Raw genomic sequence first — 230686 nt, 5'->3', positions numbered from 1 at the left:
GCTCTTCGCCCAGCCGATCATCGGCGCCATCTCCGACCGCACCCGCGGCCGCCTGGGCCGCCGCACCCCCTGGATGCTGTTCGGCGCCGTCGGCGCGACCCTCTCCCTGCTGGCCATCTCGCACGCCACCACCCTGCTCTGGCTCACGCTGATGTGGGTCGCCGTCCAGGTCCTGCTGAACGTGGTCCAGGCCCCGCTCACCGCCGTCATGGCCGACCGCGTGGCTCCCCGCCGTCGCGGCATGGTCTCCGCCTTCGTCGGCCTCGGCTCCAACCTCGGCGTCACACTCGGCGTGATCCTCGCCGCCCGCTACGCCGGTCAACTCGGCCTGGGCTACGGCGTGATCGCCGCGATCGTCCTGGTGGTCGTGATCGCGTTCGTCCTGCTCAACCGGGACCGGACCCGTCCTGAGCCGCAGGAGCCCTTCTCCTGGCGGGAGTTCCTCACCGGCTTCTGGGTCTCACCGCGCCAACACCCCGATTTCGCCTGGGCGTTCGTGGCCCGCATGACCTTCATCCTCGGATACTGGGGAGTCGCCACCTACCAGCGCTACGCCCTCCAGGACTACGTCGGCCTGGACGGCGGCGCGGTGGACAGCGCCCAGCAGCTGATGTCCGTGCTCGCCCTCGTCGGCACCCTCGCCGCCGCCATCCCGGCGGCGAAGATCTCCGACCGCACCGGCCGCCGCAAGATCTTCGTGATCGGCGCCTCGGTCCTGCTCGCCCTGTCCATGGCCATCCCGCTGGTCAGCCCCACCCTGCCCGCGATGTACGCCTACGCACTGGTCAGCGGCATGGGCTTCGGTACGTACATGTCGCTGGACATGGCCCTGATGACCGAGGTCCTGCCCAAGGGCGCGGCGGCCGGCAAGGACCTGGGCATCCTCAACATCGCCACCAACATCCCGCAGGCGCTGGGCCCGATCATCGCCTCCGTACTCATCACCTCGTTCGCCGCGGGCTCCGACAAACTCCCGGGCTACCGCGTCCTGTTCGCCTTCGCCGCCGTCGTCGTACTGATCAGCGCGCTCGCCGTCCGGCCGATCAAGGGCGTCAAATAGCAGGTCGGGTACCGATCACCATCTCCCGAACCCCCCACCTCCACAAGGAAGTTGATCCGTGCCCCAGTCCGTACTCGCTGTCACGTCCCAGGGTCCTGTCCTCGGGACGTGGCAGCACACCACCGCCCGCTTCCTCGGCATCCCCTACGCCGAGGCCCCCGTCGGCGACCTCCGCTTCGCCGCCCCCGTCCCGACCAAGCCGTGGACCGAACCCCTCGACGCCGCCGAGTACGGGCCCACCGCGCAACGCCGCCCCTTCGTCCTCGACGGCCCCACCACCATCCCCGAACCGTCGATACCGGGCGACGGGGTTCTGAACCTCAACGTCTTCACCCCGGACCCGAACCCGGGCGCCGACCTGCCGGTCCTCGTCTGGATCCACGGCGGCGGCTACGTCGCCGGATCCGCCGCCAGCCCCTGGTACGACGGCTCCGCCTTCGCCCGCGACGGCATCGTCCTCGTGTCCATCGGCTACCGGCTCGGCATCGAGGGCTTCCTTCACCTCGACGACGCCCCAGACAACCGCGCCGTGCTCGACTGGATCGCCGCGCTGACCTGGGTGCGCGACAACATCGACGCGTTCGGCGGCGACCCCGGAAAGGTCACCGTCGCCGGCCAGTCGGCGGGCGGCGGCGCCGCACAGACCCTGATGGCGACCCCCTCCGCACATGGCCTCTTCCGCGCCGCGATCTCCCAGTCCGGCGCCATAAAAGCCCCCCAACACCGCCGAGACGCCCTCGCCGACTCGGCCCGCCTGACCCAACGCACCGGCGTCCCCGCCCTCGCCTCCGCACTCCGCGACCTCACCGGCGACGAACTGCTCGCCCTCCAGGACGCGTTGGCCACACCCGAGGCAGGCCTGACGCTGGCGCCCTTCGCGGACGGGGAGTTGATCCCTGCCCCGGTCCCCGACGCCTTCGCGAACGGCAGCGCGGCCCCTGTCCCGCTCCTGCTCGGCTTCACCCAGCGCGAGTTCTACCCGCCGCCGGGGGCCACGCCAACACCCGTACCGACCGAGGCCGTTGACGCCATGCTGACCGGCCACGGCCTGGGCCCCGACGCCGTGACGATGTACACAGCCCTTCAGGACCGGGCGGACCCGGCACTCCGCATGGGCCAGGCCCTCACCGACGCCATCTTCCGCGGCCCGTCCCTCGCCCTCGCCGAGTCCCACGCCCACCACGAACTCCCCACCTGGCTCTACCACTTCACCTGGGGCAGCGCCGCCCACTGCGTCGAGATCCCCTTCGCCTTCGACCTGCTGAACGCGGAACGCGTCACGGCGGCGACGGGTCCGCATCCTCCTCAATCCCTCGCGGACGCGATGCACGCCGCGTGGGTCGCCTTCATCCGCGACCTGGACCCGGGCCCCAACTGGCCCCGCTACACCAACAAACGCCGCACGACGATGACTTGGGACACCGTCCCGGAGGCCCTGGACGACCCGCTGAGCGCCGAGCGCCGCATCTGGACCACGCCACCGACCGCACCCTGAAAACCCGGTGGCGGAACGGCCCCCCGGTCGTGACACCATCGGCCTCCCACCAGCTGAACGGAGGCCGAGGCCATGACCGGGGAAGAGGCCAAAGCGCGGCTCGGGCGACTCGCCAGGGCTCGCGCCTTCGGCTGCCACGTGGGATCCGACCAGCTCATCCAGGCGGGCCTGGACGCACTCCTCGCCGACGTCGACAGTCCGTCCCTCCCCCTCCTGGCCGGCCTCACACGGAGAGAGGAGCCCGAAGCACCCGAGCTCTTTGACCACGTGCTCGACGAACTGGGGCTGTCCTTCGAGCCACCGGCAGACCCTACGGCCGCGCAATGGGCCCACGCCTACTGGCTGGCCGAGGAGATCACCGACGGCAACCTCGATCCGGCCACCGGCGCCGATCTGATCTGGACCGAGGTCGCCGGCGCGCTCGACCACCCGGACGCACTCGCCCCGATCGTCAACTGCGCGATCTCGCTTGCCGGCCAGGACGACGACCGGACCGCGTCCTTCGAGGCTCTCCGACTCGACGCGCTCCACGCCGCGAGGAGCCTGCTGGGCGACCGCCCCCCACCGTGAACAGCCAGATCATGCCTATGCTGCGCTGAGGTGGGGCAACGGGAGGCGTGTATGCACAAGCCCGGCATTCAGGTGCTGGTCAGGGCGACGACGGTGGCGGCGGTGATGATCGCCGCGGCGGCATGCGGCGGTCACCCGCACTCGGCGACGACAGCCCCTTCCGCGATCGTCTCCCCGGATTCCTCCGTGTACACCGCCGAGTTGGAGAAGAGCGACCTCTCCTGGAGCGGCAGCCCCAGCCCGTACAACGCCGAGGTGAGACTCGACGACGGCCGCCGCGTGGCCCTGCACTACCTGAGCGGCAAGGGCCTCGTCGAGCAGCACTACAGCCCCCGGGCGAAGGCCTGGACCGAGCCGAAAGTCATCTACCGCACCAAGACCGACGCATGCCAGGGCATCCAACTGCGCACCAAGAACGGAACCGTCGCCGCGATCGCCGACTTCGGCTCCTACTGCTACGACGGTGAACCACCGACCGAGTCCATCGCCGCCGTGGGCACCAGCAGCCTCACCGAGTGGAGCGTCAACGTCACCAAGGACTTTGACGGTTGGGAGAGGGCCTCCGTCTCCAGTGACGGGCAGCAGGTCGTCTTCGGGAGTGACATCACGCTCCGTTGGAGCCGGGCCGACGGGTTCGAACGCAAGTAGCCGGCCTTCAAGCCGCAGGGGCCGCCTCCGGTGAGCATCAGCAACCCCATGAGCACGGCCACGCCACACCTGTCCCCAACTACGCCCCCAGAGAAAGGGCTTGCCGCTGTCACCGCGAGGCTGGCACGATCGCTGCCTTCGTCACCCCGAGCAACGGGTGACGGCCATCTAGGAGGTCCGGTGTCCAAGCGGTGGCTGTTCCTGTCGGCGGCCGCGGTACTCATCGTCGTCTCCCTGGCCCTGGTGCTCCTGCCCGGCCACAAGGACGGCGATGACGTGAAGGCCGCGGCGGGAAGCGCCGCGACCGAACCCTCCGCGACCAGCTCCAGCCCGGCCGACTCACCGTCCCCGACCGGCACTTCGACCGCCTCCGCACGGGCGACCGCCGCATCGAAGAAGCCGTCGGCGACCCCGTCCACCCGCGCGACGACCGCCAAGGCGGCCGCCACGTCGGCCACGAAGGCCCGCCAACAGGCCACCGGTACCGCTCCGTTGGCCGGACGTATCCGCCCCGGCGTCACCTACCGAGGTGTCGCCACCTTCTACGACGCGGACGGCGGCGGCGCCTGCCTGTACGACCCGAGCGGCGACGTCATGACCGGCGCGATGAACACCGCGGACTACGAGGCGTCCAAGGCCTGCGGGGCGTACGTACTCGTGCACGCGGCAAGCGGCGCGACCATCACGGTCCGCATCACCAACGAATGCCCGGGGGACTGTGCCCCCGGCCAGATCGACCTCAGCGCACAGGCCTTCGCCAAACTCGCCGCCCCTTCGGCCGGCCGGATCCCGATCACCTGGAACCTGGCGAGCCCCAGCACCACCGACACGATCTCGATCCGCTACAAGACCGGCTCAACCCGCTACTGGTGCGGCATCCAGGCGATCGGCCACCGAAATCCCCTGGCCCGCCTCGAAGTTGCCGTGGGCAGCGGCTGGCGTCAGTTGGAGCGCACCGACTACAACTACTTCATCTCCGAGGACGGCAGCGGCTGCGGCGGCGCGCTCAGGCTCACCGACATCTACGGCCAACAACTCACCGTCCCCGCACTCGCGGTGCGCGCGAACGTCACGCAGTCCACGCGGGTCCAGTTCGCCCAACACTGACCCGCTCGGAATCAGCGGGTGGGCGCGCGCAAGTCGTCACCGGCCATCGCCCGCCGCAACCCGGCCTCGTCCGAACTCCCGGGTGCGGCCGTCAAGATGACGATCTTCAGGTCGGAGTCGCCGTCCGTCAGGACATCGCAGTCCACGTCCACGGGCCCCACCTCGGGATGCTCGACCGTCTTGCGGTCCTCCCGGTGCGCCCCCACCGTTCCGCTCGCCCACAACCGCGCGAACGTCTCGTTGCCTGCGGTGAGTTGACGGATCAGCTCCGTCAGGCGGACGTCGTGCGGGAAGCGACCGGTCGCGCGGCGCAGGTCGGACACGATCGCGAGGTCCGAGGCGGCACCGTTCCGCACCAGCACCGGCCACGAGGCGATGCGGACGTCACGTCCATCGTCGCCGGAACCGATCGGGAACCGCTCGCGAGCGAAGTTCCGCTGCTCGGGCGGCTTGTCCGTCGGGTCGCCGAGCAGCGCCGCCCACCCGGGGTTCCACCAGATCAGCTGCCAGTCGGCGGCGAACACGGCGACGGCGACGTCCCCGAGCCGGTTCAGCACCCGGTGCACCCCCGACGGCAGGTGATCGGGAATCGGCTCGTCGTCGGGCGGGACCAGCCCGGCCATGCGGTAGAGGTGCTCCCGTTCCACGGCGGTCAGTTGGAGGGCCCGCGCGAGCGCGGCGACGACCTGGGACGAAGGCGCCGTGGACCGCCCCTGCTCCAGTCGCACCACATAGTCCACCGACACCCCGGCACGCTCGGCGAGTTCCTCACGGCGCAGACCCGTCGCCCGCCGGGACCGACCGGACGGCAGTCCCACGGCCGACGGGGACAACCGCTCCCGCCAGGCACGGATCGTCGTACCCAGCCCCAGCTCGATCCCTTCGTGCGTCGCCATACCGTCCATCTTCCACCTCCGACCCCTGGTCCTGGTAATGCCGTTCCTACGGTCGAGGCGTCCCTGGCAGCTCACCCGCACGCTGGGCACGATCGACGCATGACCACCACGTTCATCACCGGAGCCAACAAGGGCCTCGGCCACGAGACCGCCCGCCGCCTCCTCGCCCTCGGCCACACCGTGATCGTCGGAGCCCGTGACGAGGAACGGGGTGCGGAGGCAGCCGCCGCACTCGGTGCGCGGTTCGTCCGTATCGACGTCACCGACGACGCCTCCGTCACCGCCGCGGCCGCCGACGTCGCCGTACACGAAGGCGTCCTCGACGTCCTGATCAACAACGCCGGTGTACACGGCCCGCACGGCGATCCCACCGACCTGACGGGCGCCGACGCGCTCGGCGTCTTCGACGTCAACGTCTTCGGTGCGGTCCGGACGATCACCGCGTTCCTGCCCTTGCTGCGCCGCTCACCCGACCCGGTGATCATCAACGTCAGCAGCGGCATGGGCTCGCTCGCCATCACCCACGACCCCTCCCGGATCGAGTCCTCCGTCGTCGCGCCGCTCTACACCGCCTCCAAGGCGGCACTCACCATGCTGACCACCCAATACGCCAAGGCGCTCAAGGACGTTCGCGTCAACGCCGCCGATCCGGGCTACACGGCGACCGACCTCAACGGCCACACCGGCCCCCAGACCGTCACCGAGGGAACCGACGCGATCATCCGGCTCGCGACCGAGGAACCCGGCGCGGGCTCGGGCCGCTTCATCGACCGCGACGGCCCGCTCGCCCTGTCCTGAACCCCGGTCCCCGCGTTCTGAACCCTGCCCACCCTCTTCTGAACCCCACTCGCGCAACACGGCCGACACAGCTTGGTTTCCCTGGGTGCTACCGGCGGTAACAACTGTGGTGTCGCGGCACGTTCCACGTGTCGGACACATCTCCCGCACCTCCCGTACCTGACCCGGAAGGCACCCCATGGAGAACTCGGCCCCCACAACGATCAGCAGACGAAGAGCCCTGACGGTGGCCGGCGGTGTCGCCGCCGGCGCCGCCCTCGCGGCGCACGCGGTACCGGCGTTCGCGGCCGACACCACGTCCGCGGACGCCATCGTCGTCGGCCACGGCCTCGCCGGTCTCGTCGCCACCGCCGAACTGGTCGCCGCGGGAAAGAAAGTGCTGCTCCTGGACCAGGAACCCGAGTCCAACCTCGGCGGCCAGGCCTTCTGGTCCTTCGGCGGACTGTTCCTGATCGACTCCGACGAGCAGCGGCTCATGGGCATCAAGGACTCCCAAGAGCTGGCGTGGCAGGACTGGTTGGGCACGGCCGGCTTCGACCGCGGCATCGACGACCCGACCGGCCAGGACTACTGGGCCCGCAAGTGGGCCGAGGCGTATGTGGACTTCGCGGCCAACGAGAAGCGGTCCTGGCTCTACGGCCTCGGCATCCGCTGGTTCCCGATCGTCGGCTGGGCCGAGCGCGGCGGCGGCCTCGCCGACGGACACGGCAACTCGGTGCCCCGCTTCCACGTCACCTGGGGCACCGGGCCGGCCGTGGTCGAGCCGTTCGAGAAGCAGGTGCGGGCCGGGGTCGCCGGCGGCAAGGTGACCTTCAAGTTCCGGCACCGCGTCGACGAGATCGTCCGCACCAACGGCACCGTGACCGGCGTGCGCGGCGCCCTCCTCGAACCCAGCACCGCCCAGCGCGGCAAGGCCACCTCCCGCACCGTGGTGGGTGCCTTCGAGCTCAATGCCCCTGTGGTGATCGTGACTTCGGGCGGCATAGGCGCCAACCACGATCTCGTACGCCAGAACTGGCCCGCCCGGCTGGGCAGTCCGCCCAAGACCATGATCACCGGTGTGCCCGCGTACGTGGACGGCCGGATGCTCGGCATCACCGCGTCGGCGGGCGGCCGTATCGTCAACCCCGACCGGATGTGGCACTACACCGAGGGCCTCAGGAACTACGACCCGATCTGGCCCAACCACGGCATCCGCATCCTCCCGGGACCGTCGTCGATGTGGTTCGACGCCACCGGCAAGCGGTTCTCCGCCCCCGACATGCCGGGCTACGACACCCTCCACACCCTGGGCTCGATCACCGCGAGCGGTTACGACTACTCGTGGTTCGTCACCACGAGCAAGATCATCGCGAAGGAGTTCGCGCTCTCCGGCTCGGAACAGAACCCGGATCTCACCAACAAGGACATCCTGATGCTTCTCTCGCGCATCTGGCAGACGCCGGAGCCGATCGAGAAGTTCAGGAAGAACGGCGTCGACTTCATCACCGCCGCCACGCTCTCCGAACTCGTCCTCGGAATGAACAAGCTCACCGGCGACGGCCTGATCAAACTCGCCGACCTCCAACGGCAGATCGAGGCCCGGGACCGCGAGATCGACAACCCGTACTCGAAGGACGCCCAGGTGATGGGCATCCGCAACGCCCTTTCCTACCCCGGGGATTCACTCAGCCGCACGGCCGCGATCCACAAGATCCTCGACCCGAGCGCCGGACCCCTGATCGCCGTCCGCCTCAACATCCTCACCCGCAAGACCCTCGGCGGACTACAGACCGACCTCTCGGGCCGCGTCCTGGACTCCACGGGTACACCAATTCCCGGTCTGTACGCGGCCGGTGAGGTCTCCGGCTTCGGCGGCGGGGGAGTCCACGGCTACCGCTCGATGGAGGGCACCTTCCTCGGCGGCTGTCTGTTCTCCGGCCGCCAGGCGGGACGGGCGGCTGCCGCCGCGATCTGAGGGCTACGACCGCTCGCCACCCCTCGGCAACTCGGCTGACCCCAGCCCGAGTTGCCGAGGGGAGCGGGACTATCCCAGGATGATCGGCAACTTGGCGTCCAGTAGGCCCAGTTGAGCCCTCTCCTCGCCGGTCGGAGCGCGCCGCCCGGTGCCGACAAGCAGGACATCCGTATCGGAGAACGACGACGGGAACGCGGCACCGGCGATCCTCTCCAGCAACTCCCGTGCCCCGGCAAGGACGTCGGCCGACGGTCCCGCCGCGTCCGGGAGATGCGCGACCAGGTCGAGATGGTGCAGGGTCCATTCCAAGATGTACGCGGAGAGGTAGTCGCCCGCGGTGAGAACCTCGTCCTGCGTGCTCACCCGCAGGTCGGGATCGACGAGCCGGGCGGCGCGACCCGCGGCCGAACCGACGTCGTCCAGATGGAACTTGAGCAGCCAGGGCTCCTCGTAGGCGGCGGCCAGCCGGACGATCAGCGCGTCGAGCGGATCGTCGCCGGTGGGCGGTGTCGAGGAGACCGCCCAGTAGGTCACCGCGTCGCGGGTCGGTGGTGTGTCGGCGGGTGTCACGAGGGTGATCAGGACGTCCTGGGCGTCGATGACCAGATGGCACGCCAGGTCCCGCACCAGCCACCCGGCGCAGCCCGACGGCAGCGCGAAGTCCTCGTCCGAGAGATCCGCCACCGCCGCGAGCAGCGCCGTCCAAGAACGTGAGAAGAGATCCACGTCGGCAAGCTGGTGCGACGTCAACGCGGGCTGCGAGCAACGGTGTTCTCCAGTGGACCGTGTCACGGGATCCTGCGGTGGATGTCCGCCAGCAGGTTCCGCATGGCCATGCGGAAGAGCTCGGCCTGGTGGTCGCCGAGGAAGGACGTGTGCCCGAACACCTCCAGGGCGACGAGGCCGTGCAGGTGTCCCCACGCGCTCATCAGCAGAGCGGTCGCGGGGGCGGGCAGGTACCCCTGGCCGTAGTGCGGCAGTTGCTCCAAGTAGGCCCGGAGCGAGGGTGAGAGCACGGGGACGTCGGCCGCGGCGAGCTGCTCCGTGCTGAACCCCTCGAACAGCTCGCGCTCGAAGATCTCGCTCATCCGGCGCGAGGCCTGCGTGGTCGGGCCGTCGGTGGGGGCCACGTAGTCCCGCAGGGGTGTGCCGTAGAGGAGTTGGAAGCGCTCGGGATGGGCGATGGCCCAGCGGCGGTAGCCCTCGGTCGCGATCACCAGGCGGGGCAGATCCGGGTCGTCCGACGGGGTGTCGACGGCGGCCTGCACGGCGTCGGCCAGGTCGTCGTACGCCTTGGTGACGAGCGTGGTGACGAGCGCGTCCCGGCTCGGGAAGTAGTGGTAGAGCGCCTGCACGGTCATGCCGAGGCTGCGGGCGACCGCCCTCAACGACAGGGCGGCGGGCCCGTGTTCGGTGAGGTGGCGCTCGGCCGCGTCCACGATCTCCCGGGTGGCGGCGGCCCGGCGCCGTTCGCGCAGCGAGGGTGGAGCGGTGGTGCGTTCGTCGACGGCCATGCGGCGACCGTACGACGCCAACTCCTCTCGTGCGCCGCTGTGTTGCAAAGTGTGAGGAAAATCTAACACTGCCAAATCCTCTTGCTCCTCACTAACGTCGTGCTCGGCGACGAAGAGTGGCTCGTTGATCAACTCCGGCTGTTTCGCGCCCCTTTCACCGTATGGACATCAAACGTATGGATATCTAAGGAGAACAGGCGTGTTTGAACGCATAGCCGAACTCGTGATCCGCCGCTCCCGGCTGGTACTCGTCGTCGCCGTCATAGCCGTGGCTCTCATGGGCGTCCTGGGCGCCGGCGCGTTCGCCAAGCTCCAGGGCGGCGGCTACGACGACCCGGCCTCCCAGTCCTCCCGGGCCGCGAAGGTCATCGACCGGAAGTTCGGCGGGGAGACGAATCTGGTCCTGCTGGTCGGTGCTTCCGAAGGGCGCGTCGACGCCCCGGACGCGCGGCGGAGCGGCCGGGACCTGGTGGCCGAACTGAAGAAGGACCAGCACCTTGAGAACGTCATCTCCTATTGGGACACGGGCAGTTCGGACCTCCGCTCCAAGGACGGTCGCGACGCCATGGTGCTCGCTCATGTGAAGGGCAACGACACCGAGCGGGACGAGAACACCAAGAGCGTCATCGACGCCTACACCGGGCCGTACGAGAAGACCCTCACGGTCCGGGCGGGCGGCGGCGCCGCCGTGACCAGCGGGATGGGTACCCAGTCGGGCGAGGATCTCGTCCTGGCCGAGTCCATCGCCGTGCCGCTGACCCTCGTACTGCTCCTGCTCGTCTTCGGCAGCATGGTCGCGGCCCTGCTGCCGCTGGCGATCGGCACCATCGCCATAGCGGGCACGTTCGCGGAGCTGTACGTCCTCGGCAGCGTCACCGACGTCTCCGTCTTCGCGATCAACCTGACCACCGCGCTGGGCCTCGGCCTCGGCATCGACTATGCCCTGCTGATGGTCAGCCGGTTCCGCGAGCAGCTCGCGTCAGGGGCGAGCGTGGACGACGCCGTCCGGCGCACGGTGAGTACGGCGGGCCGTACGGTCGCCTTCTCCGCCGCGACAGTGGCGGCCGCGCTCGCGGCACTCCTGGTGTTCCCGCAGTACTTCCTGCGCTCGTTCGGCTACGCCGGTGTCGGGGTCGTCGTCATCGCGGCCGTCAGCACCCTGTTCGTCATGCCGGCCCTGTTCGTCGTCCTCGGCCACCGGGTCAACGGCGGTCGGCTGCCCTGGGCGAACCGCACGGCTCCCGCCACCCGCGCACCCCTGTGGGGACGGCTGGCCGCCACCGTCATGAAGCGGCCCGCGCTCACCGCACTGCCCGTCCTCGCGGTCCTGCTGGTGGCGGCGAGCCCCCTCCTCGGCATCACCTTCGGCACCCCGGACGAACGCGTCCTGCCCGAGAACGCCACGAGCCGCCAGGTCTCCTCGGTCCTGCGCGAGAAGTTCGACGGCAACGACGACTCCGCCCTCCACATCGTCATCGACAAGCCCCTGAGCAAGGCCCCGCTGGAGTCCTACGCGACCGAACTGTCCGGGCTCAAGGGCGTCGTCCGCGTCGAGACCAGCACGGGAACCTACGCCGACGGGCAGTCCGCGGCGACCGCCCCCGGCAACACCGCCCTGGCCCGCCCCGACGCTCAGCAGCTCAACGTCGTGAGCACCCTGACACCGAAGTCCGACGCGGCCCAGAGCCTGGTCAAGGACGTGCGGGCGGTCACGGCACCTGCCGGAACGCACCCTCTGGTAGGCGGAGTCGACGCCGTACTCGTCGATTCCAAGCACTCCGTCGGCAGCCGGCTCCCGCTCGCCGTCGCCCTGGTCGCCCTCACCACCTTCCTCCTGCTCTTCCTCTTCACCGGCAGCGTCGTCCAGCCGCTGCGCGCGCTGCTCCTCAACATGGTCAGCCTGGGTGCGACCCTCGGCGTCATGACCTGGATCTTCCAGGACGGCCACCTCTCCTCCGTGCTCGGCTTCACGCCACAGCCCATGGACGTCTCCATGACCGTGCTGATGTTCTGCATCGCCTTCGGCCTCTCGATGGACTACGAGGTCTTCGTCACCAGCCGGATCAAGGAACTCCACGACCTGGGCGAGGACAACAAGTCCGCCGTGACCAACGGCCTCGGCCACACGGGACGCATCGTCACCGCGGCCGCCTGCCTGCTCGCGGTGAGCTTCTTCGCCTTCGGGACGGCCAAGCTCAGCTTCATGCAACTCTTCGGCCTGGGCAGCGGGTTGGCCATCCTCATCGACGCCGTCGCCGTACGCGGCATCCTCGTCCCCGCCGCGATGCGCGTGCTCGGCCGCGCGGCCTGGTACGCGCCCGGCTTCCTGCGCAGGTTCCACGCACGGTTCGGTCTGAGCGAGGGCGGTCCCGTGCCCGCGCCGGAGCTTGTCACCGAGCCGTCGTACGGGAAGGACTCGACGCAGGTCTGATCACGCGGGACCACCGGTAGCCAACGAGATGCATTAGCTCTAATATGATTAGAGCTAATGCATCTCGTTGGAAGGACCCCGCCCGTGGACCTGCGGCAGCTCTTCGACGACCTGGTGCGCTTCGAGACCGACCTGTGGAACGGGATCGACGCCCGGCTCAGGCAGGAGTGCGACGTGACCCTGGGTGGTCTGAACGTGATGCTCGTCGTGGAGCGCGAGGGTTCCTGCCGGGTGAACGACATAGCCGCCGCCCTCTCGATCACGGTCGGCGGCGCGAGTCAGGCCGTCGACCGGCTGGAGAGGCTCGGCCACTGCACCCGGCGCCCCCACCCCGCCGACCGCCGCTCCTCGATCGTCGAACTGACGGCGGCCGGGCGGGAGTTGGTGGCGGAGGCGGGTCCCGTGTTCGACCGCGAACTCGTGACACGGCTGTCCGCCCCACTCCCGGACACCGCACTCGGCCACCTGGCCAATGCGCTCGCCGTGCTCCGCGCCACCACCCCACCCAGCCCAACACCCCTGACGAAGGAGACCTGATGAGCACCACCCGAGCGCGAGCAGTGCGCTTCGACGAGTACGGCGACCGTGATGTCCTCCGCGTTGTCGAGGTGTCGATGCCTCAACCCGCCGCAGGGGAAGTCCTCGTGGAGGTACGGGCGGCCGCCATCAACCCCGGTGAGGCGGCCATCCGTTCGGGCGCGATGCACGAGCGGTTCCCCGCGACCTTCCCGTCCGGCCAGGGGAGCGACCTCGCCGGCGTCGTCACCGAACTCGGCGAGGGCGTAACCGACTTCGGCCTCGGCGACGAGGTTCTCGGCTTCTCCTGGCAGCGCTCCAGCCAGGCCACCCACGTCGTCGTGCCGGTGTCGCAGCTCATCCTCAAGCCGGAGGCCCTGAGTTGGGAGGTGGCCGGCGCCCTCTACGTCGTCGGCTGCACCGCGTGGGCCGCCGTCGAAGCGGTGGCCCCCAAGCCCGGTGAGACCGTCGCCGTCTCGGCCGCCGCCGGGGGCGTGGGTACCATCGTCGTCCAACTCCTCGCCGTACGGGGCGCGCACGTCCTCGGCATCGCCTCGCCCGCCAACGCCGACTGGCTCACCGCCCACGGCGCGACCCCGGTGCCGTACGGCGACCAGCTCGCCGGTGCGCTCACCGCGGCGGCACCCGACGGGATCGACGCGTTCATCGACCTCTTCGGCCCCCAGTACGTCCAACTCGCCGTAGAACTAGGTATTTCCAGGGACCGGATCGAGACGATCATCTCGTTCCAGAAGGCACAGGAACTCGGCACCAAGAGCGCAGGCAGCGCCGACGCCTCCACCCGCGAGGTCCTCACCGAGATGGCCGACCTCGTCGCCTCCGGCCGTATCGAGATCCCGATCGCCGCGACCTACCCGCTCGACGACGTCCGCGAGGCGTTCGCCGAACTGGAGCAGCGCCACACGCGCGGAAAGATCGTGCTCATCCCCTGAAGCGGCCCGACATCACTTGCTGCCACGCAGCGCCGACGTCGTCTTCCCGGTGCGTTCGCGGAGGAGCACCCGCAGCGTGTTGGGGTGCTCGTAGCCGACCTTCCTGGCAATGGTCTCCAGGGAGAGGCCGGTGGTGCGCAGGAGATGTGACGCGCGCTCGATCCGCAGGTCCTGGACGAAACGGATCGGGGACGACCCGACCGTGCGCTGCACGGCACGTTGCAGGGTGCGTTCGCTGACGCCGATGGCCCTGGCCGCCTCGGGGATGCTGAGGGGCTCGGCCAGATGCTCACGGGTCCAGACCTCGAAGGCCGTGACGGTGGGATCGCTCTGGGCCAGCGCGCTGGGAATCGTGTACGCGGCCTGCGAGGGGCGTTCGTCGACCACGAGGTAGCGGGCGACCAGGTCGGCGAGCGCGGGGCTGCCGGCCCGGACGATCGCCAGCGCGAGATCGACATGGCCGAAGGCCGCGCCGGCGGTGGTGATGCCCTCGCAGCCGATGACCATCCGGCTGTGGTCGAGCTGGACCTTGGGATACCGGCCCCGGAACGCCGGCGACAGCCACCAGGTCGTCGTGGCGCGCAGCCCGTCCAGCACGCCCGCCTCGGCCAGCAGGAAGGTACCCGCGCACGCCGAGGCAATGGGCGTACCACGATGGCGAGTTCGGGCGATCAGCTCGCGGACGGGCAGGGACACGTCGCCGCCGACATGGTCGAGCAGCGCCGAGGGATCGCTCTCCCCGAGTGCCGGTACGACCAGGAGGTCGGCGGTATCGGCGACATCGAGCGGCTCGGGCGCCACGAGGAGTCCGGCACCTGTCCGCACCTGAGGCGCCGGGCCGACCAGGGTCACCTTCCAGGTGGGCGAGGACTCGTGGATCTGGCCGCCGAGCGCGTTGGCGTTGCTCAGCACGTCAAGGATGGCCGAGAGACCCGAGTCGAACACTCCGTCGTAGACGACGACCGCTACCCGCATGGCGGGAACAGTATCAACCGTGTCGTTTCTGCCGCTGATGTGATCGCCAGGCGCCGCCATACGTTCGTTGTGCGCCGGGAGCCCGGTGGTTCGATCGCAAGGAGTGGTCACAGTGAAGGTCGGTCTGTTGGTACGCATCGAGGCCAAGCCGGAGTACGCCGACGAGGTAGCGGCCATGTTGCGCGGTGCCCAGGAGTTGGCCGAGCGGGAAGAGGACACGGTGACGTGGTTCGCGTTCCGTGAGAACGCCACCACCTTCGGGGTGTTCGACACTTTCGAGGACGAGCAGGGCCGCCAGGCGCACCTGGCGGGCCGGATCGCCGCCGCGTTGGGAGAGGCGGCGAAGACGAAGCTCAGCGCGCCGCCGGTGATCGCCCCGGTCGACCTGCTGGGGAGCAAGGTCTCCTGATCGGAGCCGGCCCGCGCCGCGACGACGTGACTCCCGCCGGAGTGTTCGCCGTCGTCGAGGCGCAGCCCACCACCTGACCTCCGACGTCGAGGGTTCAGCGGCGCAGTCCCAGGGCGTCGCGCCCCGCGTACCGTGCCTGGTTGCCCAAGTCCTCCTCGATACGGATGAGTTGGTTGTACTTGGCGGTGCGGTCGGCGCGGGACAGGGAACCGGTCTTGATCTGGCCGCAGCCGGTGGCGACGGCGAGATCGGCGATGGTGGTGTCCTCGGTCTCGCCGGAGCGGTGGGACATGACGACGGTGTACCCGGCGCGGTGGGCCGTCGCGACGGTGGCCAGGGTCTCGGTGAGGGTGCCGATCTGATTGACCTTCACCAGGATCGAGTTGGCGATCCCGTCCCGGATCCCGGCGCTCAACAGCGCCTCGTTGGTGCAGAACACGTCGTCGCCGGTCAGCTGGCAGCGTTCGCCGAGCCGGGCGGTGAGCGCCTGCCAGCCGTCGTGGTCGTCCTCGGCCATCGGGTCCTCGATCGACGCGACGGGGTAGCGGTCGACCAACTCCGCCAAGTAGTCGGCGTGTTGGGCCGGCGTACGACGGACGCCCTCACCCTTGTAGTCGTAGACGCCGTCGTGGAAGAACTCGGACGTGGCCGGGTCCATGACGAGGGTGATGTCGGTGCCGGGCTTGTAACCGGTCTTCTCGATGGCGTGGACGACGAAGTCGAGGGCCTCGTCGGCGGTGCGCAGGTCGGGGGCGAAGCCGCCCTCGTCGCCGACGTTCGCGCTGTGGCCGGCGGCGATCAGGTCGCGGCGCAGGGTGTGGAAGACCTCGGAGCCCATTCGGACGGCCTCGGTGAAGGTGGCCGCGCCGATGGGCGCGATCATGAACTCCTGGAAGTCGAGCGGATTGTCGGCGTGGGCACCGCCGTTGACGATGTTCATCATCGGCACCGGCAGCAAGCGGGCGTCGACGCCGCCGATGTAGCGGTACAGGGGGAGCCGGTGGGCGGCCGCGGCCGCCTTGGCGGTGGCCAGGGAGACGCCGAGCAGGGCGTTGGCGCCGAGCCGCGACTTGCTGTCCGTACCGTCCAGTTCGATCATGGTCCGGTCCACGGCGGCCTGGTTCTCGGCGTCGAGTCCGATCACGGCGTCCGCGATGCTCTCGTTGACGGCGTCGACGGCGCGCCGAACTCCCTTGCCGTGAAAGCGGGTTGGGTCGCCGTCACGCAGTTCGACCGCTTCCCGGGCGCCGGTGGAGGCGCCCGACGGTACGGCGGCCCGGCCGAGCGAGCCGTCCTTGAGTTCCACGTCCACCTCGACGGTCGGATTGCCCCGACTGTCGATGATCTCCCGTGCGACGACCCGGCTGATGGCGGTCACGGTGCAACTCCTCGCGCAGGGCCCGCGTCTCGGACATCGGCGGGCGGTAAGTTCCGACTAGAAACAAAGTGAGTCCTGAAAAGGAACTTACTATGGGTGCATGAGGAAGCACAACGCCGACGAGACCTGCGGCATCGCCCAGGCCGCCGTGGTCCTGGGGGACTGGTGGAACGTTCTGATCCTGCGGGAGATCGCCCGCGGCCACGTCCGCTTCGACGCGCTGGCCGCCGAGATCGGCCTGTCCCGCAACGTCCTCACCGAGCGGCTGGGCCGACTCGTCGCGAACGGGGTGCTGCACCGCAAGCTCTATCAGCGACGTCCGGTGCGCTACGAGTACGTACTTACCGATGCGGGGGTCGCGCTGCTCCCGCTGCTCGTCGGCATGCAGGACTGGGGTGACCGATGGGTGCTCGGCAACGGAAGCCTCACCGCCACGGCCGACGCCGACGGCGCCGAGCATGCCCGTATGGACGCCCTGGTCGGCACCCGCGTGCCCGAAGACCTCCAACTCCCGGGCACACAGGGCACCGACCTGCCCGTGATCTCGCCGGACGCCACCGCGACCGTGCTGTTCACCTACCCCGGCACGGGAGTCGACTGGGACGAGCGGATCCCGGGAGTCGCGGGCTGCACCCTGGAGAACCGCCTCTTCCGCGACGCCTGGCCCGACTTCCGCCGGGCGGGCGTGGACGTACGCGGCGTCAGCACCCAACTCACTTATGAGCAAGCGGAGTTCGCTCGCATCGAGGAGATCCCGTATCCGCTCCTGTCCGACGCCCACCACCAACTGGGCGCGGCCCTACGACTCCCGACCTTCCGAGGCGCCGGCCGCCTGCGCCACAAACGCCTGATCCTGATCGTCGACGCCGAACGGACCGTACGACACGCGATGTTCCCGGTCGACGACATCCCGCACGCCGTCACGCGGAGCCTGCGGCTGGCAGAGGATTGCGCACGTGCGGCGTGAGGTGGGTGTCTCCATAAGGGGGTGGCTGTTTGGGACCCTCGCGGGGTCGGCCGCCCGGGTTCTATGCGAACCCGCCGTTGCTCATGAGGAGTTGGCCGTTGATCCACTGGCCCTGCGGTGAGCAGAGGAAGTCGACGAGGTGGGCGGTGTCCTGCGGGGTACCGAGGCGGTTGAGCGGCGTCTGCCGGAGCACGTGCGCGCGGCCCTCGTCGGTCATCCAACCGGTGTCCACCGGCCCGGGGTTGATGACATTGGCGGTGATGCCGAGGTGGGCGAGTTCGTGCGCGGCGGCCAGGGTGATGCGGTCCAGGGCGCCCTTGCTGGCGCCGTACGGGAGATTGTTCACGGTGTGATCGCTGGTGAGGGCGATGATCCGGCCGCTGCCCGGCGCGGCGGCGAACCGTCGGCCGTACTCGCGGATCAGCAGCCAGGTGGCGCGGGTGTTGACCGCGAAGTGCCGGTCGAAGCTCTCGACGGTGGTGTCGAGCAGGCCGGAGTCGACGGACTCGCAGTGGCACATCACCAGGGCCGTGACACCGCCCAGTTCGCGCTCGACCTCGTCGAAGACACGGGCCGGGGCGTCCGGGTCGGCGAGGTCCGCCTCAACTGCCGTGGTGGCGGCGCCCTGTTGAGTGAGGGTGTCGGTGATGGCGGAGGTCGCGCCGGCCTCGGGTCCCCAGGCCATGCGTTCGTCGTAGGGAGTCCAGTAGGTGAGGGCGATGTCCCAGCCGGAGGCCGCGAGCTGACGTGCGATACCCGCGCCGATGCCGACGGTTCGCCCTGCTCCGGTGATCAGGGCGAGCGGGCGGGGAGGGGAGTGGGCGGGGTTCGTCCTCATGGTCGGAGATCGTTCACGGCCGGGATGGGATCGGCAACTGCCTTTCGTGCAGGGCTGTTTGTGCGCGGAAGCAGCTGTCGGACGTCCCCGTCGACCAGCTCTCGACACGCGCGAGGTTCCGTTCGGCGCGGTGGTTCAGGCCTCGATGCGAAGCCAGGTGTCGCCGGCGCGAAGCCACAGAGAGCCGTCGCGCCCTTGACCGCAGCGCAGGACAACCCGCCCTGGCACTCGGGTCTTGTGCCGTTCGATCACGGTCCAGGTGTCGCCGAGCAGCTCGGCCCGGACGACTTCGGTCGTCGGCTCGTTGTGGTCGCGTTTGGTCAGGACCGCCCGATCGCCGCGTACGGCGAATCCGTCCGGTTGGGGGACAGGGCTGGGCCAGCTGGTCACCTCGCCCGTGGAGGGGGTGATCCGCGTGAGGAACGTGCCGCCGCGACGGGTGCCGGAGTACCAGATCAGCCACACCCGGTCGCCCTCGGTGGCGGCGGTGCAACCATGCAAAGGTCTGTCGGGGAGGCGGCCTTCAGGGGCCCAGATCGCTTCCCCCGCGCCACTCCATCCGGCGAGCCCGGCCCCCGACTCCGGATGCCCTCCGTAGATGCCTTCGTCACCGTGGGCCGTCCAGATCGATCCGTAGTGGTCGGTCACCAAGGCCGGGATGTCGTCGCCGATGCAGAAGGAGTCCTGCTGTTCGCCGCTCGTCAGGGAGAACACGGCGGCGTTCGGCCTCCACGAACCCGTGTCCTCCTTGCGCGTGCGACCGCCCGCGACGAGGAGCCGGGAGTCCGGGAGAAGGGCGATGTGACTGGGCCACACCCGCACGTCCTTGATCGGTCGGCGTCGAACTGATCCGTCGGCGCGCCGCATCACCAACACCCCGTCGAACGGCAGCTGCGGGCCCCATCCCACCCAGCCCTTGATGTAGTGGATCCGGTGCAGGTACTTCCGATGAACGAGCAGAACGGCGAGTTCCCCTGCCGGGCCGACGGTCCACCACAGAGGACGTCGCCCTGCCAAGAGATCGAAGACAGACGGTGCCCACACCCTCTCCATCTCTACGGCCGCCGACATCGCATCCCCCCTTTTTTTCGACCGCAGCACGGTAACAGGCCGCCCACGTAAGCTACTTGATCGACAATCCGCCTTCGCCGGTACACGAGGAGATCCACATGTCCGCCGACCCCCGCCCGTACTCCGACGAAGGGGATGTGGAGGCGGACGAGCAGGAGTTGACCGGCGGCGGCACCGCACGCGTCTTCCGTGTCGGTGAGACCGTACGGAAGCCGGTCATGCCCTGGACCCCCGCCGTGCGGCGGTTGCTGGACCACCTCGAACGCCAGGGCTTCGAAGGTGCTCCCGCCGCGCACGGCACCGATGAACAGGGCCGGTTGATCCTGACCTACCTGGCGGGCGACGTCGGCAACTACCCTCTGCCCGACGCGATCCGCGGCAGCCAGGCCCTCACCACCTCGGCCCGCCTCCTGCGCCGCTATCACGACGCGACCACCGACCTCGCCCAACACCCGGGCGGCGACTGGCAGTTCGACGCGCTCGCGCCGGTCGAGGTGATCTGTCACGGCGACTTCGCCCCGTACAACTGCGTCTTCACCGGCGAAAGGGCCGTAGGGCTCATCGACTTCGACGCCGCCCACCCCGGCCCCCGCGCCTGGGACCTCGCCTACGCCCTCTACCGCTACGCCCCGCTCACCCACCCCGACAACCACGACGGCTGGGGCACGACCGAGCAACAGGCCTACCGCGCCCGGGACTTCCTCGACGCGTACGGCTGCACCCGCCAGGAACGGCAGTCGGCGATGGACATGGCCGCACCCCGGCTGGAGTCCCTCGCGGACTTCATGCAAGAAGCGGCCGCGGCCGGTGACGAGAACTTCCAGCGGCACATCGCGGAGGGGCATCTCGCCCTGTACGTACGGGACATCGACCACATCCGTGACCGTGCCGAGGTCTGGTCACGGCTCGTCGTCGGACCGTAGGGCGGCTGGTTCGGCGAGGCCGAAGTGGGCGGCCTGTAGGCGAGCTTCACGGTGCTGTGAGGCATGCGTCATGCGTCATGCGTCGCGCTCGGCCCCGGTCGTCAGGGCAAGCATGCTGTGGGGCGCGTCGTCGTCGTTCGCTTCTACGGCGGCGGCCCGGGCGAACAGGCTCCGCTCGTGCCCGTCGAGCGCCGACTCCATGTCATGGGGGTGTGCGGCGAGGGCCTGGCCGAGTTCGGTGCCGTCCAACATGGCCAGGTTGGCGCCTCCACCGTTGGGTGCCCTGAGGTGGGCCGCGTCTCCGAGCAGCGTCACCCCCGGTATCCGCACCCAGCGGTGCCCGGCCGGCAGTGTGAAGATGCGGCGCAGGACCGGCGGGGTGTCGCTGTCGGCGATCAGGGCGGTGAGTTCGGAGGCCCAGCCGTCGTACTCCTTCGCGACCTCGGCGGTCAGGGTTGCCGCATCGGTGGTGCAGACGTCGGCGAGCCAGTCCTCGGGCTTCCTCAACTGCGCGTAGGTGCGCAGGGTTCCGCCGCCCTCGCGATGGGCCGGCAGCCCCTTGCCTGGTGCCGGCGCGAACAGTGATCCGGCACCGACCGCTTCCGCCGCTGCGGGATGACGGCTGTCGGCGTCGAACAGGAACGTCTCGTCGCCGTCGCCGCACAGTGGGCGCAGCGGGACCCCGGCCGGTACCCCTACGTGCACGCGGCGGCGACGAATCTGTGCGAGCACGACGACCGCGAGCAGTTCCTCGCCGGGGTCGACAGCTTCCTGGCGGGTATCGCGACCCTGGGCTAGGGCTGGCCGAGCCGGGTCGGATCAGGCTGCTCCACGGCGCGTACGGCCGGACAGGCCCCGGTGTCGGACACGACCTAGTGGTGGTGGTCGTGGTGCTCGTGCGCGTGTTCCTGCTCGCCGTGGTCCGGTGAGCCGCCCATCATCCGCAGCATGGCCGGACCGCCGCTGCGCAGGAACCGTACGACCAGACTCGCGGCCAGCAGCAGGAAGACGATGTTGAGCCAGGTCGTGTAGTTCCAGGTGATCCCGTCGTCGGGGATCTTGGCGTCGGCCTGGTCCGGGATGAGCCCCAGGCCGCCGAAGGCGAACTCGACGATGTACCCGGCGACGGCCATCGCGGCGAAGAAGGTGACCAGCAGGAAGCCGGCCATCCGGGCGCCGTAGTACTTCCGGTAGATGTTCAGGATCGGCAGGATCAGCAGGTCGGCGTAGATGAAGGCGATCACCCCGCCGAAGCTGATGCCGCCCTTCCAGAGCACCACCGCGAGGGGCACGTTGCCGATCGAGCAGACGAAGGTCGCGATGGCGACCAGCGGGCCGACGAGCGGTCCGACCAGCTTCGCGGCGAGGGGATGGTCCGCGAGGAAGAACGTGTGCCAGAAGCTGTCCGGCACCCAGGCGGCGATCGCGCCCGCGATCAGCAGTCCGGCCACCAGGTCGCGCAGGATCGCGGCCCACTCCATCACGAAGATGTGCGCGACGGACGTGAACCCGTCCCGCGAGAACAGCCGACGGACGAAACTCCCCTCGCCCCCGATCGACATGTCCATCGCCGCGTGCCCCTCCATGGAGCCCGCCAGCCCGCGCTCCGCCTGCTCCCGCGCCCGGTCCAGCAGACGCTGCCGCAGGAAGAGCCGGAACAGCACCGCGAGGACGACGATCATGATCGGTCCGCCGACGAACTCCGCGGCGGTGAACTGCCAGCCCATCAACAGGGCCAGGATCACGCCGAGTTCGACGACGAGATTGGTGGAGGCGATTTCGAAGGCCATGGCCGCGGTGAAGTTCGCGCCCTTGCGGAACAGGGAACGGGCGAGCGCGACGGCCGCGTACGAGCAGGACGACGAGGCCGCGCCGAGCCCGGCGGACAGGGCGAGCGTGCGCGGCCGGTCGTCACCGAGCAGGCGTACGACCGTCGACCGACGCACCACCGCCTGCACGACGGCGGAGAGCGTGAACCCGAGGACCAGCGCCCAGGTGACCTCCCAGGTCATCGAACCGGCAATGGACAACGCGTGCCCGATCGCTCCCATGAACCCGCCCCTCTCCGGTGTACGTCTGGCAGGACTATACCCCTAGGGGGTATCAAGTGCGCGCGACGGGGCCTGTCCGGCGGGTGTCGGTCGGGTGCTGGTGCGGTCTATCCGATACGGCTCCTGTGGCGCCGTAGGGCGAGGCCGCCCACGAGAGCGGCCTTCACCACGACGACCGTCACCAGAAATCCCGCGACCCAGCCGGTCCATGGCGTGTGGGCCAGGACGGTTCCGCCGAGCGCGAGATGCAGGGCTACGGCGACGGCCGCCACGCCGATGACGATGAACCGGGTCCGGCCGCCGGGTCGTTGGTGCGGCGGAACCGCTCCCTCGCCGGGCGCGTCGACGGCCGACTCGGAGGGCCGCCACTCCACCCGCAACGGATCGCGCCTGCTGAACCTGCCGATGTGTGTGCCGACGAGATCCTGAAGCCGTTCCAGGTTCTCCTGGTCGTCGGCCTCGACGTGCACGCGCAGCGTGCCGGGGAGCGCTTGGAGGGTGCACTGCCCCCACGGCAGGCGGAGCGTCCCGTCGCTGTCCGTCCACTCGACCTCGATCTGGTCGGGCCGAAGCTCCGGGAGTGTGTGGGCGCGTGGGCGATGGGTCAGATGGCGGCCCTTGTTGGCGAAGTGCTTGCAGAGCTGTACGAGGTAGCGGCTGGGGCGGTCGGTGGGGATGCGTGCTTCGGCGGTGGGCATGGGTTCGGTTCCTCGGTTCGGTCAGGTCCGGGACGGGGGTTCGGGCACGGGAGAGGGTGACTGCGCGGACGGGAGGACCCGCAGCCGTTTGCCACCCTGAGCTTTATCGAGACACTGTGTCGCTGTCAATGCATGGTGTCTCGAAGGCGGCGAGACGTATGCTGAGGCTGTGCCGAAGCTCTGGAACGAGACCATCGAGGAACACCGTCGCGCCGTACGCGACACGGTGTTGGAGACCACGGCGGTGCTGGTCACCGAGCGTGGGCTGCGCTCGGTGACGATGTCGAGGATCGCCGAGGAGAGCGGGATCGGCCGGGCCACGCTGTACAAGTACTTCCCGGACGTCGAGTCGATCATGACGGCATGGCACGAGCAGCAGATCACCGGGCACCTCAAGGAACTCGCCGAACTCCGGGACGGCCCCGGCAGCGCGGGTGAGCGGCTGAGCGCGGTCCTTGAGGCCTACGCCTTCATCCAGCAGCGGCGCCACGGCCACGGCCCCGAACTCGGCGCGCTGCTGCACCAGGGCGAGCACGTCGTCGGCGCCGAACAGCACCTCCACCGCTTCCTCCGCGAACTCCTGGCCGAGGGCGCCCGGGCCGGCGACATCCGCGCCGACGTCTCCCCGGACGAACTCGCCATCTACTGCCTCCACGCCCTCGCCGCAGCCGGCGTCCTGCCCTCCAAAGCGGCGGTACGACGACTCGTCACGGTCACGGTCACGGGTCTGCGCCCGACGCCGGAATGACGGAACTCCCGGGTTTCGGCGTGCTGTTGGCGCGGTTGGCGAGACACCGGCAACTGGACCTCGCTGACCTGTCGACGTCGGCGGGTCTCCCGGAACCCGAACTCCGGGCGGTGCTCGACGGCGCGGTGCCCCGCATGTCGCTGCTCCGGAGGCTCGCGCCCGCGTTGCACCTGCACGCCGCGGACGTGTGCGTGGTCGTCGAGGCGGCGAGACCGGACGAGTTGGCTCCCCTGGACGCGAGGGCGGGTGTCATGCTTCCTGGCCTGGTGCGGGACGCCATGGGTCTGCCACCGGAGCGCAGGCGCCGGTCGCGCCGACTCGTCCGGTCACTGCCCCAGGAAGAACGCACACAGCCGGTACCGGCATTGCGGGTGTACGCACGGTTCGAGCGGGGGCCTGGTGGTGTGCTCCTGCGCATGATCGGCACCTGCTCGTCAACTTCGCGACCGTACTGGCTGTCCCCGCCGAGACCTTGTCCGTCGTCACCGGTGTCGACCTCTCTGACGGCACCCTGCCCCGGAACCCGGCGACGGCCGATGCGCCTGAACTGCTCTGGGACGTCCGTCTCCTGACGGAGGATCAGGTAGGGATGGTCGGCGACACGGTGCGGGCCGTGCCGCCCGACTGAGCGAAGGGGATCGGCACCATCGCGTTCAACCGATCGGTTGAACACGACTTCAACCTCGCGCACACCCCTCGCTCCGTACGGACGACGCGAACGGCCCCCGGGCGGCTGAAGAATCACGAATGACCATGGCGCCGGGCTTCCGCCCACGCGGCTCATGGCTTCACGCCCCCCTCAGAGAGGCCCACAGAGTGTCCAGCTTTCTCAGTAGACGACGTGTCCTTGCCGGTGGAGCCGGTGCCGCCCTCGGGATGAGTGTGCTCGGTGCCGCAGCCACACCCGCCGCGGCTGCCCCCGCCGGACGGTCCTCCCGGAGTGGTTCCGGAGCCGAGGAGACCCGGACGCTCGACGAGCTGTACCGGGCCGCCCTCGCGGACGGAGGCAAGCTCGTGATCTACGCCGGTGGTGATACGCCGACCCAGCAGGACGCCACCAAAACGGCCTTCAAGAAGCGTTTCCCCGCGATCGATCTGACGCTGATCGTCGACTACAGCAAGTACCACGACGTGCGCGTGGACAACCAGTTCGCGACCGGCACCCTGGTCCCCGACGTCGTACAGCTCCAGACCGTGCAGGACTTCACGCGGTGGAAGGAGCAAGGCCGTCTGCTGCCCTACAGGCCGGCCGGGTTCTCGAAGGTCCACGACGGCTTCAAGGACCCGCAGGGCGCCTGGGTCGCGATCGCCGCGGTGGGCTTCAGCTTCCTGTACGACGTCGCCGCGGTCGGTGCGGATGCTCCCAAGTCCCCGCTCGAACTCATCGACCCGAAGTGGAAGGGCAAGATCGCCTCGCCCTTCCCGCACGACGACGACGCGGTCCTGTACCTCTACTCGCTGTACGTGCAGCGGTACGGCTGGGAGTGGGCGGCAGCGCTGGCAGGGCAGGACGTGCGGTTCGCCCGGGGCGCCGATTCCCCGATCGGCGCGGTCTTCGGTGGGGAGAAGCAGATCGGCCTCGCCACGGCGGGCACGCTGGCCTGGACGTCTCCTGTGAAGTGGGTCGTTCCCGACGGCCACCCGTTCATGGCCTGGGGCCAGCGCGCGGCGATCCTCAAGCAGGCCAGGAACCGGACGGCCGCGAAGCTCTACCTCAACTGGCAGCTGTCCGACGCCCAGCAGCGGGCATCCTTCAACGGCTGGTCGGTACGGACCGACACCACGCTCCCGGCGGGACTGAAGCCGATCTGGGAATACCCGAACGCGCACCTCGACGGCTTCCCCGCCTTCATGGCCGACCGCGCGGCGGTCGAGCGCTGGAAGCAGACCTTCGCCCTCTACTTCGGCGAGGTGAAGGGCGATCCCACGCCGGGCTGGCTGGGACTGCACCCGGGGGCCTGACGGGTCCCACTGTTCACACTGGTCATACAGGTGGCGGATAGACTCGGGGACCCTGTCCGGATCATTCGTCCCAAGGGGATCCGCCGTGTCCGCTCGCACTCCGCTGACCCCTCGCGGCATCCGGCCGACCCTGGAGCACGTCTCCCATCTCGCGCTGTTCCTCGTCGTCGGGGCGGGCTTCGTCCGGCTCGCCCTGACCGACGTTCCGTTGTGCTGGTACATCGTGAGCTTCAGCGGAGCGCTGGCTCTGGTCTATGCCGGTGGGCTGACATGGTGGGAGCGGCTCGGATCGTTCGGCAGGCGTGCCTGGATTCCCGTACTGCTCCTGCTGTGGACCGTGCTGACCTTCCTCACCCAGTCGCCGCTCACCACTGCCTATGTGTGGTGCGCCGTTCCGCTCGCCTGCGCCGCACTGCGCGTGCTCGGCCGGCGGGCCGCCGTCGTCACCGTGGCCGTGATCACCGTCGTGCTCGTCGGGTCACTCATGCGGTCCACGGGCCGGTTCGACCCCGAGGTCGCGCTGGTTCCCGTCGCGGCGGTGTGGGCGACCGTCGCCCTGTACCGGACCCAACAGCGGGACGCGGCCGTCCGCCAGCGGCTCGTGGAGGAACTGCGGGACACCCGGGACACGTTGGCCAAGCAGCAGCGCCAGGCCGGTGTGCTCGCGGAGCGCACCCGTATCGCCCGCGACCTGCACGACACCCTGGCCCAGGAACTCGCCGGCAGCGTGATGATGCTGCAAGTCGCCGAGCGGGACTGGGACGATCGGCCGGACGTGGCACGCACCCGGGTCCGTGCCGTGGCCGACGGACTCGGCGCGAATCTGACGGAGACCCGGCGGATGATCCGCGATCTCACTCCCGCCGCCGTCGCCGAGGCGGGCCTGGAGGACGCGCTGCGGCTGCTGTGCGCCCGGTCGCGGACGGAAGGCGCCGGGGCCCGGATCCAGTTCCGCGCGGTGGGCGCGCATCAGCCGGTCCTCGACGAGCACACGGCCACCACCCTCTTCCGCGTCGCCCAGAGCACGCTGGCGAACGTACGCGAACACGCCCGCGCGGCAAGCGTGTTGGTCACCTACCGGCGTCACCGGAACCGGGTGGAACTCGAAGTGAGCGACGACGGGCGGGGCTTCGACCCCGCCGCGGCCTTCGCCACCGGTGCCCGCGCGGACCGCGGCTTCGGACTCCCCGCGGCCAGGGCACGACTGCGCGAATGCGGCGGAGACCTCGACGTGAGCAGCATGCCGGGGCGGGGGACCAGGGTCCGCGCCACGGTGTCCGCCCCGCCCCGGAACCAGCCCGCCGCACCTCTCACCGCGGCGACCACCGCATGACCGCCGCACCGCTCCGCCTCCTGATCGCGGACGACCACGCCGTCGTACGGGCCGGTCTGCACGCCCTGCTCGACGGCGAACCGGACCTCGACGTGATCGCCGAAGCCGGGAGTGGTGAGGAAGCCGTGCGCCTGGCAACCGAGTTGACGCCCGATGTCGCGCTGATGGATCTGCGGTTCGTCGGCCCGGGGAGTGGGATCGACGGCGTCGAGGCCGTCCGACGGCTCGCCCAGCGGGCGCCCGGCGTGGCTGTCGTCATGCTGACCAGTTATGCCGGACGGGCCGATGTCGTACGGGCGTTGGAGGCGGGCGCCCGTGGCTATGTGCTCAAGGCGGGGCCGCCGGAGGAACTCTTCCAGGCCGTCCGTACGGCAGCCGGCGGTTCGGTCGGGCTCGCCTCGGAGGTCGTCGGCGAACTCGTCGGCCAAGTGGTCAGTCCCGCACAGGAGTTGACCCAGCGCGAGGTCGAGGTCGTCCGGCTGATGGCCGAAGGGCGCAGCAACCGGGCCATCGCCGAGGCGTTGTTCCTCAGCGAGGCCACGGTCAAGACCCATCTCGTGCGGATCTACCGCAAGTTCAAGGTCGACAACCGGGCGGCGGCCGTGTCGGAGGCCGTCCGCCGGGGGCTGCTCGAACTCACCTGACGGGCTGGCTCACTACGGCGACCTCCCTGGGGGAGAGCACGGGGAAACCGTCCTCGCCCGCGCTGCCGACCAGGAGTTCGCCGGACAGGCCGGTCAACGGCACTGTCCCGTCGGTCCGGTTGACCAGGAACAGGTAGCGGCTCTCGGCGTTCCGGCGCACTGTCAGCTCGACAACTCCCTTTGCGGGGTCGGGGAGTTCACTGCCGACACCGGCGGGCGCGAGCAGCTCGGGGAGCAGACCGGTGAGGCCCTCGCGGCCCAGGCGCGTGGAGACGTACGCCGCCGAACCCCCGCCCACCGTACGGCGGGTGACGGCGGGGCGACCGGCGTACGTACCGCTGCGGTAGTGGGCCAGCACCTCTACCTCGGGGTCGGCCACGGTGATCCGGTCGGTCCACAGGGAGCCCGTGACCGTGCCGTCGAGGTCCAGCTCGACCGTGTCGCCGTCGAGCAGCGGGCCGAACTCCTCGATGCGGATGCCCAACAGGTCGCGCAGTGCGCCCGGGTAGCCGCCGAGCCAGATGTGGTCGTTCTCGTCGACGACACCGGAGAAGTACGTGGAGACGAGGTGGCCGCCCTGCTCGACGTACCGGGTGAGTTCCTTGGAGAGGGCCGCCGGGATCATGTGCAGCACCGGCGTGATCACCACGTCGTAGCGGTCGAGGGCGGTCTGTGCCGTGACGATGTCGGCGCGGACGCCGAGGTCGAGGAGGGCGGAGTACCAGTCGAGCGCTTCCTGGCGGTAGTCGAGGCGGTCGGTGGGGTGCGAGTCCTGCTCGCTCGCCCACCAGGACTCCCAGTCGAAGACGATGCCGACCCGGGCCGTCTCGCGGTCCGACCCGGCGATGGGGGCCAACGTCCGCAGTGTGTCGCCGAGTTCCGCCACCGCGCGGAAGACCTCGCTGTCGGCACCGGCGTGCGGCACCATCGCGGAGTGGTACTTCTCGGCACCGGCCGCAGACTGACGCCACTGGAAGTAGCAGACGGCGTCGGCGCCGTGCGCGACGTGCAGGAGGGAGTCGCGGGCCAGGTCGCCGGGGCGCTTGGCGACGTTGACGGGCTGCCAGTTGACGGCGCTGGTGGAGTGCTCCATCAGGAACCACGGGCGGCCGGCGGAGATGCCGCTGACGAGGTTCGCGGAGAAGGACAGCTCGTCGCGGTCCTGCGAACCGGGCGTGACGTAGTGGTCGTTGGAGACGAAGTCGATCTCGGCGGCCCAGTCGGCGTAGTTCATGCCCTTGGTGTTGCCCATCACCATGAAGTTGGTGGTGACCGGCACGTCGGGCGTGATCTCGCGCAACAGGTCGCGCTCCACGCGGAGATGGTCCTTGAGCGCGTCGGAGGAGAAGCGCTTGAAGTCGAGTTGCTGGGTTGGGTTCGGGAAGGACGCGGCCAGCCGGGGCGGCAGTATCTGCTCCCAGTCGCTGTACCGCTGGGACCAGAACGCCGTGCCCCAGGCCTGGTTGAGGGTGTCGATCGTGGTGTAGCGGGCGCGCAGCCAGTCGCGGAAGGCGCGGGCCGCGTCGTCGGAGTAGTCGTAGACGTTGTGGCAGCCGAGCTCGTTGGAGACATGCCAGGCGACCAGTGCGGGGTGGTCGGCGTAGCGTTCGGCCAACTTCCGTACCAGGCGCAGCGCGTGCTCGCGGAAGACGGGCGAGGTGGGGCGCCAGTGCTGGCGGCCCCCGGGCCACAGGGTCTCACCGGCGGCGGTGACCGGGAGGATCTCCGGGTGCTCCGTGCTCAGCCACGGCGGCGGGGACGCGGTGGCGGTGGCCAGGTCGACGCCGATGCCGCCCGCGTGCAGCAGGTCCATGACCTCGTCGAGCCAGCCGAAGTCCCATGCGTCCCGGGCGGGTTGGATACGGGCCCAGGAGAAGATCCCCAAGGAGACGATGTTGACGCCCGCCTCGCGCATCAGCCGGATGTCCTCGTCCCACACCTCCCGCGGCCACTGCTCCGGGTTGTAGTCGGCGCCGTAGGCGAGACGGGGGGTGGCGGCACCGTCCGGCCCGTGCCGCAACTGGGACAGGAGGGTGGAGATCATGATGGTCCTTCCGGTTACTGCACAGGCGGTACGCGATACGTGGTGGATTCCGGGCGGGCCGCCGCTGAGCGATCGCTGCTCAGCGGCGGCTCCCGGGGTGGTGCCGGTTACTTCTTCGAGCCGGCTACTTCGAGCGGGTCACTTGTTGACCGTGAAGCCCTGCTCGTTGCCGTACTTGACGGAGGCGTCCTGCCAGCTCTTGAGACCCTGGGCCAGCGTCGTACCGGAGATGTACGCCTTGCCGACGGTGTCGTTGAAGATCGAGTTGGCGTACTGCTGGAAGGGCAGGTACGACCAGTCGGAAGCGACCTCGGACGCGGACTGGGCGAAGATCTTGTTGGCCTGCTGTCCGCCGAAGTACGGGAACGCCTTGTTCTGGAACGCAGCCGACTGCTGCTCCGCCTTGGTCGCCGGGAAGGCGCCCTCGTTCACGCGGGTCTGGATGCCGGCGCCGGCGTTGGCGTACTGGACGAACGCGTAGGCGAGTTCCTTGTTCTTGCCCAGGGTGGGCAGGGCGAGGGACGAACCGCCGTTCTCCGCGCTGGCCTTGCCGCCCGCGGTCCACTGCGGCATCGGGGCCGCGCGCCAGTCACCGGAGGCACCGGCGACACCGCTCACGAAGTTGGCGGGCATCCAGGCGCCGGTGGTCAGTGTGGCGATGGTGCCGTCACCGAGGCCCTTGTACCAGTCGTCGGTCCAGCCGTTGATCGGCGAGAGGAGCTTCTCGTCGATCAGCTTCTGCCAGGTCTCCGTGTACTTCTTGGCGCCCGCGTCCTCGAAGTTGACCGTCACCTTGGTGCCGTCGACCTTGTAGGGGCGCGAACCGGCCTGCCACAGCATGCTGGTGGTGAAGCCCGCGTCACCGGCGTCGTTGGCGATGTACGCCTTCGGGTCGGCCTTGTGCAGCTTGCGGGCCGCGACGACGTACTCGTCCCACGTGGTCGGGACGGCGATCTTGTACTTGTCGAAGACCTTCTTGTTGTAGAACATCGCCATCGGGCCCGAGTCCATCGGCAGGCCGTAGACCTTGTCGCCGTCGCTCACCGCGTTCCACGGACCGGCCGTGTACTTGGAGGCCAGCTTGTCGGCGCCGTAGGGCGCCAGGTTGGTCAGGCCCTTGGTGAGCGAGTATTGGCTCAGCGCGAAGTACTCGACCTGGGAGACGTCGGGGACGCCCTTGCCGGCCGCGATCGCGTTCGACAGCGCGGTGTAGTGCTTGTCACCGGACCGGTCGCTGACCAGGTTGATCTTGACCTTCGGGTACTTCTTCTCGAAGTCGGCGGCGACCGTCTTCAGTGTGGGCTCCCAGGCCCAGACCGTGACCGAGCCGCCCTTCTTGAGAGCCGCCTGGATGTCCGAGGCGGAGACCGCCTTGGTGCTGGAGCTGTCGTCGTCGGAGCCGCCGCAGGCGGTCGCTCCCAGGGCGAGGACGGAGAGGAGAGCCATGCCGCGCAGCAGGCGGCCGGTAGTTCTGCGCATGGAGGTGCTTCCACTTCTTCGTGGGTGGGACTACTTGAGGGTTGGGTTATTCCTTGACGCTTCCGGCGGCGAGTCCGGACTGCCAGTACTTCTGCAGCAGCAGGAACGCGGCGATCAGCGGCACGATGGTGAGCAGCGAACCCGTGATCACCAGGTTGAAGATGACGTCACCACCGATCGTCTGGGCCTGGGAGTTCCAGGCGTCCAGGCCCAGGGTCAGGGGGTACCAGTCCGGGTTCTTGATCATGATGAGCGGCAGGAAGTAGTTGTTCCACGTCGCGACCGTGGTGAACAGCAGGACCGTCACGACACCGGGGGCGAGCAGCGGCAGCGAGACCTGGAAGAAGGTGCGGATCTCGCCCGCTCCGTCGATCCGCGCGGCTTCGAGGAGTTCGACCGGGATGGCCTCGGTGGCGAACACCCACATCAGATACAGGCCGAACGGCGAGACCAGCGAGGGAATGATCACCGCCCACGGGGTGTCGGTCAGCCCCATCTTGCTGAACATCAGGAACGTCGGCACCGCGAGGGCCGTACCCGGGACGGCGACCGCGCCGATGACCACGGCGAAGATGGCGCGCTTCCCGGGGAAGTTGAACTTCGCCAGCGCGTAGCCGCCGAGGATCGACAGGAAGGTGGCACCGCCGGCGCCGAGTACGACGTAGAGCAGGGTGTTCAGCAGCCAGCGGACGAAGATGCCGTCGTGGTAGGTGAACGTGTCGTGGATGTTCGACCAGAGGGCGAAGTGGTGGGCGAACCACAGGCCGTTGGAGTCGGCGAGGCCCTGCTGGGTCTTCGTCGCGTTGATGACCAGCCACAGCAGCGGCACCACGGTGTAGACCAGGATCAGACCGGTGAGCACGGTCAGCAGGATGCTGCGCTTTGGGCGCCCGGGGGAGTGCTTCTTGCGCGGGGTGCGCAGCCGGGGCGCGCCCTTGGAACCGCCGCCGGACGCGGTCGATGCGGAGGGAGAGGCGGTGGTGACGGGGGTGCTCATGGCTCAGGCTCCCTTGCGCATGCCGCGGAGCTGCACGACGTAGGCGATGATCATCGTGATCAGCCCCATGATGATGGCGACCGCCGCGGAGTAGTTGTGCTGCTGTCCGTTGAAGGACAGTGAGTACGTGTAGAAGTTCGGCGTGTAGTCCGTCGTGATCGCGTTGCGCGCCAGCGGGCGCAGGATGCTCGGCTCGTTGAAGAGCTGGAAGCTGCCGATGATCGAGAAGATCGTCGCGATGACCAGGGCGCCGCGGATCGCGGGGAGCTTGATGGCCGTGATGACGCGGAACTGGCCGGCGCCGTCGATCTCCGCCGCCTCGTACAGCGAGGTCGGGATGACCCGCAGCGCGGAGTAGAAGATCAGCATGTTGTAGCCGACGAACTCCCAGGTCACGATGTTGCCGATCGACGCCAGCACCAGGTGCGCGGAGAGCGGGTCGGGCAGCGTCACATCGAAGGCGCTGTTGATGTCACCGACCAGGCCGAACTGGGTGCCGTACATGAAGCCCCACATCAGGGTGGCGACCACGGCGGGCACGGCGTACGGCAGGAAGATCGAGATCCGGAAGAAGTCCCGGCCGAACAGCCGGCCGCTGTCCAGGGCGAGCGCCACGAACAGGGCGATGCCGAGCATGATCGGCACCTGGATCACCAGGAACAGCGAGACCCGCTCCAGGGAGGACCAGAACTGGTCGTCCTGGAAGGCCTGCGTGTAGTTGTCCAGGCCGACGAAGTGGTTGCCGCCGATGAGCTGGTCGCGGAAGAGGCTGAGATAGATCGAGTACGCGATCGGAGCCAGGAAGACGAAGGCGAAGACCACCGCGAAGGGGCCGATGAAACCCCACCCTGTCCAGGAACGGCGTTCTCGTTTCGCCGACGGCCTGGTAGGAGGCCGAGTCGCGGCCGCAGGGGGTTGAAGCGTCGTCATGTAGTTCCTCGCTCGTCCATCTCGGAACCGGCGTCACACGCCGTCGCGATGTTGCGTAAACAGCACGGTCCGGAACGGCCCCGGGCTGTTATGTTTACGTAAACATCTGATGGCGGCATGTCTACACTGCCCCAATGTCGGTGGTCAAGGGTCGTTTGGGGAAACACGGCCGAGGCGATCGGATCGATATGTGAGGGATACAGGTGGACACAGTGGACGGTGCCTCGGGCGGTACGGAGAAGCCACGCAGACGCACCGGGAAACGGACGTCGAGACGCGCCCCGAGCGCGTCCATGGCGGATGTCGCGCGCGTCGCCGGCGTGTCGTCACAGACGGTCTCCCGGGTGTCCAACGGCTTCGCGGGCGTCAACGAGGAGACCCGGCGACAGGTCCTCGCCGCCATGAAGGAGCTGGGCTACCGGCCCAACAGCGCCGCCCGCGCGCTGAAACGCGGTGAGTTCCGCACCATCGGCGTGATCACCTTCAACCTCTCCACCACCGGCAACATGCGCACGCTGGAGGCCATCGCCACCTCCGCCGCGCACGAGGGCTACGCCGTCACGCTCCTGCCGGTCGCCGTGCCCACCCAGGACGAGGTGCGCGGCGCCTTCTCCCGCCTCGGCGAACTCGCCGTCGACGCCGTCATCGCCATCATGGAGGTCCACCTCCTGGACGCGGCGACCATCTCCCTGCCGCCCCATGTCCAGGTCGTCGTCGCCGACTCCGACGCGGGCGACCGCTACAGCGTGGTCGACACCGACCAGAACGGCGGAGCGCGCGCAGCCGTACGCCATCTCCTCGACCTCGGCCATCGCACGGTCTGGCACCTGGCGGGCCCCGAGGAGTCCTTCGCGGCCCAGCGCCGCGCCGACGCCTGGAGCGCCGAACTCACCGACGCGGGACGGCCCGTGCCCCCCGTCGTACGCGGCGACTGGTCCGCGGAGTCGGGCTACCGCGTGGGACTGGAACTCGCCCAACAGGCCGACTGCACAGCCGTGTTCGCGGCCAACGACCAGATGGCCCTGGGCCTGCTGCGGGCCCTGCACGAGCGCGGCCGGCGCATCCCCGAGGACGTCAGCGTCATCGGCTTCGACGACATCCCCGAGGCCGGCTCCTTCCTGCCGCCCCTGACCACCGTCCACCAGGACTTCGCCGAGGTCGGCCGCCTGTGCGTGGAAGGTGTCCTACGGCGGATGCGGGATCGCGGCGACGAGCACGGCACCACGCTGGTGCCCACGAAACTCGTCATACGCGACAGCACGGCACCGCCCGTCGGGTAGCGGCACGCAGACCTCCGGCCCCCCTGCATGAGCAGGAGGGCCGGAACGTCATGCGCGCACGGCTCAGGCCGTCGTCTCCGGGCGGCCGGGCCGGGACCAGTGCGTGTGGAAGGCGCCGGTACGGTCCGTACGGCCGTAGGTGTGGGCGCCGAAGAAGTCGCGCTGGCCCTGGAGAAGGGCCGCCGGCAGCCGGTCGGCGCGCAGCGTGTCGTAGTGCGACAGCGCGGCGGAGAACGCCGGGACCGGTATTCCGCGGCGGGCCGCCGAGGCGACCACCTCGCGCCAGGGGACCTGCGCGTCGCCGATCTCCTGCGCGAAACGCTCCTCGCCCAGCAGGCTGACCAGCGCCGGGTCGGCCGTGTACGCGGCACGGATGCGGTCGAGGAAGGAGGCGCGGATGATGCAGCCACCGCGCCAGATCCCGGCGACCGCGGCGAGGTCGATCGACCACTCGAACTCGGTCGCCGCGTCCTGGATCATCTTCCAGCCCTGGTCGTAGGCGATGACCTTCGAGGCGTACAGCGCCTGCTCGACCTGGGCGGTGAAGCGGTCGGCCTCGGTGCGGCTCAGCGGGGGAGTGGTGCCGCCGGGCAGCCCGCGGTAGGCGGCGCGCAGGTCGCCCTGGCTGGACGAGGCGCGCGCGAAGGTGGCCTGCGCGATCGCGGTGACCGGCGAACCCAGCTCCAGCGCGGTCTGCACGGTCCAGCGGCCGGTGCCCTTCTGCCCGGCCGCGTCGGTGACGATGTCGACGAACGCCTTGCCGGTCTCCGCGTCGGTGTGACCGAGGACCTCGGCGGTGATCTCGATCAGATAGGAGCCGAGCCGCCCCTCGTTCCAGCGGCGGAAGACGTCCGCGATCTCGGCCGGGGTGTAGCCCCCGACCTGGCGCAACAGGTCGTACGCCTCGGCGATGAGCTGCATGTCGGCGTACTCGATGCCGTTGTGCACCATCTTGACGAAGTGCCCGGCGCCGTCGGTCCCGATGTGCGTGGAGCAGGGCTCACCGTCGACCTTCGCGCTGACGGACTGGAACATCGGACCCAGCACGGCGTACGACTCCGCCGAACCGCCGGGCATGATCGACGGCCCGTTCAGCGCGCCCTCCTCGCCGCCGGAGACCCCGGCGCCGACGAAGTGCAGGCCCCTGTCGCGCAGGGCGGCCTCGCGGCGGCGGGTGTCGGCGAAGTGGGCGTTGCCGCCATCGATGATCATGTCGCCGGGCTCCATGAGCGCGGCGAACTCGTCGATCACGGCGTCAGTGGCCGGACCGGCCTGCACCATGATCATCAGGCGGCGGGGCTTTTCGAGCGCGGCCACGAACTCCTGGGCCGTCTCGGCCGGGACGAAGGCGCCCTCGTCGCCGTACTCCTTCATCAACTCATGGGTGCGGTGCGGCGATCGGTTGTGGACGGCGACCGTGTAGCCGTTGCGGGCGAAGTTGCGTGCGAGGTTGCGGCCCATCACGCCGAGGCCGGTGACGCCGATCTGGGCGGTTCCGTCGGCGGCGGGGTCGTGCGGTGCGGATGCGTTCATGGGGTGCCTGTTCTCCGAGTCGGTGACGTGGCGGGTCGGCGCTGGGCGCCCATGACCGCAGGTACGTCTGTGATCGCGAAATCACTCGAAGTACGGGCCCCCGATTCGTAATTCCTTCCGGGACCGCGTCGTCGGACCTGGCTCTCAGCAGCCCGAACCGGTCGGAGTGAACTCCACGCGCGCGTGCTCGTCCGCCGTGCGTGCCTCGTCGTAGGCGGCACGCGTGACCTGGTACCAGACGTCGTCCTTCGCGGTGTTGCCGCCGACGTCGTCGAGGCTCACGCACCACCGCTCCGCGCGGACGACCCGGGTGTACGTCTCGGTGCCGCTGCGCACCTTCGAGCACTTCCGGTACTGCTCCGTGGTGTACCAGGTGCGGGTCTTCTTCTTGGAGCCCGATCCGGAACTGGACTTGTGCTGGACCTTTTTGGTGGCGGGCGTGCACTTGGTGACGGTGTGCGGCCGGGTGCCCTTCGCCGTCTGTCTGGCGAGGTGCCGGACCGAGTCGCGGAGGCCGGTCACGGTGTCAGGGGTGGGCCGGGACTTCTGCGGGGTGCTCGAACTGCCCTGCCCGACGCCGGACGCGGATCGCGTGCTGTCGTCGCTTCCGCCCCCGCATGCGCTGAGCGCTCCGATCAGAAGTGCTGTCAGTCCGCCCACTATCAATCGCTTGGTGAACATGCCCCCGCCGCCTGTGAATTGGAAACGATCAGCCTAGCCGATCACCGGGGGACGTTCAGTTTGGAGCGAGCGCGAACTGCCGCCGCTGCAACGTGCCTACGGTAGCCGGAGCCTCCAACATGCCCTGAAGGCGCTGGAGTTGCCGCGAGCCGTTCATGGCCGCCTGGCCACTACCGGTGGCGAAGACGTACAGGCGCAGCAGGAGGAACCGGGCGAGGCCGGCAAGCCCTGAAGCGCTGAGGTAGACGATCTGCTCGGTCGGCATCCCCGGCGACGACTGCACCAGATGCAGGACGAACATCGCGGCGCAGGTCACCCCGTAGGCCGCCGCGGCCGAGCCCGCCGACTGCCAGTGCCGACGCCATCCGGCGGGCCGGCCCGAGCCGAAGGTGAAACGGGCATGGAGTTCCGTGCACAGGAGGGTGGAGACGACGGTGATCAGCGCGTTCGCCAGCGCCCAGGGCAGCTGCTCCGCCAACAGGGCCACGGCGCCGCTGGAGAGGAGCCCGACACCGCCGCCCAGTGCCACGAACCGGGCGAAGGAGGCGAGCGGACCGGGAGCGGCCGGGGTCCGGGGCGCGTCGTCCATGGCGGTCTCCATCCGCTCCGTACGCTACGCCGCGGTGATGCGGCCGCGTAGGATTGCTTGACTTACTCAACTATAGCGGATTGATTGAGTTACGCAAGTACATTTTCGCGACGGAGGAACGGGAGGAACCAGGGGAGCCCCTCCCGCAGGCGACCTCCGTACAATGCGGCCTGACCATGGGTGAGTTACTGGTGAGATGCGCGACGTTCAACGTGCTGCACGGTCGGCAGATCCTGCCGGACGGCCGCCCGAACCCCGTTGCCCCCGGCGATCCCTCGGCGCCCCTCGCCGAAGCCGTCGCGTCCCTGGACGCCGACGTGGTGGCACTCCAGGAGATCGACTGTCTCCAGGAACGGTCGGGCGGTGTCGATCAGGCGGCGGTCGCCGCCGACGCGATGGGTGCACGCGACTGGAGATACGCGACGGCGCTGCACTGCCGTTCCGTGCCCGGCCGGGGCTGGGTCTCCGACCCGACCGAACCCGGGATGCGCGTCTACGGCCCCGAGGGGCAGCGGCAGCCCGAAGTCCCTTCGCACGGACTGGCGTTGCTCTCCCGGCTCCCGGTCCGCGAGTGGCGGGCCCTACGGCTCCCGGCGGCGCCCTTCGGGATGCCGTTGCGGGTGGCCGGGCAGGCGTTTCCGGTGCTGGCGCGGGATCAGTCCCGGGCCGCCCTGGCCGCCGTACTGGAAGGACCGCACGGCCCGTTCACCGTCGTGGCCGTCCATCTCTCGTTCGTGCCGGGGTGGAACATTGGGCAACTGCGCACCGTGCGCCGCTGGATCGCCGATCTGCCCCAACCCCGGGTGCTGATGGGCGACTTCAACCTCTTCGGCGCCCTTCCCCGGCTCACCCTGAACGCGACCGCGCCGCGTGGCTGGCGGAGTTCGGCGCGGCGGGCGACCTTTCCGTCGCACCGCCCGCTCGTGCAACTCGACCACATCCTGGCGACGGGGCTCGGCGCGGACGCCGTAGGGGCAGCGCACGCGCCAAGGACGGCGATCTCGGATCACCGGCCGTTGGTGGTGGAGTTGGCGCTCTGAGTCAGTTCCAGAGGGGGTAGGTCACGGTGTGCTGGAACTTGTCCGGCCTCGCGCCCGGGTACGTCAGGGTGATCTCCGTGTACTGCCGCGCCTGCGGGTGCCGCTTCCAGGTCTGCGGAGTGTCCAGCCGGACGGTGACCGCGAACGAGTGGAACTTGCCCACCGCGCAGTAGGGCTTGCAGTCGTTCACCACGTTGACGCCCGTGGCCGTCGCGGAGTCGCTGTTCCAGGACGTCCAACGCAGCGACGTGAGGCGGCTGTTGCCGTCGCCGCACGCGAGCATGAAGTCGGTGGGGCGCACCTGGGGATGCCACAGGCAGTCGACGAGCACGGGGTCCTGTAGCTGTCGGTGGGCGGTCACCGGGACCGTGGTCGGCGCCGCCGACGAGGTGCCGACGGCCGGCCCGAGCAGGGCTGCGGCACAGAGCGTGACGATTCCGACCATGGTGTGTTTGTACATGTCCGCTCCCGGCCGCCTCTTCGTCCTCGTCGCCCCGCACCAGCGGTGGGCCCGCCTGCCGGGGCGCGGTCGTCGTGTCTCTGTCGACGCTACGACCGTGTCCCAGGATGCACCACTCGTACGGGTCTACGACACGGTTGGCCGGGAGTGTCGTGAGGTGTGCGGTAGGGGCCGGGAAATGCCCGGCCCCGATCGGATCAGGCGGGCCGTACGGCGCCCCGGATGGCGGCGGCACCGGCGTAGAAGATCGACTCCTCGCGTATCGGCGTACCCGGACTCGGCGCGTGGATCATCAGGCCGTTGCCGGTGTAGAGGCCGACGTGATCGATGCTGTCGTAGAAGAAGATCAGGTCGCCGGGGCGGATGTCCGTGAGCGGGACGAGGGCGCCGGCACCCGACTGTTCCTGGGCGGTACGAGGGAGGAGGACGCCCGCGGCCTTCCAGGCGGCCTGGGTGAGGCTGGAGCAGTCGTACGCGTCCGGTCCCGCCGCGCCCCACAGGCAGGGCCTGCCGATCTGGGCGCGGGCGAAGGCGAGCGCGGTGCTGGTCTTGCTGAGCGTGGTGGGGTCCTGCGGCGCGGCGGGTACGGCCGCGGCGGGCGCCGGGCTGATGGTCGGGGCCGGGGGAAGAATGATCTCCGGGGCCATCGTCGGAGCCGTGGGCAGGGTGAACTCGGGAGCGATGGCCGGGGCCGCGGCGAAGGAGACCTCGGCGGCGGGCGGTGCCGGCTGCCACTCCTGCTGCGGCGGGCGCCAGTCCGGTTCCGGCGTGGGGTACGAGGTCCGCTGCTCGGTCACCGGAGGCATCTGGCCGGTGGACCAGGCCTGTTGCTCGGGGACGATCGGCATCTGACCGGTGGCCCAGGTCTGTTGCTCGGCCACGATCGGCATCTGGCCCGTCGACCAAGCCTGTTGCTGGGGCAGGACGGGCATCTGCCCCGTGGACCAGGCCTGTTGCTCGGGCGCGATGGGCATCTGGCCCGTCGACCACATCTGCTGTTCGGGGACCATGGGCATCGACCCGGTCGACCAAGTCGCCTCCGGGGTGGGCCAGTTGGTCTCCGCGGGCGGCCAGGTAGCACCAGCCGGGGCGGATTCGGTGCGCGGAGCCGCGATGTAAGGGAGCAGCTCCAGGTCCGCCGTGAGCGGGTCGAAGGCCGGTGCCGGGGCGGCCGCGACGGCGAACTGCTGTGCCTCCACGGAGGGCATGGGCGCCACCTCGATGGAGGGCACGGGCGGCAGGTCGAGGACCGTCGGCTGCGGCATCTGAGCCATCTGCTGCATGTACGGCATCTGAGGCGACCGGGGTGCCTGCGGCGCGGCGATCTGAGGCGACTGGGGTGCCTGCGGCGCGGCAGGCGGCAGCGCGGCGATCGGTCCGGCCGTCAACTCTGCGATGGGCGCGGCGAGTTGAGGGGTGACGGGCTCCGGTGCGCCGGTCCCCGCGGTCAGTTCGGCCACGGCGCGGCTGGGCTGCGCCTCAAGCGCGCGGCCGCCGCCTTCGGGCTCGGGGCGTCGTTCGGACCGCTCGGGCCTGGGTGCCGCCGAGCGGGCGGGAGTCCTGCCGGGCGGCAGTTTCGCCGGTACGGTCGGGCCCATCTGGGCGCGAGCGCGGTCGAACAACTGCCGAGTGACGGCGTCTTGGGCGGGGTCGGAAGTACGCGACGCGCTGGGGCGGGGTTCGACACGCTTGCGCGGACCGCCGGACATCTTGCGTGTGGCGTTGTAGTTTCCGGTGGCCGTCTCGGCCCTGTCGTAAAGGGAGTTGATCCGCCGCTGGACTTCGTCACGGCTGGGTCGGTCGTCCACGGTGGGGCCACTGCCTCCGGTGCGCGTACTTCGTTCTGCCGGCATGGCAGACGTGCTCCTTCCGTATCGCGCCTACCGGGTTAGCTGTCGGGTTCGGGCGGCCGATCACGGAAGGATTGCCCTACGACCCTTGCCCAAGCGGGCGGTCGGGTCGATTCACCCCAAGTTCGGTTGGGTCCCCGGCTCCGGCTGTCGCGAGCGACACACCGGACTCGGCGCAAACCGTGCGGCCCGGCGCTGATCGCCGGAGTAGGTCGTACGGTCTGAGCGTCAACTTAGCCAACGTGTGTGCCTCGTGTGAAGGTTGAAGCGCGATATGTCCGATACGTTTTTGTGACCTTTACCTCGCTCAGATACTTCGGCTGGATGCGTCGAGGGTTCGATCGAGGGCTCATGGGTCCGCCGAGTCGGGTGATCCATATGAGGTCGCTATGAATTTTTGGGACGGTTGAACACACTGGCGTCCCGCTCCGTATTGGAACGGGGGATTTCCATGCCGGGACGATCCGGGCCGACCGATACGTGTAGGAGCAACTTCCTTGGCACGCAACACGCGCAGACGCCCAACGGGCGCACGACGCGCGACGATGGCAGCAGTCGCCCTGATGCTGGGCGGCGGAGGACTGGTGGCGGCGAACGTCTACGCGTCGGCGTCCGAAGGCGGTTGGGGCGGTGACTCGTCCCAGCAAGGGTCTCCCGACGCGGCATCGAGTGGCGCGACGATCGACTGCCCGGACATCGGCACCCAGTTGACGTCGGTCCCCGACGAGGCGAAGACCGAGGTCGACGCCCAACTCGCGCTTCTGGACCAGCAGATAACCGAGGCCTACCAGAAACTGAAGGACTCGACGGAGTCCATACGCCAGGACGCCTCCTTCGCCGACAACGCGATCATGAATCCGTTGAAGGAGAAGCGGGCCGCGACGATCGGGCGGATCGACGACGCCATCGACCGGGTCGGGGACCGCCCCGAGGGTCTCGACGCGCTCGCCGGCTGCACGCTGATCGCCCCCACGAACGGCGACGAGAACGGCAGCGGGGGTGACCAGAGCGGTAGCGCCGACCCGACCGGCCAGGACCAGCAGCAGGGTGACGGCCAGGGCGAGCAGGGGAACCAGCAGTCCACGAACGGGCCCGTCGCCTCGGACTACGCGGACATCACCTCCGTGCAGCCCAACGTGAACACCCCGCAGGACCAGGGCGACGCCTCCCGCGGCACGTTCGTCACCGCATGTGGCGTGAACGAGAACGGCCTGTTCAACTCGGACAACGTGATCGTCGCGCCCGGAGTCACCAACGGAGCCCACCACTTCCACGACTACATCGGCAACCAGTCGAACAACGCCTTCGCGAGCGACGACGACCTGGCGAAGGCCGACACGAGTTGTGAGAACCCGGGCGACAAGTCCACGTACTACTGGCCCGTGTTGCGGCTCCAGAACGGCAAGCAGGAGCGGGACGCGGACAAGCCCGGCGGCGGCACCGAGGGCAACTCCGGTCAGATCGTCACCGCGAAGGCGGCCACGCTGACGTTCGTGGGGAACCCGAAGAGCAAGGTCGTCGCGATGCCGCGCCTCCTGCGCATCATCACCGGCGACGCCAAGGCCTTCGTGAACGGCCCGGCCAACGCCAACGCCTCCTGGAGCTGCACCGGTTTCGAGGACCGGCAGCTCAAGGACAAGTACCCGCTGTGTCCCGCGGGCAGTGACGTGGTGCGCACCTTCAAGTTCCAGAGCTGCTGGGACGGTCGCAACATCGACAGCGCCAACCACCGCACCCACGTGGCCTTCGAGGCCGCCGACGGCTCCTGCCCGACGGGCTTCGAGGCCATCCCGCAGCTGGTGCAGCGGATCGTCTACGACGTGGACGCGCCGAGCCTCCAGGACGGCGGCAAGACGACCCCGCTGTTCGCGGTCGACTCCTTCCCCGAGCAGCAGCACAAGCCCGTCACCGACCACGGCGACTTCATCAACGTCTTCGACGAGGGCCTGATGAAGGACATGGTCAGCTGCATCAACGACGGCAAGAAGTGCGGCGCCGGCACGAACGACGACCCCGGAGGCTCGGGCGACGGCTCCGGCTCCGGTGACGGCTCCGGTTCGGGTGGCGGCTCCGGGAACGGTGGGGGTTCCGGCGAGCCGCAGGAGTCCCCGTCGGCCACCGACACCGCTACGGCGGCGCCCACGGCCACCGCGTCCGACGAGCCCGCCGGGAACGGCGGCAACGAGGGCAATGGCGGTAACGGCGGCAATGCCGGGAACGGTGACAACGGCGGCAACGGTGACGAGCCCACCGCGGACCCCGCGACTAGCGCCCCGGACACCGAGACCAACGCCCCCGAGCCCACCGACACCCAGACCACCGACCCCGGTGATCTGACGACGGCTGTCTCGGTCCCCAAGGCAGACACGAAGACCGAAGGGTCCAAGTCGAGCGAGACGCAGGGGAGTTCGGACAACGGCTCCGGCGGCGAGGTCGGCAGCGCCGTGACGACACCGCCCGCCTCGTCCTCCGGCGGGGAGAGCTACGCGGCCGTAGGCCCGAACCAGCCGCAGGCGCAGGGCGGGCTGGCGGAGACCGGCGCGAATCTGTGGCCCGCGGTGGCCGGAGCGCTGCTGCTCGTCGCCGGATTCGTCGTGCTGTACCGAGGCAAGCGCAGTACACGCTGACACAGCGCACCCAGGTGCACGTCTGTGACAACGACGGCCCGGCCGCCCTCACTTGGGGGTGGCCGGGCCGTCACGCATTCAGCGCTCCGGGGCAGAAGACCTCGGTCAGACAGCCGGGGAGGGATACGTCGGATACTCGACTCCGGAGACGTGCTGGACGACCCGGACGACCTGGCAGGAGTAGCCGAACTCGTTGTCGTACCAGAGGTAGAGGATCGCGTTGTCGCCGTCGACCTTGGTGGCGCCCGCGTCGATGATCGAGGCGTGGCGCGAGCCCATGAAGTCGCTCGACACCGCGTCGGGGGCGGTGGTGAAGTCGATCTGCCGTTTGAGCGGCGAGGTGAGCGAGACATCGCGGAGGTAGTCCAGGACCTCGGCACGAGTGGTCTCGCGGCCGAGCCGCAGGCTGAGGATCGCGATCGAGACGTCCGGCACCGGGACCCGGATCGAGCTCCCGGTGATCGGCGCCTTCAGGTCCGGCAGCGCCTTGGCGACGGCGGAGGCGGCACCGGTCTCGGTGATCACCATGTTCAGCGGCGCCGAACGGCCGCGTCGGTCGGCCTTGTGGTAATTGTCCAGCAGGTTCTGGTCGTTGGTGAACGAGTGGACGGTCTCCACATGGCCGCGCAGCACACCGTACTCGTCGGCCATCGCCTTCAGCGGCGGCACGATCGCGTTGGTGGTGCAGGACGCGCAGGACAGGATCTGCTCGTCCGGCTTGATCGTGTCGTGGTTGACGCCGTGCACGATGTTCGGGACATCGCCCTTGCCGGGTGCGGTCAGCACGACGTTGTCGATGCCGGGCCGCAGATGCTGCGAAAGCCCTTCCCGGTCACGCCACTTGCCCGTGTTGTCGATGAGGATGGCGTCCTTGATCCCGTACGCCGTGTAGTCGACCTCGGACGGGTCGCCCGCGTAGATCACCTTGATCTCGTTGCCGTTGGCGATGATCGTGCTGCTCGCCTCGTCGACGGTGATCGTGCCCTGGAACTGGCCGTGGATCGAGTCGCGGCGCAGCAGCGAGGCCCGCTTCACGATGTCCTGGTCGCCACCCTGCCTTACGACGATGGCGCGCAGCCGGAGACCGTTGCCCGAGCCGGCCTTCTCGATGAGCAGGCGGGCGACCAGGCGGCCGATGCGGCCGAAGCCGTAGAGGACGACGTCGCGGCCCTCGCGGCGCTCGATCTTGTCGGCGCCGGTGGCACCGGCGACGGCCTCGGCGGTGAACTCCTCGACGGAGAGCCCGCGTTCGTCGCTGCGGTGGGTCGCGGCGAGCATGCCGATGTCGATCTGCGAGGGGCCCAGGTCGAGCGCGGTGAGCGTCCGCAGGTAGGGGAGGGTCTCGACGACGGAGAGCTCCTCGCCGGCGATCTGGCGGGCGAACCGGTGGGTCTTGAGGATGCTGACCACCGACTTGTTGACCAGGGAGCGGCTGTGCAGCAGGACCGTGACGTCCCGCTCGCGGTGCAGCTTCCCGATCATCGGGATCATCGACTCCGCGATCTCCTCGCGGGTCTTCCAGTTGGTGAACGAGTCCTCGTTGACAGGCACAGAATTCTCTTTCGAGCTAGGCGGCGCTCATATGCTAACCCGCTGTTCATCTGCCCGTTCAGCAGGGGTGCCGCCCGGCCCGTAGCAGGCCCGGAACGCCGAGAAGGGCCCTGCCGACGCGCGTCGGCAGGGCCCTTCTCCGGCTGTACTGGTGTCGCTTCTACACGGTCTCCGACACGTCCTGGGCCGCGCCGCTGCCCAGCAGGGCCGACGCGTTCTCCAGCGGAGTGAGGACGTGCACCGGCACGGCCTCGGGCAATCCGTGGCAGGTGAAGCCGAGCCGGGTCATGGCCCGGATGACCTCGCCGCTGTTGAAGTCACGGGGGTCCTGCCGGGTGATGACCTGCCCCACCTGCTTGACGGGGTAGCGGCGCCGCCCGATGGTCACGGACTCACCCGTGACCAGTTCGGGCTTGATGCCCTTCATCGTCTCCAGGACACCCATCTTGGTGAGGTCGAAGGGATACCGGGCGATGACACAGCGCATGTTGCCTCACAGAGAGAAGGAGGATCGGGGGCCGAACGGGCGCCCGAAGGCGCCGAGTTGGTCCTCAGGCCGCAGAGCCGAAGGACGAGCGTCGCTGCCCCCGGCTGCTGCTGCCGCCGGCACTGCCGCTGCTGCCGCCACGCCGAGCCGCACCACCGGCGGACCGGCCCTCGCCGGCCCCGGCCGGACGGCCACGACGGCCCCGGGACGACGAGGAGGACGGGCTACGGCGGGTGCGCTCGCGCTCCACGACCGGGGCCTGGATGACGACCGGCACGCCGGACGGGGCCTGGGCGCCCGTGATCCGGGTCAGCTCCTCCTCGCCGGAGCGCACCGCGGTGACCTCCGCGGTGACGCCGGCCATGGTCATCAGCCGGGTGAAGTCACGGCGCTGGTCGGGGGTGACCAGCGTGACGACACTGCCGGACTCGCCCGCACGGGCCGTACGGCCGCCGCGGTGCAGGTAGTCCTTGGGGTCGGTGGGCGGGTCGACGTTGACGACCAGGTCGAGGTTGTCGACGTGGATGCCGCGCGCCGCGACGTTGGTCGCCACCAGCGCCGTCACATGCCCGTCCTTGAACTGGGCGAGGGTGCGGGTGCGCTGCGGCTGGGACTTGCCGCCGTGCAGACCGGCCGCGCGGACGCCGTTGTTCAGCAGGTGCTTCACCAGCCGGTCCACCGCGTGCTTGGTGTCCAGGAACATGATGACCCGGCCCTCGCGCGCCGCGATCTCGGTGGTCGCGCGCTGCTTGTCCGTGCCGTGCACGTGCAGGACGTGGTGCTCCATCGTCGTGACCGCGCCCGCGGAGGGGTCGACGGAGTGGACGACGGGGTCGGTCAGGTAGCGGCGGACCAGGAGGTCCACGTTGCGGTCCAGGGTGGCCGAGAACAGCATCCGCTGGCCGCCCGTCTGCACCTGGTCGAGCAGTGCGGTGACCTGCGGCATGAAGCCCATGTCGGCCATCTGGTCGGCCTCGTCGAGGACGGTGATGGTCACGCTGTCCAGGCGGCAGTCGCCGCGCTCGATGAGGTCCTTGAGGCGTCCCGGAGTCGCGACCACGACCTCCGCACCGCCACGCAGCGCCCCGGCCTGACGGCCGATCGACATACCGCCGACGACGGTGGTCATCCGCACGCTGACGGCGCGGGCGTACGGGGTGAGCGCGTCGGTGACCTGCTGGGCCAGCTCGCGGGTGGGAACGAGCACGAGGGCGAGCGGCGCACGCGGCTCGGCTCGGCGGCCCGCCGTACGGGCCAGCATCGCGAGGCCGAAGGCGAGGGTCTTGCCGGAGCCGGTGCGGCCGCGGCCGAGCACGTCACGGCCGGCGAGGGAGTTGGGGAGCGTCGTCGCCTGGATCGGGAACGGGACGGTGACGCCTTCGTGGCCGAGCGCGGCCAACAGCTTTGCCGGCATGTCGAGTTCGGCGAACGCGTCCACGGCGGGAAGGCCGGGGGTCACCGTCTTCGGCAGGGCGAACTCGCCCTGCAGGGCGACCGGACGGCCACCGCCGCCGCCCTTGGAGCGGCGCGGCGCGCTGGAGCGGTTGCCGGACGGAGCTGCCGAGCGGTAGCCGCCGCCGCTCTTTGCGGATTCCGGATTTCCATTACGCTTTCGCGAGAAGCGGTCATTCGTACGTGCGCGGTTCAAAATGTGGAACCTTCCTTGATATGGCACGTATCAAGGAATTCCCGCGGTGAATGAACGGCGCAGAGAATCGCAAGAACGAGCCGGTGGCTTCGGCGGAATATCGCCGAAAGCGTGGAAAATGCAGCGAGCTGGGGCCCGCACCCCAAGGTGCGGGCCCCAGCTGCGAAGTAAACGTCGTCGTTACGCAGGAACGATGTTCTCGGCCGTCGGGCCCTTCTGGCCCTGCGCGATGTCGAAGGTCACCTTCTGACCCTCCTGCAGCTCGCGGAAGCCCTGGGCGGCGATGTTCGAGTAGTGGGCGAAGACGTCAGCGCCGCCACCGTCCTGCTCGATGAAGCCGAAACCCTTTTCCGCGTTGAACCACTTCACGGTGCCACTGGCCATTTTGTTCTCCTTCGGGGCGGTCAGCGGAGCCCGCAGTGTGCGGACTCCGTGTCGCCGTGATGATCACCCCGCCGGAAAGAAACCGGACACACAAAAAAATGCTCCACCGTCCCGGAGGGCGGTGTGGGCATCTGAAGGGTTTGGCAACCACAACTGCAACTGAGATCAATAGTAGCACGGCGCGATCGGCCGTGTGCGGACGTTAATTTCATTTCTCATGTCGCCGACGTAGATATTGGGTTTCGTGCCGGACTACGCCAGCGCGTCGATCCAGTCACGGACGACCTTGGCCGTCGTCGCGGCGTCCTCCTCCAGCACGCTGAGATGCGTGCCGGCGGTGTCCGCCGTGTCCCGTACGCCCGGCCAGGACGAACGCCACTCCCGCGGCATGTCCGCCAGTGGCTCGGAGGCGCGCACCAACAGGGTGGGCACGTTGATGGGCTCAGGCTGCCAGCCCCGGAACATCCGGGTGTACGCACCCAGCGACAGCAGCGTCAGATCGTCCACCATCGTGTCGAAGCTCTCGCCGACCATCAGCGGAATCCGCGCGGGCAGGGACAACAGCCACGGCTCGGCCTCCCGGTCCGGGGTGACGTGGTACGAGTCGATCAGCACGAGCCCGGCCGGGGGAGCGCCGAGGTCCGCCAGCCGGGTGGCGAGCGCGTGGGCGGCCGTACCGCCCATGGAGTGACCGACCAACACGTAGCGCCGGTCGCCGAGTTGATGCCGTACGGCCGTGGCGTGCGCCTCCGTGAGCGACTCCAGGTCCCGGGCCACCGCGTCACCGTCGTCGATCCCGGAGTGCCGTACCTCGAAGACGTCCCGCTCGCCCTCGAAACAAGGGGCGAGTCCCGCGTACCAGGGGCGGCCCAGGTTGCTGGCGAAGCCGGGAACACAGACGAGGGCGGGACCCCGGGTACCGGCGGCCAGCCGCAGCGGCGGCAGCGCGTGCCGGGCGGACTCCCCGGGCCCGAAGACGGGCGCGCCGATGGACGCGGTCACCAGGAGATGCATGGCCGATACGACGTCACCGGTCTCGCAGACCTTCCTGTACAGGGCGGGCAGCGACTGCCCGGCGCCGCGCCCGCGCCCACCGGCCCGGACCGGCGACGGGACGGTCGCGGCGGAGACCTCGTCGGACAGGCCGCCGCGCAGCTCGCCGTACAGATGCTCGGCGAGCTGTTCCGTGTCCGGCCAGTCGTAGGCCACGGTGATCGCGAGGGGTGTCCCGGTCAGCAGGCTCAACCGGTTGCAGAGCATGACCCGCATCAAGGAGTCGAGGCCCAGTTCCGAGAAGTTCCGGTCGACCGCGTCGGCGTCCGTGTGCCCGAGCACACCGGCGACCTCGGTACGGATCAGCGCCCGCAGCGCGGGCAGCCGCTCGGGCGTGGGCAGCGCCGCGAGACGGTCCCGCCAGGACCCGGTGGCACCGTCCGCCGGGATGGCGGAGGAGGCCGACCGCCGCTCCGCGCGCAACAGCCCGCGCAGCGGTGGCGGAACGACCGTCCCGGCCGGGATGGCCTTCGGCGAGCGGTCCAACGGCAGGGGCGCGAGGACCGGTTCACCGCTGCCGAGCGCGGCGTCGAAGAGCACGAACGCCTGCTCGGGGGAGACCGCGCGCACCGGCCCGCCGTGAACCCGGCCGCTGCGCGCCGCCATCCCTTCCTCGTCCGCCCACGCGCCCCAGGCCAACGACAGCGCGGGCAGACCGAGTTCAGCTCGATGGCGAGCGAGCGCGTCCAGGAAGGAGTTCGCCGCCGCGTAGTTGGCCTGACCGGGATTGCCCAGCAGTCCGGCAGCAGAAGAGAACAACACGAACTGCGCCAGGGGCAGTTCCTTCGTCAACTCGTGCAACTGCCAAGCGGCCTCGGCCTTCGGCCGCATCACGGCCGCCAGCCGCTCAGGAGTCATCGAGGCCAGCACGCCGTCATCCAGGACCCCGGCCGCGTGTACTACGGCGGTCAGGTCGGGCCCGAACGTGCCGACCACGGAGGCGAGTTGGTCCCGCTCGCCGATGTCGCAGGCCACCAAGTCCACCTGCGCGCACGCCTGTTGGAGAGCGTCCCGCAACTCCGATGCGCCCGGCGCATGTTCACCACGCCGACTGAGGAGCACGAGCCGCCGAACTCCATGCCGGTCGACCAAGTGCCGGGCCAGCATCGCCCCCAGGGACCCGGTGCCACCGGTGATGAGAACAGTGCCCTCGCCGAGGGAGCCGTCGGTCGTCGGACCGGGTGCGGTCGCCAGCCGGGGAACGCTCAACATGCCGTCCCGGACGGCGATTTGGGGCTCACCGGTGGCGAGGGCGGCGGACACCTGTCGTAGCGACTCGGGGCGTCCGTCGACATCCACGAGGGTGAGACGTCCGGGGTACTCGGACTGTGCGGTCCGCAGGAGGCCCCAGACCGTGGCGGCGGGCAGGTCCGGGGAGGCCTCGGAGGCACCGCGCGTGACCACGGCCAGTCGTCCGGAACCGGTGAGATGTGTTTGCAGCAACTCCATTGCTCGCACGGTCAGTTCGTGCGCTGCGGCAACCGGGTCCGCGCTCGCGCTGTCGGGAGAGGACAAGGACGCCACGACCAACTCCGGCGTTTCCTCGGACCAGGACGACTCGTCGTCGGCGGAGGCGAGGAACGCGGCCAGGTTCAGGTCGTCCGTCTCCGACATCGCTACGGCGGGTACCTCACCGGCGGTCGGAACGCCCGTCCAGCGCAGCCGGTACAGCTCTCCGGCCGGGGTGGGACCCATCTCCGGTGCCGGTCGGGTCGTCATCGACTCCAGGCGGGCGACAGGCGCGCCCGTGGGGGTGGCGAGGTCGAGGGTGATCGAGTCCGGGCCGGTCGTCGTCATACGGACGCGCAGGGCCGTCGCGCCCGTGGCGTGCAGCGTCAACCCCCGCCAGGCGAACGGCAGTCGGGGCGTGCCGGTCGGGGGTTCGGCGAGCAGTCCGGGGTGCAGGGCGGCGTCCAGCAGGGCAGGGTGGAGCATGTGGTGCCTGGCATCCGCGACCGGCAACGGGCCTACCTCGGCGAACAGTTCCTCGCCCCGCCGCCACAACGACGTGACGCCTTGGAATGCCGGACCGTACGCCAGCCCGCCCGAGGCCGCCCGCTCGTAGGCGCCGGCGAGATCCACCCGCGTTGTACCAGCCGGCGGCCACGGCGTGAGGGAGCGCGTGCCGTCCAGGACGTTGGGGACGGCTGGGCCGAGCCGACCGGTCGCGTGCTGTGTCCAGGCGCCGAGTGCGCCGGATTCCTCGGGTCGCGCGTACACGTCCGCGCTGCGGCGCCCGGAGTCGTCCGGCTCACCCAGGACCACTTGGAGTTGGACGCCCTCGTCGTCGTCCTCGGGGAGGAACAGCGGGTTCAGCAGGGCGAGTTCCTCCAGTACGGCGAGACCGCAGAGGTCGCCCGCGTGCAGCACGAGATCGGCGAACGCGGCGCCGGGCACGAGAGTGTGCCCGCCCACGACGTGATCGCGCAGCCACGGCTGGGCCGCGCCGGACAACTTGCCCGTGCACAGCAGGCGTTCGGTGCCTGGCACCGTGACTGTCTGTGTGAGCAGCGGGTGCCCTGAACCGGCGCTCGCGTCGGCGCCGGTGTCGGGCAGCCAGTAGCGCTGCCGCTGGAAGGGATAGGTCGGCAGGCCGTCGACCCGTCGGGCGCCGCTGTCCGCGTACACCCGGTGCCAGTCCAACCGCGCACCATGGACGTGGAGTTGGCCGAGCGCGTCGAGCACCGTCCGTGGCTCGGCGCCGTCCCGGCGGGCCGCGGGGACGAAGAGGGGTTCCTCGCCCGTCCCGGCCAGGTTCGCCGCGGCCTGGGCGGTGAGCTGGGCGTCCGGGCCGATCTCGGCGAACGCGGTCACCCGTCCGTCGTGCGCCAGCCAATGCACGGCGTCCCCGAACCGCACTGCCTCACGGGCATGCCGTACCCAGTACGCGGCCGACCGCAGCTCGTCCCCGGTGGCCGGCAGCCCGGTCAGGCCCGACATCACCGGGAGGGTGGGGGAGTCGTACGTCAACTCGCCTGCCACACGCCCGAATTCGGTGAGCATCGGCTCCATGAGAGGGGAGTGGAAGGCGTGGCTGACCCGTAGCCGGACGGTACGACGGCCGCGTACCGCGAAGTGCTCCGCGAGCGCGAGGACCGGTTCCTCCGCGCCGGAGACGACGACCGCGCGGGGGCCGTTCACGGCCGCGATCGCGACCCCGTCGGACAGCTCGGAGGTCACCTCCGCCTCGGTCGCGTCGAGCGCCACCATGGCACCGCCTTCCGGCAGCTCCCGCATCAACCTCCCGCGTGCAGCGACCAGTTCGACAGCGTCCGGCTCGGACAGCACACCCGCGCAGTGGGCCGCCGCCAACTCGCCGACCGAGTGTCCGGCCAGGAACTCCGGACGCACGCCCCAAGATTCGAGCAGCCGGAAGACGGACACCTCGAAAGTGAACAGGGCGGCCTGCGCGAAGTCCGTGCGGTTCAACAGCGCGCCCGCGTCGGTGTCCCAGAGGACCGAGCGCAGCGGACGTTCCAGGTGGGCGTCGAAGCGCGCGCACAGGGCGTCGAAGGTGGCCGCGAACGCTGGGAAGGTTGCATACAACTCCCTTCCCATGCCCGTCCGCTGGGCTCCCTGACCAGTGAAGAGCAGGGCCAGGCGGGCGGCGGAGTCGGTGGTCTGTGGCGGGGCGGATTCCGCCAGGGCATCGAGGGCGGCCAGTGCCGCCGTTCGGTCGTCGGCGGTGACGGTGGCTCGGTGGGGGAGCGCGGCTCGGGCGGTGGCGAGGGTGAACGCCACGTCCGGCAAGGGGAGTTCGGGGTGCTCGCGCAGGAAGTCGGCGGTGCGTGAAGCCTGTTCGCGCAGGGCTGCCGGGCTCGCGGCGGAGAGCAGCAGTGGGGGTGTCACGGGGCGGCGAAGGGGCGGTTCGTCGACTACGGCCGCCTCGGGCTCCTCCAGGATCACGTGCGCGTTGGTCCCGCCGATACCGAACGCCGACACCGCCGCGCGTCGCGGGCGGCCGGGCTCGGGGAGCCACTCCTCGTCCTGGGACAGGAGTCGTACGGTGCCGGACGACCAGTCCACGTGGGGCGACGGTTCGTCGGCGTGGAGGGTGCGGGGGAGTCGGTCGTGGCGCATGGCCAGGACGGTCTTGATGACGCCGCCGACACCGGCGGCTGCCTGGGTGTGGCCGAGGTTGGACTTCAACGAGCCCAGCCACAGTGGGCGTTGGGCGGTGCGATCCTGGCCGTAGGTCGCGAGAAGTGCGTGAGCCTCGATCGGGTCGCCGAGTGCGGTGCCCGTGCCGTGGGCCTCCACGGTGTCGATGTCGGCCGGGGTCAGTCCCGCGTCGGCCAGCGCCGAGCGGATCACCCGTTGCTGGGCAGGGCCGTTGGGCGCGGTGAGCCCGTTGGACGCGCCGTCGGAGTTCACGGCCGAGCCGCGCAGCACTGCCAGTACGGGATGGCCGTTGCGTCGTGCGTCGGAGAGCCGTTCCAGCAGGACCAGGCCGACACCCTCGCCCCAGGCGGTGCCGTCGGCCGCCGCCGAGAAGGGCTTGCAGCGGCCGTCCGGAGCCAGCCCGCGCAGTCTGCTGAACGCGATGTACGGGCCGGGCGAGGCCATCATCGTGACCCCGCCGGCGACGGCGAGTGAGCACTCCCCGTCGCGCAGGGACCGTACCGCCGCGTGCATCGCGACCAGCGACGACGAGCACGCGGTGTCCACCGTCACGGCGGGCCCGCGCAGCCCCAGCGTGTAGGCGATACGGCCGGAGGCCACACTGCCCGCCGAACCTAGGGCGAGATGCGCCTCCAACTCGTGCCCGCCGCGGTGCAGTAGACGGCTCGCGTAGGTGGCGTGCATGACGCCGACGAAGACACCGGTGTCGCTGTCGCGCAGACCGGTGGGGGCCATGCCCGCCCGCTCCAGCAACTCCCAGCCGGTCTCCAGGAGCAGTCGCTGCTGGGGGTCGGTGGCGAGGGCCTCGCGGGGCGACATGCTGAAGAAAGCCGCGTCGAAGTCGGCCGCCCTGTCCAGGAATCCGCCCCGGCGCGTGACGGACTTGCCGAGGCGGTCGGGGTCCGGGTCGTAGAGGTCGGCCACGTTCCAGCCGCGGTCGGCGGGGAAGTCGGAGGTCGCGTCGGTGCCGTCGGCTACCAACTGCCATAGATCCTCCGGGGATTCGACTCCGCCCGGATAGCGGCAGGCCATGGCCACGATGGCGATCGGTTCCCCGGGTTCGGCGTTGTAGCTGTCTCCGGTTGTACGAGCGGGGCGGTCGCCGTGCAGCGCGTCGCGCACCAGGGTCGCCACGGCGGCGGGCGTGGGGTGGTCGAACACCAGCGTCGCGGGCAGCGCGAGCCCGGTCGCCGTGCCGAGCCGGTCGCGCAGCAGGACAGCGCCGAGCGAGGTCAATCCCTGTTCGTTGAAGGGCAGTTCAGAGTCCAGTTCGCGCACGGGTATGTCGAGAGTCCGTGCCGTCACTTCGAGAACCAGGTCGAGTACGGCGTCGGACGCGGCCGCGAGCCGCTCGCGCAGCGCGGCCGAGGCGGTCGTACGTTCCGCCGCGAGGCGCTCCGGCAGTTGCTCGGCGAGCACGGCCCGGGCGATCTTGCCCGTCGCGGTACGGGGGAGGGACGCGGTCGGATAGATCTCGTCCGGGACCTTGAACCCGGAGAGCCGCTCTCGGCAGGCGGCGAGGGCCAGTGCCGTGTCGACCCCGTCCGGGCCGGGCACGACGAACGCCACTGGCACCTCGCCCAGCACGTCGTGCCGCCTGCCGACCACGGCGGCGTCGGCGATGTCGGGGCGGGCCAGCAATACCCGCTCCACTTCGGAGGGGTTGATGTTCACACCGCCCCGGATGATCAACTCCTTGAGCCGGCCGGTGACATGGAGCTGACCGTTCGCGTCGCGCCGACCGAGATCCCCGGTGCGGTACCAGCCGTCGGTGAACGCCTCGGCGGTCGCGTCCGGGCGGTTGTGGTAGCCGGTCATCACCCCGGGACCGTGCACCCAGATCTCACCCTCGTCTCCTTCGCCGGCCTCGGCACCGGTGGACGGATCGGTGATCCGGACGTCCAGTACCAGCAGCGGGAAACCACGCGAGGGATCGTCGCGGGGGCCGTCGAGCCGCTCGATCGCGATCTTCCCGCAGGTCTCCGTGGAGCCGTACCCGTCCAACAGGGGTGCGAGCAGGGTCAGTTCGACCTCGGCTCGCAACTCGGGGGAGCAGGGCGCGCCTCCGCTGACACACACGCGCAGGGAGGGTGGCACCGGACGCGCGGTCTCCCGTAGCGACTCCAGCAGGAGGCGGTAGGTCGCGGGCACGCCGCCCAGGATCGTGAACTGCTCAGCGGTGAGCGCCTCGGCGAGGTTCGCGCCCGGCGCGAGGACGCGCGCGGTCGCACCGACCGAGAGGACGCCCAACAGGCACACGGAGTGGCCGAGGGCGTGGAACATCGGCAACGGCCAGAGCAGTAGGTCCTGTTGCCTCAGTCCGAACGCCGGTACATAGGCCTCCGTCACCGACCACAGTCCCGAACGCTGGGTGGAGACAACGCCCTTGCTCTGCCCGGTGGTGCCCGAGGTGTAGTGGATCCAGGCCGGTTCGTCGAGATCGAGGTCGTCACGGGGTGCCGTACCCGAATCCGTACCGGCGAGGCTCTCGAAGGCGATCGTGCCCTCGGGCGGGTCGTCCTGTCCGACAACGATCACCCGTTGTACGGAGGCGAGTTGGGTGGGCGGTTCCTCGCTCACCATGGCCACGGCGCCGCTGTCGTCGAGGAAGTACGCCAACTCCTCTTCCGACGCACCGGGGTTGAGCAGCACGCCGATCGCGTCGGCGCGCAGCACACCGAGCCAGGTCTCCACCAGCTCCACCCGGTTGCCCAGATGGATCGCGACCCGGTCCCCACGCCGAATTCCGAGCCGCACCAGATGTCCCGCCACTCGGCCGGTGCGCTGCTCCAACTCCCGGTAGGTGACGGCACGTCGGTCGTCCCGGTATGCGGTCTTCTCGCCGATCCGAGTCGCGTGCTCCCGCAGGATGTCCGGCAGTGTACGCACCGACTCGCCCCCGTAAATTACCATTCCCGCCCTTTCGTTCCCCCACCGCGAGCGGTCACCGTACGACAGTCGCCGTCGGACGGCGGCATAGGGCACGCTCTACGGCATGGTGATGTGCGATTACTTCTCGGCCGCGAGTGACGAGGCTGCCGTCGGCGTCCTCGACGGGCCGGGCGGGCCCGATCCGTCGGTGTTCGACGTGCTGTCCCTCAAGGGCATCGACCCGGTGGTCGTGATGGCGCGGCTCGAAGGCATCCTCACCGACTGCACCTACGACGAGGCGCCCGCCCGCCCCCGCTCCGGGCAACTGCTCTCGGACCCCGAGGCCGAGGCAGCCGTCGTCATCAGCGTCTCCGACACCCTCCGGGACGCCCTGGCCACGGCGTCCGATAAGCGACTGGAACTGGCGGCAGGGCCGTTCGCGGCTGTCGAAGAACTGAGATTCACGCCCACCAAGACGGCGGAACTGCTCCATCGGTTGTCCGGCCTGGCCAGGAGAGCATCAGCGGAGAACCGGCGGCTGTACTGCTGGTGGGCCCTGTGACAACCACAACTCGGCAGTCAGGAGCGGCCCTTGACCACCCCCGGTGACCCGTCGACACCCGAGCCGCTCGGTCCGTCATCTCTGGCCTGGCGGTACTTCAGCGACTGGCGGGGCATGCTGATCGGCCTCTGGGCCGGGTCGATGCAGAACATGCACCCCGCCCTCGGCGCCGGAGTCGAGGAACACTCAGAGTTCTTCGAGGAGCGCTGGGAACGCCTGCTCCGCTCGCTCTACCCGATCGCCGGAGTGATCTACGACGGCCCGGACGCGGCCCGTACCGCACGCGAGGTCCGCGACTATCACGCCGGTATCAAGGGGGTTGACAGCCAGGGGCGCCGCTATCACGCCCTCGACCCGGACACCTTCTTCTGGGCGCACGCGACCTTCGTCATGGTCCCGGTGCTGCTGTGCCAGTACTTCGGCCGGCCGCTGACGGAGGAACAGAAGGAGCGGTTCTACGCCGAGAGCCTTCAGTGGTACCGGCTCTACGGGGTCAGCGACCGGCCCGCTCCCGCCAACTGGGCAGGATTCACCGCCTACTTCGAGCGGATGTGCGCCGACACCCTGGAGGACAACTGGGCGGCACGTGCCGTGCTCGACATCCGCCGCATAGGCAAGCCGCCTTTTGTGAAGTGGCTGCCGGACGTGGTGTGGCGGATGATCCGGGGGCCGCTGACCCGGCCTTTCGTGTGGCTCACCGTCGGGATGTATCCGTCCGCGGTGCGCGCCAAGTTGGGCTATCGCTGGTCGCGTCGGAGCGCGGTCGGGCTCTGGCTGGTGGGCCGTACCGTCGCGCTCGGCTGGCATCTCGTGCCGTTCGAGCGGCGCTACCACCCGCGGGCCCGGGCCGCTTGGCGGCGGGCGCGCGGTCTCGCCGTAGGACCGGTCGAGACGCCGCGACGGAATCTGCCGCCGGTGGAGCGCAGGGGTGACGGCAAGCACTACGCGCCCGATGTGTAGCCGTCGACGAGTGGTTGTCCTCGCGGCGGGGCTCAGCCCAGGACGTCGGGTTCTTCCTCCACGACGAGGTCGGCCAGGAGGTTGAAGTTGTGGCGGGCCATGTTGGCGTTGCTGAACTGCCGGTGGGCCAGGGTGACTTCCTCCTCGGTCATGACGCGGGGCTTGCCGGCGGCGTCGGCGAGGAGCTGCATCTGGCAGGCGCGGTCCATGGTGATGAACCACCACGCGGCCTCCTCGACGGACCGCCCGACCGTCAGCAGGCCGTGGTGGCGGAGGATCGCGGCCCGCCGGTCGCCGAGCCGGACGGCGATCCGCTCGCCCTCGGTCCGCTCCAGCACCAGGCCCTTGTACTCGTCGAACAGCACGTGGTCGTCGTAGAAGGCGCAGGACTCCTGAACGATCGGGTCCAGGAGCTTGTCGAGTGAGGCGAAGGCCCTGCCGTGGATGGTGTGGGCGTGCGCCACGGCCACGACGTCCGGGCGGGCCTGGTGGATGGAGGAGTGGATCCAGAAGGCGGCCTTGTTGGTCCGGCGCTCGCCCTCGACGACCCGGCCCTCCTCGTCGATGAGGAGCAGGTCGCTGACGCGGATCTTGGAGAAGTGCACCGCGTACGGGTTGACCCAGAACCGGTCGGGGAACTCGGGGTCCCGCGCGGTGATGTGTCCGGCGATGCCCTCGTCGAAGCCGTAGCGGGCGAAGATCCGGAACGCCGCCGCCAACTGCCGCTTGCGATGGGCGCGTTCGGCCTCGATGGTCTCGCGACTCTCCGCCAGGCGAGGAATGTCCAGTTCCTCGGTGTTCTCGAAGTCGATGTCGTTGCTGCCGGTGGTGAGGGACATCGGTACGTCCTTTCCGGGGCGCGGCGAATTTCTTTCAGGCTGCAACCATCTTCCGGTCTGTGTCAACCTCATAGGCAAGAAATATTGCCTCATGGGTACTGGCGGCCAACCCCTTCAGTCACCTCTGCGCCACGCGCCCAGCACCATGAGCGTCTTCGTGCCGATCACGGCGCCGGTGCGCCGGAGGCGGTCGATGACGTCTCTCAGGTGCTGCACGTTGGTCACCCGGACGCGGACCAGGGCGTCGGGGTCACCCGCGACGGTGAAGACCTCCAGGGCTTCCGGGACGCTGGTGGCGGCCATCGTGATCGCCTCGACCTTGACGTCGCCGGCGAACCGCAGCTCGACGAACGCCTCGAAGCCGGAGCCCAGCTTGCCGTGGTCGAGGGTGACCGTGTAGCCGGCGATGACTCCGACCCGCTCCAGCCGGTCGACCCGGCGTTTGACCGCCGACGGCGAGAGGCTGACCCGTTCCGCGATCTCCGTCATCGTCCGGCGGCCGTCCTCGACCAGCAGCTCCAGAATCGCGCGGTCGACGCTGTCGATGAGTGCCGTGTCGGTCATGTGGGCCTCCTCTTCTTCTTCGTGGCGCTCGTTCTGTGCGGGCGAACTTGGTCTCGCTCGACTTTTTTGCATCACATGCAAGATACCCGCAACTTAATTGCCATCGCCTGTGTCCCGCCGGTCCACTGACAACGCCTGCAACTGGTCGGCGACCGCCGTTCGAGGGCGTGAGGAAGGGACCCAGCGGTGAAGGTTGAGCGCGAACTACCGTCCGGCGAAGCCCGGGAGCTGTTGGAGCTGACGGTCGACATCGCGGACAAGGAACTCGCCCCGCGCGCAGCGGAGTTCGAGGAAGAGGGCCGCTTTCCTCGTGAGGTGTTCGGCGTCCTGGGCGAGGCGGGGCTGCTGACCCTTCCGTTCGGCGAGGACGTCGGGGGAGGGGGCCAGCCCTACGCCGTCTACCTGCAAGTACTCGAAGAGCTGGCCGCCCGGTGGGCCGCTGTCGCCGTCGGTGTCAGCGTCCACACGCTGTCGTGCCACCCCGTCTCGGCCTTCGGCTCCGCGGCACAGCGGCAAACGCTGCTGCCGTGGCAGCTGAGCGGCGCCGCACTCGGTGCCTACTGCCTGTCGGAGGAGCACGCGGGTTCCGACCCCAGCGCCATTCGGGCCGGCGCGACACGTGACGGCGAGGCGTGGGTGGCCCGTGGCACCAAGGCCTGGGTCACGCATGGCGGTGAGGCCGACTTCTACACCGCCTTCCTGCGTACGTCCGCGGACCCGCGCAACGGCATCTCCTGCTTCCACGTGGACGCCCGCTCGCCCGGCCTGAGCGCGGGTGCTCCGGAGCGCAAGATGGGGCTGCGGAGTTCGACCACCACGGTGATGCACTTCGACGATGTGCAGATCCCCGGCGACCGGCTGATCGGCGAGCCCGGCCAGGGGCTGAAGATCGCGCTGTCCGCACTCGACGCCGGCCGGCTCGGCATCGCCGCGGTCGCGGTCGGGATCGCGCAGGCGGCGCTCAATCACGCGGTCGACTACGCCCGTGAGCGACAGACGTTCGGCCGTCGCATCATCGAGCACCAGGGCGTCGGGTTCCTGCTCGCCGACATGGCCGCGCGCACCGAGGCGGCCCGCGCCACCTACCTGGTCGCCGCCCGACGCAAAGATGTCGGCCAGACGTTCAGCCGCCAGGCCAGCATCGCCAAACTCATCGCGACGGACACCGCCATGGCCGTGACCACCGACGCCGTGCAGGTCCTCGGCGGTGCCGGATACGTCCGTGAGCACCCCGTGGAGCGCTATATGCGCGAGGCGAAGATCACGCAGATCTTCGAGGGTACCAACCAGATCCAGCGCATGGTCATCGGCCGCCATCTCGCCGACTCCTGAACTCGGCCTCGTTTCCTACGACTTGCACCTTTCCTGGGCTTTGCAGGTTTCCGACGACTTGAAGGAAGGCGGGCACCGTGACATCTCGCGATGCTGTTGCCGTCATAGCGGGAGGCGGCTCGGGGCTGGGGCGGGCGACCGCACACCGGCTGCACCGACAGGGCCGCACCGTCGTGCTGTTGGACCTCCCGAACAGCCAAGGGGAGGCCGCGGCCGCCGCGTTGGGGGAGCGCGCCCACTTCGTCGCGGCGGACGTGACCGATCCGGACCAGGTGCGGCAGGCCTTCGCCCACGCGGCAGAGCACGGGCCGGTGCGCGCCGCGGTCAACTGCGCCGGAATCGCGACGCCCGGCCGCATCCTGGGCAAGCGGGGAGTGCTGCCCGCCGAGGACTTCCGGCGCGTGGTCGAGATCAATCTGCTCGGCACCTTCCACGTGCTCGCCGCCGCTGCCGCCGTCATGGCCGACAACGCCCCGGACAACGGGGATCGGGGCGTCATCGTCTGCACCGCGTCCATCGCCGCCTACGACGGCCAGATCGGCCAGGCCGCGTACGCCGCGAGCAAGGGCGGGGTGGTCTCGCTGACCCTCTCCGCGGCCCGGGACCTCGCAGACTCGGCCATCCGCGTGGTCACGGTCGCGCCGGGGCTGTTCGACACCCCGCTCCTGTCGGGCCTGCCGGAGAAGGCACGGACCCAATTGGGCGCCGCCGTACCGCATCCGTCCCGTCTTGGCTCCCCGGACGAGTACGCCGCGCTGGTCACCCACATCCTCGACAACCCGATGCTCAACGGCGAGGTCATCCGCCTCGACGGCGCCCTGCGCATGGCCCCGCGCTGAACCCCCGTACCGACAAGGCCCGTTGACCCGCTCTCCTCGTCGAGAGCGTAGCCCGGAAAGAGAGCACGCATGGCACACGCCGTACAAGACCCGCCGTCGGAAACGTCACTGGCCGATCCGCCCATCCAACTACTCGACCCAGCAGGGAACTTGGGTACGGACTGCCGGCTGCCCCTCGACCCGGCGACCGTCGACCTCCCCGCCCTCTACCGTGACATGACACTCGTCCGCCGCCTGGACACGGAGGCCATCGCCCTTCAGCGGCAAGGGGAGTTGGGCCTGTGGCCGTCGCTTCGCGGCCAGGAGGCGGCACAGGTCGGAGCCGCGTACGCGCTGTACGACCGGGACATGGTCTTCCCCACCTACCGCGAGCACGGCGTGGCGTGGTGCCGCGGCCTCGACCCAGTGTCGCTCCTCGGACTCTTCCGGGGGACCACGCTGGGCGGTTGGGACCCCTACGAACACCACTTCAACCTGTACACGCTGGTCATCGGCGCACAGACCCTGCACGCGGTCGGCTACGCGATGGGCCTGTACCGGGACGGCAGCACCGGCTCGGGCGACCCCGAGCGCGACACGGCCGTGCTGGCGTTCCTCGGCGACGGCGCGCTGAGCGAGGGCGAGACGAACGAGGCGTTCATCTGGGCCGCCGCCCAGAACCTGCCGGTGGTCTTCTTCTGCCAGAACAACCAGTGGGCCATCTCCGCCCCCTACAGCGTGCAGAGCCGGATCCCCGCGGCCCAACGCGCCGCCGGATACGGCTTTCCGGGCATACGCGTCGACGGCAACGACGTACTGGCCTGCCTCGCCGCGACGCGCCAGGCGCTGGACCGGGCGCGAACCGGCGGTGGCCCGACGCTGATCGAGGCGGTCACCTACCGCGTCAACGCCCATACGACGGCCGACGACGCGACGCGTTACCGGGCCGCCGAGGAGACCGAGGACTGGACCGCCCGGGACCCTCTGGAGCGGCTGCGCGCCCATCTCCAGTCGACGGGCGCCGTGACCGACGAGTACTTCACCGACCTCGAAGCGCGCGAGCGGGACCTGGCCGAACAACTGCGCGCCGACTGCCGCGCGTTGGCCGACCCCGACGCGTCCTCTCCCTTCGAGCACACCTACGCGCGGATGCCCGCCGATCTGCGCCAACAGCTGCGCCAGCACATGGAGTTCGTCCCCACCGGCCCGCAGGACGGAGAGCGGACATGACCGTTTCCATGGTCAAGGCCCTCAACGACGGCCTGCGCCAAGCCCTTTCCGACGATCCCCACGTCCTGCTCATGGGCGAGGACATCGGCCGGCTCGGCGGTGTGTTCCGCGTGACGGACGGACTGCGCAAGGAGTTCGGGGACCTGAGAGTCGTCGACACCCCGCTGGGCGAGGCAGGCATCGTCGGAGCGGCGATCGGCCTCGCGATGCGCGGCTACCGGCCGGTCTGCGAGATCCAGTTCGACGGCTTCGTCTACCCGGCCGTGAACCAGATCATCACCCAGCTCGCCAAACTCCGGCACCGCTCGGCGGGCCGCATCTCCCTGCCCGTCGTGATCCGCATCCCGTACGGCGGTGGCATCGGCTCGATCGAGCACCACTCGGAGTCACCGGAGACGTACTTCGCCCACACGGCCGGGCTGAAGGTGGTCACCTGCGCCACCCCGAACGACGCGTTCCACATGATCCGGCAGGCCGTGGCCGAGGACGACCCCGTGGTGTTCCTCGAACCCAAGCGGCACTACTGGACCAAGGGAGAGGTCGACCCGGCCTCGGCGCTCCCGCTGGAGCAGGCCGTCGTCCGCCGCGCGGGAACGGACGTGACGCTGATCGCCTACGGCCCGACCGTGCCGGTCGCCCTGGAGGCGGCCGACGTCGCGGCGGAGGAGGGCCGCAGCGTGGAGGTCGTAGATCTGCGCAGCCTGTCTCCGTGGGACGTCACGACCGTCCGCGCGTCCGTGCACCGCACCGGCCGAGCCGTCGTCGTCCATGAGGCCGCCTTCTCGCACGGGTTCGGCGCCGAGGTCGCCGCGCGGTTGCAGGACGAGGAGTTCCACTTCCTCGAAGCACCCGTCGTACGGGTCACGGGATACGACACCCCCTACCCGCCCAGCCGGCTGGAGTCGGACTGGCTGCCCGGTGTCGACCGGGTCCTCAACGCCATTGACCGCAGCCTGAGTTACTAGGAGGGGCGCCGTCATGACGAGCCCGCAGCAGTTCTTGCTCCCCGACGTCGGCGAGGGTCTGACGGAGGCGGAGATCCTCGCCTGGTCGGTCCGGCCCGGTGATGTCGTCGAGGTCAACCAGATCATCGTCGAGGTGGAGACGGCCAAGGCCGCTGTCGAACTTCCCTCGCCCTACGCCGGCGTGGTCAGCGCCCTCCACGCGGAGGTGGGCGACCTGCTTCCGGTCGGCAGGCCGCTCATCACGATCGACACCGACACACCGGGCGAGGCGGCGGGCGGAGCGCCGGACGCCGGGGCGGTGCGGCTGCCGGACGCGGAACAGGCCGCACTGCTGGTCGGCTACGGTCCACAGGGCACCGGCGCCGGTCGCCGCAGGAGGCGCCCCGCCCCCGCCCCCGCACAGCCGCAACGTGCGGACAGCGTTGAGGTCGGCGCGCCGGAGCCTGCCGCAGCTCGGCCGGCGGCGAAACCGCCGGTGCGCAAACTCGCCAAGGATCTCGGGGTCGACCTGACGACCGTCGCGCCCACTGGACCCGGGAACACCATCACCCGCGAAGACGTCCACGAGGCCGCCCGAGGCGCGACCCCGCAGACCGCTCCCGCGCCGGACGCCTCTCGGAATACCGAAACCCGCATACCGGTCAGGGGAGTTCGCAGGCACACGGCCGCCGCCATGGTCGCCTCCGCCTTCACCGCGCCGCACGTCACCGAGTTCATCACCGTCGACGTCACCGCCACCATGCGTCTTCGTGAACTCGTCGCGGGGCGCCGGGAGTTCCGCGATCTGCGGGTCACTCCGCTGCTGTTCTTCGCCCGGGCCTTTCTGGTCGCGCTGGCCAAGACCTCTGAGGCGAACAGCAGTTGGGACGAGGCGGCGCAGGAGATCGTCCTGAAGCACTACGTCAATCTCGGTGTGGCGGCGGCGACCGATCGCGGTCTGGTCGTGCCGAACATCAAGGGCGCGGACCGGATGTCGTTGCACGAGCTGGCCCAGGCGCTGGCGGACCTTACAGCGACCGCCCGAGCCGGCCGCACCTCCCCTCAGGACATGACCGGCGGCACCGTCACGCTGACCAACGTGGGGGTGTTCGGCGTCGACACCGGTACGCCGATCCTCAACCCGGGGGAGGCCGCGATCCTCGCCGTCGGAGCTGTCCGCCGTATGCCCTGGGTCGTCCAGGACGACGACGGAAACGAACGCATCGAGCCTCGCTGGGGCACCCAGCTGGCGCTCTCCTTCGACCACCGGCTCATGGACGGCAGGCAGGGTTCCGAGCTGCTGGCCAATACCGCGCAGATCCTTCAGGAACCGGGGCTGGCGATGCTGTGACGACTGCCGTACCGATCGACCTGTTGGCCTAAGAGGCAACTTATTTTGCCCATGAGGTTGACGTGGGTAGGGCAGGACCGTGACTCTGTGGGAAGACCGAGGGGTTCTGGAATCTCATGAGGAGCGGGCCATGGCTACGTTCGTACTCGTACACGGTTCATGGGGCGGTGGCTGGGTGTGGGACCGGTTGCGCCCCTTGCTGGAGAGCGCCGGCCACACGGTTCTCACGCCCACGCTGACCGGCCTCGCCGAGCGGCGCGAACTCTCCGCGCCGGACGTCGGCCTGAGCGTGCACGCGCGGGAGATCGCCGAACTCCTCGAATCCGAAGGGGTGGTGGACGCGATCCTCGTAGGGCACAGCTACGGCGGGATGGTGGTCACGGGAGCGGCCGCGCTCGCCCCCGACCGGGTCGGGCAGGTGGTGTACGCGGACGCGTTCGCCCCCGTGACCGGTGAGTCGGCGTTCACGATGCTGCCGTGGCTGGAGAAGGCGTTCTCCGAGTCGCCGGGGCCCGCCGAGTGGGAGGTGGCGGCGCTCGACCCCGGGCTGCTCGGGGCGGACGACGAGGGGGCGGCCTGGCTTTCGAGCAGGCTGACACCGATGCCGCGCTTCACCCACGAGGAGCCGCTCGGTCCCGGGAGCGAGGACGCGCTGGCGAGCAGGGCGGTCACCTACATCTACTGCGCGGATCAGGCCCTCTTCACCGATATCGCCGCCTCGGCGGAGAAACGGGGATTCCGGGTCGTGGCACTGCGCGATGTCACCCATGTCGGGCTGCTGACGAGCCCGCACATCCTTGAACGCGAGCTGCTGAACCTCGTGTAGAGGGAGACCGTTCGATGTACCTATCAGGCCCGCTCTCTTGCCTCAGAGGCATGTTAGTGTGCGGGAATGCCGATCGAGGACACTGATCTCTGGGTTGCCCAACGCCTCAAGGACATGCGGGGCGAGCGCGGCATCACCCTGACGACACTGGCCGAACAGACCGGCATTTCCTCGGCGCATCTCTCGCGCCTGGAGAAGGGTGTACGCAAGCCGTCCATCGGCAGCCTGCTCCAGATCGCCCGCGTCTACGGCGTATCCATCAGCGAGTTGGTGCAGGAACCCGATCAGGACGACTTCCATCTGGTGCGTGCCGACGCGGCGATGACGCGTGACGGGCAGGACGGCCGGTACACCGTACTGAGCGGGCCGCGGGAAACCATGTCCGTCATCCGGCTCGAATTGACAGCCGGCAAGAACACCAAGACCGCGCGGCACGTCGGCGAAGAATGGCTGCATGTGCTGTCAGGGGCGATCACACTCGATATCTCGGGAGTCTCGCTTCAGCTCGACACCGGGGATTCGGTGCACTTCGATTCGTCGAAGGAGCATCGCCTCACCAACAAGGACGATGCCGTCGCGACCGTCCTGATCGCATCAACAGCGGCAACTGTTCCGATGCGGCACCCCATTCCGGCCTCGTCACGTCGCAACTCGGCGGACTCGCGCTGAGAATCGCGTGAACGCGCAGGGTGCACATCGGTGATTCCAGGAAAATGAGGAAGGCTCCCGATGTCGTCACCCGTCGCACTGAATCCTGCCGAACTCCCGCCCCTCACCGGCGTGATCTCCCACGGCCTGGCCATTCCTGACCTCGGTCTCCTTTACACGTCCGGGCAGGTCGCCTGGGATGCCAAGGGGGAACTCGTCGGTCGAGACGACCTGGCGGCGCAGTTCACCAAGGCCTACGAGAACATCGACGCGGTGCTGGCCGCCGGCGGTTCGAGCCGTAGCAAAATCATCAAGGAGACGATCCATCTCGTCGGGTACGACACCGACAACGCGGAGCAGTTGATCGGGCTCATCGCCGGCTCCCGGGGAGAAGGGCAGACACCGCCCGCGAGTACGTGCGTGGGTGTGGAGACGCTCTTCGCGGAGGGCTTTCTGGTCGAGATCGAGGTGGTCGCGACCTTGTGAGTCCCAGCTTCTGCCAGTGGGTGGTGGCCCCGGTAGCATCGATCGGTGACCAAGACACCAGGCGCTGCCCCGACCAAGGTCGGCATCACACTCGACCGTGTGGTCGAGGCCGCATTCGTGGTCCTGCAACGGGACGGCATCGCCAAACTGTCCGCCCGGGCGATCGCGGCCGAACTCAACGTCCGGATGAACACGGTCATGTGGCACATCCGGACCAAGGACCGACTGCTCGGCCTGATGGCGGAATCCATCCTGGGCGAGGTCGACCTGGAGAACCTGCACGGCGACTGGCGCGGGCAAGTGGCCGAACTGCTAGGGCGGTTGAGGCAGGCGATGCTCGGACACCGGGACGGCGCCCTGCTCGTCGCCGGGACCTTTCCCGTCGAACCGAACACGTTGGCCTTTTCCGAGCGGATGGTGACGGTCCTCTTCGAGGGCTGCCCCACCCGCAAGTCGGCCGCGTGGACGTCGTGGAGCCTCTTCTATTTCACGCTCGGGCTTGTTCAGGAAGAACAGGCGACACCGGCCGCGTTCCACGATCGACTCCGAGAAACGGTGGACGAGCAGCATTTCCCGGGCCTCCACTCGGTGCTGGAGGACTACGTCTCCATCGACTACAGCGAGCGCTTCGACTTCGGAATCGAGCAGATCCTCCAGTCGGCCCCGACGACCAAACCGCGCCCCCGGGCAGGGAGTTGACGGTGCGTCAGGGCGTCGTAGCGCTCGCTGTACTCTGATCGAGGATGTGCCGTCGCGTCTTGGGGTCAGAACGCGTTTTTGGCGACCTCGTCCCAATTCCGCCACTCGTCGAGCCGCGCCTGGTACTCCTTGCTGATCCTTTCCAGTGGGCCTTGACCGAAGAAGATCCGGAGGGGCGGCTGTTCCGCGTCGACCACGGTGAGAATCGCCGCTCGCGTCGCGGTCGGGTCGCCGCGCCGGGAGGAGATCCCCGACATGGCCGCGCGGAAATCGTCGTAGGCCGGAAGGTGCTCGGTCTGCACCGCGGAGGGTCCCGCCCATTCGGTGGCGTAGCCGGCCGGTTCGACCAGGGTGACCTTGATGCCGAAGGCCTTCACCTCGGCGGCGAGGCTCGCGGTGAAGCCTTCCAGGGCGAACTTGGAGGCGTGGTAGATGCCGAGTCCGGGCAGTGAGGTGAGGCCACCGATGGACGACACCTGGATGATGTGGCCGGAGCCGCGGGCGCGGAGGTGGGGGAGCACCGCCTGGGTGACCCAGAGCGCGCCGAACACGTTGATCTCGATCTGGTCGCGGGCCTGCCGCTCGGACACTTCCTCGACCATGCCGAACAGGCCGTAGCCCGCGTTGTTGATGACGACGTCGAGCTCGCCGAACGTGTCGACCGCCCGCTGCACGGCCTCGAACGCGGCCGTCCGGTCGGCGACGTCGACGCGCAGCGGCAGCACGGCGTCGCCGTACTTCTCGACCAGGTCGTCGAAGGCGGCTGCGGAACGGCTGGTCGCGGCGACCCTGTCGCCTCGTTCGAGCGCGGCTTCCGCCCATTCCCGGCCGAATCCCTTCGAGGCTCCGGTGATGAACCACGTCTTCGCCATGATCTTCCTCCTGGAGTGCATGCTCTTGTTCAGTGACCAACACGACAAGTGAACTTGGTCAGTGACCAAGATGTCAACTCCAGGCGGATCCCTTGTGCGGTGACCAAGCGGTGCGATATGGTCTTGGTCGGTGACCAAGGTTAATTTGGGTGCGAAAGGATCATTTCGAGCAATGAACGCGACTGAGCGCCATCGGGATTTCTTCCACGGCATGTTCACGTGGATATCCGGTCTGAGCGACGCCGGGAATCGCGCCCTCGACGAGATTCACCGATTCTGGGCGGCCGACGCGCGCATCATCACCTGCGGTCACGTCAGGGCGGCCGGCATCGAGGAGCTGCGGAAGCACTTCGGGATCTATCCCCGGCAATACGAAGAGGTGGAGATCCGGGAGCCGTACTACACGTACCTGGAGTCGGGGGACGAAGTCGTCATCGAGTACGACATCCTGATCCGCGGGCGAGATCGTGAAGGTGCCGCGGGCGATGGGGACGCCGGGCGGCAGGAATTCCGGGTGATCGCGATCTTCTCCATCACCGACGGCAGGATCTCGGAAATGCGTCAGGTCTCCGGCGTCAGGGCGGGAGACGCCTGACCGCCGCCGCGGCCCATGCCCAACGCGCCCTGATCCGTGCCCCGTTGCGGGGGAGGCGCGGATCAGGGCGTCGGATCGGAGCGGTGACTCAGGACTTCACGGGCTTGCCGCGGCCCCACGCCCACGCCAGGCGGTCGGCGCCGGACTGGTTCGTGGTGACCAGCCAGGGGCGGGCCGCGTCGCCGATGAGCTTCTGGATCGAGTACGTGTCGTCGGTGCGCAGGCCGGGCCAGTACACCGAGCCCATGCCGAGCTTGCGGAACGTGTCGGTGTCGGCCTGGATGAAGTTGACCGAGTTGTCGGCGGGCGTCGGCACGTTGTAGTTCAGGCCCGTGGTCATCGGGGCGCCGAACTCGTCGGCCACGGTGCGGTTCGCGCAGTCGCCGAGGCGCACCTTGAGGTCGCTCACCCACTGGTCGTAGGTCGCGTAGTCCTTCCAGAAGCCGTAGTGGTGCAACGAGAGGTACGTGCCCTTCAGGCGCGGGTCGGCGCAGACCGTGGTGACGTGGTCGTTGTAGCCGGCGCCGCTCACGAAGACGCGGTTGCGCGGCACCTTGGAGTAGGTGTCCAGCCACTTGGCGGCGAGGTCGGCCCACTCGGCGTCGGTGTAGCCGTGCGGCTCGTTCATCGGCTCGAAGTACACCCGCTGGTTGTGCTGGTACGTCTTGACCACGGTGTTCCACATGGGCCAGTACGTGGCGGGGTCGTCGATGAAGCCGTCCTTGTTGGCGCCCGTCCCCTCCCAGTACGAGACGATGACCTTGAAGCCCTGCGCCGTCGCCGCGTCGATGACCCCGCGGTAGGACTTCCAGTAACTCCCGTTCACCGTGTACGGGTTGATGGGCAGCCGCACCGTGTTGGCACCGAGGTTGGCGCGGAACGCCGCGATCACCCGGGTCGCCTTGGCGTACGTCTGGGCGTAGGTGTCGGTGAGCGACAGGCCGGACAGGACGACCGGGTCGTCGGCGTAATTGTCGCGCGGGTCGGCCCAGTTGACGCCCTTGAACTGGGACGTGTTCGTGCTCGGCGCGGCGGAGGCGGGGCTGCCGGCCAGCGTGGTGCCGGTGACCGCGGCGATCGCGACGGCCACGAAGGTGGCCCGCAGACGGGTTCTGGCGGGGATGGTGCGCATCGACTTGCCCTTTCAGGAATGGCGACTCCGCGCATGACGAGGCCTGCGCGCGGCTGAGCGGCCGTCGGAACAGTTACCGGGCGGGACGGATGACGTCGGCTCGTCGTCCCAAGTCCCGGTGGGCTCGGTGGTGTTGAGGGAGCACGGGCACGGTGGGCCCTGCTTGCCGGGAGCCTCCAGTTCTCCCTCCTCCACCGGCCGCGACGCGGTGTTTACGTAAACATCCTGCGGCGGAACCGTAGGCCGAATCCCCCGGCCGAGCTGGTCCGTTGAGATGTTTACGCAAACATGGCGGCGCCGGAATCGTGGCATCCGGCACCGCCGTCGTCAAGGTTTCCCGCACGTAACGTCGTCGGCATCCCGCGCCGGGGCTACGGCTTGATGCCCACCCCGGTCCACAGGCTGACCTTGGCGTCCGTGGGCGCCTCGTCCTCGGACCACTCCTCGGTCACCGGGTCGGGACGCCAGCGCCAGCCGACGGCGATGCCCGGGTCGAGCAGGTCGAGCCCGGTGAAGAAACGCGCGACCTCGTCCCGGCTGCGGACCTTCACCGGTGTCCCGGCCTCCTCGTAGATCGCGACGACCTTCGCCCAGGGCCCGGGGTCGAAGTCCGGAGTGACGTGGCTGATGGCCAGGGCGCTGCCCGACGGCAGGACCGACAGCAGCCGGTCCACGAGCCCGTACGGGTCCTGGTCGTCGGTGACGAAGTGCAGCAGCGCGTTCAAGGACAGCGCGATCGGCTTGTCGAAGTCGAGTATCTCGGCCACTTCGGGCGAGTTGAGGAGCGTCTCGGGGTCGTTGACGTCCGCCTGTACGTACGCCGTGCGGCCCTGCCGGGTGCTGCGCATCAGGCGCTCGGCGTACTTCAGGACCAGGGGGTCGTTGTCGGCGTAGACCACCCGGGCCTCGGGCACCACGGACTGGGCGACCTGGTGCAGGTTCGGCTCGGTGGGGATGCCCGTGCCGATGTCGAGCCACTGGCGGATGCCGTGCTCCCGGGCCAGGACACGGGTCGCGCGGTGCATGAACCCGCGGTTCTCCCGGGCGGCGACGAAGACGCCGGTGAAGACGTTCGAGACCGCCTCGGCCGCCTGCTTGTCGACCTCGAAGTGGTCCTTCCCGCCCAGGTAGTAGTCGTACATGCGGGCGGAGTGCGGCCTGCTGGTGTCGATGTCCCGCGCGGCGTGGGCGTTGGTCATGCTCTCCCTCTCAAGTGGTGTGCATCGGCGTCTCGGGCAGATCGCAGCCGGGCCGGCTCCCCATCGCCCATGCTCTTGTTCAGCTGGCCATCAAGTGGTCGGCCAGGCCCCGCTTGACCCCGTCGACGAACGCGGCCATCTCCTGAGGCGTGTAGATCAGCGCGGGACCCGCGGGATCGGTCGACTGGCGCAACGCTACGCGCCCGTCGGCCAGTTGCTTCGTCTCCACGCACTGACCTCCGTTGGGACCGCTCCAGGGGCATTCCCAGCCCTGCTCGCCGAGGTTCGACGCGGGCATCCCGTTGTAGACCTTGCCGTCCGTGGTGGTCATGAGTACTCCTTGCGCATGCGGTTCAAGAGCGCCTTGCTGTCCGCGGACGAGGTCAGCAGCGACATCCTGTTGTGCGCCTCCAGATGGGCCACGACATCGGATCGTTGGTCCAGATACATGGAGGCGGAGAGGATCTCGCTGTAGACGACGTCGGGCAGCTCCGGTTCCTGGAACCGGAAATAGGTGAAGGGTGCGCACGCCCCGACGTGGGCACCCGCCGAGAACGGGACGATGTCGACACTGACGTGGTCCAGTTCCGAGACCTCGAGGAGCCGGTCTATCTGGTCCCGCATGACCGCGGGACCGCCCACCACCCGGTGGAGCACGGCTTCTTCCAGCACCGCCCAGAGCGTGGGCGAGTCCGGCCTCTCCAGCAGACTCTGGCGGCGCAGACGTAACTGCACCCGCCGTTCAAGGTCTTCGTCGTTGTCGTTCGGGAAGCCGCCGCTCAGCACGCCTCGCGCGTAGTCGTACGTCTGGAGGAGTCCCGTGACGTAGTGCGGCTCATAGGTACGCAGGGTCTTGGCGCCGGTCTCCAGGCTCACATAGGCGGTGAACCAGCCCGGGAGCACATCGCGGTAGGCGTGCCACCAGCCGGGCTCGTTGGCCCGCTCCGCGAGAGCGACGAACTCGTCGATCTCCTGGCGGTCTGCGCCGTAGGTCTCCAGCAGTTTTTCGACGTAGAGCGGTTTGAGGCCGACCTCGGCCTTCTCCAGACGGCGGATGGTCAGGGAGGTCACCCGCAGGGCCTTGGCGGCGTTCTCCAGCGACACGTTCGCACCCTGTCGCCGCTCCTGCAGCCGCCGGCCGAGGATCATGCGGAGAACAGTGGGTGCACCCGCGCCGGTGCTCGACCGAGCTTCGCTCACGCCCAACCTCCTGAGGGACTGTCACCGGCATTAGTCTGACAGCGACTTGCTGATGTCGCCAGACAGAAACCGACGTTCTGAAATTATCAGGGAGTCGGTTGCAGCTTGAACTGAGCTATGGGCATAGTTACTTGTGTGAGCGACCTGGGCCTCTCGTTGGAACACCCCGTCCACGGAAGGTCTGTTGCTGATGCTGTGCGTCTCCCGCCTGCGCCCGCCCCCGATGGAAGGCGAACCACCGTGTCCCCCCACACGACTCCCTCCCCGCAGCTCTTAGACGTCGTCAGCCCGGACCTGGCGCACTGGCTGGAACTTCCCGCGCACCGCTCCGGTGTCCGGACCGCCCGGCACGCCATGGGCGCGCAACTGGACAAGTGGCGCCTGCCCGAAGGTGTGCGCGACGACGCGGTCCTGCTCATCTCCGAGCTGGCCACCAACGGCGTGTGCCACACACCCAGCGCGCGACTCCTGTGCGGTGTCGGGCTCGTCACCGACCGTAGTCTGCGCATCGAGGTCCACGACCACGACTACACGGGCAGTGATCTTTCCCGCTGCGAGCCGCGCGTCGACGACGAGAGCGGGCGCGGCCTGTTCATCGTGCAGGCCATCGCGGACACCTGGGGGGTCGACAGATCCGCGCTCACCGGTGGAAAAGCCGTGTGGGCCACACTGTCCACCGGCTACTGACGCCGGACACCCGGAGGGGGCGAGGACGCCCGCGGCCTGTTCAGGTGGTCGCGGGCGTCAACTCGGCCAGCAGCAGCGTCCGGTCGTCCGCCCCGGGCATCGCGGACGGGGCGCGCAGCAGCCGTTCGCACAGTGAGGGGAACGCCTCCGGTCCGTCGGCCGGCGTGGGCTCGGCGGCGGCCGTGTCGAGAGCCCGGGCCAGACCGGCGATCTCCTGGTCGATGTCCGCGTGCCGCGACTCGACCAGCCCGTCGCTGTACAGCAGGAGCAGGGCCGGTTCGTCGATGGTCAGCACCGTGGCCTCGTAGTTGCCCGTGCCGAGCCCCAACGGCAGCCCCGCACTGGCCAGCGTGACCGGTACGGCCGGTCCGTGCGGGCCGCGCAGCAGCGGCGGCGGGTGACCGGCGCCGACCAGGGTGCAGGTGTGCGCCCGGGCGTCCCACTCGGCGTAGATGCACGTCGCGAAGGACGCGCCCGGGGTGTCGTACGCCAACTCGTCGAGCCTGCGCAGGAGTTCGGGCGGTTCCATGTCGAGCCGGGCCAGCGTGCGCACGGCCGTACGCAGCTGGATCATGGCCACGGCCGACTCGGGGCCGTGGCCCATCGCGTCGCCGACGACCAGACCGACCCGGCCACCGGGGCGGGGCAGCACGTCGAACCAGTCGCCGCCGATGATGTTGCCCTGGCCGGCCGGGAGATAGCCGTGCGCGATGCGGCAGCCGTGGAACGCCTGCGCCGGGTCCGGGAGGAGGCTGTTGCGGATGGCGAGCGCGGTGCGCCGCTCGCGCTCGTAGCGGCGCGCGTTGTCCAGGGCCACGCTGGCCCGGGCCGCCAGCGACTCCACGGCCACGGCCTCGCCGGGCAGGAACGGGTCCCGTTCCGGGCCGCGTGTGCAGGCGATGAACCCGACGGTGGCGCCCCGCAGTTGGAGCGGGACGACGAGGAAGGACGCCGTCCCCAACAGATCGTCTATGCGCTGCGCGTCGCCGCCCGCGGAGGCCAACAGCCGCTCCGAGGTGTGCTTGTCCACTCCGTCGAGGACCTGCGAGTGACCGCTGGCGAGGGCGCGTGCGTACGGGGTCTCGCGCGGGAAGACGACCACCTCGCCGACCGGCAGCACACCGTCCCAGCTCTCGGGCGCCTCCGTGCCCACCCGCACCGCGAGCCGGCGCGCCTCTATCTGCGGCGGATCCACCGCGGGATACGCGTTCTCCTCCAGCACCCACCGCTCCAGCAGATACACCGACGCCGCGTCGCAGAACCCGGGCGTCAGCGCGTGCACGACATGGCTGCCGGTCAGCCGCAGGTCGAGCTCCGAGCCGATCACGTCCGCGGCGGGAGCGAAGACCTGCCTGCGGCGTGGGGGCCCGGCAGAGGGTGCGTCACCTATGTGACTGCGCGGTTCGTTCCGCAGGGTCGTGCCTTTCCGGGTGGGGACCGGCCGCGTGGCGTGGGGGGACAAGCGGTCTGCCGTGCTTTCGTCGGCAACTATATGATGACGCGTCAAGGAACCTGGGGCGAAAGGGAGTTGTGGTGCCGGAGAGCGCAGGTCTGCCGCAGGGGATCGATCCTCGCAAGGCGAGTGTCGCCCGAATGTACGACGCGATGCTGGGCGGTGAACACAATTTCGCCATAGACCGCGAGGCGTTGGCGGCGTTCACCGCGATCGACCCCCAGGTGCGCACCCTGGCCCGCGCCAACCGCGACTTCCTCGGCCGGGCCGTGCGCTTCCTGGTCGCCTCCGGCGTACGGCAGTTCATCGACCTCGGCTCGGGCATCCCCACCCAGGGCAACGTCCACGAGGTCGCGCAGGCCGCCAGCCCTGGAGCCCGCGTGGTCTACGTGGACAACGACCCGGTGGCCGTCGCCCACAGCACCTCCCTCCTCGCCGACAACCCGGACGCGGACATCGTCGACGGCGACATCCGCAGACCGGCCGACGTCCTGTCCTCCCCGCAGGTACGGAAGTTGATCGACTTCGAGCAGCCCGTCGCCGTCCTGATGATCACGATCCTGCACTTCGTCACACCCGCCGAGAACCCGACCGGCATCGTCGCCGCCTTCCGCGACGAACTGCCCGACGGCAGCTGGCTGGCCATGAGCCACGCCACCAACGAGGACCGCCCGGACACGGCCGCCGCCGTGGGCAAGTTGTACAGCTCCAGGGCCACTTCGCCCGTAACGGCCCGCTCCTACGACGAGATCCTCGGCCTGTTCGATGGCTTCGACCTTGTCGAGCCCGGCCTGACCTATGTCCCCCTGTGGCGCCCGGACCCGACGGACGAGATCCCCGAAAACCCGTCGGAGTACTGGGTCTACGCGGGCGTCGGCGCCAAGAACGCGTAGACCGCGGGTACTTCGGTGGGTACGTCGGTACGGAAAACGAGGTGCCCGCCCCGGATTTGGCCGGATGAGGGGGAGTGGGTCGCGAAAACCGGGGCAGGGGGCTCTTGTCGGCAGTTCCTTCGGACGAATGGGGTGGGCGTTATGGCAGCCGTGACGGCAGCGGAGGCACCGGCCACGGCAGGGCGGCGGACGACGGCCCGAGAGGCGCTCCCGATGATGGGGGGCACTCTTCCGCTGATCGCGGAGCCGTCGAAGGTGAGCCCGAAGGACGCGCGGGAGCTGTCACGCCAGTTCTTCGACCGGCTGACCTCGCTGGAGGAGGGCACCCACGAGTTCCAGTACGTGCGCAACACCCTGATCGAGATGAACCTCTCCCTCGTGCGCTACGCGGCCGCGCGCTTCCGCAGCCGCAGCAACAACGAGATGGAGGACATCGTCCAGGTCGGCACGATCGGACTCATCAAGGCGATCGACCGGTTCGAGCTCTCGCGCCAGGTGGAGTTCACGTCGTTCGCCGTCCCCTACATCGTCGGCGAGATCAAGCGCTTCTTCCGCGACACCAGTTGGGCCGTCCACGTGCCGCGCCGGCTCCAGGAAGCCCGCGTCGAGCTGGCCAAGGCGACCGAGGAACTGCGGTCCCGCCTCGGCCGTACGCCGACCACGCGTGAGCTGTCCGAGCTGATGTGCCTCACCGAGGAAGAGGTCATCGAGGCCCGCAAGGCGTCCAACGGCTACACCTCCTCCTCGCTCGACGCCGCGCTCAGCTCCGACGCGGGCGCCGAGGGCGAGACCGTGCTGGCCGACGTCATCGGCTCGGACGACCCGGGCCTCGAACTGGTCGACGACCTCAGCTCCCTGGCCCCCCTCATCGCCCAACTCGACGACCGTGAGCGGAAGATCATCCACATGCGCTACGTCGAGGAGCGCACCCAGGCCGAGATCGGCGAGGAACTCGGCGTCTCCCAGATGCACGTGTCCCGGCTCATCAGCCGGATGCTCCGGCGGCTGCGCGCGGGGCTGCTCGACCCCGCGGTCGCCTGACGGACGATCCGGCCCAACAATCCGGGCTGTTGGGTGATGTCACCCTCCCCGGATGTCCGTTCTGCGGCACTCTCGTACTGTGGCCGGGCAGGCACCTCAGGTGCCTGCCCGGCCGTCGCGGGGTTGCCGGAAGGGGGAGTTGTGGCGTGGCGGAGTGAGGAGTTCGGGGAGTCCCACGAGGGCATCGTGGGGGCGGTCCTCGCCGACGGCAGTGAACCGAAGTCCGTGTATCTGGATGTGGGCAGCGGCAGTTGTGGCTTCGAGACGCGTGAGTGGTGGGCCTACAACGGCTGGATGGGCCGGCTCAAGGCAGCCGGCTGGCGGGCGTCCTGCGCGTGCGGGTGGCGCGGGGAGAGCCATCCCATCGACTGGGACCAGGTGGAGGACCACGACCTGGACGACCTGGACACCTCCGACGCGTACGACGAGTGGTGGGAACACATCCACGCCGTCGAACGCCGGACGGTTCCGTTGCCGGAGGAACTCTCCGAGCTGATGGAGCAGTTGGAGGGACGGCTCGACGCGCTCTCGGACACGGCACCGGTCGCCGCGCTGAAGGCGGTGGCCATCCTGGAACGCCTGGCGGCCCGGGTCGGCAAGGAAGCGGCGTACGGGGCGCAGGCCGACGATGTGCCGGGCGAGGCGCTCGGCAAGGCGCTCGGACTGAGCGTGGACAACGCCCAGTCCCGCCTTGACCGCTACCTTCGCGCTTACTGACGGACGGACGGCGGGCGGGGCCCGTGTCCTCGGTGCGTGTCTCGGGTCGGGGCGGCAGGGAGGGCGATGGCCGCCGCGACGGCGCGGGGCCGGGGGCGCGTGCCAGACTGGACGCAGCGCTCGCCCCCGCTCCGTAGCTCCCGTACTTCACCGAGGTTGTCCGTGACCAAGCCCCCGGCCCGTGTCCCCCAGCGAAGCAACGCGCGCTCCAACCGGGAACGCATCCTGGCCACGGCCCGCCGGGAACTCGGCCGGAACCCCGACATCACCCTGGAGGAACTCGCGCGCGCCTCCGGCGTCGTACGGCGCACGCTGTTCGGGCACTTCCCCGGCCGGGAGGCGCTGCTGGAGGCGCTGGCCGAGGAGGCGTCGGAGGCCCTGCGGGCAGCACTGCCCGCCGATCCGGCGCCGTCCGGTGCGGGGGTGGAGTCCGCCGAGCGGTCGTACGCGCGCTTCGTGCTGTCGATGTGGACCGTGGGCGACCGCTACCGGCTCCTCCTGGCGCTGGCCCGGCGCGACCTGGGCGTGGAGCGCGTCACCGAGATCCTGTCGCCGGCCCGCGGCGCGGCCACCACCATCCTGGACCGCGGCCAGCGCGACGGCGTCTTCCACACGCAACTGCCGGCCGCCGTGCTGAGCGCCGGACTCGAAGCCATGTCGATCGCCCTGCTCGAAGAGGTCAACTCCGGGGAGCTGGAGGACGACGGGACCCATGCGGCGGTCGCCTCTCTCATCGCGGCCGGTGTGCCGGAGAAGCAGGCGCGGGTCGTGGTGGACGAGGTCGCGCCGACGGAGGACGCGGTCGCGGACGACTGAGCCTCAGGCGTTCCCGTACGACGAGTCGCCCTCCACCGAACTGCCCCGCGAGCCGTCGTCGGACCGGAAGGTGACCGACTCGCCCGACAGGCGGGCGATCAGCCCGCTCTCCGTCGTGGTGACCGAGCGCAGGCGCAGGCCCTGAGGGATGTTGCGGAGCCGGATCGGCCGTTCGAAGACCGTGCCGATCGCCGATCGCCCCACCTCCGGCAGCAGACCGCCCGTGACCTGGAAGTCCTTGAAGGCGATGCGGTTGCCGGACAGCACCGATACGGTCGCCGCCACGGTGACGTCGTCGCCGGTGGGCAGGAGGACGCTCGCGCGGACCTGGTCGGGACGGGTGCCCCGGGAGATCTCCAGCCCGAGGGCGGCCGACAGGTCCGGGTAGGACAGCAGGGCGGTCGCCTCGGCCGAGCGGGCCAGCGCCTCCGAGTCGTCGTCGGACTTCTTCAACTCCTTCAGCCGGAGGGAGAGTTCGCTCACCGGCAGCGGGCCGGTGGTATCGCTCGCCGGTATGTCGTGCGCGGTGATGTCCACGCGCCGCAGGGTGCCGGCGGCCAACTGCGTCAGCATGGGGAAGCCCCGCACGTGGACCTCCGGCGCGGAGGGCGTGTGCATGCCCGCCTGGAACGCCGTGGCCGTACGGGACTCGACCCGTGCCGTCGCGAAGCGGTCGACGGCGAGGGGCACGAGGAGCAGCGCGAGAAGCGCGCCGACGGCGATGACGACCGGGCGCCGGTTCCTCCGGGGCCGGCGGTGCGCATCCCAGGACTCATAGGGCTCGTACATGGGTCTCCTTCAGCGGGAATCAGCGGGGATCAACGGGACGGACGCAGGCGGCGGACCGTGGTGGCCGCGAGGGCGGGTCCGACGCCCATGGCGATCAGGGCCGTCGTGGCGGCGGCCGTGCCGTCGTCGGTCCAGGGGCTGGAGTTGACGCTGTCCAGCAGCGCCAGCACGTGTGCCTCCAGGGCTCTGCCGAGCGGACCCGGCGGGAGGGCGGTGTGGAAGACGCCCTGCCGCTGACCGTGGGCGAGGATTCCGGCGACCGCGTCACGGGCCGGGCCGAGCAGCGCGCCGACCCGGTCGGGGCCGAGGTCGCGGTGGGCGAGGGCGATGAGTGTGCGGTAGCGGTCGCCGACCGACCAGAGGGTGAGGACGAGGCGCGCCAGGGAGGTCACGGGATCCGGCGTCGGCGCCCGGGCGCCGGCACTCGCACGCCGTACCGCCTCCCCGGCGTCCGCCGCGAGGCCCTCGACGAGCGCGGCCCGCCCGGCGAAGTGCTCGTAGATGGTGCGCCGCGCGACGTCGGCCGCCTCAGCGATGGCACCGAGACTGCGGTCGGGGTCGCGGCCCAGTTCGCGCCGGGCCGCTTCCAGGATGCGGGCGCGGGTGGCGTGCGCCTTGGCGCTGCTGCGGCCGGACACGTCGACACCTCCTGGCCGGGCTGATCTGTCTCGGCATAGTTGCACATCAGTGAGCAATAAAATAGCCTGCACATCAGTGAGCAATTAATGCCGTCTAGGAGCTTCAGATGCCGCTCTTCGCCACCACACCCGTCGACAAGATGACCGGGCCGTACACGCGGCGCTGGTCCGCCCTGATCGTGCTCTGTCTGAGCCTGCTGATCGTGGTCATGGCGAACACCTCGCTGATCGTGGCCGCCCCCGACATGACCACGGACCTGGGCCTGAGCAGCAGCGACTTGCAGTGGGTCATCGACGGCTACACCGTCCCGTACGCCGCGCTGATGCTCGTGCTGGGCGCGATCGGCGACAAGTACAGCCGTCGCGGCGCGCTCCTCACCGGGCTGGTGATCTTCGCCGGGGGATCGGTGATGGGGAGCCTGGTCCACGAGACCGGGCTGGTCATCACGGCCCGCGCGGTCATGGGAGTGGGCGCCGCGGTGGTCATGCCGGCCACGCTGTCCCTGCTGGTCGCGATCTTCCCGAAGCGCGAGCGGGCGCGGGCCATCACGGCCTGGACCGCGACCTCGGGCCTCGCCATCGCCGTCGGCCCGCTGGTCGCGGGCTGGCTGCTGGAGGACCACGCCTGGGGCTCCACGTTCCTGATCAACGTCCCCATCGCCCTCGTCGCGGTCGTCGGCGCGCTCGTCCTCGTACCGCCGTCCAAGGCGGACGCGATGGGCCGCATCGACTACGTGGGCGGCCTCCTCTCGATCGTCTCGGTCGGCTCCCTGGTCTACGCGATCATCGAGGGCCCGCACTTCGGCTGGGGCGCGGGTCCGGTCACCGCGGCGGTCGTCGCCGCCGTCGGTCTGCCCGCCTTCGTGGCCTGGGAGTTGCGTCACCCGCACCCCATGCTGGACGTCCGCAAGTTCGCGCAGCGATCCTTCAGCGGCTCGATGACGGCGGTCCTGTTCTTCTTCTTCGGCACCTACGGCGCGATCTACTACGCCACCCAGTTCCTCCAGTTCGTCCTCGGCTACAGCGCGCTGGAGACCGGCGTACGACTGCTGCCGCTGGCCGCTGCCGTCTCACTCGGCGCCGTGGTCACCGGACGCCTCACCCCCAAGCTGGGCATGAAGCCGATGGTGGTGACCGGCATGGCGATCGGCACCGTGGGCGTCTTCCTGCTCACGCTCGTCGACAAGTCGTCCGGCTACGGCGACTTCCTGCCGATGATGATGCTGCTGGGCTTCGCGATCGGGCTCAGCGTCTCCCCGGCCACGGACACGATCATGGGCGCCTTCCCGGAGAACGAACTCGGCGTCGGCGGCGGCGCCAACGACACCGCGCTGGAACTCGGCGGCTCCCTCGGTATCGCCGTCCTCGGCTCGCTGCTCGGTACCACCTACAAGGACAAGCTGACCGACCTGGTGGGCGGCCACCTCCCCGCCGCCGCGCTGGACACCGCCAAGGACTCGGTCGGCGGCGGCCTGGCGGTCGCCCAGCAGATCGCGAAGACGCCCTCCGCCGGACCGCGGCAGGCACAGGCCCTGGTCGACGCCGTGCACGAGGCCTTCGCCCACGGTGTCGCGCAGACCAGCCTGGTCGGCGGGATCATCATGGCCGCCGGCACGCTGATCGTCCTCGCGGTGCTGCCGGGCCGCCGTGGCACGAAGGAGCCCGAGTCGAAGGCGACGGAGACCAGCCGCGAGCAGGAGCACGCCGAGTCCGTCTGAACACCCCGGCACCCACCGCCCGTTGGCAGGCCCGCCCGAGGATCAGGAAGCGAGAGAACATGCCCGCCCCGCATCGCATCGACGTCCACCAGCACCTCCTCCCGCCCGCCTACCGGAAGGTGATGGACCGTCACGAGATGACGGCCGGCGGCTGGCCCACGCCCGCCTGGGACGCGCGGAGCGCGCTCGCGATGATGGACCGCCGGTCCATAGCCACCGGCATCCTCTCGGTCAGCTCACCGGGCACCCACTTCGGCGACGACACCGAGTCCCGCGCGATCACCCGAACCGTCAACGAGTTCAGCGCGGAACTGGCCAAGGACCACCCCGACCGCTTCGGCTTCTTCGCCAGCGTCCCGCTGCCCGACGTGGACGGCGCCCTCGCGGAGACGGCGTACGCACTCGACGAACTGCACGCGGACGGCGTGGTGTTGATGTCCAACATCGACGGCCGCTACCTCGGCGACAAGGAATTCGAGCCGCTCTGGGCCGAGTTGGACGCCCGCGCCGCCGTGGTCTTCGTCCACCCCACCGCACCGCCGCTGCCCATGCTGGAAGGCATGCCCAGCCCGCTGCTGGACTTCCCCTTCGACACCACCCGCACCGCGGTGCACATGACGCTCAACGGCGTGATGAGCCGGCACACCCGGATGAAGGTGATCCTCTCCCACGCGGGCGGCTTCCTGCCGTACGCCGCTTGGCGGTTCACCGCCGGCGCCCAGTTCAACCCCGGCACCACACCCCTCGGCATCCTGACCGACCTCCAGCGCTTCTACTTCGACACCGCGCTCTCCTCCACCCCGGCCGCCCTCCCCTCCCTGCTGGCCTTCGCCGCGCCCGGACACATCCTCTACGGCAGCGACTTCCCCTTCGCCCCCGAGGAGAGCGGCGGACTCCTCGACTCCCTCCTCGACGGCTACGACGGGTTCGAGCCCGGCCAACTCGACGCGATCAACCACGGGAGCGCGAAGGAACTCTTCAGGAACCGGTACGGCCGGGGCGACGCGCAGGCGGCCCGGTGACCGGAGTCGGCCGGGGGTGCACGCCGGTCGGCCGGACCATCGGGGATAAACTGGAACAGTTCCGCCTCGGCGCCCGTTCCCTCGCCCGTTCGGAGAACACCGTTCCCGCACTTAGCGGCGACGGAGTCCCCGACGACTGAATGTCATTGCCCGCTCGCGGGCAACCGTCCAGGGGCTCTCGGTCGGATGCCGTTCCCGCCCAGCTGACGGAGACCGACGGTACTGCCTGTGAACACCCCGGACGCCACCGCCGACCAGCCCACCCCCACCCTCGAACCGGCCGACGAGGCCCCGCATCGCACCCGACGCTGGCTGCGGCCGCTGGTGATCACGGTCCTGCTCGCGCTGTTCACCACCGAACTCGTCCTGGGATGGCCGTCGTTGGCCGCCGCGCTGTCGCAGCTGCGCGCACCCCGGCTGAACTGGTTCGCCGTCGCGCTCGTCGCCGAAGTGGCCGCCATGGGCTGCTACGCGCGCATGCAACGCCGACTGCTGCGCTCGGCCGGGGTGATCGTGCCGATCCAACGGCACATCGCCCTCGCCTATGCGGCCCACTCGCTCAGCGTCACCCTGCCCGGCGGGCCCGCCTTCTCCACGCACTTCAACTACCAGCAGATGCGCCGCTTCGGAGCCACGCCCGCCGTCGCCTCCTGGTGCATCGCGCTGTCCGGCCTGCTCTCCGCGGCGGCCCTGGCCGTCGTCACCGCGATCTCCGCGATCGCCTCCGACGGAAGCCTCCAGTGGCACAGCCTCGTCACCCTCGGCCTGGCCGTGCTGCTGCTCACCGTCGGCATCCGGCGCATCACCCGCCACCCCGAGAAGGTCGAACCGGCCACCCGCGCCGCGCTGGCCAAGGTCAACCGGCTGCGGCACCTTCCCGAGACCCAGGGCCTGGACCGCATCCGCGGCTTCGTCGAGCAGCTCCGCACCGCCCGGCTCGAACCCCGGCACGCCGTCGCCGCCGCCGTCTTCGCCGTACTCAACTGGCTGCTCGACGCGGGCTGTCTGTGGCTGTGCTTCCACGCCATCAGCGACACGCAGATCAGCAGCGCCCAACTGCTGCTCGCCTTCTGCGCGGGCATGGCCGCCGGGACGCTCACGATCATCCCGGGCGGCCTCGGGCTCATCGACAGCGCGCTGATCCTCGGACTGGTCACGGGCGGGGTCGCGACCAGTACCGCGATCGCCACGGTCGTGCTCTACCGGATCATCAGCTTCGGGTTCATCATCGGCGTCGGCTGGATAACGTGGCTGATCATCCGCCGCCACAATCGTCGGGAAGCTACTGGTGAACCCGCTGCCGAACCGGCTGCCTGAACCGGCCGTCCAGCCGTTCGCCCAGCCGCTCGACCCGACGGTCAGGCCCGCGCGCCGCCGTCGACCCGCAGGACCGTGCCGGTCACGAAGGACGCACGGTCGCTGAGCAGCCAGGCCGCCGCCTGGGCGATCTCGTCGGGCTCGGCCGTGCGCCCCAGCGGGGTGTGCGCCGTGATGCGTTCCAGGAGACCGGGGGAGTCCGCTTCCCAGGTCCGGATCATCTCGGTCAGCGTGCCGCCCGGCGCGATGGCGTTGACCCGGATGCCTTCCGGGCCGTAGGTGAGGGCGGCCGACTCGGTGAGGCTGTTGACCGCCCGCTTCATCGCGCCGTAGGCGGGCAGTTCGGGGTTGCCCATCAGGCTGCCGACGGAGGAGTTGTTGACGATGGCGCCCGTTCCCGCGGTAGCCCGGATCGCGGCGACCTGGGCGACCATGGCGAGCCAGACGCCCTTGAGGTTCACGTCGTAGACATGGTCGAAGTCGCTCTCGGGCAACTCGTCCATCGGGCCCGGGCGTTGGATCGTCGCGCCGTTGTTGAAGGCCACGTCGAGCCGGCCGTACAGGTCGACGGTCCGGTCTACGGCCGCGCGCACGCTGGTCGCGTCGGCCAGGTCGCACACCACGTAGTCCGCGGTGCCGCCCGCCTCCCGGATTTCTTCGGTGACCGTCTTCAGTTGGGCCTGCGTGCGGGCCGCGAGCAGCACTCGGGCGCCTTCGCGGGCGAACAGTCGCGCCGCCGCCGCGCCGATGCCGCGTCCCGCGCCGGTGACGAAGGCGACCTTGCCGGACAGCAGGCCGAGGGAGGGAGGAGTGGATGTGTTGGTCATGGCAGCGAGCCTGCGCCCGTCCGTGGGGCTGATCCAGGCACCGGCAGTACCTGGCTGGCCAGCCGACGCGCGTACACACTGGGGGAGTGGACCGACGAGAACTGGCCGACTTCCTGCGCAGCAGGCGTGAGCGGATCACCCCCGCCGAGGTGGGGCTGCCCACGGGACCGCGCCGCCGTACGCCGGGGCTGCGCCGCGAGGAGGCGGCCCAGCTGGCGTTCATCTCCACCGAGTACTACACCCGGCTGGAACAGGCGCGTGGCCCGCATCCGTCGCGCGAGGTACTGGCCGGGCTCGCCCGCGCCCTGCGCCTGACGGACGCCGAGCGCGACCACCTCCACCACCTCGCGGGCGTACCGCCGGGCCCGCCGCCCGGTCCCTCGCGCGAGGTGCGGCAGAGCATCCTGGACCTGTTGCACCGGCTGCCGCAGGCCGCCGCGATCGTGGTCTCCGCGACGCACGAGGTGATCGCCTGGAACGACCTGGCCGCCGCCCTCATGGAGGACTTCTCCGCCGTGCCGTGCCGCGCCGCGACCGCAACCTGGTGCGCCGGGTCTTCCTCGGCCCGCACCCGGAGGGGCGACGGTTGTACGGGGTCTCGGACGCGGACGAGTTCGCGCGCCGCGCGGCCCAGGACCTGCGCGCCACCGCCGCCCGCTACCCCGACGACCCCGAGCTGACCGAGCTGGTGGACGAACTCCTCGCCGGGAGCGAGGAGTTCACCGAGTTGTGGGACTCCCACGACGTGGCCGCCGCGCCCACCTTCTGTAAGACCTTCCAGCACCCGTCGGTCGGCCCGGTGACCGTCAACTGCGATGTCCTCGACATCTCCGACCGGGACCAGCGGGTCGTGATCTACACGGCCACTCCCGGTTCACCGTCCGAGGGGGCGTTGCGGCTGCTGTCGGTCATCGGCACGCAGCGCATGGACATCGCCCCTTGACCCGGGTCAGTCCTCCGCACGCGCGACGAGGTCCAGCGCGATGTCGGTGATCATGTCCTCCTGGCCGCCGACCATCGCCCGCCGCCCGGCCTCGACCAGGATGCTGCGCGTGTCGAGGCCGTAGCGGGCGGCGGCGGTCTCGGCGTGGCGCAGGAAGCTGGAGTACACGCCCGCGTAGCCGAGGCTGAGGGTCTCGCGGTCCACCCGTACCTCGCGATCTTGCAGCGGTCGTACGAGATCGTCGGCCGCGTCCATGAGCGGGAACAGGTCGCAGCCGTGCTTCCAGCCCATCAGGTCGGCGACCGCGACGAACGCCTCCAGCGGACAGTTGCCCGCACCGGCGCCCTGGCCCGCGAGGGAGGCGTCGACGCGGATCGCGCCGCCCTCGACCGCGACGACCGTGTTGGCCACGCCGAGGGCGAGGTTGTGGTGCGCGTGGATGCCCAACTCGGTCTCCGGGGCGAGGACTTCGCGGTACGCGCGGAAGCGGTCCCGGACCCCGTCCATCGTCAACCGGCCCCCGGAGTCGGTGACATAGACGCAGTGGGCGCCGTAGGACTCCATCAGCTTGGCCTGGCGGGCGAGTTCGGCGGGCTCGGCCATGTGGGACATCATCAGGAACCCGGCCACGTCCATGCCCAACTCCCGCGCGGCGGCGATGTGCTGTGCGGAGATGTCGGCCTCGGTGCAGTGCGTGGCGACCCGCACCGAGCGGATGCCCAGCGCGTGGGCCTGCTTCAGGTCGTGGACGGTTCCGATGCCGGGCAGCAACAGGGTGGTGGGGACGGCCTGTTGTACGGCGCCGGTGACGGCCTCGATCCACTCCCAGTCGGTGTGGGCGCCGACGCCGTAGTTGATGCTGGAGCCCGACAGCCCGTCGCCGTGCGCGATCTCGATCGCCGCCACTCCGGCCGCGTCCAGGGCGCCGGCGATCGCGCGGGCCTGGTCGACGGTGTAGCGGTGCCGTACGGCGTGCATGCCGTCCCGCAGGGTGACGTCCTGGACGTAGAGGGACGGGGTCACTTGGCTGCCTCCTTGCGGGCGCGGCCGGCCATGCGTTCCGCGGTGCGCAGCGCGGCCGAGGTCATGATGTCGAGGTTCCCGGCGTAGGCGGGGAGGTAGTGGGCGGCGCCCTCGACCTCCAGGAACACCGACACCTTCAGCAGTTCGCCCGCGCCCGGCGCGAGAGTGCGCAGCGGGTCGTCGGCGGCCACCTTGTCGTACTGGACCTTCTGCTTGAGGCGGTAACCGGGCACGTACGCCTGGACGCGGCCGACCATCTCCTCGACGGACGCGGTGACCGCCTCGGTCGCGCAGTCGGAGACCAGGCAGTGCACGGTGTCCCGCATGATCAGCGGGGGTTCGGCCGGGTTGAGGACGATGATCGCCTTGCCGCGTGCGGCGCCGCCGACCACCTCGATGGCCTGGGAGGTGGTCTCGGTGAACTCGTCGATGTTCGCGCGGGTGCCGGGGCCCGCCGAGCGCGAGGCGATGGACGCGACGATCTCGCCGTAGTGGACCGGCGAGACCGCGCCCACCGCGGCGACGATCGGGATCGTGGCCTGGCCGCCGCACGTGACCATGTTGACGTTCGGGGCGTCGAGATGGGCGTCGCCGTTGACCGGCGGGACGACGTACGGGCCGAGGGCGGCCGGGGTGAGGTCGACGAGGGTGCGGCCCAGCGGCCGCAGGACCTCCTCGTGGTGGCGGTGGGCGCCGGCCGAGGTCGCGTCGAAGACGATGTCGACATCGGCGAACTCGTCCAGGGCGACCAGTCCTTCGACGCCCTCGTGGGTCGTGGCGACCTTGAGGCGGCGGGCACGGGCCAGGCCGTCGGAGTCCGGGTCGATGCCGGCCAGCGCGGCGATCTCCAGGGTCTCGGACAGGCGTAGGACCTTGATCAGGAGGTCGGTGCCTATGTTGCCGGAGCCGATGATGGCGACCTTCGTGGTCACTTTCCGTCCCCTTCCGAAGCTTCGGTGGCTTCCTCGGCGAAGCGGACCCGTACCGAGCCCAGGTCCGAGATGTGGGCCTCGAAGGCGTCGCCCGGCGCGGCCGGGGTCATCGGGCCCAGGGCGCCGGTGAGCACGAGGTCGCCCGCGCGCAGCGGGTCGCCCCGCTCGGCGAGGGCCGAGGCGAGCCAGACGGCGGCGGTGAGGGGGCTGCCGAGACAGTCGCCGCCGGTGCCCTCGGAGACGGTCTCGCCGCCCCGGGCCATGGTCATCGTGACGGTGCGCAGGTCCACGGCGGTCAGCGGTACGGGCGTGGCGCCCAGGACGTACAGACCGCAGGACGCGTTGTCGGCGACGGTGTCGACGAGGGAGATGTCCCAGTTCCGCACCCGGCTGTCGACGATCTCCAGCGCGGGCAGCGCGAAGTCCACCGCGCGCAGCACGTCGACGATCGTGCACTCGCGCTCCGGCAGGTCCCGGCCGAGGACCAGCGCGACCTCCGCCTCCACCTTCGGCTGGAGCAGCCGGCCCAGGGGCACCTCGCCGCCGTCCGGCACCGCCATGTCCGCGAACAGCGCGCCGAAGTCCGGCTGGTCCACGCCGAGTTGGCGCTGTACGGCGGGGGAGGTCAGGCCGATCTTGCGGCCGACGATGCGGCGGCCGGCGTCCACACCGCGCCGGACGTTCAGCTGCTGCACGGCGTAGGCGGTCTCCAGACCGCCGCCGTCGAGCAGGTCGCGTACCGGCGGACAGGCGACCCCGGTGCGGGTGGCCTCCGCCAGCAGGTCGGCGGCCTTGACCACGGCCGGGGACACGGCGTCCGGACGGGCGCCGTCGGGCACGGTGGGCACGGGTTACCTCCGGTGGAGCGGTACGGGTCTGGGGGAGAGATGCGGGTCCAGGGAGTGGTGCGGGTGCACCTCCGGTATAGACAGCATCCCCGCGAAGGGACAATGTTTGTTCCGTGACACGGAACAACGCGAGCGGCAGCATGCTGGAGAAAGCCGCGCTCATCCTCGACTGTTTCAGCCCGAGCGGCGGACCGTATCGCCTGTCGGAACTTTCCGAGCACACCGGACTGCCCAAGCCCACGGTCCACCGGCTGGCCGCCGACCTCGTCCGGCTGGGCTGGCTGGAGCGCTCGGGCCCGCACTATCTGCTCGGCGCGAAGCTCTTCGAGCTGGGCTCGCTGGTGCCGCACCGGCGCGATCTGCGCGAGACGGCCCTGCCCTTCCTCCAGGACCTCTTCGAGGCCACCCGCGAGACCATCCACCTGGGCGTCCGCGAGGGCATGGAGGTGGTCTACCTCGAACGCATCCACGGCCACGAGGCCCTGCGGCTGCCCTCCCGCATCGGCGGCAGTCTGCCGCTGACCTGTACAGCGGTCGGCAAGGCCCTACTCGCCTTCTCCGGTGCCGAGTTGACGGAGGAGGTGCTGTCCCGCCCGCTGCCGAGCCTCACCCCGCACTCGATCACCGACCCGGCCCGGCTGCGCATGACCCTGGAGAAGATCCAGGTCTCCGGCCTCTCCTACGAGGAGCAGGAGGCCGCGTTGGAGGTGAGCTGCATCGCGGCCCCGGTGTTCGCCGGCGACACCGCGGTCGCCGCCCTCTCGGTCGCCGTACCGCGCACCCGCTTCCGGCCCGCCCAACTTGCCCCGGCCGTAAGGACGGCGGCGCTGGGACTCTCCCGCGTGCTGCGCGGCGGAGGGGCTACGAGGACCCCACTGTCCTGGCGGTGAACCCGACCGTACACTGACAAGTCACGGTAACGGGGGCATTGTTGAGCGGGGGGAGAATCATGTCCGGGGATCAGTACGGGTCTGTCCAGGGGTTCGCCGTGCCACCGATGCCGTCGTCTCCACCCCCCGCCCCGCCGGACCGACTCAGATCCGTGGCGGTCGGTCTCCTCAACCTCAGTGGTCTCGGGCTCGGTTACGCACTGATGCGCCGCTGGCTGCTCATGGCCGTGTGCTGGGTCGCGACCATCGTGCTGCTCCTGGTGGCGCTGCCCGCCGACCCGGACGGCGTCTCGGGCGCCTTCGTCACCCTGTACGTCGTGTTCCTCGTACTCGCCGCCGTCCACGGCGCGTTGGTCGGCCTGCGCACCCGCCTCGCCTGGCCCTCGCCCACCCCGGTCGCGGTCGTGCTCGGCCTGGTCCTGCTCGCCGTACCGGCCGGGGGAGTCGTCCTCTACGACAACGCCCGCGACGAGGCGACCCAGCAGATGCTCCTCGACCGGCTGGAGAAGGCCGACCAACTCGTCGCGGACTCGGGGAGGTTGCCGTTCTCGGCGGCCGAACCGCAGTACCGCCAGGCGCTGGTCGCGTACGACGACCTCGGCACCGCCCACTCCGGTTCGCGGGCGGCCAAGCGCGTGCCCGACCGGCTGAAGACGTTCTACACGACGGTCTCCGGCGCCTATGCGCAGAAGAACTACTGTGACGCGATACCCCAGTTGAAGTATCTGCGGACCGTCCCCGGCACCATCAGCAAGAAGGAACTGGGCACGCTCACCACCTGGCCCGACGACCGGCTGGCTACCTCGCTGTACGAGTGCGGCTCCACCGGTCTCGCCGCCCAACGCGCGGACTGGTCGACGAACTTCGGCGATCTGCTGGCCACGTTCCCGCAGTCGTCGCAGGCGGGTCAGGTCGAGCCGGCCGTCAAGTCGGCTGTCAGCACGGCGGTGAAGGGTGTGACGGGCAGTCAACCGTGCACGGCCGTCAGCGGGTTGGAGAGTCTCTCCACCCAGATCGGGAGTCTTCAGGGCGGTGGGGCAGGTGTGTCCGACGCGCTGAGCGCGGACGCCCAGCAGGCGAGCAGCCGCGCCGACTCCGGTGCCTACCAGTGCGGTGTATTCCAGTACAAGGACGGCGACTTCGACTCGGCGCTCTCCACGATGAACGACTTCGTGAAGAAGAACACGCACGACAAGAACCGGGCCCGGGCCAAGAAGATCGCGATCGCCGCCGAGGTGGCGCAGACGGTCCCGGCCGCGGGCAAGAAGCTCCCGACGACCGCGTCCGGCGGCAGCATCTCCGTCACCGTCAAGAACGACAGCCCGGACGACATCACCGTCCTGTACACCGGTCCGGTGACCGGCAGCTTCACGCTCAAGGGCTGCGGGAGCTGCACGTCGTACTCCCTGACCACCACCCTGCTGAGGGGGTTCAAGCCGTGCAGCTCCGGCAAGAGCTACCCGCAGAAGACGATCAGCCTGCCGACCGGGACGACGTACTTCGTGCACCGTCCTGACAGTTCGACCGCGACGCCGGCCTCGGACACGGCGAAGCTCAGGTCGGGCTACATCTACACGGAGTGCGCCTACAGCACGGGGGCCTTCGGCACCGGATGACCCTACGGGGACTGCGAGTTGAGGGCGGCGGGCGCCCCGGTGCTTCGGTGCCGGGGCGCCCGCCTTCTGCTCACAGCAGGGTGGGTGCGTGGAACGTGCCGAGGCCGGTGGTCAGGTCGCGGTCCAGCCAGTAGCGGCGCGGTTCGGCGAGCATCACGGCGACGCTGACGCCGAGGAGGCCGGGGATACTCGCCAGCTCGTTGTCGACGAAGAGCGCGAGGGCGGCGCGGTCGGTGACCAGGCCGGTGGCGAGCACGGACATGTCGCTGGCGACGTGCGCGGCGAGCCGGGTCTGGGGCAACTGGTCGATGCGGCGCATCACTTCGGGGGTCGCGCCCGGCGCCACCCGCAGCCGGAGGATGAACGCGGTCTGGAAGCCGAGCCACTCGGACACGATCTCCAGGCGCGGTTTGGCCCAGCCCTCGTCCAGGACCCGGCGGACCACGCGGTGCGCGGTGGAGGTGGCCAGGTCGGCGGTCCGGGCGATGCTCGCGGCGGACGCGCGGCCGTCCCGGAGCAGCTGGGCCACGACCCCGCGCTCGGCCTCGCTGAGCGGTTTCGCCGGGGGAGTCGCGGTCGCCGTGCCCTCGGGGCGGGAGCCGGTGAGCTTCAGCAGGTCGGCGCGCTCGGTGTCGGTGAGGAACTGCGGGTCCCAGGTGATGCCCCGGCGCAGCGTGCTCAGCGCGGGCAGGGCGTTGACGCGCCGGACGCCGGGCACGGAGAACATCCGGTCGATCGCCTCGCTGGTCGCCGCCTCGGACGGGGCGTGCACGACGGCGTAGAGCGGGTAGTCGCCCGAGATCTGCGCCAGCAACTGGAGGTGAGGCAGGTCACGGAGCCGGTGCAGGACCGAGAGAGGGGTCTCGCCGGTGATGTCCAGGAAGACGTGGACGGGCATCGCCGTGGAGTGGACGCCCCAGTCGGCCTGCCCGATCACGCGCACCATGCGTGCCTCGTGCAAGCGGTCGTAGCGGCGTTTGAGCGTGCTGGCGTCGGCGGCCAGGATCTCGCCGATGTCGTCCCAGGTGGCCCGGGGCGCCAGGTGCAGCGCGCCGATGAGGCGCCGGTCGAGCTCGTCGAGGAGAGGACGGGTCATAGGGCCTCACTCTAAGGTGCTGTTTAATCCCACTGTTACTTCCAAGATATAGAGAATCTCTCATCTGGATGCCATTGTTCGCAGGAACATCCCCCCATCGCGCCAAGAGGTACCGATGAGTGTCACCTCCGCTCAACCTCAGCCCCCGTCCACCGAGCCCGAGTCGAGAGTCCTGCGCACCGCGTTCCGCGGCCTGACGGCGATCGAGAAGGTCGGCAACAAGCTCCCCAACCCCTTCTGGCTGTTCTGGATCCTCGCGGGGATCGTCGCCGTCCTCAGCGCCGTCCTGGCGGCGACCGGCCTCAGCGCCGTGCACCCCGGCACGCACGAGACCATCACGGTGCAGAACCTGCTCAGCAGGGACGGCCTCACCATGGCCGTCGAGGGCGCCGTCGACAACTACGCGGCCTTCCCGCCGCTGGCGACCATCCTCACCGTGATGTTCGGCATCGCCGTCGCCGAGAAGAGCGGACTGTTCTCCGCCCTGCTGCGCCGCATGGTCGCGCGCGTCCCGGGCAAGTACCTCACCTTCGCCCTGTCGATGACGGCCATGGTCAGCCATGTCGCCGGAGACGCCGCCTACGTCACCCTCATCCCGCTCGGCGCCCTGGTCTTCCGCGCGGCCGGCCGCAGCCCGGTCCTCGGCTGTGTCGTCGCCTACGTCTCGATCGCCGCCGGGTACGACGCCTCCCCGTCGCTCACCACCACGGACGTCCTGCTCTCCGGGATCTCCACGGCCGCCGCCCACACCATCGACGCGCACTACGTCGTGACCCCGGTCGCCAACTACTTCTTCGGCCTCGGCTCGTCCGTCCTGGTCGCGTTGGTGATCACCCTCGTCGTCGACAAGGTCCTCGCCCGCCGCTCCGACCTGGAACCCGACGAGCCGGTCGCCGCGCTGGGCGCCGAGGAACTGGCCGAGATCGAGGTCACCGACCGGCAGCGGCGCGCCCTGCGCACGACCGGCCTGGTCGCCGTCGGCTTCCTCGTGCTCCTCGCGGCGGCGATGATCCCCTCGTCCTCACCCCTGCGCGGCGAGGGCGGCGGCATCGTCAACTCCCCGCTGATCGGCGGCATGGCACTCGTCCTCGGCGTGTTCTTCGCCGTGCTCGGCACCGTCTACGGCCGGATGACCGGCACGTTCACCGCCGCCCGCGACAGCATCGGCGCGATGGTCGACGGCACCCGCTCGATGGCGCCGATCCTCGTCCTGTTCTTCGCGATCGCCCAGTTCCTCGCCTACTTCAAGTGGACGAACATCGGCGACATCCTCGCGGTCAAGGGCGCCGAGACACTGCGCGACCTGCATCTGAACGGCTGGACCGTGCTCGTCGGCATCGCCGTGCTGATCACGTTCATGAACCTCGTCATCACCAGCGGCTCCGCGCTCTGGGCACTGGCGGCACCGGTCCTCGTTCCCATGCTGATGCTCATCGGCATCGAGCCCGAGACCACCCAGGCCGTCTACCGCGTCGCCGACTCGGTCACCAACTGCGTCACCCCGATGAGCCCCTACTTCGTCATGGCCCTGGGCTTCATCCAGCAGTACCGCAAGTCCGCCGGCATCGGCACCCTGGCCTCCTTCACGATCCCGATCGCCGCCGTCGTGTGGGTGGTCTGGGTCGCGTTCTTCGTGGCCTGGTACCTGCTGGGCATCCCGCTCGGCATCAGCTGAACCCGGGGCTCCACCAAGGGACTTCACCCCCCACCGCCGTACAGGAAAGCAGATCATGACCGCATCACCCGCAGCCACCACCCTCACCGCCCGCGCCCAGGACGTCTCCTCGCGGATCGTCGAGGACATCCTGACCCTCGTCCGCCACGAGACCGGCAGCTACGACCTTCCCGGCCTCGCGAGCGGTCTCGACCTCCTGCGCGAACTGACCGTCCAGCGGCTCGGCCGGCCCGACCACGAGGAGCGCCACCCCGGGGGCGAGTGCGGCGACACCCTCACCCTGACCTACGGCGGCACCGGCACCGGTCATGTCGCGCTCGTCGGGCACTACGACACCGTGTGGCCGACCGGGACCCTTGCCGGATGGGAGCAGTTGGAGGCGACCGAGGACGGGCGGGAGAGGTTGAGCGGGCCCGGCATCTTCGACATGAAGACCGGTCTGGCGCAGGGCATTTGGGCGCTGAAGCTGGCCCGGGAGAGCGGTGTGCCGCTGCCCACCGTCACCTTCCTCTTCAACGGTGACGAGGAGATCGGGTCCCTGTCCTCGCGGCCGGTGATCGAGGAGGTCGCGCAGAAGGTCGACGTCACGCTGGTCCTTGAACCGAGCGCCCACGGCGCGGTGAAGACCGCCCGCAAGGGCACCGGGATCTTCCACGTCACCGCCACCGGCGTCGCATCGCACGCCGGGCTCGCGCCGCAGGACGGGGCGAGTGCGATCACCGCGCTGTCCGAGTTCGTGGTCGCCGCCGCTGCCGTGGCCGCTCCCGAGCGGGGCACCACCATCAACACCGGGCTCATCAAGGGCGGTTCGGCCATCAACGTCGTCGCCGGGCAGGCCACCGCCGGGGTCGACATCCGGGTCAGCAGCGCGGCCGAACAGGACCGGGTGGACGAGGAGTTGGACGCCATCGAGGTCAGCGACCCGCGCGTCCGCATCGACATCGACCACGCCTGGAACCGGCCCCCGATGACCCTCAACGCGGCCTCCGCACCACTGCTCGACCTGGCCCGCGAGGTCGCCCGTGACCAGGGGCGTGACGCCCTGCGCGACACGGCCGTCGGTGGCGCCAGTGACGCCAACTTCGTCGCCGCGCTCGGTCTGCCGGTGCTGTGCGGCATGGGGGCGGTCGGCGACGGGGCGCACGCCCAGGGCGAGTTCATCTACCCGGACACCGTGCCCGCGCAGACCGCCCTGGTCGCCGGGCTGTTGGGGAGGCTGGCGGAGCCGTTGCGGGGCTGACCGGGACCGGCCGGACACACCGACGTGGTGCCCGTCCGGGCCACGCCGGCCGCGGGGTCGCCGGGACGACTCGCGGAACCGCTGCGGGGCTGAGCTGTCGGGGTCGGTCGGTGGGGGCAACCGCGACCGACCGGAACATCCGCGGGCGTCCAGGGTGGGGCGCGTCAACCGATCGACCCCCGACCGGGGACAATCGGCGCCATGACGGACGGTACGGACGGTAGGGACGACTCCAGCGGTCGCTTGGCCAGGATCGAGCGGCTGCTGGAGGACGGCGGGCGCGATGTGGTGCCCGCGTGGCGCCGGGTGACGCGCGGGGAGACACGGTGGGCGGTGTCCGCCGTGATCCTGGTGGCGCTCGCCCTGCAACTGATGCTGCCGCACCGGCTCGCCTTCCAGCCGTACTGGCTGCTGCCGGCCCTCGAAATCGCGCTGATGGTCGGCCTGTTCGTCGCCAATCCCCGCCGGATCGAGCCCGGCACCCGGTGGCTGCGCTGGCCGAGCCTGGTCCTGACGGGTGTGATCAGCCTGGCCAACAGCTGGTCGGCGGCCAGGCTGGTGGTGGGCCTGGTCAGGGGCACCGAGGGGCTGGACGCCGGGCCGCTGCTGCTGACCGGCGGTGCCATCTGGCTGACCAACGTCATCGTGTTCGCCCTCTGGTACTGGGAATGGGACCGCGGCGGCCCGATGGCGCGGGTCATGGGACACCACCAGTACGCCGACTTCCTCTTCGTCCAGATGCAGAGCCCGGAGACCGCGCCGCCGGACTGGGAGCCGGTGTTCCTGGACTACCTGTACCTGTCCTTCACCAACTCCACCGCCTTCAGCCCGACCGACGTGATGCCGCTCTCCCGCTGGGCCAAGATGCTGATGATGGGCCAGTCCTCGGTCTCCGTGTCGATCGTCGTCCTGGTCGTCGCGCGGGCGGTCAACATCCTTCGCTAGCAAGCGAGTTGAACTGTCGAACAGCTGTCGAAACTGTCGAGTCTGTGAGTCCGGGCGTTCCGCTTGCCGCGCTCCGGTGGTCGCCCGAGCATGGTGCGACTCGCCCGTCCCCCCACTCGACAGGGAGCTCCTGTGCGCTCGCGAGACCTCAACCGCCGTGGCTTTCTCGCCGGTACCGCCGCCGCTGTGCTGGCGACCGGCCTCGATTCCGGTGTCGCGTCGGCCGCCGACCGACGCACCAGCCGGAGCGCCGACGACCCTGTGACCACGGAGTCCGGCCAAGTCACGGGCGTCCAGGGCGGGTTGAAGGGCATCGTCGCCTACAAGGGCATCCCGTACGCGGACACCACCGCCGGCGCAAACCGCTGGAGCCCGCCCCGGTCCGCGCCGTCCTGGGACGGGATCCGCAAGGCGAACGCGTGGGGACCGGCCTGCCCCCAGCCCGTCTCGGGCATCCCGAGCGACCAGGTGCCGGACCTGAGCGAGGACTGCCTCAACCTCAACATCTGGACCGGCGCGGCGACTTCGGGCGACAGCAGACCGGTCCTCGTCTGGCTCCCGGGCGGCCGTGACACCGCGATCTGGACCGGACAGGAGATCTACAACGGTTCCCTGCTGGCCAACAAGGGCGTCGTCTTCGTCAGCGTCAACCACCGCGTCGGCCCCTTCGCCGACCTCGCCCACCCCGACCTCAGCGCCGAGTCCGGGCACGCCGCCTCCGGCAACTGGGGTGCCCTGGACGCCGTAGCGGCGCTGGAATGGGTGGCCCGGAACATCGCCGCGTTCGGCGGCGACCCGGACCGGGTGACTCTCGCCGGCTGGCAGAACGGCGCGAACCTCGTCAACGTCCTGATGGCCTCGTTGGCGGCCCGAGGTCTGTTCCACCGGGCTCTGCTGCCGTCCGGCGTGCACTACACGAAGGACCCCGCGCTCGGCCAACCACCGTACGGTTACCGTACGTTGGCAGCCGCCGAGTCCAACGGCACCGCCTTCGCGGACTACTTGGGCTGCTCCGCCCTCACCGACCTGCGCGCGCTGTCCGCCGACGAGATCGTGGCGCGGACCTACGCCGCCGACGCACCGGCCGACGCCACCGGCTTCGGCGACGTGCTCGACGGCTACGTCCTGCCGAGCACGTACACCGCCGCCATGGAGGCGGGCCGGGAGACCGACGTACCCGTCCTCACCGGCAACTGCCGTGACGGGAACACCGATTCACTCACACTGGCCGAGTACCAGGCCTACGCCGAGAGCCGGTTCGGGCCGGTCGGCCTCACGGACACGTTCCTCGGCCTGTACCCGGCGACCACCGACGCCGAGGCGGCCACGCAGTACAACTCCTACGCCCGGGACGAGGAGCGGGTCTCGACCTTCCTGTGGGGCGGACAGTTCGAGGAGACCGCGGGCAATCGCGGCCCGGTCCACACCTACTTCTGGACCCGGGTCCCGCCGGGCCACGACGCCACCAACCCCGTTGTCGGGAGCGGCAGTTCGGGAGCCTTCGACGGGGCCGACGTCTACTACCTGCTCGGGTTCCTCTACAACACCGACCGGCCGTGGGCGGGGCGCGACTACGACATCGCCGACACCGCCGCCTCGTACGTGGCGAACTTCGCGGCCACCGGTGACCCGAACGGCGGCAGCCTCACCACCTGGCCGGCCCTGGACACCGGCACCCCGCAGACCATGGAACTCGGCGACCGCTTCGCCACGCTCCCCGCAGCGGACAGCGACGCCAAGTACGCCTTTCTCAAGGCCTACTTGACGTCGCAGCCCATGTCCTACTGATCCCGCCGGATCAGCAGGAGCCCTCGTCCTGCCAGGGGCCCCACTGGGAGGCACCGGGCACCTCGTTCTGGGTCCACCACTTGGCCACCCAGTTGTGGTTGCCGTACGACACCTCGTTGCCCTGCGTGTAGACGGCCGTGGAACTCCACGCCGTCTTGCACGTGCCGGGGGTGGGCGTCGGGGTCGGGGTCGGCGTGGGTGTCGAGGTCGGCGGGGTCACGCCCGCGAACTGCACCGAGTACTTGGCGAAGTCCCACGCGTTCTGCGCCACGCTGGAGCAAGTCCCGGACGTCGTACCGCCGTTGTCGACCGGACTGCACTGGCGGTCGCGGTTGAGGCTCCAGAAGGTGAAGCGGTCCATGTTGTGGCTGGTGGCGTAGTTCAGGACGGTCTGGAAGTCCGCCTGGGTGAAGTACTCGCCGGTGTCGCTGCGCCCGTTCATGCCCGAGAAGCCCTCGTGGGCGTACGCGGTCGCCTGGTCCCAGCCGAACGTGGACTGGAGGATGGAGTTGAAGTTGGTGAGCGCGCTGGTCTGCGAGGCCGCGCCGTTGAAGCCGCCGTCGAACGGCATGATGGAGAAGTTGTTCGGCGTGAAGCCCTGCGACTTCGCCTCCAACAGCATCTGCTTGCCGAACCACCCCGTCCCGTCCGCCGTACCGGCCGTGGTGACGGAGACGTACAGGCCCGAGTTGTTCTGCTGGAGGATCTTGGCCGCGCCGATCTCGTTGTGGATGGCCGCGGTGTTCTCGTACTCCGGCTCCTCCAGGTCGAAGTCGATCGCGTGCAGGCCGTACTTGGTGATCACCTGCTGGTACGCCGCCGCCGTCGAGGCCGGGTCGGAGCAGGCCTGGCCGAGCTTCGTGCCGCCGTAGCCGCCGATAGAGACGGAGACGTCGCCGCCCTTGGCGCGGATCGTGTTGATCACCGACTGGACGGCGGTGTCCGAGGAGACCGGTGAGGTGCCGCCCCAGGTGGGGGAGCAGCCGCCGCCGTTCGGGGCGAGGACGAAGGCGAGCTGGAAAGCCTTGAGGCCCGTCGCATCCATGATGGCGCCGGCGTCCGGCGGGTTGTTGTCCGTCGGCATCAGATAGGGGGCCGCGGCGTACCAGCGGTTGCTCAGCGCGGTGGCCGCGTTGGTGGCGCCCTGGGCGTTGGTCGCGACCAGCGCGGTCGTGCCCGCGGCGGCGGTCGTCACGGCGGCCGCCGCGACCAGACATGCACGAAGACGTGTCACGTTGTGCCTCCGGTGGGAGTGGGGGAGGCGCCCAGCTTCTGGCGATGTCGCGACCACGTCAATGGATTGGACTGGACCAAAGCTCACTTTGGACTAGACCATACGATTTCTTTACCGTCGGCCCGGTGGAGCGCTCCGTGCGACACGTTTGCGACTAGTGTCCCGGCTCACATGGCGTTACAGGGGCTGCGCCGACACCATGGTGCACGTCATCGGCAGGCTGAAGGGATCGGGAATGTTCCGCAAGGTGCTGGTCGCCAACCGTGGAGAGATCGCGATCAGGGCGTTCCGCGCCGGCTATGAGCTGGGCGCGCGAACGGTCGCGGTCTTTCCGCACGAGGACCGCAATTCGCTGCACCGGCTCAAGGCCGACGAGGCCTACGAGATCGGTGAACCCGGGCATCCGGTCCGCGCCTATCTCTCCGTCGAGGAGATCGTCCGCGCGGCCCGGCGGGCGGGAGCGGACGCGGTCTATCCGGGCTACGGGTTCCTCTCCGAGAACCCCGAACTCGCCCGCGCCTGCGAGGAGGCGGGCATCACCTTCGTCGGTCCCAGCGCCCACATCCTGGAGATGACCGGCAACAAGGCCACGGCGATCGCCGCCGCCCGCGCGGCCGGCGTGCCGGTGCTCGGCTCCTCCGCGCCCTCCACCGACGTCGACGAACTGGTCCGCGCCGCCGAGGAGATCGGCTTCCCCGTTTTCGTGAAGGCGGTCGCCGGTGGTGGCGGACGCGGTATGCGCCGCGTCGAGGATCCGGCCACCCTGCGCGAGTCCATCGAGGCGGCGGCTCGCGAGGCCATGTCCGCGTTCGGCGACGCCACGGTGTTCCTGGAGAAGGCCGTCGTCGACCCCCGTCACATCGAGGTGCAGATCCTCGCCGACGGCGAGGGCAACGTCATCCACCTCTTCGAGCGCGACTGCTCGCTGCAACGCCGCCACCAGAAGGTCGTCGAGCTGGCCCCCGCGCCCAACCTCGACCCCGAGCTGCGCGACCGCATCTGCGCCGACGCCGTCCGCTTCGCCCGCGAGATCGGCTACCGCAACGCGGGCACCGTCGAGTTCCTCCTCGACCCGGCCGGCAACCACGTCTTCATCGAGATGAACCCGCGCATCCAGGTCGAGCACACGGTCACCGAGGAGGTCACCGACGTCGACCTCGTCCAGGCCCAGCTGCGGATCGCCTCCGGCGAGACCCTCGCCGACCTCGGCCTCTCCCAGGAGACGGTCACCCTGCACGGCGCCGCCCTCCAGTGCCGTATCACCACCGAGGACCCCGCCAACGGCTTCCGCCCGGACACCGGCCGCATCAGCGCCTACCGCTCGCCCGGCGGCTCCGGCATCCGCCTCGACGGCGGAACCACCCACGCGGGTACGGAGATCAGCGCGCACTTCGACTCTATGCTGGTCAAACTCACCTGCCGGGGACGGGACTTCACCACCGCCGTCAACCGGGCACGGCGCGCCGTCGCCGAGTTCCGCATCCGTGGTGTGTCCACCAACATCCCGTTCCTGCAAGCGGTGCTGGACGACCCGGACTTCCAGGCCGGGCGGATCACCACCTCGTTCATCGAGCAGCGCCCGCAGCTGCTGACGGCCCGTCAATCAGCGGACCGCGGCACGAAGTTGCTCACCTACCTCGCCGACGTCACGGTCAACAAGCCGCACGGCGAGCGCCCCGACCTGATCGACCCGACCACCAAGCTGCCGCCGGTCCCGAGCACCGAACCCCCGGCCGGTTCACGGCAGTTGCTCGCCGAACTCGGCCCCGAGGGCTTCGCCCGCCACCTGCGCGAATCACCCACGATCGGCGTCACCGACACCACCTTCCGCGACGCCCACCAGTCACTCCTCGCCACTCGCGTCCGCACCAAGGACCTCCTCGCGGTCGCCCCGGTCGTCGCCCACACCGTGCCCCAACTCCTCTCCCTGGAATGCTGGGGCGGCGCCACCTACGACGTAGCGCTGCGTTTCCTCGCCGAGGACCCCTGGGACCGGCTGGCCGCCCTGCGCGAGGCCGTCCCCAACATCTGCCTCCAGATGCTGCTGCGCGGCCGCAACACCGTCGGCTACACGCCCTACCCGACCCAGGTGACCGACGCCTTCGTCCAGGAGGCCGCCGCCACCGGCATCGACATCTTCCGCATCTTCGACGCGCTGAACGACGTCGGTCAGATGCGCCCGGCCATCGACGCCGTACGCGCCACCGGAACGTCGATCGCCGAGGTCGCCCTCTGCTACACCTCGGACCTGTCCGACCCCAACGAGCGCCTCTACACGCTCGATTACTACCTCCATCTCGCGGAACAGATCGTAGAAGCGGGCGCCCACGTCCTCGCGGTCAAGGACATGGCGGGCCTGCTCCGCGCACCCGCCGCCGCGACGCTCGTCTCGGCACTGCGCCGGGAGTTCGGGCTGCCGGTCCACCTGCACACCCACGACACGGCAGGCGGTCAGCTCGCCACGTACCTCGCCGCGATCCAGGCCGGCGCGGACGCCGTCGACGGTGCGGTGGCCTCCATGGCAGGCACCACCTCACAGCCGTCCCTCTCCGCGATCGTCGCCGCGACCGACTACTCCGACCGCCCCACCGGCCTCGACCTCCAGGCCATCGGCGACCTAGAGCCGTACTGGGAGAGCGTCCGCAAGATCTACGCCCCCTTCGAGGCGGGCCTCGCCTCACCCACCGGCCGCGTCTACCACCACGAGATCCCCGGCGGCCAACTCTCCAACCTGCGCACCCAGGCCATCGCGCTCGGCCTCGGCGACCGCTTCGAGGACATCGAGGCGATGTACGCCGCCGCCGACCGCATCCTCGGCCACCTGGTGAAGGTCACCCCGTCGTCGAAGGTCGTCGGCGACCTCGCCCTGCACCTGGTCGGCGCCGGAGTGAGCCCCGCCGACTTCGAGGCGTCCCCCGACCGGTACGACATCCCGGACTCCGTGATCGGCTTCCTGCGCGGCGAGTTGGGCACCCCGCCCGGCGGCTGGCCCGAGCCGTTCCGCACCAAGGCACTCCAGGGCCGCGCCGCCCCCAAGCCCGTCCAGGAACTCAGCCCCGAGGACCGCACGGCCCTCGACAAGGACCGCCGCGCCACCCTCAACCGCCTGCTCTTCCCCGGCCCGACCCGCGAGTTCGAGACCCACCGCCAGACCTACGGCGACACCAGCGTCCTCGACAGCAAGGACTTCTTCTACGGCATCCGGCCCGGCAAGGAGTACACGGTCGACCTGGAGCCCGGCGTCCGTCTCCTCATCGAGCTGGAGGCCGTGGGCGAGGCCGACGAACGCGGGCTGCGCACGGTGATGTCCGCGCTGAACGGGCAAATCCGGCCGATCCAGGTCCGCGACACCGCGGCCGCCTCCGACATCCCCGTCACGGAGAAGGCCGACCGCACCAACCAGGGTCATGTCGCGGCCCCGTTCGCCGGCGTGGTCACCCTCGCGGTCGAGGAGGGCGACGAGGTGGAGGCCGGTGTCACCGTTGCCACGATCGAGGCCATGAAGATGGAGGCGGCGATCACCGCGCCCAAGTCCGGCCGGGTCTCCCGCCTCGCGATCAACCGCATCCAGCAGGTGGAGGGCGGCGACCTGCTCGTCGAACTGAGGTAGGCGGTACGGCGGCGGGCGGGTCGATCCGGTGACCGGAGTTGAGGTGGTCGGGCCCGCGGTGGGCGGCTCGACCCGGTGACCGGAGTTGAGGTTGGCGGGTCGGCGGCGGGCGGCTCGCCCCGCTGGCCGAAGCTGAGGTAGGCGGTACGGCGGGAGGCGGTTCGACCCGGTGACCGGAGTTCAGGTAGGCGGTACGGCGGCAGGTCGCTCGGCCCGGTGACCGGATCGGTCCGGTCCCGGACCCGATGCGGCCTGTCGCCGGGCCGCCCGCACGGCGCAGTCTTGGGACATGACCCGAGCACTGATCGTCATCGACGTCCAGGAATCCTTCCGCGCCCGACCGCTGTGGGAGACCATCTCCGACCCGAAGATCGCCGAACAGGCGAACCGTCTGGTCCAGCTCGCCCGCCGGGCCGGTGACCTCGTGGTGTGGGTGCTGCACTCCGAGCCCGGCAGCGGCGACGTCTTCGACCCGGCCCTCGGCCACGTCCGGCTCATCGACGGACTGGAGCGCGCGGAGGGCGAACCGCTCCTCCACAAGACCTCGCACAACGCCTTCACCACCACCAACCTCCAACAACTCCTCACCGAGAGCGGCGTCCGAGAGATCACGGTCTGCGGCATCCGCACCGAGCAGTGCGTCGAGACCACCACCCGCGTCGCGAGCGACTTCGGCTACCAGGTCACCTTCGTCACCGACGCGACCGCGACGAACCCCATCCCGCACCGCGACGCCCCCGCCGACCAGACCGTCGCCGAACTCCTCGCCGACCCCCGCACCCTCCCCGCCGACGAGGTCATCCGCCGGACCGAGTACGCCCTCGCCGGCCGCTTCGCCACCATCGCGACGGTCGACGAACTGGAAGCCGCCGCCGCACATCAGGCATGATGACCGGATCGTGAGCAGCCACGTCGTCTTCTTCCTGGTACCCGGAGTCCACCTGCTGGACCTGGCCGGCCCCGCGCAGGTCTTCTCCACGTCCGCCGACTTCGGGCACCCCTACACGCTCTCCTACGTCGCCGAGCAGCCCCAGGTCACCAGCGCGCAGGGGCTACCGCTGGCGGCCGGGCTCGACTGGCCCGAGCTGGGCCCGGAAGACCTGATCGTGGTGCCGGGATGGCGTGCCGTCACCCTGGCCGACGCACCCGCCATCGGCGCTACGACGCTAGGGGCACTCCGGGACCACCATGCCCGGGGCGGGACGGTGGCCAGCGTCTGCGCCGGAGCCGACGCGCTGGGCCGGGCCGGACTCCTCGACGGCCGCCACTGCACCACCCACCACGACGTCCAGGACGAACTCGCCCTGCGCCACCCGAAGGCGACGGTCGTCCGTGACGTCCTGTTCACCACCGACGACCGGGTCATCACCTCGGCCGGCATCGCCAGCGGCATCGACCTCGCCCTGCACCTCGTCGCCACCCGGCACGGTCCCGCCGTGGCCGCGCAGATCGCCCGGGACATGGTCGTCTACGCCCGCCGCAACGGCCACGAACCGCAGACCAGCGCGATGCTCCGGCACCGGTCCCACCTCGACGACACGGTGCACCGCGCCCAGGACCTCATCGACACCCGCTTCGACGAAGCGCTTCCGCTGCCCGCCCTCGCTTCGGCGGTCGGCGTCAGCGAACGCACCCTGACCCGCCTCTTCGGCCGGGCCACCGGGCTCACCCCGCTGCGCTACCAGCAGACCCTTCGCCTCGAACGCGCCGAGCACCTCATCAGCCACGGCGCCACAACCGACGCGGCCGCCCGTACGGTCGGCTTCGAGGACGCCCGGATGCTGCGCCGACTGCGCGCCCGCACCTCGTAATGGGGAGGCGCCGGTGCGGGCGCGCTGTTAGGTTGCCGGGTCGGCGGACCGCCGTATCGAAGCCCGACCGGCTCGCTTCAGGAGTGCCCAGTGATCCCACCCCGTCTGGCTCCGCTGCTGGACCAGTTCGACTTCGCGTGCGAACGCCTCTCCAGCCGTATGACAGGGCCCGTCATGGACAGCGGCGACGGGACGGACACCCGGGTCGGGCCCATGACCGACGCGGAGTATTTCTGGGAGCCGGTGCCGGACTGCTGGTCGGTGCGACGGCGGACGGACGGGCCGGGAGCGCGGGCAACCGCCCTGACGGGACAGGGGGATTGGGGGCGCGATGCCGCCGCCTATCCGCACCCGTGGCCCCCGCCCTTCACCACCATCGCGTGGCGGCTGAGCCATCTCACCGAGCTGCTGACCCTGCGCGCCGACCACACGGCCGGCAGCCGTACGTCGACCCGGGATGACTTCTCCGTCAGCGGTGACGCCGGCGGTGCGGTCGATGCCTTCGACGCCGGTGCGGGTGCCTGGCGGGAGGCGCTGGTGAATGGCGGCGAGGCCGCGCTCGACACCGTGGGGTACTGCACCTATCCGCACGGCAGCGACGCGGAGGAGCCGTTCATCGACATCGTGTGGTGGGTCAACCAGGAAGTGCTGCACCACGGAGCGGAGATCGCGATGCTGCGCGACCTGTACCGAGAGCGTGGTTGACCGTCACAGGACCGCTCCCATGCGCCAGGGGACGATCTCCTCCGTCCCGAACCCGAGCGCCTCGGACTTGCTCTCCGCACCGGAGGCCATGTCCACGAGGGCCTCGAACAGGGCTGTTCCGTACGTGAGTTGATCGGTGTGGCTCATCGCGGGCCCGGCGTCGAAGTCGATGTCGCCGCGCATCCGCTCGTAGAGCCCGCTGGTGGTGCTGATCTTCAGGCAGGGGACGGGACGGGAGCCGAAGAGTGAGCCGCGGCCGGTCGTGAAGGCGAGCAGGTTGGCGCCGCCGGCGACCATGCCGGTGGCCGACACCGGGTCGTAGCCGGGGGTGTCCATGAAGGTGAGGCCCGGCGCGGTGACCCGCTCCGCGTATGCGACGACGTCGTTCAGCGGACCGGTCCCGGACTTGAGTACGGCGCCGAGGGACTTCTCCCAGATGGTCGTGATGCCACCGGCCCGGTTTCCGCGGGACGGGTTGTTGTCGAGCGTCGCGCCGTTGGCGGCCGTGTACTCCTGCCACCAGGCGATGAGTCGGTCGATGCGGGCCGCTGCCTCCGGGGTTGACGCCCTGTCCCGCAGGAGGTGGTGGGCGCCGTAGATCTCCGGGGTCTCGCCGAGTACGACCTTGCCGCCGGCCGCGACGAGCAGATCCGCCGCCACGCCCAGCGTGGGGTTGGCGGTCAGGCCGGAGTAGGCGTCGCTGCCGCCGCATTGGAGGCCGAGGGTGAGTTCGGCGAGCGGGATCGGGACGCGGTGCGTCCGGGCGATGCGGGAGACGAGGTCCGCGATGCGGTCCAGTGCCGTGTTCAACGTGGCCGCGGTGCCGCCGAGTTGCTGGATGGTGAGCATCTCCGTGCCCGTGGTGTCGCTCTCGCCCACGATGTTCTCCGGCTGGTTCACCTCGCAGCCGAGGCTGATCAGGAGGGCGCCCGCGATATTGGCGTGGCCGAGGTAACCGCGCAGGGTGCGCCGCAGGATCGCGTCCCCGGGAGTGCCCTCCGCCATTCCGCAGCCGAGGTCGTGCGGGAGCGCGATGACGCCGTCGAGACCCGGTGTCCCCTTGTGCAGGGCGTCGGCGCGCAGGGCGATCATGCGGGCCACCGTGGCGGAGCAGTTCACGGTCGGGAGGACGACGATGTAGTTCCGGGTGGCCGCGCGTCCGTCGGCCCTGCGGTAGCCGAGGAAGTGGTCGCGGGTGGGGGAGAGGACGGTCGGTCGCGTGCGGGTCGGTGACGGGCTCGCGGTCGGCTCCTCCCAGCGGCCGACTCCCAGGTTGTGCACGTGGACGTGGGCGCCCGCCGGGATGTCGGCCAGGGCCACGCCGATGACCTCGCCGTACTTGCGGACCGGGGCGCCCTTCGGGACGGCGCGCAGCGCGACCTTGTGCCCGGCGGGGATGTCCTCGGCGGCCGGCGTCGTGCCGTCGCGGAGTTGGAGAAGCGTTCCCTCCGGCACCTCACCGAGCAGCAGCCCCACGTCGTCCACGCCGGGACGCGGCACCAGCGGCCTGACGGTTGCCGCCGGTCCCGGTCCCGGACCCGGTCCCTCTGCGTCACGACGTTCACGGTTCACGTGATCGACCGTAGGACGCCAACACCCCCCAGGGGAAAGACGGTTATCGATGGTCCGTCATCCGGAATACGAATGCGCGGTGCCCGAGGGGAGTTGGGTCGGCAGGGCAGTCGGGTCAGGCGCGGAACGGCCGGACGGGAACCCCCTCCGTCCCGGTCTCGACGACGAACACGGAGCCGGACAGCGGGGAGTTGGTCAACTCCTCGGCGGACAGGCCGTTCCGGGCGGAGGTGATGAACAGGCGGCCGTCCGCACCGAAGGCACAACTGGTCGGCTGGAGCACGGGCACCGGCACGAGCCCGACGACGCGGCCCGTCGGGTCGTAGCGCCGTACTTCGCGTCCGCCGTGCATCGCCACCCAGAAGCAGCCCTCGACGTCGACCGCGAGGCCGTCCGGTACGCCGACTCCCTCGGTCTTCGTCAGCACCTTCAGGCGGCCGAGTTCTCCCGGCTCGGGGTGGAAGTCCGCGCGGTAGAGGAGGTTGGCGTAGCTGTCGGCGAGGTACATGACCGTGTCCTCGGCGTTCCAGCCGAGTCCGTTCGGCAGGACGAGTCCGTCCGCGACGACGACGCTCGGTCCGTCGCCGTCCCACCGGTGCAGCCGGCCCTGGCCCGGTGCGAACTCCATGTCGTTGCTGCCGGCCCAGAACCTGCCGCGGGAGTCCACCTTGCCGTCGTTCATGCGCAGGTTCGGCTCGGGGAGGACCGGGTCGACCAGGGTCAGCCCGTCGCCGGTGACGTAGCCGAAACCGTCCGCCACCGCGACGGCGAAACCGTCGTCTGTCGCGCGCGGTGCGACCGCGCCGATCATCGTGCCGACGTCGGTGACGGTCTGTCGCCCTGTGGACAGATTGTCTCGAAAAATCAGGCGGCCGTAGATGTCGACCCAGAGGAGATGTCCGGTGCGAGGATCGAACACCGGCCCCTCACCCACGTCCGACGTGTCATTGCGTACCGCCACATCGAGATTCGTGTACGTGCGGACACCGGCCATCGCGACTCCATTCGTTCTGCCTCTCGTTCCCTCAACCTCGCCCCGGACGTCCGTGATCGTCAACACTGATTAACGAATGTCGGGCATTCGTTCCGCGAATGGATCCGGGCCGCGTCACACCGGTGGAACGGCGGTCGTGCCTTCAGGCCTCGGCGTTCTTATCACCGCTCGGATGAATGCTTGCGCGGCCGCGCCCAGCGGTCGTTCCGAGTGCCACCAGATTCCCACGTCCCGATAGCGGTTGAGATGCTGAATGGGACGCATTTCCATTCCCTCGCGCAGGATCATCACCGCGCCCAGATAGTTGATGATGCCGATTCCGTGGCCTGCTCGGACCATCGCGCCGAGAGTGGTCGGCTGATGGGAGACGGTTCCGGAGGGTGCGACCAGGTCCTTGATGCTCAACTCGACCTCGGCCTCGTATCCGACGACCGTATTGGCGAGGGGATCGCCGATGGTGATGACGCGTTGGTCGGCGAAGTCCGCGAGTTCGATCTCGCTCTTCTTGAGCAGTGGATGACCGGTCGGGGCGAGCATGACGAAGGGTTCCCGCCACAGCGGGCGCATGGTGAAGCCGTGGTCGTGCGGCTCGGGCCGGACCGGGCGCAGGGCCACCGAGACCCGGCGCTCGGACAGCGCCGCCTCGATGAAGCCCGCGTCCCCGTCCAGGACCGCCACCCGGATCCGCGGGTACTCCTTCTGGAGCGCCGTGATGACCGCCGGGAGGAATTCCGAACTCCCGCTGGCGAAACTCGCGACCGTGACGGTTCCGGAGATGTCGCCCCGGTCGGTCTGGCGAGCGGTGACCAATTCGTCGGCGGCGGCGAGTACCGATCGCGCCCGGGCGAGCAGAGCGCGCCCGTCATCGGTCAGGGTGAGCGGTCGGATACGGCGTTCGATGAGCAGACAGCCGAGTTCGCGTTCCAGATTCGCGATGTGTGCCGAGACACGCGGTTGCGACAGATGCAGCTTTTCGGCCGCTCTGGTGAAACCGCCGGTATCCACGACCTCGACCCAGGTACGCAGCCAGGCCAGTTCGAGCGTCATTGACCGAACCTCCTCTCCTCGCGGCCGGACCACCGTCGGCGGGGAATTCCCGTTGACGGCATGTCATCTGCGCGGCAGATCATGTGTATTCGTATTTCGCTGTTGACGAGTTCCGGCGGCCATGGCCGACTTGGACAATGACCGATCAGACTTCTTTCGGCACCGCCCGCGGGCTGCTCTCCGCGCACGGAGCGGACCTCCTGCGCGGCGACGACGGTGCCGTGATCACCTCCGTGGAGACCTACGCCCTCGCCGTGCCCCTGAAGCGGCCCATCGCCGACTCCACGGCCGCCATGGCGCACTGGACGGTACCCGTGGTCGAGATCCGCACCGCCGACGGCCTGGTCGGGACGGGGATCTCCGGCGTGCACTGCGCTCCCGAACTCCTCTCCGACGTGATCCTCTCCTACTATGCCGACGCCCTCCTGGACACCTCGTCCGAGGACATCCTGGGCACCTGGAAACGCCTGTACTGGCTGCCCACGCACTGGATCGGCCGGGCCGGCGTCGTCCACATGGCGCTCGCCATGGTCGACATCGCCCTGTGGGACCTCGCCGCACAGCGGGCCGGGATGCCCCTGTGGCGGCTGCTCGGAGGCACCCAGGAGAGCGTCGAGGCGTACAACACCGACGGCGGCTGGCTCAACCTCACCGACTCCGAACTGGTCCGGGACCTCACCTCGTTGGTCGACCACGGCTGGTCCCGGGTGAAGATCAAGGTGGGGCGCTCCGACTGGCGCGAGGACGCCCGGCGCGTACGCGCGGTCCGGCGGGCGCTCGGCGACGACGTGACCCTGATGTGCGACGCCAACCAACGCTGGGACCTGTCGACGGCGAACCAGATCATGCCGGTCCTGGAGGAGGCGGCCATGGACTGGGTCGAGGAACCGGTCCACGCCGACGACCTCCAGGCCCACGCCTGCCTCCAGTCGTCGACCCGGCTGGACGTCGCGGCCGGCGAAAGCATCTACTCCTACCACCAGTTCGCCTCCTTCATGGCCGCCGACGCCATCCGCGTCGTCCAGGCCGACGTCACCCGGGTCGGCGGCGTCACCGAGTTCCTCCAGATCGCGGCGCACGCGGCGGCACGGGGCCTGCGCTTCGCTCCGCACGCCGGCGACATGATGCAGGTGCACCAGCACCTCGTCGGCACCGTCCTCTCGGAGGTGCCGCCCCTCGTCGAGTTCATCCCCTGGACGCAGGAGGCCTTCGTCGAGCGCAGCGTCGTACGCGAGGGGCTCATGGAGCGTCCGCACGGACCGGGCGCCTCGACCGCGATCGATCCGGCCGCGCGGATGCGATGGCAACTCCCCGGAGTGGGATCGGCCAGGACCCTCTGAGACCCCCGCCCCTCCACCGACGGAAGGACCGAGATGACCGAGTCGCCCCTGAGGCACACCGAGGAACGCGTGGCCGTCGTCACCGGCGCGGGCCAGGGCATCGGGCGTGCCATCGCCGTGGCCCTCGCCGCCCGAGGCGTACGGGTCGTCGTCACCGACCGCAACACCGAGACCGGCACCGCCGTCGCCAAGGAGGTCGGCGGCGAGTTCCTGCCCCTGGACGTCTCCGACGCCCGGGCCGTGGCAGGGGTGGCGGGCGAGGTCGTACGACGCTTCGACCGCGTCGACGTCCTGGTCAACAACGCGGGCATCGCCCACGAGGACGACGCCCTCGACGTGACGGACGAGATCTGGCACCGCGTCCTCGACGTCGACCTGACCGGCACCTTCATGGCCTGCCGCGAGTTCGGCCGGCACTTCGTGCGCCAAGGGTCCGGTTCGATCGTGAACATCTCCTCCATCGCCGCCTTCATCGGCTCCAACCCCGAGTACCACGTCGCCTACGACGTCGCGAAAGCCGGCGTCTCCCAGCTCGCGCGGTCCCTCGCGGTCGAGTGGGCGCGGTACGGGGTGCGGGTCAACGCCGTCGCGCCGGGCCGGACCCGCACCCCCATCCTCGACACGGTCGGGATGGACGACCCCCAGCGGATGACGCAGTGGATCGGCCAGATCCCGATGGGCCGCCTGCTGGAGGCCGAGGAGATCGCGGCCGCCGTCACGTTCGTCGCCCTCGACGCGACCGCCATGACCGGACAGACCCTCCTCGTCGACGGCGGCCAGATCGCCCAGTGACGCGGTCACCGACGCCTGCCCTCAGCCGGCACCGAGGGCAAGCGTCTCCCCCTCGGCGAGCCGGACTTCGAGGAGACCGGCGCCGTAGCGCACGCGTACGTCCGCAGCCCGTGACGCCCGGATCGAAGCGACGGCCAACTCCCCGTCGCGCCAATGGATGTCCACGGTGAGACCGCCCCGGGCGCGCAGTCCGCACACGCTCCCGTCGGGCCAGTCGGCGGGCAGCGCGGGCAGGAGTTCCACATCCCGGCCGTCGGACTGGAGCAGCATCTCGGCCACCCCCGCCGTGCCGCCGGAGTTGCCGTCGAAGGAGTAGATGTTCTGCGCCGCGCCCGCCACCCCACCGGCGGAGAACGACATCAGGTTCGCCTCGCTGGCGTCCGCGATCAGGCTGGTGAGGTGCTTGAGAGCCGTGTCGCCGTTGAGGAGACGGGCGTAGTAGACGGTGAAGTTGGCCTCGACCCACTCGGTCTGCTCCCAGCCCGGGGCCTGTTGCCTGCGCTCGATCGTGACCTCGGCGGCGCGCGCGAGATCCGGTGTGTCGCGCGGGGTGATCTGGCGCTCCGGGAACAGCGCGCTGAGATGCGAGGTGTGCCGATGGCTCGGCTCGGCCTCCTCGTGGTCGTGCAGCCACTCCTGCACCTGCCCGTGCCGCCCGATCCGCAACGGCGGCAGCCGACGGCGCGCGGCGGCGATCCTGGTCCTCAACTCGGCGTCGACACAGAGCAGTTCGGCACTCTCCGCGCAGATCCGCAGCACGGCCTCCATGAACACCCGGTCCGCGGTGGCCCCCATGGACACCGAGCACCGGCTGCCGTCGGGCGCGAGATACCAGTTCTCCGGCGACTCCGACGGCCCCGTGACGAGCAGGCCCCGCTCCGGCTCCTCGACCGCGTAGCCGAGGAGGAACTCCGCGGCCCCGCGCAGGACCGGATACGCGCGCTCCCGGAGGAACGTCTCGTCCCGGCCGTACTCGAAGTGCTCCCACAACTGGAGCGCGAGCCAGGCCCCACCGGTCACGTTCATGCCCCAGCCGATCCCCGAACCGGGTGCCGAGTACCCCCACGCGTTGGTCACCGTGTGCGCGACCCAGCCCGGCGCGCCGTACAACTCCTGGGCGGTCGCCCGGCCTTGGTCCGCCAGACGCTCCAACAGCCCGAACAGCGGCTCGTGGCACTCGGCCAGATTGGTCGACTCGGCGGCCCAGTAGTTCTGTTGGGTGTTGATGTCCAGATGGAAGTCGTTCGTCCAGGGCGCGCTGCTCGCCAGGCCGTCGTTCCACAGCCCCTGCAAGGCGAGCGGCAGAGGGGAGTCGGCGCGGGAGCCGGCCATCGTCAGGTAGCGGCCGAACTGGAAGTAGAGCGCTATGAGTTCGTCGTCGGCCTTCCCGGAAGCGAGCCGCTCGCGACGGGTATCGGTGGGCAGAGCGGTGAGTTCGGGCGGAGCCGAACCGAGATCCAGGGACACCCGCCGCATCAGCGCCCGATGGTCGGCGATGTGCGCCGCCCGGACCGACTCGTGACCGGCCTCCAGACCTGCGGACAGCAGCGACTCCGCGCGCGCTCGGGGGTCCGCTCCCGCCCAGTCGGTTCCTACGACGATGTAGACGACCGCGCTGTCGGCGCCTTCCAGGCGAAGCGTGTCTCCCGCGCGGCGCACGGTGCCGCCCTCGGCTTCGAGGTGGGCGCGGATCTCCAGGGCGACACCCTGCTGTCCGTCGCTGTGCAGGCTCTCGTAGGCGTGGCCGTTGAAGGTGACGGACGAGTCGGCGGCGGTGGTGTTGCCGGGGAGTACGCCGTCCCGGATCGAGAGGTCGAAGGTGAGCGACCCGGGGCGATCCGCGGTGAGGCGGATCGCGATCAGTCCATGCGGGTTGGTGGCGAACACCTCGCGGGTGAAGCGGACTTCGTCCTGCACGTAGGTGACCGTGACGAGGCCCGTGTCCAGGTCCAGCGTCCGCCGGTAGTCCTGGGCCGGACCCCCGCCAGGGAAGGCGAGTTGCGCTTCGGGCAGGGGCAGATTGGTCCCGAACGACGCTGCGCTGCCCGGGAGATGCTCGGCGGCGAGCCGCTGCGCCTCGGCATGGTTTCCGGCGAAGAGGAGTTCGCGGATGCGGGGGACCTGCTGCCGGGCGGTCGGGTTCAGGTCTGTGGTGGCGGGGCCGCCCGACCACGCGGTCGACTCGGAGAGCTGGATTCGTTCGCGGTCGGTGCCGCCGTAGACCATGCCGCCCAGCCGGCCGTTGCCGATGGGGAGGGCTTCGAACCAGCGGGTGGCGGGGCGGTCGTAGCGGAGTGTTCCGGGTGGGACGCGGACATCACGGAGGCTCTGGTCGGGGAGAGCTTTCAGCATGGCGTGTGCTTTCGGGACGGTGTGAGAGAGGGCAACGCGCGGTGGGCGTCGGCTACTTGGTGGGAGCGAAGACGTGCTGTGCGGCTACGGCGGCACCTCCGCGGGCCCATTCCTCGAAGGGGAGGGGCCTGACGACGAGGTCGCAGTCGGCCGCGGCGCCGAAGGCCCGGGCGGCGAAGGTGGTGCGGATCTGGTCCTCGTAGAGGTCGTAAGTGGCCACGCCCTCACCGGAGATGATGATGCGTTCCGGGCCGATGAGGTTGGCCACGGACGCCAGGGCCAGGCCCAGGGCGTGGCCCGCCCGGGCGAAGACCGCGCGGACATCGGCGTTTCCGGCATGGGCGAGGCGGACCGCGCCGTCCATCGTCAGGGTCGGGTCGCCCGTCGCCTGGCGCGCCTGATCCGTGATGGCCTGGGTGGAGGCGACGGCCTCGACACAGCCGGTGTTGCCGCAGGTGCACACCCGGTCGGTGCCCCCCACGGGAAGGTGACCGACCTCCCCCGAGACACCGTGCGCGCCGGAGACGACCCGGCCGCCGATGGAGATGCCGCAGCCGATGCCCGCGCCGACGGTGACCAGGGCGAAGGACGACAGTCCGACCCCGACGCCGAACCACTGTTCCGCGACGGTCAGGGCGCGGACGTCGTTCTCGATGACGGTCGGCAAGTTCGTTGCGGACTCCACGAGTTGGGCGAGCGGCACGCGGCGCCAGTTCAGGAAGGGGGAGTACTGGACGGTCCCCGTGTGGCCGTCGACGTCCCCGGAGATCGTGACGCCGATGCCGTGGAGCGCGCCCGGTGTGTACGGCGCCGCCTTCGCGTTCAACTGGTCGACGAGCCGGGCGACGGCCAGGACGACGGTACCGACGTCCCGCGAGCCGAGGACGGCCCGCGCGGAGGCCAGAGGTCTTGCGGTCAAGTCGGTGAGCGTGCCGATGAGTTCGTCACCGGTGATCTTCACGCCCACGAAGCGGGCGCGCTCGCCCCGCACCGCGATGAGGGTGGCCGGCCGGCCCTGGGTGCGCTCGGTCGAGCGGCCCAGCTCGTTGATCCAGCCGTCGGTCAGCAGGGGAGTGGCGACCTTCGTGACCGCGCCGGGCGACAGACCGGTACGGCGCCCGATCTCGGCGCGGGTGAGCGGGCCGTGGGCGAGGAGGGTCTGGAAGAGCAGAGAGGCCGCGGGTGGCTGATCGGCGAGCGTCATGCGGCGACCATACATTTCCATTGGAAAAGAAGATAGAAGAAGGAACGCATTGATCGGCGTCCTTCTTCCGTGCTCATCGCCTGATTCCGGCTTCATTCTTTCCACGAATACCGATGATTCGCGCGGCTCAATATGTTGACGCTGGAAGAAAAGCCTGGCTACATTCGCGGCACCTCAGGACAGGTGGATGGGACGTCCACCGACGCAGGTGGCGGCCGGTTTCCTCCCCGACCGGCCGTCGTCGTACGGCTACCAGGGCGGAACCGAACGCCCACTCACCCATTCCCCATGCGGCTGACCGCGCAGGGGCACTTTCCGGAGCTTCCCAGGGCCCCGCCGTGCCTTTTCGCGCCGAGATGGAGTAAACACATGGCTCGTCCAGCAGGACCCGCGGTATTCGTACGACACAGACTTCGTGCGGGTGGTGGGCGGCTGCGTCGCCTGCCCGTCCTCGCCGCCGCCGCGCTCGTGGTGTCGCTCGCGGCACCGGCCGCCGCGTCGGTGTCGGAGGCTTCCCCGACCCCGTCGAGCGCCGGCCGGCAGCAGGCCCTCCTGGCCGCCAAGCCGTATATGGGCTGGAGCAGTTGGAGCCTGGAGGCCACCAGCTATCCCGGCTACGGCGGGGTGAACTGGCTCACCGAGGCACACGTCGAGCAGCAGGCCGACGTGGTCGCCTCGAAGCTCAAGTCCCATGGCTACGAGTACATCAACGTGGACGCCGGGTGGGCCAAGGGGTTCGACGAGTACGCCCGGCCGACGGCGAACCCGGCCACCTTCCCGCACGGCATGAAGTCCCTGGGCGACTACCTTCACCACAAGGGCCTCAAGTTCGGGCTGTACCTGGCCGTCGGCCTCGACCCCGCCGCGTACGGCGACGGGACGACCGCGATCCACAACGCTCCCGGCTGCACCACCTCGGACATCGTCTATCCCGACCTGCGCAAGACCAACGGGTGGAACTCCGCGTACAAGATGGACTTCGCCGACCCCTGCGCACAGAAGTACATCGACTCCCTCGCCGACCAACTCGCGGGCTGGGGCGTGGACTTCCTGAAGGTCGACGGGGTGGGCCCGGGCTCGTGGCAGGGAGACGCGGACCACGACAACACCCCGGACGTGAAGGCCTGGCACACGGCGCTCCAACAGACCGGCCGCCCCGTCCAGTTGACGCTGTCCTGGTCACTGAGTCACACCCAGGCGGCGACCTGGAAGGCCAACTCCAACGGCTGGCGGATCGACACCGACGTCGAGTGCTATTGCGACACGCTGGTGACGTGGGACAACTCCCTGAAGGTGCGCTGGAACGACGTCGTGCAGTGGATCGACGACGCGGGACCCGGGCACTGGAACAACCTCGACTCCCTGAACGTCGGGGTCGGCGCGATGGACGGCCTCACCGAGGCGGAGCGACAGAGCTACACGACCCTGTGGGCCATCGAGTCGGCGCCTCTCTACTCGGGTGACGACCTCACCAAACTCGACGCGTACGGGCTGAAGTTGCTCACCAACGACGAGGTCATCGCCGTGGACCAGGCCGGTCATCCGGCACGGCCCGTCAGCCAGACCACGAACCAGCAGACCTGGTACGCCCGTAATCCCGACGGCAGTTACACCGTCGCGCTGTTCAACCTGGGCTCCGAGGCCGCCGATGTCACCGCGGACTTCGCCGACCTGGGCATCAGCGGAACGGCCTCGGTCCGCGACCTGTGGCAGCACAAGAACCTCGGCCGCGTCTCCGGGCACCTGACGGAGAACCTGCCGGCACACGGCTCGCGGCTCTTCACCTTCACGCCGAGCCGGCAGGGCGCCAACCCCGGTGCTCCGCTGGGCGTCCACGGCACCGCCGCCACCGCGACCAGCGTCTCGCTGGCCTGGGACAAGGTGAACACCGGCACCTCGCCGGTCACCCGCTACACCGTCTACGCCGACGGCCGGCCGGTGACCACCAGCACCGGCACCACGGCCACCGTCACCGGTCTGAGCGCGGCCGACGCCCACACCTTCACCGTCGTAGCCCGTGACGCCAAGGGTCGAACATCGGCCCCCAGCAGGGCAGTTGGGGTCACCACGCCCGCGTCCGGCGGACCCACCGCCTACGAGGCCGAGGCTTCCGGCAACACCCTCACCGGCAACGCCACCGTCGCGGGCTGCGACGGCTGCTCCGGTGGACAGAAGGTCGGCAACCTCGGCGGTGGTGAGGTGGCCGTCAACCACGTCAGCGCCCCGAAGGACGGCACGTACCTGCTGAAGCTGGACTACGTGGACGGCGACTCAAGTCGCGTCATCAACCTGTCCGTTGGCGACACCACACTCCAGATCCCGGTGCCCGGCACCAACGACAACAACTGGGGCACCCCGCAGTCGCTCACCGTCCCGGTGCCGCTGAAGGCCGGGGACAACACGCTCCGCTTCGGCAACGCCACCGACTACGCACCCGACATCGACAAGATCACCGTCTGAACCACGCCCGACGCTCCACCAGTTGGACACGCAACGCACGAAGGAGGGTGCTGTGGTGGTCACATCACAGGGCAACCACGCGACGCCGGTGAAACCGCGGTCCGGTGAGCCGGGCGCGGTGGCCACCACGGTCACCTCACCGGGCAGGGGCCCGACCAGGAAAGCACGGCGCGCCACCGCCACGAGGTCGGCGGCGGCGCGACGCCGGGACCTGCCGGTAGCCCTGCTGCTCATCCTGCCCGCCGTGGTCGGATTCGCGGTCTTCTACGCCTATCCGACCCTGCGCGGCATCTACCTCAGCTTCACCGACTTCCACGTCCTGAGCCCGCCGAACTGGGTGGGACTGGCCAACTTCCGGGAGCTGTTCGGGGACGACGTCTTCTGGCACTCGCTCCTCGTCACCGTCTACTTCGTCCTGCTGTCCGTCGTCTTCGGCACGGCGATCTCGCTCGTGACCGCGGTCGTGCTGCACCGGGTGACCCGGTCGTCGGTCCTGCGCGGAGTGATCCTGCTGCCGTTCCTGATCTCCAACGTCATCGCGGCCCTGGTGTGGCAGTGGATGCTCGACCCGACCCTCGGCATCGTCAACATCGCCCTGAAACACCTGACCGGTCACTCCGTCCTGTTCTTCGGCAGCGGGGGATGGGCGATCCCCTCCCTCGCCGCGATCAGCGTCTGGAAGTGGATGGGCTACTACGCCCTGCTGATCTTCGCCGGCCTCCAGACCATCCCGGCCACCATCTACGAGGCCGGCCGGGTCGACGGCGCGAGCGAGGCGCAGATGTTCCGGCGGCTCACGGTGCCCCTGCTGCGGCCGATCCTCGTCATGGTGGTCGTCCTGACGGTGATCAACTCCTTCCAGGTGTTCGACATCGTGCAGGTCACCACCGAAGGCGGCCCGGCGAACGCCTCGAACGTGCTCCAGATGTACATCTACCGCAAGGCCTTCCGCCAGTTCGACTTCGGCTACGCCGCCACCATGTCGCTGGCCCTGTTCGCCCTGCTCATCGCGGTCACCTTCACCCAGCTGCGGCTCGCCCGCGCAGGCGAATCCGACCTGAACTGAAGGAGGCCGCCCGCATGGCTGTCACCGTCGCACCCGGCCCGGCGGCCGTCCCGCGCCGCCCGACCCGGAATACCGCCCGCAGGTTCTCACCCGGCAGGGCCGTCGCCTGGACCTACCTCGGCGCCATCGTCCTCGTCACCCTCTTCCCGTTCTACTGGATCCTGCGCACCGCGCTCTCGAACAACTACCAACTCGCGACCAACCCCTCCTCGCCCCTTCCGGTGGGCTTCACCTGGGGTGCCTTCGAACGTGTCCTCGGCATCGCCTCCACCGCCGAGGCACAGGCCCAGGGCGGCTCCGGCGCCACCCTCGACATCGCGATCTACCTCCGCAACTCGCTGATCTACGCGTCCGTGCAGACAGCGCTGATTGTCTTGCTCTCGGCAGCCGCCGCCTACGCGTTCTCCCGGCTGCACTGGCGTGGCCGCGACCTGGTGTTCAACATCCTGATCAGCGCCCTGATGGTGCCCAGCGTGTTCACGCTGCTGCCCAACTTCGTCCTGGCCAAGGATCTCGGGCTCATCAACACCTTCGCGGGGCTCATCCTCCCCGGCGGGCTGTTCCAGGCCTTCGCGCTGTTCTTCCTGCGGCAGTTCATGCTCGGCCTGAGCACCGAGGTCGAGGAAGCCGCCATCATCGACGGCGCCGGCCCGCTGCGGATCTTCTTCCGGATCATCCTGCCGATGACGTCCGCGCCGATCGCGACCGTCTCGCTGCTGATGTTCGTCAACGCCTGGAACGACTACTTCTGGCCGCTGCTGATCGCCGACGACCAGAGCGTCCAACCCCTCACCCTCGCCCTCGGCGTCTTCAAGCAGTCCTCGCCCCAAGCCGCCCCCGACTGGGCCGGGTTGATGGCCGCCGCCCTCATCGCAGCGCTGCCGATGCTGCTGCTCTTCCTCGCCTTCGGCAAACGCATCGTCAACTCCATCGGCTTCTCCGGCCTCAAGTGACCAGTGCCTCAAGTGACCAGTGAAAGAAGGAACCATGAGAGTTCGCAAGGCCGTGGCACTCGGAGCCGCGCTCACCCTGACGGCCCTCGTGTCCGCCTGCTCCTCCAACTCCGGTAGCGGTTCAGGCTCTTCGACCCTGAACTGGTGGACCTGGGACGACAAGCAGGCCGCCGCCTACAAGGTCTGCGCCACGGACTTCGAGAAGGCCAACCCGGGCGTCACGGTGAAGATCACCCAGTACAACGTCGTGGACTACTTCACCAAGCTCACCGCCGGCTTCGTGGCCGGCAAGGCTCCCGACGCGTTCCAGAACAGCGTCCAGTTCTTCCCGCAGTACGCCGACCAGCACCAACTCCTGCCGCTGGACGACTACATCAAGAAGGACAAGTTCGACCTGTCGAGGTTCTCCGTCGGCGTCGACTCGTGGAAGTACACCGACGGCCACCAGTACGGCCTGCCCCTGGACTGGGCCGCCACGGGCCTCTACTACAACACCGACATGCTCACCAAGGCCGGCTACACCACCAAGGACGTCCAGAGCCTGAACTGGAACCCCGACAACGGCGGCACGATCGGCAAGATGATCGCCCATCTGACCCTCGACACCAAGGGCCGTCGCGGTGACCAGCCGGGCTTCGACAAGGCGAACATCAAGACCTACGGCTTCGGGCAACTGGCCGCCAAGGACTTCCTGGGCCAGTCCACCTGGAGCTCCTTCGTCTCCACGACGGGCTGGCGACTCGGCAACAAGGCCAACTGGCCGACCCAGTTGAACTACAACGACCCGCGCCTGGTGAAGACCATGGACTGGATCCGCACCCTGGTCGCGAAGGGCTACGCACCCAAGATCGGCACGTTCACCAACACCGTCTCCGACGTCGATCTGCTCTCCTCGGGCAAGGTCGCGATGGAGACCGGCGGATCGTGGACGGCGTCCACCTACGCCAAGATCCCCACCGTCAAGGTCGGCATCGCCCCCACGGTCCTGGGCCCCGACAACAAGACCCGTGCCGTCTTCAGCAACTCCAACGGCAACACCATCTGGGCCGGCACGAAGAACCCCGACCTGGCCTGGAAGTGGGTCTCCTACATGGGCTCCGAGGCCTGCCAGACCAAGGCGTCGGCGACCGGCACCTTCTTCCCGTCCATCCCCGCCTCGATGGACGCCTCCGCCAAGGCCCTCAAGGCACAGGGCGTCGACCTCTCGGTCTTCACCGACATGCTCAAGAACAAGGAGCTCTACCCGTCTCCGGACTTCCGCAACGGCGCGGCCCTGCAGGACGCGATCGAGCCGCTGATCGAGGGCTACTTCGGCGGCCAGAAGAACGACAGCGTCTTCGCCGACATGCAGGCCAAGACCAAGACCATCCTCACCCAGAAGTAACAGCCGCCCCCTCGGCGCCCCGCGGCCGGACGCGTCCCCTACGGCGCGTCCCGCCGCCCTCCCCGAAAAGAGACTGCATGCCCGCGACCCCCTCGCGCATCGTCAGCCTGCGCGCGGCCGGCACCTGCCTCGCCGTGGAACTCACCGAACCGGTGCCCCGAGTCCTGCACTGGGGAGCCGACCTGGGCGACCTCACCCCCGACGACCTGACCGCCCTGAGCCTGACCGCCGAACCCGCGATCCTCAACAACGCCCCCGACATCCCACGCCGCTTCACCGTCTGGCCCACCGAGGCCGACGGCTGGTCCGGCACCCCCGCCCACCACGGCCACCGGGCAGGCACCGCCACCGCACCCCGCCCCACCCTCACCGGCGCCACCCACCGCACGGGCCCCGAAGGCGGCGGCGTACTCGAACTCCACCTCACCGACGAGGCGTCGGCACTCGACATCACCCTCACCTACACCCTGGACGCCCACGGCATCCTCACCGCCGACGCCGTCATCTCCCGCGCGGACAACGCCGATTCGACGCCCTACGACCTCGCCGGCGCCCTGACTTTGCTGCCCCTGCCGCGCCGAGCCACCGAGATCCTCGACTTCACCGGAAAGTGGAGCCGGGAACGCTCCCCGCAACGCCACCCGCTGCACCACGGCGCCCATGTGCGTGACGTACGACGGGGAAAACCCGGCGTCGACTCGCCGCACCTCCTGACGGTGGGCGTACCCGGCTTCGGATTCGGCGCCGGTGAGGTGTGGGCCGTCCACGTGGCCTGGAGCGGCGACCAGCGCTACCTCGTCGAGCAACTCCCGGAAGGCGCAGGCGTCCACGCGTCCGCGCTCGGCGGTGGCGAACTCCTCCGGGCGGGCGAGATCCGCCTGGCACCCGGCGACACCTACCGCACTCCCCGCTGCCACTTCGCCTGGTCGCCGAACGGCCTGGACGGCATCGCCGACCGCTTCCACCGCCACCTGCGCGCACGCCCCCGACACCCGCGCGGCCCCCGGCCCCTCGTCCTCAACAGCTGGGAAGGCGTCTACTTCGACCACGACCTCGACCGCTTGCGCGCCCTGGCCGAGCGGGCCGCCGCAGTGGGTGTCGAACGGTTCGTCCTCGACGACGGCTGGTTCAGCGGGCGCCGCGCCGACACCGCGGGCCTCGGCGACTGGCTCGCCGACCCGACCGTCTGGCCCGACGGACTCAGCCCGCTCGCCGACCATGTCCGGTCGCTGGGCATGGACTTCGGCCTCTGGGTGGAGCCCGAGATGGTCAACCTCGACTCCCACCTCGCCCGCACCCACCCCGACTGGATCCTCGGTCCCGCCGCGGGCCTCGGCCCGACCGCCCGCCATCAGCACGTCCTCGACCTCTCCCGGCCCGAGGTCTTCGACTACCTATTGAAGTCACTGGACGCGCTCGTCGGAAGCTACGACATCGCCTACCTCAAATGGGACCACAACCGCGAACTCCACGAAGCCGTACACGCGTTGGGCGACCGGCCCGCGGGCCACGCTCAGGTCGAGGCGCTGTACCGGCTGTTGGACGCGGTCAAGCAACGGCACCCGGGCCTGGAGATCGAGAGCTGCGCGAGCGGCGGCGGCCGGGTCGACCTGGGCGTACTCGACCGCACCGACCGGGTGTGGCCCTCGGACTGCAACGACCCCGTGGAACGCCAGTCGATCCAGAGCTGGACCGTCCAACTCCTCCCACCCGAACTCGTCGGCACCCACGTGGGCGCCGCGCGCAGCCACACCACCGGACGCGTCACCTCCGACACGTTCCGCCTGATCACCGCCCTCTTCGGCCACGCGGGCATCGAGCAGGACCTCACCGAGTGCTCGGAGGAGGGGCTGACCAGGCTGACCGCCTGGACCGCCCTGTACCGGGAACTACGGCCGCTGCTGCACAGCGGTCGTACGGTGCGTGCCGATCTGGAGGACGAGGCCCGGATACTGCATGGAGTCGTGGCCTACGACGGCTCACGGGCGCTGTACTCCTGGGCGAGGCTGGCCACTTCGCCCGAGGGGCAGTCCGGGCGGACGCGTTTTCCTGGTCTGAGCGTCGACGCCCGCTATCAACTCCGGGTGCGCGCCGAACTCGGCCCGCCCTCCTTCCACCAGATCGCATCGCCCGCGTGGTTGACGGCCGCGCAGGAGGACTGGCTGACCCTGCCCGGCTCGGTGCTGGCCACCGCGGGCCTGCCCATGCCCACCCTCAACCCCGAGCAGGCACTCCTCATCGAGGTCCGCCGCCAGGACTGAAGTCGCTCAGCACAAGCCCGAGTCGGAGTTCCCGGCGAGCACGACCGACACGGGAAGCCGCCGCACCCCGCGCATCAGGAGCCCCGGCGCCCACTCCAAGTCGGCCGCGTCCACGACCAGTTCGAGACTCGCGACGCGCTCCAGCATGGCGGTGATCGCGACCGTGGCCTCCATTCTGGCCAACGGCGCCCCCAGGCAGTGGTGGACGCCGTGTCCGAAGGCGACATGGCCGGCCGGGCGTCCGAGGCGGAAGGAGTCCGGCTCCTCGAAACGGGCCGGGTCCCGGTCGGCGGCGGCGAGGGACACCAGCAGCATGTCGCCCCGGCGCACCTGCGCTTCGCCCACCCGCATGTCCTCGGTGGCGAAACGCTCGGTCGCCGTGAGCACCGGCCCCTCCAGACGGAGGAACTCCTCAACCGCCGCAGGCACGAGAGAGGGATCGGCCCGCAACGCCTTGAGCAGGTCCGGCTGTTGGGCGAGTCCGAGGAGCACGGCACCGATGAGGTTGGCGGTCGTCTCGTACCCGGCGATCAGAAGGAGGAAGGCCATACCGACCAACTCCGGGTCGGTGAGCCGGTCGTCGACGGTGTCGTTGGCCAGCGCGCTCAGCAGGTCCTCGCCGGGGTCGGCGCGCTTGGCCGCGATCAGCTCCGCCAGATACCCGCTCATCCAGACGTACGCCTCCTCCCGGTCACCGCCGGCGACCGGGGACACGATCTGCTCCGAGGCCCAGCGGAACCTGTCCCAGTCGTCCAGCGGTACGCCGAGCAGTTCGCAGATCACGGCGATCGGGACGCGGGCGGCGAAGCCGTCGACCAACTCCGGTGTCTCCAGCGCGAGTACGTCGTCCGCGAACCGGCCCGCGAGCTCCCGCGTGCGGGGCCGTAGGGACTCGATCTGCTGCGGGGTGAACGCGCGTGTCACCAGTTTGCGGAGGCGGGTGTGGTCGGGCGGGTCCACGGTCAGCATGTAGTCGATCCCGACCTCGTCCCGGACACCGCTCATCAGCCAGCCCGGCTCCAGCCCCGCGCGTTCGCTCCGCTTGGACACGCGGGGATCGGTGAGCACTTGGCGTGCCGCGTCGTATCCCGTGATCAGCAACTGCGGGGGCGCACCGTCCGGTTCGCAGCGGTGGGCGGCTCCGGAGTCCGTCAACTGCCGTAGCACCGCGTGCGGATCCGCCTGGAACGCGGCGCCTTCCAGTACCGCCCGCAGCGAGCCGCCCTTGGCGTCCGGGGTGCTTGTGGTCATCGCGGTCTCCCACCCGAAGTTATTGCTTTCGTCGGCAAGCATTGCCTCGCGGGGAGGGTGTGTCAAGGCGAGCTGGGGTCCGTCGGAGGAGGAGCAACTGCCGTGGACAGCAAGCTGGTTGGCGGTTGCAGTCGTGGCTTCCGTCGGATGACGGAAGCCACGACTGCACGGCGGGAGGGACCGTGACGCCGGTGTCACCCGTTGGACGCGTCCCGATCCGTGAGGAGCCGACATGCCCGTCTACACCTGCACCGCTGCGCAGGGAACCCTGACGCATGAGTCGAAGGCGTCGCTGGCGGCCGAGATCACCCGGATCCACGCGGCGGTCAACCATGTGCCACCGGCCTACGTCAACGTGATCTTCACCGAGCCGCCCTCGGAGAACGTCTTCGCCGGCGGGGTACCGGGGACACCCCTGATCATCACGGGCTGGGCGCGGCGCGGGCATCCGCAGGAGAGCACGACGCGACTGGCGCTGGAGTTGTCCGCGGCGGCCGTACGCGTCACCGGAGTCGAGGAGAACCACGTCATGGTGGTGATCCAGGACAGCCCGGCCCGGTCCGCCGTGGAAGGCGGTCAGGTGTTGCCCGAACCGGGCGAGGAGAAGGAGTGGCTGGCGCACCGGGGCGAAGCCTGAGCGGCGTGGATACGGGCCGTGAAGCCCCTGAGCCGGCGCCCGGCTACCCGCCCTCTACGCGTCCTTGAACCGTGCGGTGACCGCGGCCACGCGCTTGCCCTGGTACACGGCGGCGGCCCGGGCCGTGTCGTCGACCGGGATCGCTCCCTGGCCGTTGACGTGACTGGTGCCGTACGGGTTGCCGTCGGCGAACTTGACCGGGTCGGTGTAGCCCGGGGTGACGATGATGCCGCCGAAGTGGTGGACGGAGTTGTAGAGGGCGAGCAGCGTGGACTCCTGGCCGCCGTGGGCTGTGGCGGTGGCCGTGAAGCCGCTGTAGATCTTGTCGGCCAGCTTGCCCTGCGCCCACAGCCCGCCGAGTGTGTCGATGAACTGCTTCAGCTGGCTGGCGATGTTGCCGAACCGGGTCGGGCTGCCGAAGATCACGGCGTCGGCCCACTCGATGTCGGCGCCGGTCGCCACCGGGATGTCCTTGGTGGCCGCGGCATGCGCCGACCACGCGTCGTTGGCGGCGATGGCCTCCTCGGGGGCGAGCTCGGACACGCGCAGGAGTCGTACCTCCGCACCCTCCTTGCGGGCACCCTCGGCCACGGACTCCGCCAACTCGTGCACGGTGCCGGTCGACGAGTAGTAGATGACTGCGATCTTGGGGGACATGGGGAGTTCCTCTCGCGGTACTGGCGGTACAGAAGCTTGCGTTGGCAAGTATCTTCACCCGCCTAAAAATGCTTTGTCAAGCAAGTAGTGGTTATGCTTGGTGGTGCTTGAGTGTTCTTGCAGCCTCGGGAGGGAGGGAAAGGGAATGGCCCCCGCACCAGAACCGCTGACCAGCGCGGAGGACCGCCTCTGGCGCTCCCTCCAGAGACTGCTCGTGGCGCTGCCCCGGGCGCTCGACGAGGATCTGCTGCGGTCCACGGGCCTGTCGCTCAGCCAGTACATCGTGCTGATGCAGCTCTCCGAGGCGGACGGTGACCGTATGCGCATGACCGGGCTGGCCACCGCCACGGCCCTGTCCGCGAGCCGGGTCAGCCGGGTCGTGGAGACGCTCCGGGGGCAGGGCCTGGTCGTCAAACAGCCGCACCCGACGGACGCCCGGGGGAGCGTGGCCGTCCTCACGGAAGCCGGTCGGCAACGGCTGCTGGGCGCCTATCCGGCCCATCTCTCCAGTGCGCGCCGACGTGTCCTGGACCAGCTCGATCCCGTGCTGGTGCAGGAGCTGGCCGGGGAGCTGGAGGCGGTGGCCGAGTGCCGCGAGGCGACTTCCGTGTACGGAGATGCAGTCACATGACCCAAGCCGGGACGGGGTGCCGTGGCGAAACATGGTGCCGTTCCGGATCGACCTTCTGCTGAGGAGGCACCCCATGCTCCAGGGCTACACCTACCCGCTGTCACCGCGCGGAGAGGCGAACCTCGCCTCGGCCCCACCGTGGCACTACGCCGGCGACATCGTCGGCGTGGAGTTCTGGACCGACCCGGCCGCCGCCGAGGCGACACTCCCCGAGGGGCTGACGCCGGACCCGGACTCCGACGGGCGCGCGGTGGCGCTGTTCGTCGACTGGCAGTTCTCCGCCGGGCACGACGAGTACCTCGACCCGGTGCGCAGCCAGTACCGCGAGTTCATGGTGCTGGTGGACGCCCACTGGCAGGGCGAGCCCGTGTCGTGGTGCCCGTACATCTACGTCGACAACGACCTTGCCCTGGCCCGGGGCTGGGTGCAGGGCTTCCCGAAGAAGCTGGGCTCGGTCCACCAGACCCGCGTCTTCGCGGCACCCGGCAGCGCGTCGCCGACCCTCGCCGCGGGTGGCCGGTTCGGCGCCTCCCTGTCGGCGGCCGGGCACACCCTCGCGGAGGCCACGGTCACGCTCCAGCAGCCGGCGCCCGACCCGGCCGCGCTGTTCGCACGCCCCACCGTCAACCTCCGGCACTTCCCGAGCCTGGCCGCCGGGGAGCACGACAAGCCCGCCGTGCACGAGCTGGTGATGGCCGAGTTCGACGACCGCCGACTCGCCGACGTCTGGACCGGCACCGGCGACATCACCCTGTTCGCGGCCCGCGGCGAGGAACTGGCGGACCTCGCTCCCGTGCGCACCGGCGCCGGGTTCCGCGCCTCGATGTCGTACAGCGTGACCGACGTACGCCGGCTGGGCGGATAGCGGGACGCATGCGGAGGGACGGGCGGCGCCCGCGGGCATGCCGTGGCCCCGGGGTTCCTCGCTTGAGGTTCTTTGCTTGAGCACGCTAATCTGCACGGATGACCGCCGCCGAGGAATCCCTGACCGCACAGGAGGAGCGTTTCTGGCGTGCCCTGATGCGGGTCATCGTCGCGTTGCCGCGTTCGCTGGACGACGATCTGCTGCGGGCCACGGGGCTGACGCTCACCGAGTACGTCGTCCTGATGAGTCTGTCCGAGGCCGAGAACCAGGAACTTCGTATGGCGGATCTCGCGGCGGCCACCGCGCTGTCGGCGAGCCGGATCACCCGTGTCGTGGACGCGTTGCAGAGCCGCGGCCAGGTCGTGAAGCGGCGCTACGAGGGAGACGCGCGCGGGAATGTCGCGACCCTCACCCCGGAAGGGCTGAAGCGGCTTCAGGCGGCCTATCCGATACACCTCGCGAGTGCCCGCAAGCGCGTGATGGACCATCTCGACGGCCGGTCGCTGTCGGCCATGGTGCGGCAGTTCGAGACGGTGGTCGGGAAGTTCGACTGAGGCCGGGCGAAGGCGTCACCGTACTGAACACAGAAGGTCCCGGACACACTCCTCGTGTCCGGGACCTTCCGCGTGACGCGACGCCGGGCGGCGTCAACTCCCGTACACGCGCCGGGAGATGTGCTCCGCGATCATGATGGTCGTCGCGTTGGTCACGGTCGACGGGACCTCGGGCATGATCGAGGCGTCGACCACCCGCAACCCGGTCAGCCCGAGCACCGCCCCCGACTCGTCGACGACGGCCCACTCGTCCCCGGGCCCGCCCATCGGCGCGGTCGAGGTCGGATGGCCGTAGGTCGAGATCCCGGCCGCGATCGCCGCCTCCAACTCGTCGCCGTCGCCCACCGGTTCACCCGGAACGAGCTCGGCCGCCACCGCACCCGCGAACGGCGAAGCGCTCGCCAGCCGCCGTACGAGCCGCACGCCCTCCAGCATGCGGCTGCGGTCCCTCGGTGTCGCCAGGTAGTTGTTGTCGATCACCGGGGCGTCGAGGGGATCGCGGCTGGCCAGCCTCACCGAACCGCGCGACTCGGGGCGGGTCACGGCCGTGGCCAGGAGGATCGCCCCGCCGGTCGGGCTGAAGGAGCCGTCCGGGAGGTGGGTCGCGACGATGCCGAGGTCCAACTCGCCGGCCCGCGCCTCGGGCGAGGCCAGCCAGAGATGTGCCGCGAAGGCCGACGTCAGGGTCTGGTGCTCGGGCGAGAGGGCGAACAGCGCGTGGAAGAAGGGGTGATCCTGCAACCGGCGGCCGACCGGGAGATCGGCGACCACGTCGATACCGAGCGCCCGCAGATCCTCGGCCGGACCGACACCGGACCGCAGCAGGATGGCCGGGCTGCCGTAACTCCCCGCGGAGAGCACCACTTCACCCGCCCGGAAGACCGACCCCGAGGCGCTCACGACACCCCGCGCCACACCGTCCTCGACGATCACCCGGTCGACCGTGACGTCACTCAGCACCGTCAGGTTGGGGCGGCTCCGCACCTGTGGTGTCAGGTACACCAGCGCGGAGTTCTGGCGCACCCCGTCGACGATGTTCACCGGGTAGCCGCCGGTGCCGTCCTGCCGGGCGCCGTTGAAATCGTCGTTCCGCCGGAACCCCAGACCCGCCGCGCCGTCCACGAACGCCTTGAGTGAGGACGTGAGTTGGTCGTACGTCCACTGCCGGACAGGGAAGGGTCCGGTGCGGCCGTGGTAAGTGTCGTCCCCCGTGGGCGTGTTCTCCATCTCCCGGAACGTCGGCAGGACTTCGTCGTACGACCAGCCCTTGATCCCGTACCGCTCGCCCCAGGCCGCGAAGTCCGCCGCGCGCGCCCGGATCGCCACCCCCGCGTTCACCGCCGAACTGCCGCCCATGGTCCGGCCGCGCGGCGCGGGAATGCTCGGGGCGAGGTCCGTGGCGCGTGCGGTGTAGCCCCAGTCGTGGTCCGGGTCGGCCAGGACATGCGGGGTCAACAGGCCCTCGGGGACGCGGTCTTGGGGGTAGTCCGGGCCCGCCTCGATCAACAGGACCGTGCGCCGCGGATCCGCACTGAGCCTCGCGGCGAGTACGGCACCGGCGGAACCTCCGCCGACGATCACGACGTCCACGGCATCGTCGGCTCCGTGGCTGGGCTGTTCGCTCGTGGTGCTCATGGGACTTCTCCTCATATCTATGTGCTTTCTCAAGCAATTAAAATGCGCGCCGTATGTGTGGTGACTCCGGCGCGCGACGGCCGGCTGTTCAGGTGGTCAGGCGTTCAGGACTTCCGGTACGACCCGCTCGCCCAACAGCCGCAGCGCGGCCGACTGATCGGCTCCCCGGATCGGTCCGATGACGTGGTCGAAGCCGAGGCGGTCCAGCCGGCGCAACTCCGTGAGCAGGGCGTGGACGTTCTCGCCGCGCGGGCCGGGGTCGAGCGGGAGCAGGACCGTCTTCTCGATCTCGTCGTAGTCGCGCCCGACGTCGTCGCAGTGCCTGCGGAGGACGTCGAGTTTGTGCTGGAGGTCGGGTCCGTGGAAGAGGTTGCAGGCGTCCGCGTACTCCGCGACGAGCCGGAGTGTCTTCCGCTCGCCGGAGCCGCCGATCAGGATCGGCGGGTGTGGACGCCGCACGGAGGTGGGGGAGTTGAGGGTGCGCTCCAGTCGGTAGTACCGGCCCTCGAAGGGTTTCTCGTCCTCGCTCCACATCTGGAGACAGATGCGCAGTGTCTCCTCCAATCGCTCGAACCGCTCCGCGACCGGCGGGAAGGGCAGACCGAGGCCACGCGCCTCGGCGAGGTTGAAGCCGGCGCCGACGCCGATGCCCAGCGCGGCTCGGCCCTCGGAGAGGACGTCGAGGGTGGTGACCATCTTGGCCAGCAGGCCGGGCTCGCGGTAGCCGACCGAGGTGACCAGGGCGAGGAGTTCGGCGCGTTCGGTGGACGCGGCCAGGTAGCCCAGCGTGGTGTACGCCTCCAGCATCTCCCGCTCGGAGGCGCCCACGATGCCGATCTGGAAGAGGTGATCCATGACGGCGATACGGGTGAAGCCGAACTCCTCCGCCGAGCGGGCGAGTTGGCCCACGTGGCGGGCGATGCCGGCCGGGCCGCCGGGCCGGGTGAAATCCGCGATGGCGATGCCGAGGTTCATGCGGGCCTTCCGTCGTGCGAACCGCTGGATCGATCACCGTCGAGTATGCCGGGCGAGATATATGCTTTGTCAAGCAAGGAAATGGACAGAAGGAAGGGGCCGAAGGGAAAGTGGCGGAAGGGAAGGGACCGCGCAGGGCGATCGATCCCTTCCCGCCGGGTACCGCGTGGCGCCGTTTCCACCGGGCTGGCCGGTCGGCGCCACGCGGCTGGCCGTCGCCGGAGGCTCAGGCGCGGACCGGTTCGCGTTGGCTCGCCTTGTGCTGGCGGCGCCGCTCCTCGAACGAGGCGAAGACCGCCGAGACGCCGTAGACGAGGCTGAACAGGCCGAAGACCGTGGCGAGGGAGACCGCGCCGATGTCCGGGCGGACGAACAGGGAGAACGCGAAGACGAGCGACACCGCGCCGGTCAGGAGGTACAGGGTGCGCTCGCCCGCCGTCTCGTCGCGCTGGAAGGCCAGGGCTATCTCCATGGCGCCGGTGGTCAGTGCCCACGCGGCGATCCAGATCGTGAGCGCGAGCGCCGTGATGCCGGGCCAGGCCAGCGCGACGATGCCGCCCGCCAGCGAGAGCCCGGCGAGCAGCAGCCAGCCGAAGACCGGCCCCACCCGGTCGCTCGCGAAGGCGCGGGCGCTGTCCGTCGCCGCGGTCAGGAACGCGTACACGGCGAAGAGGATGACGAAGGCGTTGATGGTGATGCCGGGCCAGGCGACGGAGACCGCGCCGAGGGCGACGGCCAGCAGACCGCGCCAGAGGAGCACGTTGGGTGAAGTGAACATGGTCACCTTCCACATACGAGGGTGTCGCCTCGTTCTTCGCCCGAGGCCGGGGTTCGCCAGGAAGGCTAGAGTCGCGCCTCCCCGGCGCGATCTGTCATACGACTGCATCCGCTACTTCCTTACTCCCTTACCGTCGTCGCAGAAACCCGTGCAGCCATCTGACCGATGCGCGGGGCGAGTTGGGGCGCGAGCATCGGTGCCTCCCGCCTTTCGGCCTGTCGACAAGGAGCCGACGTGATCAGTGGGATCGACGGCCGTGACAGCCCGCCGACCTCGGCTCCGGTGATCGACGATCCGCCGCGACGAACCGTCCGGCGGGCGGTCGATCTCTGGCGCCTGGTGGTGTCCCTGGCCGTACTCGTCGTGACGGTGCTCCTGGCCGTCGCGACACGCGACTTCGTCCGCGCGGCCCAGCAAGGCATCCTCACCACGGCGACCGCCCTGTCCCCGGCCCTGCGGGACGCCCTCGTCGGAACGGTCCAGGCCGTCGCCCTCCTCGCACCGGTCGCCGCCCTGGTGGTGTGGTGCGTACGACGGCGCGCCGAGCCTGTTCTACGGGTCCTGCCCTCGGCGGCGCTGGGTGCGCTGGGGGCGTGGTCGCTCACGCACCTGGCGCTGGCGCGGGGGAGACCGGACGCGTGGCCGGAGGTGCTGGACGGCCGGGACGGCCTGGTGCGGGCGGGCTGGCCGTCGGCCGTGTACCTGGCGGCCTGCGCCGGGGCGGTCGTCGCGGCGGGGCCATGGCTGGGGGCGCGTCAGCGGCGGGCGCTGTGGGTCCTGGCCGTCGGCTGCGGCGCGCTGAGTGTCGCGGCCGCGGCGATCGTTCCGCTGGACGCCTTCGCCGCACTCGCGGTGGGCGGCGCGGCCGGGTCGGCCGTACTGCTGCTGGCCGGGGCCCCCGCCGACCGCCCGGCGATTCAGGCGGTCGCCGAGGCCCTCGCCGACTCCGGGATCTCGGTCGTCAGGTTGAGCGAACTGCCGCCGGATGAGCAGCACTTGGGGGAGGGGACCGGCTACCGCGCCGTGACCACCGCCGGTTCGCGGCTCGCGGTGCGGGTGCTCGCCGCCGAGGACCACAACCGTGACCTCTTCCACCGGCTCGCCCGGCGGACGCTGCTGCGCCATCCTGCCGACGCCACCGCCCAGTTGCCGCTCGGAGCCGCCGAGCACGAACTGCTGATGCTCGTCTTCGCGGCCCGCACCGGCGCCCGGGTGGACGAACCGGTGATGGCGTATCCGGTGGCCGGGGGCGGCGCGCTCGTGGCGACGGTGGAGCGGGACTCCCGCGCGCTGTCTACCTTGCCCGATGGGGAGTTGACCGATCCGCTCCTCGTCGGGGTGTGGACCTCCGTGGCCCGGCTCCAGGAACACCGGCTGGGGCATGGGGAGTTGCGCCCCGAGCACATCCGCGTCGAACCGGGCGGTGAGAGCCGGCTCTCCGCGTTCGCGCGCGGCCGGCTCAACGCGCTGCCCGACATGCTCGGCGGGGACATCGCCGAACTGCTGGCCACGACCGCCGTACGGGTCGGTCCCGGGCGTGCCACGGCGTGCGCGCTGGCCGGGCTGGGTCCGGAACTGCTCGCGACCGCGCTGCCGTACCTCCAGCCGCTCGCCCTGATGGGACCCGCGCGGCACGCGGTCGCCCGCTACGACCAGGCCCGCGCACGGGCGGCCAGGGAGAAGGCCGGACGGCGCACGCTGCGTGCCGGTGGTCGGCCGAGTCTGCTGCGCGATCTCGCCGTCGAGGTCTCAACTGCCAGTGGTGCCAAGGCGGTTCCGCTCGCGCATCTGGCGCGGTTCACGTGGAAGAGCGCCCTGGGACTGGCGGGCGGTTTCCTCGTACTCCACCTGGTGCTCCCGCAGTTGGCCAACGCGCCCGCGGCCCTCGACGCGCTGCGGGACGCCAACTGGTGGTGGGTGCTCGCGGTGTTGCCCATCACCTTCCTCTCGCAGGCGTTCTCGACCTGTCTGCAACTGGGCACCATCCCGGACCGGTTGCCGTTCGGCCCCACCTACCAGGTGCAGTTCGCCAGTTCGTTCCTCAACCGGATCACCCCGAGCAACGTGGGCGGCATGGCGCTCAACCTGCGTTATCTACAGAAGACGGGGATCGAGACCGGGGCCGCCACCGCCTCCGTCGGGTTGCAGAGCCTGGCCGGCGCGCTCTCCAACACCGTTGTCGCCGCCGTGTTCTTCGCCTGGGCAGGACGAGGTCACGCCGGAGTGCATCTCGACCTGTCCGCCGGACGGTATGCCTTGTGGGCCGTCGCCCTGGTACTCGCCGCCGGGGGCCTGCTCGGCTTCACTCCGCCCGGCCGCCGCTTCCTGCACGACAAGGTGTGGCCGTTCCTGCGCGCGGCCGGATCGACCGTCGCCGGGCTCGCCACCGAACCGGCCAAGGTCGTCGTGGGTGTCGTCGGCGCCCTGGGCCTGCCCCTCATCCAGGTCGTCGGCCTGGCGATGAGCCTTCACGCGCTGGGCGCCGATCTGCCCTTCATCCAGGTCGGCGCCGCGTACATGGCGGCCCGGCTGATCGCGAACGCGGCTCCGGTACCGGGCGGGCTCGGAGCGCTGGAGGCGGGACTCATCGCCGGTCTGTCGACGCTCGGTGTGGCGGCGGGGGTGGCCACGTCGGCGGTGCTCGTCTACCGGCTGCTGACGTTCTGGCTGAACGTCCCGCTGGGTGCCCTGGCCCTGAGCTTCGTACAGCGGCGGGGCTACGTGTGAGGAGTCGACGTACCAGGGAGTCGTACGCTGGACGGGCCGGGCGGAGTCTCCTTGCAGTTCAGGGCGCGGTCACATGACCGAAGCCCTGCCGTGGGGGTTCTCCTACGATTCCGCTGGTGAAGACATGGAGTGTCCTGGAAGTCTGGGGAGACGCGTGCACGAAGCCGGGCTCCTCGGCCGCGACCGGCAGGTGACCGTCCTGCACGAGCTGCTGGGCAGGCTGCCCGCCGCCGGCGGTTCGCTGGCGCTGACGGGCGGTCCGGGCGTCGGCAAGTCGGCGTTGCTGCGGGCCGCGGCGGAACGCGCCCGGACGGCGGGATGGCGGCTGCTGGAGGTGGCCGGGGGCCCCGACGACACGCCCTTCAGCGGGCTTCGCGAACTGCTGCGGCCGGTGCTCGGCACGGCGGAATCCCTGCCGGTGGGGCAGGGCGGCATCCTGCGGTCGGCGTTCGGCGGTGGTTCCGGACCGCCGCCGGGGACCCTGCGGGTGGCCCTCGCCGCGTTGAACCTGCTCACGGCGGCAGCGGCCGAGCGGCCCGTGGTGCTGATCGCCGATGACGCACAGCGGCTCGACGGGCCCACCCGGGACGTGCTGGCGTTCCTGGCCCGCAGGGTCGACGACAACCCGATCGTCGTCCTCGCGGCCCTCCGTACCGGACGCCCCCTGCCAGGCGTTCCCGTACTGGACGTGCCGGCCCTGGACGGGCCCTCGGCGCGACGGCTGCTCGCCCGGCACGCGGCCGCGCTGCCTCCCGTCGCCCGGGAACGCATCCTCGGCGAGGCGCTGGGCAACCCGCTCGCACTGGTCGAACTCCCCACGGAATGGCACCCGTTGGGGCCACCGGGATCGTGGACCCACCTGCCGGTGAACGCCACCCTGGCTTCGGCGTTCGCGGCCGACCTCGGCGAACTGCCGGACCGGACACGCGACGCCCTGCTGGTCGCGGCCGTCGACCAGGTCGGAGACCTCGCGGAGATCCTGGCCGCCGCCCCCGCCCTCACCGGGCGCGCGGTCGCCGTGGACGTGCTCGACGGCGCGATCGCGGCCTCGCTCGTACGACTCGACAGGACGACCTTGCACTTCCGCCATCCCGTGGTGCGCTTCGCGGTGTTGGGGGCGGAGACGCAGGCCCGCCGACAGGCCGCCGACGCGGCCTTGGCGCAGGTGGTGACCGACGACCCGGACCGGCGCACCTGGCATCGGGCCCAGTCCGTCAACGGCCCCGACGACGAACTCGCGGACGAACTGGCAGACGCCCACGCCTCGTTGCTCCGACGGCACGGAGTCGTCGCGGCCATCTGGGCCCTTGAACGCTCGGCGCAGCTCACCACGGACTCGGTCACCCGGGGACACCGGTTGCTGGCCGCGGCCGAGCACGCGTACGGCCTCGGCCGGATCCGCCTGACCCACTCGCTGATCGAGGCGGCGGAACATCAGCAACTCAGCGCCCCGGACCGGGCCAAGGCATGGTGGCTGCGGGAGATCTCGGACGCGGAGCCGCAGCCCGGTCCGGCACGGGCGCAAGTGCCGCCGGACATCGGCCAGTTGGCGGCGGGTGACCCCGACCTCGCCCTCGACCTGCTGCTGAGCGCGGCACTCCACGTTCACCGCACCGCTGCCGATCCGACCGTGCGGGGCGAGGTAGTCGAGGCTGCCGAGCGAATCATCCCCACCAACGACCCACGCCACCTCGCGGCCCTGGCACTCACCGAACCCGTGCGTCTCGGCAGGGAGTTGACCGACCGACTTCCGTCGCACGAGACGGTCTGGTACCGCCCCGACGCCGACGGACTACGGCTGTTCGGCATTGCCGCGCACGAGATCGGTGACCCGGTCCGCGCGGTCGACCTGCTCGGCCGGGCGGCACCCATCCTCCGCGAACAGGGCCGACTCGGCCTGCTGGCGGAGACCCTCCTCACCGAAGCCGCCGACCTGCTGCTGCTCGGGGACTGGCCGCGTGCCACTCGGCTCACCGAAGAGGCACGCCGGATCGTCGCCGAGACCCGGCAGCCGGCCATGGTCGCGGCACTCGCCGGCACGGACGCGATCGCCGCCGCCCTGCGCGGACAGGCCGTACGGGCACAGGAGTTGGCCGACACGGTGGCCGCATGGCAGCGCCCCGATCTCGTCCCGACGCTGCGGTTGGCGCGTGGCCTGGCGCGGCTGGGGGAGGGGCGGTACACGGAGGCGTACGACGAGTTGCGGCCGCTTCTCGACCGGCCGCCCGAGAGCCTGCGGCGGCAGGGCTTCGCCGCGCTGACGCCGTTCGTCGTGGCGGCGGACCGGGGCGGCGACCGTCAGGAGGCAGCACGCATCCTCGTGGCCGTCGAGGAAGCCGTACGGATGACTCCCGCGCCGCTCCTGCACGTCCAACTACCTTACGTCCGAGCCGTGTTGGCCTCTGACGCGTCGGCCGAGGCGCTGTACCTGGCCGCGTTGGACCAGGACCTCTCCCGCTGGCCGCTGGTCAAGGCGCGGACGGAGCACGCCTACGGACAGTGGCTGCGGCGCCACCGGCAGGGCGCCCGGTCCCGTGCGCTGCTGCTCTCGGCGCGGGCCGCCTTCGACCTCGTCGGCGCCTCCGACTGGGCGGGCCACAACGCGGCGCCCGGAGCCGACAACCCGCCTCCGTCCATCGCCGAACTGCTGTCGCCCCAGGAGGTGTTGATCGCGCGGCTGGCCGCGGAAGGGCTCTCCAACCGGGAGATCGCGGAGCGGCTGTACCTGTCCCACCGTACGGTCGCCGCGCATCTGTACCGAGCCTTCCCCAAGCTCGGCATCACCTCGCGCAGTGAGCTGGCCCCGCTGTTGAAGCCGTCCGGTGAGGACGGTCCGGCGGTCGGGTGACGCGGGGCCGGAGTCGTTCCCGAGTCGTTCCAGGGTTATTTGCGCCTCCGCCTGGGTGCGCGGGGCGGCCGCTGGAGTGCGCTGCGTTCGCCTTCCGACAGGCCGCCCCACACGCCGTAGGACTCGGGGCCGTTCATCGCGATGCGGGCGCAGACCTCGATCACGGGGCAACTTCCGCAGACGGCCCGGGCCTTCTTCTCCCGCGCCCGTTTCGCGATGCCGCGTTCGCCGGGCGGGGAGAAGAAGACGGAACTGTCCATGCCCCGGCACAGGGCGTGCTGTTGCCAGTCCCAGTAGGCGGCGAAGGGGCGGTGGCGAGGGATCATGACGCTTCCTCCCGGTGACGGGTCGATCCGGTGCGGATCATCGTCGTCGCCGGGGCTGCGTCATGGCTTCAGTCGATTGACCGATGGGCGGTCGGTATCGGCTCGGAGTCGTTCATTTTCGCCCGGTTCTGCGCCAGGAGTGTCCGGACGTCCTCCTCGACCTGCTCGGCGCTGATCCCGAGGACATGGCCCATGTGGGCCGACCACACCTCGGAGCGGATGTTGGTCTCGAAGGCGAGGTCGGCGCGGACCTTCTCGCGGATCGCCTGGCGGTTCTGGCTGACCATCACGAAGGTCGACAGGAAGATCGCCTCCAGGCTGACGATCATCGTGAGCAGTCCGAACGGGTACGGGTCCCAGACCGCGGAGGGGCCGAACAGCCCCTCGTTGAAGGTGATCCAGACCGCGAACCACAGCGCGTGGAGGTATACGAACTGCATGGTCCCGGCGAAGGTGGTGATCGCGTCCGCGATCCGGTCCTGGGTTCCCCGCATGCGCGCGAGCACGGCCTGCTCGTTCGGCAGTCGTATGTCGAACCCATTGGTTCCAGGGGGCACGGGCACTCCTTGATCCGCTGCTCACGAGAGATGTCCGTCAGCGTAGGGACGGGCCGGGCGCCTTCCTTGGGTCAACTGACTGCGGCGGAGGCCACATTGCGCATCCCTACGCCGTCCGTTGAGTCGATTGACGCAAGCGGGCCGGGGCGGCGCGACGGAAGAGTGACGGGCAGTTGAGGCGTGTACCTCGGTACCTCGCGTCATCGAGCAGGACGTATCCGTCAAGGAAGGGATCACCATGTCGGACCCGACGCCGCAGAAGAACGCCACCTCGGACGGCCCCGCCGCCCGCCTCGCCGTGCTTTCCCAGAAGGCCCAGGATGCCCAGCGCACCGTGGCCGCCAGTGTCGCGGAGGACCGGCAGAAGCTGTCCGCCGCGGTGGCCGACGCCAAGGACAAGGCCGAACAGGGCGCGCAGCGGTTGCAGTCGAGCGGCCAGCGGGCCAAGGAGAACGTCACCGGAAGCTGGAACCAGGTACAGACCTCCTGGCAGGACCACGTGGGCTCGGTCCGCACCAAACTGGAGGACCGCAAGGCCGAGCGCGACGCGAAGCGGCTGGGCCACGCCGCCGACGACGCCGAGGACTACGCGGCCGACGCGATCGAGTTCGCGATCGCGGCCGTGGAGGAGGCGGAGTACGCCACGCTGGACGCGGTGCTGGCGCGGGTCGAGGCGGACGAAGCGGCCGAGGCCGCGCAGTAGCCGTCGCCCTCTGACGCACCCGCGGGTGCGAGGGCCGGCCGGACCGCCGGGGCAGCGGGCCGTGGGACACCACCCACGGCCTGCTGCTTCCGGCGGGCGGATACGGCGCGATACCGCCTGCCGCTCCGTCGTCGCGTGACGGTTGCGACGCGACGGCGAGGCGGCCGTGTGGGCGGCCACTGCCGTCGGCCCCGAATGCTGTGACCGGGAACATCGACCCCTGTCACTGGATCAGCGACGATCTTGTTGTGGAGGGAAGTGCACACGCATTCCCTCGCGCCGACTGGATATACTTCTTTAGGCAAGCAACTTGACGGAGGGAAGTCGGTGACCTCACGGCCTGGAGCGGACCTGGTCGGTCGCGCGGCCGAGTTGCGGCTGCTGGACGCGCTGTCGGCCGGGGGTGACGGGGATCGCCCCGGCCTGCTGCTGCGCGGTGGTCCGGGGGTGGGGAAGACCGTGCTGCTGGACGCCGCCGCGGCACGGGCCGTAGCGGATGGAATGCGGGTCCTGCGGTCCTCCGCCGTGGAGTTCGAGTCCGGGATGACCTACTCGGCGTTGCATCAGCTCCTCTATCCGCTGCGCCGGTACACCGAGCGGCTCGCCGGGCACCATCGTGATGTCGTCGAGCGGATCTTCGGTCTCGCGCCCGGACCGTCGCCGGATCCGTCGGCCGCCGGGACCGCGGTGCTCGCGCTGCTCGGTGAAGTCGCCGTCGAGCGGCCCTTGTTGATGGTCGCCGACGATGTGCCGTGGATCGACCCGGCCAGTGCGACCGCGCTCGGTTTCGTCGTTCGCAGGATCAGCGACCATCCGATCGTCTTCGTGGCCGCCGCGCGTTCTGGAGCGGAGAGCTTCTGTGACCAACTCGACCTGCCCGTACGGGAGATCGGACCGTTGGCCGAGCCGGAGGCGGTCGAGTTACTGGACGGCCGGTGGCCCGAGTTGGGGCCGTCGGTACGGCGGCGGGTGCTGGCCGAGGCCGCGGGAAACCCGCTGGCGCTGCGGGAGTTGCCGAAGGAGCTGAACGCCCGGCAACGCTCGGGCCACCTCCCGCTCCCCGCGCTCCTGCCCCTGTCCGGGCGACTGGAGGCGGCCTTCGCCTCCGCCGTCGAAGCACTGCCCGCGCCGACCCGAACAGCCCTTCTCATGGCCGCACTCGATCCCGGAGTCGGCCGGCCCGTGATCCGGCGGGCCGCGGGGGAGGCCGACGGCTTCGATGCCCTCGCCCCGGCGCGGGAAGCCGACCTGATCCAGGTCGACGCACGCGTCGGACGCATCACCTTTCGCCATCGGCTGACCCGCGCCGCGATCGTGCACCTGGCCTGCCCCGGCGACCGCCGCCGCGCCCACCTCTCCCTGGCCGCCGCCCTGACCGACGTACCCGCGCGCCGGGCGTGGCACGTCGCCGAGGCCGTGACCGGGCCGGACGAGACGCTGGCCCGGGCGCTGGACGACGCGGCCCTGTCCGCCTGGCGGCACGGCGAGACAGGCGTCTCCGACCGGCGACGGGGTGCCGCGTCCGCCGCCGTGGCCGCGCTCGTACGGGCCGGTGAACTCAGCCCGCACCCGGGCGACCGGTCCCGCCGACTGACCGAGGCCGCCTACTTCGCCACCTTCACCGGCCAACTCGACGACGTACCAAGGCTGTTGACCGAGGCCGCACGGGTCGCCGACAGACCGACCGGACTCGCCTTCGCCGCCACCGCCCAGCTCCTCACCCACGACGAGGGTGACATCGATGCCGCCCACCGCCTCCTGACCAGGGCGCTCGACGACAACACCGCCACCGCCACGGACGACGACTGGGAGCACCGCGGCATCCTGTACGCGCTGCTGCTCGTCAGCGTCCACACCCACCGACCCGAGCCGTGGCGGCTTCTCAAGACCGCGCTGGACCGGTTCGAACCGACCGCGATGACCGCGATCAGACTCTGCTACGAGGCGTACGTCCACCCCACCACCGCCTCCGACGCGCTGCGCAAGGGCCTCGCCGACGCCTTCGCGACACTGCCCGCCGACGCGGCACCCTGGGAACTGATCCCATTGGCCTGCGCGGCGGTCGCGATGGACGCCCTGTCGGACCACCGGTACCTGGTCTCCCGCATGATCGAACGCGAACGCGACGGCGGCGCGATCGCCATGGCCGTCCCCGCGCTGATGCTGCTCTGCCACGACTCCTACGTCCACGGCCGCTGGGACGAGGCCGAGCGCCTGGCACAGGAGGGGCTGGAGCTGGCGGCGGCCCACGGCTACCGCTTCTGGGAGCGGCAGATCCGGGCCCTGCTCGCGACGGGCGCGGCGGCGCGCGGCGACGGGGACCTCGCCCGGACCCGCAGCGAGGAGACCACGACCTGGGCCGCGCCCCGGGGCATCGAGGTGACGGAGGCCTACGCCCGCTCGGCCCGCCACCTCGCGGCCATGGGGCAGGGCGACTACGAGGAGGCCTATGTCCAAGTGGGCCGGATCGATCCCGCCGGCGCACCCGGTACCGGCATCCCGGGCCGGTGGCTGGTCCTGGACCTGGTCGAGGCGGCCGTCCGTACCGGCCGTACGGACGAGGCCCGCGAGCAGGTCGCCGCCGCGCGGACGGCGGGCATCCACCGGATCTCCTCGCGCACCGCGCTGATCTGCGCCGGAGCCGAGGCCGTCGCCGCCGACGAGGACGACGCCGGGCCCCTGTTCGAGGCGGCCCTCGCCCTGCCCCACGCGGCCCGCTGGCCGTGGGAACACGCACGCGTCCAGCTCGCCTACGGACAGTGGCTGCGCCGCGGCCGCGACCACCACGCGCGCAGCTGTCTGAGCGCCGCCCTCGAAACCTTCGACCGCATCGGCGCCCGGGCCATGGCCCAGCGGGCCCGCAACGAACTGCGCGCCACCGGCGTCGTCACCCCCAGCGGTCCCGCCGCACCGGCCGCCGCGCTGACCGTGCAGGAACGGCAGATCGCCGAGCTGGCGGCCGTGGGCCTCACCAACCGGCAGATCGGCGAGCGGCTGTTCCTCTCCCACCGCACCGTCGGCTCCCATCTGCACCGGCTCTACCCCAAACTCGGCATCACCTCACGCGCCGCACTCCGCGCCGCCCTGGAGGCCATGTCACCCGGAGCCGCGGCGCGGGCCGCGGGTCCGGCGGTACCGTAGAACCAGCCCCTCTGATCGGTGGAACAAGCCCCTGTGATCGGTGAGCCGGAGAAGACATTGGTCGACAAGGAGATCAGAGCCCTGGCGACCGTACTGCTGGAACGCGTCGGGGAACTGGCGAAGGAGATGGCGGCGCGGATCCGCGCCGGCTCACGCGAGTACCACTACGACGCGGTGCCCGAGGAGGACCTGGAGGAGGCCTGCCGGACCCACGTGGGCAACGCACTCCAGGCGCTCACCGGACAGGTGCCGCTGGACACCGAGGCCGCCGCAGCCATCGGGCGTCGACGCGCCCGGCAGAACGTGCCGCTGCCCACCGTGATGACGGCCTACCGCGTCGGCGTGAGGTACTTCTGGGAGTCGGTCGTCACCGAGGCCACCACAACTGCCCTGGTGGGCAACGACGTTCTGGTCGCGGCGGCCACCGCCATGTGGGAGATCCAGGACGGCATCACCGAAGGCATGGTCTCCGGATACCACGACGAGGTGGCCCGACGGCTCCTCGTCGGCGACCAGGAGCGCTCGGCGCTGGTGGAAGCACTCCTGGAGGGCAGGAGCATGGACGCCGACGCGGTGTGGTCGGCGGCGGAGGTGCTGCGCGTGCCGCACGGCGGACCGTTCGCCGTGGTAGCCGCCGAGGTGCCGGGGATCGGCCGACAGGCCCTGCCGGACGTCACGGCCCTCCTGACCCGGCGCGGCATCCGCTCCGCCTGGCGACTGCGCCCCGACCTCCAGCTCGGCATCGTGCACCTGCGCACCCCGCGCGATCTGCCCGACCTGGTCGAGGTGTTGCGGGACCACGCGGAGCGACGCGTCGGCGTGAGCCCCTCCTACGACGACCTCAACCGCACCGGCGACGCCCTGCGCTTCGCCAAGGTCGCGATGCGCGGCGGCGACGCGGAGAGCAGCGCCGTCACCGTCTTCGACGACTCACCGCTCGCCGTCGCGACAGCCGGCGCACCCGACGTCATGGCCCGCGTCGCCGCCAGGGTCCTCGGCCCCATCGAGGCCCTGCCCGCCGACGAACGCGCCCTGCTGCTCGACACGTTGGACGTCTGGTTCGACTGCGGCGGCTCCGCCGAGGAGGCCGCCAAACAGCTCTACGTCCACCCCAACACCGTACGCACCCGCCTGCGCCGCATCGCCGAACGCACCGGCCGCTCACTGACCGACCCACGCGGCATCACCGAACTCGCCCTCGCCCTGCGCGCGGTACGGCAGACTCCGAGGCCCCCGACCCCGGAGTCGACCGACGACACACGGAATTCCTAGGCGGCGGTACCGCCCGCGTAGTCGCTCTTGAACGTCGTCTCGATGGTGGTGGCGACGGACTGGGCCACGCCCGTGCCGGTGAGGATGATGCCCAACTCCCGGTTGTTGGAGAGGGAGTTGCTGCTGATGTTCATCGAACCCGCCTCCACCTCCTGGGTGGACAGGCCGTAGTCGGCGACCATGGCCTTGGCGTGGATGTAGAAGCCGTCGGGGTCCGAGTAACCGACGACCGTGCCGCCGGCCGCCTTGATCGCGGACACCTCGCTGGAGTAGTCACCCGGGGTCTCCAGCACCACCCGCACGGTCACGCCCGCCTTCGCTCTGGCCACGATCGCGTTGACCACCGTGCTGTCGCTGAACTCCAACTCCTCGACGTCCAACGTCGTGGTGGCCGCGTTGATCACGGTGAGCAGACGACTACGCGAGTCGGTGGGGGACCAGAGCAGATGGTCGCCGTCGGTCGGGGTGACCGAGGTGCCGGCATAGTCCGCGTTGAACACCTTCTCGATCGCGGCGACATCACGCGTGTCGTCGGTGAAGACGCCGTAGTCGCGGCCGGTCGAGTAGTACTGCGAGGTCAGATTGCCGGTCAGGACAAGCGACTTGGTGGCGTCCACGGTGATCGCCTTCTGGTGCGTGTAGACGAAGCCGGACGGCGACCACACCACACCCACGCCCGCGTTCGTCAGCGCCGTGTACGCCGAGCTGTTGGCCGACTGGTGCGCGCGGTCCAGCACCACCCGCACGGTGACGCCCTTGTTCTCCAGTGCGATCAGGTCGTTGACGGCGGTGGTGTCCTCCAGCTCGTACATCGTCATGTCGAGCGAGGAGGTGGCCGAGTTGATGAAGTCGTAGATGGTCGGCTGAGTGGTACCGGCCTGCGAGAAGGCGAAGGCGGTGTACGTCGCGGCGTTGGCGGGGACAGCCGTGACGAAGAGGGTGGCACCGGCTGCCAGCGCGACACCCGCGCGGCCGAGGAACGTCCTCAACATGCGTGACTCCTAGTCGAGTTGATGCCCACGTGGGGGGTGGCGGGCAGGTGCATGACACCACGCGCGTAGAACGGGGTGGAAGAGGAGCAGGGTGAACTCGCGATTACCGGCCGCGAGTTCGGCTGGACAAAGGGGACTCCGTGCAGGTGGGACCCGGTTCATGGGGTCCCCGCGAGTTAGCAAAAACTTCGTAGCCGGCAAATCCCGGGTCAACTACAGCGCCCCGAAAGGGGCGCGGGGAACTGCGCGACCAGCCACGACGGCGCGGCAGTCGAACGACGACATATCGGGTCACAGCGAGTGGAGCGCCTAGGCTGCGCACCGACCCACGCATCAACACCAGGAGCGACCCCGTGTCCAACCCTTCTTATCCGGACGCCCACCACCCCGACGAGAAACCCGCCCCCCACCCGCTGCTCACCCCCGTACTCGCCCTCCTCGGCCACTGGCACGGCCAAGGCAAGGGCGAATACCCCACCCTCGACGGAGACTTCACCTACGCCCAGGACGTCACCTTCAGCCACGACGGCCGCCCCTTCCTGCACTACGAGGCCCGAGCCTGGATCCTCGACGCCGAAGGCGCACTCCTGCGCCCCGCCGCCCGCGAGAGCGGTTGGTGGCGCCTACAGCCCGAAGCCCGGATCGAGGCACTGATCACCCAGCCGACCGGCATCGCCGAGATCCTCGTCGGAACCGCCACCGGCGACACGGTCGACCTCGCCACCCACGAGGTCGCCCTCACCCCCACCGCCAAGAAGGTCACCGCCACCCGGCGCCGCTACACCCTGACCGACGACTCCACACTCACCTTCACCCACGACCTGGAGGCCGTCGGGGAGCCGTTGCAACACCACCTCTCGGCGCGACTGCGACGCACGGGCTGAAATGAACTGATCAGCAAGCCTGTTCACAGCGTTGCTTTCCGAATATCCGATCGTTGATCTCCCATGCAGTGAGCGGTGCCCGAGCGGCATGGAGGCGTGGATCGACAGTGGTGCCCGGCGGCCTCCCGTGGGCAGGCGAACGGAGAGCCCTGTGCGCATGAGTGACCTTCAGCGGTGCGAGATCCGACCCGGACGACTCGTCGAGTGGACGCTGCACCCGGCGGCCGTAGGAGCGGCGCGGGCCCTCCCGGACGACGCGCGGCCACCGGCGTACGTGCAGGAGTCCCACATCCGTACGGCGCGCTCGGTGCGCGAGGACGGGCTGTTCGTGCCGACCTGGCTCGGTACCGCGTTCGACATGCCGGGCCGGATCGAACTCGACGTGCTCCAGGGCGCGTTGCGGTCCTGGATGCTCCGGCACGAGACGCTGCGCAGCGGTTTCCGGTGGGCCGGTGACGAGATGCGCCGCTTCACCCTGGACGCCGACGCCGTGGCCCTGCACCGCGAGGACGTGGGGGAGTTCGCGGACGCGGTGACGCTGACCCGGTATCTCCAGGACCGTTTCGATGTGACGGCCGACGCGCTCACCTGGCCCAACTTCCTTTTCGCGGCGGTCGTCCGGGACGACGGCACGAGCGTCTACCTGGCGTTCGACCACAGCAACGTCGACGCCTACTCGCTGCACCGCATCGCGGGCGAGGTCCACGAGCTGTACGAGGCCGGCCTCGCCGGGAAGGCCGTCGAGTCGGCGCCCGTCGCCAGCTACATCGACTTCTGCGCGGGCGAGCGCACCGACGCCGACCAGATCGACGACACGCACACCGTCGTGTCCCGCTGGCGCGAGTTCATCGCCCGCTGCGACGGCAAGCTGCCGAACTTCCCCGTCGACCTCGGCCTCGACCCCGAAGGACCGCTGCCCACCCAGAAGTTCCTCCAGGAGATGCTCGTCGACGAGACGGACGCGGCGGCCTTCGAGGCGTACTGCCGCCCCTACGGCGGCAGCCTCGTCGGCATCCTCGCGGCCGTCGCCCTCGCCGCCCGCGAGATCAGCGGCCTCGACGTGTACCGCACCGTCGTCCCCTTCCACACCCGCGCCAAGTCCCGCTGGGCCGACTCGGTCGGCTGGTACGTCGGCGGTGCCCCGATCGAGATCCCCGTCCAGCACGCCACGGACTTCGACCACGCCCTGCGCATGGTCCGCGCCACCCTCCGTGAGAACCGCCCGCTGGCCCGCATGCCCATCGCGCGCGTCCTTCGCCTGCTGGGCGCCGACTTCCGGCCCACGTCCCCCGACCTGTACTCGATCGTCTCCTACGTGGACTCCCGTGCCCTGCCCGGTTCGGAGCGCTGGCAGGAGCTGAAGGCGTACGGACTGATCCGGGTGTCGTACGGCGACCAGGTGTGCGCGTGGGTGACCCGGGTCCACGAGGGACTCCAGTTCGCGTGCCGCATCCCGGACAACGTCATCGCGGACAAGAACATGCGGCTGTGCATGGAGCTGGTCCGGGAGCGGCTCGTCGCGGTGGCCAGGGAAACCTTGTCGACGGCGGTCGGTCCCACCTCGTAACGGGCGGGGGCGCGCGGCACTCACGTGTACCGGCCGGCGCACGCGTGCCCCATGTCCGAACAAACATGTAGTGCAGCACCGTTGACCGACCGGACGGACGGGATCTACGTTCTTCGCAAGGCGAAAGCGCTTGCCATACCCCCCGCCGTTCATCCAGCACGGCCCGACGGGTCGCGCTCTCGCGCCATGTCGTCCGTCCGTCCGTTCCCCCCACCCTCTGCCGGACCGGGCGACAACTCCTGACCTCAGACAACTTCTGACCTCAGAAAACTCCTGATTTCAGACAACGATGTCCACGCCCCACTCAGGAGGCATCGCCATGACGCCACCCAGTTTCCGGAGACGAGCTGTCCTCGGCGCCGCCGCGGGCGCCCTGTTCGCCCCCCTCCTCGCCGGCTGTTCCGACGGCGGCGGAGCGAGCACGGCGGCAGGCGGGAAAGTGACACTCACCTTCGCCTGGTGGGGCAACGACGACCGCGCGCAACGCACCAACGCCGCCGTCGCCCTCTTCGAGAAGCGCCACCCGAAGATCTCGGTACGCACCTCCTTCGCCGGCTACCCGGCGTACGTGCAGAAGCTCGCCACCCAGGCCGCGGGCGGCGACCTCCCCGACGTGGCCCAGCTCGACTACCGGCAGATATCCCAGTACGCGGGCAGCGGCACCCTCCTGGACCTCGGCCCCTATCTCAAGAACGGCACGCTGCGGACGGCCGACTTCGACAAGACGCTGACCCGCACCGGCGTCTACGACGGCAAGCAGTACGCCCTCCCCATGGGCAAGGGAACGACCGGCATCGTCTACGACGCCGCCGTCTTCAAGAAGGCCGGAGTCGCGACACCCCAACCAGGCTGGACCTGGGACGACTGGGCCGAGGCGGGCAAGGAGATCAGCGCGCTCGGCATGAAGGGTCCCAACGGGCATGCCTACACCGGCCTCTCCGACCTCGGTGTGAACGAGGACGCCTTCGAGACCTGGCTGCGCAGCAGGGGCAAGGAGCTCTACGCCTCCGAGCACCGACTCGGCTTCACCGCCGGCGACCTGACCGACTTCTGGACCTTCACCGACAAGCTGCGCCGCGCGGGCATCGTCTCGCAGGCCAGGGACACCGCCCAGGTCGGCGGCGCGGTCGAGGACACCCCGATGGGACGCGGCATCGCGGCGACCGACTTCAACTGGGACGCCCCCTTCCTCGGCTACCCGCCCCTGCTCGGCGACCAGGTCCACTTCGCGCCCGTCCCCACCACCGACGGCAAGGTGGGCCAGTACTTCAAGCCGACCATGCTCATCGGCGCCGGTGCGGGGACCCAACACCCCAAGGAGGCGGCCGAGTTGATCGACTTCCTGCTCAACGACCCCGCCGCGGGCAAGATCCTCGGCGTCACCCGCTCCACACCCCCCAACAAGAAGATCGCCGAGGAGATAGGCAAGGGTCTCACCGGCCCGGAGAAAGAGGTCTACGACTACGGCCGCACGATCGCCGCCCACGGCACCTCGGCCCCGCCCATGGCACCACCCCGAGGCGACGTCGTCCTCCAGGTCTCCTTCACCCGCGACTACCAGCGCGTCTCCTACGGCATGGAGAGCCCGCGAGGCGCCGCCGAGGAGTATGTCGCCGAAGCGAAGCGGGAGTTGCGATGACCACCACGGCAACCCCACCGCCCCGCACCGCACCCGTCACCGCGACGCCACCGGAACACCGCAGGCGCGGCCGACGCGGCGGCCCCGCCTACGTGTTCCTCTCCCCATGGATCCTCGGAGTCGTCCTCTTGACGCTCGCGCCCATGGCCGTATCGCTGTATCTGTCGTTCACCGACTACAACCTCTTCGACCCGCCCAAGTGGGTCGGACTGCGCAACTACAGCGACATGTTCACCGCGGATCCGAGGTACTGGCGCTCGGTGGGCACCACCCTCCTCTACGTCGTGGTCGCCGTCCCCCTCAAACTCGCCCTCGCACTCGGGGTCGCCCTGCTGCTCAGCAACACCCGCAAGGCCAAGGGCTTTTACCGCTCGGCGTTCTACGCCCCCTCCCTGCTCGGCGCGAGCATGGCGGTCGCGCTGGTCTGGCGGGCGCTCTACAACGACGGCGGCACGGTGGACGAACTCCTGTCCTCCATCGGCATCCACACCGGCGGTTGGGTCTCCGACCCGCACCTCGCGGTGTTCGTCGTCGCGCTGCTCTCCGCCTGGCAGTTCGGCGCCCCGATGGTCATCTTCCTGGCCGGGCTCCAGCAGATCCCGGCCGACCTGTACGAGGCCGCCGCCCTCGACGGCGCGGGACGCTGGCGCCGGTTCGTGTCCGTGACGCTGCCCATGCTGTCCCCGGTGGTCTTCTTCAACCTCGTCCTGGAGACCATCCAGTCCTTCCAGGTCTTCACCCCCGCCTTCGCCATCAGCGGCGGCAATGGCGGACCGGCCGACTCGACCGAGTTCTACACGCTCTACCTCTACGAACGAGGCTTCACCGCCTCGCACATGGGCTACGCCTCCGCCATGGCCTGGGTCCTGCTCCTGGCCATCGGCGCGGTCACGCTCGTCCTCTTCAGGACCTCGCGCTCCTGGGTCTTCTACGCCAACGAGGGGGCCTGATGGCCACGACCGTGCCCGACCTGAAGAGTGCCGCCGGCCTCACGACCAACACCGGCCGCACACGCGCCGCGGCGATCGCGAAACACCTCGGCCTGGTGGCCGTACTCCTCGTCCTGCTCTACCCGTTGGTCTGGCTGCTCGCCACCTCGCTGAAGCCGGCGAACGAGGTCCTCACCAGCCTCAAGCTGCTGCCGAGCCACATCGAGTGGTCGAACTACACCACCGCCCTCGACGGAATCAGCGGCGTCTCGATCACCCGCCTCCTGCTCAACTCCCTGCTGATCAGCGTCGGTTCGGTCATCGGCAACGTAGTGTCCTGCTCCCTCGCCGCCTACGCCTTCGCCCGGCTGCGCTTCCGGATGCGGGGCCCGATGTTCGGCTTCATGATCGCCACGATGATGCTGCCGCACCACGCCGTGCTGATCCCGCAATACATCATCTTCAACAAACTCGGCATGGTGGACACCTATTGGCCGCTGATCCTCCCCAAGTTCCTTGCCACGGAGGCCTTTTTCGTCTTCCTCATCGTCCAGTTCATGCGCGGCCTGCCCCGTGAACTCGACGAGGCCGCCCGCATCGACGGCTGCGGACCGTTCCGCATCTTCTGGTCGGTCGTCCTCCCGCTGACCCGCCCGGCCCTGATCACCACCGCGATCTTCACCTTCATCTGGAGCTGGAACGACTTCTTCACCCAGCTGATCTACCTCTTCGACCCGGAGAAGTTCACGATCACCCTGGCCCTGCGCAACTTCGTCGACCAGTCCAGCACCTCCGCCTACGGCCCGATGTTCGCGATGTCGGTGATCTCGATCGTGCCCATCGTGCTGTTCTTCTTCGCCTTCCAGCGCTATCTGGTGGAGGGCATGGCGACCTCCGGACTGAAGGGCTGAGCCGATGAGTTCCTTCGCACCCCAACGCCGGGAACCGGGTGAGCTGTTCGGCCCCCGCTTCACCCTCTTCGCCGACATGCTCGCTGTCGGCTTGGCAGCGGCGGTCGCCTCTCTCCCGCTCATCACGGCTCCTACGGCGTTCGCCGCGGCCTGCGCCGTCCTGCGACGGTCGATCCGCGAGGACCGGCCGGTGAGTATGGGGGAGTACGTCGCCGAGTTCCGGGCTCATGGACTGCGCCGTGTGCTGCTGGCGGGCGTGGCGGTGTTCGCGGCGGTGACCTTGGTCGTGCTCGACCTCGCGCTCGCGGGGGCGGGTCTCCCGGGGGCCCGTCCGATGTCGTGGGCGCTGACCGCTGTCGCGGTGGCGGGACTCGTCGTCGCCCTGCGCGCCGCCGCCGATCCCGAGGTGACACGCGGCTGGCGCCCGGCCCTGAACCGGGCCGCGACCCGCTCCGCCGCGGATCCGATGGGCTGCGCGCTGATCGTGACGGCGGCCGGGCTGTGCGTCGCGTTCGTGTGGATGCTGCCGCTGCTCGCCCTGCTGCTGCCGGGGCCACTGGCCTTCGCGATCACGGCAGTCGAGCTACGCGCCGAGCCTGCCCACGACGACGACGCGGCCGTCGGTTCGGAGCGCTGAGGGGCGTCCGCGACCCGTGGCGGGATCCCGTCGGACCCTGTCACGACACCCTCTGGTTGCCTTCCGCACCCGCTTCTACGGTCGAGGGAGAGGCCGGCGAACGCCGGCACCCCCTCCCACGGAAGACACCCCATGCACGTCCAGATCGTTCTCTTCGACGGCTTCGACCCGCTCGATGTCGTCGCCCCCTATGAGGTCCTCTACGCCGGTGGTGCCGCGTCCGGTGGCGCGGTCACCGTGGAACTGGTCTCGGCCGAAGGCCCTCGGGACGTCGTCGGCGGTACCGGTGGCCTGATGTTGCGGGCCACCGGAACACTCGACCCGACCCGCTCGGGCCTCGTTCTCGTGCCGGGAGCCTCCGGCCGGGTGGGGGAACCGGGCGAGGTGCCCGACATCGACGCCGGCGGTGAACTGGCCTGGCGGCAGGACGAGTTCATCCCCGTCCTGCTCGGACGCACCCTGACCACCGGACTGCCCGGTCTGCTGAAGGCGGCCATGGACAACCCGCGGATCACCATGGCCGCGGTGTGCGGCGGCTCGCTGATCCTGGCCATGGCCGGACTCATCGAGGGACGCGACGCCACCACCCACCACCTGGGCCTGGACATGCTCGAAGCCACGGGTGTGCACGCCGTCCACGCCCGCGTCGTCGACGACGGCGACCTGGTCACCGGCGCCGGCGTCACCTCCGGCCTCGACCTGGGCCTGTATCTGCTGGAGCGCGAGACCGGCCCGCGGATCGCCCACGTCGTGGAGGAACTGTTCGCACATGAACGCCGGGGCACCGTCTGGCGGGCCCAGGGTCCGACGCCCGCCGCCCTGTAATCGCCGCCCACCGCGAGAGAAGAACAACTCATGCCCATTGAAGGCGTCTGGGACCTGACCATCGCCACACCCGTCGGCCGCATCAAGCCCGTCGTCGAACTGAGCCGGGAGGGCGACGAGTTCACCGGGGTCGCTCACGGCGTGGGCGAGGAGGTGCCCCTCCGGGACGTCGTCGTCGACGGCGACCGGATCACCTGGAAGCAGGCCGTCACCAAACCGCTCCGCCTGAACCTGACCTTCGCGGTCACCGTCGACGGCGACGCCCTCACCGGCACCTCGAAAGCCGGCCGTCTCCCCGCCTCCAAGGTCACCGGCCGGCGCCGAACGAGATCATGAGGCACGACAAGTGATGCGCCACTCCCCGGAATTCCTCGACCGTGCCGGGGATTCCAGCAGCACGGCCCAGGCCACGCATGTGCACCGCACCACGCTCTATCACCGGCTCAAGCGCGTCGAAAGCATCACGGGCCTTTCCCTCGACGACGGAATGGACCGCCTGACCCTGCGTCTCGCGCTGAAACTGGCCCGGATCAACACCGCGCGCCGATCGTCGAGTTGACCGCAACACCTGTTGCGTGAAAGCGCCGAGAGACGCGACGACGAGCGCTTCTGCCTCACCGAGCGGCAATCCTGCGATCGCTGAAAAAGGAGGATCGCCGATGCATTCCGGCGCCGTGATTGTGGGAGCCGGTGTCATGGGCACGTCGATCGCACTCGACCTCGCCCGATCGGGCCGCAGTGTCACCGTGATCGACAAGGCACGCGGAAGAGGACACGGCTCCACCAGCGCGTCCAGCGCCGTGAGGCGGTTCAACTTCTCCACCCTCGCCCGGTACATCAGCACGGGCCTGGCCTTCCTCGACGTGGACATCGCCCCGAGAGCCGGACACGTCGGCGACCCCCAGCTCGCCGCGGCCGACCTGGCCGACACGGCCGTACGCCGGGGCGCGGTCTTCCTGCTCGGTAGGGCGGTCACGCAAGTGGTCCGCAAGTCCGGGCGGGTGGCCGCTGTACTCCTCGACGACGGGACCAGGATCGACACCGGCATCGTCGTCAACGAGGCCGGCCCGTGGTCCGGCCGGATCAACGAACTGGCGGGCGTGGGCGACGACTTCACGATCTCCCTACGGACGGTGCGCCAGGAGGTGCACCATGTGCCGGCACCGGCGGGACGGGGTGCTGGGGAAGCGACGATCTCGGTGTGTACGTCGGCCCCGAAGTGGGCGGGGGCCTGCTCATCGGCGGCACCGAGCCGGAATGCGATCCCCTCCAGCGGGTCGACGACCCTGACAGCGTCGCCACCGACGACTGGACGCCCATCTACGACAGGACGAACCTGCCCGGCTACTACGTGGCGATCGGAACCAGCGGCAACCAGTTCAAGAACGCCCCCTCGTCGGCGGATTCCTGCGCACGATCATCGACCGGACCGAGAACGGCGTGGACCACGACCGGTATCCCGCCGTGTTCAAGGCCCCGTACACAGGCCACACCATCGAGTTGAGCGCCTTCTCCCGACTGCGGCCGAAGAACGACAAGTACTCGGGCACGGTTTTGGGCTGACGTCCGTCGAAGAGCGGACGCACCGCCTATACGTTCTCTACGTCGCTCGCCGCGAGTGAATCCCAGCCGCTCCAGGCGGGAATCGCCTCGCGTGCCTCCCACCACGCGGGCGGGATGCCGCCCGTGCCGGTGCGGGCCGCGACGACACCGCCGACGATCGCGCAGGTCGTGTCCCGGTCGCCCCACCCGGCGACGGTCTGCCACAACGCCTCCGGCAGATCGTCCAGTTGACCCGCCGCGGACCACAGGGCGAACGGCACGGTGTCCGGAGCGGAGATCTGAATCCCCGAGCCCAGCACGGACGCCGCGTGCCGCACCGACGTCCGCCCGGAGAAGTTCGCGGCGACCAGCAGACCGGAGCGGACATCGCTCTCCGGCACCTGCGAGGCCACTTCCCGCAGGAACTCGGGGCGCGGGGCGGCCTGTTGACCCGCACCGGCGGCGGCCAGCGCGGCGGCGACCGCCACGGCAATCGCCCCCGCTACGGCCTCCGGGTGAGCGTGAGTGGTCAGTGCGGACAGCCGCGCCTGCTCGGCGGCGGCCTTCAGGTCGTCCCGGAACCAGGCCCCCAGCGGCGCGACCCGCATCGCGGCACCGTTGCCGTAGGACCCCTGCCCGCCGAACTGCCCGGTGGTGACCGCCTGCCAGTCCTCGCCGGCGCCGACGCGGCGCAGGATGCTGTGCATGGACGGGCCGTACCCCCGGCTCGGGTCCCGCTCGTACTCGGCGGCGAACTCCCGTGCCAGAGCGTCCGGTCGGACCTCGCCATGGGCCACCAGATGGGCGAACAGGACGAACGCCATGGCCGAGTCGTCCGTCCACAACCACGGCACAGGGCGCAGTTCCCGCGCGGCCAACAACTCCTCGGCGGGCTCGTCGGACCGCGTGAACCAGCTGTCGCCGAAGGCGTCCCCCGTCACCAGCCCGTCGAGGGAGACGTCGGCGTGGTGCGGACTGCTCATGGCGGGGCTCCTGCCAATGACCGGTGGGCTCGGCACATCGTAGTCAAGGACGACCGGCCACAGGCGGCGGGTGTGGGTGAGGACGCAGAGCAGGCACGGGACCACGTGATCATGGAGTCTCCACGCTGTCGGCCTACCGTGTCGGACGGAACGGCTGCAGGAAGCGGATCCCGTCCTCGATACCGCCGTCCATCAGTTCCAGCAGCTGGGGCACCAGGTCCTGCATGCGGGGTGCTCCAAGGTGGCCGTCGAGGGCCTCGCGGCTCTCCCAGCGCTCGAAGATGACGAACGTGCCCGGTTCTCCCTCGACCTGGTGAGCCTCGTAGTCGATGTTGCCCGTGTCGTGGCGTGACGCGGTGACGGCGGCTGTCATGAACGCCTTCATCTCGGCTTCCTTCCCGGACTTGGCCCGGGCTTCCCACAGCACGGTGACGTAGTGGTTCGACGTGGTGGTCATGGTTGCTCCTTCTGACTCCGAACAGCGTCGTTGTGCGCCGTTCACGACTCGACACTGAGCCCTGGGGAGCGTCGGCGGGAGCTACGGGGCTTCGTGGTACAGCGCGTACCACCCGGTGGGGCGGGGTGTGGGGGAGGATGGTGGGCATGGATCAACTCGGTGCCGCGCTGCGGGCGTGGCGGGACCGGCTGGATCCCGTGACGGTGGGCTTCGCGCACGGCTCACCCCGGCGGGTCCCCGGTCTGCGGCGCTCGGAGCTGGCGACACTGGCCGGTATCTCGGTCGAGTACGTGGTCCGGCTGGAGCAGGGACGGGTGGCGACGCCCTCGGCGCAGGTCTGCTCGGCCCTGGCCCGCGCCCTGCACCTGTCCGACGACGAGCACGCGCACCTGTTGCGCATGGCCGGTCACGCGGCGGATCCGAGCCGGGTTCCGCGCATGATCCCGGAGAGCCTGTACCGGATCGTGGACCAGCTCGCCGGCAACCCGTTGGCGATCTACGACGCCACCTGGCAGCTGCTGCACTGGAATCCGCTGTTCGCGGCCACGTTCGGAGATCCCACGGTCCCCGGTGCGGGAGACCGCAACGTCCTGGTCCGGCAGTTCCTGGGTGAGCTGCCCCGGGTCCGGCAGACGGCGGCCGAGCGGGCGGCGTTCGAGGAGTCCCTCGTCGCCGACCTGCGCGCGACGACGAGCCGGTACCCCGACGATCCCGATCTCGCGGCGTTGGTGTCGAGGCTGAACCCCAGCCCACGGTTCCGCGAGTTGTGGAGCCGCCGGGCGGTGGGCGGTCACCAGAGTGCGCACAAACTCGTCCGGCACCCGGATGTCGGAGACATCGCCCTGAACTCCGACATCCTCAACACCCAGGACACCAACCTCCGCCTCGTGGTGTACACGCCGCAGCCCGGCACCGATGCCCGCGGCAAACTCGAACTCCTCGCGGCCATCGGGGTCCAGAGGATGTCCCCGCAGCAATGAAGGCCCACGTTCCGCCTCGTCCGGTGGACCGGGCCGCCGGGTGGTACGCGCCGTACCAGGAAGTCCCGTAGCTCCCGCCGGCCCTTCCGGGGACCCAGCATGAAGTGCGTGAACGGCGCACGACCGTGCTGTCCGGACCAGGAGGAGCCAGCATGACCACCACTTTCATCACCGGGGCCAACAAGTCCCTCGGCCTGGAAACCGCCCGACGCCTCGTCGAGGCGGGGCACACCGTCCTCCTCGGCGCCCGCGACCCCGAGCGCGGCCGGGCCGCGGCAAAGGCGCTCGGCGCCCGGTTCGTCCGGATCGACGTGACCGACGACGCCTCGGTCCGGGCCGCGGCCGCCGATGTCGCCGCGCACGAGGGAACGATCGACGTCCTGGTCAACAACGCCGGCGTCCTCGGCAGGATCGGCCCCGTCGAGGAGTACACCGCGGCCGACGTGAGCACTGTGCTCGACGTGAACGTCGTCGGGATCGTGCGCGTCACCCACGCCTTCCTCCCGCTGCTGCGCACATCGCCGAACCCCGTCATCGTCAACGTGTCCAGCGGAATGGGCTCCTTCGCCATGACCCAGGACCCGGCGCGGATCGAGTCGCGGTACGCCCTGCCCCTCTACTCCGCCTCGAAGGCCGCGGTCACGATGCTCACGACGCAGTACGCCAAGGAACTCAAGGACGTGAAGGTCAACGCCGCGGACCCCGGCCAGACCGCGACCGACTTCACCGGCGGCCTCGGACACAGTGTCGCCGAGGGCGCGGAGTCCATCGTGACCCTCGCGACGATCGGCCCGGACGGGCCGACGGGACAGTTCATCGACCGATCGGGGAACCTCCCGTGGTGAACGTGCCCTGAACTCAAGGCCGGTCGACCCGCCGTCCCGCGCGTACCGCCTGCTCGAACCCGGTCTAAGGTGCGTGGATGGAGCGGATCTTGGTCGTCGGGGCGACAGGCGCGGGCAAGTCCACGCTCGCACGGGCCGTGGGCGAGCGGCTCGGCGTGCCGTACCACGAGATGGACGCCCTCTACTTCAGCGGCCCCGACTGGACCGTCAACGAAGGCCTGACCGAGGACGTCCTGCGCCTCACCTCCGAACCCCGCTGGATCATCGATTCGATCGGCTCGCCCGAAGTCCGCGATCTGCTCTGGGAGAAGGCCGACACCGTGATCTGGCTCGACTACGCGAGACGCGTGATCATGTCCCGCGTCCTGCGCCGCTCACTCCGGCGCACGATCACCCGCGAGAGCGTCTTCGGTGGCAACAGGGAGACCTGGACAGGTTGGTTGAGCCGGGAACACCCGGTCTGGTGGGCTTGGTCCCAGTACATGAGCAGGCGCCGCGAGATAGAACGCCGGACCGGCGATCCCCGCTTCGCTCCGCTCACCACACACCGGTTCACCCGCCCCGACGACACGGCGGCCTGGCTGGCGAACCGGGGATGACTGCTCGATACCCGTGCTGCCTACGCGAGTTGGTCGAGGGAGCGGTAGAAGTCGAGGTGGCTGCGGGCCGCCGCGTCCCAGGTGTGGCGGGCGGCGAGGGCACGCCCGGCGGCGGCGCGGGCCGGGTCCCGCGTCCCGAGGGCGTGGCCGAGTTCGGTGGCCAAGTCCTGGGGAGTGGCGGCGAATTGAGCGGCTCCGCCGAACACCTCACGCAGCACGGGCAGATCCCGCACGACCAACGGAACACCGGCCGCCAACGCCTCCATGGCCGCGAGACCGAAACCCTCCTTGAGGGACGGGAACGCGAACGCGTCCGCAGCGGCCACCAGCGACGGCAGCTCGTCCTCTCCGACCTGCCCCAACACCACAGGTTCTACGGCGAGTTCGGCGGCCCGCGCCTCCCAACCCGCCCGGTAGTCGCGGTAGTCGAAGAGCGTCTCGCCCCCCGCGATCACCAGGCGGACGTCGGGACGGGCGGCGCGCAGCAGGGCGTAGGCCTCCAGGAGGTCCAGTGAGCCCTTGCGGGGTTCGATGCCGCCGACGGTGAGGATGTACCGGCCGAGGCGGGAGCGCCAACTCGCCCGCGCGGCCGGGTCGGTGGCGGCGAAACGGTCGTAGGCCACGCCGTTGGGAATGACCTGCGCCTCGATGCCCCAGCCGGCCGCCAGTTCACCGGTGACGGCCCCCGACACACAGACGTGCGCGTACGGCTCGACGATCGCGCGCTCGTGGCAGGCGGCCAGTTCGGGGGTGGTGAAGTGGTCGAGGTGGTGGACCGTGCGGACGCAGCGGCCGGCCGCGTTGGCGCTGATGCAGTCCTGGGCGTGGACGATGTCGTAGGGCGTCGGGTCGAAGGCGGTGCGGAGGGTGGCGATGGAGCGCAGGATGCGTTCGCCGACGGTCTCCGCGGGCGGGCCGTCGGGGAACGGGACGATCTGGACGCGGACCGTCGGGTTCACCGGGCGGAAGAAGCCCGCGTCACCGCCCCGGCCCAGGGTCCACACCGTGACGTCCTCGCCCAGTGCCGCGAGGGCCTCCGCGAGGGCGAGGGTGTGGACGACCCCGCCGCGCGGCTTGGTGGAGTAGCTGAGCAGGGCGATCTTCACGTACGGGACTCCCGGTAGGCGTCGGGGCGGCGTTCGTCGAGGTGACGCAGGACGCGGCGGGCCCGGTCGGTCTCGGCGGCGACGTCGATCTCGGCCACGGCGAGCCCGGCCTTGGACCAGGTGCGGGCGAGGATGTCGCCGCCCGGGCCGACCACCTTCGCCTGGCCGAGGAAGCGCATGCCGCCCATGGCGCCGGTCTGGTTCGAGGAGGCCAGGACGACCTGGTTCTCGGCGGCGCGGGACTGGTCGTAGAGGTCGAAGAGGCGGGCCTGGCGGTCCTGGGCCATGCGCGGGGCGCGGTTGGTGATGCTGGTGGGCCAGGCGGAGAGGCAGGCGAGGATCTCGGCGCCGTCCAGGGCCAGCGAACGGGCCGACTCGGGGAAGGTCTTGTCGTAGTCGATGAGCATGCCGAGGCGGCCGACCGGGGTGTCGAAGGCGTCGAAGCGGTCACCTGCCGTGTACGCGGCGACCTCGCCGGCCGGGAGGTGGACCTTGCGGTGCCGGCCCAGGACGCCGTCGCCGCTGACGCAGACCGCGGCGTTGTAGCGCTCGGTCCCGCCGTCCTCGCAGTAGCCGACGCACACCACCATCTCGGCTGCCAGTCGGGCGACTTGGAGGATCAGCGGGTCGTCCGGCTTGAGGGCCGGGGGGAGGGTCTGGGGGTCGGGGTGGCGCAGGTCGGCGAGGTAGCCGCCGAGGGTGGCGTCGGGCAGGACCAGCAGTCGGGCGCCGTTGCTCCGGGCGTCGTCGATGAGTTTGGCGACGCGGGCCAGGTCGAACTCCAGGTCGCGGCCGAAGTGGGCGGCCGCGGCCGCGATCCGGATGGTGCTCATGCGGTGACTGCTCCCGGGGCTGGTCCGTAGGTCTCGGGCCGCCGGTCGCGCAGGTGTCCCATCGACCGGCGGGCGGTCTCCAAGGCCTGTGCGACGTCGAGTTCGGCGACGGCGATGCCGGCCGTCACGCCCGTGTCGGCGAGGATCTCGCCGCCCGGGTCGACGACCTTGGCACTGCCGACGAAGCGTAGCGACCCGAACGTGCCCGCCTGGTTGGCGGACAGCCACACGATCTGGTTCTCCAGCGCGCGGGCACGGTCGAACAGGTCGAAACGCCGCTTCCAGCGGTCCTGTTCGAGATCGGCGCTCGCGTTCGTGCGCGCGCCCGGCCAGGCCGACACGCACACCCCGATCTCGGCGCCGTCCAGCGCCAGGGCCCGCGCCGACTCCGGGAACGCCTTGTCGTAGCAGATCATCATCCCGAGCCGACCGACCGGTGTGTCGAAGGCGTGGAAACGGTCCCCGGAGGCGTAGCTGGCGTCCTCGCTGAGCGGTTGGTGGACCTTGCGGTGGTTGCCGAGGACGCCGTCGCCGGTGACACAGACGACGCTGTTGTACTGCCGCCCGTCAGCGGCCGACTCGCAGTATCCCGCTACGACCGTCAACTCCCCGGCCAGGGCGGCCAGTCGGTGGATCTCCGGGCCGTCGAGGGCGAGCGCGGGCGGGCCCTCGTCCAACGCGCTGTCGTCGTCCAGGCTGAGCAGATAGCCGCCCAGGCACGCCTCCGGCAGCGCGAGAAGCCGTACGCCCTGCTCCCCGGCCTCCTTGATGAGCCGTTCGGCGATCGCGAAGTCCTCTTCCAGGTCGCGGCCGAACTCGGCGGCCACGGCCGCCATCCGCAGCGTGCTCATGCCGTCCCCATTCCGGTCACCTCGGAGGCGACCGCCTCGGTGATCTCTCCGTCGGGCCAGCGCAGCCCGACCCCTTGCCCGGCGGTCAACTCCCCGCACACGGCGCCCGTCGCGGGTCCGGCGGGCAGCGGGGGTGCGCCGAGGTTGTCGGCGGTCAGCATCGCGAAGCCGGGGAAGCAGGTCAGCCAGTCGCCCATGGGCGCGTCCGTCGGACGTGGCACTTCGGCCACGTCGAGCACCGCACCGCAGCCGCTCGCCTCGGCCAGCATCCCCAGCGTGCCGGCGATCCCGGCCATCGACACGTCCTTCGCGGCGGCCGGTCGCGCGGCGGCCACCGCCCTTGTCATCGTGCGCAGTTCGTCCGTACGACGACAGGTGGTCGAGTCCCACTGGCGGCCCCGGTATCCCGCGCGCCAGTCGCCGCCGAGGTCGGCGGTGAGCCGTACGGCGTGTCCGGGGCGACCTCCGCCACCGGGCACAGGTCGGTCGGTGCGGCCGAGTGCGGTCACCGACAGGGCGGCAGGGACGCCGAGTTGGGTGTGGCCGCCGAGCACCGGGACGCCGTAGGCCTGTGCGGCCTTGGTCAGTCCGGCGAGGATCAGCGCGGCGTGCGACGCATCGCGTGCGCCCACCGCGTCCAGCAGTCCGACCGGTGAAGCGCCCATCGCCGCAAGGTCGTTGACGTTCACCAGGACCGCGCACCAGCCCGCCCACTCGGGGTCCCGCTCGACCATCGACGGCACGATCGCGTCGCACGCGGCGATGACGTCGGTGCCGGGGACCGGTGCGCCGTCGTCTCCGACGAAGCCTGGTGGCGCGGGGAGTTCGGCGAGCAGTGGGCCCAACGCGGCCTTCGTGGCCGCGACTTGGGCGGCGATCCGCGCGATGGGCCAGCGCATCAGGACGTGTGGCGTACCGGCGACCTCCGTGGCCCGCACGGACTGCCAGCCGAGGCGGCGGAAGAGCACCTCGTTGCGGGCCTGTACGGTCGCGTCGAACCGCAGGACGCCCTCGGCCTCGGCGCGTGCGCAGGCTGCCCGGACCAGTGCCGCGCCGATTCCGTGCGGGCCGCGCGCCTGCGGGGCGACGACCAGCCGGCCGCCCTGCCACCAGCCGAGGTCCGGACCGTCGTCGACCGGGCCCAGCCGCACGCCGCCGACGACCATGCCGTCCGAGGCCCGCGCGACCAGCACGACGGTGCGGGTGTCGGCGTCACGGTCGTCGAGGTCGTCGCCGGTGAAGAGTCCCTGTTCGTGGACGAAGGTCTCCGTGCGCAGCCGCAGGTAGGCGGTCAACTCGGCGTTGTCGGCGGCCTGTTCGATGTGGAACGCGGGACGGCGGTCGAGGGTGCTCCGGTCGCCCAGCAGCGCCAGGATGTCGACGGGCCCGTCCGTCGCGAGGGGTGCTGTGGAGCCGTCGAGGTACACGGCCATCACCCGCCCGCCGACTGTAGGACGCTGCACGCGCCGCACGCCGCGCAGCCCGCCTTCTGGTCGGCGCCGCTCATTCCGGCCGCGCGCAGCCTGGCCGCGACGCGCTCGGTGACGTGCGTCAGGAGTTCGGCGCTCGGTGCCGGGATGCCGTCGCGGGCGGCGAGTGTGCCGGCCATCGGGCGGAAGGGGACGACGAACGGGTACACGCCCCGGTCGATCAACTCGCCCGCACCCGCGATGAGTTCGTCCGGGTCCTCACCGAGTCCGACGAGCAGATAGGTGGAGACACGGTTCGGCCCGAAGACCCGCACGGCCTCGTCCCAGGCGGCCTCGTACTCGGCCATGGGGACGGTCGACTTGCCCGGCATCCAGCGTCGCCGCACCTCGTCGTCGAGGGACTCGACATGGATGCCGATCGTGGTGGCCCCGGCGTCGTGCAGGGCGCGGATCCAGGCGAGGTCGCCGGGCGGCTCGCACTGCACCTGGATGGGGAGTCCGGGGACCGCTTCGAGGACGGCGCGCACGGAGCGGACGAGATAGCGCGCACCCCGGTCGGGGCCGGTCGTCGTGCCCGTGGTCATGACCATCTGCTTGACGCCGTCCAACCGCACCGCCGCTTCGGCGACTTCGGCGAGCTGCGCCGGTGTCTTGGCGGCGACCGTCGCGCCCGAGCGCAGGGACTCCTCGATGGTGCAGAAGCGGCAGCGGTCCGGCTCGGCGTAGCGGATGCAGGTCTGGACGACGGTGGTGGCGAGGACGTCGGCGCCGTGGAGGCGGGCGATGTGCTCGTAGGGGGTGCCGTCGGAGGTGGTGAGGTCGTAGAACCTCGGGCGGTTCACGGCGGTCAACGCGAGCCCGGTGTCCGTGAGTTGTCCGTCCTCGTCGCCGAGCCACACCTTGCCGTCGCGTACGCGGTAGGGGCTGGCCGGGTTGGTGGGCAGTGCGGCGTTGGCACCGTCGACGAGGACGTGGCCGTCGCCGCTCGGACCCGCGCCGTCGGGCCGCCGTACGGGGGCGTCCAACGCGACGCCGTGCAGGGCGAGTTCGGCGCGGGTCAGGATGCGCACATCCACCGCCGTACTCGTCGATTCGGTGCCAACGCTCACAGCGGCCCCCTTACAGCTGGTAGGTGGAGTTGATGATGGCGCCCTTGCGCGCGTAGTGGATCAGCGCGTCCTGGACGTCCAGCGGGTGGGTCGGGATGACGCCCTCGATGAGGTCCTCCTCGCGGGCGCCGTGCAGCGACAGCCCGAAGCGGCAGCAGAACACCTTGCCGCCCTCGGCGATGAACGTCTTGAGCTGGTTGTTGATGTTGTGCTCGCCGGGGAAGGCCGAGTTGCCGGTGGTCGGGAAGCCGCGCGTGGCAAGGCAGTTGAGGGAGCCGGGGCCGTAGAAGTAGATGGCCGTCTCGAAGCCCTTGCGCAGCGCGCGGGTCGCCTGGAGGACGGCGACGAAGGAGACCGACGACTCGTGGGCGATGCCGTGGACGAGCGTGAAGTACGTCTCGCCGTCCTCGGCCTTGTAGTCGGGGAACACCTTTGTGGCGCCGTAGATGCTGGTGCCGTCCGGGAGGGACGGGTGGGGGATCTCGTTGAGGGACTGCTGCTCGATCTCGCTGAGTTCGACGGTTTCGGACATGGCTGTCTCCTTGTGCGTACCGGACTTGAGATGGAGAGGGGAGTCGGTCAGTCGTAGAGCGCGGCGAACGTGTCCCGGAAGACCAGGTCGCCGAGTTCGCCGCCGCCGGTCGCTTCGGCGAGGCGGGCGTACTCACCCGTGAAGTCGCCCCACGGCTGGTCGCTGGCGAAGAGCACCCGGTCGTGGCCGATACCGCGGCGCTCGATCTCCCGGGCCAGCCAGCGGGGAGTGAAACCGATGGCCCAGGAGAGGTCGGTGTAGACGTGCTTGCCGGCGGTGATCCAGTCGAAGAACCGGGAACCGGCGAGCTTGATGTGACCGCTCATCCCGCCGCCGAAGTGCACGAGATGGACGGGGACTTGATCGGCGTACCAGTCGACCAGGTGGCCGACCTCGTCGATGTCGGAGGCGGCACCGGGGGAGGTGTGGACGTGCACCACCAGCCCGTGCCGGGCCGCCACGGCGAAGATACGGTCCAGGTGCGGGCGGCACGCCTGGTCGGTCGGCCGTCCGCCGAGCAGGAAGCTCAGCTTGAGCGCCTTCACGCCCCGCTCACCGGCCAACTCCAGTGCCTGAGCGGTGCGTTGTTCGTCCTCGGGGCGCGGGGAGACCCAGAGTCCGGCTCGGATGCGGTCGTCGGTCTGGGCGGCCTCGATGGCCAACTCGTTGAAGGAGAAGGCGATCGCGGGGTCCGGGACGCCGTAGTTCGGGATGACCAGGGCGCGTTCGGTGCCCTCCGCGTCCAGGTCGGCGACGAGCTGCTTGACGGTGGCGCGGGCGGTGGTGTCGGGGTTGACCGGCGGGCCGCCGTAGAAGGGGTAGGCGGGGAGGACGCCGATGTGGCGATGTGCGTCGTAGACCATGAGTGTCGTCCCGTTCCTCGTCCTCGTCCGGTTCTTCTCCTCGTCCTTCTTCTTCGCCTCAGCCGATCGGGAGGGCGGAGGCCAGTTCGGTGGGGGCGCCGGTGAGGGTGCCGCAGACGTCGGCCAGGCGGCGGGAGGCCTCGATGTGGTTCGCGAGGAACTCCGCGTCCCTGCCCACCGCTTCGAAGCGCCCCGAACCCCACGAGTGCTGCCAGGGCAGGCCGAGGAAGTACAGGCCGGGGACGCTGGTGGCGCCGCGCCAGTGCATCGGGTAGCCGCGGCCGTCGAAGACCGGTGCCTCTATCCAGCGGTGGTCGCGGCGGAACCCGGTCGACCAGACGACGGACGTGATGTCGGCCTGGGCCAGGTCGAGTTCGCGGGGCTGGTCGTCCGGCTCCCACACGGGTACGTAGCGGGGCTCGTCCGGTGCCGCGATGCCCTGGGCGGTGATGTGGGCGTCGACGGCATCCTTGATGCCCTCCGCCACGGCGTCCGCGTGGTCGAGGTTCACCTTGAGGTCGTCGGCGAACTCCAGTGCCGTACCGCTGACTTCGGTGAGCCGGCCGTACAGCCGCATGCCGTCGCGGGCGAAGGCGCGCAGGTCGATGTCGCGGCCTCCGTCGCGTCCGGTGACGTAGTGGTTGACGCGCATCCGGACCGCGCCGGCGTCGTCGAAGTCGTCGATGCTCTTCGCGTAGTGGCCCATCTCGTCGAGCCAGGCCACACAGTCACGGCCGCGGTAGAAGCGGGCGACACGCGGGGCGCTGCCGACGGCCAGGTGGACCTGTCGTCCGGCGAGATGCAGGTCCTCGGCTATCTGGCAGCCGGACTGGCCGGTGCCGACCACCAGGACGGCGCCCGGGGGGAGTTGGGCGGCGTTGCGGTAGCGGGAGGAGTGGACCTGGGTCACGGAGTCGGGCAGGCGCTGGGCCATCGGCGGGAGGGAGGGGGTGTGGTAAGGACCGGTCGCTGTCACCACCTGGTCGGCAGTGAAGTTCCCCTCAGTGGTGGCGAGTTCGAAGACTCCGCCCGGGGAGCGGCGCAGGCGGGTGACCGTCACGCCCTCGACGAGCGGCGGGCGGAAGTGGGCGACGTAGCCCTCCAGGTACCGCACGATGTCGTCGCGCACCATGAAGCCGTCGGGATCGTCACCCTGGTAGGGGTAACCGGGCAGCCTGCACTGCCAGTTGGGGGTCACCAGGCAGAAGGAGTCCCAGCGGCGCTCGCGCCACTCGTGTCCGACCCGGTGGGCCTCGACGACCACGTGGTCGATGCCGCGTTCGCGGAGTTCGTGGCTGACGGAGAGCCCCGCCTGGCCACCGCCCACCACGGCCACCGAGTAGTGCGCGCCGTCCAGCCGTGTCGCCGGGCTCATCGCGGGCTCCCGTCGGCACCGGTGAGGGACTCGACCGTGACCTTGGCGTCGGTGACGTCGCCGTAGGCCGCGGCCGTCCGTTCTATTAGGGCGAGTTGGCCGGAGGCGCCGGTGCAGTAGAAGCCGAACTTCTCCCGTACTCGCTCCCCGGCGATACCGAGCGCCGTACGGCTGCGTTCGACGAATTCGGTGAGCGCGTATTCGGCGCCCGGGGTGAAATAGTCCTCGACTATCGTGGAGGGTGAATAACAGCGCTGGGTCAAACCGTCGGGCCAGCGCACATCGAAATACATCTCGGGCATGACATCCTCCATGCCGCGCGCCGAGGTCTTGCCACCTCGCCGCTCTCCATGGCGACCAACTTCAGCCCTGGGGATTTCCGAACGAAGTCATCGGGAACAAAGGGGAGTTGCGAAATCCTCACCGCGGCTCAGGGGCGGTGTCAGCTATTCGTTACCGCCCGTTGACGTTTCGGCGGACGGCCAATGGGCGAGCGAGATCATCCCCATCACCCGGCGTATCAGGTAGAAGGCCAGCGGCAGTTCGACGAACAGCGCCAACGCCGCCGACCACCAGACCTCCGACGTGCCGAAGGCGAGGGACACGTCGAACCACGCGTCGCAGATCAGCAGTACCGACGTGGTGAGCGCCGCCAGGATGACGGCGCGGTTCCGCCGCCAGCCGAGCAGCGCGGTGGACGCCATCGCGACCACGAGCAGGACGTCGAAGCCGACCCAGGTCAGGCGCCACTGATGGACCTCGTACCCGGACGGCAGTGTCGTCGCCAGCAGCACCGTCCATGGGACGAGTCCCACGGCGCAGACGGTGAGCAGTTCCAGGGTGTGGCGTCGGTGCCGGCGTATCCGCTCCAGCACGTCGGGCGTCGGAGAGGGGGCCTCGACCCGGTTCCGGGTGTCGGCGTTTATCGCGTCGCTCACCTCGACTGCTCCGTTCTCAGACGTCCGATGGTGATCCAGTAGGGCAACGCCCCCTTCGGCGTCGTTTCTTCCCGAGGGCGGCGGGCGCGGATTCCGCGCCTCCGGATCGCCGCAAATCGGATGGATCTCTCCAATAGCGGAGGAAGGGAGCGGCGGACTAGACTCGCGCAACCAACGATCCGGGGAAGGTCCGGCATGCGACGGTGGGCGGAATTCGTTCTTCGGCATCGCAAGGCGGTGGTGGCGTTCTGGGGTCTGGTGCTGGTCGCCGGGATCCTGCTGGCCGGTCGTACCACGGACCGGCTGACGATCGACTTCTCCCTGCCGGGCCAGCCCGGCACCGTGACCGCGCACAAGATCGAGGACGCCTTCGGCAGCGGCGGCGACACCAACCCCTATCTGGTCGCGGTCACCCTGCCGGCCGGGCAGACGATCACCGGTCACGAGAGGGACGTCGGGAAGGTGTTCACGGCCGTCGGCACGGCGGCACCGGGTCTGCGGGTGATCGACGAGGCGAACACCGGGGACAAGGCCTTCCGGACGAAGGACGACCGCACCGCCTACGCGCTGGTCTTCTACCGGTTCAACCCGTCACCCAGCCAGAAACCGCTGACCGACCCGATCCGCGCGGCGGCGGAGAAGGCCCAGCCGGCGGGCGCGGTGATCGGAGTGACCGGCGAGGACCCGCTGGCCTCCGGTGGTGACGACGGGGGCGGACCCGGGGTGCTCGGCGAGACGCTCCTCGGCGCCGTCGGCGCACTCGCCGTCCTCGCCTTCGTGTTCGCCTCCTTCCTGGCCCTGCTGCCGCTGCTCGTGGCCGCGGTGTCGATTCTCGCGACCTTCGTGATGCTGCTGCCGCTCACCTATGCCACCGACGTGTCGTTCATCGTGCAGTTCCTGGTCGCCCTGATCGGCCTGGGTGTGGCGATCGACTACTCGCTGTTGTTCGTCACCCGCTGGCGCGAGGAGCGCGACCGCGGCCGGGACAACCACGAGGCGGTCGTGGTCGCGATGGAGCACGCCGGGCACGCGATCGTGTTCAGTGGCGTCACGGTCGCCATCGGCCTGCTCTCCCTGGTCGTCCTGCCCGTCCCGTTCCTGCGCAGCATGGGATACGGCGGCGCGCTCATCCCGCTCGCGAGCGTGCTGACGACGCTCACCCTGACCCCCGCGATCCTGGGTGGCATCGGCCCGAAGGTCGACTGGCCGAAGATCCGGCACGAGAACCGGGCGAGCCGGTTCTGGAGCCGCTGGACCGCAGCCGTCGTACGGCGCCGCTGGATCGCGGCCGCCGCCGCCCTGGCCGCGCTCGCGGCCCTGGTCGGCGTCTTCCTCGGCATCAAGATCGGCCTCGCCTCCTCGGAGTCGCTGGCCAAGAACGGCCCCGCGTACGAGACCCTGCAGACCCTGGAGCGGGGCGGCGTACCGACCGGCGCGCTGACCCCGATGGAGGTCCTGGTCAGCACCGACCGAGCGAGACCTGTCGCCGCCGAGCTGGCCAAGGTCGACGGGGTGACCAGCGTGCTCGTGCCCACCGGGCCCGCGGGCAACCGGGGCGGACAGAGCATCGTCGTCGTCATCCCGGACACCGAGACGGTGAACTCGAAGAGCGTCGACGTGGTCAGACGGGTCAAGACCGCCACCGAGCACCTGCCCGGAGTCGTCGGCGTCGCCGGCGTCGGCGCGGCCCAGATCGACTTCCTGCACGCCGTCTACGGCAACTTCCCACTGATGCTCACGATCATCGCGCTGCTGACGTACGTGCTGCTCGTGCGCGCCTTCCGCTCCCTGCTGCTGCCGTTGAAGGCGGTGCTGCTGAACCTGATCTCGCTGGCGGCGACACTGGGGCTGATGGTGCTGTTCTGGCAGGACGGGCACGGCTCGAACACGCTCTTCGGCATCGCCGCGACCGGGGCCGTCACGTTCTGGATCCCGATCATGATCTTCGCGTTCCTGTTCGGACTGTCCATGGACTACGAGGTGTTCATCCTCTCCCGCATCCGGGAGGAGTACGACGCCGGCCTCTCGACCGACGACGCGGTGATCGAGGGCATCGGCCGCACCGGCCGGCTCGTCACCAGCGCCGCGCTCATCCTCTTCCTCGCCTTCGCCGCACTGGCCTCGGGACCGGGCACCGATCTCAAGACGCTGGCGACCGGCCTGGGCATCGGCATCCTGCTCGACGCGACCGTCGTGCGGATGCTCCTCGTCCCCTCCCTCGTCTCCCTGTTCGGCGGCTGGAACTGGCACCTGCCCGCCTGGGCGGCCCGCCCGCTGCGCGTGGCACCGTCCAGCCCGCACCCGGAACCGTCCGGGCCTGCGCCGACACCACCGGCGGGCTAGGCCTTCGCACAAGGCCCCCCGGCCGAGGTGACGCCGAGCACGCCGTGCCCGGTCGCCGCGAACGCGTTGTCGTGCCCGGGGACGCGGTCGATGACCGGGAGCCCGTCGAGGAGGAAGGGCCGGCCGCCCACCCAGGGGTTGCGGATGAGGCCGACCAGGTTGTCGGGGTCGTCGAACCAGCTGCGCAGACAGTGTGGGCCGGCGAGCGCGACGGCGACGATGCGGCGCCGGTCGAGGCGGTTGTTGTTGCCGCTCAGCCACAGGTTCCCGGGCTCTGGCCGCCCGTGGCGGTGTTGTCCGTGCCGGTCTCGGTCGGCGGCGCTTCGACAGGGAAGAGGATCGGGCTGATCAGGTACTGCGTGCGGTCGGGGGATGGCTCGTTGGCCAGGTGGGGGGCGATCGCCTCCCGCATCCCGTCGATCATCCCGTGCAGTTCCCCAGGGCTGAGCCAGACGGCGTGCTGCCGGTAGCCGACCAGGTCGGCTACCGGGTCGGCCGTGTCGCGCTCGAGATACGCGGTGAATTCGGCAGCCAGGACCGCCAGAGCGGTGGCGAACGCGCCGCGATGGTCGTCGAGCGAGAGCGAATTGACCGTGTCCGTATTGATCCCCGCACTGTCGCGGCGCAGCCGGTAGCGGCGCTCGACCGCGCCGCGCACGCGTCGCTCCAGGGCGACTTCCAGGACCCCACCGGCTGCGAGCAGGTCGACGTGCCGGTAGACCGTGGCCTTCGAGACGTCCCGAATGCGGTCGCACAGCTCGGCGGTGGTCAGTTCCCTGCCGCCGCACATCGCATGAACCACTCGCAACCGCACAGGGTGGGCCAAGAGTTCGAAAGCATCCATCCCGTAATGATCTCACGCCGTGCTACCGTTCGCATTCATTGAGAAAGGTTGTGATGGGATGCCTGACGGCGCTGCGACAGAGTCCATGACCGGCTCAGAACTCGCTTGGATGCCACCGCCCTATGCCGAGCCCGGCCGCTTCAGCGAGCACGAGGTGAGCCTCGGAACCGGCCCACTCGCGGTGCCAGGCACGGTGAGCGTCCCCCTTGGGCAGGCGCCCGGCCCCGGCGTGGTGCTGCTCGCCGGTGGTGGACCGTTCGACCGCGACGAGACCAGCGGGCCGAACAAACCGCTCAAGGACCTGGCCTGGGGGCTCGCCAGTCGCGGGACGACAGTACTGCGCTTCGACAAGGCGACCTACGCCCATCGCGATGTGGCCGAGGCATCGGACCTGACGATGACGCAGGAATACGTGCCGCATGCCGTCGACGCGGTCGACCTGCTCCGTAGCCACCGCTCGGTGGACCCCGAGCGGGTCTTCGTCCTCGGCCACAGCATGGGCGGCAAGGTCGCCCCCGCCGTCGCCGTCGCCGCACCCGCGGTGGCGGGTCTGGTGATCATGGCCGGTGACACGCAGCCGATGCACCACGCCGCTGTCCGCGTGGTCAGCTACCTCGCCGCCGTGCTTCCCGGCCAGGTCCCATCCGCGGCCATCGGGACCTTCCAGCGGCAGGCCGCCCTGGTCGACAGCGCGGAGCTCACGCCTTCGACCCCCGCAGCGGATCTGCCGTTCGGCCTGTCCGCGCCGTACTGGCTCGAACTACGTGACTACGACCCGGTCGCGATCGCGACCGGACTCGGCAAGCCGATGCTCATCCTCCAGGGAGGACGCGACTATCAGGTCACCGTCGCCGACGACCTCGTGCGATGGCGGACGGGTCTGGCCGGCCGCCCGGAAGCCGATATCCGTGTCTACGAAGCCGACAACCACCTGTTCTTCCCCGGCGCGGGACCATCGACCCCCGCCGAATACGGAACTCCGCAGCATGTCGACCCCGCCGTCATCGCCGACATCGCCCACTGGCTGAGCCACGGCCAGTGATGAGCGTTCGCGCCGGTTGACCAGCGGTCGGCAGCCTCCAGGCGGGGGACCGGCACACTGCCGACCCCGCGCACCGAGGGATGCGCCCCGCTCGCCCTCGCGACAGCGCCGACAGGCCGGGTACCGCCGAACTCAGCGCCTGCCGTCGCCCGGCGCGGGCAACCTCGTGGTGCGAGAGCGGGTTCAACCTCGCCCGTACCGGCGAGGCCCCGCGTGCCTGGTCGACCGGCTGCGTGGTGGAACGGTCCGCTGAGCCCGTCAGGCCGACGTGCCCCGGGCGCGGAGCATCCGGCTCACCTCGTCCGACCGCTCCAGGACGGTCGTGCGGACCACCGGGACCGCCTCCTGGGACACCTGCCGGGCCTGGTCGATGTACGAGGCGTCGATGGCGTGCAGCGGGAAGAGACGGTGCGTGTAGCTCATCGCCAGGATCATCCCGCCCAGGTGCAGCTTCGGGACAGCCTCCAAGTAGCGCTCGGCGTAGGGCGCCAGCAGCTCGTCCTGGCCGGGGCGCCAGAAGGACGCCGCCACCAGGCCCATCGAGTTGATGGGCACCGTACGGTCCACGACCAGTTGCTGCCACACCTCCGCCTTCGTCGCCGCGTCGGGCAGGGCGGCCCGCACGGTGAGGGCGCGGAGCCAGGCGTCGGGGTCCGGGTCGCGGGCGAGCAGACGGTCGGATTCCGCTGTGACGTCGCCGCCCAGTTCCGCCTCGCGGATCAGAGCGCGCCAGTGCAGGTCCACGTCGGCGCCCGCCTGTTCGCGCAGCCAGGCGAGATCGTCCGCGGTCGTCGCGGTACGGGCCAGCCCGCGCAGCGCGACCTGACGGCGGCCGGGGTCTCCGGCGAGGTCGCGACAGGCCGCCGCCACCGCTGCCGACAACTCGGCGCGGTCGGCGGGCGGGGCCCAGAGTTCCGCGACGTTCGCGGCGAGGGTCAGATAGGGCTCGATCACCGCGTCGGACGTCTCGACCGTCAGCACCGAGGTGAGGCACCGTCCGGCCTCCGCCGCCGTGGCCTCGCCGGTCGTCAGCATGTCCCACACGGTGGCCGCGGCCACGCCCCGGGAGATGGCCGTCGGCAACTGTGCCGCCGTACGGAAGAGGGCGTCCCTGGTGGTCGGGTCCGGGCGGGTCGTCGCGAAGGTCAGGTCGTCGTCGTTGATCAACAGGAAGTCCGCGGCGGGTGGGAGGCCGGTGATCGTGGTGCGGGTCTCCGTCACCTCGACCCGTACCAGCGCCCGGCGTTCGAGCGCGTCGCCGTTCCTCGCGTACGCGCCCACCGCCAGGACCTGCGGGCGCGGGTCGGCGGCGGCCACCAGCGTGACCTTGTCGCCGTCGCGCTCCAGGGTGAAGCGGTCGGTGCCCGCCGTCGCCAACCAGGCCGTGCGCCAGGTGTCCAGGTCGCGGCCGCTGACCTCGGACAGGGTGTCGATGAGGTCCTGGAGTGTGGTGTTGCCCCAGGCGTGGCGGGCGAAGTAGGCGGCCATGCCGGTTCTGAAGTCGTCCTCGCCGACGTACGTCTTGAGCTGCTGGAGGACGGACGCGCCCTTGGGGTACGTGATGTTGTCGAAGATCGAGCTGGCCTGGGCGACGTCGTGGATGGGCTGGTGGATCGGGTGCGAGGCCGGGCCCTGGTCGGACAGGTACGCGCTGATCTTGCCGATCATCAGATGGCCCGCCCACGCGTCCGTGTGCCGGGTGGCGCGCTCGGCCGCCCAGTGGCAGGCGAACTCCGCGAACGCCTCGTTCAGCCAGAGGTCGTCCCACCAGCGCATGGTGACGATGTTGCCGAACCACATGTGTGCCATCTCGTGCAGCAACACCCGTGCCAGCAGCCCGTGTTCGGCCGGGGTCGGCGCGGCCCGCCGCAGGAACGCGTCGGACCAGGTCACGCAGCCGTAGTTCTCCATCGCCCCGCCGAACTCGGGCATGAACACCTGGTCGTAGCGGCGCTGCGGGAACGGCATCGCGAAGGCCTCGGCGTAGAAGGCGAGGCCCTGGCGGGTGAGGGTGAAGATCTCGTCGGCGTCGCGGTCGAGCACCTCGGCGAGTGAACGGCGGGAGTACAGGCCCAAGTTGTGGCCGTCGGCCTCGCGGCGCACCTCGTGGAAGGGGCCTGCGTTGATGACCGTGTTGTACACGGACAGGGGTGGGGTGTCCGGGAAGGTCCAGCGGCGGGCCGCGTCCAGCTGCTCGACGTGTGCGTCGCCGGAGTTGCTGGTGACGGTCCACGCGGACGGGGCCGTGACGGTGAAGGCGTGCGGGGCCTTGAGGTCGGGCTGGTCGAAGCAGGCCCAGACGAAGCGGGCCTCGTCCGGTTCGAAGCTCATCCACACGTACACCTCGCCGTCGGCGGGGTCCGTGGCCTTGTGCACGCCCTCGCCGGCCGTGGTGTCGGCCTGGACGCTCTCCACCCGCAGCACGTTGTGCTCGGCGAGGCCGGGGAGGTGGATCCGCCCGTCCTCGGCGGGGGCGAGTTCGACCCCGTTCAGCGTCGCGCTCAGCACCCGCGCCGCGCAGTCCACGAAGGTCTCCGCGCCCGGCTCACGACACGTGAACGCGACGGTGGAGACGGCGCGGACCTCCGGCCCGTCGGGCAGTGCGGTCAGATCGACATCGACGTCGTACCGCTCGACCGCGACCAGCGCGGCCCGGCGCTCGGCTTCGGTGCGGGTCAGGCTTCGGATCCCCATGTGTGTCCTCCCTCGGCAGACAGCGGCCGTCAGCGTACGACGGGGATCGGTGGGGAGCGCAGGGGTTTTCGGGGGTGTCGACCTCGGCCACGGGCGATCCACCACTGTCTCGTGCGGGATGCCGCTCGGTCACGTAGAACGCCACGCCGGGCGCTCGGCCCCTGACCGAGCGCCCGGCGTGGTTCGAGGACGGGGTCGGCGCCGCGACCCGGTGGTCGTCCCCGCCCGACCGACGGACCGCGCGCCGCCGACCCCGTCGGATCACGGCCCCCAACTGCCCCTGACACAACCCCTCACCGCCCCCGCAACCCCGCGCTGATCACCCGCCCCGTCCGGCGCGCGGTCTCCGCGAGCCGTTCCAAGTGGTGGGCCGGGTCGGTGAGGACGCACAGGGCCGCCACGGGCGTGCCACGCACCCCGAGCAACGGAACTGCCGCGCAGCACACGCCAGTCACCACTTCCTCCCGGTCGAACGCGGCACCGCGCTCCCGTATCGCGTCGGCGTCCCGCGCCCAGGACACGGGAAGCGGCCCCAGCAGGGGTGCCGGCGCGGCCGTGGCCACCAGGACCTTGCCCGCCGCGGTGAACCACGGCCAGGTCATCCGGGTCTCCAGCGGATCGGGCCGTCGGGCGTCCTCGGGACACCACTCGACCATCAGCGTCTCGCCCTTCCACAGCACGGCGATGCCCACCGTCGTGCCCGTGAGCCGCGCCAGCCGCCGCATCGGTTCCCGCGCGGCGGCGCGCAGCCGGGGGTGCGGCTGCCACGCGCTCCCCAGGCGGAACATCCGCGGGCCCACCCGGTAACTCCCTCCGCACCGCTCGACCGCGCCCAGGTCCGCCAGCTGTTCCAGCAGCCGGTACGCGGTCGTCTTGGGCAGCCCGCAGTCGGACGCCAGCCGCGTCGGCCCCGCCTCCACGGCCCGCTCCACCGCCTCCAGCAGGGCGAAGGCGCCCTCCAGCACGCTCCTTCCGCCGGCGCTTCCCGTGGCGGCCGGTAAGGTCTCCGGCCGCCGTACCGGCACCCGTGTCCCAGGTGCCATCACTCCCTGTGTGATCACACGTCTCGCCCCCGTTTGCCTGTTGCGCAGCCGCCAGGCGACGGCCCTGCCGTCGTGCAGGGACGGGACGCGGTCGGCGCCCCGTCCGTTCCCCAGCAGATTCGCACGGGTGTGTGACGGGAAACCTTGTCGAAGGCTTGTCGCGCCGCGTACACGTCCGTGAAGAAAAGGAGGAGGCTTCGTGCAGGGGGGAGGCGCACATCATGGTGGACGTGCAGTTGCTCGGGCCGGTGGAACTGTCGGCGGAGGGGCGCGCGGTGGAGGTGGGCCCGCCCCAACGCCGCACCGTGATGGCCGCGTTGGCCGTGGACGTCGGCCGGCCTGTCGCCGTCGACGTGGTCATCGAGCGGGTCTGGGGCCCGCACGCGCCCGACGGCGCGCGCGGCGCGGTGCACGCCCATGTCGCCCGGATACGGCGGATGTGCGAGCGGGCCGCCGAGACCGCGCAAGAACCCTTATTACTGGTGCGCCGTTCCGGCGGATACCTCCTGGAGGCCCGCCCCGACCAGGTGGACGTGTACCGGTTCCGGCAACTCGTCGACCAGGCGCGGGCGTTCGGGCCCGCCGAACCGGCACGGGCGGTGCTGCTGCGCGAGGCGCTCGACCTGTGGCGCGGGGAGCCGTTGTCCGGGCTGAACGGGGAGTGGGCGGCCCGGACGCGCGAGGCCTGGCGGCGCCAGCACCAGGACGCGGCCGTCGGCTGGGCCCGCGCGGAACTGCGCCACGGTGAACCCGCGTCCCTCATCGGCCCGTTGACCGGCCTGCTCGGCGAGTACCCGCTCGCGGAACCCCTGGCCGAAGCCCTGATGCGGGCCCTGCACGAGACCGGCCGCAGCGCGGAGGCCCTGGACTGCTACGCCGCCGTCCGCAAACGCCTGGCCGAGGAACTCGGCACGGACACCGGACCGGCACTGCGCCAGCTCCACCAGTCGATCCTGCGCGGTCACCGCTCCGCGTCACCCCCGCGCCCCGAGCCGTCGACGACCGTACGGCAGACCGAGCCGTCGGCGGCGCTACGACTGTCCGAGCTTCCCGCCCAACTCCCCATGGGGATACGAGGGTTCACCGGCCGCGACGGTGAACTGGCCCGGCTCGCCGCGATCCTCGCCTCGGCCGAGGGAGAGTCCGCCGCCGTGGTCATCTCGGCGGTGTCGGGCATGGCGGGCGTCGGAAAGACCGCCCTCGCCGTGCACTGGGCGCGGAGGGTCGAAAGCGCCTTCCCCGACGGGCAGTTGTACGTGAACCTGCGAGGGTTCGATCCGCAGGGATCGGTGGTGCAGCCGACCGAGGCCGTACGCGGGTTCCTGGACGCGCTCGGCGTACGGCCGGAACGGGTGCCGCCGGGTCTTGAGGCCCAAGTCGGGTTGTACCGCAGCCTGTTGACGGGGCGTCGGATGATGGTCGTACTCGACAACGCCCGCGACGAGGAACAGGTCCGCCCCCTGCTGCCGGGCGCCGTCGGCTGCATGGCGCTGGTGACCAGCCGGAACCGGCTGACCGGGTTGGCCGCGACGGAGGGCGCCCATCTCCTCGCGGTCGACCCGCTGACACCGGCCGCCGCGCGGGACGTACTGGCGGAACGGCTCGGCGCGGGCCGGGTCGCCGCCGAACCGGCGGCGGTCGCGGACGTCGTCACCTGGTGCGCGGGACTGCCCCTCGCACTGGCCGTGGTCTCGGCACGCGCTGCCGCGCAACCGCACCGACCCCTCGGCGCACTCGCCGAGGAACTCCGGGAAGCGGGCGGCCGGTTGGACGCGCTCGACGGCGGCGAGGAGTCCAGCCAGGTACGGGCCGTGTTCTCCTGGTCGTACAGCGCGCTCAGCTCTGCCGCGGCCCGGCTGTTCCGCCTGCTGGCACTGCACCCCGGACCCGACCTGGACCAGCGCGCGGCGGCCGCGCTGGCGGGGGCACCGCCCGAGCGTGTCCGTGCGCTGCTGGCCGAACTGACCGGCGGGCACTTGCTGGTTGAGCACGCGCCGGGGCGGTACGCCTTCCACGACCTGCTGCGGGTGTACGCCGGGGAACTCGTGACCGCGTACGACGACGAGTGGGAACGCCGGTCGGCGGTCCACCGGATGATGGACCACTACCTGCACTCCGCGCGCGCGGCCGACGTGTTGGTGACTCCACAGCCCAATCCGGTGGAGTCGCCCGCGCCCAGACCCGGCGCGAACGCCGTGGAGTTCGAGGACTACGGCCGTGCACTCGCCTGGCTCGTCGCCGAACACCCGGTGCTGCTCGCGCTCGTACGGCAGCAGAGGCCCGGCTTCGACGCGCATGTGTGGCGCCTGGTCACCGTACTCACGACCTTCCTGGACCGGCACGGATACTGGCAGGCGCTGCTGACCGCCGGACATCGCGCGCTGGCGGCGGCCGAACGGGAGGGCGACCAGGCCGGCCGGGCGGGCGCCCACCGCGGACTGGGCCTGGCCCTGGACCGGTTGAAGTGCCCTGAACCCGCCCGGGAGCACTATCTGCGGGCCCTCGAACTCTTCGCCGCGGTCGGCAGCGACGCCGGCCAGGCCCGCACCCATCAGCATCTCTCACGGATGTCGGGGGGACAGGGCAACGCCGAACTCGCCCTGGAACACGCCTATCGGAGCCTGGAGCACTACCGGGCCGCGGGTGACCGGGCAGGACAGGCCGCCGCGCTGAACCACATCGGCTGGCGGCAGGCGCACCTCGGCGACCATCTCCGCGCGCTCGGACACTGCGAGCAGGCCCTCGAACTCGCCCGGGAGGCCGGTGATGTGGACGGACAGGCCCACATCTCCGACAGCCTCGGCTACATCCACCACCAACTGGGCCGCTATCAGCAGGCAGTCGACCGGTACCGGCAGGCGGCCCAGTTGTTCCACGCGACGGGGGAGCGGCACAGCGAGGCCGCCTGCCTGATCTGCTTGGGGGACAGCCATCGCAGCGCGGGGCAGTCCGACACGGCTCACGAGGTGTGGACCCGCGCGCTCGCCCTGACCACCGAACTCGGCCTGCCTGACGACGATCCCATCCGTGCCGGGTTGCGGGAGCGCGTCGGGGACGGCCCGCTGCCGTAGCGGCCGGGGCTCTCAACTCAGGTGCATGGCGCGGCCGTTGCCTCCGGTACCGGAGCCGTGGTCCGCGGCCTGAGGCGGCGGCTGAGGGCGATGCCCGCGGCCGTGCAGGCACAGGTCAGCCACCAGGTGGAGTGCCAGTCGCCGGTACGGGTGGCCAGCCACGCGGCGGCCGTGGGCCCGACGAAGCTGCCGGCGTTGAAGAGTTGCTGGATCAGTCCCATGGTGGCGGGAGCGGAACCGCCGGCCGGCGTCAGCTCACCGATCATGCGCAGCAGGGTCGCCGGTATCGCGCCACCGCTCAGCGAGAAGACCGTGACGCACGCGAACTGCCAAGCGGTACCTGCCGGGAGGCTGTGCCAGTCGACGGCGAACGCCAGCACGGAAGTAATGGCCATGAGGACGAACGCGGGGACGACGAGGACACGGTTCGGCAGGCCGCGCTTCATGAGCGCCGCGGTGGCGATCGAGCCGACGGCGTTCGCCGCGCCGACCAGGGCGCTCAGCACACCCGGCCAACTGCCCGTCATCCCGCCGTCGCGGTAAATGGTGGGCAGGAACCCGACCACCGCCATCCACGGCAGGGTGTAGCAGGCGAAGACGAGTCCGGCCGTCCAGGGCGCCGGTGCCCGGACGGTGCGGCCGATGCGCGCGAGGGCCGCCGCCGCGCCACGCGCACCACCCGCGTCGTCCCGGGGCACCCGGGCCAGGACCCACGGCAACGGCAGCAGCGCGACCACGGCCATGCCCCACCACCACACCCGCCACGGCATCACCTGGAGGACCAGCGCGCCTATGACGAGCCCGGCGAAGGTGGAGATGCCCTGGTAGGCACCCCAGAACCCCATCGCCGTGGTGAAGCGGCCGGGTGGAGCGGTACGCCGGATCAGCCCCGGCCCTGTCACCGCCACCAGGATGAAACCGGCCCCCTCGACCGCCCGCGAGGCCAACAGCGGCGCCGCCGACCAGGCGAATCCACCGCCCACCGAACCGAGGAACAGCAGGACCAGCCCCGCGCTCAGACAGCGTCGCTCACCGATCAGCTCGGCCAGCAGCGAGACGGCAAGTCCCCCGAGCATCCCGGCCAGTTGGACGATCCCCAGCAGGGTCCCGGCCTGGACCAGGCTCAGCGACAGGTCGTGCCGCAGGAACGGGAGCGCGGGCGGCACCTTCCACACCTGAAGCCCGGCAGCGACGCCGGCGGCGATGACGACGATCCAGGAACTACCGGTGCCGGAAGGAGGGGTCTTCGAGGCCATGGCGGGCGGTCCTTCAACAGGGTGGAGGCGTGGAACGGCTCACCACCTTGACCACGCGGCGGGGCATTCGCGCAATACAGGTTCTGTTCGGTGCGACAGATGCTCAATCGATAGGAGATCTGATGGCAGAATGCGCACCATGGCACTGATGGACCCTTTGGACGCCCGGATCGTCCTGGCCCTGGACGACGACCCGGACGCGACGATCCTCGCCTTGGCCCAGACCCTGGGCGTGGCCCGGAACACCGTTCACGCGCGGCTGCGGAGGATGGCGGCTGAGGGCGTGCTCAAGCCCGTGAGCCGACGTGTCGACCCCGCCGCCCTCGGGTACGGCCTGGTGGCGTTCATGTCGCTCGCCGTGAGCCAGGCCGAGCCCGAGAGCGTCCACGAGGGACTGCTCGATCTCCCCGAGGTCATCGAGGTGCACTACACCACCGGCGACGCCGACCTCCTCGCCCATGTCGTCGCCAAGGACACGGCGGACCTGCACCGCGTCACCAAGGCGATCCTCGCCATCGAAGGAGTCGACCGGACCAGCACGGCCATCTCTCTGGCCGAGGTCATCCCCTACCGGCCTCGGGCTCTGCTGCATCGCCTGGCGAAAGGTCGCGCCTAGAGATCCAGCTCCAGCACCGGGGAGTCGCAGCGGCTCACGCAGATCATCATCGTGGTGGCGGTGGGGCGTTCGGACGGCTCGATCACCGTGTCGCGGTGGTCCGGGACCCCGGCCGTCACCGGCGTCTCGCAGGTACCGCAGTAACCCTCCTCGCAGGAGTACGGAACGTCCGGGAGCTTCTCCCGGACGACATCCAGCACGGAACGGTCGGCGGGCACGGTCAGCCGCAGGCCCGAACGGGTCAGCACCACCTCGAACTCCCCGCTCGTCGCGCCGAGTTGATCCGGGATCGCGTCGGTGGCCGCGGTGAAGCGTTCCAGGTGCAGGGACCGCGCCGGGTCAGCCGTACGGCACAGGGCCGTCACCGCGTCGAGCATCGGTCGCGGGCCACAGGCGTAGACGGCGTACGTGGGCGGGGTGGCGGCGAGTTCGGCGGCCAGGTCCGGGAGGCCCGCCTCGTCCTGCGGCACGAGCAGCACGCGGTCCCCGCCCAACGCAGTCAACTCCTCGGCGTAGACGAGCCGGGACCGGTCGCGGGCGCCGAGGATCAGCCGCCAGGGCAGGCCGCGGGCGGTGAGTTCGCGGGCCATCGGCAGCAGCGGGGTGACGCCGATGCCGCCGGCCAGCAGCAGATAGCCCGGCGCGGGAAGCAGCGGGAAACGGTTGACCGGCCCGCGTACCTCCATCTCCCGTCCCACCAGGGCGGTTTCGTGGATCTCCCGGGAGCCGCCACGCCCCTCGGGTACATGGTGCACGGCGATCGTCCATGCCTCCGTGTCTGTCACCTCCCCGCACAGCGAGTAGGCCCGCCGCAGCCCCGACGGCAGGGTCAACTCCACGTGCGCGCCCGGCTCCCAGGCCGGCAGGGCGCCGCCGGTGGGTCGGGTCAGCCGGAGTTCCAGCACGTGGTGGGCGACCCAACGGGCCTGTCGGACCAGGAGGCGTTGGGTGGTCCCACCGGGGTGGTCGAGGTCAGAAGACACGGAAGTACTCCCGCTGTTCCCAGTCGGTCACCTCTTGACTGAAGCGATTGATCTCGGCTCGCTTGATGCTCGTGTAGTACGCCACGAAGTCCTTGCCGAGCCGGTCGGCGAGCATACGGTCGGACTCCAGCGCGTCGAGGGCCTCGCCCAGTGAGCGGGGGAGCGGTTCGGCGCGTGCCGCGTAGGGCTCGTCGGCGGCCGGTCCGGGTTCCAGTTCGCCCGCCACGCCCTCCAGACCGGCGGCGAGTTGGGAGGCGAGGTAGAGGTAGGGGTTGGCGGCCGGCTCCCCGATCCGGTTCTCCAGACGGCTGGATGACGGACCGTCACCCAGCACCCGCACCATCGCCCCGCGATTGTCGCGCCCCCAGACCGCGCGGTCCGGCGCCAACGACAGCGAGCGAAAGCGCTTGAAACCATTGAGAGTCGGCGTCGAGAACGCACTCGTGGCCCGCGCGTGCCGCAACAGCCCACCCAGAAAGGCGGTCCCGTACGGCGACAACGGCGGCCCGGACGCGGTGAGTTCGCCGGTCTCCGGCGCGAAGATGCCCACGCCGTCCCGCAGCATGCTCTGGTGCAGATGCCAGCCGCTGGAGAAGACGCCCGGCAGATGGGGTCGGCACATGAAGGTGGCGTGATGGCCGTGGCGGGCGGCGACCTGCTTCACGGCGCTGCGCAGCAGCACCATCGCGTCGGCCGTGCCCAGGCCGTCGGCGGGCTGGAGCGTCAACTCGACCTGGCTCGGCCCGAATTCCACCTCCAGGCTGCGCAACGGGAGGCCCAGGCCCTCGATGGTGGAGCGCAGGACGTCGAGGATGGGGTCGAGTTCGTCGTAGCGAAGCTCGCTGAGGTACTGGTAGCCGTGGTTGAGCATGCCGACCTCGGGCGCGGCACCCGGCTGACCCTGATCACCGGGGCCCAGACGCGGGTCGTCGAGCCGGAACAGGTGGAACTCCACCTCCAGACCGGTGCGGTAGGTGAGCCCGTCGGCCTGGTCGAGGACCGAGCGCAGCAGCCCGCGCGTGCACAGCGGGACCGGCGCGCCGGAGGTGAAGCGCAGATCGCACAGCAGCCAGCCCGTACCCGGCGACCACGGCAGCATCCGGAAGGTCAGCGGGTCGGGCACCATCACCATGTCGGCGGCGCCCCGGAGTTCGGGCAGCCCGAGCGGTGTCTCCTTGGTGAAGAGCGGGAACACGGTCCGCCCGGAGGTGTCCTTGGCGAGCAGCGACGAGGCGATGCCGGTGCCGTCGCGCAGGACGTTGGTGAGTTCGCCCAGGGTGACGGTCTTGCCGCGCAGCAGACCGTGCTGGTCGGCGAAGACCAGCCGCACCACCGTCATCCCGCCGCTCTCGGCGCGTTCGCCTATCTCCCGTGCGGCGGCGGCCTGTTCGGCGTTCCACAGGCCGTGCCGTTCGATGAATCCCACGCGGCTCAGCCGTCCGTTCCCAGCGGCCGCGCCCAGCTGCTGTCGGCGCGCTGCTTGTCGGTGACGGCCGTCCAGTGCTCCAGCCAGCCCTCGGTGGGGCCGATCCCGTCCAGGGCGACCGGTCCGTGCAACCGCCCTGCCTCTTCGGCCGACAGCACCAGCGGCGGGTCCTCGCCGCGCTCGACGGCGGTGATGGCCTCGCCGAGCATCCGCCGGTACATCACGATGGCCTTGTCGGAGCGGCCCAGATGCTCGCGGGTACGGTCCTGGACGGTTCCCTGGCCCTCAACCGCCCACTGGTCGTGCACGTTGATGTCGGTGCCGAGCCCGGTGTACGTCGTCGTGCGCTGCTCCGCCGGGTCGTAGCCGTAGCCGTTCGCGCGGCCGAAGCGCGGCCGGTAGTCGGGCAGGGTGACCGCGCCGACCCGCTGCCGGCGCATCTCGTCCTGGTCCACCGGACCGCCGACGCTGGTGAACAGGGCATACCAGTAACTTGAGTTGTCGTCGATCGGCACATGCCACTGGGTGATCGCCGTCTCCGCGTCGAGCGGGATGTGGAAGGCGTGCGGGAACACCTGGTGGGTGATACGGACATGGGTACGGCTGCCGTCCATCGGCAGGCCCTGGGTGTCCGTGCCATCGAGCGTGCGCCGGGCGGTGAGGCGGATGCCGTACGGAGTGCGGACGGCGTCGATGTCGGGGCGGCCGTACTCGCGCAGGATCTTCGTCATCGGGAGGTCGGTGCCCTGGGAGGCGGCTCGGAACTGTTTTCCGTAGCTGTCGGCGGGGTCCTCGTCCTGGAAGAAGCGGTGCAGGTAGGAGGCGTGGGCGGGGTCGATGCCGACCTCCAGGGCCTGGAGCCAGTTGCACTCCAGCAGCCCTTTCCAGGCGAAGGCGTGGTCGGCGGGGGCCTGGAAGCAGTCCAGGGCGGGGAGTTGGGGCGGTTCGCCGGGGCCGAGGTAGCCCCAGATGATCCCGTTGATCTCGCGGACCGGGTAACTGCCCAGCCGTACCCGGGACTTGAGCGGGCTGTCGACGGGCTCGGCGGGCGTGTCCAGACAGGAGCCGTCACGGGCGAACAGCCAGCCGTGGAAGCAGCAGCGCAGCCCGCCGTCCTCCAGCCGGCCGAGCGCCAGGTCGGCGCCGCGGTGCGGGCAGCCGCGGTCGACGAGGCCCAGCTCGCCGTGTTCGTCGCGGAACAGGACCAGCTCCTGGCCCATCACCTTGGGTGCCACCAGCGGTCGTGCGCCGTCGAGTTCCTCGCTGAGGGCGATCGGCTGCCAGTAGCGGCGCATCCACTCACCGGCCGGGGTACCGGGACCGGTCCGGGTGAGCCGTGTGTTCTCTTCCTCGCGCATGGGACGCCTTTCGGGGGAGGGGGCGCGGTCAGCCGCAGCAGTGGTCCGGAGCCGAAGGGCTCGGCGTGTGGCAGGAGTTGGGCGCGGGCACGTCCAGCGCCGGGTTGCGGTCGAAGAAGCCGTCCGGCTCCAGCCGCAGCCGGGCCTTGGCCACCGGCATCACCGGCCACTCCTCGGGACGCGGGAAGTGGTGCGAGCCGACCGTGGCCCACAGCACGAGGTCCGTGCCGTCCAACGACCGGTTCTCCTCCTGCCACTTGTGCACGCCGTCCGCGCCCGGCTCGGCCTGGTTCGGGTACTCGCCGCCGACGAACCGCCGGTCCGCGTCGTAGGCCGTGGCCCACAACTGCCGCCCCACGAACGGGGCTCGGCGGGCGCACACACTGTCCTCGCGCACCGGCAGCACCGCCGTGTTCTCCAAGTGCACGCGGTACGCGGTCGGTTCGCCCATCCGGTTGCGGGACTCGGTGCTCTCCACCCGCCAGTGCAGCCCACGGGACGGATCGGTGCGCCGGGCGCCCTCCGACTCGCTGAGGATCGGCCGCAGCACGGTCCGGGCCGCGTTGCCGTACGGGTCGAGGACCGGGTCGGGCTCGTGCTCGGCGGTGACCTCGACCAGCCGGTTGGGGTCACCGTCCACCGCCATGTCGAGGCGGACGCTGAAGAAGTGCTGGTGGTTGGTGACCGCGACGTTCGGCGCGACCCGGCGCGCGTACGGCGTCGCCTCGTCCTCCTCGACGCCGGTCGCGGACAGGATGCCGGTCATCTTGATCTCCAGCATCACCGAACCGTCCTGGTACAGCGACCAGTAGAAGCCGTAGTCGTAGTTGGCCACGGTCGCGAACGCCGAGATGATCAGCCGGCGCGAACGGCGCACCTCCGTACGGCCCGTGCGCCCGTCGTGGTGCTTCCAGAGGATGCCGTCGTCCTCCTCGTGCACACACACGGCGTTGGGGATCAGCCGGGGGACGCCGTCGCCGCCCAACACCGCCGCGTCGAAGTACTGGATGACACCGAGGCAATCGCAGCCCAGAGCAAGGGAGTTGGTGAGTGGACCGGCGCCGTACTCGCCCCAGTCGAAGAAGTTCTTGCGGTACTGGGTGGACGCCGTGTCGAAGTACGGGACGTACATCTCGTTGACGGCCGCACGCCGGATCACCTGCCGACGACCCTTCCCGGCCGCGGCGAAGGCTAGGTCGTGCAGCACGAGCCCCTCACGATGACTGAAGCCCACCCGGACCGACCACCCCTGCCAGTCGATCCGCTGCCCGGTGACGGTGAAACTCGGCCCCTCGGGCTGGACGACCTCCAGCGGCTTCAGCCCCGGCCGCTCGTCCACCGTCCCGGCCGCGAACACGCCCGACTCCTCCGACAGCGGCACCACTCCGTGGTCCTCGATGTGCAGGATCTCCATGGTCTCCATGTCGATGATCGGCACCACGCCCTGCACCGGGCGGGCGTAGCCGTTGTCGTCCTCGGAGGTCCGGTGCCAGACGCTGCCCCAGGTCAGCCGGCGGCCCGCGTACTCGGGCGGCTCGAAGCCGCCGATCGACTCCGGGTCCACCATCACCAACGACACGTCGTGGATCCCGCGCAGCGCGAGTGCCTCGCGGAAACGGGGGTCGGCGCGACAGGCGGCCGCCGCCTGCCTCGCCTCCTCCGAGGAGCAGCCCGGACTGCGTACGTCCAACTCCCGCCAGGCGGTGGTCTGCGGCTTGTCGCCGAGTTCGAGATCGACCTCGAAGGCGTGGCGCACGGAGGTGGAGAACACGACCGCGCGGGCGCGTCGGGCATCCCCAGGGGCCGCGCGGCGGGCGTGGTCCTCGTCCAGCGCCAGACCCCAGAAGCGCGAATCGTCGGGGACCCGGGTGTCGGCTCTCAACACCTTTACGGCCGTGGCCAGTTCGGTGATGGTGAGCGGGTCCAGCGGGTGGGGCGCGTCGGCCGGTGCGGGTTCGGGGGCGAGAGTGCTCACGGGGTGCTTCCTTCCAAGGTGGTTCCGCCGTCGGCGCGGGGATCGGAGGCGCCGTCCAGTCGACCGTCGGCGGACAGTCGTACGGCCTGGGTGTGACCGGCCAGATCGGTACGGCCCGGCGCCACGACGACCGGAACCACCGACGGGAACGCGTCCGTTGGGACGGATCCGGGTTCGGCCAGCAGCGTCGGTGTCTCGTGGCCGATGTCGCGGGCGCCGATCACCCAGCGGGGCCGGTCCAGTACGGCGACCGGATCGGCGGCCGGATCCATCAGATCGGGCACGGTCTGGGCGAGGATCTGCGGCTGCGCCCGACCGCCCTGGCAACCGGCCGCGAGCAGCAACTCGGCGGACCGGCCGAGCACTGGGCACAGGGTGTGCGGGGGCCGCAACCCCGGTCCGATCAGAGCCGGATGGCCGGGCAGCAGGCTGAACGCCGAGCCCCGGTTGTGCAGGACGATGCCGGTCTCCGGTTCGCAGATGCCGGAGCCGAAGGTCTGGTAGACGCTCTGGATCAGGGAGACGGCCAGCCCGGAAGCGTCCACGGCGGTGATCGCGACGGTGTCTCCGGCGGGCCGGAAGGACGGCTCGGGCGCTCGCGCACCGGCGAGCGGAGCCGGGCGCAGCAATCCGTCCAGGTCGACGGGCGAGGGACCGAGCGGGTCGCCGAGCAGCAAGTCCCGTGCTGCCGAGGCGTCTTGGCAGCGAGCCGCCAGCACGCCGGTGCGGTCCGGCTCGGACAGCTTCGCAGCCGACGCGGCGGTTTCCAGGAGGGCCAGCAGACTCGCCCCCTGGCTCGGCGGCGGGGCGGTCCACCAGCGAGTTCCGGCCACGTCCAGCGTCAACGGCTCGACGTTCTCGGCCTGATGGGCCGCGAGATCGCTCGCGGTGAGCGAACTCCCGGCCCGGCGCAGGCCGTTCGCCAACGCCTCGGCGACCGCGCCCCGGTAGAAGGACGACGGATCGTCGGCGAGCGTCCTTAGCACGGCGGCCAGTTGGGGCTGGGGGAGCGGGGCGCCCTCGTCGAGTGGTGTGCCGTCGGGGCCGGTCAGCAGTGCGGTGAGCCCGGGGTCCGCGCTGATCTGCAGGGCCCGTTCACGGACGGCACGCGCCAGACCGGCCGACACGGTGGCCCCGTCCTCGGCCAGTTCGGCGGCATCCCGAAGTGCGTCGGCCAGGGCGCCGGACGTGCCGTGGGCGTCGGCGAGCGCGGCCCAGCCCGCCACCACACCGGGCACGGTCACCGTCTGCGGCCCCTGCGCGGGCATCCGCCGGTCGGCGGCGCGCAACGCGTCGACGTCTACGGCCTGTGCGGCGGCCCCCGCCGAGACCACCGCGCGCACCGAGCCGCCCGGGGCGTGCACGAGGGCGATCAAGTCGCCGCCCAGGGAGCACTGGTGGGGGTAGACGACGGTGAGCGCGGCGGCTGCCGCCAGCGCCGCGTCCACGGCGTTGCCGCCTCGCTCGGCCGCGCGGCGGGCCGCCGTCAGCGCCGCCGGGTGCGGTGCGGCCAGGATCAGCGGGGAGGCGGTTGTCACGCCGCGCTCCTCGGGAGGAGCACGGTGCGGGAGGGTGCGGCTTCGGCGCCCTGGAGGGGTAGGGGGAGGGAGAGCATGTCGTAGACCCCGGCCGGTGCGTGCAGAAGGTCCACGACCTCCAGGATCAACACATCGGCGGCGCACAGGAGTTGGTGGGTCTCCCAGTGGGTGGTGTAGGCGACGGCCTCGATGCTCAGATAGTCGATGCCGGCGGTGCGTACCCCGGCCTCGATGAGCCGTTCCGCTCCGTCGGGGGCGAGTCCGACCCACTCCCGGGCCTTCCACGGGCTGCGCAGGACGCCCTCGGAGTTGCTGGTGCGCAGCAGTACGCGTTCCTCGGTGCCGAGGCCGGCCGCGTCGAGGTCGGCGGCGGTGATCTGCTCCTTGACGTGGGTGAGGTCGAGGACCCGCGCGGTTCCGTTGAGGGCGGTCAGGTCGAGCCGGTCGACCGTCTTGCCGCCGTCGATGAAGTGGGCCGGAGCGTCGATGTGGGTGCCGGTGTGGGCGCCGATGCGCCAGCGGCTGACGTTGGAGGGATCGCCGGCGGTACGGGACTCGACGATCTCCACCTCGGGGCGGCGGCCCCAGTGGAGCATGCCGGGATGGATGGGAACGGACACGTCGATCGCCTTGGCGAAGTCCAGATTCATGCGGCCCTCCTATTGGATGCGGATATCATGGAAGTGGATCCAAAAATGAGCGGCTGTGGACGCCCCCGGCCGCGTGGGAAACTGCTCCACCACCGCGCAGCCCCCGACCGCCCCCGAGAAGGGTTTGACCGACTCCGATGACGCCTCAGACTGACGAGAGTCCCCTCGTCGACGACATCGCGGCCCGCATCCGCGCGCGGATCATGAACGGCGAGCTGGCGATCGGCAAACCGCTGCGCCAGGCGGCGCTGGCCACCGAGTTCGGGGTCAGCCGCACACCGGTGCGCGAGGCGCTGCGCCAACTGCAGAACGGCGGGCTGATCGAGATGCAGCCGAACCGCGGTGCGGTGGTGCGGGTGCCCGCCCCCTGGGAGGTGCGCCAGGCCTACGAGGTCCGGGCCGAGCTGGAGGGAATGGCCGCCCGGCGCGCCGCTTCCCGGATCACGGAACGCGGGCTCGCCGCGCTGCGCGAGCACAACGCCGTGCTCTGCGAGGCGGTGGCACGATCCGAGGGTGAGGTGAGGGACGCGGGCGGACTCACCACCACGGCGGCCAACGACTGTTTCCACACGGTCATCTGCGAAGCGGCCGACAACCCCTGGCTGACCCGGATGATCGACCGGATCAACGAGAGCTTCCCGCGCAACGTCTCCTCGCTCGCCCTCGCCGGCGACGAGCGCCATCGGCACCTGAACATCCGTCAGCACGAAGCGGTGATCGACGCGTTGGCCGCGCACGACGCCGACCGCGCCGACGCGTTGATGCGCGAGCACGTCATCACTTCCGGCGAGCATCTGACGGCCTGGTACGAGCGCCGTTCCCAGACGGTCTTCAACGGCTGAGCGGCGGGCCCGGGGTGGCCCGGCCGGCCGGGAGAGCCGGGACGGCCGGGTGCGGCCCCTCACGGGGTGCCACCGGGAAACAGCCGGGCCGGGGAGAGGAAGTCCAGGTCCGGGCGGGCGATTCCGCACACGAGGTCGGCCAGCGCCTCGCCGATCGCCGGTCCGAACTTGAACCCGTGCCCCGAACACGCCGACGCGACCAACACCTGCGGTGCGCCCGGCACTTCGCCGACGACGAAACGCCGGTCGGCGGTCATCGTGTAGAGGCAGGTCAGGCTTTCGGTCACGGGCCCGGCACCGGGCAGGACCTGGGCCACCGCCTCGGCGAGCAGGGTGAGTTCGTCGTCGGTGGCTAGGGGGCGAGGAGCGTCCGGGTCCCAGGACGGGCCGCTGTCCAGCCCTGCCTTGAGGCCGCGGCCGTCGGTCGCGGGGAACCCGTACAGGAGGCCCTGCGGCAGGTCGACGGAGAAGCTGCCGAGGCCGGAGGGGCCGAGCGGTCCCGCCGGGTCGGTGGCGAAGTAGGCGTTGACGATACGAGTGACCGTCAGATGCTTTGCCAGGGACGGGACTTGGGCCGCCGTCCAGGGGCCGGTGCACAGCACGAGACGCCGCGTGCGCAGGACGGCCTTGCCGGTGCGGACCACGATTTCGTCGCCGTCCGGTTCCCAGCCGAGGACGGGGGTGTGGTCGTGGATGTGGGCGCCCGAGCGTTCGGCCAGGGTCAGTTGGGCGCGCAGGGTCTCCTGTGCGTCGATGATGCCGGCGCGCGGGTCGTGCACGGCCGTGAATCCGGTGGGCAGCCGCAGTCCCGGGAAGATCCGTGCCGCCTCCTCGGCGTCGACCTCACGGCAACCGGGGCCGCGCAGGGGATCGGGGCGGTCTTTCGGTGCCGCGTACAACCCACCGGTGATGTCGAGCAGTTGGGCCTTCGAGGCGCCCTCCAGGTCCGTCCAGGCCCGGTAGGCGGTGTCGACCAGGGCGTCCCAGTCGGGGTGCGGATAGGCGCGGCGGATCATCCGGGTCGCTCCGTGCGAGGAACCCAAGTCGTGGTGCAGGCCGAACTGTTCGAGGCCGACGACGTCGAGTCCGCGCGCGGCCAGGTGACGCAGGGCGGCGCTGCCGTGCACACCGAGACCGACGACGATCGCGTCGTGGCGGTGGTGAGAAGTGTGCTGGACCGATGGGGTCGCCGGTGAGGGTGCGGGTGGTGCGGGATCGACCTCCGGCTCGGCGTTGCCCCGCCGTGTGTCTCCCGCTTCCCGTTGCCCCACGGCCGACGCCGTACCGCGCCCTCGCAGGCAGACGATCTCCCGCACCGCCCCCACCAGCGCGTCCAGATCGTCCTCGTCGTTGTAGACGTGGACGGACGCCCGGACCACCTTGGTCAGCCCCCGGTGGTCCATGTCCCAGCGGCCGTGGCCCGCCGGCACCGCGATCAAGTGGACGCGGCGGTAGGCGAGTTGGCGCTGCACCTCGGAGGCGTCGAGACCGTCGATCACGAAGGTGACGATGGCGCCGCCGGCGGCCGGAGGGTCGGTGACGTGGACGCCCGGCAGTGCGGAGAGGCGGTCGCGGAGTGAGGCGGCGAGGGCGGCCAGGTGGTGGGCGACGGTGTCGACGCCGAGTGTGGCGAGGTCGGTCAGGGCGGCGCCGAGGCCCAGGCGCAACGCGTGGGCGGCTTCCCAGAGTTCGAAGCGTTTGGCGTCCGGGACCAGTTCCCAGCTGCGCTCGGCGGTCCACCTGGCGCCCCGGACATCGGGTGCCTCGGGGGCGAGCCGGTCCAGGAGCGGGCGGCGGACCGCGAGGAGACCCGTGCCGCGTGGGCCGCGCAGGAACTTGCGGCCGGTGCCGATGAGCATGTCGCAGCCGATGGCGGCCATGTCCACCGGCAACTGGCCGAGCGACTGGGTCGCGTCCAGCAGGAAGGGCACCCCATGCGCACCGGCCAACGCGCCTATCGCGGCGGCGGGTTCGACCAGACCCGAGGAGGTCGGGACATGCGCGGCCGTCACCAGCGCGGCCGGTCCTGCCCGCAGTGCTGCCTCCAGGGCCTCCAAGTCCACCGCCCCGTCAGGGCCGTTGGGCAGCAGTTCGACCAGGACGCCGTGGTCGCGTTCGACCGACAGCAGGTGCAGCGCACTGCTGACGTAACTGGAGCGGGCCGCCAACACCCGGTCTCCGGGCCGCAGTCGTAGCGCCGACACGGCTCGCTGCCAGCCGGCTGTCGCGCTCTCGACGAGGGCGACCTCCTCCAGCCGGGCGCCGAGGAGTTCGGCGGTACGCGCGTAGACGGCCTCCAGGGCGGGAGCCGCGTGTTTCGCGGCCTCGTAGCCGCCGGACAGGCTCTCCGCGCGCAGGTGGTCGATGACCGCCTCGACGGTGCCGTTGGCGAGCAGGGCGGCGCCCGCCGAGTTGAAGTGGTGTCCGGTGAACGAGCCCGGCGTTCGGGCGCGTTCGGCCGCGACGTTCAGAGTGCGTGGGGGCGCTGGGTTCGGGGGCGAGGTGGCCGTGCCGGCCGTCACGGGCGCGCTCACAGGGCGATCGTCACGCTCTTGAGCTCGGTGAACCCGTCGACGGCGGCGTCGCCGAGGTCCCTGCCGAGGCCTGACTGCTTCATCCCGCCGAAGGCCACGGCGGGGTCGAACTCGTTGTACGTGTTGACCCACACGGTGCCGGCCTCCAGCGCGGCGGCCGTGCGATGGGCGCGGGCCAGACTGCCGGTCCAGACACCGGCGGCGAGGCCGTACTCGCTGTCGTTGGCCAGCGCGATCGCCTCCTCCTCGCTGTCGAAGGGCATGATCGTGGCGACCGGGCCGAAGATCTCCTCCCGGGCTATTCGCATGTCGGGGGTGACCTCGGTGAACACCGTCGGCGGCACGAACCAGCCCGGGCCGTCCGGCAGTTCACCGCTCACGGCCACCTCGGCGCCCTCGGCGCGCCCGAGTTCGACGTAACCCGTCACGCGGTCGTACTGCTCCTGCGACACCAGCGGGCCGATGTTGACACCGCCCGAGAGCCCCGGACCGATCCGCAGTGCCTCCACCGCCGGCACCAGCCGGTCCAGGAACTCCTTGACGATCGTGCGCTCCACCAGCAGCCTGCTGCCCGCCGTGCACATCTGCCCGGAGTGCCCGAACACCGCGCGCACCGCGTTCGGTACGGCCGCGTCGAGATCGGCGTCGGCGAAGACGATGTTGGGGGACTTGCCGCCCAGTTCGAGCGTGAGGCGCTTCAACGACGGTGCCGCCGCGGCCATGATGTGCCGACCGACCTCGGTGGACCCGGTGAAGGACACCTTGGCGACACCGGGATGCGCGACCAGCTCCGCACCCGTACGCCCGTCGCCCGTAAGGACGTTGACCACGCCCTCGGGCACGCCCGCCTCCAGGCAGAGAGCGGCCAGCCGCAGCGCGGTGAGCGGAGTCTGCTCGGCCGGCTTGACCACGACCGTGCAACCCGCCGCCAGGGCCGGGGCGAGCTTCCAGGCCGCGATCATGAAGGGGAAGTTCCACGGAAGTACGGCGGCCACCACGCCCACCGGTTCGCGGACGCTGTACACATGCCGGTCGGGGCCGGCCGCGTGCACGGTGCCCTCCAGGCGGGTCGGGGTGCCCGCGAAGTGACGGATGGCCTGGAGCCCCAACTCCACATCGCCCCGGGCGCGTTCGATCGCCTTGCCGTTGTCCAGGGTGTCCAGCACCGCCAGTTGCTCGGCGTCGCGCTCCACCAGATCGGCGAGGCGCAGCAGGATGTCACGGCGTTGCCGGGGCGGCAGTCCGCGCCAACGGCGGTCCCGGTGTGCGGTGTTGGCGGCCTCGACCGCCGCCGTCACTTCCGCGGAGCCTGCCTGGGCGACCGTGGTGAGCTGTTCCCGGGTGGCGGGGTCGAGCACCGGGATGCGTTCCGTCGCGGTGCCGGTGGTCCACTCGCCGCCGATGAGCATGGGCTCGCAGTCCGGCAGTCGGGGGATGTCGATACTGGGGTCCACGGTGTTCTCCTTCACGCCTGGCGTCCGGGACGGTGAGTGGGGTCGGGCCACGGCTCGCGTACCGCCGTGGACACCGCCCGGGCTGTGGTCAGGACGCAGCGGTCGAACTCGGCCTCTCCGTGCTTGGAGTTGGCGTCGGTCACGTCCCTGCCCCAGACCCCGGTCTCGCTGACCTGGTCCATGCGGTAGTCCCAGAACGAGTCGACGTCGACGTGCGAGGTGGCCCGTTCCATCCGGACCAGCTCCGGCGCGAGGTGCAGCATCACGGACGTCTCGAAGAAGTTGGCGTGCATCAACGCCCGGCCGTAGGTGACGTGTCCGTCGACCTCGGGCCCCGGGTACATCGTCACGTACCCCAACGCCCGCACTCGCGCGTCCCGATGACGGACCCTCAGTTTCTCCGCCGACACGTCGAGCGCGCCGTTGTTCCAGATGTGCCCGTTGAGCAGGATGAACTGCCGTACTCCGGAGGCGTAGAGCGAGTCGATGACGTCCTCGACCACGGCGATCATGGTCTCCGGCCGCAGCGCCACCGTCCCGGCGAAGTCACCGTGCGACCCGGACACCCCGAAGCTCAGGGGCGGGACGACGGGCACGCCGGTCAGGGCGGAGACGCCCAGTGCGACCGCCTCGCAGATGCGGGTGTCCACGGCGAGGGGGAGATGCGGGCCGTGCTGCTCGGTGGCGCCGACCGGGATGATGACGGCGTCCTGGGCGGCGGCCGTGGACTCCGCCTCCGACCAGGTCAACTCCTCCCACAGCAGCGGCGATCCGGACCCGCCCAACCGCGCGGCGAGTTCGGGGACATCGAGCCCTGTGGGGATCGTTCGTCCGGACGGACCGGTGACGAAGACGGACGACATGGCTCTCCTCTCCTCGGGACCGATGGCGTTCGTCATCGGCGCAGGCTCTTCTCGGGATCGACGGCGTTCACCATCGGCGTCGGCTCTTCTCGGGCAGCAGGTCCAGGGCGCGCAACGGGACCGGCTTGTCCCCGTCGACCGTGGTGACCCACACGGTGGCGTCCGGGCAGTAGTCGCTGATGAGTTCACGGCACACCCCGCACGGCGCGATGATCCGGAACCATCCCGCCGGCTTGATCTGCACCGACACCACCGACGTGATGCTCAGCTCCGCCCCGGCGGGCAGGGCACCCCGGGCGGTGCCCATGGCCACGCCCTCGGCGCAGATCGAACTGCGCCGGCAGGAACCCTCCACATGGACCCCGGTGTGCACGCGGCCGTCCGCGGTACGCAGCGCGGTGGCCACCTCGTGGCGGCCCGACTGCCACACCTTGGCCAGCAAGCGCTGGGCGGTGGCGAGGAGTTCGACGTCGTCCTCGTCCATCGACGCCGGTGCGGACACGGGTCGCACATCCATCGCGCTCATACCGTCAGCCCCAGCAGCCGGGCCATGTTGCCGCCCTCGACCAGCGCCCGGTCCTTCTCGTCCTCGACCGCCTTCGCGATCTTCATGCGCTCCAGGTCGAAGTCCGAGCCGGGCCACTCGCTGCCCATGAGGATCTTCTCCGGCCCGAGCCGTGCGTAGGCGCGCTTGACGTCGCTCATCAGCGTCGCCGACGTCTCCAGGTACACGTGCGGCTGGCGTTCGGCGACGATGATCGCCTCCGGTACGTTCCACACCGCCCCCATGTGCGCGATGATCGTGGGGACTTGGGGGTGGTCCCGGGCGATCTCCTCGATGGCCAGCGGCGCGCAGAACGCGTCGTCCAGAGCGTTGATCAGCACCAGCAGTCCGCGCCGCGCGCACGCCTCGAAGACCGGGTCCAGCAGGCCGTGGTCGGCGACGTGGTAGCCGTGCAGACTCGGGTGCAGCTTCAGCCCGACCAGCCCCGCGTCGGCCATCCGGTCGATCTCGTCGAGCGCGTCGTCGGTCTGCGGCATCACCTGCCCGAAGCCGAAGAACCGGTCCGGGTACGAGGTCACCAGCGAGGCGATGAAGTCGTTCTCGATGCGCTGCGCGAGCGAGCACACCATCGCCATGTCCACCCCGGCCGCGTCCATCCGGTCGAGGATGCGGCGCGGCTCGAAGGGCTTGTACGGCGGCGGGGCCTGGCCCTTGCGGGCGCCGGTGAGGTAGTCGGAACGGCCGCGGACGTCCTGAGTGGTGTTGTACGCGTCGATGATCAAAGCGGTTCGTCCTTACTCGCTACTCGCGACGTGCTGCTCGCTGGAGACCAGGGGCAGATGGCAGCGCACACTGCGGCCCGGCGCGATCTCACGCAGCTCGGGCGCGCTGGTACGGCACCGATCCGTGGCGATCGGGCACCGGGTGCGGAACAGACAGCCCTCGGGCGGATTCGCCGGATCGGGCAACTCGCCCTCCAGCACCTGCTGTTCGCGCGCGTCTCCGGGCCGCAGCACCGGAACGGAGGACAGCAGCGCCCGGCTGTAGGGATGTGCGGGGGCGGCGAAGAAGGCGTCACGGGAGGCGACTTCGATGATCTGGCCGAGGTACATGACCGCGATCCGGTCGGCGATGTGCCGTACGACGCCCAGGTCGTGCGAGATGAACAGCATCGTCAGGCCCCGGTCGCGGACCAGGTCGGAGAGCAGGTTCAGCACCTGCGCCTGGATCGACACGTCCAGCGCGGAGACCGCCTCGTCGGCCACCACGAACTGCGGTGACGAGGCCAACGCCCGTGCGATGCCGATGCGTTGGCGCTGACCGCCGGAGAACTCGTGCGGCCTGCGCACGCCGGCCTCGGCGCCGAGACCGACCAGGTCGAGCAGTTCGGCCACCGCCTTCGCGGCCTCGGCGCGGGTGGCGCCGCGTGACCGGAGCAGGGGTTCGGCGACGATGTCGGCGATCCTGCGGCGCGGGTTCAGCGAACCGAACGGATCCTGGAAGACCATCTGCAACTCGGCGCGCGTGCGGCGCAGTTGGCGTCCGCGCAGCCGGGTGAGGTCGGTGCCGTCGAAGTCGATGCGGCCCGAGGCGGGTTCGATCACGCGCAACAGGGCGTGGCCGAGCGTGGACTTGCCGCACCCCGACTCGCCGACCAGGCCGAGGGTCTCGCCCTGGAGGATGTCGAGGTCGACGTCCCGCAGCGCCCTGACGCGGCCGCCCGCCCGGCCCGGGTACTCGACGCGCAGCTCGCGGGCCTGGATGAGCGCGGCGGTCATGCGATGCCTCCCTGGGAGCGGGCCGTGGCGCGGGCGGGGGAGGGCAGCACACAGGCGTCCAAGTGGCCGTCCTCGCCGTGCCGTTGTCGCAGCACGGGCCGCTCGGAACAGGCGTCGTGGACGAAGGGACACCGGGGCGCGAACGCACAGCCGGACGGCCGGTCCACCCCGGTCAGCGGACTGCCCGCGATGGTCGGCAGCCGTCGTACGACAGGACCGTCGATCGGTGGCACCGAGCCCAACAGGCCCATGGTGTAGGGGTGTTGGGGGTGGAACAGCACCTCCTCGCGCAGCCCCTGCTCCACGATCCGGCCCGCGTACATCACCGCCACCCGGTCGGCTACCTCCGCCACGACGCCCAGGTCGTGGGTGATCAGCAGGACGGAGGTGCCGTGGTCGCGCTGGACCCGCTTGAGTACGGCGAGTACCTGGGCCTGGATGGTGACGTCGAGGGCGGTGGTCGGCTCGTCGGCGATCAACACCGCCGGGTCATTGGCCAGGCCCATGGCGATCATCACGCGTTGGCGCATGCCCCCGGACAGTTGGTGCGGGTAGGCGCGTGCCGTGCGGTCCGGGCCGGCGATGCCTACCTCGCCGAGCAACTCCACGGCCCGGTCCATCGCCTGACCCCGCGTCACATCGCGGTGGGCGCGGATCATCTCGGAGACCTGGGCGCCCGCGCGGTGCAACGGGTTGAGCGCGGCCAGCGCGTCCTGGAAGACGACCGCGATGTCCTTGCCGCGCACACCGCGCAACTCCCGTTCGGAGGCGGCGACGAGGTCACGGCCCTTGAAGGTCGCCTCGCCGCTGATGTGGGTACGCGGACCACGGTTCAGGCCGACCAGGCTCATCGACAGGGCGGACTTCCCGGACCCCGACTCGCCCACCAGCGCGAGGACTTCACCCTGGTGGAGGGTCAGATCCACTCCGTCCACGGCGGGCAGCCGGCCGCCCGCGACGTCGAACTGGACGCGCAGGTCCCGGACTTCGAGCACGGGTGCTGACGTCATGAGGCCTCGCCCACGGCCAGGGCCGCCGTGTGGATCAGGTCGGCCACGCGCTCCGGCCAGACGAGGGTCGTGTAGTGGCTGCCCGGCACGTGTTCGACGGTGGCCTTCATCCGGGCCGACATGTCGTTCTGGATCTCCGGGCGCAGGGTGCGGTCGTCGTCCGCGACCAGGTACCAACTGGGCAGTGTGCGCCAGGCCGGTGAGCCCGTCGGCTGGGTGAAGATGAGGTTGTCCGCCTTGCGTCCCTCCGCCTCCACGACGGCCCGCTGTTCCGGCGAGAGGTCGGGACCTATCTCCGCCCAGAACGCCTCGCTCGTCTCGGACTTCCACTCACCGTTGGGCCCGCGCTGCATGTATTTGGAGATCTCGGCCTCCTCGTACCGCTCGACGATCTCGTTGACCGTCTCGCCCTCGTCCGGCCCGAACGCGGCTATGTAGACAAGCCCTTTGACCCGCGGATCGCGGCCCACGTTGCTGATGACCGCGCCGCCGTAGGAATGTCCGGCCAGTAGCACCGGGCCCGTCGTCTCCTCCAGAACGGCCGCCGTGTTGGCGATGTCGTCCTCCAGGGAGGTCATCGGGTTGGTGACGGTGAACAGCCGGTGGCCGCGGGCTGCCAGCAGGGGCTGGACCGCCGACCAGGTCGTGGGCCGTCCGCCGGCGCCGTGGACCAGCACGATGTCCATGCGGGTCATCCTTTCCGTAGCCGCGGATCGAGGACCGTGTACAACAGGTCCACCGCGTGATTGACCAGGGTGAAGAGGAGCGCGATGGCGAGGGCGGCGCCCTGCACGACGGGGTAGTCGCGTTGCAGGACGCCCTGCACGAGCAGGCGGCCGACACCGGCGTACGAGAAGACCGTCTCGGTGATCACCGAACCGCCCAGCAGGGAGCCGAACTGGAGGCCGAGGACGGTCACGATGGGCAGCCAGGAGTTGCGCAGCACGTGATGGCGGATCACCACGCCCTCGCTCAGGCCCTTCATCCGCGCCGTCCGCACGAAGTCGTCGTCGAGAACCTCCAGCACCGAGGCGCGCACGATGCGGGTGATGAACCCGGCCATCGACAGCGCCAACGTGACGGCGGGCAGGATCAGATGCTGGATCCAGGGCCACACCAACTCGGGGCGGTTCTGCAGAATCGCGTCCAGGAGAACGAAGTTGGTGGTCGGGTTGTAGTCGAGCGAACTGGGCAGCCGGCCGAGGACCGGGAGCCAGCGCAGCCACACGCCGAACACGACGATGCCGAGCACCCCGAGCGCGAACCAGGGCAGCGAGAAGCTCACCGTGGCGACGGCCCGTGTCGACTGGTCGATCCAACTGCCCTTGCGCAGCGCGGCGATGACACCGGTGACGACCCCGAGCAGGACCGCGATCGTCATCGCCGCGAGTGTCAGCTCGATGGTGGCGGGGAGCGCGTCGCCGAGCAGACCCAGGACGCTGTTGGAGCCGTAGAACGAGGTGCCGAGCCGGAGATGCACCAGGTCGTTGAGGAAGCTGCCGTACTGGACGAGGAGCGGGCGGTCGAGGCCGAGTGCCTTGTTGACGCGTGCCTCGTTCACCGCCAGTTGGGACGCGGAGAGGTTGTTGCCGCCGGCCGCGAGCGAGGTCGCCGGTGAGCCGGGGAGCAGGCGCATCGCGAGGAACACCAGGCTGGCCAGCGCGAACAGGACGACGGGGATGGCCGCGAGTCGTCGTAGGACCAACAGGGCTGTTCCCGCTGCCCACTTGGGCCTGCGGGCGGTGAGCAGGGCGGTGGTCACGCCGCCCCCCGTACGTCGAGGGCGTCGCGCAGGTCGTCGCCGACGAAGTTGCAGGCGACGACGAAGAGGAGTGTGAACGTCGCGGGGAGGACGACCAGTCGGGGTGCCGTGTAGAGGAACTCCTGGCCCGCCTGGACCATGTATCCCCAGTCGGGCTGCGGGGGTTGGATGCCCAGGCCGAGGTAGGAGAGGCCTGCCGCGAAACCGGCCGCGATCGAGAGGGTCATGACGACCTGGGCGAGCATCGGGCCCGCGATGTTCGGGAGGAGTTCGCGGGCGAGGATGCGTGGGATGCGGGTGCCGCCCAGTTTGGAGGCGACGACGTAGTCCTTGGCCGCCTCGCGGGCCGTCAGGGCGCGCGCCAGCCGGGCCAGACCGGGTGCGAGGGACACCCCGATGCCGAAGACCAGACTGACCGTGCCCGGACCCGCTGCCGCCACCAGCAGGATGACGAGGAGGATGGACGGGAACGCGAGCGCGAGATCCACGATCCGCATCAGCACCTGCTCCACGGCACCGCCCGCGTACCCGGCGACGAGCCCGATCCCCGTGCCCACGACGGCCGCCAGCGCCGTGGCCGCGAACGCGACCAGCAGCAACGGGCGGGCGCCGTGCACGAGTCGGGCCAGTTCGTCACGGCCCAGGTCGTCCGTGCCGAAGAGATGCCCCGCCGACCCCATCGGCGACAGCGCCGACGAGGTCTGACGCAGCGGGTCCGCCTGGACGAACAGCGGCCCTACGACGGCCACCAGGACCAGCGCGATCAGGACGGCCCAGGACAGCACGGCCGGCCAGGACCGCGCCAGGCGGCGCCGACGCCAGGCGGCGAGGACGGTCCGCCCGGCGAGGGCGGACGGAGAGGGCCGTACCGTCGCCACGGGTGGTGGAGCGGTCGTGGTGTCAGACACTGGCCTTCTCCATGTAACAGCGGTGGTTGGCAAGTGCCGCCGTGTTCATGTGCTTCACGTGCGAGCCGCTGACCACCAGGTTGGCGAAACAGGCCAGCATCGACAGGACCATGTAGTCCTCGGCCCAACGGCGTTGGATCTTCGTGTAGGCAGCCGTGCGCTGCGCACCGAGGGGCAGGTTCTTGGCCGTGTCCAGCTCCGCCTGGAGCGAGGCGGCGTCCTTGAGCGTGTCCATGCCGGTGATCGTCGCGCCGTAGAGACCGGTCGGGCTGGCCATCGCGCCGACCATGTCGTTGGCGTCCGGGACGTAGGTGTTGCGCTCCCAGATCATCAGGTCGTGGTAGTCGTCCTTGCCGTCGAGAAGCCGGGTGAAGTAGGTGGCCGGGTCGACGGAGGTGGTGACCACCTTGAAGCCGACGTCGGTGAGGTTCTGGGCGACGATCTGCGCGGCCTTCGGGTGCCAGGAGTCGCTCGCCGCCATGAGGCGGATACGCCGGCCACCGGCTCCGGCCTCGGCGACGAGTTGCTTCGCCTTGGCCGTGTCCTGGGTGCTGAGGTCGGCGAGGCTGGTGTCGTAGCCGCTCTGCGCGGGCGGGATGGCGTAGCCCCCGGGGAGCGCGCCGACGCCGTAGAAGGCCTGGTCGAGGATGGACTTGCGGTCGATCGCGAGGTTGATGGCCTGGCGGACTTTGAGTTCGGGGACGCGGCGGGCGTCGATCATCAGGATGGCGTTGGCGTTGTACGGCGTCTTGTAGACCGTCACCGAGTCGTCCTTGCGCAGCTGTGCGGCGGCGGAGTACGGGGTGAACTGGGTGGCCGAGATGTCTCCACTGAGCAGCGAACTGACGATCGTCGACGGGTCCTGGACCTGGCGCAGCACCAGCCGGTCGACGGGTGGTCTGCCCAGGCGGAAGCCGTCGAAGGCCGTGAGGGTGATCGACTGACCGGAGGTGGCGGCCGAGAAGGCGAACGGGCCGGTGCCGACGAGGTGCTTGCCGATGTCGGCGCCGTACTTCTTCAGCGCGGCCTTGGAGATGATGCGGCCGCCGATGTCGGAGAGCTGGCCGAGGGTCGTGCGGTCCGGCTTCTTGAGGACCATCTTGACGGTGAGGTCGTCCGGGGCGGTCAGCGAGGCGACGTTCGCGCCGAGGTCGGACAGCGGGCGGGTGGCGCCCTTGGGCAGTGTCGGATCCTTCTCGTTGAACTGCCGTCCCAGGCTTGCCAGTACATCCGCCGAGGTGAACGTGGTGCCGTCGTGGAACTTGACGCCCTCGCGCAGGGCGAACGTGTAGGTGAGCTGGTCGTCGGAGATCGTCCAGCTCTTGGCCAGGTCCGGAGTGGGCTCGTTGGTCTCGAAGGAGATGAAGGTCAGGCCCCGACAGATGCAGTCGACGGCCATCCAGTCGCCCAACGAGGTGTAGAACGACGGGTCGTTGACCGCGCTGGTCGCGTCGATGGCCAGGGTCAGCGTGCCGCCCTTGCTGCTTCCCTTGGCGTCGTCGGCCGCGGCACCACAGGCACTGAGCAGGGCCGGGAGTCCGAAGCCGACTCCCACTCCGAGGAGTCCCGCGCCCCGGAGCATGGTGCGGCGCGACGCCGTCGACGGGGCGGAACCGGGTGAGGACGATCCAGCTGACTGGTCCGGCATGTGGGCCTCCTTGGGTACCGATCCTCAGGTGTTGGATCTCAAAGTGTCAAGATTGGATCCAAAATCATGTTCACGGGCCACAGGCTATCTCTCGTGTCCCGGGTGTTAAAGGCGTGTGAACCGAGTTTGTGGGGGCGGTCCGGACGGGACCGGCTAGGCGCCCGGCACGACCCTGCGGCGCATCAACTCCGGCCAGACCACGGGATCATGACCGGGGATGAGCTCGTAGCCGCGTTCGGCGGCGATGCGCTTGAGCCGGCGGATGGGCTCGACGGTGCTCTCCGGATCGACACCGATCGAGGCGCCGATCGGGCGCTCGTGCTCGATGTTCTCGGTGAGATCGGCGGCGTCGAAGGCGAACACGAAGCCGCCGCCGTCAGCGAGGTCGACGACGAAACTCTGGTGTCCTGGGGTGTGCCCGGCGGTCAGCACGGCGGTCACTCCCGGGGCCAACTCCGCGTCTCCGTCGGCCTGTTGCCAGTCGATGCGCGGGTCGTCGAAGTCGACGCGGAAGATGGAGTTGCGCTCGACTTCCGGTCGACCGGACAGGCCGTAGGAGAGTTCCTCGCGCTGTACGTGCACCGGCACCCGCCCCGCGAAGTGCTTGAGCCCGCCCGCGTGGTCGGCGTGCAGATGACTGACGGCCACCGCGTGGATCGCGTCCATCGGGACGCCGGCCGCGTCGAGGGCCTCCTCCAGGGGCTCGCCCGGACCCGGCAGGATCGGCCGGTAGTTGGGGGAGCCGTAGAAGCGGCGGCGCAGGGCCGGGTCCCGGATCAGCGCGGTGTTGAAGCCGGTGTCGAGCAGCAGCCAGCCGCCGTCGCACTCAAGGAGGACGGCCGGTACGGGTTCACGCAGCCGCTCCTCGTACGGGGCGCCGTGCACGGAGACGGACTTGGGGAGTTCCTCCCAGCCCAGCAGCAGGGGCACGATCCTGCGTACGCCGTGGCGGGTCATGAGGGCTGCGGGTGGGGCGGCTGGCGCATCGGCATGATCCGTTCCGGGAGTGCATCATGGACGCCTGCGGGAGTGGGGAGCTCGCCTGCGCCGGGATCGGCTGTAGGGATCGACTCTGGGGATCCACACTTTAAGTATGTGGATCCAAAAGGCGGTTGCGGGCACGTGAACAAGTTCTCTCCGCCCGCTCAGCCCGTCCTGCCGCGCAGTGTCTCCTTCTTGGCCCGGTTTCCGCACGTGCCCATGGAGCACCAACGGCGGTTTCCGGGGCGGGAGGTGTCCAGGAACAGAGCGCCGCAGGCCGGCCCCGCGCAGTTGCGGAGGCGGGTGAGCGCCGGGGAGGTGACGAGGTCCAGGGTGTCGCGGGCGACGAGGGCGAGGGTGGCCCGGACGGGGTCGTCGGCCCGCCAGGTGAGGCGTCCCGCCGGGTCGAGGCGCGGCACGGGAACGGGGTGCGCGGCGGCCGAGTTGACCTGGTCGCGGGAGTGGGCGTCGGGCGTCCGGCCGGCCCGCGCGGCGGTGATCAGGGCGTGGACGGCCTCCCGCAGATCACGGGCATGCGCCGAATCGGGCTGCCCTGTGGCGTCGGCGCAAGGACCGCACTGCCGCACCCACGCCAACAAGGCCTCGGCGTCCGGGAGTTCCTCCACCACATCGGGAGAGCCGCGGTGGCGCAGGGTGCGGACGAAGTCCAGGCAGGGGCGGCCGGCGCCCTGGCGGAAGCGGGGAGTTGCTGGCACCGGCCCACCCTACCTCCGTAGAACCGGTTTAAGTGGTGCCGTGGGACGGGCTCGCCTGCTACCGTCACTCGAACCAGTCAAACCGGTTCTCGCGTGAGGTGTGTCCGTGCCCCGCTGGGTGATCCTCGTCCTGTCCCTCGCCTGTGGCGTGGCCGTCTCCACCATCTACTTCCCGCAGGCGATCAGCTCGCTCGTCGCCGCCGACCTCGGCGTCTCCACCGGCTCGGCCGCCCTCGTCGTCACGGCGGCCCAGTTCGGGTACGCGGCCGGCATCTTCCTCCTCGTCCCCCTCGGCGACCGGCTCCCGCACCGCCCGCTGATCGTCACCCTGCTCGTGCTCACCGCCGCCGGACTGCTCGCCGCGAGCGCCGCGCCCTCGCTCCCGCTGCTCGTCGCCGCGAGCGCGGTCACCGGCGTGACGACCGTCGTGCCGCAGATCATCATCCCGATGACCGCCGGACTCGTCCCCGCCGAACGCCGCGGAGCCGTCACCGGCACCCTCCTCAGCGGCCTGATCGGCGGCATCCTCCTGGCCCGCACCTTCAGCGGCACCCTCGGAGAGAGGCTCGGCTGGCGGGCGCCCTACATCGTGGCCGCGGTGATCGTCCTGGCCCTGGCCGCGATCCTCTCCCGGGTCGTCCCCGTCACCACGCCGTCCACAAGGCAGAGTTACCCGTCCCTGATAGCCGCGCCGCTGCGCCTCCTGCGCAGCGAACCCGACCTCCGCCGCTCCTGCCTCTACCAGGCCGCCGTCTTCGCCGGCTTCAGCGCCGCCTGGACCACGCTCACCCTCCTCGTCACCGGACCGACGTACGCCATGGGCGCCCAATCGGTGGGCGTCCTCGGACTGGTCGGCGCGGCCAGCATGTTCAGCACCCCGCTCGCCGGCCGCCTCGCCGACCGCAGGGGTCCCGACACGGTCAGCCTCCTCGCCATGCTCGGCACGATCGCGTCGGCGGCGGTGCTCGTACCGGCCTACGGCGGCGGCACCGGCGGCCTGCTGGCCCTGGCCGCGGGCATGCTGCTGCTCGACGTGGCCGTCCAGTCCGGCCAGGTCGCCAACCAGGCCCGCATCTTCGCCCTGCGGCCCGAGGCCCGGGCCCGTATCAACACCGCGTACATGACCTGTGCGTTCCTCGGCGGCAGCGCGGGTTCCTGGCTCGGCGTGCGGACCTACGACCGGTTCGGCTGGCGGGGTGTGACGGGTCTGGTCGCGGCCCTGGCCGTGGTCGCGCTGGCCCGGCACCTGCACCACGTACGCCGTGCACAGCGCGGTGAGAGGCGACCGGACCGGTCAGGATTCGAGAAGCGCGAGTCCACGCGCCGCCCGTAGCGTGACCGCCACGGACGTCACCGCGCATCGATGCCGGAAGCGGACGTACCGCTCGAAGCTTGGTTAGATCGAGCCGGGCGATGACCGCCGAGCGACTGTCGGCGGCCCGGCACAGACGGAGGGAACGCACGATGAGCAAGGCCACGAGGACGGATACGCGGTCGTCCGCGCCGCACGCTGCCGACAGCCACGACCTGATCCGCGTGCACGGGGCGCGCGAGAACAACCTCAAGGACGTCAGCATCGAGATCCCGAAGCGCCGCCTGACGGTGTTCACCGGCGTTTCCGGCTCGGGCAAGAGCTCGCTCGTGTTCGACACGATCGCCGCCGAGTCGCAGCGGCTGATCAACGAGACGTACAGCGCCTTCGTGCAGGGCTTCATGCCGACCCTCGCCCGGCCCGAGGTCGACGTCCTCGACGGGCTGACCACCGCGATCATCGTCGACCAGCAGCGGCTGGGCGCCGACCCCCGCTCCACGGTCGGCACCGCCACCGACGCCAACGCCATGCTGCGCATCCTCTTCAGCCGGCTCGGCAAGCCCTACCTCGGCTCGCCCAAGGCGTTCTCCTTCAACGTCGCCTCGATCAGCGGCGCGGGCGCGGTCACCATGGAACGCGGCGGACAGAAGGTGAAGGAGCGCCGCAGCTTCAGCATCACGGGCGGCATGTGCGCGCGCTGCGAAGGCCGCGGCTCGGTCACCGACCTCGACCTCACCCAGCTCTACGACGACTCCAAGTCCCTTGCGGAAGGCGCCATCACCGTCCCCGGTTACACGGGCGGCGGCTGGAACTCCCGGCTCTACAGCGAGTCCGGCTTCTTCGACCCGGACAAGCCGATCCGCAGGTTCACGAAGAAGGAGTTGCAGGACTTCCTGCACCGCGAGCCGACCCGGATGAAGATCGCGGGCATCAACATGACCTACGAAGGTCTGATCCCGCGCATCCAGAAGTCGATGCTCGCCAAGGACCGCGAGGGCATGCAGCCGCACATCCGGGAGTTCGTCGACCGCGCGGTCACCTTCACCGTCTGCCCCGAGTGCGACGGCACCCGCCTCAACGAGGGCGCCCGCTCCTCGAAGATCAAGGGCGTCAGCATCGCCGACGCCTGCGCGATGCAGATCAGCGATCTGGCGGACTGGGTGCGCGGCCTCGACGAGCCGTCGGTGGCGCCGCTGCTCACGGCGTTGCAGCAGGCCCTGGACTCGTTCGTCGAGATCGGCCTCGGGTATCTGTCGCTGAACCGGCCCGCGGGCACGCTGTCCGGTGGTGAGGCGCAGCGCGTCAAGATGATCCGCCACCTCGGTTCGTCGCTCACCGACGTCACGTACGTCTTCGACGAGCCGACCATCGGCCTGCACCCGCACGACATCCAGCGTATGAACGACCTGCTGCTGCGCCTGCGCGACAAGGGCAACACCGTGCTCGTCGTGGAGCACAAGCCGGAGACCATCGCGATCGCCGACCACATCGTCGACCTCGGCCCCGGCGCCGGTACGGCGGGCGGCACCGTCTGTTTCGAGGGCACCGTCGAGGGACTGCGCACCGGCGGCACCATCACCGGCCGGCACTTCGACGACCGGGCGTCCCTCAAGGAGTCGACACGGAAGCCCACCGGCGTGCTGGAGATCCGGGGCGCCGCGGCGAACAACCTCCAGGACGTCGACGTCGACATCCCGCTCGGGGTGCTCGCCGTCATCACCGGTGTCGCGGGCTCCGGCAAGAGCTCGCTCGTGCACGGGTCGATCCCGGCCGGCGAGAACGTGGTCTCCGTCGACCAGGGCGCCATCCGCGGCTCACGCCGGAGCAACCCGGCGACGTACACCGGACTCCTCGAACCGATCCGCAAGGCCTTCGCCAAGGCCAACGGCGTGAAGCCGGCCCTGTTCAGTGCCAACTCCGAGGGCGCGTGCCCGACGTGCAACGGCGCCGGCGTCATCTACACCGACCTGGCGATGATGGCCGGCGTGGCCACCACCTGCGAGGACTGCGAGGGGAAGCGGTTCGACGCGTCGGTCCTTGAGTACCACTTCGGCGGCCGGGACATCAGCGAGGTGCTCGCCATGTCGGTGACCGAGGCCGAGGAGTTCTTCGCCGCGGGCGAGGCGGCGACACCGGCCGCGCATCGCGTCCTGACCCGGCTCGCCGACGTCGGCCTCGGCTACCTCAGCCTCGGCCAGCCGCTCACCACGCTCTCCGGCGGCGAACGCCAACGCCTCAAGCTGGCCACCCACATGTCCGAGAAGGGCGGCGTCTACGTCCTCGACGAGCCCACCGCCGGCCTCCACCTCGCCGACGTCGAGCAACTGCTCGGCCTGCTCGACCGGTTGGTCGACTCCGGCAAGTCGGTCATCGTCGTGGAACACCACCAGGCGGTCATGGCCCACGCCGACTGGATCATCGACCTCGGCCCCGGCGCCGGCCACGACGGCGGAAAGATCGTCTTCGAGGGAACGCCGGCCGACCTGGTCGAGGCGCGGTCGACGCTCACGGGGGAGCACCTGGCGGCGTACGTCGGCGCCTGAGGGGCCGCGACCGCGGTCAGCGAAGGGCGGTGACCGCCGTGTCGCGCAGGACCTCCTCGGGTGGCGACCGCCGCGTCGCGCAGGACTTCCTCGGCACGGTCCCACGACCAGTCGTTCTCGACCACGAGCGTGCGCCACCCGGTGGGACCGAACCAGCACCGGAGGAGATCGCCGGTCTCCTTCGCCGAGTGGGACGGCGGGGGAGTCAGCGCGTGCGGATGGCTGGCGACGGTGTGCAGCGCGTCCCGGTACGCGGCCGTCGCCCGCTCCCACAGCTCCTCGCCGTCCTCGTGCACGGGCAGCGCCTTGCGGATCGCCTCGTGCACCGCGAACCGCCCCTCGTTGCCCAGCCGCGTTCCGTGGGCCAGCGCCTTGAGGACCGCCTTCGGGGTGCGCAGTTCGAGGCGGCGGCCGGGGCGACGCGGTAGGTCCCGGGACCGCAACCGGCGCCGACGCCCGGAGCGCCGAGCCGGCCGGGGAGGTGCTCGCCAGTGCCGTACCGGTCGGCTTCGACGCGTCGGCGCAGCCCGTCGAGGCGGGTCGCTGCCGGTTGTTCACCGGCGTACGCAGTGATCCGTTCTTCGCCGACGCCGAAGGTGCCCTGCACGGCTTCGTGTGGACGGGAGCCGACGCCTTCGGCGACAAGGACGTGCAGTGCATCGCGCTGGAGGTGCCCGACGACATGCTCGGCCCGGAACCGGTGATCCACCTGTGGGCGACCGTCAGCGTGCGCCGTGACGGCACGCTCGTACAGGTGGACCGCGGCGGGCAGCCGACGATCAACCCGTTCATCAATCCCGACTACGCCAAGGACGCGTACAACGCCGGGCATCCGGCGGACGACGTGGCGACGTACCTGGGGCCGTGGTCGAAGATCCTGGAGGGGAACGGCTATCCGCCCGCCGAGGCGAGCGCGGCGGCCGCCACCGTCCTGCCGGACGTCCTGACCTACGACCGCGGGCGGCCCGCCGTCCATCCCAACAGGCGCGGTCTCACCGACGACGTCTTCATCGCCCGGATGACCTTCCTGACGAACGGAAAGGTCACCTCGGGCGGGGTGATGCCATACGACGACCTGTTGCCCGGGTTCGCCCACCTCGGACCTCCGCACCGGTAGAACTGCTCCACCCGAGCGGGACCGGCCGACAAGGCCGGCCCGCACTGTCACCACCCGGAGGGCCACCATGGACGTTCCCGTCAAGAAGGTCGCTGTCGTCACCGGCGCGTCTCAGGGCATCGGCGCCGGACTGGTCGAGGCGTACCGCAAGCTCGGCCACTCCGTCGTCGCGACCTCACGCGGCATCACCCCCTCCGAGGACCCGGACGTGCTCACCGTCCGGGGCGACATCGCCGATCCGGCCACGGCGGAGCGCGTCGTCACCGCGGCGATCGAGCGGTTCGGCCGGATCGACACCCTCGTCAACAACGCGGGGCTCTACCTCGCCAAGCCGTTCACCGACTACTCCCGGGAGGAGTACGAGGCGGTCGTCGGCGTCAACCTGACCGGGTTCTTCCACATCACCCAGCTCGCCGTCCGGCAGATGCTGCGTCAGGGCACCGGCCACATCGTCCAGATCAGCACCAGCCTCGCCGACCACGCCAACTCCACGATCCCGGCGGTGCTGGCCTCGCTGACCAAGGGCGGGCTCCAGTCCGCCACCAGGGCGCTGGCGATCGAATACGCCTCCCGCGGCATCCGCAGCAACGCGGTCGCGCTGGGCGTCATCAGAACTCCCATGCACCCGGAGACGTCCGCGCCGCTCGCCGCGCTGCACCCGCTCGGACGGATGGGCGAGGTCGGTGACGTCGTCGACGCGATCGTGTTCCTGGAGAACGCGGCCTTCGTCACCGGCGAGATCCTCCACGTCGACGGCGGCCAGAGCGCCGGCCGCTGAACTCCCCACACTGGTGGGCTTTGTGGGCAGTGGTGCCGAAGTATCGATTCGGCTAACACCCATCCAGGTTGTGTATGAATTGTGTGAGTGGCGTGATTGAATCATGCACAACTCGGCCTGGTGGCTTGAACTCGACCGTTCGGTTCCCCGTGTCCTGTGACTTCAGCAGGATGTCCGCGCGCTCGTGCAGGACCGCCCGGCCGAGCCGGTACGAACGTGCGGCAGGGGCGGGAGTGGTCGATCCGCGCGCGCCCCTGCCGTAGCGCACCTTGTGTTCCCGCGCCCCTCCCGACCGGAGGCCCGCGCCCGGCAGGCACCGCAATCGTCCGCGGTCCGCCGGACGGGAGCGTGCGCCACGTCACCGTGCCGGCACACCGCGACTGCGGTGCCGCCTGCCGTCACGCACGTGAAAGGGAACCCTCCATGACCACAGCCGCCGCCGCGACTGTCTCCGACTTCTACTACGGCGCGGTGACCCCGGTCGCCGCCTATCTGATGGCGTGCCTGGGAGCGGCCCTCGGGCTGCGCTGCACGACCCGTTCACTGCGCCGCCCGCAGCACAGAGCCCGTTGGCTGGCGCTCGGCGCCGTCTCCATCGGCTGCGGCATATGGACCATGCACTTCATCGCCATGATCGGCTTCAGCGTCGAGGGCGCGCTCGTCAACTACGACGCCACGAAGACCCTGTTGAGCCTCGTCGTGGCGATCGCCGTGGTCGCCGTAGGAGTGTTCCTCGTCGGTTACCGGGGCGGCTCCCCGCTGAACCTGGGGGTGGCCGGCGCGGTCACCGGGCTCGGTGTCGCGGCCATGCACTACCTCGGGATGGCCGCCATCCACACGAACGGCACCCTCCACTACGACACCGGGACCGTGGCGCTCTCCATCGTGATCGCCATCGCGGCCGCCACCGCGGCGCTGTGGGCGGCGGTCTCCATCCACGCGCTGTGGGCGAGCCTCGGCGCGAGCCTGGTGATGGGCGTCGCCGTGACCGGAATGCACTACACAGGTATGGCCGCGGTCTCCGTCCACCTCACCAACGTGGCCGGGGCCTCGCAGTCCTCGGCCGACCTGGTCGCCTTCCTCCTCGTCATGCTCGCCGGTCCGCTCCTCGTGCTCCTGGTCGCCGCCGTGATCGTCATGTTCGACCCCGACATGATGCTCGGCGAGACCGAGGCGAAGACGTCGGCGCCCGAGCCGGCACCGCTGTTCGGCGGCGACTCCGTGTTCCCGACGAGGGAGCCGTCGCAGACCCGCACCTCCTGGTGACCTGAGGACCCGAACCGCTCCACCGCACCCCGCGGGTACGGCGACTCAGTCCGACAGCCGCCACAACAACCGGTAATACCTGACCCGTTCCGGGTCCGGCTCGACTCCGTAGGCTTCGAGCAACGGCTCTTCCCAGCCGGGACCGTAGTTCCACCGCGTGCTCCACGTCGCGATGGCGAGGTCGGCCCAGCGGTCGGCGACACCGAGCGCGCCGAGGTCCACGTGACCGCAGCACCTGCCGTCGTCGCCGATCAGGGTGTTCGGAGCGCAGGCGTCGCCATGGCAGACGACGAGTTCATCGACCGGCGGGATGTCGGTGAGCACGCGGAGCGCACGCTCGACGGTCCCGAGGTGCTGGAAGTCCTCGGGCCAGTCCGCCGGATCGACCAGGCCCGCCGCCGCTCGGGACCGTACCGCCTCCAGCCGCTGCCCGGCCGACCAGTCGAACGGACAGTCCGCGACAGGCAGTTGCTCGTGCAGGGCGCGCAGCCCGGTACCGATGGCGCGTACCGCGGTGCCGGGGTCGCGCTTCCAGTGGTCGTCCACGGCTATACGCCCGGGCAGGCCGGCCGTGACGATCCAGGACCCCGTCCCGTCCGCGCCCTCGCCGACGACACGCGGCACCACGGCGAACGCCGCCGCCCAGCGCAGGCGCACCACCTCGGCCGAGAGGCCGACGCCACTGCCCGCCGGCGTCCACTTCACGAACTGCCGCGCATCCTCCAGGCCGACCTGAAACGTCAGACCGCCGACCTCGTTGCGCCACACGGCCCGTACCGGGCGCCCCGCCGCGAGTTCGGTGACGATCCACGGAAGCTCGACCGGCCCTTGGGGCGAGGTCACCATCACCACACCGTCACCCCTTCCCGTGCTGCGGGCGGTGGGTGAGGAGGTCGCCGGGCTGGCAGTCGAGGACTTCGCAGATGCGGGTCAGGGTGCTGAAGCGGATGGCCTTCGCGCGGCCGTTCTTGAGGATGGACAGGTTGACGTTCGTGACGCCCACCTGGACGGCCAGTTCGGCCAGGGTCATGCCGCGTTCCTCCAGGATCCGGTCGAGGTGGACCTCGATGGCGTGCGGGTCGGCCTCGGCGGGGGACATCAGATGACGCCTTCGAGATCTTCGCGCATCACGGCACCGACTCGCATGATCCGGGCCAGGGAGAGCAGCCCGATGCCGGTGAGCAGCGCGAAGTACGGCATGCCGTGATCGACGTCGTAGAGCAACGGCCTGTGGTCCGCTGTCCGCAGGGAGTTGAGCAGCGCGGCTCCCGCGACGCTCTCGGTGACGTGGCAGACGAGGCTGCCGACGGCCAGGTACCAGCCCAGGAGGCGTAGCCGGCCCGCGGTGCGGAAGGTGTGCGGGCCGTCCTGGCGTGCGGCGCGGATCAGCCAGTAGAGAAGGAACAGGGCGCCGATGTAGAGGGCGGAGGACGGCAGTTCGGTCAGCGTGCTCAGCAGACGTGCGCCGCCGCTCGGGGAGTAGTCGCAGTACCTCGGCGTGAACGAGACCACGATGCCGGGCTTGGGCTCCATGAGCCGACTGAACCAGTCCTCCCCACCGCCCTGCGTGGACGGGTCCGTGGCGCAGACCGAACCGTCGCCCCATCCGAAGACGCCACCGATCCCGACCGCGGCGTACGCCTTCAGCACCAGGAACACCGCGACCAGCGCGCAGAGCACGGTGACCACGCCGGCCATGGGTTCCAGCGGGTTTCTGCTGCCGTGCTCGGCCTCGGTCGACTCGTCGGTCATGGCGGACCGCCCCCTGTGTATCGTTTATCGATGTTATCGAAAAACGATACAGCGGCGAGTGTGCGGCAGGCAAGCAGCCCACACGCCAGCCGTCTTGTGCCCGCTCTGCCCCAACTTGCCCCGCAGGAAGAGGTGTTACCGCACCTCAGCCCACGCGGCCACGAGTTCCGGGACGTACACCGTCGCCCGCACCTCCATGCACGCGCGCGCCATTCGAGCCCGCAGTGTGTCGATGTCAACCTCCTCGGCGGTGGCGATTCCGCCGCGCTCCATCACCGGCAGCAGACTGCGCGTCGACTCGGCGATGAGCGTCACCGCCGCCGAGTCGGGACCGCCCGTGGGTACGGCGACCGCCACGCTCGGATCGGAGAGCCCCGAGAGGCGTAGTACTTCGGCCAGTTGCTCACCCATGTCGGGGTCACGGCGGCCTTCGCGGAGTGCCGCACTGATCCATCCCACGGCCTCCGTCACCAGCGGTACCGCGGGTACGGCGCGCGTCCTCGAAATGTTGAAGTCCTGGAACGTGACCACACCTCCGGGTCGGACAAACCGTGTCAGTGACTTCACCGTCCCCACCGGATCGTCGAGATGAATCAGGATCAGCCGTCCCACGAGGGCGTCGAAAGGCTCGGGTATTTCGAGATCGGGCAGCGTGCCCTGTTCGAAGCTGACGTTCCGAACGGAGGTCCTGGCCGCGTTTTCTCGCGCACGCTCCAGGACCCCTGGCTCCATGTCCACGCCGAGAACCCGGCCGCTTGAGCCGACCACGCGCGCGGCGGCCAGCGACACTTCGCCCGTACCGCAGCCGACGTCGAGAACGCGCATTCCCTCGCGCAGCCCCGCCGTCCTCAGAAGGTATTCGGTGTGCCTGTCGTACAGCGACGCCTGTATGCCGAGCCTGTCCGCCTCCTCGGAGGTATTTCCCATCACGTAGGAACCCGGGTCCTTCTCAGTCATTCCTGGTCCGTTCATTGCTCTGGAATTTCTGCGATGCGCAGTCAGCAGTAACGGAGTGTAGGAAGCGCCCGGTCGGCAGTCTTCGGCGTGATCATGGAGTGAACGGGCAGATTTTCGTGGATTCCACAAGCATGGATTCCACCAGCACCGTCAGCCGGTGATGCCGACGACCGAACGGACGAGACCGGCGAAGGTGCGCGGATCGGCACCGGTGAGCTTGTGCCACTGGCCGAGCCGGTAGGCCACCGTGTTGGGATGGATCCCGAGGGCGGTGGCGGCATGGGCCAGCGACGACCCGGCGTCGGCGAAGGCGATCACCGTCTCCGCCAACAGGGGGTGCGCGCCGGTGACTTGGCGGACTTCGGCGAACAGGGGGAGCAGCCGCTCCCGGCTGTCGATGAGACTCGCCTGGAGCCAGACGTCCTCGAACGACGTTGCGCGGCCGCCGCGTTCGGCCACGGCGAGGGCGCGCTCCGCGTCGGTGATGCTCATCTCCGCGCCGGCGAGCCCGGACCGGTCGAGGCCGACGCCCACGCGCGCGTCGTCGCCGCACAGGTTGATCACGCGGGTGGCCAGGTCGGCCGGGTCGACCCGCTGGGTGATCGCGACCATCAACTGCCCGCTCAGGCCGCAGGAGACCCTTCCGGCGAGTTGCCGTGCCGCACGTTGCAGCAGGCCGAGGTGTCCTTCCGCGGCCCACGGGGCGGCCGGCGTGCACAGGGCGCGGAAGTCGCCGTCCGGGTCGAATCCCAGTTCACGGGCGATCTCGGCGGTGTGCTCGCGGGGCGCCCCGCCGGTGCGGAGCAGTTCGAGGAAGCGCTGCCGCAGACCGGCCTCGCGCCCGTACCGTGACCCGGCCTCGTCCGCGAAGGCGTCCGCGACGACGCCGCTCACCGACTGGACCCACATCCACAGGGGTGCGACCAACTCGACGGCGGTGTCCTCGGCCGCCGTACCTCGGGCCGCGGCACGCAGTTCGTCCCACAGCCGACGGGCGCCGATGTGAAAGGTCGCGAGCGCGTCCTGGACGGGCAGACCGTAGTACGCCCTCCTGCGTGACTCGGCCTGAAACTCGAGCAGTTGCTCGGCTGTCGGTTCCACATCGAGGGCGAGCCCCCACAGGAGGGCATGCAGCCGGCTGTGCACGGTCGCGCGCTGCTCGGCCAGCGGCAGCGCCGCGTAGGAGGGGAGCTCGCGCCTGAGGTCGTCGGTGACGACGTCGCTGAGCTCGTCGAGCCGCGACAGCAGGGATTCGCACAGCACACGCAGCGGATGCCCATCGGGCCGGACAGGAGAGAATGTCACGCCCGACACTGTCGAATCGACAAAGCGTCCCTGTCAATCCTCCTCACGCGGAGTGACGGGTACGGGTCGCGTGCCGAGCGGCTCGGTGAGCCGGACCCGCCGTTGCCTATCCAGAGTTGGGTCAGGCTGAGGGCGTGCCGGCTGACCATACTGAGTTTCGTGAAAGGGAAAACGCAGCTCGGGGAATTTCTGCAGGCTCGGCGTTCCCATCTCCGTCCTGAGGACGTCGGGGTGGCCACGTACGGGGAGCGGCGGCGCGTGCCGGGGCTCCGGCGCGAGGAGTTGGCACTGCTCGCCGGGGTGAGCGTCTCGTACTACACGCGGCTGGAACAGGGACAGGCGCCGAGCGCTTCGCCCGAGGTGCTGGACGCGCTGGCCTTCGCCCTGCGGCTCGACGAGCCCGAGCGGCGCTATCTGCACGACCTGGCCCGCGCGGGCAGACAACGCCCGCGGGGCCGGCGGCCCGCGCCGGAACATGTGACGGAAGAACACGCCCAACTCCTGGACGTCCTGGGGGACGCGCCCACGCTCCTGCTGGGCCGATGCGGCGACGTGCTGGCTTGGAACCGCCTGGGACACGCGCTGTTCGCCGGTCATGTGGCCCCCGACGCCCCGGACCGGCCGGCCCAGCGGCCGAACATGGCCCGGCTGGTGTTCCTGGACCCGCACACCCGCGACCTGTACGCGGACTGGCCGAGCAAGGCCAGGGCGGTGGTGGGGCACCTCCGTCTGGTGGCGGGACGGTTCCCCGACGACGCGGCGCTGCACGCGCTGGTGGGTGAACTGAGCGCCAAAAGTGCGGAGTTCGCCTCGATGTGGGCCGACCACCGGCTCAAGTCGCACATGCTCGCCTCGTACGAGATGCGCCATCCGCTGGTGGGCCCGCTGACGGTCGTCCAGCAGACCCTCGGTCTCGGGCGCGGCACCAGCGTCGTGGTCGCCACCACCCCGGCGGGCTCGTCCGCACGAGCGGCACTGACCCTGCTGGCCCAGGCCGCCGTACCGACCGAGCCGGCGCGGACGCCCGCCCGGGCCGCAACGGACTGACCCCCACGCTCGCCAACTTCCCATCTACCAGGCGTACTTCACGGCTTCGTGCCCACTCGCCGCATCACCGCATCACCGCGTCGGCACGTCGCTGCCGTATGCCCGAAAACCACTGACCACAGAACCGACGACCCCTCCCAAGGAGCCGACCCATGCTCAAGAAGCTCACCAAGTCCGCCCTGTCCGCGGCTGTCGTCGTCGCGGCCGCCGCCGTGACGCTCGGCCCGGTTCCCGCCTCGGCCGTCTCCGCGCCGCTGAGCGATGCCCGCATCGTGCGCCACTTCGACCTGGCCAGGGGGCAGACGCCGGAGAACGTCGTCCTCGCTCCTGACGGCAGTGCCTACGTCACCTTCGCCTCCGCCCGCCAGATCGCACGGCTCTCGCCCCACGGCACCACACAGATCCTGGCCACCCTGCCCGCGCCCACGGACGGCGGGGTCCACACCCCTGTCCTGGGCTTCGCCCTGACCTCCGGCATCGTCCGGGCCCACGACGGCACCCTGTACTTCCTGTACGCCACCGGCACCGCCGACCTCACCGGCGTATGGCGACTGCGCCCCGGCGGCACGCCGGAGCGGATCGCCGCGCTGCCCGCGGACGGACTGCCCAACGGCCTTGCCCTGGACGCCCGTTCACGCACCCTCTACGCCACCGACTCCGTACGCGGCACCGTCTGGAAGGTGCCTGTATCCGGCGGCACACCCACCGCCTGGTCCACCGCGCCCGAACTGGCGTCGGCCGGTTTCCTCGGCGCCAACGGCCTGAAGATCCGGGGCGGGGCGCTCTGGGTCACGAACCTCGACCGCGGCACCGTCCTGCGCGTTCCCGTCCTGCGGGACGGACGCGCCGGCAGCGTCCGGACCGAGGTCGCCGGCCTGCCCGGGATCGACGACTTCGCTTTCACCGGCCGCGGCAACCAGATGCTGGCCACCCTCAACGGTTCGAGCGAGGTCGTGCTCGTCGAGCCGCACGGTAGCCCCACCACGGTCCTGACCGTGGCCGACGGCCTACAGAACCCCACGTCGATCGCCCTGCGCGGCGACACCGCCTACGTCCTGAGCGCGGCCTACGTCACCGCCCATGACCCCAACCTGGTACTCGCCCACCTGAACCACTGACCACTCCGGCAGACCGGGCGCGTCGCACCAACCCGGTTCCTACGACGCCCCGTTCGGCCCCGCCTGCGAAGTCTCGGGCGTCTCCGCGGGAGCGGGTGGCAGGCCTGCCGGTGACGGTTCGGGTTCCGCGTCGGGCTTGTGGCCGCCGCGCAGGGCCGAGGCGACCGCGGAGACCAGGGCCATGCCCGCCGCGACGCTGAAGACGATGGTCAGGCCGTGGTGGAACGGGCCCGAGACCAGCTGGGGGAAGAAAGTGTGGCCGGTCAGGACGGCGCGCTGGGCGGCGGTGACGTGGTCGAGGGTTCCGTTGGACGCGAGCAGGTGCTGGATGGGGTTGTTACCGAGGAACGTGGCGAACAGCGTGCTCACCGGAGGCAGCGACGCCGCCTGCTCGGCCGCGCCGGTCGGTACCCCGTGCAGCTGGAGCCCGTGGCTCAGCGTCCTGGGCAGCGAGGTCGCGAGCCCGGACACCATCAGGGAGAAGAACACGCCGATCGAGAGAGCCGTGCCGGAGTTCTGGAAGGTGGAGCGCATGCCCGAGGCGACACCCCGGTACTCGCTCGGCACGCTGCCCATGATGGACGACGTGTTCGGCGCGGAGAACATGCCCTGGCCGAGACCGTTGAGCAGCAGCAGCGCCGCGAACATGCCGTAGTCGAAGTCGATGGGCAGCGCGAGGAGGCCGAGGAAGGAGAGCGCCACGACGATCAGTCCGACCGTCGAGAACATCCGGGCGCCGAACCGGTCCGACAGATAGCCCGAGATGGGCCCGGCGATGAGGAAGCCGACGGTGAGCGGCAGCATGAAGATGCCCGCCCACAGCGGGGTGTCCTCGTAGTCGTAGCCGTGCAACGGCAGCCAGATGCCCTGTAGCCAGATGATCAGCATGAACTGCAACCCGCCCCGCGCGATCGCGGTGAGCAGGGCGGCCAGGTTGCCCGCGGCGAAGGCGCGCACCTTGAACAGGGCCAGGTTGAACATCGGTTCGGCGATGTGCGTCTCGACGTAGCAGAAGATCAGCAGGAGTACGACGCCGCCGATCAGGCCGCTGAGCACCCACGGGTTTCCCCAGCCGGTGGCGCTGCCGCCGTAGGGCTGGATGCCGTAGGTGATGCCCGCGAGGAGGATGCCGGCGCCGGCCGCGAAGGTGAGGTTGCCCAGCCAGTCGATGCGGCCGGGGCGGCCCGCCGAGGTCTCGCGCAGGCTCAGGTACGACCAGATCGTGCCGGTGATGCTGATCGGCACGCTCACCCAGAACACCGCGCGCCAGTCGACGACGGCCAGCAGACCACCGGCGAGAAGGCCGAGGAACTGGCCCGCGAGGGCGGTGATCTGGTTGATGCCGAGGGCCATTCCACGCTGCCGGGCGGGGAAGGCGTCGGTGAGGATCGCGGCCGAGTTGGCGGTGAGCATGGACCCGCCGAAGGCCTGCACGACGCGCCAGAGGATCAGCCACATCGCCCCCGCCCCCGCGCGGAACGGGTCCAGGGACAGCGCGACGGACGCGCACGCGAAGATCAGGAAGCCGATGTTGTAGATCTTCACCCGGCCGAACATGTCACCGAGCCGCCCGAGCACGACGACCAGCACCGCCGAGACCAGCAGATAGCCCAGGATCATCCAGAGCAGATAGCCGATGTTGCCCGGCGCGAGCGGATCGAGGCCGATGCCGCGGAAGATCGCGGGCAGCGAGATGATCACGATCGAGGCGTCCATCGTGGCGATGAGCACGCCGAGCGTGGTGTTCGACAGCGCGACCCACTTGTAGTTCGGCCCGGGGGGAGTGTCCTTACGACGCCCCGAGCGCACGGCGTCCAGCAGCGACGGCCGGCCGCCCTCGTTCGCCTGTCCGTCGCCGGGTATGTGCTCTCGCTCGGTCACAGTCGCTCCGCCAGTCGGTCGAGGAGGGGCAGGGCCGACGCGAGGGTCGCGCGCTCCTCCGCGGTGAACTCGTCGAGGACGGCCCCGAGCCGGTGGACCGACGCGGAGCGCCGCTCGGCCAGCACGGCACGTCCCTCGTCGGTGATCGCCAGGATGCTCCGCCGTCCGTCCGCGGCATCGGGGCTACGGCGGACCAGCCCGCGCTGTTCGAGCAGCGCGAGGGTGCTGGCCATTGCCTGCGGGCGTACCCGCTCGGCCTCGGCGAGGGACGTGGGCGACTCGGAGCCGTCGCGGGCGAGCCGGGCCAGGACCGAGACCCCGGAGAGTGACACGTCCCCCACGGCGTGCGCCTGACGCAGGCGCCGTGTCACCCGGCCCACCGCGAGCCGTAGCTCGGACGCGAGCCGGGCGGTGTCGTTCGGGCTGTTCACCTTCATGGCTACTAACAGTAGGTTTATCAGCCTGGACTGCTCAACCAATTGTTAGTAAATGGCGTGAGGAGGTCGTTGGTGGAGAGAGGACGCCCCAGAGGGTTGTTCGTCGGTCTGTGCACCCTGGACGTCATCCAGCTCGTGGACCACGCACCGCGCTCGAACGAGAAACTCACGGCTCGGGAGCAAGCGGTCGCCGCGGGCGGCCCGGCGGCCAACGCGGCTGTCGCCTTCGGCCACTTGGGCGGCGCGGCCACGCTCCTGACGGCAATCGGCGCCCACCCGCTGGGAGTTGGGATGGTAGCCGACCTGGACGCGCTGGGCGTGACCGTCTCCGACCTGGCCGCCGACTCGACGCGGCCGCCCGCCGTCTCCTCCGTCCTGGTGACCGCGTCCACCGGAGAACGAGCCGTCGCCTCGACCAACGCGACGGCACACCGGCTCGCCCCGCCCGACGACCTCGACGCGCTGGTGGCGGCCTGCGACATCGTCGAGTTCGACGGCCACCACATGGAACTGGCCGTCGCCGCGGCTCGCTCCGCGCGTGCCCTCGGGCGTAAGGCCCTTTTCGACGGCGGCAGTTGGAAGCCCGGCACCCAGAACCTGCTGCCGTTCATCGACGTGGCCGTCTGCTCGGCCGACTTCCGCCCACCCGGCACGAGCACACCGGCGGACACACTGCGCTTCCTGCGGGAACACGGGGTCGCCTGGTCGGCGGTGAGCGGGGGAGCGGCCCCGATCCTCTGGGCAGGCCCGGGTGGCGAAGGCGCGGTGGACGTGCCGTCGGTGAAGGTGGCGGACACGCTGGGCGCGGGGGATGTCCTGCACGGGGCCCTCGCGTATCACCTCGTGGGGGCCCGCCTGGCATCGGAGGACTTCGCCGAGGCGCTGCGAGCGGCGGCCGTCGTGGCCTCACGGGCATGTGCCTCGTTCGGCACGCGCGCGTGGATGCGGGAGGGGTGACCTGGGGCGACGTGTCCCGACCTGAGAAGATCATCGGGAACGTACGCGTCACGGGACCGTACGCGACAGGGGTGGGAAACATGATCGGTGCAGTGCTGCTAGTCCTCGTGGTGCTCCTCATCGGCGGGTGCGCATGTGTCTTCTGGGCCGAGCGCGGCGGGCCCCGCTGGGCCCGTGTTATCGCGACCGTGACCCTCTCCGCCAGCGAACTCCTGCGGAGCTCCAACAAGAAGGGGGGGTGGGGCCAGAACTCGAGCAGCCAGGGCGACGACTAGCAGGGTCAGGTCGCCGCGGCACGTGTCGAACCGGTCGGGGAACTCGCCGGGACGGAACCCTTCTCCGGACCCCAACATGCCTAGACTGAGCCGTCGTTGATCGTTTCACGGACGGTCTCAGGAGGACCACATGCCCCGCACCCCGTCTCGACGCACCGCCCTGCGCGGCCTGGTTGCAGGCTCAGCCGTGGTGATCGGCTTCGATCCCTTCACCCGTAGCTGGGCGGTGACCGACACCGGCCGGCCGCTCACCGGCCTCCCTCATCTGGACGGGACGCTGCACACCGACGACGCCTCGCTCGGCGCGGACGCCGACGACTTCGGGCACATCGTGCACCGGCGTCCGGCGGCGGTGCTGCGGCCCGGTTCGGTGCGGGACGTCGTCGCGATGGTGCGGTTCTGCAATGTGCACGGACTCAAGGTGGCCCCGCGCGGACAGGGCCACGGCACGAACGGGCAGGCGCAGGTCGAGGGCGGCCTGATCATCGAGACCGAGCCGCTCGCCTCCATCGGCCCTGTGCGGACGGGGAGTTCACGCGTCACGGTCGGCGCGGGCGCCAAGTGGAGCGACGTCGCCAAGGCGGCCATCGCCCACGGTCTGACCCCGCCCGTCTTCACCGACTACCTCGAACTCTCCGTCGGCGGCACCCTCTCCGTAGGCGGCCTGGGCGGTCAGAGCCACCAGCAGGGCGCCCAGGTCGACAACGTCCTCGAACTCGAAGTCGTCACCGGCGCAGGGGAGTTGCTCCGCTGCTCCCCGGCCCGCCACCCCGACCTCTTCCACGCCGTGCTCGCCGGCCTGGGCCAGTGCGCGGTGATCGTCGCCGCCACCCTGCGCCTGGTCCCGGCCCCGGAGACCGTACGGCACTACCTCCTGCCGTACGACGACCTCCAGACCTTCCTCGACGACCAGCAACTCCTTGCCACCGAGGGGCGGTTCGCCTACCTGGAGGGCCAGGTCGGCGCGGACACCGCGGGGGCCTTCAACCAGTTCGCCATCGAGGCCGTCGCCTACGGGCCGCCGGTGGGGGACACCCCCAAGAACACCGTCCTCCTGCGGGGTCTGCGTCACGTCACGTCCGGCGCCCAGATCACCGACCTCGGCTACTACGACTTCCTCGACCGGCTGGCCGCCTCCGTCGCCGCCCTGAAGGAAGCGGGCCTGTGGGCCTACGCCCACCCCTGGCTCAACCTGGTCATGCCGGGCTGTAGGACCGCCGACGTGGCCGGCGCCTTGCTGGACGCGCTCACCCCGGCCGACCTCGGACCCGGCGTCGTCCTCCTGTACCCCCTGCTGCGCGAGCACCTCCACACTCCGCTGCTGCGGATGCCCGACGACCCGATGCCCTACCTGTTCGCGGTCCTCCGAGCCGCACCGCCCGAGGACACCGTGACCGTACAACGCCTGCTGGCCGCCAACCGGTCCGCGTACGAGACGGTTCAGGCGGCCGGCGGCACCCAGTACCCGGTCGGCTCGATCCCCTTCCAACACGCCGACTGGAAGCGGCACTTCGGGCCGGTCTGGAAGCGGTTCGCCGAGGCGAGGAAGACGTACGACCCGAAGGGGATCCTGGTTCCGGGACAGGGCGTCTTCTGAACGCCGACGCCGCTCTAGTCGGGAGGCAGGTCCGCCAGTGCGTCGCGCAACGCGGCCCTGGAGGCCACGCCCAGCTTCGGGAAGAGCTGGCGCAGGTGGGCGGCGACGGTGCGCGGGGAGAGGAAGAGACGCTCGGCGATCTGCTTGTTGGTGAGACCGGCCGCCGCAAGCAGGGCGATCTCCCGTTGCTGGGGCGTCAGTGACGCCGCTCCGGTGACCCCGGCGGTCCCGACGGACAGGCCCGTCGCCCGCAGCTCGTTGCCCGCCCGGGCCGTCCACGGGCGGGCACCGAGCCGCTCGAACGTCTCGATGGCGTCGGCGAGTTGGGAGCGCGCCTGCGTCGTGGCCTTCACCCGGCGGAGGCGTTCGCCGTAGGCGAGCCGGACCCGGGCCAGTTCGAATGTCCGGCCCGTTCTGACCGCGGCCTCGACGAGATCCATGACGACGAACAGGGCCGGCGGGACGTGCGAGGCGAGTTCCCCCGCGCGGCTGATGGCGCACGCGTGCCGGTAGGCGTCCTCGAACCGGCCCTGGCTGAGCGCGGCGAGCGCTCTCGCATGCGAGGCGCAGGAGAGGTAGGAGCCGACACCGCGCGGTGTCGCCCACAGAATCATCTCGTCCGTGAGGGACTTGGTCGCGGCCTCGTCACCCCGGGCGGCAGCGACCAGCGCGCGTTGGTACAGGAACTCCGTCGACAGCAACTGGTAGCTGTGCGCCTCGCCCAGATCCCGTCCCTGCGCGGCCTGCGCCTCCAACTCGTCCCATTCACCCGACGCGAAATGGTCCCGGCCCAGGTACACCAGCCCCTGGATCTCCACGGTGAGCGAGCTGTTGTCCCGCCCGTCGCGCAGCACACGCCGCAACGCCGTCCTGCACGCCGGCAACCGGTCCACGTAGAGAGACGTCATCGCGAGCCGGATGACGCGGACCGGGTCGGCCTCCTGGTCGAGGGAGGCGATGGCGTCGTCGAGCATCCCCAGCGCGGGCGGTGCCGTGCGCGCCGGGTCGGCCATCGTGCTGAGGGTCAGGGCGAGTTGGTCCGGGACCTCCGGTTTCAGCAGACCGAGCGCCCGGTGCAGCGGCTTCCACAGCTCCGTGCGCTGACTGCTCTGGCACAGCCAGGCGAGGGTGTACAGCGCGTCGATCATGGTGGGATCGGCGGCGTCGTACGGCTGGTGCTGCATGTCGATCGCGCCGACGAGCAGCCGGTGGGCGGTGTCCAGGTCGCCCTCACCGCTGAGGAGGATGTGGTGCGCGGCCGCGACCGCGGCGACCAGCGGTCCCGCCCGTCCGCCGTCGGCCAGCCGGGCCTCTTCGAGCAGCCGGGGCACATCGCGCAGATCGCCGGTCAGATCCGCGCCGAGATAGGCCGCCTCGGCGATACGGCGACTGCGCTCGTAGCCGCGCGGGCTCAACTCCGCGGCGCGCAGCAGAGCGGCGATGGCACCGCCCGCGTCACCCCGTCGCACGTTGTCTCGCGCCACTTCCTCCAGCAGGATCGCGACTTCCTCGGTCGGCTCGACCGTGGCATGGGCGAGGTGCCAGGCGCGTCGCTCGGGGCGGTCGGACCAGTACTCCGCCAGGGCGCGATGCACCTCGCGGCGCTGCTCGCTGGTGGCGAGTTCCACGACGGCCGAGCGCGTGAGGGGATGGCGGAACACCAGTCGCCCGGTCGTCGCGTCCACGAGTGCGGCCCGCTCCGCGTCCGCCAGGTCCTCCATCCCGGTCCGCTCGGACGTGGCCGAGGTGAGGACGCGCAGATCGCCGGTGCCGTCCAGGACCGCGTACAGGAGGAGCAGCCGGGTCGACGCGGGCAGTGTCTCGACGCGCGACGCGAACACGGCCTGGAGGCGGTGGCTCAGCGGCAGCAGCTCGGGGACCGCGGTTCCGGAGCGCTGCGGTGCGGTGAGCGCGACGGGGAGTTCGAGCAGGGCGAGCGGGTTGCCCTGCGCCTCCGCGAGCAGCCGTTCCCGGACGCGCGGAGCCAGGGACGGGGTGCGCGCCTGGATCAGCGCCGCCGCAGCCGTCGTATCGAGCGGCTGTACGTCGTGATGGGGCACCCCGCCGCGTTCGAAGAAGCTGCCTTCCCCCGACCGGTAGGCGCCGAGGAAGCCGACCCGGCTGCCGCCCAGGCGGCGCGCGACGAAGCCCAGCACCACGGCGCTGGCCCGGTCCAGCCACGGGAGATCGTCGACGATCACCAGCAACGGGCGTTCCGCGGCGGCCTGGACGAGCAGGGTCAGCGCCGCGTTCGACACCAGCAGCTGATCGGACGGCGTGCCCTGGTCCAGGCCCAGCGCGACGCTCAGGGCGGTGCGGTACGGGTCCGTCAGGCGGTCGAGCCCGGCCAGCAGCGGCTGAAGGACCTGGTGGAGACCCGCGAAACTGATGGTGCTCTCGAACTCCACACCGGCGGCACGCACGACCCGCGCGCCCATGACACGAGCCTGTCCGGCCGCGGCGTCCAGCAACACCGTCTTGCCGACGCCGGCGTCCCCGGACAGCAGCAGCGCCCCGCCGGAGCCCACGGCCTCGTCGACGAAACCCCGGACCAGCCCGAGGTCGTGATCACGGCCGATGAGCCTCCCGGCCGGATGCGACGCCGGAAGCCCGTCCCCGTCCCCATCCATGCGCGTCTCCCTTCCGACCTCGGACTTTACGCCCGCTCGGCACCGTCATCTCATGAACAAGCCGCCGTTGACGTCGAGCGTGGCCCCGGTGATGTACCCGGTGTCCTCCCCGGCCAGGTGTCCCACGAGCGCGGCCACCTCCTCCGGCCGCCCGAACCTCCCGACGGGAATGCGATCGGCGGCACGCCGCAACGCCTCGGCCGGGAGATCGTCCATCACGGGCGTCTGTACGGCCGCGGGAGCGACGGCGTTGACGGTGACGCCGTGGGGCGCGAGTTCCTGGGCGAAGACCTTGGTCAGCACCAGAACACCCGCTTTCGCCGCCGCGTAGTGCGGGCCGGCGACCAGCCCGCCCTGCTGTCCCGCCAGCGACGCGAGGTTGATGACCCGGCCCCAGCCGCGCTCGCGCATCGCCGGTGCGCAGAGCCGGGTGAGGACGAGAACGCTGCGCAGGTTGGTGGCCATGAGGGCGTCCCACTCGTCGAGATCGACGTCCCACACCGAGCCGGGCGCCGTACGCGCCGCGTTGTTGACCAGCACATCGGGGCCGCGCCACGCGGAGGACACCGCCTCCACGGCGCGCCGGGTCTCCTCGGGATCGCTGACGAACCTGCGGGTTTCGGCGGCGAGTTGGGCTTGGTCACGGGCCCGGAGGTGCATGGGCAGGCTCCGCAGACGCGGTTGTCGAGACAGTGGTGCAGGCATCCGATGATGCGGTTGGAGAGATTGCGCAGTGCGGAAATGTGTCGGTCGCCATGGGTGCGTGTGCGGTCGTAGGGGGTTCTGGCGCCGGAGACCCGGCTGTCCAGGAGCAGGGACAAGCAGCGGATTTGCACGGCGCAGGTCGGCGCGGACGGTGCGTAGCGCTATCAGGAGTTCGCGCCGGCGGCGGTGCTGTTGCGGCGGCGTCGGAGGACGATCGCCAGGGTGACGATCACGGCGATCCCCGCGGCGGACACGGCGGTCCAGATCGCCGTGCCGTCGTGGACAAGCTGGGGCAGCAGCGCAGGGGACGCGGCCAGCGCGATGACCGCCTTGTCGTTGCGGGGGGTCCGGTCGAACGGGTTGGACGTGCGTATGGTGCCCTTCGCGCCGGGGACCTGGCGGTCGATGCGGATCCTGAACCCGATGACGGTCGTCCCTCCTTCGTGCCGTACCTCGGAGAAATCGTCGTAGCCGATCTCGCAGACGAACGCCCCGCCGTGCTTCTTCGGCCGCGTGCACGCCCAGTCGCCGCCGTCGTCCTCGAAGGTGTACGGGATGGAGGTCACCGTGGTGCCTTCCGGCGGCACCACCTCGAAGCGGCCCAGCGTCTCCGCGCTCAACGGCCGTCCGGGTCCGTTGTCACGCACCCCCAGCCGGACCGTCACCGTGCGGCCAACCCGGCCCCGGACGGTCGCGGTCACCGGCTGGTAGTCGACCTGCACGGTGGTCGTGGCCTTGACGTACCCGGTGTCGCCGGTGAGGCCGCGGTCCGCCGTCCTGGTCAGGGTCAGCGGGGGTTCGGTGCCGCGCACCGTGAGTTCGGCGGGGCGCTCGGGTTCGGACGACCAGGTGTAAGAGAGGGTGCCCAGCAGCTCTCCGGCGGCGGCCGTGTAACGGACCGGGGCACTGGTGCGGTAGGCCGTGCGAGGTGCCGCCTTGGTGGAGAACTCACACCACGCCGAGGTGGCGGAGGTGTCGAAGTAGCAGTTGTCGGGGCGCGAGGTCAGCAGCAGCCCGTCTCCGGCGGAGATACGGAGCGCGACACCCTGTTCCGCCGTGAAACGGCTGTGGTTCGCGAACCGGGGCGTCGTTTTCCGGGACGTGCCCGGCACCACCGCCTTCACCGACTCGTCGTCCGCCGGGGTGTGGAGCGAAGGCCCGCCCACAGTCATCCGGGTGGTCCCGGTCACCGGTGCCGCGTTGTCCGCGACGACGGTGTACGTCAGCGTCCCGCTGTCGCCCGGCTCGACGCCGTCCACGCCGTTGAGGGTGAAGGGGTTGTTGGACTCGCCGTCACCGTTCTGCACGTCGCCGTAGACGCAGGTGAACACCGGGCCGTCCTGGGTGCAGTTCCCGCCGCCACCCCTGCTCGCCCGGGCGACGCCGTCCAACCCCGAGGTGTCCACGGTGACCCTGACGTTGCGGGCCGGGCCCGCGTCACTGCGTTCCACGGCGACAGGGACGCCGAAGTCGCTGTTCGCGCCTTTGGCGCCCTCGTCGGCGTCGTACATCCGGAAGGCCGCTGGGACTTCGACTCGCAGGGAGACCCGGCCGGAGCCGTCGGCCGCGGCGGGGATCGCGGGCGCCGCCACCGAGGCGAGAACGGCAACGAGGCAGGCCGTCAGGGCGGAGAGGCGTCTGGTGATCAGTACCCGTCGAAGCATGCGGGCACTATGCCAGCGGGCGTCGACGGCCATCCCCCCGGTCCCTGCTACGCGGCCGCTGTCGCCGCACGGCGGCCGGCACCTGCCGGACCTTTTGATCCGATTCGGTAGATGTTCTGAGTCGTTGGTCCTTGCGTGACTGAACTGGTGGGCGACGCGCGGCAGTTGTCGCCGTCGGCGCAGGAGGCGCTTCGCATGCGGGCGGTGGCCGCGCTGGTGGCGGGGCAGGATCGCGAGGACGTTGCCGTGGTGTTCCAGGTGTCGCTGAAGGCAGTGGACAAGTGGTGGGCGAAGTGGCTCGCGGGTGGACGTGGGGCCCTGGTGGCGCAGCCCCGCGGGCGCCGGGCCGGCGAGCACCAGGTGTTGAGCGAGGTGGCGCAACAGGCCGTCCGGCAGGCCGTCTTGGATCACCGGCCGTGTGATGTGGGTCTGACAGGCCGGCTGTGGACTCGGGCCGGGGTGGGGAATCTGATCGCGAAGCCGTACCGGGTACGGCTGACCGAGCAGGGCGTGGGCACGTACCTGCGCCGATGGGGCCCGACGTTCCAGCGCCCGGACAAGCGGGCCGTCGAGCAGAACGCGTAAGCCGTCCACGTCCGGCACCAGGAGACCTGGCCGGCCATCCGAGCCAAGGCCAGGGCAGAGGGGAGCGAGGTGCTCTTCGCCGACCAGGTCGGCATCCGCTCCGACCAGGTCACCGGCCGCACCTGGGGCGAGAAGGGGCACACCCCGACCGTGCGCCGTAGCGGCCACCGGTTCTCCGTGAACGCGATGTCCGCGATCAGCACGAAGGGTCGATGCACTTCATGGTGTTCACCGAGACCTTCGACGCCGACGTCATGTGCGGCCTCCTGGACAGTCTCGCCGGATACTTCGAGCACAAGGTCCACCTCGTCCTGGACGGCCACTCCGCGCACCGCTCCCGCAAGGTCCGCGCCTGGCTCGCCACCCACCCCGACCGGATCGAGCTGCACTTCCTGCCGTCGTACTCGCCCGAGCTGAACCCGGACGAGCTGGTCAACGCCGACCTCAAACGCAGTCTGCCCATGCATCACCAGGCCCGTGACCAGGCCCAACTCGCCGCCGAAACCCGCAGGTTCTTCCATCGGCGTCAACGTCAGCCACACATCGTCCGCGGCTACTTCGGCGGCCCCCACGTGCCACGGGCGGTGTCGGCGCGGTAAGCAGGGCGAACCCGGCCGATGTGAGGGCGCCCGGGTCGACCCGGGTGAAGACGTCCCACAAGGTCCGCTCTCCCGGCACCCGGAAGCGGCCGGCGAACGGATCGAAGGGACAGCCCAGCCGGGCCAGTACCACCTGCCCACTCGGCTATCGCGACCAGGGAGTTGTGACCGGCCGCGCGAGGCACCTTCCCGGAAGGGACGACGGACGAGGAGAGTGCCGTACCGATGGGGACGGACATGAGTGAGGACAAAGCCCTCGACGACACTGACACCTCCAGGGCACGCGTGAGCCTGGGCAGGGCGAGTGCTACACCGACTCGCCGAGGTCCTGCGCGATCCAGCCCGGTGCGTCCAGGCGTACGGGCTGAGCGCCGACCAGCTCCGCCAGGTGCGTCTCAAGGCTCGCGAGTTCGGCGGAACCGATCCGCCGCTCCCACTGGTCGCGCAACTCGTCGAAGATCGCTTCACCTTGTCGCAACACCTCGAAGCCGAGCGAGGTGACCTGAAGGCGTTTGCGGCGGGCGTCGAGGGGGTCCGTTTCGCGTGCCACGTATCCGCGTTCCTGCAGCACCGCGATGGTTTTCGCCGCTGCCTGCTTGGAGACCGACAGGCGTCGGCCCAGTTCTGAAGCGTTGTCCGCACCGGCGGTGATGGACCGCATGGCGAAGTCGTGGACGGGGCGCACGTCTTCGTAGCCGCGGCGGGCCAGTTCGGCGGTCGCGGCGTCCACCAGCGAGCGGAAGCCTCCGAGCAGGAGCAGTGCGAGATCAGCGCCGGATCGTGACATGGGAGAAGACTACGGCCACGCGACTGGACAACGACAACCTTGTTGTCTAACGTAATGGACAACAAGGTTGTCGAAATGAGGAGGGGCAATGGACGCCACGCCTACAGGCCGCACACTTCCGGGGATCACGCACCACCGCGCAGAGGTCAACGGAACCCAGCTGCACTATGTAGCCGCGGGAACCAGCGGATCGCCGGTCCTCCTGGTCCACGGGTTTCCCGAGACCTGGTGGACTTTTCACAAGCTGATCCCGCTCCTCGCGCGAACCCACCGAGTCTTCGCCGTCGACCTGCGCGGCTTCGGCGACTCCCGCAATGGGCCTGGTGAGTACGACAGCACGACCTCGGCCGAGGACCTGCACCTCCTCGTCGAACATCTCGACGTCGGCCCGGTCCACCTCACCGGGCAGGACATCAGCGGAGCGACCGTCTTCCGCCTGGCGACCACGCACCCGCAGAACGTCCTCAGTTTCACCGCGATCGAGATGGGCCTGCCCGGGTTCGGCCTCGAAACACTGGCCGACATCACCCACGGCGGCGCCTGGCACATCGGCGTTCTCGCCGCCCCCGGCATCCCTGAGATGCTCCTGGCCGGCCGCGAGCGCGAATTCCTGGGACAGTTCGCATTCCCCGCCCTGAGCGCGACCCCCGGAGCGATCACCGACGCCGACATCGAGGAGTTCGCCCGCACCTACTCGCGCCCCGATGGCTGGCGCGGAGCGATCGGCCTCTACCGGTCGCTGCTGCGGGAGGGCCCCGAAATCAAGGCTCTCGCCGACACACACGGCCTGACCGTGCCCGTACTCGCGGTCGGCGCGGGAGGGGGCCCCTTCACGGCCGGCACCATGTCCCAGGCCACGGCAACCGACGTGAACTCGGTATCACTCGACGGCGTAGGTCACTATGCCGCGCTGGAGGCCCCCGACGAGTTGGCGAAGGCCATTCTCGAATTCATCGGAAACGTCGACGCCGTCCAACGGTTCCAGGTGACCACCAGGAAAGATCACCCAGACGTGGGCCTTGACCCGGAATTCTGGACACCCACTCCGAAGCCGCCCTCACCCTCCACGGAATCCCATGACCAAACCGGACGAACGTAACTCTCCCCCTGGCCCTGGGCGGGCCGGACCCGGTGGCTGCATGCCTCTATTCCTTGCTGCGAGTATCCGATGGTGGACCGGGACCCGCTCCCGTGCTGGAGTTTCGGCCGGGTGGCACTGGCCGGCGACGCCGCCCATCCCATCCCTCTCTTCGGAGGGAATCCGATCTCGGAACTGCTCTAACCAGCAGGCTGGAGCAGACGTTTTTTCTGCTCGATGTACTGCTTGACGATCGCCGGCGGCGCGCCACCGCAGGATCCGGCGAAGTAGGAACCCGACCAGAACCGGCCGTGCGTGATGAAGCGGTTGACGCGGCCGGTGAACTCCTGCCGCAGGTAGCGGGAGGACACGTCCTTGAGCGAGTTCACCAGGGCCGGCCGGGCGACCTTCGGCGGGTAGTGCACCAAGAGGTGCACGTGATCCTCTTCGCCGTTGAACTCGATCAGGTCCGCGCCGAAGTCGGTGCAGACGTTCCGCATGATCTCTTCGCAGCGTGTCAGCATGGCGTCGTTGAAGACTTCACGCCGGTACTTGGTAACGAACACCAAATGCACGGGCAGGTGGTAGACAACGTGTCGGCCCCGGCGGATATCGGTGTTTGGTTCCCAGCATGGTGATATGAACCAAGCGTCGTAGGATCAAGGATTTCGATCGGGAGGGGGTGGGCTGGGTGATCCGTGCGTACAAGTTCCTCATGCGGCCCACCGTGGGCCAGCAAGCCGCGCTGGGCGAGATGCTGCGCGATCACTGCTCCCTCTGCAACGGGGCCTTGCAGGAACGTCGCGACGCCTACCGGCACGCCTCGAAGACGAGCGTGAAGTACGGGCAGCAGTCCGGACAGCTCACGGACATCCGGGCTTTCGACCCCGAGCGGCAGGGCGCTGGTCCTTCTCCTCGCGGCAGGCGACGTTGCGCCGTCTGGACAAGGCGTTCGCCGCGTTCTTTCGCCGGATCAAAGCCGGGGACAAGCCCGGCTACCCGCGCTTCCGTGGGGTGAACTGGTTCGGCACGGTGGAATTCCCCAAGGACGGGGACGGCTGCCGGTGGGAATCCACCCCGCACGACCCCGTGACCCGGGTCCGCTTCCAGGGCGTTGGGCAGGTCAAGGTCAATCAGCACCGCGCGGTGATCGGCAAGGTCAAGACCGTGTCGGTCAAGCGCGAGGGCCGTAAGTGGTTTGTCGTGCTGACCGCCGAGCAGCCTCGGCCCGAGCCGCTGCCTGCGACCGGCTCAGCAGTCGGCATCGACCTCGGTATTGTCTCGTTCCTCACCGTCTCCGACGGCGTACACGTCGCCAACCCGCGCCACGCACGCAAGGCCGCCGCGACGCTCGAAGTCGCCCAGCAGGCACTGAGTCGCTTTCCGCGCCGCAAGGCCAAGGACCGCACGCGCAACCACCGGCGTGCTGTGGACACGGTCGCCCAACTCCACGGCAAGGTACGCCGCCAGCGGCTCGACCACGCGCACAAGACCGCGCTCGGCCTGGTCCGGGAGCACGACTTCATCGCGCACGAAGACCTCAAGATCCGCAACATGAGCAAGGCTCCTGCGGCGAAGCCCGACCCCGCGCAGCCGGGCAGCTTCCTGCCGAACGGGGCCGCGAGCAAGGCCGGGCTGAACCGTTCGATCGCTGACGCCGGTTGGGGGGTGTTCCTCGCGATCCTGAACGCAAAGGCTGAAAGCGCCGGGCGGGAAGTGATGGCCGTGGACGTGCGGGAGGTGTTGCGGGGGCGACGTCAGCGTGTGCCCGGTGGCCGCACGAGAGGCAGCGGAACTTTTCCTGGGTGGGCCGGACGGCTCCCGGTCGAGCGTCGACGCGCGCGTCCTCGCCTGGGCACTTCTCCCAACGCGACGATCCGGTACGGGCCCTGGAACAGCACGAGAACCTGCGCCGCGAACCGCTGAACCAACTGGTGCCGGCCAACCGCGAGTTGGGCCCGGAGAAGATCATCGCTATGGCCGAGGAGATCGGCGGCCCGGTGCCCGCCGAGCGTGCGACGGCGGTGTCGCAGGGGTACAAGAAGCTCGCCGGGTGCACGACCGCCGTGCTCAACTCCAGGGATTCCTGGTCGGTTTCACCGGTTTCACCGGTGATGCCGGGAGAGCCGACCGCCCCCTGAGTGTCGTGGGGGAGCGGGCCTCAGTGCGCCTCCTCGTGCCGGCGTCGTAGCCGGGCCGGTGCGTTCCCGCCGCCCGACGCGGTGGTGCCGCGTGCGGCGGCGCGGGCCGGGCCGTCGGGGATCGTGAAGGCGAAGACGGCGGTCACCGCGGCGAGAGCGGCCAGGGTCAAGTAGGCGTGCTGGTAAGCGGAGATGGGCGGATTCGCGGCGGCTCCCGTAGGCGTGCTCAGGACCAGGGCCGTGGTCACCGCCGCCGGCGCGAAGGCCCCGCCGGTCTGCCGTACGACCGTGTTGAGCATGGACGCCTGGGACAGGTCCTTGCGGGAGAGGGTCGCCAGCGAGGCCACCGTGGTCGGCATGAAGACGCCGCCCATGCCGATCCCGAGCAGGAACATGTAGCCGCGGAAGGTCCACAGGCCGGTGTCCTGATCGCAGGTGGAGAGGAGCACCAGGACCGCGCTCACCATGGCCAGGCCCGAGCCGATGATGATCCGGGGGCCGACCCTGGAGTAGAGGATCCCGGCGATCTGCACGGTCAGCAGGACGCCGAAGGCCTCGGGGAAGGTGCTCGTGCCCGACTCCAGCGCGGAACGGCCCTGCCCCTGCTGGAGAAAGAGCGGCCCGAGGTACATCGCGCCGAGGATCGGCACCAAGCCCACCAGATTGATCAGGTTGGTGTCCCGGAAGAGCCGGTCCGCGAAGAGCCGGAGCTTCAACAGCGGCTCGGAGACCCGCAGTTCGAAGACGACGGCCGCGGTGAGCAGGACCGCGCCCAGGACGAGGGCGATGACGACGGCGGGGGAGGTCCAGCCGCGGTTGGGGCCCTCGCAGACGCCGAACATCACGCCGCCCAGAGCCGCCGCGCTCAACAGCAGCCCGGTGAGGTCGAATCGGCCGGGCCGGTGCCCGCGGTGCTCGGCGAGGAACAGCGCCCCGAACACCACGGCGGGCAGGCCCAGCGGCAGGTTGACGTAGAACACCCAACGCCACGACAGGTGGTCCACCAGCAGGCCGCCGAGCATCGGCGCGACGGCCGGGGCTATCTGCTGCGGGATGATCATGTACCGCGAAATGCGCACCTGCTCCCAGGATTTGAAGGTGCTGTAGAGCAGCGAGGCAGCGGCCGGGAAGAGCAATCCGGCGGACAGCCCCTGTACCGCGCGGGAGGCGATGAGCTGACCGAGGTCGGCCGCCGCGCCGCACAGCAGTGACGAGGCGAGGAAGGCGCCGAGGGCGGTGAGCAACACCCGCTTGGCGCCGAACCGTTCGACCAGCCAGGCGGAGGCGGGGATGGCCATGGCCAGGCAGACCGGATAGACCACGACCACCCCGTCAAGGGCGGCCGTCGTCAACTGGAACTGGCGCGCGATCGACGGGAGCGCGACGGTCGTGATCGCTCCGTCGACGATCGCTATGAACGTCACGCAGACACACATGACGGGAACGACGAGACGCTGACCGGGGCGGAGACCACGGAGGCGGCGGAGAACCCGGAGGTCGCGAGGGTCTCGTGGGTGAAGGGGAGGGGCGAGGGGGACGGGAGGGCGTCGGAACGGCAGCACATGCTGAGCATACTCACTATGTGAGTGCTCATTGAAGCCGCCCGGGGCTCGTACAATCGGCCCTCACCACGGAACGGGGAACGCCATGGCAGTGCACGGCAGCAGCGACATCCTGGTCGACGAGCTCTACGAGACGACGCACCAGCTGCGCCAGTTCGTCGAGACCCGGCTGCGCGCCAACGGGGCCTCGGTCGCGCGACTGCGTGCCCTGCGGATGCTCGCGCACGCCGAACAGCCCCTCCGTATGCGGGACTTGAGCGAGATGACCGGCGTCGCGGCACGGACCACGACCAGCATCGTGGACAGCCTGGAACGCGACGGTCTCGTGGAGCGCGTACGGCATCCGCACGACCGTCGCGCGTTCCTGCTGCGCCTCACCGACAAGGGCCGGGAGTGCCACCGCGAGGCGGAGGAGATCGACGGCCTCGCGCTCGCGGAGGCGACGGCCGAACTGGACACGGAGGACCGGGCGCAGCTACGGACCCTGCTCGCCCGCATCCGGAAGGCGACGGCCTGAGAACCGAAGGCCCCGTGCGCTCAGGCGGTGGTCCAGTCGCGAAGCCGGCGGGCGATCCGGGGGAGGCCCAGTTCCCCGGAGGCGGCGTCGCGGACGAGTGCCACGGCCGCTTTGGGCTGGTAGTCGAGGCGGCGCTCGTTGAGGATCAGATAGGCCTCGGTCGCGTGCCACGCGAAGGCCTCGTTGGAGTGCTCCAGACACGGCAGCTTCGCCAGGGTCTGGAGCAGCGCGGCTGCCTTGAGGTGCACGGAGCCGTAGATGTCGCGCTCCATCGCGCGCGCGTCGACCCGGGCGGCCGCGGCGTACAGCGGGCCGTAGTCGTCGACCT

At 70.3% G+C, this 230686-nt stretch carries 202 protein-coding genes, 7 pseudogenes and 1 riboswitch (2 of these 210 cut by a window edge); of the genes and pseudogenes, 105 read left to right on the top strand and 104 right to left on the bottom strand.

Features of this window, described 5'->3' with window-relative positions; translation table 11 throughout:
• The 5 genes from OG194_RS01890 to OG194_RS01870 form a co-directional block, all read left to right on the top strand.
• Positions 1 to 1060, top strand: partial view of an MFS transporter gene (locus OG194_RS01890; protein WP_327399024.1) — the 3' portion only. It extends 227 nt beyond the left edge of the window; the window shows 1060 of its 1287 coding nt (coding positions 228–1287); its start codon lies off the left edge, out of view; the stop codon is at positions 1058 to 1060.
• Positions 1061 to 1118: 58 nt separating this feature from the next.
• The gene (locus OG194_RS01885; RefSeq protein ID WP_327399023.1) at positions 1119 to 2555 is read left to right on the top strand and encodes a carboxylesterase/lipase family protein; all 1437 of its coding nucleotides are present in this window, start codon (positions 1119 to 1121) and stop codon (positions 2553 to 2555) included.
• 72 nt (positions 2556 to 2627) lie between these two features.
• Positions 2628 to 3125: a hypothetical protein gene (locus OG194_RS01880; RefSeq protein WP_327399022.1), complete on the top strand. Its 498-nt coding sequence runs from the start codon at positions 2628 to 2630 to the stop codon at positions 3123 to 3125.
• A 51-nt stretch (positions 3126 to 3176) separates the two neighbouring features.
• Complete coding sequence (locus tag OG194_RS01875) at positions 3177 to 3773, top strand: hypothetical protein (protein WP_327399021.1); 597 nt, start codon at positions 3177 to 3179, stop codon at positions 3771 to 3773.
• Between the two features lie 180 nt (positions 3774 to 3953).
• Positions 3954 to 4880, top strand: coding sequence for an expansin EXLX1 family cellulose-binding protein (locus OG194_RS01870; protein ID WP_327399020.1), 927 nt, complete (start codon positions 3954 to 3956; stop codon positions 4878 to 4880).
• A gap of 11 nt (positions 4881 to 4891) precedes the next feature.
• Here the strand turns inward: OG194_RS01870 and OG194_RS01865 are convergent, their stop codons facing one another.
• Positions 4892 to 5785: a helix-turn-helix transcriptional regulator gene (locus OG194_RS01865; protein WP_327399019.1), complete on the bottom strand. Its 894-nt coding sequence runs from the start codon at positions 5783 to 5785 to the stop codon at positions 4892 to 4894.
• A 90-nt stretch (positions 5786 to 5875) separates the two neighbouring features.
• Here OG194_RS01865 and OG194_RS01860 point away from each other — a divergent pair, with 90 nt between their 5' ends.
• Positions 5876 to 6574, top strand: a complete 699-nt coding sequence (locus tag OG194_RS01860) for an SDR family NAD(P)-dependent oxidoreductase (RefSeq protein ID WP_327399018.1) — start codon at positions 5876 to 5878, stop codon at positions 6572 to 6574.
• A 178-nt stretch (positions 6575 to 6752) separates the two neighbouring features.
• On the top strand, positions 6753 to 8531 hold the full coding sequence (locus OG194_RS01855; protein WP_327399017.1) for an FAD-binding dehydrogenase: 1779 nt from the start codon (positions 6753 to 6755) through the stop codon (positions 8529 to 8531).
• A 69-nt stretch (positions 8532 to 8600) separates the two neighbouring features.
• Here OG194_RS01855 and OG194_RS01850 read toward each other — a convergent pair whose 3' ends face one another.
• Both OG194_RS01850 and OG194_RS01845 read right to left on the bottom strand, forming a co-directional pair.
• Entirely contained in the window at positions 8601 to 9257 is a 657-nt protein-coding gene (locus OG194_RS01850; RefSeq protein WP_327399016.1) for a maleylpyruvate isomerase N-terminal domain-containing protein, read from the bottom strand.
• 62 nt (positions 9258 to 9319) lie between these two features.
• Positions 9320 to 10045 (bottom strand): TetR/AcrR family transcriptional regulator, encoded by a 726-nt coding sequence (locus tag OG194_RS01845; protein WP_327399015.1) that lies wholly within the window; start codon positions 10043 to 10045, stop codon positions 9320 to 9322.
• Between the two features lie 199 nt (positions 10046 to 10244).
• Between OG194_RS01845 and OG194_RS01840 the strand changes: the two genes are divergently transcribed.
• From OG194_RS01840 to OG194_RS01830, 3 genes are all read left to right on the top strand, one after another.
• Positions 10245 to 12476: an MMPL family transporter gene (locus OG194_RS01840; RefSeq protein ID WP_327399014.1), complete on the top strand. Its 2232-nt coding sequence runs from the start codon at positions 10245 to 10247 to the stop codon at positions 12474 to 12476.
• A gap of 84 nt (positions 12477 to 12560) precedes the next feature.
• The gene (locus OG194_RS01835) at positions 12561 to 13013 is read left to right on the top strand and encodes a MarR family winged helix-turn-helix transcriptional regulator (protein WP_327399013.1); all 453 of its coding nucleotides are present in this window, start codon (positions 12561 to 12563) and stop codon (positions 13011 to 13013) included.
• Entirely contained in the window at positions 13013 to 13945 is a 933-nt protein-coding gene (locus OG194_RS01830; RefSeq protein WP_327399012.1) for an NADP-dependent oxidoreductase, read from the top strand. Before OG194_RS01835 ends, OG194_RS01830 begins: the two co-directional genes overlap by 1 nt.
• A gap of 12 nt (positions 13946 to 13957) precedes the next feature.
• On the opposite strand, the gene OG194_RS01825 is transcribed toward OG194_RS01830, so the two are convergent.
• The gene (locus tag OG194_RS01825; RefSeq protein ID WP_327399011.1) at positions 13958 to 14920 is read right to left on the bottom strand and encodes a GlxA family transcriptional regulator; all 963 of its coding nucleotides are present in this window, start codon (positions 14918 to 14920) and stop codon (positions 13958 to 13960) included.
• Positions 14921 to 15032: 112 nt separating this feature from the next.
• Between OG194_RS01825 and OG194_RS01820 the strand changes: the two genes are divergently transcribed.
• Positions 15033 to 15329 (top strand): putative quinol monooxygenase, encoded by a 297-nt coding sequence (locus OG194_RS01820; RefSeq protein ID WP_327399010.1) that lies wholly within the window; start codon positions 15033 to 15035, stop codon positions 15327 to 15329.
• 94 nt (positions 15330 to 15423) lie between these two features.
• On the opposite strand, the gene eno is transcribed toward OG194_RS01820, so the two are convergent.
• Positions 15424 to 16707, bottom strand: a complete 1284-nt coding sequence (eno, locus tag OG194_RS01815; RefSeq protein WP_327399009.1) for a phosphopyruvate hydratase — start codon at positions 16705 to 16707, stop codon at positions 15424 to 15426.
• 100 nt (positions 16708 to 16807) lie between these two features.
• On the opposite strand from eno, the gene OG194_RS01810 reads away from it, so the two are divergent.
• A complete protein-coding gene (locus OG194_RS01810; RefSeq protein WP_327399008.1) occupies positions 16808 to 17674 on the top strand; it encodes a winged helix-turn-helix transcriptional regulator in 867 nt (288 codons plus the stop codon).
• 61 nt (positions 17675 to 17735) lie between these two features.
• On the opposite strand, the gene OG194_RS01805 is transcribed toward OG194_RS01810, so the two are convergent.
• Both OG194_RS01805 and OG194_RS01800 read right to left on the bottom strand, forming a co-directional pair.
• Positions 17736 to 18512 carry an SDR family oxidoreductase gene (locus tag OG194_RS01805; RefSeq protein WP_327399007.1) on the bottom strand — a complete coding sequence of 259 codons (777 nt, stop codon included), beginning with the start codon at positions 18510 to 18512 and terminating at the stop codon, positions 17736 to 17738.
• Positions 18513 to 18647: 135 nt separating this feature from the next.
• Positions 18648 to 19529, bottom strand: a complete 882-nt coding sequence (locus OG194_RS01800; protein WP_327399006.1) for a hypothetical protein — start codon at positions 19527 to 19529, stop codon at positions 18648 to 18650.
• Positions 19530 to 19681: 152 nt separating this feature from the next.
• On the opposite strand from OG194_RS01800, the gene OG194_RS01795 reads away from it, so the two are divergent.
• Complete coding sequence (locus OG194_RS01795) at positions 19682 to 20506, top strand: phosphotransferase (protein ID WP_327399005.1); 825 nt, start codon at positions 19682 to 19684, stop codon at positions 20504 to 20506.
• A gap of 75 nt (positions 20507 to 20581) precedes the next feature.
• On the opposite strand, the pseudogene OG194_RS01790 reads toward OG194_RS01795, so the two are convergent.
• From OG194_RS01790 to OG194_RS01780, 3 genes and pseudogenes are all read right to left on the bottom strand, one after another.
• Positions 20582 to 21154, bottom strand: a pseudogene (locus OG194_RS01790) (FAD-dependent oxidoreductase); the annotation flags it as partial.
• Positions 21155 to 21378: 224 nt separating this feature from the next.
• Positions 21379 to 22557 (bottom strand): permease, encoded by a 1179-nt coding sequence (locus tag OG194_RS01785; protein WP_327399004.1) that lies wholly within the window; start codon positions 22555 to 22557, stop codon positions 21379 to 21381.
• 107 nt (positions 22558 to 22664) lie between these two features.
• Positions 22665 to 23255: a DUF2218 domain-containing protein gene (locus OG194_RS01780; protein ID WP_327399003.1), complete on the bottom strand. Its 591-nt coding sequence runs from the start codon at positions 23253 to 23255 to the stop codon at positions 22665 to 22667.
• 169 nt (positions 23256 to 23424) lie between these two features.
• Between OG194_RS01780 and OG194_RS01775 the strand changes: the two genes are divergently transcribed.
• The 5 genes from OG194_RS01775 (at position 23425) to OG194_RS01755 (ending at position 27942) form a co-directional block, all read left to right on the top strand.
• Complete coding sequence (locus tag OG194_RS01775) at positions 23425 to 24003, top strand: TetR/AcrR family transcriptional regulator (protein WP_327399002.1); 579 nt, start codon at positions 23425 to 23427, stop codon at positions 24001 to 24003.
• A 472-nt stretch (positions 24004 to 24475) separates the two neighbouring features.
• Positions 24476 to 24631: a hypothetical protein gene (locus tag OG194_RS01770; protein WP_327399001.1), complete on the top strand. Its 156-nt coding sequence runs from the start codon at positions 24476 to 24478 to the stop codon at positions 24629 to 24631.
• Positions 24632 to 24879: 248 nt separating this feature from the next.
• Complete coding sequence (locus OG194_RS01765; RefSeq protein WP_327399000.1) at positions 24880 to 25965, top strand: ABC transporter substrate-binding protein; 1086 nt, start codon at positions 24880 to 24882, stop codon at positions 25963 to 25965.
• A gap of 85 nt (positions 25966 to 26050) precedes the next feature.
• Entirely contained in the window at positions 26051 to 27298 is a 1248-nt protein-coding gene (locus tag OG194_RS01760; protein WP_327398999.1) for a sensor histidine kinase, read from the top strand.
• On the top strand, positions 27295 to 27942 hold the full coding sequence (locus OG194_RS01755; protein WP_327398998.1) for a response regulator transcription factor: 648 nt from the start codon (positions 27295 to 27297) through the stop codon (positions 27940 to 27942). Before OG194_RS01760 ends, OG194_RS01755 begins: the two co-directional genes overlap by 4 nt.
• On the opposite strand, the gene OG194_RS01750 is transcribed toward OG194_RS01755, so the two are convergent.
• The 4 genes from OG194_RS01750 to OG194_RS01735 all read right to left on the bottom strand — a co-directional run bounded on the left by OG194_RS01750 (position 27935) and on the right by OG194_RS01735 (position 33392).
• Positions 27935 to 29986 carry a beta-galactosidase gene (locus OG194_RS01750; RefSeq protein ID WP_327398997.1) on the bottom strand — a complete coding sequence of 684 codons (2052 nt, stop codon included), beginning with the start codon at positions 29984 to 29986 and terminating at the stop codon, positions 27935 to 27937. The genes OG194_RS01755 and OG194_RS01750 overlap by 8 nt on opposite strands.
• Positions 29987 to 30124: 138 nt before the next feature.
• Positions 30125 to 31465, bottom strand: a complete 1341-nt coding sequence (locus tag OG194_RS01745; RefSeq protein WP_327398996.1) for an ABC transporter substrate-binding protein — start codon at positions 31463 to 31465, stop codon at positions 30125 to 30127.
• Positions 31466 to 31511: 46 nt separating this feature from the next.
• Positions 31512 to 32462 carry a carbohydrate ABC transporter permease gene (locus tag OG194_RS01740; protein ID WP_327398995.1) on the bottom strand — a complete coding sequence of 317 codons (951 nt, stop codon included), beginning with the start codon at positions 32460 to 32462 and terminating at the stop codon, positions 31512 to 31514.
• A gap of 3 nt (positions 32463 to 32465) precedes the next feature.
• On the bottom strand, positions 32466 to 33392 hold the full coding sequence (locus OG194_RS01735; protein WP_327398994.1) for a carbohydrate ABC transporter permease: 927 nt from the start codon (positions 33390 to 33392) through the stop codon (positions 32466 to 32468).
• A 293-nt stretch (positions 33393 to 33685) separates the two neighbouring features.
• On the opposite strand from OG194_RS01735, the gene OG194_RS01730 reads away from it, so the two are divergent.
• Positions 33686 to 34672, top strand: a complete 987-nt coding sequence (locus tag OG194_RS01730; protein ID WP_327398993.1) for a LacI family DNA-binding transcriptional regulator — start codon at positions 33686 to 33688, stop codon at positions 34670 to 34672.
• Between the two features lie 63 nt (positions 34673 to 34735).
• On the opposite strand, the gene gndA is transcribed toward OG194_RS01730, so the two are convergent.
• From gndA to OG194_RS01715, 3 genes are all read right to left on the bottom strand, one after another.
• A complete protein-coding gene (gndA, locus tag OG194_RS01725) occupies positions 34736 to 36205 on the bottom strand; it encodes an NADP-dependent phosphogluconate dehydrogenase (protein ID WP_327398992.1) in 1470 nt (489 codons plus the stop codon).
• Between the two features lie 144 nt (positions 36206 to 36349).
• The gene (locus tag OG194_RS01720; protein WP_327398991.1) at positions 36350 to 36886 is read right to left on the bottom strand and encodes a hypothetical protein; all 537 of its coding nucleotides are present in this window, start codon (positions 36884 to 36886) and stop codon (positions 36350 to 36352) included.
• 55 nt (positions 36887 to 36941) lie between these two features.
• Positions 36942 to 37475, bottom strand: coding sequence for a GtrA family protein (locus OG194_RS01715; protein WP_442811478.1), 534 nt, complete (start codon positions 37473 to 37475; stop codon positions 36942 to 36944).
• A gap of 191 nt (positions 37476 to 37666) precedes the next feature.
• Between OG194_RS01715 and OG194_RS01710 the strand changes: the two genes are divergently transcribed.
• Positions 37667 to 38515, top strand: a complete 849-nt coding sequence (locus OG194_RS01710) for an endonuclease/exonuclease/phosphatase family protein (RefSeq protein WP_327398989.1) — start codon at positions 37667 to 37669, stop codon at positions 38513 to 38515.
• Position 38516: 1 nt separating this feature from the next.
• On the opposite strand, the gene OG194_RS01705 is transcribed toward OG194_RS01710, so the two are convergent.
• Together OG194_RS01705 and OG194_RS01700 are read right to left on the bottom strand one after the other, a co-directional pair.
• Complete coding sequence (locus tag OG194_RS01705) at positions 38517 to 38975, bottom strand: hypothetical protein (protein WP_327398988.1); 459 nt, start codon at positions 38973 to 38975, stop codon at positions 38517 to 38519.
• Positions 38976 to 39172: 197 nt separating this feature from the next.
• The gene (locus OG194_RS01700; protein ID WP_327398987.1) at positions 39173 to 40828 is read right to left on the bottom strand and encodes a C40 family peptidase; all 1656 of its coding nucleotides are present in this window, start codon (positions 40826 to 40828) and stop codon (positions 39173 to 39175) included.
• 8 nt (positions 40829 to 40836) lie between these two features.
• Positions 40837 to 41011: riboswitch (cyclic di-AMP (ydaO/yuaA leader) on the bottom strand.
• A 359-nt stretch (positions 41012 to 41370) separates the two neighbouring features.
• Here OG194_RS01700 and OG194_RS01695 point away from each other — a divergent pair.
• On the top strand, positions 41371 to 43452 hold the full coding sequence (locus OG194_RS01695; protein WP_327398986.1) for a DUF1996 domain-containing protein: 2082 nt from the start codon (positions 41371 to 41373) through the stop codon (positions 43450 to 43452).
• Positions 43453 to 43557: 105 nt separating this feature from the next.
• Here the strand turns inward: OG194_RS01695 and OG194_RS01690 are convergent, their stop codons facing one another.
• The 5 genes from OG194_RS01690 to OG194_RS01670 all read right to left on the bottom strand — a co-directional run bounded on the left by OG194_RS01690 (position 43558) and on the right by OG194_RS01670 (position 55610).
• Complete coding sequence (locus OG194_RS01690) at positions 43558 to 45003, bottom strand: glyceraldehyde-3-phosphate dehydrogenase (protein ID WP_327398985.1); 1446 nt, start codon at positions 45001 to 45003, stop codon at positions 43558 to 43560.
• A gap of 160 nt (positions 45004 to 45163) precedes the next feature.
• A complete protein-coding gene (locus OG194_RS01685; RefSeq protein ID WP_019056862.1) occupies positions 45164 to 45490 on the bottom strand; it encodes an SCO5918 family protein in 327 nt (108 codons plus the stop codon).
• A 64-nt stretch (positions 45491 to 45554) separates the two neighbouring features.
• Positions 45555 to 47138, bottom strand: coding sequence for a DEAD/DEAH box helicase (locus OG194_RS01680; protein WP_327398984.1), 1584 nt, complete (start codon positions 47136 to 47138; stop codon positions 45555 to 45557).
• A 180-nt stretch (positions 47139 to 47318) separates the two neighbouring features.
• The gene (locus OG194_RS01675; RefSeq protein WP_019056860.1) at positions 47319 to 47522 is read right to left on the bottom strand and encodes a cold-shock protein; all 204 of its coding nucleotides are present in this window, start codon (positions 47520 to 47522) and stop codon (positions 47319 to 47321) included.
• Between the two features lie 252 nt (positions 47523 to 47774).
• Complete coding sequence (locus OG194_RS01670; protein ID WP_442811477.1) at positions 47775 to 55610, bottom strand: alpha/beta fold hydrolase; 7836 nt, start codon at positions 55608 to 55610, stop codon at positions 47775 to 47777.
• A gap of 82 nt (positions 55611 to 55692) precedes the next feature.
• Between OG194_RS01670 and OG194_RS01665 the strand changes: the two genes are divergently transcribed.
• Both OG194_RS01665 and OG194_RS01660 read left to right on the top strand, forming a co-directional pair.
• A complete protein-coding gene (locus OG194_RS01665; RefSeq protein WP_327398982.1) occupies positions 55693 to 56130 on the top strand; it encodes a hypothetical protein in 438 nt (145 codons plus the stop codon).
• Between the two features lie 30 nt (positions 56131 to 56160).
• The gene (locus tag OG194_RS01660) at positions 56161 to 57090 is read left to right on the top strand and encodes an oxygenase MpaB family protein (protein WP_327398981.1); all 930 of its coding nucleotides are present in this window, start codon (positions 56161 to 56163) and stop codon (positions 57088 to 57090) included.
• 32 nt (positions 57091 to 57122) lie between these two features.
• Here the strand turns inward: OG194_RS01660 and OG194_RS01655 are convergent, their stop codons facing one another.
• The gene (locus tag OG194_RS01655) at positions 57123 to 57929 is read right to left on the bottom strand and encodes a class II aldolase/adducin family protein (RefSeq protein WP_327398980.1); all 807 of its coding nucleotides are present in this window, start codon (positions 57927 to 57929) and stop codon (positions 57123 to 57125) included.
• 114 nt (positions 57930 to 58043) lie between these two features.
• A complete protein-coding gene (locus OG194_RS01650; RefSeq protein ID WP_327398979.1) occupies positions 58044 to 58493 on the bottom strand; it encodes an Lrp/AsnC family transcriptional regulator in 450 nt (149 codons plus the stop codon).
• A 186-nt stretch (positions 58494 to 58679) separates the two neighbouring features.
• On the opposite strand from OG194_RS01650, the gene OG194_RS01645 reads away from it, so the two are divergent.
• The 9 genes from OG194_RS01645 (at position 58680) to OG194_RS01605 (ending at position 66827) form a co-directional block, all read left to right on the top strand.
• A complete protein-coding gene (locus OG194_RS01645; protein ID WP_327398978.1) occupies positions 58680 to 59825 on the top strand; it encodes an acyl-CoA dehydrogenase family protein in 1146 nt (381 codons plus the stop codon).
• 77 nt (positions 59826 to 59902) lie between these two features.
• Positions 59903 to 60664 (top strand): SDR family NAD(P)-dependent oxidoreductase, encoded by a 762-nt coding sequence (locus OG194_RS01640; protein ID WP_327398977.1) that lies wholly within the window; start codon positions 59903 to 59905, stop codon positions 60662 to 60664.
• Positions 60665 to 60733: 69 nt separating this feature from the next.
• A complete protein-coding gene (locus OG194_RS01635) occupies positions 60734 to 61873 on the top strand; it encodes a thiamine pyrophosphate-dependent dehydrogenase E1 component subunit alpha (protein ID WP_327398976.1) in 1140 nt (379 codons plus the stop codon).
• On the top strand, positions 61870 to 62838 hold the full coding sequence (locus OG194_RS01630) for an alpha-ketoacid dehydrogenase subunit beta (RefSeq protein ID WP_327398975.1): 969 nt from the start codon (positions 61870 to 61872) through the stop codon (positions 62836 to 62838). Before OG194_RS01635 ends, OG194_RS01630 begins: the two co-directional genes overlap by 4 nt.
• A 13-nt stretch (positions 62839 to 62851) precedes the next feature.
• A complete protein-coding gene (locus OG194_RS01625) occupies positions 62852 to 64168 on the top strand; it encodes a dihydrolipoamide acetyltransferase family protein (protein WP_327398974.1) in 1317 nt (438 codons plus the stop codon).
• 130 nt (positions 64169 to 64298) lie between these two features.
• Positions 64299 to 64994, top strand: coding sequence for an alpha/beta hydrolase (locus tag OG194_RS01620; protein WP_327398973.1), 696 nt, complete (start codon positions 64299 to 64301; stop codon positions 64992 to 64994).
• A gap of 66 nt (positions 64995 to 65060) precedes the next feature.
• Entirely contained in the window at positions 65061 to 65663 is a 603-nt protein-coding gene (locus OG194_RS01615; protein ID WP_327398972.1) for a helix-turn-helix domain-containing protein, read from the top strand.
• A gap of 60 nt (positions 65664 to 65723) precedes the next feature.
• Entirely contained in the window at positions 65724 to 66128 is a 405-nt protein-coding gene (locus OG194_RS01610; protein WP_327398971.1) for a RidA family protein, read from the top strand.
• A 45-nt stretch (positions 66129 to 66173) separates the two neighbouring features.
• Positions 66174 to 66827: a TetR/AcrR family transcriptional regulator C-terminal domain-containing protein gene (locus OG194_RS01605; protein WP_327398970.1), complete on the top strand. Its 654-nt coding sequence runs from the start codon at positions 66174 to 66176 to the stop codon at positions 66825 to 66827.
• A gap of 65 nt (positions 66828 to 66892) precedes the next feature.
• Here the strand turns inward: OG194_RS01605 and OG194_RS01600 are convergent, their stop codons facing one another.
• On the bottom strand, positions 66893 to 67699 hold the full coding sequence (locus tag OG194_RS01600) for an SDR family NAD(P)-dependent oxidoreductase (RefSeq protein ID WP_327398969.1): 807 nt from the start codon (positions 67697 to 67699) through the stop codon (positions 66893 to 66895).
• A gap of 130 nt (positions 67700 to 67829) precedes the next feature.
• On the opposite strand from OG194_RS01600, the gene OG194_RS01595 reads away from it, so the two are divergent.
• Positions 67830 to 68294: a nuclear transport factor 2 family protein gene (locus tag OG194_RS01595; protein ID WP_327398968.1), complete on the top strand. Its 465-nt coding sequence runs from the start codon at positions 67830 to 67832 to the stop codon at positions 68292 to 68294.
• Between the two features lie 88 nt (positions 68295 to 68382).
• On the opposite strand, the gene OG194_RS01590 is transcribed toward OG194_RS01595, so the two are convergent.
• The 4 genes from OG194_RS01590 to OG194_RS01575 all read right to left on the bottom strand — a co-directional run bounded on the left by OG194_RS01590 (position 68383) and on the right by OG194_RS01575 (position 71825).
• Entirely contained in the window at positions 68383 to 69426 is a 1044-nt protein-coding gene (locus OG194_RS01590) for a glycoside hydrolase family 5 protein (protein WP_327398967.1), read from the bottom strand.
• Between the two features lie 371 nt (positions 69427 to 69797).
• Positions 69798 to 70625, bottom strand: a complete 828-nt coding sequence (locus tag OG194_RS01585) for an SAM-dependent methyltransferase (protein WP_327398966.1) — start codon at positions 70623 to 70625, stop codon at positions 69798 to 69800.
• 79 nt (positions 70626 to 70704) lie between these two features.
• A complete protein-coding gene (locus tag OG194_RS01580; protein ID WP_327398965.1) occupies positions 70705 to 70956 on the bottom strand; it encodes a DUF397 domain-containing protein in 252 nt (83 codons plus the stop codon).
• On the bottom strand, positions 70953 to 71825 hold the full coding sequence (locus OG194_RS01575; RefSeq protein ID WP_327398964.1) for a helix-turn-helix domain-containing protein: 873 nt from the start codon (positions 71823 to 71825) through the stop codon (positions 70953 to 70955). The genes OG194_RS01580 and OG194_RS01575 overlap by 4 nt, the downstream gene beginning before the upstream one ends.
• Before the next feature lie 240 nt (positions 71826 to 72065).
• Here OG194_RS01575 and OG194_RS01570 point away from each other — a divergent pair, with 240 nt between their 5' ends.
• Complete coding sequence (locus tag OG194_RS01570; RefSeq protein WP_327398963.1) at positions 72066 to 72512, top strand: ATP-binding protein; 447 nt, start codon at positions 72066 to 72068, stop codon at positions 72510 to 72512.
• Between the two features lie 40 nt (positions 72513 to 72552).
• Here OG194_RS01570 and OG194_RS01565 read toward each other — a convergent pair whose 3' ends face one another.
• Positions 72553 to 73839 carry a PP2C family protein-serine/threonine phosphatase gene (locus OG194_RS01565; RefSeq protein WP_442811476.1) on the bottom strand — a complete coding sequence of 429 codons (1287 nt, stop codon included), beginning with the start codon at positions 73837 to 73839 and terminating at the stop codon, positions 72553 to 72555.
• Positions 73840 to 74105: 266 nt separating this feature from the next.
• Here OG194_RS01565 and OG194_RS01560 point away from each other — a divergent pair, with 266 nt between their 5' ends.
• The 4 genes from OG194_RS01560 (at position 74106) to OG194_RS01545 (ending at position 77432) form a co-directional block, all read left to right on the top strand.
• Positions 74106 to 74858 (top strand): SAM-dependent methyltransferase, encoded by a 753-nt coding sequence (locus OG194_RS01560; protein ID WP_442811775.1) that lies wholly within the window; start codon positions 74106 to 74108, stop codon positions 74856 to 74858.
• 141 nt (positions 74859 to 74999) lie between these two features.
• A complete protein-coding gene (locus tag OG194_RS01555) occupies positions 75000 to 75899 on the top strand; it encodes a SigB/SigF/SigG family RNA polymerase sigma factor (RefSeq protein ID WP_442811475.1) in 900 nt (299 codons plus the stop codon).
• 141 nt (positions 75900 to 76040) lie between these two features.
• The gene (locus OG194_RS01550; RefSeq protein WP_327398960.1) at positions 76041 to 76616 is read left to right on the top strand and encodes a hypothetical protein; all 576 of its coding nucleotides are present in this window, start codon (positions 76041 to 76043) and stop codon (positions 76614 to 76616) included.
• Positions 76617 to 76778: 162 nt separating this feature from the next.
• Positions 76779 to 77432 (top strand): TetR family transcriptional regulator, encoded by a 654-nt coding sequence (locus OG194_RS01545; protein WP_327398959.1) that lies wholly within the window; start codon positions 76779 to 76781, stop codon positions 77430 to 77432.
• Between the two features lie 3 nt (positions 77433 to 77435).
• On the opposite strand, the gene OG194_RS01540 is transcribed toward OG194_RS01545, so the two are convergent.
• Together OG194_RS01540 and OG194_RS01535 are read right to left on the bottom strand one after the other, a co-directional pair.
• The gene (locus tag OG194_RS01540; RefSeq protein WP_327398958.1) at positions 77436 to 78221 is read right to left on the bottom strand and encodes an LmeA family phospholipid-binding protein; all 786 of its coding nucleotides are present in this window, start codon (positions 78219 to 78221) and stop codon (positions 77436 to 77438) included.
• 29 nt (positions 78222 to 78250) lie between these two features.
• Positions 78251 to 78859 (bottom strand): TetR/AcrR family transcriptional regulator, encoded by a 609-nt coding sequence (locus OG194_RS01535; RefSeq protein WP_327398957.1) that lies wholly within the window; start codon positions 78857 to 78859, stop codon positions 78251 to 78253.
• Positions 78860 to 78966: 107 nt separating this feature from the next.
• On the opposite strand from OG194_RS01535, the gene OG194_RS01530 reads away from it, so the two are divergent.
• The 4 genes and pseudogenes from OG194_RS01530 (at position 78967) to OG194_RS01515 (ending at position 82916) form a co-directional block, all read left to right on the top strand.
• Positions 78967 to 80577, top strand: coding sequence for an MFS transporter (locus OG194_RS01530; RefSeq protein WP_327398956.1), 1611 nt, complete (start codon positions 78967 to 78969; stop codon positions 80575 to 80577).
• Between the two features lie 59 nt (positions 80578 to 80636).
• Entirely contained in the window at positions 80637 to 81599 is a 963-nt protein-coding gene (locus tag OG194_RS01525; protein WP_327398955.1) for an amidohydrolase family protein, read from the top strand.
• 14 nt (positions 81600 to 81613) lie between these two features.
• A pseudogene (locus OG194_RS01520) lies at positions 81614 to 81739 on the top strand (VOC family protein); the annotation flags it as partial.
• Between the two features lie 88 nt (positions 81740 to 81827).
• Positions 81828 to 82916, top strand: coding sequence for a lysylphosphatidylglycerol synthase transmembrane domain-containing protein (locus OG194_RS01515; RefSeq protein WP_327398954.1), 1089 nt, complete (start codon positions 81828 to 81830; stop codon positions 82914 to 82916).
• A gap of 41 nt (positions 82917 to 82957) precedes the next feature.
• On the opposite strand, the gene OG194_RS01510 is transcribed toward OG194_RS01515, so the two are convergent.
• Entirely contained in the window at positions 82958 to 83743 is a 786-nt protein-coding gene (locus OG194_RS01510; RefSeq protein ID WP_327398953.1) for an SDR family NAD(P)-dependent oxidoreductase, read from the bottom strand.
• 86 nt (positions 83744 to 83829) lie between these two features.
• Between OG194_RS01510 and OG194_RS01505 the strand changes: the two are divergent.
• A pseudogene (locus OG194_RS01505) lies at positions 83830 to 84686 on the top strand (helix-turn-helix transcriptional regulator).
• Between the two features lie 6 nt (positions 84687 to 84692).
• Here the strand turns inward: OG194_RS01505 and dmpG are convergent.
• The 3 genes from dmpG to mhpD are packed head-to-tail and all read right to left on the bottom strand — an operon-like array spanning position 84693 to position 87489.
• A complete protein-coding gene (dmpG, locus tag OG194_RS01500) occupies positions 84693 to 85709 on the bottom strand; it encodes a 4-hydroxy-2-oxovalerate aldolase (protein WP_442811474.1) in 1017 nt (338 codons plus the stop codon).
• Positions 85706 to 86641: an acetaldehyde dehydrogenase (acetylating) gene (locus OG194_RS01495; protein ID WP_327398952.1), complete on the bottom strand. Its 936-nt coding sequence runs from the start codon at positions 86639 to 86641 to the stop codon at positions 85706 to 85708. The genes dmpG and OG194_RS01495 overlap by 4 nt, the downstream gene beginning before the upstream one ends.
• Positions 86638 to 87489, bottom strand: a complete 852-nt coding sequence (mhpD, locus tag OG194_RS01490; protein WP_327398951.1) for a 2-keto-4-pentenoate hydratase — start codon at positions 87487 to 87489, stop codon at positions 86638 to 86640. The genes OG194_RS01495 and mhpD overlap by 4 nt, the downstream gene beginning before the upstream one ends.
• 140 nt (positions 87490 to 87629) lie before the next feature.
• Here mhpD and OG194_RS01485 point away from each other — a divergent pair, with 140 nt between their 5' ends.
• Positions 87630 to 88379, top strand: coding sequence for an IclR family transcriptional regulator (locus OG194_RS01485; RefSeq protein ID WP_327406955.1), 750 nt, complete (start codon positions 87630 to 87632; stop codon positions 88377 to 88379).
• A gap of 107 nt (positions 88380 to 88486) precedes the next feature.
• A complete protein-coding gene (locus OG194_RS01480) occupies positions 88487 to 89995 on the top strand; it encodes a hypothetical protein (protein ID WP_327406954.1) in 1509 nt (502 codons plus the stop codon).
• A 70-nt stretch (positions 89996 to 90065) separates the two neighbouring features.
• Here OG194_RS01480 and OG194_RS01475 read toward each other — a convergent pair whose 3' ends face one another.
• Entirely contained in the window at positions 90066 to 91091 is a 1026-nt protein-coding gene (locus OG194_RS01475) for an Lrp/AsnC family transcriptional regulator (RefSeq protein WP_327398950.1), read from the bottom strand.
• A 115-nt stretch (positions 91092 to 91206) separates the two neighbouring features.
• On the opposite strand from OG194_RS01475, the gene OG194_RS01470 reads away from it, so the two are divergent.
• From OG194_RS01470 to OG194_RS01455, 4 genes are all read left to right on the top strand, one after another.
• Positions 91207 to 92766 carry an AbgT family transporter gene (locus tag OG194_RS01470; RefSeq protein ID WP_327398949.1) on the top strand — a complete coding sequence of 520 codons (1560 nt, stop codon included), beginning with the start codon at positions 91207 to 91209 and terminating at the stop codon, positions 92764 to 92766.
• A gap of 55 nt (positions 92767 to 92821) precedes the next feature.
• Positions 92822 to 94006, top strand: a complete 1185-nt coding sequence (locus OG194_RS01465) for a M20 family metallopeptidase (protein WP_327398948.1) — start codon at positions 92822 to 92824, stop codon at positions 94004 to 94006.
• A 201-nt stretch (positions 94007 to 94207) separates the two neighbouring features.
• Positions 94208 to 94951 carry a hypothetical protein gene (locus tag OG194_RS01460; RefSeq protein ID WP_327398947.1) on the top strand — a complete coding sequence of 248 codons (744 nt, stop codon included), beginning with the start codon at positions 94208 to 94210 and terminating at the stop codon, positions 94949 to 94951.
• A 132-nt stretch (positions 94952 to 95083) separates the two neighbouring features.
• Positions 95084 to 96739, top strand: coding sequence for a carboxylesterase/lipase family protein (locus tag OG194_RS01455; protein WP_327398945.1), 1656 nt, complete (start codon positions 95084 to 95086; stop codon positions 96737 to 96739).
• A 10-nt stretch (positions 96740 to 96749) separates the two neighbouring features.
• On the opposite strand, the gene OG194_RS01450 is transcribed toward OG194_RS01455, so the two are convergent.
• A complete protein-coding gene (locus OG194_RS01450; RefSeq protein WP_327398944.1) occupies positions 96750 to 97973 on the bottom strand; it encodes a chitinase in 1224 nt (407 codons plus the stop codon).
• A 235-nt stretch (positions 97974 to 98208) separates the two neighbouring features.
• Between OG194_RS01450 and OG194_RS01445 the strand changes: the two genes are divergently transcribed.
• The 4 genes from OG194_RS01445 to OG194_RS01430 all read left to right on the top strand — a co-directional run bounded on the left by OG194_RS01445 (position 98209) and on the right by OG194_RS01430 (position 104099).
• On the top strand, positions 98209 to 101583 hold the full coding sequence (locus OG194_RS01445; RefSeq protein ID WP_327398943.1) for a pyruvate carboxylase: 3375 nt from the start codon (positions 98209 to 98211) through the stop codon (positions 101581 to 101583).
• Positions 101584 to 101872: 289 nt separating this feature from the next.
• Positions 101873 to 102472, top strand: coding sequence for an isochorismatase family protein (locus OG194_RS01440; protein ID WP_327398942.1), 600 nt, complete (start codon positions 101873 to 101875; stop codon positions 102470 to 102472).
• A gap of 10 nt (positions 102473 to 102482) precedes the next feature.
• Positions 102483 to 103394 carry a GlxA family transcriptional regulator gene (locus OG194_RS01435; RefSeq protein ID WP_327398941.1) on the top strand — a complete coding sequence of 304 codons (912 nt, stop codon included), beginning with the start codon at positions 102483 to 102485 and terminating at the stop codon, positions 103392 to 103394.
• Positions 103395 to 103484: 90 nt separating this feature from the next.
• Positions 103485 to 104099, top strand: coding sequence for a DinB family protein (locus tag OG194_RS01430; protein ID WP_327398940.1), 615 nt, complete (start codon positions 103485 to 103487; stop codon positions 104097 to 104099).
• A 3-nt stretch (positions 104100 to 104102) separates the two neighbouring features.
• On the opposite strand, the gene OG194_RS01425 is transcribed toward OG194_RS01430, so the two are convergent.
• The 3 genes from OG194_RS01425 to OG194_RS01415 all read right to left on the bottom strand — a co-directional run bounded on the left by OG194_RS01425 (position 104103) and on the right by OG194_RS01415 (position 107712).
• Entirely contained in the window at positions 104103 to 105671 is a 1569-nt protein-coding gene (locus OG194_RS01425) for a UxaA family hydrolase (protein WP_327398939.1), read from the bottom strand.
• 115 nt (positions 105672 to 105786) lie between these two features.
• Positions 105787 to 106665: an SMP-30/gluconolactonase/LRE family protein gene (locus OG194_RS01420; RefSeq protein WP_327398938.1), complete on the bottom strand. Its 879-nt coding sequence runs from the start codon at positions 106663 to 106665 to the stop codon at positions 105787 to 105789.
• Positions 106666 to 106779: 114 nt separating this feature from the next.
• Positions 106780 to 107712, bottom strand: coding sequence for a LysR family transcriptional regulator (locus OG194_RS01415; RefSeq protein WP_327398937.1), 933 nt, complete (start codon positions 107710 to 107712; stop codon positions 106780 to 106782).
• A gap of 137 nt (positions 107713 to 107849) precedes the next feature.
• Here OG194_RS01415 and OG194_RS01410 point away from each other — a divergent pair, with 137 nt between their 5' ends.
• Together OG194_RS01410 and OG194_RS01405 are read left to right on the top strand one after the other, a co-directional pair.
• Complete coding sequence (locus tag OG194_RS01410; protein ID WP_327398936.1) at positions 107850 to 109052, top strand: mandelate racemase/muconate lactonizing enzyme family protein; 1203 nt, start codon at positions 107850 to 107852, stop codon at positions 109050 to 109052.
• Positions 109053 to 109085: 33 nt separating this feature from the next.
• On the top strand, positions 109086 to 109844 hold the full coding sequence (locus tag OG194_RS01405) for an SDR family NAD(P)-dependent oxidoreductase (RefSeq protein ID WP_327398935.1): 759 nt from the start codon (positions 109086 to 109088) through the stop codon (positions 109842 to 109844).
• Positions 109845 to 109865: 21 nt separating this feature from the next.
• Here the strand turns inward: OG194_RS01405 and OG194_RS01400 are convergent, their stop codons facing one another.
• Positions 109866 to 112196, bottom strand: a complete 2331-nt coding sequence (locus OG194_RS01400) for a glycoside hydrolase family 95 protein (RefSeq protein WP_327398934.1) — start codon at positions 112194 to 112196, stop codon at positions 109866 to 109868.
• A 52-nt stretch (positions 112197 to 112248) separates the two neighbouring features.
• Entirely contained in the window at positions 112249 to 113400 is a 1152-nt protein-coding gene (locus OG194_RS01395; protein WP_327398933.1) for an ROK family transcriptional regulator, read from the bottom strand.
• Between the two features lie 369 nt (positions 113401 to 113769).
• On the opposite strand from OG194_RS01395, the gene OG194_RS01390 reads away from it, so the two are divergent.
• The 5 genes from OG194_RS01390 to OG194_RS01370 all read left to right on the top strand — a co-directional run bounded on the left by OG194_RS01390 (position 113770) and on the right by OG194_RS01370 (position 121524).
• Entirely contained in the window at positions 113770 to 115860 is a 2091-nt protein-coding gene (locus OG194_RS01390) for a fibronectin type III domain-containing protein (RefSeq protein ID WP_327398932.1), read from the top strand.
• Between the two features lie 52 nt (positions 115861 to 115912).
• Positions 115913 to 116926 carry a carbohydrate ABC transporter permease gene (locus tag OG194_RS01385; protein WP_327398931.1) on the top strand — a complete coding sequence of 338 codons (1014 nt, stop codon included), beginning with the start codon at positions 115913 to 115915 and terminating at the stop codon, positions 116924 to 116926.
• Positions 116927 to 116940: 14 nt separating this feature from the next.
• Positions 116941 to 117879 carry a carbohydrate ABC transporter permease gene (locus tag OG194_RS01380; protein WP_327398930.1) on the top strand — a complete coding sequence of 313 codons (939 nt, stop codon included), beginning with the start codon at positions 116941 to 116943 and terminating at the stop codon, positions 117877 to 117879.
• A gap of 34 nt (positions 117880 to 117913) precedes the next feature.
• Positions 117914 to 119263, top strand: coding sequence for an ABC transporter substrate-binding protein (locus OG194_RS01375; protein WP_327398929.1), 1350 nt, complete (start codon positions 117914 to 117916; stop codon positions 119261 to 119263).
• A gap of 77 nt (positions 119264 to 119340) precedes the next feature.
• Positions 119341 to 121524, top strand: a complete 2184-nt coding sequence (locus OG194_RS01370; RefSeq protein ID WP_327398928.1) for an alpha-galactosidase — start codon at positions 119341 to 119343, stop codon at positions 121522 to 121524.
• Between the two features lie 6 nt (positions 121525 to 121530).
• Here the strand turns inward: OG194_RS01370 and OG194_RS01365 are convergent, their stop codons facing one another.
• The gene (locus OG194_RS01365) at positions 121531 to 122775 is read right to left on the bottom strand and encodes a cytochrome P450 family protein (protein WP_327398927.1); all 1245 of its coding nucleotides are present in this window, start codon (positions 122773 to 122775) and stop codon (positions 121531 to 121533) included.
• Between the two features lie 232 nt (positions 122776 to 123007).
• Between OG194_RS01365 and OG194_RS01360 the strand changes: the two genes are divergently transcribed.
• Positions 123008 to 123412 carry a tautomerase family protein gene (locus OG194_RS01360; protein WP_327398926.1) on the top strand — a complete coding sequence of 135 codons (405 nt, stop codon included), beginning with the start codon at positions 123008 to 123010 and terminating at the stop codon, positions 123410 to 123412.
• Between the two features lie 54 nt (positions 123413 to 123466).
• Here OG194_RS01360 and wrbA read toward each other — a convergent pair whose 3' ends face one another.
• Positions 123467 to 124069 carry an NAD(P)H:quinone oxidoreductase gene (gene wrbA, locus OG194_RS01355; protein ID WP_019056796.1) on the bottom strand — a complete coding sequence of 201 codons (603 nt, stop codon included), beginning with the start codon at positions 124067 to 124069 and terminating at the stop codon, positions 123467 to 123469.
• 145 nt (positions 124070 to 124214) lie between these two features.
• Here wrbA and OG194_RS01350 point away from each other — a divergent pair, with 145 nt between their 5' ends.
• From OG194_RS01350 to OG194_RS01340, 3 genes are all read left to right on the top strand, one after another.
• Complete coding sequence (locus OG194_RS01350; protein WP_327398925.1) at positions 124215 to 124700, top strand: MarR family winged helix-turn-helix transcriptional regulator; 486 nt, start codon at positions 124215 to 124217, stop codon at positions 124698 to 124700.
• Positions 124701 to 124773: 73 nt separating this feature from the next.
• Positions 124774 to 125565: an acetoacetate decarboxylase family protein gene (locus tag OG194_RS01345; RefSeq protein ID WP_327398924.1), complete on the top strand. Its 792-nt coding sequence runs from the start codon at positions 124774 to 124776 to the stop codon at positions 125563 to 125565.
• Between the two features lie 98 nt (positions 125566 to 125663).
• On the top strand, positions 125664 to 126119 hold the full coding sequence (locus tag OG194_RS01340) for a MarR family winged helix-turn-helix transcriptional regulator (protein ID WP_327398923.1): 456 nt from the start codon (positions 125664 to 125666) through the stop codon (positions 126117 to 126119).
• 93 nt (positions 126120 to 126212) lie between these two features.
• On the opposite strand, the gene OG194_RS01335 is transcribed toward OG194_RS01340, so the two are convergent.
• The 3 genes from OG194_RS01335 to OG194_RS01325 form a co-directional block, all read right to left on the bottom strand.
• On the bottom strand, positions 126213 to 127754 hold the full coding sequence (locus OG194_RS01335) for a GMC family oxidoreductase (RefSeq protein WP_327398922.1): 1542 nt from the start codon (positions 127752 to 127754) through the stop codon (positions 126213 to 126215).
• 96 nt (positions 127755 to 127850) lie between these two features.
• Positions 127851 to 128729, bottom strand: a complete 879-nt coding sequence (locus OG194_RS01330; protein WP_327398921.1) for an LLM class F420-dependent oxidoreductase — start codon at positions 128727 to 128729, stop codon at positions 127851 to 127853.
• A 226-nt stretch (positions 128730 to 128955) separates the two neighbouring features.
• Positions 128956 to 129507, bottom strand: a complete 552-nt coding sequence (locus tag OG194_RS01325) for an HdeD family acid-resistance protein (RefSeq protein ID WP_327398920.1) — start codon at positions 129505 to 129507, stop codon at positions 128956 to 128958.
• Positions 129508 to 129741: 234 nt separating this feature from the next.
• Between OG194_RS01325 and OG194_RS01320 the strand changes: the two genes are divergently transcribed.
• Positions 129742 to 132234, top strand: coding sequence for a lysylphosphatidylglycerol synthase transmembrane domain-containing protein (locus tag OG194_RS01320; protein ID WP_327398919.1), 2493 nt, complete (start codon positions 129742 to 129744; stop codon positions 132232 to 132234).
• A gap of 154 nt (positions 132235 to 132388) precedes the next feature.
• A complete protein-coding gene (locus OG194_RS01315; RefSeq protein WP_327398918.1) occupies positions 132389 to 135082 on the top strand; it encodes a helix-turn-helix transcriptional regulator in 2694 nt (897 codons plus the stop codon).
• 35 nt (positions 135083 to 135117) lie between these two features.
• Here the strand turns inward: OG194_RS01315 and OG194_RS01310 are convergent, their stop codons facing one another.
• Both OG194_RS01310 and OG194_RS01305 read right to left on the bottom strand, forming a co-directional pair.
• Positions 135118 to 135408, bottom strand: coding sequence for a WhiB family transcriptional regulator (locus OG194_RS01310; RefSeq protein WP_327398917.1), 291 nt, complete (start codon positions 135406 to 135408; stop codon positions 135118 to 135120).
• A gap of 68 nt (positions 135409 to 135476) precedes the next feature.
• A complete protein-coding gene (locus OG194_RS01305; protein WP_442811473.1) occupies positions 135477 to 135965 on the bottom strand; it encodes a DUF1003 domain-containing protein in 489 nt (162 codons plus the stop codon).
• Positions 135966 to 136203: 238 nt separating this feature from the next.
• Here OG194_RS01305 and OG194_RS01300 point away from each other — a divergent pair, with 238 nt between their 5' ends.
• From OG194_RS01300 to OG194_RS01290, 3 genes are all read left to right on the top strand, one after another.
• Complete coding sequence (locus tag OG194_RS01300; protein WP_327398916.1) at positions 136204 to 136668, top strand: hypothetical protein; 465 nt, start codon at positions 136204 to 136206, stop codon at positions 136666 to 136668.
• Between the two features lie 327 nt (positions 136669 to 136995).
• Complete coding sequence (locus tag OG194_RS01295; protein WP_327398915.1) at positions 136996 to 139809, top strand: AAA family ATPase; 2814 nt, start codon at positions 136996 to 136998, stop codon at positions 139807 to 139809.
• Between the two features lie 18 nt (positions 139810 to 139827).
• Positions 139828 to 141081, top strand: a complete 1254-nt coding sequence (locus OG194_RS01290; protein ID WP_327398914.1) for a PucR family transcriptional regulator — start codon at positions 139828 to 139830, stop codon at positions 141079 to 141081.
• Here the strand turns inward: OG194_RS01290 and OG194_RS01285 are convergent.
• Positions 141078 to 142073 (bottom strand): phospholipase D-like domain-containing protein, encoded by a 996-nt coding sequence (locus OG194_RS01285; protein ID WP_327398913.1) that lies wholly within the window; start codon positions 142071 to 142073, stop codon positions 141078 to 141080. The genes OG194_RS01290 and OG194_RS01285 overlap by 4 nt on opposite strands.
• A 353-nt stretch (positions 142074 to 142426) precedes the next feature.
• On the opposite strand from OG194_RS01285, the gene OG194_RS01280 reads away from it, so the two are divergent.
• The 11 genes and pseudogenes from OG194_RS01280 (at position 142427) to OG194_RS01230 (ending at position 151028) form a co-directional block, all read left to right on the top strand.
• Entirely contained in the window at positions 142427 to 142957 is a 531-nt protein-coding gene (locus tag OG194_RS01280) for an FABP family protein (protein WP_327398912.1), read from the top strand.
• A 157-nt stretch (positions 142958 to 143114) separates the two neighbouring features.
• Positions 143115 to 144524 carry a condensation domain-containing protein gene (locus OG194_RS01275; protein WP_327398911.1) on the top strand — a complete coding sequence of 470 codons (1410 nt, stop codon included), beginning with the start codon at positions 143115 to 143117 and terminating at the stop codon, positions 144522 to 144524.
• Between the two features lie 319 nt (positions 144525 to 144843).
• Complete coding sequence (locus tag OG194_RS01270) at positions 144844 to 146163, top strand: ABC transporter substrate-binding protein (RefSeq protein ID WP_327398910.1); 1320 nt, start codon at positions 144844 to 144846, stop codon at positions 146161 to 146163.
• Positions 146160 to 147113: a carbohydrate ABC transporter permease gene (locus OG194_RS01265; RefSeq protein ID WP_327398909.1), complete on the top strand. Its 954-nt coding sequence runs from the start codon at positions 146160 to 146162 to the stop codon at positions 147111 to 147113. The genes OG194_RS01270 and OG194_RS01265 overlap by 4 nt, the downstream gene beginning before the upstream one ends.
• Positions 147113 to 148003 (top strand): carbohydrate ABC transporter permease, encoded by an 891-nt coding sequence (locus OG194_RS01260; protein ID WP_327398908.1) that lies wholly within the window; start codon positions 147113 to 147115, stop codon positions 148001 to 148003. Before OG194_RS01265 ends, OG194_RS01260 begins: the two co-directional genes overlap by 1 nt.
• Positions 148004 to 148007: 4 nt before the next feature.
• Positions 148008 to 148640, top strand: a complete 633-nt coding sequence (locus OG194_RS01255) for a hypothetical protein (RefSeq protein WP_327398907.1) — start codon at positions 148008 to 148010, stop codon at positions 148638 to 148640.
• 132 nt (positions 148641 to 148772) lie between these two features.
• Positions 148773 to 149465, top strand: a complete 693-nt coding sequence (locus tag OG194_RS01250; RefSeq protein WP_327398906.1) for a DJ-1/PfpI family protein — start codon at positions 148773 to 148775, stop codon at positions 149463 to 149465.
• A gap of 30 nt (positions 149466 to 149495) precedes the next feature.
• The gene (locus OG194_RS01245) at positions 149496 to 149801 is read left to right on the top strand and encodes a hypothetical protein (RefSeq protein WP_327398905.1); all 306 of its coding nucleotides are present in this window, start codon (positions 149496 to 149498) and stop codon (positions 149799 to 149801) included.
• A 13-nt stretch (positions 149802 to 149814) separates the two neighbouring features.
• Positions 149815 to 150024, top strand: a complete 210-nt coding sequence (locus OG194_RS01240) for a helix-turn-helix domain-containing protein (RefSeq protein WP_327406952.1) — start codon at positions 149815 to 149817, stop codon at positions 150022 to 150024.
• 100 nt (positions 150025 to 150124) lie between these two features.
• Positions 150125 to 150577, top strand: a pseudogene (locus OG194_RS01235) (FAD-dependent oxidoreductase); the annotation flags it as partial.
• Positions 150578 to 150905: 328 nt separating this feature from the next.
• The gene (locus OG194_RS01230; RefSeq protein WP_327407429.1) at positions 150906 to 151028 is read left to right on the top strand and encodes a hypothetical protein; all 123 of its coding nucleotides are present in this window, start codon (positions 150906 to 150908) and stop codon (positions 151026 to 151028) included.
• Positions 151029 to 151054: 26 nt separating this feature from the next.
• Here the strand turns inward: OG194_RS01230 and OG194_RS01225 are convergent, their stop codons facing one another.
• Both OG194_RS01225 and OG194_RS01220 read right to left on the bottom strand, forming a co-directional pair.
• Positions 151055 to 151990: an ADP-ribosylglycohydrolase family protein gene (locus tag OG194_RS01225; protein ID WP_327398904.1), complete on the bottom strand. Its 936-nt coding sequence runs from the start codon at positions 151988 to 151990 to the stop codon at positions 151055 to 151057.
• 133 nt (positions 151991 to 152123) lie between these two features.
• The gene (locus OG194_RS01220) at positions 152124 to 152447 is read right to left on the bottom strand and encodes a putative quinol monooxygenase (protein WP_327398903.1); all 324 of its coding nucleotides are present in this window, start codon (positions 152445 to 152447) and stop codon (positions 152124 to 152126) included.
• Positions 152448 to 152593: 146 nt separating this feature from the next.
• On the opposite strand from OG194_RS01220, the gene OG194_RS01215 reads away from it, so the two are divergent.
• From OG194_RS01215 to OG194_RS01205, 3 genes are all read left to right on the top strand, one after another.
• Positions 152594 to 153427: a helix-turn-helix domain-containing protein gene (locus OG194_RS01215; protein WP_327398902.1), complete on the top strand. Its 834-nt coding sequence runs from the start codon at positions 152594 to 152596 to the stop codon at positions 153425 to 153427.
• 152 nt (positions 153428 to 153579) lie between these two features.
• On the top strand, positions 153580 to 154272 hold the full coding sequence (locus OG194_RS01210) for an SDR family NAD(P)-dependent oxidoreductase (protein WP_327398901.1): 693 nt from the start codon (positions 153580 to 153582) through the stop codon (positions 154270 to 154272).
• A 77-nt stretch (positions 154273 to 154349) separates the two neighbouring features.
• Positions 154350 to 154871, top strand: a complete 522-nt coding sequence (locus tag OG194_RS01205) for an AAA family ATPase (RefSeq protein ID WP_327398900.1) — start codon at positions 154350 to 154352, stop codon at positions 154869 to 154871.
• 20 nt (positions 154872 to 154891) lie between these two features.
• On the opposite strand, the gene OG194_RS01200 is transcribed toward OG194_RS01205, so the two are convergent.
• From OG194_RS01200 to OG194_RS01155, 10 genes are all read right to left on the bottom strand, one after another.
• Positions 154892 to 155977 carry an MSMEG_0565 family glycosyltransferase gene (locus OG194_RS01200; protein WP_327398899.1) on the bottom strand — a complete coding sequence of 362 codons (1086 nt, stop codon included), beginning with the start codon at positions 155975 to 155977 and terminating at the stop codon, positions 154892 to 154894.
• The gene (locus OG194_RS01195; protein ID WP_327398898.1) at positions 155974 to 156810 is read right to left on the bottom strand and encodes a carbon-nitrogen hydrolase family protein; all 837 of its coding nucleotides are present in this window, start codon (positions 156808 to 156810) and stop codon (positions 155974 to 155976) included. Before OG194_RS01195 ends, OG194_RS01200 begins: the two co-directional genes overlap by 4 nt.
• On the bottom strand, positions 156807 to 157661 hold the full coding sequence (locus OG194_RS01190) for a carbon-nitrogen hydrolase family protein (RefSeq protein ID WP_327398897.1): 855 nt from the start codon (positions 157659 to 157661) through the stop codon (positions 156807 to 156809). Before OG194_RS01190 ends, OG194_RS01195 begins: the two co-directional genes overlap by 4 nt.
• On the bottom strand, positions 157658 to 159124 hold the full coding sequence (locus OG194_RS01185; protein WP_327398896.1) for an MSMEG_0567/sll0787 family protein: 1467 nt from the start codon (positions 159122 to 159124) through the stop codon (positions 157658 to 157660). The genes OG194_RS01190 and OG194_RS01185 overlap by 4 nt, the downstream gene beginning before the upstream one ends.
• Complete coding sequence (locus tag OG194_RS01180) at positions 159094 to 160200, bottom strand: MSMEG_0568 family radical SAM protein (RefSeq protein ID WP_327398895.1); 1107 nt, start codon at positions 160198 to 160200, stop codon at positions 159094 to 159096. Before OG194_RS01180 ends, OG194_RS01185 begins: the two co-directional genes overlap by 31 nt.
• A 10-nt stretch (positions 160201 to 160210) precedes the next feature.
• Positions 160211 to 160732 carry an MSMEG_0572/Sll0783 family nitrogen starvation response protein gene (locus OG194_RS01175; protein ID WP_033279770.1) on the bottom strand — a complete coding sequence of 174 codons (522 nt, stop codon included), beginning with the start codon at positions 160730 to 160732 and terminating at the stop codon, positions 160211 to 160213.
• Between the two features lie 47 nt (positions 160733 to 160779).
• Positions 160780 to 161595, bottom strand: a complete 816-nt coding sequence (locus OG194_RS01170; RefSeq protein WP_327398894.1) for an amidohydrolase family protein — start codon at positions 161593 to 161595, stop codon at positions 160780 to 160782.
• Between the two features lie 58 nt (positions 161596 to 161653).
• Positions 161654 to 162970, bottom strand: a complete 1317-nt coding sequence (locus OG194_RS01165) for an MSMEG_0569 family flavin-dependent oxidoreductase (protein ID WP_327398893.1) — start codon at positions 162968 to 162970, stop codon at positions 161654 to 161656.
• Positions 162967 to 163272 (bottom strand): MSMEG_0570 family nitrogen starvation response protein, encoded by a 306-nt coding sequence (locus tag OG194_RS01160; RefSeq protein ID WP_327398892.1) that lies wholly within the window; start codon positions 163270 to 163272, stop codon positions 162967 to 162969. The genes OG194_RS01165 and OG194_RS01160 overlap by 4 nt, the downstream gene beginning before the upstream one ends.
• Positions 163273 to 163416: 144 nt before the next feature.
• Positions 163417 to 163908 (bottom strand): hypothetical protein, encoded by a 492-nt coding sequence (locus tag OG194_RS01155; protein WP_327398891.1) that lies wholly within the window; start codon positions 163906 to 163908, stop codon positions 163417 to 163419.
• A 195-nt stretch (positions 163909 to 164103) separates the two neighbouring features.
• On the opposite strand from OG194_RS01155, the gene OG194_RS01150 reads away from it, so the two are divergent.
• A complete protein-coding gene (locus tag OG194_RS01150; RefSeq protein WP_327398890.1) occupies positions 164104 to 166251 on the top strand; it encodes an MMPL family transporter in 2148 nt (715 codons plus the stop codon).
• Here the strand turns inward: OG194_RS01150 and OG194_RS01145 are convergent.
• Together OG194_RS01145 and OG194_RS01140 are read right to left on the bottom strand one after the other, a co-directional pair.
• A pseudogene (locus OG194_RS01145) lies at positions 166248 to 166523 on the bottom strand (FAD-dependent oxidoreductase); the annotation flags it as partial. The gene OG194_RS01150 and the pseudogene OG194_RS01145 sit on opposite strands and share 4 nt — an antisense overlap.
• Entirely contained in the window at positions 166505 to 167095 is a 591-nt protein-coding gene (locus tag OG194_RS01140; RefSeq protein WP_327398889.1) for a helix-turn-helix domain-containing protein, read from the bottom strand. The gene OG194_RS01140 and the pseudogene OG194_RS01145, both read right to left, overlap by 19 nt.
• A gap of 109 nt (positions 167096 to 167204) precedes the next feature.
• Here OG194_RS01140 and OG194_RS01135 point away from each other — a divergent pair, with 109 nt between their 5' ends.
• Positions 167205 to 168137, top strand: coding sequence for an alpha/beta hydrolase family protein (locus tag OG194_RS01135; protein WP_327398888.1), 933 nt, complete (start codon positions 167205 to 167207; stop codon positions 168135 to 168137).
• 258 nt (positions 168138 to 168395) lie between these two features.
• Here the strand turns inward: OG194_RS01135 and pepN are convergent, their stop codons facing one another.
• Together pepN and OG194_RS01125 are read right to left on the bottom strand one after the other, a co-directional pair.
• Positions 168396 to 170831, bottom strand: a complete 2436-nt coding sequence (pepN, locus tag OG194_RS01130; protein WP_327398887.1) for an aminopeptidase N — start codon at positions 170829 to 170831, stop codon at positions 168396 to 168398.
• A 293-nt stretch (positions 170832 to 171124) separates the two neighbouring features.
• On the bottom strand, positions 171125 to 171796 hold the full coding sequence (locus OG194_RS01125; protein ID WP_327398886.1) for an IclR family transcriptional regulator: 672 nt from the start codon (positions 171794 to 171796) through the stop codon (positions 171125 to 171127).
• Positions 171797 to 172095: 299 nt separating this feature from the next.
• Here OG194_RS01125 and OG194_RS01120 point away from each other — a divergent pair, with 299 nt between their 5' ends.
• Entirely contained in the window at positions 172096 to 174945 is a 2850-nt protein-coding gene (locus tag OG194_RS01120) for an AfsR/SARP family transcriptional regulator (RefSeq protein ID WP_327398885.1), read from the top strand.
• Between the two features lie 17 nt (positions 174946 to 174962).
• Here the strand turns inward: OG194_RS01120 and OG194_RS01115 are convergent, their stop codons facing one another.
• Positions 174963 to 176201: an MFS transporter gene (locus tag OG194_RS01115; RefSeq protein ID WP_327398883.1), complete on the bottom strand. Its 1239-nt coding sequence runs from the start codon at positions 176199 to 176201 to the stop codon at positions 174963 to 174965.
• A gap of 139 nt (positions 176202 to 176340) precedes the next feature.
• On the opposite strand from OG194_RS01115, the gene OG194_RS01110 reads away from it, so the two are divergent.
• Positions 176341 to 176817, top strand: a complete 477-nt coding sequence (locus tag OG194_RS01110) for an Lrp/AsnC family transcriptional regulator (RefSeq protein ID WP_327398882.1) — start codon at positions 176341 to 176343, stop codon at positions 176815 to 176817.
• Here the strand turns inward: OG194_RS01110 and OG194_RS01105 are convergent.
• Genes OG194_RS01105 through OG194_RS01080 form a run of 6 tightly spaced genes read right to left on the bottom strand, consistent with a single transcriptional unit; the run spans position 176814 to position 184747 of the window.
• The gene (locus OG194_RS01105) at positions 176814 to 177800 is read right to left on the bottom strand and encodes a PDR/VanB family oxidoreductase (RefSeq protein WP_327398881.1); all 987 of its coding nucleotides are present in this window, start codon (positions 177798 to 177800) and stop codon (positions 176814 to 176816) included. The genes OG194_RS01110 and OG194_RS01105 overlap by 4 nt on opposite strands.
• Positions 177790 to 179226, bottom strand: coding sequence for a glutamine synthetase family protein (locus OG194_RS01100; protein WP_327398879.1), 1437 nt, complete (start codon positions 179224 to 179226; stop codon positions 177790 to 177792). The genes OG194_RS01105 and OG194_RS01100 overlap by 11 nt, the downstream gene beginning before the upstream one ends.
• 5 nt (positions 179227 to 179231) lie before the next feature.
• Positions 179232 to 180584, bottom strand: a complete 1353-nt coding sequence (locus OG194_RS01095; protein ID WP_327398877.1) for an aromatic ring-hydroxylating dioxygenase subunit alpha — start codon at positions 180582 to 180584, stop codon at positions 179232 to 179234.
• 28 nt (positions 180585 to 180612) lie between these two features.
• Positions 180613 to 182559, bottom strand: a complete 1947-nt coding sequence (locus OG194_RS01090; RefSeq protein ID WP_327398876.1) for a primary-amine oxidase — start codon at positions 182557 to 182559, stop codon at positions 180613 to 180615.
• Positions 182556 to 184097 carry a gamma-glutamyltransferase gene (locus tag OG194_RS01085; RefSeq protein WP_327398875.1) on the bottom strand — a complete coding sequence of 514 codons (1542 nt, stop codon included), beginning with the start codon at positions 184095 to 184097 and terminating at the stop codon, positions 182556 to 182558. Before OG194_RS01085 ends, OG194_RS01090 begins: the two co-directional genes overlap by 4 nt.
• The gene (locus tag OG194_RS01080; protein ID WP_327398874.1) at positions 184094 to 184747 is read right to left on the bottom strand and encodes a cyclase family protein; all 654 of its coding nucleotides are present in this window, start codon (positions 184745 to 184747) and stop codon (positions 184094 to 184096) included. Before OG194_RS01080 ends, OG194_RS01085 begins: the two co-directional genes overlap by 4 nt.
• A gap of 137 nt (positions 184748 to 184884) precedes the next feature.
• Between OG194_RS01080 and OG194_RS01075 the strand changes: the two genes are divergently transcribed.
• On the top strand, positions 184885 to 185589 hold the full coding sequence (locus tag OG194_RS01075; protein WP_327398873.1) for a GntR family transcriptional regulator: 705 nt from the start codon (positions 184885 to 184887) through the stop codon (positions 185587 to 185589).
• Positions 185590 to 185648: 59 nt separating this feature from the next.
• Here OG194_RS01075 and solA read toward each other — a convergent pair whose 3' ends face one another.
• From solA to OG194_RS01010, 13 genes are all read right to left on the bottom strand, one after another.
• Positions 185649 to 188123, bottom strand: coding sequence for an N-methyl-L-tryptophan oxidase (solA, locus tag OG194_RS01070; RefSeq protein WP_327398872.1), 2475 nt, complete (start codon positions 188121 to 188123; stop codon positions 185649 to 185651).
• Positions 188120 to 189577 carry an aldehyde dehydrogenase family protein gene (locus OG194_RS01065; RefSeq protein ID WP_327398871.1) on the bottom strand — a complete coding sequence of 486 codons (1458 nt, stop codon included), beginning with the start codon at positions 189575 to 189577 and terminating at the stop codon, positions 188120 to 188122. Before OG194_RS01065 ends, solA begins: the two co-directional genes overlap by 4 nt.
• An 11-nt stretch (positions 189578 to 189588) precedes the next feature.
• Positions 189589 to 190476 carry a creatininase family protein gene (locus OG194_RS01060; RefSeq protein WP_327398870.1) on the bottom strand — a complete coding sequence of 296 codons (888 nt, stop codon included), beginning with the start codon at positions 190474 to 190476 and terminating at the stop codon, positions 189589 to 189591.
• Between the two features lie 31 nt (positions 190477 to 190507).
• Complete coding sequence (locus tag OG194_RS01055) at positions 190508 to 190942, bottom strand: cytidine deaminase (RefSeq protein ID WP_327398869.1); 435 nt, start codon at positions 190940 to 190942, stop codon at positions 190508 to 190510.
• Between the two features lie 20 nt (positions 190943 to 190962).
• A complete protein-coding gene (locus tag OG194_RS01050) occupies positions 190963 to 191727 on the bottom strand; it encodes an amidohydrolase family protein (protein WP_327398868.1) in 765 nt (254 codons plus the stop codon).
• Between the two features lie 12 nt (positions 191728 to 191739).
• Positions 191740 to 192723, bottom strand: coding sequence for an ABC transporter ATP-binding protein (locus OG194_RS01045; protein WP_327398867.1), 984 nt, complete (start codon positions 192721 to 192723; stop codon positions 191740 to 191742).
• Entirely contained in the window at positions 192720 to 193733 is a 1014-nt protein-coding gene (locus OG194_RS01040; RefSeq protein ID WP_327398866.1) for an ABC transporter ATP-binding protein, read from the bottom strand. The genes OG194_RS01045 and OG194_RS01040 overlap by 4 nt, the downstream gene beginning before the upstream one ends.
• Positions 193730 to 194419: an alpha/beta hydrolase gene (locus OG194_RS01035; RefSeq protein WP_327398865.1), complete on the bottom strand. Its 690-nt coding sequence runs from the start codon at positions 194417 to 194419 to the stop codon at positions 193730 to 193732. The genes OG194_RS01040 and OG194_RS01035 overlap by 4 nt, the downstream gene beginning before the upstream one ends.
• Positions 194420 to 194424: 5 nt before the next feature.
• Positions 194425 to 195495: an ABC transporter permease gene (locus OG194_RS01030; RefSeq protein WP_327398864.1), complete on the bottom strand. Its 1071-nt coding sequence runs from the start codon at positions 195493 to 195495 to the stop codon at positions 194425 to 194427.
• Positions 195492 to 196403, bottom strand: coding sequence for an ABC transporter permease (locus tag OG194_RS01025; RefSeq protein ID WP_327398863.1), 912 nt, complete (start codon positions 196401 to 196403; stop codon positions 195492 to 195494). Before OG194_RS01025 ends, OG194_RS01030 begins: the two co-directional genes overlap by 4 nt.
• Complete coding sequence (locus tag OG194_RS01020; RefSeq protein ID WP_327398862.1) at positions 196396 to 198051, bottom strand: ABC transporter substrate-binding protein; 1656 nt, start codon at positions 198049 to 198051, stop codon at positions 196396 to 196398. The genes OG194_RS01025 and OG194_RS01020 overlap by 8 nt, the downstream gene beginning before the upstream one ends.
• Positions 198052 to 198204: 153 nt before the next feature.
• Positions 198205 to 199008, bottom strand: a complete 804-nt coding sequence (locus tag OG194_RS01015) for an N-acyl homoserine lactonase family protein (protein ID WP_327398861.1) — start codon at positions 199006 to 199008, stop codon at positions 198205 to 198207.
• A gap of 188 nt (positions 199009 to 199196) precedes the next feature.
• Complete coding sequence (locus tag OG194_RS01010; protein WP_327398860.1) at positions 199197 to 199748, bottom strand: CGNR zinc finger domain-containing protein; 552 nt, start codon at positions 199746 to 199748, stop codon at positions 199197 to 199199.
• 100 nt (positions 199749 to 199848) lie between these two features.
• Between OG194_RS01010 and OG194_RS01005 the strand changes: the two genes are divergently transcribed.
• The 6 genes from OG194_RS01005 to OG194_RS00980 all read left to right on the top strand — a co-directional run bounded on the left by OG194_RS01005 (position 199849) and on the right by OG194_RS00980 (position 206764).
• Positions 199849 to 201081, top strand: coding sequence for an MFS transporter (locus OG194_RS01005; RefSeq protein WP_327398859.1), 1233 nt, complete (start codon positions 199849 to 199851; stop codon positions 201079 to 201081).
• Between the two features lie 131 nt (positions 201082 to 201212).
• Positions 201213 to 203603 (top strand): excinuclease ABC subunit UvrA, encoded by a 2391-nt coding sequence (locus OG194_RS01000; protein WP_327398858.1) that lies wholly within the window; start codon positions 201213 to 201215, stop codon positions 203601 to 203603.
• A 218-nt stretch (positions 203604 to 203821) separates the two neighbouring features.
• The gene (locus OG194_RS00995) at positions 203822 to 204031 is read left to right on the top strand and encodes a hypothetical protein (protein ID WP_327398857.1); all 210 of its coding nucleotides are present in this window, start codon (positions 203822 to 203824) and stop codon (positions 204029 to 204031) included.
• A 53-nt stretch (positions 204032 to 204084) separates the two neighbouring features.
• The gene (locus OG194_RS00990; RefSeq protein ID WP_327398856.1) at positions 204085 to 204720 is read left to right on the top strand and encodes a DUF4331 family protein; all 636 of its coding nucleotides are present in this window, start codon (positions 204085 to 204087) and stop codon (positions 204718 to 204720) included.
• 67 nt (positions 204721 to 204787) lie between these two features.
• Positions 204788 to 205498 carry an SDR family NAD(P)-dependent oxidoreductase gene (locus OG194_RS00985; protein WP_327398855.1) on the top strand — a complete coding sequence of 237 codons (711 nt, stop codon included), beginning with the start codon at positions 204788 to 204790 and terminating at the stop codon, positions 205496 to 205498.
• A gap of 423 nt (positions 205499 to 205921) precedes the next feature.
• Positions 205922 to 206764 (top strand): MHYT domain-containing protein, encoded by an 843-nt coding sequence (locus OG194_RS00980; protein WP_327398854.1) that lies wholly within the window; start codon positions 205922 to 205924, stop codon positions 206762 to 206764.
• Between the two features lie 45 nt (positions 206765 to 206809).
• On the opposite strand, the gene OG194_RS00975 is transcribed toward OG194_RS00980, so the two are convergent.
• The 5 genes from OG194_RS00975 to OG194_RS00955 form a co-directional block, all read right to left on the bottom strand.
• Positions 206810 to 207610 carry an aminoglycoside 3'-phosphotransferase gene (locus tag OG194_RS00975; RefSeq protein ID WP_327398852.1) on the bottom strand — a complete coding sequence of 267 codons (801 nt, stop codon included), beginning with the start codon at positions 207608 to 207610 and terminating at the stop codon, positions 206810 to 206812.
• Positions 207611 to 207620: 10 nt separating this feature from the next.
• Positions 207621 to 207863: a helix-turn-helix domain-containing protein gene (locus OG194_RS00970; protein ID WP_327398850.1), complete on the bottom strand. Its 243-nt coding sequence runs from the start codon at positions 207861 to 207863 to the stop codon at positions 207621 to 207623.
• Positions 207863 to 208516, bottom strand: a complete 654-nt coding sequence (locus OG194_RS00965) for a DUF2975 domain-containing protein (protein WP_327398849.1) — start codon at positions 208514 to 208516, stop codon at positions 207863 to 207865. The genes OG194_RS00970 and OG194_RS00965 overlap by 1 nt, the downstream gene beginning before the upstream one ends.
• Positions 208517 to 208651: 135 nt before the next feature.
• Entirely contained in the window at positions 208652 to 209473 is an 822-nt protein-coding gene (locus OG194_RS00960; protein WP_327398847.1) for a class I SAM-dependent methyltransferase, read from the bottom strand.
• 150 nt (positions 209474 to 209623) lie between these two features.
• Entirely contained in the window at positions 209624 to 210778 is a 1155-nt protein-coding gene (locus OG194_RS00955; RefSeq protein WP_327398846.1) for a PucR family transcriptional regulator, read from the bottom strand.
• A 159-nt stretch (positions 210779 to 210937) separates the two neighbouring features.
• On the opposite strand from OG194_RS00955, the gene OG194_RS00950 reads away from it, so the two are divergent.
• Positions 210938 to 211825 (top strand): helix-turn-helix domain-containing protein, encoded by an 888-nt coding sequence (locus OG194_RS00950; protein WP_327398845.1) that lies wholly within the window; start codon positions 210938 to 210940, stop codon positions 211823 to 211825.
• 152 nt (positions 211826 to 211977) lie between these two features.
• Positions 211978 to 212943 (top strand): SMP-30/gluconolactonase/LRE family protein, encoded by a 966-nt coding sequence (locus OG194_RS00945; protein WP_327398844.1) that lies wholly within the window; start codon positions 211978 to 211980, stop codon positions 212941 to 212943.
• 39 nt (positions 212944 to 212982) lie between these two features.
• On the opposite strand, the gene OG194_RS00940 is transcribed toward OG194_RS00945, so the two are convergent.
• Both OG194_RS00940 and OG194_RS00935 read right to left on the bottom strand, forming a co-directional pair.
• Positions 212983 to 214659, bottom strand: a complete 1677-nt coding sequence (locus tag OG194_RS00940; protein ID WP_442811774.1) for an MFS transporter — start codon at positions 214657 to 214659, stop codon at positions 212983 to 212985.
• Positions 214660 to 214820: 161 nt separating this feature from the next.
• Entirely contained in the window at positions 214821 to 215261 is a 441-nt protein-coding gene (locus OG194_RS00935) for a MarR family winged helix-turn-helix transcriptional regulator (protein ID WP_327398843.1), read from the bottom strand.
• A 72-nt stretch (positions 215262 to 215333) separates the two neighbouring features.
• Between OG194_RS00935 and OG194_RS00930 the strand changes: the two genes are divergently transcribed.
• The 3 genes from OG194_RS00930 (at position 215334) to OG194_RS00920 (ending at position 218090) form a co-directional block, all read left to right on the top strand.
• The gene (locus OG194_RS00930; protein ID WP_327398842.1) at positions 215334 to 216218 is read left to right on the top strand and encodes a PfkB family carbohydrate kinase; all 885 of its coding nucleotides are present in this window, start codon (positions 215334 to 215336) and stop codon (positions 216216 to 216218) included.
• An 80-nt stretch (positions 216219 to 216298) separates the two neighbouring features.
• Positions 216299 to 216493, top strand: coding sequence for a hypothetical protein (locus tag OG194_RS00925; protein WP_327398841.1), 195 nt, complete (start codon positions 216299 to 216301; stop codon positions 216491 to 216493).
• 130 nt (positions 216494 to 216623) lie between these two features.
• Positions 216624 to 218090 (top strand): FAD-binding protein, encoded by a 1467-nt coding sequence (locus OG194_RS00920; RefSeq protein ID WP_327398840.1) that lies wholly within the window; start codon positions 216624 to 216626, stop codon positions 218088 to 218090.
• A gap of 14 nt (positions 218091 to 218104) precedes the next feature.
• Here OG194_RS00920 and OG194_RS00915 read toward each other — a convergent pair whose 3' ends face one another.
• From OG194_RS00915 to OG194_RS00905, 3 genes are all read right to left on the bottom strand, one after another.
• Positions 218105 to 220720: an ATP-binding protein gene (locus OG194_RS00915; protein ID WP_327398839.1), complete on the bottom strand. Its 2616-nt coding sequence runs from the start codon at positions 220718 to 220720 to the stop codon at positions 218105 to 218107.
• A gap of 45 nt (positions 220721 to 220765) precedes the next feature.
• Entirely contained in the window at positions 220766 to 221380 is a 615-nt protein-coding gene (locus OG194_RS00910; RefSeq protein ID WP_327398838.1) for an SDR family oxidoreductase, read from the bottom strand.
• A 209-nt stretch (positions 221381 to 221589) separates the two neighbouring features.
• Complete coding sequence (locus OG194_RS00905; RefSeq protein ID WP_327398837.1) at positions 221590 to 223089, bottom strand: hypothetical protein; 1500 nt, start codon at positions 223087 to 223089, stop codon at positions 221590 to 221592.
• A 135-nt stretch (positions 223090 to 223224) separates the two neighbouring features.
• Here OG194_RS00905 and OG194_RS00900 point away from each other — a divergent pair, with 135 nt between their 5' ends.
• Both OG194_RS00900 and OG194_RS00890 read left to right on the top strand, forming a co-directional pair.
• Complete coding sequence (locus OG194_RS00900; RefSeq protein WP_327398836.1) at positions 223225 to 223674, top strand: helix-turn-helix domain-containing protein; 450 nt, start codon at positions 223225 to 223227, stop codon at positions 223672 to 223674.
• A gap of 69 nt (positions 223675 to 223743) precedes the next feature.
• A pseudogene (locus OG194_RS00890) lies at positions 223744 to 224273 on the top strand (IS630 family transposase).
• Between the two features lie 307 nt (positions 224274 to 224580).
• Here the strand turns inward: OG194_RS00890 and OG194_RS00885 are convergent.
• A complete protein-coding gene (locus tag OG194_RS00885) occupies positions 224581 to 225060 on the bottom strand; it encodes a MarR family winged helix-turn-helix transcriptional regulator (RefSeq protein ID WP_327398834.1) in 480 nt (159 codons plus the stop codon).
• Positions 225061 to 225148: 88 nt separating this feature from the next.
• Between OG194_RS00885 and OG194_RS00880 the strand changes: the two genes are divergently transcribed.
• Entirely contained in the window at positions 225149 to 226159 is a 1011-nt protein-coding gene (locus tag OG194_RS00880; RefSeq protein WP_327398833.1) for an alpha/beta fold hydrolase, read from the top strand.
• A 179-nt stretch (positions 226160 to 226338) separates the two neighbouring features.
• Here the strand turns inward: OG194_RS00880 and tnpA are convergent, their stop codons facing one another.
• Positions 226339 to 226779 (bottom strand): IS200/IS605 family transposase, encoded by a 441-nt coding sequence (gene tnpA, locus OG194_RS00875; protein ID WP_327406950.1) that lies wholly within the window; start codon positions 226777 to 226779, stop codon positions 226339 to 226341.
• Between the two features lie 50 nt (positions 226780 to 226829).
• On the opposite strand from tnpA, the pseudogene OG194_RS00870 reads away from it, so the two are divergent.
• Together OG194_RS00870 and OG194_RS00865 are read left to right on the top strand one after the other, a co-directional pair.
• Positions 226830 to 228064: pseudogene (locus OG194_RS00870) on the top strand (RNA-guided endonuclease InsQ/TnpB family protein).
• 8 nt (positions 228065 to 228072) lie between these two features.
• Positions 228073 to 228279 (top strand): hypothetical protein, encoded by a 207-nt coding sequence (locus OG194_RS00865; RefSeq protein WP_327398832.1) that lies wholly within the window; start codon positions 228073 to 228075, stop codon positions 228277 to 228279.
• 20 nt (positions 228280 to 228299) lie between these two features.
• Here OG194_RS00865 and OG194_RS00860 read toward each other — a convergent pair whose 3' ends face one another.
• Together OG194_RS00860 and OG194_RS00855 are read right to left on the bottom strand one after the other, a co-directional pair.
• Positions 228300 to 229703 (bottom strand): DHA2 family efflux MFS transporter permease subunit, encoded by a 1404-nt coding sequence (locus OG194_RS00860; RefSeq protein ID WP_327398831.1) that lies wholly within the window; start codon positions 229701 to 229703, stop codon positions 228300 to 228302.
• A complete protein-coding gene (locus tag OG194_RS00855) occupies positions 229700 to 229858 on the bottom strand; it encodes a hypothetical protein (protein WP_327398830.1) in 159 nt (52 codons plus the stop codon). Before OG194_RS00855 ends, OG194_RS00860 begins: the two co-directional genes overlap by 4 nt.
• A 68-nt stretch (positions 229859 to 229926) precedes the next feature.
• Between OG194_RS00855 and OG194_RS00850 the strand changes: the two genes are divergently transcribed.
• On the top strand, positions 229927 to 230358 hold the full coding sequence (locus OG194_RS00850; protein WP_327398829.1) for a MarR family winged helix-turn-helix transcriptional regulator: 432 nt from the start codon (positions 229927 to 229929) through the stop codon (positions 230356 to 230358).
• Positions 230359 to 230378: 20 nt separating this feature from the next.
• Here OG194_RS00850 and OG194_RS00845 read toward each other — a convergent pair whose 3' ends face one another.
• Positions 230379 to 230686: the 3' portion of a fic family toxin-antitoxin system, toxin component gene (locus OG194_RS00845; protein ID WP_327398828.1), read on the bottom strand. The gene runs 79 nt beyond the window's last position; only the last 308 of its 387 coding nucleotides appear in the window; its start codon lies beyond the right edge, outside the window — the gene reads right to left on this strand; the stop codon is at positions 230379 to 230381.

Origin of the sequence: Streptomyces sp. NBC_01288 (assembly GCF_035982055.1) — a bacterium.
Taxonomy (GTDB): Bacteria; Actinomycetota; Actinomycetes; order Streptomycetales; family Streptomycetaceae; genus Streptomyces.
The sequence above is the reverse complement of the archived record's forward strand: the minus strand, read 5'-3'. Positions and strand labels throughout refer to the sequence as shown.

What these genes read in the sequence shown, in the direction of transcription:
- OG194_RS01880 (WP_327399022.1), top strand. Translation starts at nt 2,628, where the DNA reads ATGACCGGGGAAGAGGCCAAAGCGCGGCTCGGGCGACTCGCCAGGGCT.
- OG194_RS01875 (WP_327399021.1), top strand. Translation starts at nt 3,177, where the DNA reads ATGCACAAGCCCGGCATTCAGGTGCTGGTCAGGGCGACGACGGTGGCG.
- OG194_RS01865 (WP_327399019.1), bottom strand. Translation starts at nt 5,785, where the DNA reads ATGGACGGTATGGCGACGCACGAAGGGATCGAGCTGGGGCTGGGTACG.
- OG194_RS01860 (WP_327399018.1), top strand. Translation starts at nt 5,876, where the DNA reads ATGACCACCACGTTCATCACCGGAGCCAACAAGGGCCTCGGCCACGAG.
- OG194_RS01855 (WP_327399017.1), top strand. Translation starts at nt 6,753, where the DNA reads ATGGAGAACTCGGCCCCCACAACGATCAGCAGACGAAGAGCCCTGACG.
- OG194_RS01845 (WP_327399015.1), bottom strand. Translation starts at nt 10,045, where the DNA reads ATGGCCGTCGACGAACGCACCACCGCTCCACCCTCGCTGCGCGAACGG.
- OG194_RS01830 (WP_327399012.1), top strand. Translation starts at nt 13,013, where the DNA reads ATGAGCACCACCCGAGCGCGAGCAGTGCGCTTCGACGAGTACGGCGAC.
- OG194_RS01825 (WP_327399011.1), bottom strand. Translation starts at nt 14,920, where the DNA reads ATGCGGGTAGCGGTCGTCGTCTACGACGGAGTGTTCGACTCGGGTCTC.
- OG194_RS01810 (WP_327399008.1), top strand. Translation starts at nt 16,808, where the DNA reads ATGAGGAAGCACAACGCCGACGAGACCTGCGGCATCGCCCAGGCCGCC.
- OG194_RS01805 (WP_327399007.1), bottom strand. Translation starts at nt 18,512, where the DNA reads ATGAGGACGAACCCCGCCCACTCCCCTCCCCGCCCGCTCGCCCTGATC.
- OG194_RS01795 (WP_327399005.1), top strand. Translation starts at nt 19,682, where the DNA reads ATGTCCGCCGACCCCCGCCCGTACTCCGACGAAGGGGATGTGGAGGCG.
- OG194_RS01785 (WP_327399004.1), bottom strand. Translation starts at nt 22,557, where the DNA reads ATGGGAGCGATCGGGCACGCGTTGTCCATTGCCGGTTCGATGACCTGG.
- OG194_RS01780 (WP_327399003.1), bottom strand. Translation starts at nt 23,255, where the DNA reads ATGCCCACCGCCGAAGCACGCATCCCCACCGACCGCCCCAGCCGCTAC.
- OG194_RS01765 (WP_327399000.1), top strand. Translation starts at nt 24,880, where the DNA reads ATGAGTGTGCTCGGTGCCGCAGCCACACCCGCCGCGGCTGCCCCCGCC.
- OG194_RS01755 (WP_327398998.1), top strand. Translation starts at nt 27,295, where the DNA reads ATGACCGCCGCACCGCTCCGCCTCCTGATCGCGGACGACCACGCCGTC.
- OG194_RS01750 (WP_327398997.1), bottom strand. Translation starts at nt 29,986, where the DNA reads ATGATCTCCACCCTCCTGTCCCAGTTGCGGCACGGGCCGGACGGTGCC.
- OG194_RS01745 (WP_327398996.1), bottom strand. Translation starts at nt 31,465, where the DNA reads ATGCGCAGAACTACCGGCCGCCTGCTGCGCGGCATGGCTCTCCTCTCC.
- OG194_RS01740 (WP_327398995.1), bottom strand. Translation starts at nt 32,462, where the DNA reads ATGAGCACCCCCGTCACCACCGCCTCTCCCTCCGCATCGACCGCGTCC.
- OG194_RS01735 (WP_327398994.1), bottom strand. Translation starts at nt 33,392, where the DNA reads ATGACGACGCTTCAACCCCCTGCGGCCGCGACTCGGCCTCCTACCAGG.
- OG194_RS01730 (WP_327398993.1), top strand. Translation starts at nt 33,686, where the DNA reads ATGGCGGATGTCGCGCGCGTCGCCGGCGTGTCGTCACAGACGGTCTCC.
- gndA (WP_327398992.1), bottom strand. Translation starts at nt 36,205, where the DNA reads ATGAACGCATCCGCACCGCACGACCCCGCCGCCGACGGAACCGCCCAG.
- OG194_RS01720 (WP_327398991.1), bottom strand. Translation starts at nt 36,886, where the DNA reads ATGTTCACCAAGCGATTGATAGTGGGCGGACTGACAGCACTTCTGATC.
- OG194_RS01715 (WP_442811478.1), bottom strand. Translation starts at nt 37,475, where the DNA reads ATGGACGACGCGCCCCGGACCCCGGCCGCTCCCGGTCCGCTCGCCTCC.
- OG194_RS01705 (WP_327398988.1), bottom strand. Translation starts at nt 38,975, where the DNA reads ATGTACAAACACACCATGGTCGGAATCGTCACGCTCTGTGCCGCAGCC.
- OG194_RS01700 (WP_327398987.1), bottom strand. Translation starts at nt 40,828, where the DNA reads ATGCCGGCAGAACGAAGTACGCGCACCGGAGGCAGTGGCCCCACCGTG.
- OG194_RS01695 (WP_327398986.1), top strand. Translation starts at nt 41,371, where the DNA reads ATGGCAGCAGTCGCCCTGATGCTGGGCGGCGGAGGACTGGTGGCGGCG.
- OG194_RS01685 (WP_019056862.1), bottom strand. Translation starts at nt 45,490, where the DNA reads ATGCGCTGTGTCATCGCCCGGTATCCCTTCGACCTCACCAAGATGGGT.
- OG194_RS01675 (WP_019056860.1), bottom strand. Translation starts at nt 47,522, where the DNA reads ATGGCCAGTGGCACCGTGAAGTGGTTCAACGCGGAAAAGGGTTTCGGC.
- OG194_RS01670 (WP_442811477.1), bottom strand. Translation starts at nt 55,610, where the DNA reads ATGGTAATTTACGGGGGCGAGTCGGTGCGTACACTGCCGGACATCCTG.
- OG194_RS01665 (WP_327398982.1), top strand. Translation starts at nt 55,693, where the DNA reads ATGGTGATGTGCGATTACTTCTCGGCCGCGAGTGACGAGGCTGCCGTC.
- OG194_RS01655 (WP_327398980.1), bottom strand. Translation starts at nt 57,929, where the DNA reads ATGTCCCTCACCACCGGCAGCAACGACATCGACTTCGAGAACACCGAG.
- OG194_RS01650 (WP_327398979.1), bottom strand. Translation starts at nt 58,493, where the DNA reads ATGACCGACACGGCACTCATCGACAGCGTCGACCGCGCGATTCTGGAG.
- OG194_RS01635 (WP_327398976.1), top strand. Translation starts at nt 60,734, where the DNA reads ATGGCACACGCCGTACAAGACCCGCCGTCGGAAACGTCACTGGCCGAT.
- OG194_RS01630 (WP_327398975.1), top strand. Translation starts at nt 61,870, where the DNA reads ATGACCGTTTCCATGGTCAAGGCCCTCAACGACGGCCTGCGCCAAGCC.
- OG194_RS01625 (WP_327398974.1), top strand. Translation starts at nt 62,852, where the DNA reads ATGACGAGCCCGCAGCAGTTCTTGCTCCCCGACGTCGGCGAGGGTCTG.
- OG194_RS01620 (WP_327398973.1), top strand. Translation starts at nt 64,299, where the DNA reads ATGGCTACGTTCGTACTCGTACACGGTTCATGGGGCGGTGGCTGGGTG.
- OG194_RS01615 (WP_327398972.1), top strand. Translation starts at nt 65,061, where the DNA reads ATGCCGATCGAGGACACTGATCTCTGGGTTGCCCAACGCCTCAAGGAC.
- OG194_RS01610 (WP_327398971.1), top strand. Translation starts at nt 65,724, where the DNA reads ATGTCGTCACCCGTCGCACTGAATCCTGCCGAACTCCCGCCCCTCACC.
- OG194_RS01600 (WP_327398969.1), bottom strand. Translation starts at nt 67,699, where the DNA reads ATGGCGAAGACGTGGTTCATCACCGGAGCCTCGAAGGGATTCGGCCGG.
- OG194_RS01590 (WP_327398967.1), bottom strand. Translation starts at nt 69,426, where the DNA reads ATGCGCACCATCCCCGCCAGAACCCGTCTGCGGGCCACCTTCGTGGCC.
- OG194_RS01585 (WP_327398966.1), bottom strand. Translation starts at nt 70,625, where the DNA reads ATGACCAACGCCCACGCCGCGCGGGACATCGACACCAGCAGGCCGCAC.
- OG194_RS01580 (WP_327398965.1), bottom strand. Translation starts at nt 70,956, where the DNA reads ATGACCACCACGGACGGCAAGGTCTACAACGGGATGCCCGCGTCGAAC.
- OG194_RS01560 (WP_442811775.1), top strand. Translation starts at nt 74,106, where the DNA reads ATGTACGACGCGATGCTGGGCGGTGAACACAATTTCGCCATAGACCGC.
- OG194_RS01555 (WP_442811475.1), top strand. Translation starts at nt 75,000, where the DNA reads ATGGCAGCCGTGACGGCAGCGGAGGCACCGGCCACGGCAGGGCGGCGG.
- OG194_RS01540 (WP_327398958.1), bottom strand. Translation starts at nt 78,221, where the DNA reads ATGTACGAGCCCTATGAGTCCTGGGATGCGCACCGCCGGCCCCGGAGG.
- OG194_RS01530 (WP_327398956.1), top strand. Translation starts at nt 78,967, where the DNA reads ATGCCGCTCTTCGCCACCACACCCGTCGACAAGATGACCGGGCCGTAC.
- OG194_RS01525 (WP_327398955.1), top strand. Translation starts at nt 80,637, where the DNA reads ATGCCCGCCCCGCATCGCATCGACGTCCACCAGCACCTCCTCCCGCCC.
- OG194_RS01510 (WP_327398953.1), bottom strand. Translation starts at nt 83,743, where the DNA reads ATGACCAACACATCCACTCCTCCCTCCCTCGGCCTGCTGTCCGGCAAG.
- OG194_RS01485 (WP_327406955.1), top strand. Translation starts at nt 87,630, where the DNA reads ATGCTGGAGAAAGCCGCGCTCATCCTCGACTGTTTCAGCCCGAGCGGC.
- OG194_RS01480 (WP_327406954.1), top strand. Translation starts at nt 88,487, where the DNA reads ATGCCGTCGTCTCCACCCCCCGCCCCGCCGGACCGACTCAGATCCGTG.
- OG194_RS01475 (WP_327398950.1), bottom strand. Translation starts at nt 91,091, where the DNA reads ATGACCCGTCCTCTCCTCGACGAGCTCGACCGGCGCCTCATCGGCGCG.
- OG194_RS01470 (WP_327398949.1), top strand. Translation starts at nt 91,207, where the DNA reads ATGAGTGTCACCTCCGCTCAACCTCAGCCCCCGTCCACCGAGCCCGAG.
- OG194_RS01465 (WP_327398948.1), top strand. Translation starts at nt 92,822, where the DNA reads ATGACCGCATCACCCGCAGCCACCACCCTCACCGCCCGCGCCCAGGAC.
- OG194_RS01460 (WP_327398947.1), top strand. Translation starts at nt 94,208, where the DNA reads ATGACGGACGGTACGGACGGTAGGGACGACTCCAGCGGTCGCTTGGCC.
- OG194_RS01445 (WP_327398943.1), top strand. Translation starts at nt 98,209, where the DNA reads ATGTTCCGCAAGGTGCTGGTCGCCAACCGTGGAGAGATCGCGATCAGG.
- OG194_RS01440 (WP_327398942.1), top strand. Translation starts at nt 101,873, where the DNA reads ATGACCCGAGCACTGATCGTCATCGACGTCCAGGAATCCTTCCGCGCC.
- OG194_RS01420 (WP_327398938.1), bottom strand. Translation starts at nt 106,665, where the DNA reads ATGGCCGGTGTCCGCACGTACACGAATCTCGATGTGGCGGTACGCAAT.
- OG194_RS01415 (WP_327398937.1), bottom strand. Translation starts at nt 107,712, where the DNA reads ATGACGCTCGAACTGGCCTGGCTGCGTACCTGGGTCGAGGTCGTGGAT.
- OG194_RS01410 (WP_327398936.1), top strand. Translation starts at nt 107,850, where the DNA reads ATGACCGATCAGACTTCTTTCGGCACCGCCCGCGGGCTGCTCTCCGCG.
- OG194_RS01405 (WP_327398935.1), top strand. Translation starts at nt 109,086, where the DNA reads ATGACCGAGTCGCCCCTGAGGCACACCGAGGAACGCGTGGCCGTCGTC.
- OG194_RS01400 (WP_327398934.1), bottom strand. Translation starts at nt 112,196, where the DNA reads ATGCTGAAAGCTCTCCCCGACCAGAGCCTCCGTGATGTCCGCGTCCCA.
- OG194_RS01395 (WP_327398933.1), bottom strand. Translation starts at nt 113,400, where the DNA reads ATGACGCTCGCCGATCAGCCACCCGCGGCCTCTCTGCTCTTCCAGACC.
- OG194_RS01390 (WP_327398932.1), top strand. Translation starts at nt 113,770, where the DNA reads ATGGCTCGTCCAGCAGGACCCGCGGTATTCGTACGACACAGACTTCGT.
- OG194_RS01380 (WP_327398930.1), top strand. Translation starts at nt 116,941, where the DNA reads ATGGCTGTCACCGTCGCACCCGGCCCGGCGGCCGTCCCGCGCCGCCCG.
- OG194_RS01375 (WP_327398929.1), top strand. Translation starts at nt 117,914, where the DNA reads ATGAGAGTTCGCAAGGCCGTGGCACTCGGAGCCGCGCTCACCCTGACG.
- OG194_RS01370 (WP_327398928.1), top strand. Translation starts at nt 119,341, where the DNA reads ATGCCCGCGACCCCCTCGCGCATCGTCAGCCTGCGCGCGGCCGGCACC.
- OG194_RS01365 (WP_327398927.1), bottom strand. Translation starts at nt 122,775, where the DNA reads ATGACCACAAGCACCCCGGACGCCAAGGGCGGCTCGCTGCGGGCGGTA.
- OG194_RS01360 (WP_327398926.1), top strand. Translation starts at nt 123,008, where the DNA reads ATGCCCGTCTACACCTGCACCGCTGCGCAGGGAACCCTGACGCATGAG.
- wrbA (WP_019056796.1), bottom strand. Translation starts at nt 124,069, where the DNA reads ATGTCCCCCAAGATCGCAGTCATCTACTACTCGTCGACCGGCACCGTG.
- OG194_RS01350 (WP_327398925.1), top strand. Translation starts at nt 124,215, where the DNA reads ATGGCCCCCGCACCAGAACCGCTGACCAGCGCGGAGGACCGCCTCTGG.
- OG194_RS01345 (WP_327398924.1), top strand. Translation starts at nt 124,774, where the DNA reads ATGCTCCAGGGCTACACCTACCCGCTGTCACCGCGCGGAGAGGCGAAC.
- OG194_RS01340 (WP_327398923.1), top strand. Translation starts at nt 125,664, where the DNA reads ATGACCGCCGCCGAGGAATCCCTGACCGCACAGGAGGAGCGTTTCTGG.
- OG194_RS01335 (WP_327398922.1), bottom strand. Translation starts at nt 127,754, where the DNA reads ATGAGCACCACGAGCGAACAGCCCAGCCACGGAGCCGACGATGCCGTG.
- OG194_RS01330 (WP_327398921.1), bottom strand. Translation starts at nt 128,729, where the DNA reads ATGAACCTCGGCATCGCCATCGCGGATTTCACCCGGCCCGGCGGCCCG.
- OG194_RS01325 (WP_327398920.1), bottom strand. Translation starts at nt 129,507, where the DNA reads ATGTTCACTTCACCCAACGTGCTCCTCTGGCGCGGTCTGCTGGCCGTC.
- OG194_RS01310 (WP_327398917.1), bottom strand. Translation starts at nt 135,408, where the DNA reads ATGATCCCTCGCCACCGCCCCTTCGCCGCCTACTGGGACTGGCAACAG.
- OG194_RS01300 (WP_327398916.1), top strand. Translation starts at nt 136,204, where the DNA reads ATGTCGGACCCGACGCCGCAGAAGAACGCCACCTCGGACGGCCCCGCC.
- OG194_RS01285 (WP_327398913.1), bottom strand. Translation starts at nt 142,073, where the DNA reads ATGTTGAGGACGTTCCTCGGCCGCGCGGGTGTCGCGCTGGCAGCCGGT.
- OG194_RS01275 (WP_327398911.1), top strand. Translation starts at nt 143,115, where the DNA reads ATGAGTGACCTTCAGCGGTGCGAGATCCGACCCGGACGACTCGTCGAG.
- OG194_RS01270 (WP_327398910.1), top strand. Translation starts at nt 144,844, where the DNA reads ATGACGCCACCCAGTTTCCGGAGACGAGCTGTCCTCGGCGCCGCCGCG.
- OG194_RS01265 (WP_327398909.1), top strand. Translation starts at nt 146,160, where the DNA reads ATGACCACCACGGCAACCCCACCGCCCCGCACCGCACCCGTCACCGCG.
- OG194_RS01260 (WP_327398908.1), top strand. Translation starts at nt 147,113, where the DNA reads ATGGCCACGACCGTGCCCGACCTGAAGAGTGCCGCCGGCCTCACGACC.
- OG194_RS01255 (WP_327398907.1), top strand. Translation starts at nt 148,008, where the DNA reads ATGAGTTCCTTCGCACCCCAACGCCGGGAACCGGGTGAGCTGTTCGGC.
- OG194_RS01250 (WP_327398906.1), top strand. Translation starts at nt 148,773, where the DNA reads ATGCACGTCCAGATCGTTCTCTTCGACGGCTTCGACCCGCTCGATGTC.
- OG194_RS01245 (WP_327398905.1), top strand. Translation starts at nt 149,496, where the DNA reads ATGCCCATTGAAGGCGTCTGGGACCTGACCATCGCCACACCCGTCGGC.
- OG194_RS01240 (WP_327406952.1), top strand. Translation starts at nt 149,815, where the DNA reads ATGCGCCACTCCCCGGAATTCCTCGACCGTGCCGGGGATTCCAGCAGC.
- OG194_RS01225 (WP_327398904.1), bottom strand. Translation starts at nt 151,990, where the DNA reads ATGAGCAGTCCGCACCACGCCGACGTCTCCCTCGACGGGCTGGTGACG.
- OG194_RS01220 (WP_327398903.1), bottom strand. Translation starts at nt 152,447, where the DNA reads ATGACCACCACGTCGAACCACTACGTCACCGTGCTGTGGGAAGCCCGG.
- OG194_RS01215 (WP_327398902.1), top strand. Translation starts at nt 152,594, where the DNA reads ATGGATCAACTCGGTGCCGCGCTGCGGGCGTGGCGGGACCGGCTGGAT.
- OG194_RS01210 (WP_327398901.1), top strand. Translation starts at nt 153,580, where the DNA reads ATGACCACCACTTTCATCACCGGGGCCAACAAGTCCCTCGGCCTGGAA.
- OG194_RS01205 (WP_327398900.1), top strand. Translation starts at nt 154,350, where the DNA reads ATGGAGCGGATCTTGGTCGTCGGGGCGACAGGCGCGGGCAAGTCCACG.
- OG194_RS01195 (WP_327398898.1), bottom strand. Translation starts at nt 156,810, where the DNA reads ATGAGCACCATCCGGATCGCGGCCGCGGCCGCCCACTTCGGCCGCGAC.
- OG194_RS01190 (WP_327398897.1), bottom strand. Translation starts at nt 157,661, where the DNA reads ATGAGCACGCTGCGGATGGCGGCCGTGGCCGCCGAGTTCGGCCGCGAC.
- OG194_RS01175 (WP_033279770.1), bottom strand. Translation starts at nt 160,732, where the DNA reads ATGTCCGAAACCGTCGAACTCAGCGAGATCGAGCAGCAGTCCCTCAAC.
- OG194_RS01170 (WP_327398894.1), bottom strand. Translation starts at nt 161,595, where the DNA reads ATGGTCTACGACGCACATCGCCACATCGGCGTCCTCCCCGCCTACCCC.
- OG194_RS01165 (WP_327398893.1), bottom strand. Translation starts at nt 162,970, where the DNA reads ATGAGCCCGGCGACACGGCTGGACGGCGCGCACTACTCGGTGGCCGTG.
- OG194_RS01160 (WP_327398892.1), bottom strand. Translation starts at nt 163,272, where the DNA reads ATGCCCGAGATGTATTTCGATGTGCGCTGGCCCGACGGTTTGACCCAG.
- OG194_RS01150 (WP_327398890.1), top strand. Translation starts at nt 164,104, where the DNA reads ATGCGACGGTGGGCGGAATTCGTTCTTCGGCATCGCAAGGCGGTGGTG.
- OG194_RS01140 (WP_327398889.1), bottom strand. Translation starts at nt 167,095, where the DNA reads ATGGATGCTTTCGAACTCTTGGCCCACCCTGTGCGGTTGCGAGTGGTT.
- OG194_RS01135 (WP_327398888.1), top strand. Translation starts at nt 167,205, where the DNA reads ATGCCACCGCCCTATGCCGAGCCCGGCCGCTTCAGCGAGCACGAGGTG.
- pepN (WP_327398887.1), bottom strand. Translation starts at nt 170,831, where the DNA reads ATGGGGATCCGAAGCCTGACCCGCACCGAAGCCGAGCGCCGGGCCGCG.
- OG194_RS01120 (WP_327398885.1), top strand. Translation starts at nt 172,096, where the DNA reads ATGGTGGACGTGCAGTTGCTCGGGCCGGTGGAACTGTCGGCGGAGGGG.
- OG194_RS01115 (WP_327398883.1), bottom strand. Translation starts at nt 176,201, where the DNA reads ATGGCCTCGAAGACCCCTCCTTCCGGCACCGGTAGTTCCTGGATCGTC.
- OG194_RS01110 (WP_327398882.1), top strand. Translation starts at nt 176,341, where the DNA reads ATGGCACTGATGGACCCTTTGGACGCCCGGATCGTCCTGGCCCTGGAC.
- OG194_RS01095 (WP_327398877.1), bottom strand. Translation starts at nt 180,584, where the DNA reads ATGCGCGAGGAAGAGAACACACGGCTCACCCGGACCGGTCCCGGTACC.
- OG194_RS01080 (WP_327398874.1), bottom strand. Translation starts at nt 184,747, where the DNA reads ATGAATCTGGACTTCGCCAAGGCGATCGACGTGTCCGTTCCCATCCAT.
- OG194_RS01075 (WP_327398873.1), top strand. Translation starts at nt 184,885, where the DNA reads ATGACGCCTCAGACTGACGAGAGTCCCCTCGTCGACGACATCGCGGCC.
- OG194_RS01060 (WP_327398870.1), bottom strand. Translation starts at nt 190,476, where the DNA reads ATGACGAACGCCATCGGTCCCGAGGAGAGGAGAGCCATGTCGTCCGTC.
- OG194_RS01045 (WP_327398867.1), bottom strand. Translation starts at nt 192,723, where the DNA reads ATGACCGCCGCGCTCATCCAGGCCCGCGAGCTGCGCGTCGAGTACCCG.
- OG194_RS01040 (WP_327398866.1), bottom strand. Translation starts at nt 193,733, where the DNA reads ATGACGTCAGCACCCGTGCTCGAAGTCCGGGACCTGCGCGTCCAGTTC.
- OG194_RS01035 (WP_327398865.1), bottom strand. Translation starts at nt 194,419, where the DNA reads ATGGACATCGTGCTGGTCCACGGCGCCGGCGGACGGCCCACGACCTGG.
- OG194_RS01020 (WP_327398862.1), bottom strand. Translation starts at nt 198,051, where the DNA reads ATGCCGGACCAGTCAGCTGGATCGTCCTCACCCGGTTCCGCCCCGTCG.
- OG194_RS01015 (WP_327398861.1), bottom strand. Translation starts at nt 199,008, where the DNA reads ATGACCCGCCACGGCGTACGCAGGATCGTGCCCCTGCTGCTGGGCTGG.
- OG194_RS01000 (WP_327398858.1), top strand. Translation starts at nt 201,213, where the DNA reads ATGAGCAAGGCCACGAGGACGGATACGCGGTCGTCCGCGCCGCACGCT.
- OG194_RS00995 (WP_327398857.1), top strand. Translation starts at nt 203,822, where the DNA reads ATGGCTGGCGACGGTGTGCAGCGCGTCCCGGTACGCGGCCGTCGCCCG.
- OG194_RS00985 (WP_327398855.1), top strand. Translation starts at nt 204,788, where the DNA reads ATGGACGTTCCCGTCAAGAAGGTCGCTGTCGTCACCGGCGCGTCTCAG.
- OG194_RS00980 (WP_327398854.1), top strand. Translation starts at nt 205,922, where the DNA reads ATGACCACAGCCGCCGCCGCGACTGTCTCCGACTTCTACTACGGCGCG.
- OG194_RS00975 (WP_327398852.1), bottom strand. Translation starts at nt 207,610, where the DNA reads ATGGTGACCTCGCCCCAAGGGCCGGTCGAGCTTCCGTGGATCGTCACC.
- OG194_RS00970 (WP_327398850.1), bottom strand. Translation starts at nt 207,863, where the DNA reads ATGTCCCCCGCCGAGGCCGACCCGCACGCCATCGAGGTCCACCTCGAC.
- OG194_RS00965 (WP_327398849.1), bottom strand. Translation starts at nt 208,516, where the DNA reads ATGACCGACGAGTCGACCGAGGCCGAGCACGGCAGCAGAAACCCGCTG.
- OG194_RS00960 (WP_327398847.1), bottom strand. Translation starts at nt 209,473, where the DNA reads ATGACTGAGAAGGACCCGGGTTCCTACGTGATGGGAAATACCTCCGAG.
- OG194_RS00945 (WP_327398844.1), top strand. Translation starts at nt 211,978, where the DNA reads ATGCTCAAGAAGCTCACCAAGTCCGCCCTGTCCGCGGCTGTCGTCGTC.
- OG194_RS00940 (WP_442811774.1), bottom strand. Translation starts at nt 214,659, where the DNA reads ATGGACGCCTCGATCGTGATCATCTCGCTGCCCGCGATCTTCCGCGGC.
- OG194_RS00935 (WP_327398843.1), bottom strand. Translation starts at nt 215,261, where the DNA reads ATGAAGGTGAACAGCCCGAACGACACCGCCCGGCTCGCGTCCGAGCTA.
- OG194_RS00925 (WP_327398841.1), top strand. Translation starts at nt 216,299, where the DNA reads ATGATCGGTGCAGTGCTGCTAGTCCTCGTGGTGCTCCTCATCGGCGGG.
- OG194_RS00920 (WP_327398840.1), top strand. Translation starts at nt 216,624, where the DNA reads ATGCCCCGCACCCCGTCTCGACGCACCGCCCTGCGCGGCCTGGTTGCA.
- OG194_RS00915 (WP_327398839.1), bottom strand. Translation starts at nt 220,720, where the DNA reads ATGGATGGGGACGGGGACGGGCTTCCGGCGTCGCATCCGGCCGGGAGG.
- OG194_RS00910 (WP_327398838.1), bottom strand. Translation starts at nt 221,380, where the DNA reads ATGCACCTCCGGGCCCGTGACCAAGCCCAACTCGCCGCCGAAACCCGC.
- OG194_RS00905 (WP_327398837.1), bottom strand. Translation starts at nt 223,089, where the DNA reads ATGCTTCGACGGGTACTGATCACCAGACGCCTCTCCGCCCTGACGGCC.
- OG194_RS00885 (WP_327398834.1), bottom strand. Translation starts at nt 225,060, where the DNA reads ATGTCACGATCCGGCGCTGATCTCGCACTGCTCCTGCTCGGAGGCTTC.
- OG194_RS00880 (WP_327398833.1), top strand. Translation starts at nt 225,149, where the DNA reads ATGGACGCCACGCCTACAGGCCGCACACTTCCGGGGATCACGCACCAC.
- OG194_RS00850 (WP_327398829.1), top strand. Translation starts at nt 229,927, where the DNA reads ATGGCAGTGCACGGCAGCAGCGACATCCTGGTCGACGAGCTCTACGAG.